211 protein-coding genes, 1 other RNA gene, 1 pseudogene and 1 riboswitch are annotated in these 230,686 nt (G+C 40.5%); of the genes and pseudogenes, 90 read left to right on the top strand and 123 right to left on the bottom strand.

Features of this window, described 5'->3' with window-relative positions:
• Nucleotides 1–75 precede the first annotated feature (75 nt).
• Genes QQK06_RS01885 through QQK06_RS01870 form a run of 4 tightly spaced genes read right to left on the bottom strand, consistent with a single transcriptional unit; the run spans nucleotide 76 to nucleotide 2,841 of the window.
• Nucleotides 76–564 carry a GNAT family N-acetyltransferase gene (locus QQK06_RS01885; RefSeq protein ID WP_284242875.1) on the bottom strand — a complete coding sequence of 163 codons (489 nt, stop codon included), beginning with the start codon at nucleotides 562–564 and terminating at the stop codon, nucleotides 76–78.
• Nucleotides 551–1,078 carry a tRNA adenosine(34) deaminase TadA gene (gene tadA / locus QQK06_RS01880; protein WP_284242874.1) on the bottom strand — a complete coding sequence of 176 codons (528 nt, stop codon included), beginning with the start codon at nucleotides 1,076–1,078 and terminating at the stop codon, nucleotides 551–553. Before tadA ends, QQK06_RS01885 begins: the two co-directional genes overlap by 14 nt.
• Nucleotides 1,079–1,082: 4 nt before the next feature.
• Complete coding sequence (hemW, locus tag QQK06_RS01875; RefSeq protein ID WP_284242873.1) at nucleotides 1,083–2,228, bottom strand: radical SAM family heme chaperone HemW; 1,146 nt, start codon at nucleotides 2,226–2,228, stop codon at nucleotides 1,083–1,085.
• A gap of 4 nt (nucleotides 2,229–2,232) precedes the next feature.
• Nucleotides 2,233–2,841: an XTP/dITP diphosphatase gene (locus QQK06_RS01870; protein WP_284242872.1), complete on the bottom strand. Its 609-nt coding sequence runs from the start codon at nucleotides 2,839–2,841 to the stop codon at nucleotides 2,233–2,235.
• 99 nt (nucleotides 2,842–2,940) lie between these two features.
• On the opposite strand from QQK06_RS01870, the gene QQK06_RS01865 reads away from it, so the two are divergent.
• Entirely contained in the window at nucleotides 2,941–3,837 is an 897-nt protein-coding gene (locus QQK06_RS01865; protein ID WP_284242871.1) for an EamA family transporter, read from the top strand.
• 71 nt (nucleotides 3,838–3,908) lie between these two features.
• Here QQK06_RS01865 and QQK06_RS01860 read toward each other — a convergent pair whose 3' ends face one another.
• The 4 genes from QQK06_RS01860 to QQK06_RS01845 all read right to left on the bottom strand — a co-directional run bounded on the left by QQK06_RS01860 (nucleotide 3,909) and on the right by QQK06_RS01845 (nucleotide 6,630).
• Nucleotides 3,909–4,349 (bottom strand): DUF4426 domain-containing protein, encoded by a 441-nt coding sequence (locus tag QQK06_RS01860; RefSeq protein WP_284242870.1) that lies wholly within the window; start codon nucleotides 4,347–4,349, stop codon nucleotides 3,909–3,911.
• 72 nt (nucleotides 4,350–4,421) lie between these two features.
• Entirely contained in the window at nucleotides 4,422–4,970 is a 549-nt protein-coding gene (locus tag QQK06_RS01855; RefSeq protein ID WP_284242869.1) for a YggT family protein, read from the bottom strand.
• 70 nt (nucleotides 4,971–5,040) lie between these two features.
• Nucleotides 5,041–5,856 (bottom strand): pyrroline-5-carboxylate reductase, encoded by an 816-nt coding sequence (gene proC / locus QQK06_RS01850; protein WP_284242868.1) that lies wholly within the window; start codon nucleotides 5,854–5,856, stop codon nucleotides 5,041–5,043.
• 84 nt (nucleotides 5,857–5,940) lie between these two features.
• Nucleotides 5,941–6,630, bottom strand: coding sequence for a YggS family pyridoxal phosphate-dependent enzyme (locus QQK06_RS01845; RefSeq protein WP_284242867.1), 690 nt, complete (start codon nucleotides 6,628–6,630; stop codon nucleotides 5,941–5,943).
• A gap of 75 nt (nucleotides 6,631–6,705) precedes the next feature.
• Here QQK06_RS01845 and QQK06_RS01840 point away from each other — a divergent pair, with 75 nt between their 5' ends.
• Together QQK06_RS01840 and QQK06_RS01835 are read left to right on the top strand one after the other, a co-directional pair.
• The gene (locus QQK06_RS01840; protein WP_284242866.1) at nucleotides 6,706–7,749 is read left to right on the top strand and encodes a type IV pilus twitching motility protein PilT; all 1,044 of its coding nucleotides are present in this window, start codon (nucleotides 6,706–6,708) and stop codon (nucleotides 7,747–7,749) included.
• A gap of 13 nt (nucleotides 7,750–7,762) precedes the next feature.
• Complete coding sequence (locus tag QQK06_RS01835; RefSeq protein WP_284242865.1) at nucleotides 7,763–8,890, top strand: PilT/PilU family type 4a pilus ATPase; 1,128 nt, start codon at nucleotides 7,763–7,765, stop codon at nucleotides 8,888–8,890.
• Nucleotides 8,891–9,055: 165 nt separating this feature from the next.
• On the opposite strand, the gene QQK06_RS01830 is transcribed toward QQK06_RS01835, so the two are convergent.
• From QQK06_RS01830 to rsmE, 5 genes are read right to left on the bottom strand one after another with little or no spacing between them, the layout of a single operon-like run.
• Nucleotides 9,056–9,979, bottom strand: coding sequence for an AEC family transporter (locus tag QQK06_RS01830; protein ID WP_284242862.1), 924 nt, complete (start codon nucleotides 9,977–9,979; stop codon nucleotides 9,056–9,058).
• Nucleotides 9,980–10,001: 22 nt separating this feature from the next.
• A complete protein-coding gene (ruvX, locus tag QQK06_RS01825) occupies nucleotides 10,002–10,442 on the bottom strand; it encodes a Holliday junction resolvase RuvX (RefSeq protein WP_284242861.1) in 441 nt (146 codons plus the stop codon).
• Nucleotides 10,442–10,996 (bottom strand): YqgE/AlgH family protein, encoded by a 555-nt coding sequence (locus QQK06_RS01820; protein WP_284242859.1) that lies wholly within the window; start codon nucleotides 10,994–10,996, stop codon nucleotides 10,442–10,444. Before QQK06_RS01820 ends, ruvX begins: the two co-directional genes overlap by 1 nt.
• A gap of 21 nt (nucleotides 10,997–11,017) precedes the next feature.
• The gene (gene gshB / locus QQK06_RS01815) at nucleotides 11,018–11,971 is read right to left on the bottom strand and encodes a glutathione synthase (RefSeq protein WP_284242858.1); all 954 of its coding nucleotides are present in this window, start codon (nucleotides 11,969–11,971) and stop codon (nucleotides 11,018–11,020) included.
• Nucleotides 11,972–12,005: 34 nt separating this feature from the next.
• The gene (gene rsmE, locus QQK06_RS01810) at nucleotides 12,006–12,752 is read right to left on the bottom strand and encodes a 16S rRNA (uracil(1498)-N(3))-methyltransferase (protein ID WP_284242857.1); all 747 of its coding nucleotides are present in this window, start codon (nucleotides 12,750–12,752) and stop codon (nucleotides 12,006–12,008) included.
• Nucleotides 12,753–13,145: 393 nt separating this feature from the next.
• Between rsmE and trhO the strand changes: the two genes are divergently transcribed.
• Complete coding sequence (gene trhO / locus QQK06_RS01805) at nucleotides 13,146–14,123, top strand: oxygen-dependent tRNA uridine(34) hydroxylase TrhO (protein WP_284242855.1); 978 nt, start codon at nucleotides 13,146–13,148, stop codon at nucleotides 14,121–14,123.
• 52 nt (nucleotides 14,124–14,175) lie between these two features.
• On the opposite strand, the gene QQK06_RS01800 is transcribed toward trhO, so the two are convergent.
• Nucleotides 14,176–15,528, bottom strand: a complete 1,353-nt coding sequence (locus tag QQK06_RS01800; protein ID WP_284242854.1) for a sensor histidine kinase — start codon at nucleotides 15,526–15,528, stop codon at nucleotides 14,176–14,178.
• Nucleotides 15,518–16,927: a sigma-54-dependent transcriptional regulator gene (locus QQK06_RS01795; RefSeq protein ID WP_284242853.1), complete on the bottom strand. Its 1,410-nt coding sequence runs from the start codon at nucleotides 16,925–16,927 to the stop codon at nucleotides 15,518–15,520. Before QQK06_RS01795 ends, QQK06_RS01800 begins: the two co-directional genes overlap by 11 nt.
• A 182-nt stretch (nucleotides 16,928–17,109) precedes the next feature.
• Between QQK06_RS01795 and QQK06_RS01790 the strand changes: the two genes are divergently transcribed.
• Genes QQK06_RS01790 through QQK06_RS01780 form a run of 3 tightly spaced genes read left to right on the top strand, consistent with a single transcriptional unit; the run spans nucleotide 17,110 to nucleotide 21,679 of the window.
• Nucleotides 17,110–18,411 (top strand): efflux RND transporter periplasmic adaptor subunit, encoded by a 1,302-nt coding sequence (locus QQK06_RS01790; RefSeq protein WP_284242852.1) that lies wholly within the window; start codon nucleotides 17,110–17,112, stop codon nucleotides 18,409–18,411.
• A gap of 52 nt (nucleotides 18,412–18,463) precedes the next feature.
• Nucleotides 18,464–19,144 carry an ABC transporter ATP-binding protein gene (locus tag QQK06_RS01785; protein ID WP_284242850.1) on the top strand — a complete coding sequence of 227 codons (681 nt, stop codon included), beginning with the start codon at nucleotides 18,464–18,466 and terminating at the stop codon, nucleotides 19,142–19,144.
• Nucleotides 19,145–19,168: 24 nt separating this feature from the next.
• On the top strand, nucleotides 19,169–21,679 hold the full coding sequence (locus tag QQK06_RS01780; RefSeq protein ID WP_284242849.1) for an ABC transporter permease: 2,511 nt from the start codon (nucleotides 19,169–19,171) through the stop codon (nucleotides 21,677–21,679).
• Nucleotides 21,680–21,749: 70 nt separating this feature from the next.
• On the opposite strand, the gene metK is transcribed toward QQK06_RS01780, so the two are convergent.
• Nucleotides 21,750–22,937: a methionine adenosyltransferase gene (gene metK, locus QQK06_RS01775; RefSeq protein ID WP_284242848.1), complete on the bottom strand. Its 1,188-nt coding sequence runs from the start codon at nucleotides 22,935–22,937 to the stop codon at nucleotides 21,750–21,752.
• A gap of 185 nt (nucleotides 22,938–23,122) precedes the next feature.
• Nucleotides 23,123–23,944, bottom strand: a complete 822-nt coding sequence (gene murI, locus QQK06_RS01770; protein ID WP_284242847.1) for a glutamate racemase — start codon at nucleotides 23,942–23,944, stop codon at nucleotides 23,123–23,125.
• A gap of 93 nt (nucleotides 23,945–24,037) precedes the next feature.
• On the opposite strand from murI, the gene QQK06_RS01765 reads away from it, so the two are divergent.
• A complete protein-coding gene (locus QQK06_RS01765; protein ID WP_284242846.1) occupies nucleotides 24,038–25,276 on the top strand; it encodes an MFS transporter in 1,239 nt (412 codons plus the stop codon).
• A 35-nt stretch (nucleotides 25,277–25,311) separates the two neighbouring features.
• On the opposite strand, the gene ssrS is transcribed toward QQK06_RS01765, so the two are convergent.
• Nucleotides 25,312–25,493: non-coding RNA, 6S RNA (gene ssrS, locus QQK06_RS01760), on the bottom strand.
• A 153-nt stretch (nucleotides 25,494–25,646) separates the two neighbouring features.
• Nucleotides 25,647–25,955 carry a cell division protein ZapA gene (locus QQK06_RS01755; RefSeq protein ID WP_284242845.1) on the bottom strand — a complete coding sequence of 103 codons (309 nt, stop codon included), beginning with the start codon at nucleotides 25,953–25,955 and terminating at the stop codon, nucleotides 25,647–25,649.
• A 210-nt stretch (nucleotides 25,956–26,165) separates the two neighbouring features.
• On the opposite strand from QQK06_RS01755, the gene QQK06_RS01750 reads away from it, so the two are divergent.
• From QQK06_RS01750 to QQK06_RS01735, 4 genes are read left to right on the top strand one after another with little or no spacing between them, the layout of a single operon-like run.
• The gene (locus tag QQK06_RS01750) at nucleotides 26,166–26,735 is read left to right on the top strand and encodes a UPF0149 family protein (RefSeq protein WP_284242844.1); all 570 of its coding nucleotides are present in this window, start codon (nucleotides 26,166–26,168) and stop codon (nucleotides 26,733–26,735) included.
• Nucleotides 26,736–26,749: 14 nt separating this feature from the next.
• Complete coding sequence (gene pepP / locus QQK06_RS01745; RefSeq protein ID WP_431313626.1) at nucleotides 26,750–28,075, top strand: Xaa-Pro aminopeptidase; 1,326 nt, start codon at nucleotides 26,750–26,752, stop codon at nucleotides 28,073–28,075.
• A gap of 47 nt (nucleotides 28,076–28,122) precedes the next feature.
• Entirely contained in the window at nucleotides 28,123–29,337 is a 1,215-nt protein-coding gene (gene ubiH, locus QQK06_RS01740) for a 2-octaprenyl-6-methoxyphenyl hydroxylase (RefSeq protein ID WP_284242843.1), read from the top strand.
• 55 nt (nucleotides 29,338–29,392) lie between these two features.
• Nucleotides 29,393–30,649 (top strand): FAD-dependent monooxygenase, encoded by a 1,257-nt coding sequence (locus QQK06_RS01735; RefSeq protein ID WP_284242842.1) that lies wholly within the window; start codon nucleotides 29,393–29,395, stop codon nucleotides 30,647–30,649.
• Nucleotides 30,650–30,736: 87 nt separating this feature from the next.
• Here QQK06_RS01735 and QQK06_RS01730 read toward each other — a convergent pair whose 3' ends face one another.
• Together QQK06_RS01730 and QQK06_RS01725 are read right to left on the bottom strand one after the other, a co-directional pair.
• The gene (locus tag QQK06_RS01730; RefSeq protein WP_284242841.1) at nucleotides 30,737–31,183 is read right to left on the bottom strand and encodes a c-type cytochrome; all 447 of its coding nucleotides are present in this window, start codon (nucleotides 31,181–31,183) and stop codon (nucleotides 30,737–30,739) included.
• Between the two features lie 127 nt (nucleotides 31,184–31,310).
• Complete coding sequence (locus QQK06_RS01725; protein ID WP_284242840.1) at nucleotides 31,311–31,844, bottom strand: hypothetical protein; 534 nt, start codon at nucleotides 31,842–31,844, stop codon at nucleotides 31,311–31,313.
• 391 nt (nucleotides 31,845–32,235) lie between these two features.
• On the opposite strand from QQK06_RS01725, the gene gcvT reads away from it, so the two are divergent.
• The 3 genes from gcvT (at nucleotide 32,236) to gcvP (ending at nucleotide 36,769) form a co-directional block, all read left to right on the top strand.
• Nucleotides 32,236–33,327, top strand: coding sequence for a glycine cleavage system aminomethyltransferase GcvT (gene gcvT, locus QQK06_RS01720; protein WP_284242839.1), 1,092 nt, complete (start codon nucleotides 32,236–32,238; stop codon nucleotides 33,325–33,327).
• A gap of 82 nt (nucleotides 33,328–33,409) precedes the next feature.
• Nucleotides 33,410–33,799: a glycine cleavage system protein GcvH gene (gene gcvH / locus QQK06_RS01715; RefSeq protein WP_284242838.1), complete on the top strand. Its 390-nt coding sequence runs from the start codon at nucleotides 33,410–33,412 to the stop codon at nucleotides 33,797–33,799.
• A 78-nt stretch (nucleotides 33,800–33,877) separates the two neighbouring features.
• Nucleotides 33,878–36,769: an aminomethyl-transferring glycine dehydrogenase gene (gcvP, locus tag QQK06_RS01710; protein ID WP_284242837.1), complete on the top strand. Its 2,892-nt coding sequence runs from the start codon at nucleotides 33,878–33,880 to the stop codon at nucleotides 36,767–36,769.
• A 147-nt stretch (nucleotides 36,770–36,916) separates the two neighbouring features.
• On the opposite strand, the gene QQK06_RS01705 is transcribed toward gcvP, so the two are convergent.
• From QQK06_RS01705 to QQK06_RS01675, 7 genes are all read right to left on the bottom strand, one after another.
• On the bottom strand, nucleotides 36,917–38,758 hold the full coding sequence (locus QQK06_RS01705; protein ID WP_284242836.1) for a hypothetical protein: 1,842 nt from the start codon (nucleotides 38,756–38,758) through the stop codon (nucleotides 36,917–36,919).
• A gap of 740 nt (nucleotides 38,759–39,498) precedes the next feature.
• Nucleotides 39,499–39,717, bottom strand: coding sequence for a hypothetical protein (locus tag QQK06_RS01700; RefSeq protein ID WP_284242834.1), 219 nt, complete (start codon nucleotides 39,715–39,717; stop codon nucleotides 39,499–39,501).
• A gap of 66 nt (nucleotides 39,718–39,783) precedes the next feature.
• Nucleotides 39,784–40,152, bottom strand: coding sequence for a DsrE family protein (locus QQK06_RS01695; RefSeq protein ID WP_284242832.1), 369 nt, complete (start codon nucleotides 40,150–40,152; stop codon nucleotides 39,784–39,786).
• A gap of 127 nt (nucleotides 40,153–40,279) precedes the next feature.
• Entirely contained in the window at nucleotides 40,280–40,972 is a 693-nt protein-coding gene (locus tag QQK06_RS01690; RefSeq protein ID WP_284242830.1) for a winged helix-turn-helix transcriptional regulator, read from the bottom strand.
• A 255-nt stretch (nucleotides 40,973–41,227) separates the two neighbouring features.
• Nucleotides 41,228–42,070, bottom strand: coding sequence for a DUF3307 domain-containing protein (locus tag QQK06_RS01685; RefSeq protein ID WP_284242828.1), 843 nt, complete (start codon nucleotides 42,068–42,070; stop codon nucleotides 41,228–41,230).
• Nucleotides 42,071–42,072: 2 nt separating this feature from the next.
• Nucleotides 42,073–42,708: a hypothetical protein gene (locus QQK06_RS01680; RefSeq protein ID WP_284242826.1), complete on the bottom strand. Its 636-nt coding sequence runs from the start codon at nucleotides 42,706–42,708 to the stop codon at nucleotides 42,073–42,075.
• Between the two features lie 244 nt (nucleotides 42,709–42,952).
• The gene (locus QQK06_RS01675; protein WP_284242824.1) at nucleotides 42,953–44,692 is read right to left on the bottom strand and encodes an amidohydrolase; all 1,740 of its coding nucleotides are present in this window, start codon (nucleotides 44,690–44,692) and stop codon (nucleotides 42,953–42,955) included.
• A 178-nt stretch (nucleotides 44,693–44,870) separates the two neighbouring features.
• Between QQK06_RS01675 and QQK06_RS01670 the strand changes: the two genes are divergently transcribed.
• Together QQK06_RS01670 and QQK06_RS01665 are read left to right on the top strand one after the other, a co-directional pair.
• Nucleotides 44,871–45,545 carry a response regulator transcription factor gene (locus QQK06_RS01670; protein ID WP_284242822.1) on the top strand — a complete coding sequence of 225 codons (675 nt, stop codon included), beginning with the start codon at nucleotides 44,871–44,873 and terminating at the stop codon, nucleotides 45,543–45,545.
• A gap of 19 nt (nucleotides 45,546–45,564) precedes the next feature.
• The gene (locus QQK06_RS01665; protein WP_284242821.1) at nucleotides 45,565–46,950 is read left to right on the top strand and encodes a sensor histidine kinase; all 1,386 of its coding nucleotides are present in this window, start codon (nucleotides 45,565–45,567) and stop codon (nucleotides 46,948–46,950) included.
• A gap of 635 nt (nucleotides 46,951–47,585) precedes the next feature.
• On the opposite strand, the gene QQK06_RS01660 is transcribed toward QQK06_RS01665, so the two are convergent.
• The 4 genes from QQK06_RS01660 to QQK06_RS01645 all read right to left on the bottom strand — a co-directional run bounded on the left by QQK06_RS01660 (nucleotide 47,586) and on the right by QQK06_RS01645 (nucleotide 52,024).
• Entirely contained in the window at nucleotides 47,586–48,188 is a 603-nt protein-coding gene (locus QQK06_RS01660; protein WP_284242820.1) for a peptidylprolyl isomerase, read from the bottom strand.
• An 80-nt stretch (nucleotides 48,189–48,268) separates the two neighbouring features.
• Nucleotides 48,269–48,844 (bottom strand): class GN sortase, encoded by a 576-nt coding sequence (locus QQK06_RS01655; protein ID WP_284242819.1) that lies wholly within the window; start codon nucleotides 48,842–48,844, stop codon nucleotides 48,269–48,271.
• A complete protein-coding gene (locus QQK06_RS01650; RefSeq protein WP_284242818.1) occupies nucleotides 48,834–50,924 on the bottom strand; it encodes a marine proteobacterial sortase target protein in 2,091 nt (696 codons plus the stop codon). Before QQK06_RS01650 ends, QQK06_RS01655 begins: the two co-directional genes overlap by 11 nt.
• A gap of 239 nt (nucleotides 50,925–51,163) precedes the next feature.
• Complete coding sequence (locus QQK06_RS01645; RefSeq protein WP_284242816.1) at nucleotides 51,164–52,024, bottom strand: type 2 periplasmic-binding domain-containing protein; 861 nt, start codon at nucleotides 52,022–52,024, stop codon at nucleotides 51,164–51,166.
• Between the two features lie 315 nt (nucleotides 52,025–52,339).
• On the opposite strand from QQK06_RS01645, the gene QQK06_RS01640 reads away from it, so the two are divergent.
• Both QQK06_RS01640 and QQK06_RS01635 read left to right on the top strand, forming a co-directional pair.
• Nucleotides 52,340–52,777, top strand: coding sequence for a nucleoside deaminase (locus QQK06_RS01640; RefSeq protein WP_284242814.1), 438 nt, complete (start codon nucleotides 52,340–52,342; stop codon nucleotides 52,775–52,777).
• Nucleotides 52,774–53,523, top strand: coding sequence for a substrate-binding periplasmic protein (locus tag QQK06_RS01635; RefSeq protein ID WP_284242812.1), 750 nt, complete (start codon nucleotides 52,774–52,776; stop codon nucleotides 53,521–53,523). The genes QQK06_RS01640 and QQK06_RS01635 overlap by 4 nt, the downstream gene beginning before the upstream one ends.
• Before the next feature lie 31 nt (nucleotides 53,524–53,554).
• On the opposite strand, the gene QQK06_RS01630 is transcribed toward QQK06_RS01635, so the two are convergent.
• The 3 genes from QQK06_RS01630 to QQK06_RS01620 all read right to left on the bottom strand — a co-directional run bounded on the left by QQK06_RS01630 (nucleotide 53,555) and on the right by QQK06_RS01620 (nucleotide 56,029).
• The gene (locus QQK06_RS01630; RefSeq protein WP_431313652.1) at nucleotides 53,555–54,319 is read right to left on the bottom strand and encodes a slipin family protein; all 765 of its coding nucleotides are present in this window, start codon (nucleotides 54,317–54,319) and stop codon (nucleotides 53,555–53,557) included.
• Nucleotide 54,320: 1 nt separating this feature from the next.
• Nucleotides 54,321–55,700 carry an NfeD family protein gene (locus tag QQK06_RS01625; RefSeq protein ID WP_284242810.1) on the bottom strand — a complete coding sequence of 460 codons (1,380 nt, stop codon included), beginning with the start codon at nucleotides 55,698–55,700 and terminating at the stop codon, nucleotides 54,321–54,323.
• A gap of 113 nt (nucleotides 55,701–55,813) precedes the next feature.
• Nucleotides 55,814–56,029, bottom strand: coding sequence for an acetyltransferase (locus QQK06_RS01620; RefSeq protein WP_284242808.1), 216 nt, complete (start codon nucleotides 56,027–56,029; stop codon nucleotides 55,814–55,816).
• Between the two features lie 231 nt (nucleotides 56,030–56,260).
• Between QQK06_RS01620 and QQK06_RS01615 the strand changes: the two genes are divergently transcribed.
• The 12 genes from QQK06_RS01615 to QQK06_RS01560 all read left to right on the top strand — a co-directional run bounded on the left by QQK06_RS01615 (nucleotide 56,261) and on the right by QQK06_RS01560 (nucleotide 72,461).
• Entirely contained in the window at nucleotides 56,261–58,396 is a 2,136-nt protein-coding gene (locus tag QQK06_RS01615; protein WP_284242807.1) for a TonB-dependent receptor plug domain-containing protein, read from the top strand.
• Between the two features lie 12 nt (nucleotides 58,397–58,408).
• Nucleotides 58,409–58,897 carry a thioredoxin domain-containing protein gene (locus tag QQK06_RS01610; RefSeq protein WP_284242806.1) on the top strand — a complete coding sequence of 163 codons (489 nt, stop codon included), beginning with the start codon at nucleotides 58,409–58,411 and terminating at the stop codon, nucleotides 58,895–58,897.
• A gap of 237 nt (nucleotides 58,898–59,134) precedes the next feature.
• Nucleotides 59,135–60,115: a DUF1542 domain-containing protein gene (locus QQK06_RS01605; protein ID WP_284242805.1), complete on the top strand. Its 981-nt coding sequence runs from the start codon at nucleotides 59,135–59,137 to the stop codon at nucleotides 60,113–60,115.
• 324 nt (nucleotides 60,116–60,439) lie between these two features.
• Nucleotides 60,440–60,862, top strand: coding sequence for an SRPBCC family protein (locus QQK06_RS01600; protein ID WP_284242804.1), 423 nt, complete (start codon nucleotides 60,440–60,442; stop codon nucleotides 60,860–60,862).
• Between the two features lie 426 nt (nucleotides 60,863–61,288).
• Nucleotides 61,289–64,045, top strand: a complete 2,757-nt coding sequence (locus QQK06_RS01595) for a TonB-dependent receptor (RefSeq protein WP_284242803.1) — start codon at nucleotides 61,289–61,291, stop codon at nucleotides 64,043–64,045.
• 228 nt (nucleotides 64,046–64,273) lie between these two features.
• The gene (locus QQK06_RS01590; RefSeq protein ID WP_284242802.1) at nucleotides 64,274–65,095 is read left to right on the top strand and encodes a M90 family metallopeptidase; all 822 of its coding nucleotides are present in this window, start codon (nucleotides 64,274–64,276) and stop codon (nucleotides 65,093–65,095) included.
• 164 nt (nucleotides 65,096–65,259) lie between these two features.
• Complete coding sequence (locus tag QQK06_RS01585) at nucleotides 65,260–65,979, top strand: adenosylcobinamide amidohydrolase (RefSeq protein WP_284242800.1); 720 nt, start codon at nucleotides 65,260–65,262, stop codon at nucleotides 65,977–65,979.
• A 33-nt stretch (nucleotides 65,980–66,012) separates the two neighbouring features.
• A complete protein-coding gene (locus QQK06_RS01580; RefSeq protein WP_284242798.1) occupies nucleotides 66,013–66,576 on the top strand; it encodes a GNAT family N-acetyltransferase in 564 nt (187 codons plus the stop codon).
• A 212-nt stretch (nucleotides 66,577–66,788) separates the two neighbouring features.
• The gene (locus QQK06_RS01575; RefSeq protein WP_284242797.1) at nucleotides 66,789–67,463 is read left to right on the top strand and encodes a 2OG-Fe(II) oxygenase; all 675 of its coding nucleotides are present in this window, start codon (nucleotides 66,789–66,791) and stop codon (nucleotides 67,461–67,463) included.
• 92 nt (nucleotides 67,464–67,555) lie between these two features.
• Nucleotides 67,556–68,209 (top strand): hypothetical protein, encoded by a 654-nt coding sequence (locus tag QQK06_RS01570; RefSeq protein WP_284242796.1) that lies wholly within the window; start codon nucleotides 67,556–67,558, stop codon nucleotides 68,207–68,209.
• A 158-nt stretch (nucleotides 68,210–68,367) separates the two neighbouring features.
• Nucleotides 68,368–71,019, top strand: coding sequence for a CHASE domain-containing protein (locus QQK06_RS01565; protein WP_284242795.1), 2,652 nt, complete (start codon nucleotides 68,368–68,370; stop codon nucleotides 71,017–71,019).
• 338 nt (nucleotides 71,020–71,357) lie between these two features.
• Entirely contained in the window at nucleotides 71,358–72,461 is a 1,104-nt protein-coding gene (locus tag QQK06_RS01560; RefSeq protein ID WP_284242794.1) for a hypothetical protein, read from the top strand.
• Between the two features lie 77 nt (nucleotides 72,462–72,538).
• Here QQK06_RS01560 and QQK06_RS01555 read toward each other — a convergent pair whose 3' ends face one another.
• Complete coding sequence (locus tag QQK06_RS01555) at nucleotides 72,539–74,863, bottom strand: TonB-dependent receptor (RefSeq protein ID WP_284242792.1); 2,325 nt, start codon at nucleotides 74,861–74,863, stop codon at nucleotides 72,539–72,541.
• Between the two features lie 219 nt (nucleotides 74,864–75,082).
• Between QQK06_RS01555 and QQK06_RS01550 the strand changes: the two genes are divergently transcribed.
• From QQK06_RS01550 to QQK06_RS01530, 5 genes are all read left to right on the top strand, one after another.
• Nucleotides 75,083–76,105, top strand: coding sequence for a LacI family DNA-binding transcriptional regulator (locus QQK06_RS01550; protein ID WP_284242790.1), 1,023 nt, complete (start codon nucleotides 75,083–75,085; stop codon nucleotides 76,103–76,105).
• A 103-nt stretch (nucleotides 76,106–76,208) separates the two neighbouring features.
• Nucleotides 76,209–77,435 carry an MFS transporter gene (locus QQK06_RS01545; protein WP_284242788.1) on the top strand — a complete coding sequence of 409 codons (1,227 nt, stop codon included), beginning with the start codon at nucleotides 76,209–76,211 and terminating at the stop codon, nucleotides 77,433–77,435.
• Nucleotides 77,436–77,462: 27 nt separating this feature from the next.
• The gene (gene treF, locus QQK06_RS01540) at nucleotides 77,463–79,007 is read left to right on the top strand and encodes an alpha,alpha-trehalase TreF (protein ID WP_284242787.1); all 1,545 of its coding nucleotides are present in this window, start codon (nucleotides 77,463–77,465) and stop codon (nucleotides 79,005–79,007) included.
• 224 nt (nucleotides 79,008–79,231) lie between these two features.
• Entirely contained in the window at nucleotides 79,232–80,167 is a 936-nt protein-coding gene (locus QQK06_RS01535) for a CPBP family intramembrane glutamic endopeptidase (RefSeq protein ID WP_284242785.1), read from the top strand.
• A 255-nt stretch (nucleotides 80,168–80,422) separates the two neighbouring features.
• Complete coding sequence (locus QQK06_RS01530; RefSeq protein ID WP_284242783.1) at nucleotides 80,423–80,914, top strand: DUF6622 family protein; 492 nt, start codon at nucleotides 80,423–80,425, stop codon at nucleotides 80,912–80,914.
• A gap of 30 nt (nucleotides 80,915–80,944) precedes the next feature.
• Here the strand turns inward: QQK06_RS01530 and QQK06_RS01525 are convergent, their stop codons facing one another.
• From QQK06_RS01525 to QQK06_RS01510, 4 genes are all read right to left on the bottom strand, one after another.
• Entirely contained in the window at nucleotides 80,945–81,394 is a 450-nt protein-coding gene (locus QQK06_RS01525; RefSeq protein ID WP_284242781.1) for a hypothetical protein, read from the bottom strand.
• Between the two features lie 141 nt (nucleotides 81,395–81,535).
• Nucleotides 81,536–81,868, bottom strand: coding sequence for a GIY-YIG nuclease family protein (locus tag QQK06_RS01520; RefSeq protein WP_284242779.1), 333 nt, complete (start codon nucleotides 81,866–81,868; stop codon nucleotides 81,536–81,538).
• Between the two features lie 153 nt (nucleotides 81,869–82,021).
• Nucleotides 82,022–82,576: a hypothetical protein gene (locus tag QQK06_RS01515; RefSeq protein ID WP_284242775.1), complete on the bottom strand. Its 555-nt coding sequence runs from the start codon at nucleotides 82,574–82,576 to the stop codon at nucleotides 82,022–82,024.
• A gap of 17 nt (nucleotides 82,577–82,593) precedes the next feature.
• Nucleotides 82,594–84,954: a collagenase gene (locus tag QQK06_RS01510; protein WP_284242774.1), complete on the bottom strand. Its 2,361-nt coding sequence runs from the start codon at nucleotides 84,952–84,954 to the stop codon at nucleotides 82,594–82,596.
• Nucleotides 84,955–85,166: 212 nt separating this feature from the next.
• On the opposite strand from QQK06_RS01510, the gene QQK06_RS01505 reads away from it, so the two are divergent.
• On the top strand, nucleotides 85,167–85,697 hold the full coding sequence (locus QQK06_RS01505; RefSeq protein WP_284242772.1) for a nucleoside deaminase: 531 nt from the start codon (nucleotides 85,167–85,169) through the stop codon (nucleotides 85,695–85,697).
• A 79-nt stretch (nucleotides 85,698–85,776) separates the two neighbouring features.
• Here QQK06_RS01505 and QQK06_RS01500 read toward each other — a convergent pair whose 3' ends face one another.
• On the bottom strand, nucleotides 85,777–86,538 hold the full coding sequence (locus QQK06_RS01500) for a substrate-binding periplasmic protein (protein ID WP_284242771.1): 762 nt from the start codon (nucleotides 86,536–86,538) through the stop codon (nucleotides 85,777–85,779).
• A gap of 239 nt (nucleotides 86,539–86,777) precedes the next feature.
• Nucleotides 86,778–86,860: riboswitch (cyclic di-GMP riboswitch) on the top strand.
• Nucleotides 86,861–86,920: 60 nt separating this feature from the next.
• On the opposite strand from QQK06_RS01500, the gene QQK06_RS01495 reads away from it, so the two are divergent.
• Nucleotides 86,921–88,024, top strand: coding sequence for a hypothetical protein (locus QQK06_RS01495; RefSeq protein WP_284242770.1), 1,104 nt, complete (start codon nucleotides 86,921–86,923; stop codon nucleotides 88,022–88,024).
• Between the two features lie 195 nt (nucleotides 88,025–88,219).
• Here the strand turns inward: QQK06_RS01495 and QQK06_RS01490 are convergent, their stop codons facing one another.
• From QQK06_RS01490 to yjeH, 5 genes are all read right to left on the bottom strand, one after another.
• Nucleotides 88,220–88,834 (bottom strand): DUF938 domain-containing protein, encoded by a 615-nt coding sequence (locus QQK06_RS01490; RefSeq protein ID WP_284242769.1) that lies wholly within the window; start codon nucleotides 88,832–88,834, stop codon nucleotides 88,220–88,222.
• Nucleotides 88,835–88,845: 11 nt separating this feature from the next.
• Entirely contained in the window at nucleotides 88,846–89,967 is a 1,122-nt protein-coding gene (locus QQK06_RS01485; protein WP_284242768.1) for a GNAT family N-acetyltransferase, read from the bottom strand.
• 21 nt (nucleotides 89,968–89,988) lie between these two features.
• Complete coding sequence (locus tag QQK06_RS01480) at nucleotides 89,989–91,086, bottom strand: c-type cytochrome (RefSeq protein ID WP_284242767.1); 1,098 nt, start codon at nucleotides 91,084–91,086, stop codon at nucleotides 89,989–89,991.
• Between the two features lie 179 nt (nucleotides 91,087–91,265).
• The gene (locus QQK06_RS01475) at nucleotides 91,266–91,406 is read right to left on the bottom strand and encodes a hypothetical protein (protein WP_284242766.1); all 141 of its coding nucleotides are present in this window, start codon (nucleotides 91,404–91,406) and stop codon (nucleotides 91,266–91,268) included.
• 79 nt (nucleotides 91,407–91,485) lie between these two features.
• Entirely contained in the window at nucleotides 91,486–92,751 is a 1,266-nt protein-coding gene (gene yjeH / locus QQK06_RS01470) for an L-methionine/branched-chain amino acid transporter (RefSeq protein ID WP_284242765.1), read from the bottom strand.
• Nucleotides 92,752–92,906: 155 nt separating this feature from the next.
• Between yjeH and QQK06_RS01465 the strand changes: the two genes are divergently transcribed.
• Nucleotides 92,907–93,335: an Lrp/AsnC family transcriptional regulator gene (locus tag QQK06_RS01465; RefSeq protein WP_284242764.1), complete on the top strand. Its 429-nt coding sequence runs from the start codon at nucleotides 92,907–92,909 to the stop codon at nucleotides 93,333–93,335.
• Between the two features lie 94 nt (nucleotides 93,336–93,429).
• On the top strand, nucleotides 93,430–93,849 hold the full coding sequence (locus QQK06_RS01460; RefSeq protein ID WP_284242763.1) for a hypothetical protein: 420 nt from the start codon (nucleotides 93,430–93,432) through the stop codon (nucleotides 93,847–93,849).
• A 288-nt stretch (nucleotides 93,850–94,137) separates the two neighbouring features.
• Here the strand turns inward: QQK06_RS01460 and QQK06_RS01455 are convergent, their stop codons facing one another.
• Together QQK06_RS01455 and QQK06_RS01450 are read right to left on the bottom strand one after the other, a co-directional pair.
• Nucleotides 94,138–94,317 (bottom strand): hypothetical protein, encoded by a 180-nt coding sequence (locus tag QQK06_RS01455; protein WP_284242762.1) that lies wholly within the window; start codon nucleotides 94,315–94,317, stop codon nucleotides 94,138–94,140.
• Between the two features lie 193 nt (nucleotides 94,318–94,510).
• Nucleotides 94,511–95,410, bottom strand: a complete 900-nt coding sequence (locus QQK06_RS01450; RefSeq protein ID WP_284242761.1) for a LysR substrate-binding domain-containing protein — start codon at nucleotides 95,408–95,410, stop codon at nucleotides 94,511–94,513.
• A gap of 222 nt (nucleotides 95,411–95,632) precedes the next feature.
• Here QQK06_RS01450 and QQK06_RS01445 point away from each other — a divergent pair, with 222 nt between their 5' ends.
• Nucleotides 95,633–95,806, top strand: a complete 174-nt coding sequence (locus QQK06_RS01445; RefSeq protein ID WP_284242760.1) for a hypothetical protein — start codon at nucleotides 95,633–95,635, stop codon at nucleotides 95,804–95,806.
• A 21-nt stretch (nucleotides 95,807–95,827) separates the two neighbouring features.
• On the opposite strand, the gene QQK06_RS01440 is transcribed toward QQK06_RS01445, so the two are convergent.
• Nucleotides 95,828–98,050 (bottom strand): response regulator, encoded by a 2,223-nt coding sequence (locus QQK06_RS01440; RefSeq protein WP_284242759.1) that lies wholly within the window; start codon nucleotides 98,048–98,050, stop codon nucleotides 95,828–95,830.
• 146 nt (nucleotides 98,051–98,196) lie between these two features.
• Here QQK06_RS01440 and QQK06_RS01435 point away from each other — a divergent pair, with 146 nt between their 5' ends.
• Together QQK06_RS01435 and efpL are read left to right on the top strand one after the other, a co-directional pair.
• Nucleotides 98,197–99,126, top strand: a complete 930-nt coding sequence (locus QQK06_RS01435; protein ID WP_284242758.1) for a M14 family metallopeptidase — start codon at nucleotides 98,197–98,199, stop codon at nucleotides 99,124–99,126.
• Between the two features lie 61 nt (nucleotides 99,127–99,187).
• The gene (gene efpL, locus QQK06_RS01430; RefSeq protein WP_284242756.1) at nucleotides 99,188–99,760 is read left to right on the top strand and encodes an elongation factor P-like protein EfpL; all 573 of its coding nucleotides are present in this window, start codon (nucleotides 99,188–99,190) and stop codon (nucleotides 99,758–99,760) included.
• 53 nt (nucleotides 99,761–99,813) lie between these two features.
• On the opposite strand, the gene QQK06_RS01425 is transcribed toward efpL, so the two are convergent.
• Nucleotides 99,814–100,677 (bottom strand): hypothetical protein, encoded by an 864-nt coding sequence (locus tag QQK06_RS01425; RefSeq protein ID WP_284242755.1) that lies wholly within the window; start codon nucleotides 100,675–100,677, stop codon nucleotides 99,814–99,816.
• 10 nt (nucleotides 100,678–100,687) lie between these two features.
• Nucleotides 100,688–101,068 carry a GntR family transcriptional regulator gene (locus QQK06_RS01420; RefSeq protein WP_284242754.1) on the bottom strand — a complete coding sequence of 127 codons (381 nt, stop codon included), beginning with the start codon at nucleotides 101,066–101,068 and terminating at the stop codon, nucleotides 100,688–100,690.
• A 145-nt stretch (nucleotides 101,069–101,213) separates the two neighbouring features.
• On the opposite strand from QQK06_RS01420, the gene QQK06_RS01415 reads away from it, so the two are divergent.
• Complete coding sequence (locus tag QQK06_RS01415) at nucleotides 101,214–102,143, top strand: DUF808 domain-containing protein (protein ID WP_284242753.1); 930 nt, start codon at nucleotides 101,214–101,216, stop codon at nucleotides 102,141–102,143.
• Here QQK06_RS01415 and QQK06_RS01410 read toward each other — a convergent pair.
• Nucleotides 102,130–102,681, bottom strand: coding sequence for a TetR/AcrR family transcriptional regulator (locus QQK06_RS01410; protein ID WP_284242752.1), 552 nt, complete (start codon nucleotides 102,679–102,681; stop codon nucleotides 102,130–102,132). The two genes, QQK06_RS01415 and QQK06_RS01410, sit on opposite strands and share 14 nt — an antisense overlap.
• Before the next feature lie 123 nt (nucleotides 102,682–102,804).
• Here QQK06_RS01410 and QQK06_RS01405 point away from each other — a divergent pair, with 123 nt between their 5' ends.
• From QQK06_RS01405 to QQK06_RS01395, 3 genes are all read left to right on the top strand, one after another.
• Nucleotides 102,805–103,473, top strand: a complete 669-nt coding sequence (locus tag QQK06_RS01405) for a glutathione S-transferase family protein (protein ID WP_284242751.1) — start codon at nucleotides 102,805–102,807, stop codon at nucleotides 103,471–103,473.
• 89 nt (nucleotides 103,474–103,562) lie between these two features.
• Nucleotides 103,563–104,399 carry an HDOD domain-containing protein gene (locus QQK06_RS01400; protein WP_284242749.1) on the top strand — a complete coding sequence of 279 codons (837 nt, stop codon included), beginning with the start codon at nucleotides 103,563–103,565 and terminating at the stop codon, nucleotides 104,397–104,399.
• Nucleotides 104,400–104,518: 119 nt separating this feature from the next.
• Nucleotides 104,519–104,692 carry a DUF3545 family protein gene (locus tag QQK06_RS01395; RefSeq protein WP_284242748.1) on the top strand — a complete coding sequence of 58 codons (174 nt, stop codon included), beginning with the start codon at nucleotides 104,519–104,521 and terminating at the stop codon, nucleotides 104,690–104,692.
• A gap of 80 nt (nucleotides 104,693–104,772) precedes the next feature.
• On the opposite strand, the gene QQK06_RS01390 is transcribed toward QQK06_RS01395, so the two are convergent.
• From QQK06_RS01390 to QQK06_RS01380, 3 genes are all read right to left on the bottom strand, one after another.
• On the bottom strand, nucleotides 104,773–105,696 hold the full coding sequence (locus tag QQK06_RS01390) for a histone deacetylase family protein (RefSeq protein WP_284242746.1): 924 nt from the start codon (nucleotides 105,694–105,696) through the stop codon (nucleotides 104,773–104,775).
• Between the two features lie 17 nt (nucleotides 105,697–105,713).
• Nucleotides 105,714–107,558 carry a bifunctional acetyl-CoA hydrolase/transferase family protein/GNAT family N-acetyltransferase gene (locus QQK06_RS01385; protein ID WP_284242744.1) on the bottom strand — a complete coding sequence of 615 codons (1,845 nt, stop codon included), beginning with the start codon at nucleotides 107,556–107,558 and terminating at the stop codon, nucleotides 105,714–105,716.
• Nucleotides 107,559–107,769: 211 nt separating this feature from the next.
• The gene (locus QQK06_RS01380) at nucleotides 107,770–107,985 is read right to left on the bottom strand and encodes a dodecin (protein ID WP_284242742.1); all 216 of its coding nucleotides are present in this window, start codon (nucleotides 107,983–107,985) and stop codon (nucleotides 107,770–107,772) included.
• A 163-nt stretch (nucleotides 107,986–108,148) separates the two neighbouring features.
• On the opposite strand from QQK06_RS01380, the gene QQK06_RS01375 reads away from it, so the two are divergent.
• Together QQK06_RS01375 and QQK06_RS01370 are read left to right on the top strand one after the other, a co-directional pair.
• The gene (locus QQK06_RS01375; RefSeq protein ID WP_284242740.1) at nucleotides 108,149–109,219 is read left to right on the top strand and encodes a ketoacyl-ACP synthase III; all 1,071 of its coding nucleotides are present in this window, start codon (nucleotides 108,149–108,151) and stop codon (nucleotides 109,217–109,219) included.
• 181 nt (nucleotides 109,220–109,400) lie between these two features.
• Nucleotides 109,401–109,793 (top strand): hypothetical protein, encoded by a 393-nt coding sequence (locus QQK06_RS01370; protein WP_284242739.1) that lies wholly within the window; start codon nucleotides 109,401–109,403, stop codon nucleotides 109,791–109,793.
• 520 nt (nucleotides 109,794–110,313) lie between these two features.
• Here QQK06_RS01370 and QQK06_RS01365 read toward each other — a convergent pair.
• Nucleotides 110,314–111,114: a hypothetical protein gene (locus QQK06_RS01365; RefSeq protein ID WP_284242738.1), complete on the bottom strand. Its 801-nt coding sequence runs from the start codon at nucleotides 111,112–111,114 to the stop codon at nucleotides 110,314–110,316.
• Nucleotides 111,115–111,389: 275 nt separating this feature from the next.
• On the opposite strand from QQK06_RS01365, the gene QQK06_RS01360 reads away from it, so the two are divergent.
• The 4 genes from QQK06_RS01360 (at nucleotide 111,390) to QQK06_RS01345 (ending at nucleotide 116,887) form a co-directional block, all read left to right on the top strand.
• On the top strand, nucleotides 111,390–112,031 hold the full coding sequence (locus QQK06_RS01360) for a GNAT family N-acetyltransferase (RefSeq protein ID WP_284242735.1): 642 nt from the start codon (nucleotides 111,390–111,392) through the stop codon (nucleotides 112,029–112,031).
• 158 nt (nucleotides 112,032–112,189) lie between these two features.
• Nucleotides 112,190–112,504: a DUF2946 domain-containing protein gene (locus QQK06_RS01355; RefSeq protein WP_284242733.1), complete on the top strand. Its 315-nt coding sequence runs from the start codon at nucleotides 112,190–112,192 to the stop codon at nucleotides 112,502–112,504.
• Nucleotides 112,505–112,577: 73 nt separating this feature from the next.
• Nucleotides 112,578–113,708: an efflux RND transporter periplasmic adaptor subunit gene (locus QQK06_RS01350; RefSeq protein ID WP_284242732.1), complete on the top strand. Its 1,131-nt coding sequence runs from the start codon at nucleotides 112,578–112,580 to the stop codon at nucleotides 113,706–113,708.
• Between the two features lie 14 nt (nucleotides 113,709–113,722).
• Nucleotides 113,723–116,887 carry an efflux RND transporter permease subunit gene (locus QQK06_RS01345; RefSeq protein ID WP_284242731.1) on the top strand — a complete coding sequence of 1,055 codons (3,165 nt, stop codon included), beginning with the start codon at nucleotides 113,723–113,725 and terminating at the stop codon, nucleotides 116,885–116,887.
• 298 nt (nucleotides 116,888–117,185) lie between these two features.
• On the opposite strand, the gene QQK06_RS01340 is transcribed toward QQK06_RS01345, so the two are convergent.
• From QQK06_RS01340 to QQK06_RS01275, 14 genes are all read right to left on the bottom strand, one after another.
• Entirely contained in the window at nucleotides 117,186–117,386 is a 201-nt protein-coding gene (locus QQK06_RS01340) for a DnrP protein (protein ID WP_284242730.1), read from the bottom strand.
• A gap of 9 nt (nucleotides 117,387–117,395) precedes the next feature.
• Nucleotides 117,396–119,231, bottom strand: coding sequence for a nitric oxide reductase activation protein NorD (locus QQK06_RS01335; protein WP_284242728.1), 1,836 nt, complete (start codon nucleotides 119,229–119,231; stop codon nucleotides 117,396–117,398).
• Nucleotides 119,232–119,335: 104 nt separating this feature from the next.
• On the bottom strand, nucleotides 119,336–119,593 hold the full coding sequence (locus QQK06_RS01330; RefSeq protein WP_284242726.1) for a hypothetical protein: 258 nt from the start codon (nucleotides 119,591–119,593) through the stop codon (nucleotides 119,336–119,338).
• Between the two features lie 97 nt (nucleotides 119,594–119,690).
• Nucleotides 119,691–121,082 (bottom strand): cbb3-type cytochrome c oxidase subunit I, encoded by a 1,392-nt coding sequence (locus QQK06_RS01325; RefSeq protein WP_284242725.1) that lies wholly within the window; start codon nucleotides 121,080–121,082, stop codon nucleotides 119,691–119,693.
• Nucleotides 121,083–121,086: 4 nt separating this feature from the next.
• The gene (locus QQK06_RS01320; protein WP_284242723.1) at nucleotides 121,087–121,533 is read right to left on the bottom strand and encodes a c-type cytochrome; all 447 of its coding nucleotides are present in this window, start codon (nucleotides 121,531–121,533) and stop codon (nucleotides 121,087–121,089) included.
• A gap of 134 nt (nucleotides 121,534–121,667) precedes the next feature.
• Nucleotides 121,668–122,021, bottom strand: a complete 354-nt coding sequence (locus QQK06_RS01315; RefSeq protein WP_284242721.1) for a hypothetical protein — start codon at nucleotides 122,019–122,021, stop codon at nucleotides 121,668–121,670.
• Between the two features lie 30 nt (nucleotides 122,022–122,051).
• Nucleotides 122,052–122,306, bottom strand: coding sequence for a cytochrome C oxidase subunit IV family protein (locus tag QQK06_RS01310; protein WP_284242720.1), 255 nt, complete (start codon nucleotides 122,304–122,306; stop codon nucleotides 122,052–122,054).
• Between the two features lie 34 nt (nucleotides 122,307–122,340).
• Nucleotides 122,341–122,925 carry a cytochrome c oxidase subunit 3 family protein gene (locus QQK06_RS01305; RefSeq protein WP_284242719.1) on the bottom strand — a complete coding sequence of 195 codons (585 nt, stop codon included), beginning with the start codon at nucleotides 122,923–122,925 and terminating at the stop codon, nucleotides 122,341–122,343.
• Nucleotides 122,918–123,733 (bottom strand): CbbQ/NirQ/NorQ/GpvN family protein, encoded by an 816-nt coding sequence (locus tag QQK06_RS01300; protein ID WP_284242718.1) that lies wholly within the window; start codon nucleotides 123,731–123,733, stop codon nucleotides 122,918–122,920. Before QQK06_RS01300 ends, QQK06_RS01305 begins: the two co-directional genes overlap by 8 nt.
• A gap of 149 nt (nucleotides 123,734–123,882) precedes the next feature.
• Nucleotides 123,883–124,200 (bottom strand): cupredoxin domain-containing protein, encoded by a 318-nt coding sequence (locus QQK06_RS01295; protein ID WP_284242717.1) that lies wholly within the window; start codon nucleotides 124,198–124,200, stop codon nucleotides 123,883–123,885.
• Nucleotides 124,201–124,211: 11 nt separating this feature from the next.
• On the bottom strand, nucleotides 124,212–125,177 hold the full coding sequence (locus tag QQK06_RS01290) for a 4Fe-4S binding protein (RefSeq protein ID WP_284242716.1): 966 nt from the start codon (nucleotides 125,175–125,177) through the stop codon (nucleotides 124,212–124,214).
• A gap of 214 nt (nucleotides 125,178–125,391) precedes the next feature.
• Entirely contained in the window at nucleotides 125,392–126,864 is a 1,473-nt protein-coding gene (locus tag QQK06_RS01285; protein ID WP_284242715.1) for a hypothetical protein, read from the bottom strand.
• 357 nt (nucleotides 126,865–127,221) lie between these two features.
• Nucleotides 127,222–129,012, bottom strand: coding sequence for a NapC/NirT family cytochrome c (locus tag QQK06_RS01280; RefSeq protein WP_284242714.1), 1,791 nt, complete (start codon nucleotides 129,010–129,012; stop codon nucleotides 127,222–127,224).
• An 82-nt stretch (nucleotides 129,013–129,094) separates the two neighbouring features.
• Complete coding sequence (locus QQK06_RS01275; protein WP_284242713.1) at nucleotides 129,095–130,723, bottom strand: cytochrome D1 domain-containing protein; 1,629 nt, start codon at nucleotides 130,721–130,723, stop codon at nucleotides 129,095–129,097.
• A gap of 617 nt (nucleotides 130,724–131,340) precedes the next feature.
• On the opposite strand from QQK06_RS01275, the gene QQK06_RS01270 reads away from it, so the two are divergent.
• Nucleotides 131,341–132,491, top strand: a protein-coding gene (locus QQK06_RS01270) for an IS3 family transposase (RefSeq protein WP_284242712.1) whose coding sequence is annotated in 2 segments (ribosomal slippage) — nucleotides 131,341–131,617 and nucleotides 131,617–132,491 — 1,152 coding nt in all. Because the reading frame shifts where the segments join, the coding sequence is not laid out codon by codon here.
• Nucleotides 132,492–133,667: 1,176 nt separating this feature from the next.
• On the opposite strand, the gene QQK06_RS01265 is transcribed toward QQK06_RS01270, so the two are convergent.
• The 3 genes from QQK06_RS01265 to QQK06_RS01255 form a co-directional block, all read right to left on the bottom strand.
• Entirely contained in the window at nucleotides 133,668–134,765 is a 1,098-nt protein-coding gene (locus tag QQK06_RS01265) for a hypothetical protein (protein ID WP_284242711.1), read from the bottom strand.
• A 674-nt stretch (nucleotides 134,766–135,439) separates the two neighbouring features.
• Entirely contained in the window at nucleotides 135,440–135,739 is a 300-nt protein-coding gene (locus QQK06_RS01260) for a DUF3301 domain-containing protein (RefSeq protein ID WP_284242710.1), read from the bottom strand.
• Nucleotides 135,740–135,745: 6 nt separating this feature from the next.
• Nucleotides 135,746–136,771 (bottom strand): DUF3549 family protein, encoded by a 1,026-nt coding sequence (locus QQK06_RS01255; protein ID WP_284242709.1) that lies wholly within the window; start codon nucleotides 136,769–136,771, stop codon nucleotides 135,746–135,748.
• A 78-nt stretch (nucleotides 136,772–136,849) separates the two neighbouring features.
• Between QQK06_RS01255 and truC the strand changes: the two genes are divergently transcribed.
• The gene (truC, locus tag QQK06_RS01250) at nucleotides 136,850–137,623 is read left to right on the top strand and encodes a tRNA pseudouridine(65) synthase TruC (RefSeq protein ID WP_284242708.1); all 774 of its coding nucleotides are present in this window, start codon (nucleotides 136,850–136,852) and stop codon (nucleotides 137,621–137,623) included.
• A gap of 5 nt (nucleotides 137,624–137,628) precedes the next feature.
• Here truC and QQK06_RS01245 read toward each other — a convergent pair whose 3' ends face one another.
• From QQK06_RS01245 to map, 4 genes are all read right to left on the bottom strand, one after another.
• The gene (locus QQK06_RS01245) at nucleotides 137,629–137,964 is read right to left on the bottom strand and encodes a hypothetical protein (protein ID WP_284242707.1); all 336 of its coding nucleotides are present in this window, start codon (nucleotides 137,962–137,964) and stop codon (nucleotides 137,629–137,631) included.
• A gap of 271 nt (nucleotides 137,965–138,235) precedes the next feature.
• Complete coding sequence (gene dapD, locus QQK06_RS01240; protein ID WP_284242706.1) at nucleotides 138,236–139,066, bottom strand: 2,3,4,5-tetrahydropyridine-2,6-dicarboxylate N-succinyltransferase; 831 nt, start codon at nucleotides 139,064–139,066, stop codon at nucleotides 138,236–138,238.
• 38 nt (nucleotides 139,067–139,104) lie between these two features.
• Nucleotides 139,105–141,723 (bottom strand): [protein-PII] uridylyltransferase, encoded by a 2,619-nt coding sequence (gene glnD, locus QQK06_RS01235; protein WP_284242705.1) that lies wholly within the window; start codon nucleotides 141,721–141,723, stop codon nucleotides 139,105–139,107.
• Between the two features lie 71 nt (nucleotides 141,724–141,794).
• Nucleotides 141,795–142,583, bottom strand: coding sequence for a type I methionyl aminopeptidase (gene map, locus QQK06_RS01230; RefSeq protein ID WP_284242704.1), 789 nt, complete (start codon nucleotides 142,581–142,583; stop codon nucleotides 141,795–141,797).
• A 211-nt stretch (nucleotides 142,584–142,794) separates the two neighbouring features.
• On the opposite strand from map, the gene QQK06_RS01225 reads away from it, so the two are divergent.
• Both QQK06_RS01225 and QQK06_RS01220 read left to right on the top strand, forming a co-directional pair.
• Nucleotides 142,795–143,838, top strand: a complete 1,044-nt coding sequence (locus QQK06_RS01225; RefSeq protein ID WP_284242703.1) for a GGDEF domain-containing protein — start codon at nucleotides 142,795–142,797, stop codon at nucleotides 143,836–143,838.
• Between the two features lie 243 nt (nucleotides 143,839–144,081).
• On the top strand, nucleotides 144,082–144,726 hold the full coding sequence (locus QQK06_RS01220; protein WP_284242702.1) for an NAD(P)H-dependent oxidoreductase: 645 nt from the start codon (nucleotides 144,082–144,084) through the stop codon (nucleotides 144,724–144,726).
• Nucleotides 144,727–145,060: 334 nt separating this feature from the next.
• Here the strand turns inward: QQK06_RS01220 and QQK06_RS01215 are convergent, their stop codons facing one another.
• From QQK06_RS01215 to QQK06_RS01200, 4 genes are all read right to left on the bottom strand, one after another.
• Nucleotides 145,061–145,900, bottom strand: a complete 840-nt coding sequence (locus tag QQK06_RS01215; RefSeq protein ID WP_284242700.1) for a 23S rRNA (adenine(2030)-N(6))-methyltransferase RlmJ — start codon at nucleotides 145,898–145,900, stop codon at nucleotides 145,061–145,063.
• 77 nt (nucleotides 145,901–145,977) lie between these two features.
• Nucleotides 145,978–146,616 carry a 5,6-dimethylbenzimidazole synthase gene (bluB, locus tag QQK06_RS01210; protein ID WP_284242699.1) on the bottom strand — a complete coding sequence of 213 codons (639 nt, stop codon included), beginning with the start codon at nucleotides 146,614–146,616 and terminating at the stop codon, nucleotides 145,978–145,980.
• 52 nt (nucleotides 146,617–146,668) lie between these two features.
• Entirely contained in the window at nucleotides 146,669–148,255 is a 1,587-nt protein-coding gene (locus tag QQK06_RS01205) for an ABC-F family ATPase (RefSeq protein WP_284242698.1), read from the bottom strand.
• A 164-nt stretch (nucleotides 148,256–148,419) separates the two neighbouring features.
• Entirely contained in the window at nucleotides 148,420–150,693 is a 2,274-nt protein-coding gene (locus tag QQK06_RS01200; protein WP_284242696.1) for a YgiQ family radical SAM protein, read from the bottom strand.
• Between the two features lie 255 nt (nucleotides 150,694–150,948).
• On the opposite strand from QQK06_RS01200, the gene QQK06_RS01195 reads away from it, so the two are divergent.
• Together QQK06_RS01195 and QQK06_RS01190 are read left to right on the top strand one after the other, a co-directional pair.
• Nucleotides 150,949–153,495: a S9 family peptidase gene (locus QQK06_RS01195; protein ID WP_284242695.1), complete on the top strand. Its 2,547-nt coding sequence runs from the start codon at nucleotides 150,949–150,951 to the stop codon at nucleotides 153,493–153,495.
• A 98-nt stretch (nucleotides 153,496–153,593) separates the two neighbouring features.
• Complete coding sequence (locus tag QQK06_RS01190) at nucleotides 153,594–153,881, top strand: YciI family protein (protein WP_284242693.1); 288 nt, start codon at nucleotides 153,594–153,596, stop codon at nucleotides 153,879–153,881.
• A 57-nt stretch (nucleotides 153,882–153,938) separates the two neighbouring features.
• On the opposite strand, the gene QQK06_RS01185 is transcribed toward QQK06_RS01190, so the two are convergent.
• Both QQK06_RS01185 and cysZ read right to left on the bottom strand, forming a co-directional pair.
• Nucleotides 153,939–154,298, bottom strand: a complete 360-nt coding sequence (locus QQK06_RS01185; RefSeq protein WP_284242692.1) for a hypothetical protein — start codon at nucleotides 154,296–154,298, stop codon at nucleotides 153,939–153,941.
• A 59-nt stretch (nucleotides 154,299–154,357) separates the two neighbouring features.
• Nucleotides 154,358–155,104 (bottom strand): sulfate transporter CysZ, encoded by a 747-nt coding sequence (cysZ, locus tag QQK06_RS01180; protein WP_284242691.1) that lies wholly within the window; start codon nucleotides 155,102–155,104, stop codon nucleotides 154,358–154,360.
• Nucleotides 155,105–155,253: 149 nt separating this feature from the next.
• Here cysZ and smc point away from each other — a divergent pair, with 149 nt between their 5' ends.
• From smc to QQK06_RS01160, 4 genes are all read left to right on the top strand, one after another.
• Nucleotides 155,254–158,766, top strand: coding sequence for a chromosome segregation protein SMC (gene smc / locus QQK06_RS01175; RefSeq protein WP_284242690.1), 3,513 nt, complete (start codon nucleotides 155,254–155,256; stop codon nucleotides 158,764–158,766).
• Nucleotides 158,767–158,780: 14 nt separating this feature from the next.
• A complete protein-coding gene (gene zipA, locus QQK06_RS01170; protein ID WP_284242689.1) occupies nucleotides 158,781–159,854 on the top strand; it encodes a cell division protein ZipA in 1,074 nt (357 codons plus the stop codon).
• Between the two features lie 67 nt (nucleotides 159,855–159,921).
• On the top strand, nucleotides 159,922–161,985 hold the full coding sequence (gene ligA, locus QQK06_RS01165; RefSeq protein ID WP_284242688.1) for an NAD-dependent DNA ligase LigA: 2,064 nt from the start codon (nucleotides 159,922–159,924) through the stop codon (nucleotides 161,983–161,985).
• Nucleotides 161,982–162,305 carry a DUF3392 domain-containing protein gene (locus QQK06_RS01160; protein WP_284242687.1) on the top strand — a complete coding sequence of 108 codons (324 nt, stop codon included), beginning with the start codon at nucleotides 161,982–161,984 and terminating at the stop codon, nucleotides 162,303–162,305. Before ligA ends, QQK06_RS01160 begins: the two co-directional genes overlap by 4 nt.
• Before the next feature lie 13 nt (nucleotides 162,306–162,318).
• On the opposite strand, the gene QQK06_RS01155 is transcribed toward QQK06_RS01160, so the two are convergent.
• Nucleotides 162,319–162,681 carry a hypothetical protein gene (locus QQK06_RS01155; RefSeq protein WP_284242686.1) on the bottom strand — a complete coding sequence of 121 codons (363 nt, stop codon included), beginning with the start codon at nucleotides 162,679–162,681 and terminating at the stop codon, nucleotides 162,319–162,321.
• A gap of 74 nt (nucleotides 162,682–162,755) precedes the next feature.
• On the opposite strand from QQK06_RS01155, the gene QQK06_RS01150 reads away from it, so the two are divergent.
• The 6 genes from QQK06_RS01150 to QQK06_RS01125 all read left to right on the top strand — a co-directional run bounded on the left by QQK06_RS01150 (nucleotide 162,756) and on the right by QQK06_RS01125 (nucleotide 168,275).
• Nucleotides 162,756–163,409 (top strand): hypothetical protein, encoded by a 654-nt coding sequence (locus QQK06_RS01150; RefSeq protein WP_284242684.1) that lies wholly within the window; start codon nucleotides 162,756–162,758, stop codon nucleotides 163,407–163,409.
• 257 nt (nucleotides 163,410–163,666) lie between these two features.
• Entirely contained in the window at nucleotides 163,667–164,365 is a 699-nt protein-coding gene (locus QQK06_RS01145) for a spondin domain-containing protein (RefSeq protein WP_284242683.1), read from the top strand.
• Nucleotides 164,366–164,379: 14 nt separating this feature from the next.
• On the top strand, nucleotides 164,380–165,108 hold the full coding sequence (locus QQK06_RS01140; RefSeq protein WP_348541170.1) for a spondin domain-containing protein: 729 nt from the start codon (nucleotides 164,380–164,382) through the stop codon (nucleotides 165,106–165,108).
• A 75-nt stretch (nucleotides 165,109–165,183) separates the two neighbouring features.
• Entirely contained in the window at nucleotides 165,184–165,909 is a 726-nt protein-coding gene (locus QQK06_RS01135; RefSeq protein ID WP_284242682.1) for a response regulator transcription factor, read from the top strand.
• Nucleotides 165,906–167,381: a sensor histidine kinase gene (locus tag QQK06_RS01130; protein ID WP_284242680.1), complete on the top strand. Its 1,476-nt coding sequence runs from the start codon at nucleotides 165,906–165,908 to the stop codon at nucleotides 167,379–167,381. The genes QQK06_RS01135 and QQK06_RS01130 overlap by 4 nt, the downstream gene beginning before the upstream one ends.
• Before the next feature lie 84 nt (nucleotides 167,382–167,465).
• Entirely contained in the window at nucleotides 167,466–168,275 is an 810-nt protein-coding gene (locus QQK06_RS01125) for a M48 family metallopeptidase (protein ID WP_284242679.1), read from the top strand.
• An 8-nt stretch (nucleotides 168,276–168,283) separates the two neighbouring features.
• Here QQK06_RS01125 and QQK06_RS01120 read toward each other — a convergent pair whose 3' ends face one another.
• The 8 genes from QQK06_RS01120 to QQK06_RS01085 all read right to left on the bottom strand — a co-directional run bounded on the left by QQK06_RS01120 (nucleotide 168,284) and on the right by QQK06_RS01085 (nucleotide 175,309).
• Complete coding sequence (locus tag QQK06_RS01120; protein WP_284242678.1) at nucleotides 168,284–168,811, bottom strand: GrpB family protein; 528 nt, start codon at nucleotides 168,809–168,811, stop codon at nucleotides 168,284–168,286.
• Nucleotides 168,808–168,990: a hypothetical protein gene (locus QQK06_RS01115; protein ID WP_284242677.1), complete on the bottom strand. Its 183-nt coding sequence runs from the start codon at nucleotides 168,988–168,990 to the stop codon at nucleotides 168,808–168,810. Before QQK06_RS01115 ends, QQK06_RS01120 begins: the two co-directional genes overlap by 4 nt.
• Complete coding sequence (locus tag QQK06_RS01110) at nucleotides 168,983–169,663, bottom strand: M15 family metallopeptidase (RefSeq protein ID WP_284242676.1); 681 nt, start codon at nucleotides 169,661–169,663, stop codon at nucleotides 168,983–168,985. Before QQK06_RS01110 ends, QQK06_RS01115 begins: the two co-directional genes overlap by 8 nt.
• A gap of 3 nt (nucleotides 169,664–169,666) precedes the next feature.
• On the bottom strand, nucleotides 169,667–170,806 hold the full coding sequence (dapE, locus tag QQK06_RS01105; RefSeq protein ID WP_284242675.1) for a succinyl-diaminopimelate desuccinylase: 1,140 nt from the start codon (nucleotides 170,804–170,806) through the stop codon (nucleotides 169,667–169,669).
• A 2-nt stretch (nucleotides 170,807–170,808) separates the two neighbouring features.
• A complete protein-coding gene (locus QQK06_RS01100) occupies nucleotides 170,809–171,150 on the bottom strand; it encodes an ArsC family reductase (protein ID WP_284242674.1) in 342 nt (113 codons plus the stop codon).
• A gap of 2 nt (nucleotides 171,151–171,152) precedes the next feature.
• Nucleotides 171,153–171,533: an ACT domain-containing protein gene (locus QQK06_RS01095; RefSeq protein ID WP_284242673.1), complete on the bottom strand. Its 381-nt coding sequence runs from the start codon at nucleotides 171,531–171,533 to the stop codon at nucleotides 171,153–171,155.
• A gap of 460 nt (nucleotides 171,534–171,993) precedes the next feature.
• Complete coding sequence (gene pta, locus QQK06_RS01090; protein ID WP_284242672.1) at nucleotides 171,994–174,111, bottom strand: phosphate acetyltransferase; 2,118 nt, start codon at nucleotides 174,109–174,111, stop codon at nucleotides 171,994–171,996.
• Between the two features lies 1 nt (nucleotide 174,112).
• On the bottom strand, nucleotides 174,113–175,309 hold the full coding sequence (locus QQK06_RS01085; protein ID WP_284242671.1) for an acetate kinase: 1,197 nt from the start codon (nucleotides 175,307–175,309) through the stop codon (nucleotides 174,113–174,115).
• A 154-nt stretch (nucleotides 175,310–175,463) separates the two neighbouring features.
• On the opposite strand from QQK06_RS01085, the gene yfbV reads away from it, so the two are divergent.
• Nucleotides 175,464–175,889: a terminus macrodomain insulation protein YfbV gene (gene yfbV, locus QQK06_RS01080; RefSeq protein WP_284242670.1), complete on the top strand. Its 426-nt coding sequence runs from the start codon at nucleotides 175,464–175,466 to the stop codon at nucleotides 175,887–175,889.
• On the opposite strand, the pseudogene QQK06_RS01075 reads toward yfbV, so the two are convergent.
• The 7 genes and pseudogenes from QQK06_RS01075 to QQK06_RS01045 form a co-directional block, all read right to left on the bottom strand.
• Nucleotides 175,867–175,971: pseudogene (locus QQK06_RS01075) on the bottom strand (CDGSH iron-sulfur domain-containing protein); the annotation flags it as partial. The gene yfbV and the pseudogene QQK06_RS01075 sit on opposite strands and share 23 nt — an antisense overlap.
• A 96-nt stretch (nucleotides 175,972–176,067) precedes the next feature.
• Complete coding sequence (gene rlmA, locus QQK06_RS01070; protein ID WP_284242669.1) at nucleotides 176,068–176,877, bottom strand: 23S rRNA (guanine(745)-N(1))-methyltransferase; 810 nt, start codon at nucleotides 176,875–176,877, stop codon at nucleotides 176,068–176,070.
• A gap of 72 nt (nucleotides 176,878–176,949) precedes the next feature.
• The gene (gene xthA, locus QQK06_RS01065) at nucleotides 176,950–177,756 is read right to left on the bottom strand and encodes an exodeoxyribonuclease III (RefSeq protein ID WP_284242668.1); all 807 of its coding nucleotides are present in this window, start codon (nucleotides 177,754–177,756) and stop codon (nucleotides 176,950–176,952) included.
• Between the two features lie 108 nt (nucleotides 177,757–177,864).
• Nucleotides 177,865–179,015, bottom strand: a protein-coding gene (locus QQK06_RS01060; protein WP_284242666.1) for an IS3 family transposase whose coding sequence is annotated in 2 segments (ribosomal slippage) — nucleotides 177,865–178,739 and nucleotides 178,739–179,015 — 1,152 coding nt in all. Because the reading frame shifts where the segments join, the coding sequence is not laid out codon by codon here.
• A gap of 171 nt (nucleotides 179,016–179,186) precedes the next feature.
• A complete protein-coding gene (gene nirD, locus QQK06_RS01055) occupies nucleotides 179,187–179,519 on the bottom strand; it encodes a nitrite reductase small subunit NirD (RefSeq protein ID WP_284242665.1) in 333 nt (110 codons plus the stop codon).
• 16 nt (nucleotides 179,520–179,535) lie between these two features.
• Nucleotides 179,536–182,130: a nitrite reductase large subunit NirB gene (gene nirB / locus QQK06_RS01050; protein WP_284242664.1), complete on the bottom strand. Its 2,595-nt coding sequence runs from the start codon at nucleotides 182,128–182,130 to the stop codon at nucleotides 179,536–179,538.
• Nucleotides 182,131–182,401: 271 nt separating this feature from the next.
• Nucleotides 182,402–182,626: a TIGR02922 family protein gene (locus tag QQK06_RS01045; RefSeq protein ID WP_284242663.1), complete on the bottom strand. Its 225-nt coding sequence runs from the start codon at nucleotides 182,624–182,626 to the stop codon at nucleotides 182,402–182,404.
• Nucleotides 182,627–182,747: 121 nt separating this feature from the next.
• Between QQK06_RS01045 and QQK06_RS01040 the strand changes: the two genes are divergently transcribed.
• Nucleotides 182,748–184,196, top strand: a complete 1,449-nt coding sequence (locus QQK06_RS01040) for an NAD-dependent succinate-semialdehyde dehydrogenase (protein ID WP_284242662.1) — start codon at nucleotides 182,748–182,750, stop codon at nucleotides 184,194–184,196.
• A 70-nt stretch (nucleotides 184,197–184,266) separates the two neighbouring features.
• Here the strand turns inward: QQK06_RS01040 and QQK06_RS01035 are convergent, their stop codons facing one another.
• From QQK06_RS01035 to QQK06_RS01020, 4 genes are all read right to left on the bottom strand, one after another.
• Complete coding sequence (locus QQK06_RS01035) at nucleotides 184,267–184,836, bottom strand: hypothetical protein (protein ID WP_284242660.1); 570 nt, start codon at nucleotides 184,834–184,836, stop codon at nucleotides 184,267–184,269.
• A gap of 76 nt (nucleotides 184,837–184,912) precedes the next feature.
• Nucleotides 184,913–185,329: a hypothetical protein gene (locus tag QQK06_RS01030; RefSeq protein WP_284242659.1), complete on the bottom strand. Its 417-nt coding sequence runs from the start codon at nucleotides 185,327–185,329 to the stop codon at nucleotides 184,913–184,915.
• A gap of 64 nt (nucleotides 185,330–185,393) precedes the next feature.
• Nucleotides 185,394–187,331 carry a DmsC/YnfH family molybdoenzyme membrane anchor subunit gene (locus QQK06_RS01025; RefSeq protein ID WP_284246552.1) on the bottom strand — a complete coding sequence of 646 codons (1,938 nt, stop codon included), beginning with the start codon at nucleotides 187,329–187,331 and terminating at the stop codon, nucleotides 185,394–185,396.
• 88 nt (nucleotides 187,332–187,419) lie between these two features.
• The gene (locus tag QQK06_RS01020; RefSeq protein ID WP_284242657.1) at nucleotides 187,420–189,624 is read right to left on the bottom strand and encodes a molybdopterin oxidoreductase family protein; all 2,205 of its coding nucleotides are present in this window, start codon (nucleotides 189,622–189,624) and stop codon (nucleotides 187,420–187,422) included.
• Between the two features lie 306 nt (nucleotides 189,625–189,930).
• On the opposite strand from QQK06_RS01020, the gene QQK06_RS01015 reads away from it, so the two are divergent.
• Complete coding sequence (locus QQK06_RS01015) at nucleotides 189,931–190,362, top strand: MAPEG family protein (protein WP_284242656.1); 432 nt, start codon at nucleotides 189,931–189,933, stop codon at nucleotides 190,360–190,362.
• A gap of 9 nt (nucleotides 190,363–190,371) precedes the next feature.
• A complete protein-coding gene (locus QQK06_RS01010; RefSeq protein WP_284242655.1) occupies nucleotides 190,372–190,500 on the top strand; it encodes a hypothetical protein in 129 nt (42 codons plus the stop codon).
• Nucleotides 190,501–190,568: 68 nt separating this feature from the next.
• Here QQK06_RS01010 and QQK06_RS01005 read toward each other — a convergent pair whose 3' ends face one another.
• Both QQK06_RS01005 and QQK06_RS01000 read right to left on the bottom strand, forming a co-directional pair.
• Nucleotides 190,569–192,362: a bifunctional protein-serine/threonine kinase/phosphatase gene (locus tag QQK06_RS01005; RefSeq protein WP_284242654.1), complete on the bottom strand. Its 1,794-nt coding sequence runs from the start codon at nucleotides 192,360–192,362 to the stop codon at nucleotides 190,569–190,571.
• Complete coding sequence (locus QQK06_RS01000; RefSeq protein WP_284242653.1) at nucleotides 192,352–193,821, bottom strand: NarK family nitrate/nitrite MFS transporter; 1,470 nt, start codon at nucleotides 193,819–193,821, stop codon at nucleotides 192,352–192,354. The genes QQK06_RS01005 and QQK06_RS01000 overlap by 11 nt, the downstream gene beginning before the upstream one ends.
• 361 nt (nucleotides 193,822–194,182) lie before the next feature.
• Here QQK06_RS01000 and QQK06_RS00995 point away from each other — a divergent pair, with 361 nt between their 5' ends.
• The 6 genes from QQK06_RS00995 to QQK06_RS00970 all read left to right on the top strand — a co-directional run bounded on the left by QQK06_RS00995 (nucleotide 194,183) and on the right by QQK06_RS00970 (nucleotide 201,024).
• Nucleotides 194,183–194,815 (top strand): ANTAR domain-containing response regulator, encoded by a 633-nt coding sequence (locus QQK06_RS00995; RefSeq protein WP_284242652.1) that lies wholly within the window; start codon nucleotides 194,183–194,185, stop codon nucleotides 194,813–194,815.
• Complete coding sequence (locus QQK06_RS00990) at nucleotides 194,812–195,912, top strand: CmpA/NrtA family ABC transporter substrate-binding protein (RefSeq protein WP_284242651.1); 1,101 nt, start codon at nucleotides 194,812–194,814, stop codon at nucleotides 195,910–195,912. The genes QQK06_RS00995 and QQK06_RS00990 overlap by 4 nt, the downstream gene beginning before the upstream one ends.
• Nucleotides 195,913–196,244: 332 nt before the next feature.
• Nucleotides 196,245–197,633: a CmpA/NrtA family ABC transporter substrate-binding protein gene (locus QQK06_RS00985; RefSeq protein ID WP_284242650.1), complete on the top strand. Its 1,389-nt coding sequence runs from the start codon at nucleotides 196,245–196,247 to the stop codon at nucleotides 197,631–197,633.
• A 333-nt stretch (nucleotides 197,634–197,966) separates the two neighbouring features.
• Nucleotides 197,967–198,965 (top strand): ABC transporter permease, encoded by a 999-nt coding sequence (locus tag QQK06_RS00980; RefSeq protein WP_284242649.1) that lies wholly within the window; start codon nucleotides 197,967–197,969, stop codon nucleotides 198,963–198,965.
• A 14-nt stretch (nucleotides 198,966–198,979) separates the two neighbouring features.
• Complete coding sequence (locus QQK06_RS00975) at nucleotides 198,980–199,825, top strand: ABC transporter ATP-binding protein (protein ID WP_284242648.1); 846 nt, start codon at nucleotides 198,980–198,982, stop codon at nucleotides 199,823–199,825.
• A gap of 23 nt (nucleotides 199,826–199,848) precedes the next feature.
• Nucleotides 199,849–201,024, top strand: coding sequence for an alginate export family protein (locus tag QQK06_RS00970; protein WP_284242647.1), 1,176 nt, complete (start codon nucleotides 199,849–199,851; stop codon nucleotides 201,022–201,024).
• 49 nt (nucleotides 201,025–201,073) lie between these two features.
• On the opposite strand, the gene upp is transcribed toward QQK06_RS00970, so the two are convergent.
• The 5 genes from upp to udk are packed head-to-tail and all read right to left on the bottom strand — an operon-like array spanning nucleotide 201,074 to nucleotide 205,067.
• Complete coding sequence (gene upp, locus QQK06_RS00965; RefSeq protein WP_284242646.1) at nucleotides 201,074–201,730, bottom strand: uracil phosphoribosyltransferase; 657 nt, start codon at nucleotides 201,728–201,730, stop codon at nucleotides 201,074–201,076.
• A 43-nt stretch (nucleotides 201,731–201,773) separates the two neighbouring features.
• Complete coding sequence (locus tag QQK06_RS00960; RefSeq protein ID WP_284242645.1) at nucleotides 201,774–202,352, bottom strand: thymidine kinase; 579 nt, start codon at nucleotides 202,350–202,352, stop codon at nucleotides 201,774–201,776.
• 17 nt (nucleotides 202,353–202,369) lie between these two features.
• Nucleotides 202,370–203,143, bottom strand: coding sequence for a deoxyribose-phosphate aldolase (deoC, locus tag QQK06_RS00955; RefSeq protein ID WP_284246551.1), 774 nt, complete (start codon nucleotides 203,141–203,143; stop codon nucleotides 202,370–202,372).
• A gap of 12 nt (nucleotides 203,144–203,155) precedes the next feature.
• Nucleotides 203,156–204,400, bottom strand: coding sequence for a NupC/NupG family nucleoside CNT transporter (locus tag QQK06_RS00950; protein ID WP_284242644.1), 1,245 nt, complete (start codon nucleotides 204,398–204,400; stop codon nucleotides 203,156–203,158).
• A 28-nt stretch (nucleotides 204,401–204,428) separates the two neighbouring features.
• Nucleotides 204,429–205,067: a uridine kinase gene (gene udk, locus QQK06_RS00945; protein ID WP_284246550.1), complete on the bottom strand. Its 639-nt coding sequence runs from the start codon at nucleotides 205,065–205,067 to the stop codon at nucleotides 204,429–204,431.
• Nucleotides 205,068–205,305: 238 nt separating this feature from the next.
• On the opposite strand from udk, the gene QQK06_RS00940 reads away from it, so the two are divergent.
• Nucleotides 205,306–206,520, top strand: a complete 1,215-nt coding sequence (locus tag QQK06_RS00940) for a phosphopentomutase (protein ID WP_284242643.1) — start codon at nucleotides 205,306–205,308, stop codon at nucleotides 206,518–206,520.
• A gap of 88 nt (nucleotides 206,521–206,608) precedes the next feature.
• Complete coding sequence (locus QQK06_RS00935) at nucleotides 206,609–208,882, top strand: TonB-dependent receptor (RefSeq protein ID WP_284242642.1); 2,274 nt, start codon at nucleotides 206,609–206,611, stop codon at nucleotides 208,880–208,882.
• 122 nt (nucleotides 208,883–209,004) lie between these two features.
• Here QQK06_RS00935 and deoD read toward each other — a convergent pair whose 3' ends face one another.
• The 3 genes from deoD to add form a co-directional block, all read right to left on the bottom strand.
• Complete coding sequence (gene deoD, locus QQK06_RS00930; protein WP_284242641.1) at nucleotides 209,005–209,709, bottom strand: purine-nucleoside phosphorylase; 705 nt, start codon at nucleotides 209,707–209,709, stop codon at nucleotides 209,005–209,007.
• A 119-nt stretch (nucleotides 209,710–209,828) separates the two neighbouring features.
• Nucleotides 209,829–209,999: a XapX domain-containing protein gene (locus QQK06_RS00925; protein ID WP_284242640.1), complete on the bottom strand. Its 171-nt coding sequence runs from the start codon at nucleotides 209,997–209,999 to the stop codon at nucleotides 209,829–209,831.
• A gap of 37 nt (nucleotides 210,000–210,036) precedes the next feature.
• Nucleotides 210,037–211,032: an adenosine deaminase gene (gene add / locus QQK06_RS00920; protein ID WP_284242639.1), complete on the bottom strand. Its 996-nt coding sequence runs from the start codon at nucleotides 211,030–211,032 to the stop codon at nucleotides 210,037–210,039.
• A 358-nt stretch (nucleotides 211,033–211,390) separates the two neighbouring features.
• Between add and aroG the strand changes: the two genes are divergently transcribed.
• Nucleotides 211,391–212,446, top strand: coding sequence for a 3-deoxy-7-phosphoheptulonate synthase AroG (gene aroG / locus QQK06_RS00915; RefSeq protein WP_284242638.1), 1,056 nt, complete (start codon nucleotides 211,391–211,393; stop codon nucleotides 212,444–212,446).
• Between the two features lie 56 nt (nucleotides 212,447–212,502).
• On the opposite strand, the gene QQK06_RS00910 is transcribed toward aroG, so the two are convergent.
• Nucleotides 212,503–215,070 carry an EAL domain-containing protein gene (locus QQK06_RS00910; RefSeq protein ID WP_284242637.1) on the bottom strand — a complete coding sequence of 856 codons (2,568 nt, stop codon included), beginning with the start codon at nucleotides 215,068–215,070 and terminating at the stop codon, nucleotides 212,503–212,505.
• 168 nt (nucleotides 215,071–215,238) lie between these two features.
• On the opposite strand from QQK06_RS00910, the gene QQK06_RS00905 reads away from it, so the two are divergent.
• From QQK06_RS00905 to QQK06_RS00885, 5 genes are all read left to right on the top strand, one after another.
• Nucleotides 215,239–215,832 carry an HD domain-containing protein gene (locus tag QQK06_RS00905; RefSeq protein ID WP_284242636.1) on the top strand — a complete coding sequence of 198 codons (594 nt, stop codon included), beginning with the start codon at nucleotides 215,239–215,241 and terminating at the stop codon, nucleotides 215,830–215,832.
• A gap of 97 nt (nucleotides 215,833–215,929) precedes the next feature.
• Nucleotides 215,930–216,277 carry an NUDIX hydrolase gene (locus QQK06_RS00900; RefSeq protein ID WP_284242635.1) on the top strand — a complete coding sequence of 116 codons (348 nt, stop codon included), beginning with the start codon at nucleotides 215,930–215,932 and terminating at the stop codon, nucleotides 216,275–216,277.
• Nucleotides 216,278–216,325: 48 nt separating this feature from the next.
• On the top strand, nucleotides 216,326–217,858 hold the full coding sequence (locus tag QQK06_RS00895) for a winged helix-turn-helix domain-containing protein (RefSeq protein WP_284246549.1): 1,533 nt from the start codon (nucleotides 216,326–216,328) through the stop codon (nucleotides 217,856–217,858).
• Between the two features lie 76 nt (nucleotides 217,859–217,934).
• Nucleotides 217,935–219,149, top strand: coding sequence for an alpha/beta hydrolase-fold protein (locus tag QQK06_RS00890; RefSeq protein WP_284242634.1), 1,215 nt, complete (start codon nucleotides 217,935–217,937; stop codon nucleotides 219,147–219,149).
• A 255-nt stretch (nucleotides 219,150–219,404) separates the two neighbouring features.
• Entirely contained in the window at nucleotides 219,405–219,875 is a 471-nt protein-coding gene (locus QQK06_RS00885; protein ID WP_284242633.1) for a low molecular weight protein-tyrosine-phosphatase, read from the top strand.
• 113 nt (nucleotides 219,876–219,988) lie between these two features.
• Here the strand turns inward: QQK06_RS00885 and ilvN are convergent, their stop codons facing one another.
• The gene (gene ilvN, locus QQK06_RS00880; protein ID WP_284242631.1) at nucleotides 219,989–220,486 is read right to left on the bottom strand and encodes an acetolactate synthase small subunit; all 498 of its coding nucleotides are present in this window, start codon (nucleotides 220,484–220,486) and stop codon (nucleotides 219,989–219,991) included.
• Nucleotides 220,486–222,210 (bottom strand): acetolactate synthase 3 large subunit, encoded by a 1,725-nt coding sequence (locus QQK06_RS00875; RefSeq protein WP_284242630.1) that lies wholly within the window; start codon nucleotides 222,208–222,210, stop codon nucleotides 220,486–220,488. Before QQK06_RS00875 ends, ilvN begins: the two co-directional genes overlap by 1 nt.
• 393 nt (nucleotides 222,211–222,603) lie before the next feature.
• Between QQK06_RS00875 and QQK06_RS00870 the strand changes: the two genes are divergently transcribed.
• Nucleotides 222,604–224,142, top strand: a complete 1,539-nt coding sequence (locus QQK06_RS00870; protein WP_284242629.1) for an HD domain-containing phosphohydrolase — start codon at nucleotides 222,604–222,606, stop codon at nucleotides 224,140–224,142.
• Between the two features lie 22 nt (nucleotides 224,143–224,164).
• Here QQK06_RS00870 and ubiT read toward each other — a convergent pair whose 3' ends face one another.
• Nucleotides 224,165–224,689 carry a ubiquinone anaerobic biosynthesis accessory factor UbiT gene (gene ubiT / locus QQK06_RS00865; protein ID WP_284242628.1) on the bottom strand — a complete coding sequence of 175 codons (525 nt, stop codon included), beginning with the start codon at nucleotides 224,687–224,689 and terminating at the stop codon, nucleotides 224,165–224,167.
• 195 nt (nucleotides 224,690–224,884) lie between these two features.
• Between ubiT and ubiU the strand changes: the two genes are divergently transcribed.
• Together ubiU and QQK06_RS00855 are read left to right on the top strand one after the other, a co-directional pair.
• The gene (ubiU, locus tag QQK06_RS00860) at nucleotides 224,885–225,880 is read left to right on the top strand and encodes a ubiquinone anaerobic biosynthesis protein UbiU (protein ID WP_284242627.1); all 996 of its coding nucleotides are present in this window, start codon (nucleotides 224,885–224,887) and stop codon (nucleotides 225,878–225,880) included.
• 29 nt (nucleotides 225,881–225,909) lie between these two features.
• Nucleotides 225,910–226,791, top strand: a complete 882-nt coding sequence (locus tag QQK06_RS00855; RefSeq protein ID WP_284242626.1) for a U32 family peptidase — start codon at nucleotides 225,910–225,912, stop codon at nucleotides 226,789–226,791.
• A 28-nt stretch (nucleotides 226,792–226,819) separates the two neighbouring features.
• Here the strand turns inward: QQK06_RS00855 and QQK06_RS00850 are convergent, their stop codons facing one another.
• The 6 genes from QQK06_RS00850 to QQK06_RS00825 form a co-directional block, all read right to left on the bottom strand.
• Complete coding sequence (locus QQK06_RS00850; protein WP_284242624.1) at nucleotides 226,820–227,320, bottom strand: YchJ family protein; 501 nt, start codon at nucleotides 227,318–227,320, stop codon at nucleotides 226,820–226,822.
• 30 nt (nucleotides 227,321–227,350) lie between these two features.
• Nucleotides 227,351–227,761, bottom strand: a complete 411-nt coding sequence (locus tag QQK06_RS00845) for a hypothetical protein (protein WP_284242623.1) — start codon at nucleotides 227,759–227,761, stop codon at nucleotides 227,351–227,353.
• A gap of 291 nt (nucleotides 227,762–228,052) precedes the next feature.
• A complete protein-coding gene (locus QQK06_RS00840) occupies nucleotides 228,053–228,457 on the bottom strand; it encodes a lysozyme inhibitor LprI family protein (RefSeq protein ID WP_284242621.1) in 405 nt (134 codons plus the stop codon).
• Entirely contained in the window at nucleotides 228,457–228,759 is a 303-nt protein-coding gene (locus tag QQK06_RS00835) for a YciI family protein (RefSeq protein ID WP_284246548.1), read from the bottom strand. The genes QQK06_RS00840 and QQK06_RS00835 overlap by 1 nt, the downstream gene beginning before the upstream one ends.
• Nucleotides 228,760–228,772: 13 nt before the next feature.
• On the bottom strand, nucleotides 228,773–229,336 hold the full coding sequence (locus QQK06_RS00830; RefSeq protein ID WP_284242620.1) for a septation protein A: 564 nt from the start codon (nucleotides 229,334–229,336) through the stop codon (nucleotides 228,773–228,775).
• Nucleotides 229,337–229,462: 126 nt separating this feature from the next.
• Nucleotides 229,463–230,683: a M24 family metallopeptidase gene (locus QQK06_RS00825; protein ID WP_284242619.1), complete on the bottom strand. Its 1,221-nt coding sequence runs from the start codon at nucleotides 230,681–230,683 to the stop codon at nucleotides 229,463–229,465.
• Between the last annotated feature and the right edge of the window lie 3 nt (nucleotides 230,684–230,686).

Genomic DNA, 230,686 nt, shown 5'->3' with positions numbered 1-230,686 from the left:
TAAGCGTATTATCGCTCGTCAAAAACATAAATTAAATTGTCGTCGTATGTTGCAATTTCTTCAGGAAAATCAAAGTTAACTATTTAGCCATGTCGGCATTGGTAGCACCATATAGAGGCAGTTTTCCAGCGGTAATGGCTCTGGATAGTCTTGCTCAATAAAGCCTATTTTTTTATAAGCATTTAGGGCCGTCAGGTTATCGGCGAGGACAAATAACGATAGTGACGATAATTTAAGTTGCTGCATGCCTTTTTTTGCCAGCGCTTTAATTAATGTGCTGGCCAAGCCTTTTCCTCTGTATTTGGGATTAACTACTAAACGACCTAAATGGCAGCATGTTAGTCGCTGGTAGTATTGACCAAATGCCAGTAGTTCATCATTTTCATTAACCAAACAATAAGATGCTAGGGTCTCAGTGTTTAGATCCTGAGCAAAACTTTGTGCGGTGTGGGGAAAACGAAAATTCGGGCCAGCCCATTTATCCAGCTCAGTTTGTTCGTTAAACCACGAACGTAGCTCAGCAAGATAATTCAGTGAAAACTCATTTAGCTTAGTTTGTTTCATTTTGTTGTCGTTTTAATGCTTGTTTGAGCGCTTTCTTTTCCGCGCGGCGTCGCTTAAAAAAATCTGATAATAGCTGGCTGCATTCTGTTGCTAATACCCCGTGTTCCACTGCTATTTGATGATTAAGTTTATCCGAGTTGGTCAAATTAAACACGCTACCTGCACTACCTGTTTTTAAATCTGAGGCGGCAAATACTAGGCGGTTAATTCTGCTGTGCACTAATAACCCTGCGCACATAGGGCAAGGTTCTAGCGTGACATATAAGGTACAATTTGTCATGCGATAATTGTTTAGCTGTTCGCCTGCTTGGCGGATCGCTAACATCTCTGCATGAGCAGAAGGATCATTGAGTAAAATTGACTGATTAAAGCCTTCGCCGATAATATGATTATCAGCAACAACGACAGCTCCCACCGGGATCTCGTTAATTTGCTCAGCTTGTTTAGCCAGTTCAAGCGCTCTGCGCATAAACTGTTGATCGATAGCCTGTTGTGAGAATTGCTGAGTGGTCATATCGCTATAAAAATAAGGTTAATAAATCATTTAAGTATCTGTGCCCTTGATGGGTGACCTGCCATTGCGCGCCGTTATTAACCAGTAGCTGTTTATCCTGTGCTTGAGTTAACGGTGTGGCAATATCACTGATACTGAGTCCGGTCGCCTGTTGATAATCTTGTTCGCTAAACGGGGTAAATAAGCGCAAGCGGTTCATCATATATTCAAACGGTAATTCTTCACTGGTAACCGTATTTAGGTGATCGAGATGCGGGCGCGATATATCAAGGTAACCTTTAGGATGCTTAACTTTAACGGTACGGTAAATTTTATTCGCTTGCACATCGGTAATTTTACCGTGAGCACCGCAACCTATACCCAAATAGTCACCAAACTGCCAGTAATTAATATTGTGCTGACATTGAAAACCGGGCTGACAAAAAGCGGAAATTTCATACTGCTGATAACCGGCAGCTTCCAGCAAGGCATTACCCTGATCCTGAATTTGCCATAAGGTATCATCAACGGGCAGAGTCGGTGGTTTTGAATAAAAAATAGTATTGGGTTCAATGGTTAACTGGTACCAGGAAAGGTGACTTGGTTGCAATGCTATTGCGGTATTTAGATCGTCCAGCGCATTTTCAATATTTTGATTGGGCAAGCCATGCATGATATCTAAATTAAAACTTTTTACTCCTGATGATTGGGCTAAAGTCGCAGCATTTTTTGCTTGCTGACTGTCGTGTATTCGCCCTAATTTAATGAGTTTATCGGAAGCAAAACTTTGTACGCCGATAGATAAACGGGAGATGCCGCCGTTAAAAAAGCCGATAAATTTTTCTGCTTCAACTGTGCCTGGGTTTGCTTCAAGTGTGATTTCAATGTCTGTATCATGCTCAAACCGTTGTAATACTTGCGCCAATAAACGAGTTAACGCTGATACGGATAGCAAGCTAGGCGTTCCTCCGCCAATAAAGATGGTGTGGAGCTTACGTTGTTTAAGATTAAAACGTGCTATATCGCTATCGAGGTCTTTGATCAGTTCGTTGATGTAATCATCTTCTGGTATAGCGCCTTTAAGTGCGTGAGAATTAAAATCACAATATGGACACTTTTCCACGCACCAGGGAATATGAATATAGAGAGAAAGTGGTGGAAACCTTAGCATCTGACTATCCGTTATTTTGCTTTGCGGTGGCAAGTTCTGCTGCTAATAGCTTAAGTGCCTGACCACGGTGGCTTAATCGATTTTTTAATTCACGTGGTAATTCGGCTGAGCTCATTTGCTGTTGTTCAAGCCAGAATAAAGGGTCGTAACCAAAGCCTTGTTCACCTTTTGGCGCCGTTAAAATACGGCCTTGCCAGACACCGTGACAAATAATCGGTGTCGGATCGTTTTCGTGGCGTATATAAACTAAAACACAGTGAAAACGGGCGGTTCTATTTGCTTGTGGAATATCTGCCAGTTCTGCCAGTAATTTATCGTTATTGTCTTGATCTGAGGCATTCGCACCGGCAAAGCGGGCAGAGTAAACGCCGGGCGCACCTGACAATGCATCCACTTCCAGGCCAGAATCATCAGCTATTGCCGGTAATCCGGTAATTTTTGCCGCATGTCGTGCTTTAATAATGGCATTTTCGACAAAGGTAGTGCCAGTTTCAGCCACATCTGGCACATCAAAGTCACTCTGTGGCTTAATGTCTATGTGATGTTCGGCTAACAAACTAGCTAACTCTTTTACTTTTCCCTGATTACCTGTGGCTAAAACGATAGTGCTCATATGGACCGATGAAATTAATGATTAATGGCGCGCATAATACCTTAATCTCAGGTAAAATTGCAGCGCTTAATGTCGCTGAAGTTCACTTGAGGGAAGCAAATGTCATTGAAAGACAATATCATTGGATTGTTAATTATTTTTATCTGGGGATTTAACTTTGTTGTTATTGCCTGGGGAGTTAAAGATTTACCTCCTTTATTAATGGGAGCAGAGCGCTTTCTATTAGTGGCGGTATTAGGTTCACTTTTTGTTAAAAAACCAAGTATTCCGTGGAAGTGGATGGCTTTTTATGCGCTGACATTATGCTTTGGTCAGTTTGCTTTTTTATTTTCGGCGATTGCCTTTGGTATGCCGGCGGGCTTAGCTTCATTGGTATTGCAATCTCAGGCGGTCTTTACCTTGATTTTTTCTGCCTTGTTTTTAAAGGAATCGATTAAACTTTATCAGGTAATCACTATTGTTTGTGCAGGAATTGGTTTGTGGTTGATAGGAGTAACCGGCGTACAAAGTGATATGACAGGAATTGGGTTTGCGTTAACTATTGCTGCAGCTATTGCTTGGGCAGCAGGCAATATCGTTAATCGGGTGATTAACCAACGAGGATATCAGGCAAATCTTGGTTTAGTTGTTTGGTCGTCCTGGGTCGCGTTTATTCCGTTTTTAATCGCCAGTTATCTGGTTGAAGGGCCTGAAACTATCGTGGCCAGTATTATAAACATCCAGCTAAATAGCATGCTAGTGATCCTTTATTTAGCATTTGCTGCATCGATATTAGGTTATAGTTTGTGGAGCTATTTGTTAACCCATTATCCCGCAGGGCAGGTAGCACCATTAACTTTAGGTGTGCCTGTCGTAGGAATCATTTGTGCATCGGTATTTTTACAGGAAGTGATCAGTCAGCAACAGTTTCTTGGTATTTTTTGTGTCATGCTTGGCTTAGCCGTTAATGCCTTGGGGAATCGCTGGCACAGGAAGTTGAATGCTAAAAAAGTTTAATCGTTTTCAGTAGATTTCAATATAAAAAAACCGCCAAGATTATCGGCGGTTTTGTATTATTTCAACAGGCGCTAATCGACGTAAAACTTTTGTGAAAACTCTAACGGATGGCTTTCTTTACCATCACTAATGGTTAAGTTAAACACTATAGTTTCTTCATTGTGATAGCTCACTTGCGCGAGATAATAGATGGCGCTGCCTTCCTTTACCTCGACAAATTCTAATGGCTTACTTTGACCGACTAAATTTTTTGCATTGCCGGTAATTGTGACGGTTTTTGCCGGGTTTCCGGTTTTAGTATTATCCAAGACTGAAATATTCACCAAACCATTATAACGGCTACGTTCAATATTATAGGCTTTGGCAATTTCTGGTGTTAAGAAGGTTGCACTGATTGCCATATAATGCACATTCATTGTGCCGAGTTTTTTCATATTATCGGCATAAGCGGTGGAGCCTAGCATTCCCAGCATTAAAAACGTCGTGACGATCAGTCGTTTTATGGTATTCATTTGATACTCCAGTAAAAATGGCGTTAATAATTCAATTATAGCTATAGCGCTAAAAAGTGCTTAACAATCTGATCACAGCATTACCCAGTAGGGGATCCAGCTAGAGAGTAGGATGTTAATGACATTTAATAATAAAAACGCGGCTAATATCGAAAGATCTAACCCGGCGACATTTGGTATGATATTTCTTATCGGTCTTAATACCGGTTCTGTTAGCTGGTGCAGAATCGCTTGCGTTGGGTTATAACCTTGTACTACCCAACTCATTAATGCCATGATCAACATTAAGACAAATAATAAAAAGCCGGTCTGTTTGATTAAATATAAAATGCCAAGGTAGAGCGCGGTAATTACGTCAATTGGGCCACCGTTCAGTAAAGGAATAATAATAAATTTAAGTGACGCTACCAGATATGCGACGGTTAAGGTGGCAACATCAATACCGCCTAGTCCGGGAATAATGCGGCGGAACGGGATCACTAAAGGATTAGTTACTTTTACGATAAACTGACTAAGTGGATTGTAAAAGTCGGCGCGTACTAATTGTAGCCATACACGTATCACCAACACCATTAATAGTGCGTCAAATAAAAAGCCGAGTAAGTAATTTACTGCTGCCATTGATTACTCCAATAAGTTTGCTTAACTAGTAATATTTGGTCGTTAAGCGAAATTGCAAATTAAATTTAAGTTAACTGTTATCTTGTGCCATTTCTTTTGCTCGATCCAATGCCGAGTTCATCGCTTTTGTCACAAGTTGTTGCAGACCTCCATCGATAAAGGTTGTTAATGCTGCTTGTGTAGTACCACCTTTTGAGGTGACATTTTCGCGTAACTGGCTAATAGCTAAATCACTGTCACAGACCATTTTTGCCGCGCCTAGCGCCGTTTGTTGCACTAGCTTACGACTATCACTGGCGCTAAAACCAAATACTTGAGCTTGTTTTTCCATCGCTTCCATAAATAAAAAGAAATACGCCGGCGCTGAGCCTGATACCGCGGTAATGTGGTCGATTTGTTCTTCGCTATTAAGCCATTTGGTGATACCAACTGCCGACATAATTTGCTCGGCAATATCGATTTGAAGTTGATTGGCGTTAGCAGAGGCATATAAACCACTAACACCTAAGCCGATTTGTGAAGGAGTATTAGGCATAGTACGGATCACCGCACATGGTTTATTAAGCGCTTTTTCAATCGTTGCAATTGAACAACCAGCGGCAACTGAGATAAAGCATTTGTTGCTGATATCCATCGCCTGACGTATTTGTTGGCACACTTGAGCAATTAGATACGGTTTGATGCCAAGCACGATAACATCGGCAAATTCTGCCGCGTCGATATTGTTATCCGTTTCTAAAATGCCTAATTGTTGAGCTAACTTTTCTCGCTTTTCAGGTGATGGATTTGTGACTATGATGTTTTTTGCTTGATAGCCGGTGTTGACTAATCCTGTGATAATGGCGCTATTCATATTGCCGGCGCCGATAAATGCGATATTTTTCATTTAGTTTCTGCTTTTATTAAAGTGTTGTCTTTATTATATAAAGAGTTAGTGAGCCTGTATAATGCTTACTAAGATCTTTGATTATTAATTATTGGCTATTGTTTCTCGTTGACCAAAAATAGCGGTACCAATTCTGACAATAGTCGCGCCGTGGGCAATTGCCACAGTTAAGTCTGATGACATCCCCATAGATAAGGTATCGACACTTGGGTATTGCTGTTGTAACTGTTGAAATAATTGCTGCATTTTTTGGTAGCTTGCTATCGACGCGTTTTTTTCCGGAATAGCCATAATACCTCGTAAGGTTAAATGTGAACTGGTGTCTGTTAATTGTGCAAGTTCTGCTAACTCATTGACCTTAATGCCAGATTTTGAACTTTCACCACTAATATTTACTTGTAAACAGACATTGAGCGGGGTATCTTGCTCTGAGCGTTGCTCATTTAATCGGGTGATAATTTTGGCTCGGTCAACACTGTGGACCCAGGAAAATAACTCGGCAATATGACGGGTTTTATTGGACTGAATCGGGCCGATAAAATGCCACTGAATATCAGTAAGGTGAGATAATTGTTCTATTTTTTCGATAGCTTCTTGAATATAGCTTTCACCAAAAAATCGTTGACCAGCATGATAAGCTTGCTCAACCATCGCACTCGGCTTAGTTTTACTCACTGCCAACAACAGAACTTCATCTATACTTCTATTAGCAAGTTGACAAGCTTGCGATATTTGGTGTTTCACCTGAACAAGATTATTTTTAATATGAGTCATATAACAAATTCAACAAATTAGTGATTTAATTAACGTTGTTTTACTAATGTATAATTAACAACCTAAGAGGTTCGTATGGATATTACCGAATTACTCGCATTTAGCGTAGAAAATAATGCATCTGATTTACACCTTTCTACAGGGGTTCCACCTCTGATCCGTGTTGATGGTGATGTGCGTAAGCTTAACATTCCCGCGTTTGATGCTAAAGACGTTAACGCATTAGTTTATGACATTATGAACGATAAGCAGCGAAAAGAATACGAAGAAAATCTAGAAGTGGATTTTTCGTTTGAAGTGCCAAATTTGGCACGCTTCAGGGTTAATGCTTTTAATCAAAATCGCGGTCCATCAGCAGTATTTCGTACCATTCCCAGTAAAGTGTTATCACTCGATGATTTAGGCTGCCCGGACATATTTAGACAGATTTCAGATAAACCGCGCGGGTTAGTGTTAGTGACTGGGCCGACAGGTTCAGGTAAATCAACAACTTTGGCCGCGATGGTCGACTATATTAACAATCATAAGCATGATCATATCTTAACCATTGAAGATCCGATCGAATTTGTTCACGAAAATAAACAGTGTTTGATTAACCAGCGGGAAGTGCATCGCGATACCTTAAGCTTTAATGCCGCATTACGTTCGGCCTTACGTGAAGATCCTGATGTGATATTAGTTGGTGAGATGCGGGATTTGGAAACTATACGTTTAGCCATGACCGCAGCTGAAACCGGTCACTTGGTTTTTGGTACCTTGCATACCACCTCAGCCCCAAAAACCATTGACCGTATTATTGATGTCTTCCCGGCGGAAGAAAAATCTATGGTGCGTTCGATGTTATCGGAGTCGTTGCAGGCAGTTATTTCACAAACCTTAGTGAAAAAAATCGGTGGGGGCCGAGTTGCCGCGCATGAGATTATGATCGGTGTGCCAGCGATCAGAAACCTGATCCGTGAAGCAAAAGTCGCACAAATGTATTCTGCGATTCAAACCGGGATGCAACATGGTATGCAAACTATGGATCAATGTCTGCAAAATTTGGTTAACCGTGGCATGATATCGAAACAAGATGCCATGGATAAAGCCTCTGATAAAAGTCAATTTCAGGGGATGTAAGTAGGAGCCTTTGATGAGATTTCATAATTATTTAGAAAAAATGGTGCAGGAAGAAGCTTCGGATCTATTTGTCACCGCAAAACTGCCAGTTAGTGCCAAAATTAATGGTGAGTTACAGCCTATTGATGAACATGCGTTATCACCTGAAGAAGCACTTGAACTTGTTCATAGTGCGATGAATGATAAGCAAAAATTAGAGTTTGATCAGGAAAAAGAGTGTAACTTTGCCATTTCTATTGACGGTATCGGCCGTTTTAGGGTTTCGGCTTTTTGGCAGCGTGATATGGCGGGTATGGTTATCCGGCGAATTGTTACGCAAATTCCGGATGCCGATGATCTTGGTTTGCCGTCTGTGCTTAAAGATGTGGTGATGAGTAAACGTGGCCTGGTATTGTTTGTTGGTGGTACCGGCACGGGTAAATCAACCTCTATGGCGGCGTTAATTGGTTATCGTAATAAAAACTCACGCGGTCATATTCTTACCATTGAAGATCCGGTGGAGTTTGTCCACGAGCATGGCAAGTCAATGATCACTCAACGTGAGGTCGGGCTTGATACCGAAAGTTTCGATAACGCGTTAAAAAGTTCTTTGCGCCAGGCACCTGATGTTATTCTTATTGGTGAGATCCGTAGTCAGGAAATCATGGAGCATGCCTTAAGTTTTGCTGAAACGGGTCACTTATGTATCGCTACTTTGCATGCGAATAATGCCAACCAGGCGATCGATCGTATAATGCATTTAGTTCCGGCAGAGCAACATGGTAAGTTATTGTTTGATTTAGCATTAAATCTTAGGGGAGTTATTGCACAACAATTAGTTCCGACCCGTGATGGTAACGGCCGAGTCGCGGCAATTGAGATCTTATTGAACTCACCTTTTGTTGCTGAGCTGATCAAAAAAGGTGAAGTAGGCAGTATTAAAGAAGTGATGGAAAAATCCAATGAATTAGGGATGCAAACTTTCGATCAGGCATTGTTTAACTTATATCAACAAGGTTTGATCAACTATGCTGATGCTATTCATCATGCAGATTCACCAAATGATTTACGCTTAATGATAAAATTACGCAGTAATGATCAAGGCGGTTCTGGTTCACTATCTGGTGTTACTATCGATGGTCTAGAGCCAAAGGATGAATAATACTGATTTGACTATATCACTAATCATATTGATATAACTTGATTAAATTATTTGCTGATTAAAGGCTGTTACGTTTATTGTGACAGCCTTTTTATTATTTAATGCTGCTTTTTAGTTGAAGAAATGCTGAGTAAACCAGTAGTTAATTGCAGCGGTTAAACAGTTTTAGTCCAATATTATTAACCATAGCGATAAAGTCACTATCGAGCATAAACTTGAAAATACCACCGTACCGGCAGATGTTTCGCGATGAAGCTGTTGGCTACTGGCGATTAAATACGCGTTTACACCGGTTGGGCTGGCACTTAAGATCACCAGTATAGTGGTGATCTCATTTGGTAACTGGAATAAATGATTGGCAAAAAAATAAACCAGTGTCGGTAATAAAACTAACTTAAACAAAGTAGCAAGCGTAATAAAATGCTTTTGCTGTGATAATTTGTATTGGCTTAATGATGTACCCAGTAATAGCAGTGCTAACGTAATGGTTGGCCAACTGAGCAGGTTGATGACCTCGCTAACACCATCTGGGACCCTTATTGGTGATAGGTTGACGATAAGTCCTGAAAGTATCGCCACCACTAAGGTATTTTTAGTCATTTGTTGGGTTAGTTTTTGCCACACTGACAGTGTTTCAGTTGTATTTGAAAAGCTGGTGGTGATGGTAAAGAGTAGCGCACTATGAAAGGTAATGATCATAAAAATAATACCGATCGCTTTATCGCCAAGCAAGGCATATAAAATGGGTAGTCCGATGATCACTGTATTAGAGTAACTGGCGGTTAGGGCAAAAACCCCGGCAGCACTGGCATTACCTTTTAGCTCACGATGGCAATGATAGTTAATTATCCAGGCGAGAGCATAGCAGAGTAATACTGGCAGATAAAAACAAGCAAAGTAGCGCCAGTCAAACTGTTGCTGGATATTAGCAGTTGCCATTTTATGAAATAAAAATAGCGGTATCAGGTAGTGAAATGTGATCTTATTGATGAAAGCTAACTGCTTTGCTGTTAATAATCGCTGATTGGCAATAAAAAAACCGAGTAAACAGGTGAGTGCTAACGGGGCGATCAGTTCAATAATCAACATTTAAAATGGATAGTGAGTAGCGTTATTGGTATTGCGTTTCAAAAAAGCTTTCAATGATAAGTCTTGCTGACTCGGCATCAATGTTGTCTTTTTTCAAATTACGGTAGCCGCCAGAATTAAATAATTGTTCTTTAGCATCTGCGGTGGTTAATCGTTCGTCCTGAAAAGCAATAGCGACTTTAAATTGGTTAGCGAGACGATGACCAAATTTTTTTGCATCAAAAGTTAATTGCTGCGGTGTGCCATCCATATTTAAGGGTAAACCAACAACAATTAGGTCAGGTTGCCATTGCTGAAAATATTGAGTTAACTGCTCTTGATTAGGCTTTCCATCTTTTGCTTTAATCGAACCTAATGGACTGGCGCTGCCGGTCATTTCCTGACCAACAGCAACACCGATAAATTTTTTACCAAAATCAAAACCTAATACCGTACGTTGTCCTGCGTGTGTTTTTGTGGTCATTAAGCGTGACCAACATCTGATGACAAATGCGCCAGATCGATACCAAGTTTTTCAGTCGCTTTTTTCCAGCGTTGCTCAATCGGGGTATTAAATAAAATATCACTGTCAGCTGGCATAGTGAGCCAGGAATTTGCCTGAATTTCTTGTTCCAATTGACCGGGCCCCCAGCCTGCATAGCCTAAGGTAACCATATAGTTATCCGGTGCTTGATCGCTACCTAACGCCATCAGAATATCTTTTGAAGTGGTGATCATAATGTCATCACTTAAGGCCAATGAGCTGCGCCATCCAGGTTGTGGGCTATGTAACACAAAGCCGCGATCGGTTGATACCGGACCACCAGTCAACACTTGTTGTGCAAGCTCCGGTAGTGCTTGTTTTTTTTCATCAAGCTGAGCGAGTAATTCATTAAGGGTGATATTAACTGGCAAATTAATGATCAGCCCCATGGCACCGTCATCATTGTGTTCGCAAATATAGGTGACAGTCTTATTGAAATACGGATCATTTAAACTAGGCATAGCAATAAGAAACTGATTTTCTAAACTATCCATAATACTACCTTAATTAAACTGTTACTCTGCATTTATATGCTCTTCAATGGCATCCATTAATTTGCCACTGATATTAATAGGAAATGCGGCCTCTATCTCCCTTATACAAGTCGGACTAGTGACATTAATTTCAGTCACTTTGTCACCAATGACATCTAACCCTACAAAGTATAGCCCACGTTTTTTCAATTCGGGAGCGATCATCTCTGCGATCATTTTATCTGACGCGGAAAGCGGTCTTGCTTCACCACGGCCACCGGCCGCTAAATTACCGCGAGTTTCCCCCTTAGCAGGTATACGCGCTAAACAATAGGGCATAGCTTCACCATTGACGATGAGAATGCGTTTATCACCGTCTTTAATCTCCGGCATATACTCCTGTACCATAGTATATTGATTGCCGTGATTAGTTAAAGTTTCGATAATTACGCCAATATTGGGATCTTTTTCATTGATACGAAAAATAGATGAGCCGCCCATACCATCGAGTGGCTTGATGATGACATCTTTTTCTTGCTGATGAAATGCTCTGATTTGCTCGGCTTTTCGGGTAACGAGTGTTTTTGCGGTTAATTCAGGGAACCAGGCAGTAAATAACTTTTCATTACAATCACGCAGGCTTTGTGGTTTATTAACGATCAAAGTACCGGCTTGTTCAGCGCGTTCAAGCATATAAGTGGCATAGATATATTCAGTATCGAATGGTGGATCTTTACGCATTAATACCGCATCTAAAGTTTCTACCGCGATATCTACGCTGTCACTTAATTCGTACCAGTGAGTTTCATCGTCAAATACTGTGATTTTGCAGACGTTAGCACGGCATTGGCCTTGGTAAAGATACAAGTCTGCCATTTCCATATAATAGATGTCATAGCCGCGTTTTTGCGCTTCGAGCATCATTGCCATGGATGAGTCTTTTTTCACTTTAACTTGTGAAATCGGGTCCATTACTATGCCAAGTTTAATTGTCATTTTTAATCCTAAGTTGTGAATTAGTTATCGCCGATTATTTTATGTCACCATAACGGCATTGTAGTGCGGTGATGGCGGTTAATGCCGCAGTTTCTGTACGTAATACTCGAGGGCCTAATAAAACATCAATAAAATCGTGTTGACTTGCCTGATTGATTTCATCATCACTGAGGCCGCCTTCTGGGCCGATCAGCAAGCGAACTCGCTGATTTTGTTCAGGTAAGTTCATAATTGAATGCTGGGCTTTCGGGTGGAGGTTTAATTTTAACGCCTCACTCGGTTGTGCTAACCAATCGTTTAACTGCTGTGCCGCTTTAACTTCAGGCACAGTGCAACGACCACTTTGCTCGCAGGCACTGATAACGATTTTTTGCCATTGATGAATTTTTTTACTTAAGCGCTCTCCGGAAATTTTAACGCCACAACGCTCACTAAATAGCGGAGTAATCGTATTTACCCCCAGTTCAACCGACTTTTGTAAGGTAAAGTCCATGCGATCACCGCGAGAAATTGTTTGACCAAGATGTATATTGACCGGTGATTCATTATTTACTTGCGCAAACTCAGTAATTTTTGCTTGGGCGCTTTTTTTGCTCACATTGACGAGCTCAGCGTGAAATTCGCCAAATTCGTTTTGATAAGGCTGACCGTTAAACAAGGTAATGGTATCACCATCATTTAAACGCAGTACTCTAATAGTATGGCCAAAGGCATCATCATTTAAGGTGATAGTGTCACCAATTTGCCAAGATTGATCTTGGTAGATTCGGGGGTTACGCATGCTGATTGTTTAAGAAAATCATAGTAGTTAACAACATAGGGGTAGCGGGTAAGAATTTCAATGATCAAAGTTGATAAAGAGTGTGCTTTTATTGTTTTCGCTATTTATACCAATTGAAATAAATATTTAACCTATTCAGAACTGTGTTAGGGAAGTGAGAATAAAGTCTTGCCTATAAGCCTTTTAATTCTCGTTGAATGAGCAAATATTTAATTCACTTGGTATTACTGGTCGTGGCATTTGAGGTTGTTATTGCAGCGACAGAGATATTAGTCATTTATTGTCGATTTTGTTACAATCGCGGCGGAATTTGGCAGCTAAGTGTTATCTGGCTGTCGTTATTGAAAATCTTAAGCGCCAGAATTACGCTCTGGCCAGCTCAATGGATAATATATGCAACAGATTAGTGTATGCGCCTTATATAAATTTGTGCGCCTTGAAAACTTTGAACAACTGAAAACCCCATTACTTGATGTTATGTTAGCGCATGAAGTAAAAGGAACATTATTACTGGCAAATGAAGGCATTAATGGCACGATTGCTGGTCCGCAATCCGGCATTGACGCTGTACTGGCACACCTGGCGCAAGACTCACGTTTAGGTGAAGTCTCACATAAGTATTCTTACGCTGATGAGAATCCGTTTCAACGTAGTAAAGTGAAGCTTAAAAAAGAAATCGTGACTATGGGAGTGGAAGGCATAGATCCAACATTAACCGTTGGTACTTATGTTAAGCCGCAAGATTGGAATGACTTGATCTCCGACCCTGAAGTATTACTCATAGATACCCGTAATGACTATGAGGTGGAAATTGGCACGTTTGAAAATGCGGTCAATCCCAATACTGAAACCTTCCGAGAGTTTCCACAGTATGTTGCTGAGCATTTAGATAAAAATAAGCACAAAAAAGTGGCAATGTTTTGTACCGGCGGTATTCGCTGCGAGAAATCAACCGCTTACCTTAAAGAACAAGGCTTTGATGAAGTTTACCATCTCGAAGGCGGGGTGCTGAAATATTTAGAAGAAGTGCAACCACAAGAGTCAAAGTGGCAAGGAGAGTGTTTTGTTTTTGACGGCCGTGTTGCGGTACGACACGGTTTAGAGCAAGGGCAATATGATCAATGTTTTGCCTGCCGTTATCCAATCACTGAGCAAGATAAGCAGAGTGAGCACTATATTAAAGGGGTATCTTGCCCTAAGTGTGTGGGTAAATATACTGAAGACCAGCGAGCGCGCTTTGCTGAGCGGGAACGTCAGATCAATCTGGCTAAACAGCGTGGTGAGCAACATATCGGTGGCGAAATCTCCGACGTGATCAAGCAGCGCCGTGAGCAGAAACTCGCAGCCAAAAAATCACAAGCAGAAAAATAGCTTTTCGTCCTGTTTTAACATCCTGATGACCTGCTAATGTAGGTCATTTTTGTTAAAAGACTAAGCTAAAAGTGGCGCCACCAGAGGGATTATTAGACGCTTTAATACTGCCTCCATGAGCGAGCATAATTTGTCTCGAGAGAGCTAAACCAACTCCGGAACCATCTCGTTTAGTGGTAAAAAAAGGCACGAATATTTGACTTAAGGCGGTGCTATCAATACCACAGCCATTATCGGTTACCTCTATTACTACATGTCCCCGTTTATTCAATTTTGCAATCACTGAAACTTCAGGCTGCTCCGCATTGGCTAAGGCATGCTCGGCATTTTGTAACAGGTTGATCAGTACTTGTTCTATCATGTTAACATCAACTGAAAAATCCAGCGCTTGTGGGGTAATATTGATGGAACATTTTATGCCTTTTTCTTGCCAGAACTGAGTTGCTATGGTTTGCACTTGTGCTAATAGTTCACTGATTTTTATCGTTTTAATGCTAGGGGCAGGTAATTTAGTCAGCTGCCGGTAGCTAGCGACAAAATTCATCAGACCATCACTGCGTTTTGCTACTGTTGTTACTGCGTCGGCAACATCTTGTAATTCTTCTGTTATTTCTTCGCTGTGACGACTTCTGGCTTGAATGTCTTCGGTTAACTCCATAGCGGTTTTAGCGAGTGAGGCAACCGGCGTAATGCTGTTCATTATTTCATGGGTTAATACTCGTACTAATTCCTGCCATGCTTGTAACTGAGTTCGGTCAAGCTCATTTTGAATGTCTTGCATGCTGAGTAACGTTTGTTGGTGTTGCTCGACGGTTAGTGTAGTTGTCGCTATGCTGAGACAGTGTGCCATGCCGTCAATGTGCATATCTATCAAGGTATTTTCACCGACTGGCAGTTGTTGAAGCAACTGTGGAATATCCGGGTTAAATTGCGCTAAATCGCTAACCTTGGTGACGCTGTTACTGCCAAATAATCGTCGAGCCGCATTATTCCATAATGTTAGTTGTTGGTTGCTGTGAATACTGAGCAATGGTACCGGAACGTGCTCAATCAGCGCTTTTAGCTGACGCAGTTCTTGTTCTTGTTGCGTGCGAGCTCGATGAAGTTTTGCAATGATTTCATCAAAGACCTGACCAAGTTCTTCAAAACCGGTGCCGACATCGGCCAGACTAAAGCGTTGAGAGTAATCTGCGTAGCGGGCAGCGTCTAAAAAACGCGTCAATTCGGCATTGGTTTTTTTGACAAAAGCAATGAGGTCATGAAATTGCAGGCCAATTAATAGCACCATCAAGATAATTGCTGCGTGGAAGCCTGGGGCGATAATAAAATAGGCTAAAAGTAATAACGACAATATAACCAACAAGGTACGGCTAATAATGAGTAATGAAAAACGATTAAAGCCCATGTTTTTCCATCCTTCTATATAGTGCCGCTCTGGTTAAACCTAGCTCTTTCGCGGTGTGACTGATGTTATATCTATGTTTTTTAAGTGCCAAACTGATTGTTTGTTTTTCTATTTTTTCTAAATTTAATTCATCCGCGGGGATTTGACTGCTATCAGTACTTGGTTGAACCGGGTTTGCTATAACCGAAGCGCCAGAGGTCGATAATTGAAAATCAGCTACTTGAAGCTCTGATGTTTGGGCAAGTACTACCGCTCGCTCAATTGCATGACGTAATGCTCGGATATTGCCCGGCCAGCTATCCTGATTAAGTGCCGTTAGTGCAGCATCACTGAGCGCGAGTTCTGGCTTATGATATTTTTTTTGATAGAGCTTAATAAAGTGCTTAGCAATTGGCGTTATATCTTCAATGCGTTCTCTTAATGGCGGTAGATGAATTTCGACGGTATTTAAGCGAAATAGTAGATCCTGACGAAACAGAGTGTCGTCCAGCAATTGCTCCTTGCTCAGGTTCGTTGCGCAAATGACCCGGACATTAAAGGGCTGCGCTTTATTCTCACCTACGGGGATTACCTGACGTTGCTCTAATACGGTTAACAGCTTTGCCTGTAAATGCAGTGGTAAATTGCCGATCTCATCTAAAAATAAGGTACCGCCGTCAGCGGCTTTCAGTCGGCCTATACGGTCTTGATGAGCTCCGGTAAACGCGCCTTTTTTATGGCCAAAGAGTTCACTTTCAAATAAGGTTTCTGAAATTGCTCCCAGATCGACTGACATAAACACCTTTTCATTGCGCAAGCTCTTTTGATGGAGCTCGCGGGCGACCAGTTCCTTACCGGTGCCGTTTTCTCCTAATATTAGGACATTGGCATCGGTTGGTGCGCTGCGCTCAATCAAGCTCCTAATTTGTTGAAAAGCAGGCGAGTTTCCTATCATCAATTGCTGTGCTGCCTGGTTGTTGGCCTGCACTAAGAGTTGATTGGTTTGTTTGAGTGTTTGTGCTTCTGAGCGGGTTTTGCCAAGCTTAATTGCGGTTGACAAGGTGGCAATGACTTTTTCGTTTTGCCATGGCTTAGCGATAAAGTCGGTGGCGCCGAGCTTCATTGCTTCTACCGCGACATCTACACCGCCGTGGGCAGTGATCATGATAATGATACTATCAGGCTTAAGAGCTAAAATTTTCTTTAGCCAGTAAAATCCTTGTTTTCCTGAGCTTTCACCTGGGCCAAAATTCATATCAAGTAAGATGACGTCAAATGATTGTTTGGCGAGTAACTCAGGAATTTGTGCTGGTTGGTTACAAATAGTGACCTCGCTAAAGCGTCGTTTTAATAACAACTTACCTGCGGTCAATATATCCAGATCATCATCAACAATTAAAATGCTGCCTTCTTCTTTCATCGGCTGAGTGTTTTAACTAATAAGTGTTCATTATCGTACAGTTAGTGTTCGTATACGTACAGTTTTTTATTTAGTTAATTAAATATAAAAAGATAAATCTATATAAATCATTAAGTTGTGTTTTGGCGTGGTTTTTGTAGTGTCAATACCAGTAAATGGTGATTATTAGTTAAATAGGCGTTATGAAAGAGACACATCAAACATTAACTTCGGTTGAAAACTCTCAGTCTGCGGTATCTGGCGCAGGTATGGACCGCAAAGTTACTCGTCGCAATAAACCTACAGTAAAATGGCTACTTGCCATTGTGGTGCTGATTGTCGTTATTAGCGGATATTGGATGGTTAATTTGCCAGGTGGTAAGGCATTAGCCGTGGATAATGAAAGGATCTCGGTGTCTGAAGTGGTCACAGCAACTTTTGAAGATTTTATCCCGGTGCGCGGTCGGGTGACACCTGCTAAAACAGTGTTTTTGGATGCTATTGAAGGCGGGCGAGTTGAACGTATTTTGGTGGAAGATGGCGCTGAACTTAAGGCGGGTGATTTAATCGTAGAGCTCTCTAATGCATCACTTCAGCTCAATGTATTAGGTAATGAGGCACGCGTTGCAGAGCAACTCAATAATATGCGCTCGATTGAACTGAACCTGGAGCAAAATCGTCTGCAACATAAACGTAATCTGGTTGATATTAATTATCAGATCAAAATGTTAACTCGGCAATTAAGCCGTGAACAAGCCTTAGTCAAAACGGGAGCGATCAACCAATCTAAATATGATGATACTCAAGACACCTTAGATTGGTATAAAAGTCAGTTAGTGCTAACGCTGGAGAGTCAAGCATCTGATACTAAAATGCAGGAAGCACAGTTGGTGTTTTTAAAAAGCACGGCTCAACGTTTAGAAAGTAATCTGGCGATTTCCCGCCAAAACCTGGAAAACATGAATGTCAAAGCGCCGGTTAACGGTAAGTTGTCCGGTTTTAATGTTGAAGTCGGTCAAAGTATTGGTCGTGGTGAACGTTTAGGGCAAATTGATACCCCGAATGATTACAAGGTTACTGCATTTATTGATGAGTTTTATTTGGGACGTGTCGATATCGGCCAGAGAGCGAGATTCGAACAGTATCAACTCGCCATTGCTAAAATCTATCCGCAAGTACAGAACGGTCAATTTGAAGTGGATTTTAAATTTACCGACCGTCAGCCCAGAGATATTCGTCGCGGTCAAACGATACAAACCAAACTGACTTTAGGTGATGCGACGAAAGCAACACTTATCCCTAATGGCTCATTTTATCAGGATACTGGTGGTAACTGGATTTTTGTCGTCACTCAAGATGGCAGTGAAGCGGTGAGAAGACCAGTGCGCTTAGGTAGAAGAAACAGTCGATATATCGAAGTGTTGGAAGGGTTAGAGCCGGGGGAACAGGTTATAACCAGCCCTTACAGCAGTTATCAGGACATGCAGCGGCTGAAATTACATTAATTGACGAAGACAGAAAAGACATTGAAAACAAATTTTAGGAAAGGATAAAAACATGCTGAAATTACATAACCTCTCAAGAGTTTACCAAACCGATGACGTAGAAACTTTGGCGTTAAATAACGTCAATATTGAAATTGCTAAAGGGGAGTTTGTTGCCATTATGGGGCCGTCGGGTTGTGGTAAATCGACCTTACTCAATACTATTGGCATGTTGGATTCACCGACAAGCGGTCAGTATTTTTTTCAAGATCAAGATATCTCCGGTTTTAGCGAAGCGCAGTTATCAGCGATCCGCAAAAAAAATATCGGGTTTATTTTTCAGAACTTTAACCTGATTGATGAATTAACCGTGGCAGAGAATATTGAACTTGCCTTGCTTTATCATAATATTCCTGCGGCTGAACGTCAGCAACGAGTGGCTAAGGTGATGGATAAAGTTGGTATTGCCCATCGCGCAAAACATATGCCGAGTCAATTGTCAGGAGGACAGCAACAACGAGTGGCTGTGGCTCGTGCGGTAGTGGGTGATCAGGCGATGATATTAGCGGATGAACCGACCGGAAACCTCGACAGTGCTCATGGGCAGGAGGTGATGGAAATGTTGCAGGCACTTAATGATGAAGGCACTACTATCGTCATGGTGACTCATAGCCCAGCGCATGCTGACTTTGCCAAGCGTACCATTAACTTATTTGATGGTCATGTAGTGACTGAAAATGTCCGCGCGGCGTAAAAATAGCCAATGCAATAAGGAATCATGATGTTTAAGAATTACTTAGTGACTGCGTGGCGTAATATTGTCAAAAATGGCATGTTTTCCGCGCTTAATATTTTTGGTCTTGCAATTGGCTTGATGAGTTGTATCTTGATCATGCTGTTTGTTCGTTCGGAAACCGGGTTTGATAACTGGCTACCAGAAAATGACCGTTTGGTTCGGTTACATAGTGCTTTTCATATGCCGGGTCGGGAACCCTTTTTGAGTGTACGTTCTGCTGGACGCATGATGGAAGCGATTAGGGATTACGCCAGTAATGAAATTGAAACCGGTGTCCGGTTTATTCAATGGCCGTTAACGGTTCGTCAAAATGAGAACGTTTTCTCTGAAAAGGTTACTATGGTTGATGGCAGTTTCTTTGATGTTTTCAAATTACCTTTTACCCATGGCAATAGCTCAACATCTTTTAATAAACCGTTGGATTTTCTGATCACCGAAAGATTGGCATTAAAGTATTTTGGTAAAACCGATGTTATTGGTGAAACTTTAACCTTATGCTGTTTAAGCGATACCCCAAGTGATGTTGTTATTACCGGTGTTTTAGCTGATTTTCCCGAAAATACACACCTTAATACTGAAATGATCGCGTATCTTCAACCGGCGTTATTCGGAGAAAATAACGGCATACTGGATTCATGGACGAACCTCAATGTTTATACTTATTTTAAATTAAACGCCGGGGTTAATTTAGAAGATGTGCAGCAACGTATTGATTACTGGATGAATAATGAAAGCCCGTTAGTTGAAATGATGAAGCAGTTTTTAGGGGAAAAAGCGATAGGTAAAAAGGTCACCGATTTTGCTAATCAAAAATTAATGCCGCTAACGGATATCCATTTATATGCCCGTAAACACGCTGGTAATCAAGGGGATTTGACGCCTATGGGCGATATTGAAGTGATTAATACCTTTAGTATTGTTGCCATTTTAGTGTTAGTGATTGCCTGTATTAATTTTATTAATCTGTCGACCGCAAAAGCCAGTAAACGTGCGAAAGAAGTGGCGATGCGTAAAGTACTCGGCGCAACAAGAACGCAGGTGGCAATACAATTTTTGCTAGAAGCTATTACCTTAGTATTTATTGCGCTGCTAATTGCCTTGGTTGCCGTTGAACTGATATTACCGCTATATAACCAAGTATTAGGAAAAAACTTGGAATTACATTTATTTACCACGCCTGGCTTGTTATTGGTATTAATTGCGTTAGCGCTATTGGTGGGAATTGGTGCTGGGCTTTATCCGGCGTTGTACTTATCACGCTTTTTGCCTGGGCATATTTTAAAAGCCAGTAAGAGTGCGGAAGCTGGTAGTTCCACTAAGTTACGAACCTTTTTAGTGGTTTTTCAGTTTACTACGTCAATCGTATTAGTAATCGCTACGTTAGTGGTTTATGGTCAGACGATTTTTGCTAACTCGGTTGATCTTGGTTATCAAAGTAATAATAAACTGATCTTAAATATTGAATCAGCGGGGGATAACTTAGCGAGTTTAAAACAGGAACTACTTAATCTACCTGAAATTACTTCTGTGGTGTATTCGTCAGAAGCGCCTTCTCAGGATCGTGAAAACAATGATCAGTTTAAATTACTAGAAACATTGCCTGGTGGTGGCGCTAACGAGCCGCTAATCATTAATTATCATGATATGGATTATGGTTTTTTTGAAGCATATCAGGTCAAGCCCATCGCAGGTAGGTTGTTTGACCAAAACTATGGCACTGACACTTACATTCCGGTGGAAGATGGCGAAGACCGAGTCGGTACGGCAAGTGCTATTTTAAATGAGTCTGCGTTAACTAAGCTTGGTTTTAAATCGCCTGAAGAAGCAATAGGTAAAACGCTGGCATTTAGAAAGCACCATTTAACCATTATTGGTGTTATCCCTAATCTTTATTTTCGTTCGATTAAATTCGGCATCAGGGCGAGTGTTTATAAGTTAACGCCGAGTCGATTTAGAGTCGCGAGTTTAAGCTTTAATACGAATGACTTATCAAGCTTACTCACTAAAGTGGCACGGGTGTGGAAAAATAATGTGCCGATGGAACCGATTAATGTGCAATTTTTATCTGAAATGATGAAAGCTCAGTATGATAATGAACTGACCACGGCGCAATTGTTTTTAGTGTTTTCAGTACTGGCAATCATTGTCGCTTGTTTAGGCTTGTTTGGTCTCTCCGCATTTACAGTAGAGCGTCGCACCAAAGAAATCGGTATTCGTAAAGTGATGGGGGCAAACGTAACAGATATTGTTCGCTTATTGATTTGGCAATTTTCAAAACCTGTGGTAATTGCTAATTTTATTGCCTGGCCGATTGCCGGCTATATGATGCTGTCTTGGTTAGAAGCATTTCCTTACAGGATTGATAACCTAGTATTGCTGCCAATATTTTTATCGGTCAGTATACTATCTCTATTGATTGCCTGGATAACGGTGGGCACCAATACCACTAAGGTAGCAAGAAAAAATCCGATTCACGCCTTGCGTTATGAGTAAAAAGATTAATATATTAAAATAACAAAAAACCGCTCATTTGAGCGGTTTTTTTAATGGATGAGAACTATTTTTATAAACCAGCAGCAGCTCTAAGTGCTTCAGCTTTATCTGTTTTTTCCCAGCTAAAAGCGGTAAAAGTATCATCGCCAACGGTCATTTCAAACGGTTCACGGCCGAAGTGACCATAAGCGGCTGTTTGACGGTACATCGGATGTAATAGGTCTAACATCTTAGTGATACCGTAAGGGCGCAGATCAAAATGCTGACGTACCAGTTCAATCAGTTTTTCTTCACTGACTTTACCTGTGCCGAAGGTTTCGATTGAAATAGAGGTTGGTTCTGCCACACCTATGGCATATGACACCTGAATTTCACAACGGTCAGCTAAACCAGCAGCGACAATATTTTTCGCGACATAACGGCCAGCATAAGCAGCACTGCGATCCACTTTTGATGGATCTTTACCAGAGAAGGCACCACCACCATGACGAGCCATACCGCCGTAGGTATCAACGATAATTTTACGACCGGTTAAGCCACAATCACCCACTGGGCCACCGATAACAAAACGGCCGGTTGGGTTAATAAAATACTTGGTTTCCGGTGTTAAAAACTCGGCGGGTAATACCGCTTTAATGATGTTTTCCATGACCGCTTCATGCAAATCATCTTGTGTAATTTCCGGGTTATGTTGTGTCGACAATACTACGGCATCGATAGCAACTGGCTTATTATCTTCATAAATGAAAGTTACCTGAGATTTTGCATCAGGGCGTAACCAAGGTAAAACACCAGATTTACGAATTTCTGCTTGGCGCTCAACTAAACGATGTGAATAGTATAATGGTGCAGGCATTAAGGTTTCAGTCTCATTGGTTGCATAACCAAACATTAACCCTTGGTCACCGGCACCTTGATCTTCAGGCTTAACGCGGTCAACACCTTGAGCAATTTCAGGTGATTGCTGACCGATTAAATTCATGATGCCACAAGTATCGCCGTCAAAACCTACATCTGACGAAGTGTAGCCAATATCAGTTATCACTTTACGTGTTAAATCTTCCAAATCAACCCAAGCCGTAGTTGATATTTCACCTGAAATGATGGCAACACCTGTTTTTACCATAGTCTCACAAGCAACACGAGCGTGTTTATCTTGAGTGATGATGGCATCTAATACTGCATCTGAAATTTGATCAGCAATTTTATCTGGATGACCCTCAGAGACAGACTCTGAAGTGAAAAAATGTCTAGACATAAACCCTCGAAACATTAACAAGTTTAATCAATGAGGGGATGGTTAATAAGATACTAACAGCCCCTAACACACTAATTAATAGCGTAACACGCACTAATATTAGCACTAATGAAGCGATTGTAACCTGAGTTTATAGAAATATCTACTTTTTTACGTCTAGACGTCTAAAATAATTTATCTGGTGATTAAATTGATTCAAATGGGCGTAGGGGCAGGTCATTTTGCCAGAGTTTATTAAAAATAACTTGCTGCTGTGGGGTTGCTAATGAGCTATAGAAGTGGTGCTGGCCAGGCGTTGTGTTCGTGGTTAACAGCTGATGCAGCGCTAATTGTCGATGTAGTTGTTGCGTAACCGGTGCGGCAGTTTCGATAAGTTTTATATCTGAACCAACTAATTGCTTAATTGTGTTACTGACAAAAGGATAATGTGTACAACCTAGGACTAAGGTATCAACTTGTTGTTGCATCAGTGGATTAAGGTAGGTTGCTAATAACTCTTTACATTGAGTAGAGTTGGCGAGCCCTTGTTCTATGAGTTCAACTAAACCGGGGCAGGGCTGAATAAAGACTTCACTGCCGTTTTTGTATTTTTCTACTAAGTCAAGGAATCGCTTATTTGTCGCGGTGGCTTGAGTCGCTAATATTGCTACTTTTTTACTTTTACTCTGTTTAGCAGCCGGTTTAATTGCCGGTTCAACGCCGATAATAGGTAATGATATTTCGTTTCTTAACTGTTCGATAACATTGACGGTGGCAGTATTACAGGCAACGACTAATGCTTTACATTGCTGCTGCATTAACCAGCGGGCAACAAGGGTTACACGGGTTTTTATTTCGGCAACGGAAATGTCACCATAAGGTGCGTAGGCCGAATCAGCCAGGTAAATTAAGTTTTCATTGGGCAACTGTTCGGCGATACATTTGGCAATAGAGAGCCCACCCACGCCAGAGTCGAATATACCTATGGCTGATGTTAAATTTATCGGTTGCTGTGAATTGTCAGTCATTAATGTGATTAAGTGATGAAAAACCTTGTCGTTATAGGCAGTTTTCGATTTAATGTAAAGAGAAAATATTCATAAAAATAATGACTTTCACTCATGTCTAGCAGTATTTCATTTAAAAGTATCAAACAGTTCCCACCGTTGATGTGGGTTATTCTATTTGGTGATTTTATCACCCGTGGTAGCTATTACATGGTCTGGCCGTTTCTGGCGGTGATCCTTTATCAAAAGTTCGCTTTAAGTGCGACTGAAGTCGGCGCGATTTTATCGGGCGCTGCGGTACTTTCAGTTTTTGTTGGTTTTTTTGGTGGCGCTATTTCAGACACGTTTGGCCGTAAGCGGGTAATGTTTAGTAGCGGTATTATTTATGTATTGTCATTTGTATTGTTATCACAAGTAGACAGTGTGGTTGGATATATCGTGGTGATCACATGTTGTTCAATGTCAAAAGCGGTGTGGGATCCACCGACACAAGCATTGGTTTCTGATATTTTACCGGATCTTAATGTCAGGGAACTTGCATTGCAGGGGCGCTATTTTGTGATTAATGTTGGTTGTGCCATCGGACCTATTATCGGCGTTTATTATGGCGTAACTGGTCAGCAATCAACGTTTTTATTAACCGCTGGTGCATTTGCGCTGTGGTTAGCTTTGTTGGCAGTTGCACTTAATAAACATGGTGAAATTGCTAAACATAAACACCAGAAAGAGCAAAAGCTGTCTGCGACGTGGCGGGTGCTATGGCAAGATAAAATGCTGCAATGTTTGATTGTCGCTAATTTGGTGTGTTTATTTGTCTATGCGCAAATGGATAGTACGTTAATTCAATATTTAACTCGTGCTGATGTACCCGAATTAATGACCTTGATTTCCAGCTTAATTTTGACCAATGCGGTGGTGATCGTCAGTAGTCAGTTTATTTTATTAAAACTATTAGCAAGTCTTTCTTTAACACAGCGTATTAAAGTCGGTTTGGTGTTGCTAGCGTGCTCGCAAGTGTGGATGAGCATCAATCCGGTTGATGAGTTTTGGGGGTGGATCGCGGCTATTGCAGTGATGAGTGTTGCCGAAGCGATTTTATTCCCAACAATGAATGTACAAATTGATCGATTAGCACCGAGCCATTTAAAAGGTGCCTATTTTGGCGCGGCGTCTTTTTATTCTGTCGGATATGCGATTGCCCCGTTTGGTGGCGGTATTATTTTAGATATATTAGGCGGGCCTTGGGTTTTTGCCATTGGTACTGTACTGATTGTTGGCGTTTATTACCTCTACAGTATTTTGCACCGGATGCCGCGACCTGATTTTGAATTGTTGCCTGCTGAGAAAAGTTAATATTTATGGCTATCGGGCTGTTAAAAAAGAGAAGACAGACTTCCAGAATGCCGCAGTCAACTTTAGTCCTGAACACCGTGTGTTCAGGGCGGAAATTGCTTAATAACCGTAGGCTTCCCGGTACGAGCCGGGTATGCTCAATAGCTACTAATTGATTTCCTAAGGTAAAACTTATCGGCTCAGGGACATAGTTAACATACAAACATCCCAGAAGACTTAAAACAAATTATAGCTAATTTTGACGAGGTGATTAAGTGTTTTTTCGACTAGCTTGTACTAAACGGTGATTGATTAAACTAACTGAGTTATCTTTAAGCAATTTTCACCTTTTTTGAGCGTCAAGGAATTGATGTCAGAGAAGGTGTAGAATTTAGGCGTGTTTTTTCGGTTGCTTAACCGCTTGTTCTATCGTTTGTTGTAATAGATCAACCTGACTTTGCAGTGCTTGCTTTTCTTGGGCAAATTTTCGCTGCTGCGCTAAATAATCATGCGCCAGATTAAGTGCCGTCATTAACATCGCTTGCTCAGGAGTTTTGAGTGACTGGCCTTTGCTATTATCTTTGGTGATGCGTTGATTAAGCTCTTCTGCTGCCTGTAATAACGCAGATTCTTGTCCTTGCGGACAAGCAACTTTTAGTCGGCGATTTGCCACTTCAATGGTCACGTTATGTTGGCTCATAAAAATTTAAGGTTTCTTTTAACAGCTAAGTTATTGGTTAAAAAGCTATTTGGTTGTTTAATATACAATTTTATTTATAGCTTATAAGAAAGCACTATAACTACGTGTGATCACAAGTGCAAGCGCCATTTAGCATTATTCTTCAATAGTTTTATCCGGCGGGCAGTGGTAGGATAAGCCTATAAAACTATTAGCGAATATATTGAGCACATGACAGACAATAACCTATTAGATTTCGCTTCTTTGCAAGCAATCATCACCACAGAAGATGTCAAAATTCACGGTTGTGAGTTACATGGCGTATTAACCGGGCTGATCTGCGCCGGTTATAGTTTTGAAAACAGCGATTACTTATCCATGCTCAACGATGTTTTTAATAATGGTGAAGCGCTGACAAGTAAATTGCGAATGACAGTTAAACTGATGTTTGGTCAGGTATGGCAGAGTCTTTTGGATGATAATTACAGTTTCAATTTGTTACTGCCTGATGATGATGACTCATTAGTAGAGCGTGGTCATGCGCTAGGTGCCTGGGTTCAGGGCTTTAATTTAGGCTTTGGTTTACAGCAAAGTAAATCTGCTAAATTATCTGAAGATGTTAAAGAAGTGCTGACAGACTTTGCTGAAATTGCCAATCTCTCCGATGAAATAGAAGAAGATGAAACCACAGAACAGGCCTATTTTGAGATCGCTGAGTATGTGCGGATTTCAGCGTTATTGTGTTTTACCGAGTTAGGTACTCCGCCAGAGAGTAAAGAGAAATCAGACACTATTCATTAGTGATTGGATAAATTATGCGTGAGACCTTGATCCCTATTAGCGAATTTGCTCAGCGACGTCAGCGTTTTCTTGCACAAATGCAGGACAATAGCATTGCTTTTTTTGCTGCTAACACGTTAGCGACTCGCAGCAATGATACCGAATATCTATTTTGTCAGGACAAAACATTTTATTATTTAACTGGCTTTAATGAGCCGGATGCGGTGCTAGTACTGGTAAAGTCAGCAACTCCTGAAAGTATTTTATTTTGTTTGCCAAAAGATCCTCAAGCAGAGGTTTGGCATGGTCGCCGGGTTGGCGAACAACAAGCAAAAAGCCAATATTTGTTTGACCAGACGGCAAGTGTTGAGCAGCTGGAGCAGATGGCGCCGGAGCTAATAGCGAATAAATCCGCACTTTATTATTGCTATGGCGCTCATCAACCACTGGAGCTACAAATATTTCAGTGGCTAACTAAAGTTAAAGCGCAATCTCGCCTAGGTATTAGTGCACCGAAAAGCCTGATTGATTGCCAGGCAATGCTTGATGAGATGCGTTTATTTAAATCTGACGCTGAACTTGATGTCATGCGCCAAGTGAATATTATCAGTGGCAAGGCGCATCAACGAGCAATGGAAAAAACTCACCCTGAAATGTTTGAATATCAGATAGAAGCTGAGTTATTGCATGAGTTTGCGCGTCATGGGGCGCGCCATGCTGCTTATAACTCTATTGTTGCTGGTGGAGATAATGCCAATATTTTGCATTATACCGATAATAGTGAACCATTAAATCATGGCGATTTATTATTAATTGATGCCGGTGGTGAACTCGCTGGCTATGCCGCTGATATTACAAGAACATTTCCGGTGAGTGGTCAATTTTCTCAGCCTCAAAAGGCTTTGTATCAACTAGTACTCGATGCCCAGCAACAATGTATTGATGCGATTAAACCCGGGCAAACATTAGCGGCGTTAAATGAGTTATGTAATCAGGTATTAACCAAGGGCTTGTTAGCGCTTGGCATTTTGCAAGGTGATCTAGAGCAATTAATGGCAGAAAAAGCCTGTAAGAAATATTTTATTCATGGCTTAGGGCATTGGTTGGGACTGGATGTCCACGATGTTGGTGATTATCAGGTCAATGACCGACAGCAATTACGACCATTTGAACCTGGCATGGTGATGACAATAGAACCCGGTTTGTATTTTCCATTAACTGATGACTCAGTTGAAGAAAAATGGCGTGGTATCGGGATACGAATTGAAGATAATGTCCTGGTAACTGATCAAGGTCATGAAAACTTAACCGTTAATGCGCCAAAATCTATTGCTGAAATAGAAGCACTGATGGCGGGATAGCCGTTAATCGATGCCCAGTGTTAAGTGAATAATTAAACGAGATAGCAGTGAGTAATAACAAGCAACATTTTGATATTGTTATCGCAGGAGGCGGTTTATCTGGATTGCTGGCGGCGCTCAGCCTGGCAAATTTAACTAAGCAAGATGGTAGTTCATTATCGATTGCTATTATTGAAGCAAATGATATTGAGCAGCAACCAGAGCTTACTTTTGATGCGCGTGTGTTAGCTTTATCTCACGGCAGCGTCAGTTATTTACAATCTTTAATTGATTGGCACACATTAGACGCATATGCGGCACCAATTAAGCAGATCCATATTTCAGATCGCGGTCATTATGGTAAAGCGCGTATCAATGCGACTGAACATCAGGTTACTGCCTTAGGTTATGTGGTGGAAATGTCGCGTTTAGGTCAGGCTTTATTGGCTAGTGCGAAGCGATACTCAAATATCCATTGGTTCTGTCCTGACAGCATTGCAGCCATTGACTGGCAAAAACAGCAAGTAACAGTACAGTTAAATTCAGCGCAACAAATAGACGGGCAGCTCATACTTGCCTGTGACGGTGCGCAATCAAGTTGTCGGCAATTTGCCAATATCAGTTCAAATGCTACTCCTTATCATCAATCGGCGGTGATCGCGAATGTCAGCATGGAGAAAGCTCATCAGAATGTTGCGTATGAGCGTTTTACTGAAATGGGTCCTATTGCGATGTTGCCATTAGCAGATGGTAATAGTGACAGTAAAAAGTGCTCATTAGTGTGGACTTTAACTCCGGAAAAAGCGGAGCAGGTGGTGCAACTAGACGATATATCGTTTCAGCAAGCACTTGTACAGGCGTTTGGTGGTTGGTTAGGTAACGTTGAGCAACTGGGACAACGTACCTGTTATCCATTACATTTAGTGCGCGCGAATGAGCAGATCTATCATCGTATGGTGTTAGTGGGTAATGCTTCTCATACTATTCATCCAATAGCTGGTCAGGGCTTTAATTTAGGGGTAAGAGATGTTGCTCAATTGCGTGATGTACTCAAACAGTTATTGACGCAGGGCAAAGACATAGCGCAATTTTCCGCTTTAAATGATTATGCTCAAAACAGGGCGACCGATCATCAGCAAGTGATCACGTTAACGGATTCGTTAGTCACCTTGTTTTCAAATGAATTACCGCCGTTAGTTGCCGGACGAAATATTGGCTTGAAAGTGTTAAATTATTGTAAGCCGTTAAAAAATAGTCTGGTTAATAAAACTATGGGTTATTAGCCTTGGCGCGTTGTTGTGTCTCAAAAGATAGTTAGAAAAAATATTCGAGAATTGCATGCAAAAATATGATGTTTTAATTGTTGGTGGCGGCATGGTGGGGTTAACCACAGCGTTAGCTATTCGTCAGCACAGCCCGTTAACCGTAGCCATAGTGGATACACAACCATTAGCCGAAATAACCTCAGATGCCGACGTTCGAGTCAGTGCCATTAATGCGGTCAGCCAGCAGTTATTTACCAACCTTGATGTCTGGCAGGCAATGATTGAAATGCGGGCCCAGCCTTATCAGCAGATGCATATTTGGGATAAATCAGGTTATGGCAAGCTGGACTTTACCCTCGATGATTTAGCTGCGCGCGAGCACAACGGCCAATTGGGTTGGATCATTGAAAATAGTGTTATCCGCCGCGCGTTATGGAAAAAAGCGGAACAGGATCAAGGTATTAGCTTTTATACTGAGGAAAAACTCTCGAATATCGCTGTTGGTGAAAGTGAAGTGTTCGCCAGTTTTAGCAGCTTACCGCCGATCACCGCTAAACTAGCGGTTGGTGCGGATGGTGCTCGTTCCTGGTTACGGGAACAATTGAAGTTTTCAATGACTTTTCAAGATTATGATCATCATGCCATTGTTGCATCAGTAAAAACTCCACAAGGTCATAGTAATACTGCGTGGCAGGTATTTTTAGATACTGGCCCATTGGCCTTTTTACCACTTTCGATGCAACAACAAGGCAGTGACTTATGTTCTATTGTCTGGTCAACATCGCCAGAGCGGGCGCAGCAGTTAACTGAATTATCACCACAGGATTTTGCTAAAGAAATTACCGCTGCGTCTGACGGCAAGCTAGGTAGTATTAGTCTGGTAAGCGAACGTTTTACCTATCCGTTAACCATGCGTTTTGCTCAGGATGTAGTGAAAGATCGGGTAGTGCTGGTAGGTGATGCTGCCCATACGATTCATCCGCTGGCGGGCCAGGGAGTGAATTTAGGCTTATTAGATGCGGCAGCACTAGCACAAACCTTAACAGCGCCATTTGATCATCAGTCAGTGAATGCTGAAACGACTCATTGGGTTGACAGCATTGCGTTACAGCAATATCAACGCTGGCGTAAAGCGGATGCCGCCGAGATGATTGCAGCGATGTCGGCAATCAAACAGGTATTTACTCCGCAACAAGCACCGATTAAATTATTACGTGGCTTAGGCATGAGCTTGATCAATCAAGTCACCCCGGTAAAAAGTCAGTTGATCAAGCAGGCATTAGGTTATCGTCATCATTTGCCGGATTTAGCTAAAACCGTTGCTGATTAATAGTGAGATGAGCTAAGTGTCAGAGAAAGGGAGAGTTTTCTCCCTTTTTAATAGTCGCTATGATTTGGTTTGGCAAACAAAGCTGTATTAATAGGTGTAATACTGGTAGTTGGTATTTTTATATGGCATTAACTCATAATGTGGCTGAATAAAGGCAACCAGATTAATGAGTTCAGTGATAGTCATCACATCGTTAAATACTTTCATTTTAGATGTGCCATCTTGTTGTATCTTAGATAGCGGATAACCTCGGGCAAATTTATGTGATGGGTTGATCACTGACGTTACCAGTTCAGCATAAGTTTTTACCTGCGTGGTTTTTCCGCCTAGTCGAATGGAAAATTCGGCTTCTTGTGGCTGTGTTATATCATCTATTTGATGACAGCCACTGCATTGATATTTAATAAACACTTGTTTGCCTAAGTCAGCGTCACCATGTGGGAGACTAAAGCCCCGAGGAGAATCAGCCCCTTTATCACAGCTGACAATTAACAATAGACAAAGAAAAAAAACTCCGCTCACCAAATATTTCATGTTCACTTCCTTTTCAATATGTTTGACAATTAACGCTATATATCAACCATAGACTAAAAATCTGATTTTTATAAAGAATGGAAGGTATGTATCAATGATGTCTTATGCTTGATAAAGCGCGCACAGCCTATTCAAACTTGGAAGATAAGTTATCCAGTAAAAAGATGCTGGAACTTACTTTGATCACACAGCGTAAAAATTCAGGTAAATAATCGGAGTTTTCGATATAAGCATCACTGTCAAAGTTATCGGCGGCATCGTTTTTCGTAAATTGCACTTCTAATGCATCCGAGAGTTTTTCAATAATATGTTCAGGTACGGCTAACCGGGTGGCGAGCATAATAAGCTTTGATGCTTTATAGTTGGTGAGTTCTCGTAAAAAGAAGATGTCGTAACTTACTCCTTGGTCTTTCACTCTGTCAGGATGGATCAACCATTCTGCGGTGGCAATTGCGACAAAGGTAAACTTGGTCTTTTTATCTATTTTTGTATTCAGCCAAATGGTGAGCTTTTCATCCACGTCGATACCAATTTTACAATAATCCTGTAATTGCTCATCTAAGACCACTCGAATGTGTAACGATTGGCAAATAGCTTTAAGATCTACCGTATCTTGATGTGTTGCCGACTCAATTAATCTTTGTATTGCAGAGTTGCTCATTATTCACTGCCTTTTATTGATACCCTTGTGTTGGTTTACCAACGCAAATTTTGCAAATTTCTTCTATGTATAAAGTCAATTTTAGCAGCTAAATAAGATATTTATCAGATGGCTTAATCATAAAGCGCGGCGTTTAGGGCAATTTTGTTTGGTTGGCTTTTATTTATCAAATATCAATCTGAGTAAAATTTTTATATATCTAAATTATCCGAATTAAATTTTTATATTGTTATTTTACTAGTTTAAAATTTGAAACCACTGCTTTTATTTGTTGAATCAACGGTATCGTCCCGCTATAATTACGCGCAAATTTTGTAAACAATCAGCCGTTACTTTTGGCGCTAGCGTCTAAACTAACAGCTATTCATGCAATCACAGTGGAACTTTAACAATGACAAATAAAACCGTACTTCATGCTAAGCACCTTGAAGCTGGCGCAAAAATGGTTGACTTCCATGGCTGGGAAATGCCGATCAATTATGGTTCTCAAATTGAAGAACACCACGCCGTGCGTACTGATGCCGGGATGTTTGATGTGTCTCATATGACGATTGTCGATGTTAAAGGTAGCGATGCCAAAGCGTATTTACGTCGTTTAGTGATTAATGACGTCGCTAAATTAGAAGTTGCCGGTAAAGCGCTTTACACTGGCATGTGTAATGACGAAGGCGGTGTGATTGATGATTTAATTATCTATTTTTTTACTGACACCGATTACCGCTTAGTGGTTAACTCTGCTACTCGTGAAAAAGACTTAGCTTGGATGAACAAGCAAGCAGAAGGTTTTGATATTACCATTACTGAACGTCCTGAATTTGGCATGATCGCTGTACAAGGTCCTCAAGCTAAAGCAAAAGTAGCCACTCTTTTATCCGCTGAACAAACTCAAGCGGTTGATGGTATGAAGCCATTTTTTGGTGTACAAGCCGGTGAGTTGTTTATTGCCACTACTGGTTACACGGGTGAAAACGGCTATGAGATTGTGGTACCACAAGAACAAGCGGCAGATTTATGGCAACAATTATTAGATGCCGGTGTTAAGCCTTGTGGTTTAGGCGCACGTGATACCTTACGTTTAGAAGCGGGTATGAACTTATACGGCTTAGATATGGACGAAACGGTATCACCACTTGCGGCAAACATGGCATGGACGATAAGCTGGGAACCAAGCGATCGTAACTTCATCGGTCGTGATGTACTAGCAGCGCAGCGTGAAGCAGGCGATCAGCCAAAATTGGTTGGCTTAGTAATGACTGATAAAGGCGTATTACGTTCAGGATTAAAAGTGATTTCTGCTGCCGGCGAAGGTGTGATCACCTCAGGTACTTTCTCGCCAACATTACAACATTCTATTGCCATGGCACGTGTACCACGTAGTGTTAAAGTGGGTGATACGGTAGAAGTTGAAATGCGCAAAAAGTTAGTTAAAGTTAACGTAGTTAAGCCAAGCTTTGTCCGTAATGGTAAAAGCCAGCTGGATTAATTTTTAACTTGCTCTATAGTGATAAACGAGTAGGGCATTAGCCAATATTTGATAATAATACATAAACATTAGGAACAAAAAAATGAGCAACATTCCTTCAGAATTAAGATACGCAACATCGCATGAATGGGTACGTAATGAAGGTGACGGAATCGTTACTGTAGGTATTACAGAACATGCACAAGAATTATTAGGTGATATGGTTTTTGTTGAATTACCTGAAGTGGGTGAAAGCGTCAGCACTGGTGACGACGTTGCTGTAGCAGAATCTGTTAAAGCGGCTTCTGATATTTATGCTCCGGTTTCTGGTGAAGTTGTTGAAGTGAATGAAGACTTAGAAGATTCACCTGAGTTGGTTAACTCAGACGCTTTTGGCGACGGCTGGATGTTCAAAATTAAATTGGAAGATGAAAGCGAACTTGCTGCATTACTTGATGCAGAAGGTTACGAAAACTCAATTGACGAAGACTAATCGTTAATTAACAAATATTTAAAGCCCTGAACTCAAGTTCGGGGCTTTCTTTTTATACATTTATAGTGAAGCTGTTTTATGACTACTCAATCGTTATTTGAATTAGAGCAAACTCAAGATTTTATTCGCCGTCATATCGGCCCAGATGAAGCGCAAACGCAGGCAATGTTAAACGACATTGGTGCCGAGTCTGTTGATGCCTTAATTAATGAAATTGTGCCAAGCGATATCCGCTTAGCTGACCTGCCTAACATTGAGCCAAGTAAAACAGAAGTTAGTGCGTTAACTGATTTAAAAGCGGTTGCAAGCCTAAATAAAGTTAACACCAGCTATATTGGTTTAGGTTATTACGGCACCTTAACACCAAACGTTATTTTACGTAACGTGTTGGAAAATCCAGGTTGGTACACCGCTTATACGCCATATCAGCCGGAAATTGCTCAAGGTCGTTTAGAAGCATTATTAAACTTCCAGCAAATGTGTTTAGATTTAACTGGGCTAGATTTAGCCTCTGCGTCGTTACTTGATGAAGGTACGGCTGCTGCTGAGGCAATGGCGTTAGCAAAACGTGTATCGAAAAATAAAAAATCAAATGCGTTTTTTATCTCAACAGATGTTTACCCGCAAACGATTGATGTAGTTAAACAACGTGCCGCCATGTTTGGTTTTGATATCATCCTTGGTGAAACAGACGATGTGGTAAATCACGATGTATTCGGTGCCTTATTACAATACCCTAGTGCGACCGGTGAAGTACGTGATATTTCAGAATTAATTGCCAAAGTACATGACAATAAAGGTATTGTTGCAGTAGCTGCTGATATTATGAGCCTAGTTTTATTAAAAGCGCCAGGTGAATTAGGTGCTGACGCGGTCATTGGTTCTACTCAGCGTTTTGGTGTACCTATGGGCTACGGTGGTCCTCACGCGGCATTTTTCACCACTTCAGATAAATATAAGCGTTCATTGCCAGGCCGTATTATCGGGGTATCAAAAGATACCCGTGGTAACAACGCATTACGTATGGCGATGCAAACGCGTGAACAGCATATTCGCCGTGAAAAAGCCAATTCTAATATTTGTACTGCACAGGTATTGTTAGCGAATATGGCGTCGTTCTACGCTGTTTATCACGGTCCACAAGGCTTAAAAACTATCGCGACACGTATTCACCGTTTTGCTGATATTTTAGCGCATGCGGCGAACACTAAAGGGTTAACACCGTTACATGGCAGCTATTTCGATACCTTAACCTTTAATTTATCTGAAGAGCGTAAAGCTGAAATTGTTGCTCGTGCATTAGCTAAAGGCGTTAACTTCCGCACAGACGTAGCGAACCAAATCAGCATTTCAATCGATGAAACCACTACTCGTGATGATCTGTTCGCATTATTTGATATTTTATTCGGTGAAGATCACGGCTTAGATATTGAATTATTAGACGCTGAAGTACGCGTATTAGAATACCCGTCAATTCCTGAGTCTTTAGTACGTGAATCAGAGTTTTTAACTCATCCGGTCTTTAACTCATACCATAGCGAAACAGAAATGCTTCGTTATATCAAAAAGTTAGAAAACAAAGATTTAGCGCTTAACCATTCAATGATTTCATTAGGTTCTTGTACCATGAAATTAAATGCCACTGCGCAGATGATCCCAGTTTCATGGCCTGAATTTGCTAACATGCATCCGTTTGCACCGCTTGATCAAGCGCAGGGCTATAAGCAAATGATCGACGAACTAGGTAAATGGTTAGTTGAGCTTACTGGCTACGATAATATTTCAATGCAACCTAACTCAGGTGCACAAGGTGAATATGCCGGTCTTATCGCGATTCATAAATACCATGAAAGCCGCGGGGAAGGGCACAGAAATATCTGTTTGATCCCGTCATCAGCACACGGTACTAACCCAGCGTCTGCGCAAATGGTTGGCATGAAAGTAGTGGTAGTTGCCTGTGATAAAGAAGGTAACGTTGATATGGACGATTTACGCGCGAAAGCAAGTGAAATGGCCGACAACTTATCTTGTATCATGATCACCTATCCATCAACACACGGTGTATATGAAACTACTATTGCTGAAATTTGTAACATCGTTCATCAGCATGGCGGTCAAGTGTACTTAGATGGCGCAAACATGAACGCGCAAGTGGGCTTAACCTCACCAGGGCACATTGGTGCTGACGTTTCTCACCTTAACTTACACAAAACCTTTGCTATTCCACACGGTGGTGGTGGTCCAGGTATGGGGCCAATTGGCGTTAAATCACATTTAGCACCATTTTTACCAGACCACGCATTAGTAACGGTGAATGAAGCAACTAAAGGTAACGGCGCAGTATCAGCCGCTCCATACGGTAGTGCGGGTATTTTATGTATCTCTTACCTTTACATAGCGTTATTAGGTAGAAAAGGGGTCACTGATGCCACTAAATACGCGATCACTAACGCTAACTACTTAGCGAAGAAATTAAGCCAACATTACCCAATTTTATATACCGGTAAAAATGGCCGTGTTGCTCATGAATGTATTATTGATTTACGCCCAATCAAGGCGGAATCAGGTATTACCGAAGTAGATATGGCAAAACGCTTAATGGATTATGGTTTCCACGCACCAACCATGTCATTCCCGGTAGCGGGTACTTTCATGATTGAACCAACTGAGTCTGAGTCTAAAGCAGAACTGGATCGCTTTATTGAAGCTATGGTTTGTATTCGTGACGAAGTACGTAAAGTGGAATCTGGTGAGTGGACGGCAGAAGATAACCCATTACACAATGCACCGCATACCTTGGCGGATGTTACAGGTGAATGGAACCGTGGTTACTCAATTGCTGAGGCGGTATTCCCAGTGCCAGCGGCGGCAGCGAACAAGTTCTGGCCAACAGTTAACCGTATTGACGATGTCTACGGCGACCGTAATCTGATCTGTTCATGCCCGGCAACGGATACTTATAAAGACTAGTTAACTAGTTGATATGGAATAATAAAAAGCGAGCTTAGGCTCGCTTTTTTTGTGGTTTATATAGATATGTGTTTAGAATTATTATTTAGAAAGCTTATGTCTAAGTGAAGGTAACGCAAAATAGATTCAGGGTTAAGCAATTATAACTTAGATATTTTTAGCAATTAATTCTGCTTTTAATAGCCCGCCTTTTGTCAGTAGTTTGGCTGAAAATTTAGGGTTCCGCCTTGCTTTGTATGCATCATAAATTTGCTTTAAACCTTTTGCCTCAAGTAAGGAAATATTAATCTCAGTATCCATTTCAGCGCTTTCAATAAAGTCATCAGAAAAACTAGGAGCGACTATCAAGACCTGAGCTACACGTTTACCTTGATTTTCACATCTATTCACGTACGCTTTGACTTGTCTAGAAGTTGAAGAATATTTTGCAAAGTCTCCATTTTTACAGGTTTTTGCTTCACCAATGATAACATCATCTTCACTCAATGAGATGATTATGTCGGCTTTGTCTTTTGAAGTGTTAATGCTTTTTCTTAAGTCTTCATCAACGAACAAATTCAAGCTTTCAAAGATTTCTTTAGTGATTTCTTCAAACTTAACACCTAAGTCTGCCTCTGCTATTTCTATACCAGCTGCTTTCAGTGAGGCTAAATCACGACAGGCTACTTCTGAATAATTTTCAATAAGTTTATCGTTGGCGTTCGCAAAAGACTCTAAAATAAGTTGTCTTGGGTTTCCTCGCTTAGACAATGACATTTTATCGCGAACTACTTTAATTTGCTCATTGCTTAGTAAATATAAAATATCAATAGGTGTAATACTTAACGCTCTAAGTTTATCTGTATCAATTTCTTCTCGATCTTCAATTTCGAATTCATTACGTAACAGTTTTTCAAGTTTGGGAAAATGTATCTGTAATGTCGCATACATTTCTTTGAAGCCTGCAGCACTTAGAAGCTCAAACTCTTCATTAGCTGATTGATTTAGAGTCTTAATAATCACATCAATTCTGTCATCTACCGTTGTTCCTATCTTTTCAACGTTTAACTCTAATTCTGAAATCAAAGTCTTAAGTCGCTCTTTGCGTTGATTTTGTGTATCGGAAATAGCAAATAGATCGCGACTTAAGATATTCCGTATTGATAGCCTAGAATGAATAATCGTATGAATTTTCTCTGTGCGTTCCACACCTCTAATCTTTTTACCATAATGTTTTAAAATATTTGATAACTCAGCGTCACTTAAGCTGCGTAGTATTCTTAATGTATGTTTGTCGGCAAGTTCTTTACCTTGAATGTCGTTTAATATGGCTATTATTTCGTCAGCGATCATAACTTCTGAGCGTTTACGATTAATAAAAAGAACTCCCATTTCTCTTAAAACGTTTAGAGCATCTAAAACATTATTTTGTGGAACAGGATCTATTAAATGCTCTATGGCTGATGCTTCATCCATTGATATATTTAGCCTATCTGCCAATGTATTAAGAATGGTTCTTTCATCATCTGTAATTTTAGATTCTCGATTACTTTTTTCATCATTAGTAAATGATACGGAAACACAATCTTTATAGATGCTAAGCAAATTACCTTTAGCAAATTCATCCTCAATACTACTATCAATTTCATTCTGAATTTCTTTGGAAGATAATTTAAGAGCCTTCCATTCTTTATCGTATAACGCCTCTATCCACGAGGTTCTGGCAATTGAATTTCCATCTCTAGTTAAGATATTAACTAATAGGCCTATTTGAGCACTAGACATAGCAAGCTGTTCTTGCATAGCAGTTTTGTAGTAAGAAGAAACTAAAGAAAAAAGTGAAGTTATTTCACTTCCCGATGCATTTTTAATTTGCCCATCAATTTTTTCGACAGACTTAGCTAGTTGTTTATCAGTTGGAGTAGCGGTTAAACATAGCTTATCTAGACAGGAAATAAATTTTGATTTTTCTACTTGATTTAGGCTTGAAAGAACTTGGCTGAGTTTCATTCGTCTCTACTCCTTTAGATTATACGGGATAATTGATTCTAAAAAAGCAATAGAATCAACAACTATCCTGTTATAGATTGCTTCTTTATGCAACTATTTATTTTTATTATGAAATTTAATAGAATCAGATTAAAATTATATACTTCGAATATTTGTTTTTCATTTTAGTTTAATTGTCGCCGCGGCGACTGCGCCCAAAGGGAGACTGCCTCCGGCCTCCCTTTGGAAACCCTCGGAGCTGCTGAAAAATGTATTTCTTCATTCATCATCAATATTCGAGCTAACGTTCAGATAGCACATCCATGTGCTACTTCACTTTGCTGGCGTCCTGCCAGTAATAGCTGATATTGATTCTTCATTCAGCATTTTTCAAAGCAGAATTTATGCTCTGTTCTAGTTCTTTTGTTTTTCATCGTTCGGTTCTTTGCATTAGGTTTGTTTGAAAGTGAGTGGGGCGATTGATGCCATTTCCCATGTCAGCGGTTTGATAATTAACTAGCAAGGGTAGGCCTCGACCCGAGACATGGATGTCGAGGGCTGCCGTTGTTCAAGGACGATAAATCGGCAGGTATCGAGGCTTACGCTAGTTGATTATCAAAGTATTCCGCTGTTTGGGCGCCACGGGGAGTCCAGAGGGGCATTTGGCGTGTAACGCCCCTCTGGGTGCTGCGGCCACCGCCGCAATATGGCTAGGCAAGAACACTGATCTTCCCCTAATTCACTAGACACCTGTTAATTAGCTAGTGAATTGCCCATATAAACGACAATGAAAATATTATTGCCTTGTTTAATGTTTCTTGGCTCATTGGTTTCATTGACTCCTCTATAGCGACTGGAAATGGTTTGAACATTATCAGCGAGAAGGTCGCCAAAATAGCAGCAAATGCAGGTTGATATAAAATAACAAAAAGCGAGCTAAGGCTCGCTTTTTTGGTTTCATATTCAAGGTCATCTAACACCTAATTTCCTTGTCTGCTTTTGCTAAGCTGGTTGTTGCATTCTGAACATTTTTACTAGTACATAGGCTAGAACGTTAAGGTTGCCGCGCCATTTTTAATGCGCTCCATAATGACGCTTGCCCCTTGAATTTGTACACCGTCAATTAGGCTAGTTTGATCATAACCTCGTGCGGTAGTGCAGGGAGGGCAAGCCCAAATGTCTCCGCCTCTTTCAATAAAAGCATCTAACAGGCTTTTGGCACTTTCCATTGGGTGAACATGGGTGTGGTCTAGGCCATTTTTTCTTACTAAGTCAATGGCACTGCTGGTTAAAAATAAGCCCACCGTTTTTCCTGATGTTAATGCGCCATTGGCAATGGTTAGGCCTACAGATGATACTTCGTCGTAGATGCCTTTGGTCATCACAATAATTAAGTCATTAGTTTCGTTGTTCATCACTTTGCTCCTGATATTTAACTAAGTTTTAAGACCAAGCTTGCTTGGTTAAGGTAAGCATATGAGGAGAGGGCAAATAGATGTAGGGTAAAATTTGTAGTAACTCACTACAAATTTTGAAGTAAATTTAGCAGGCCTTAAACGGTTGTGGATTATTTGTTGTAAATGAACTTATGCCTAACCATTTACTGAGAGACTTAGTATAGACAGAATGGCCGACAACTTTTATCAAATCTTTGTTTAGCGCCTGGTGAATGCCAAGCTCGCCGTACCAAATTTTAGTTAATGTTTTGCTGGTGGCGGTAATATAAACGTCAACATCAAAGCCTAAGTTTTGTGAGCATTCAGTCGCGGTATCGCCACGGACATAAATATAATGTTTAGTGTCAGGTTCAATATCGGTTAATTGTATTTGAATGACGGTATCACCCGATGGCAGTTCGTCTGTGTTTATTGCTCCGGTGATATCTCTTAGCAGACTTGGTGTTGCATTTTGTTTGTCTGTCATCCCTTCATTGGCGTAACGCATTCCCCAACGGCCTAGCTCATTAAGTACCGGTGCTAATGCTTTGCCTGCGGGGGTTAAATGATATTCAAAATGGCCGCCAGTAGTACAGGGTTTTCTAAATATGATGCCTTTTGCTTCCAGTAAGCGCAGTCGCGTGCGTAGTAACGAAGGGGATAAATTAGGAATATACTTTTGAATTTCAGAATACCTTGTTGACCCAAAGAAGAGTTCGCGCACAATTTGCAACGTCCACTTTTCACAAAGAATAGAGGTTGCTACTGAAATAGGGCACGCTTCGTCATAATCAAACATAGGTAAGTCCTTATCGTGTTTGCTGTTCAATAGTCTTATTTATATAACGTATTATAGGTAATGCTCAACTTTGTCAAAGCACGAGTTGTCATATCATTGGGAGCAGAATGAATCATTTTGACTGTGGTTTATCGCGATGGCGACTGCACAGCTCATTTAAGCGTATTGAAAAAAGGAAAATATGCTTGAATTTAAAGAAGGGGCCGACCGATTAGCATACATTAGTATTAATCCACCTGCGGGGAATTGCTCTCATTATAGTGCTTGATATATCTGCATTGCGCTCCAACCAATCAGTAGTGCAAAGGCGTAGCTTAATAAGGTGCCGAGCATCATATATTCGGTTAATATCATGTCTTTGTTTTTGGTCAGATCGCCGAATCTAAAGATGGTTTTAGTCGCCACTAAAAACCCGATAGCGCTAAATTGCCCGATAAAGACAAAAGAGATTGCCAGACAACGTTCAATATAACCTATCCAGGCGCCAGCCGAGTTTAAGCCAAAATTATTGGTGGTATTTGTAGTTTGCAGAGGATTGCTGGCATTGATAGTGACGGTAATTTTGTCTTTTGACGTTTCTGTTATTTCTACCGTCGAGTTTTGCCCAATGTCATTGCTGTGTTTGGCTAAGCTGTCGGTATGTTTTTTCAGTGCTATGCTAATGATAATCGATGCTGGTCGGCATACTAATAGGTAAGCCATGGCAATGATGATGTTTTTCACTGTTGCGATATTGGTTAAAAATAGCGTGATTTCATTTAGGGTAAAACCTGATAAAAGCGTCCAGACACCGACAATGATCAGCAAGTGGATTATTTGATCGACTAAGAAGTATGCGAGGTTAGCCTTTTGATACGACTTCCAACAATCTGTTAGTAAGTGGCTGATGGCTATTACCCCAAGGGCTAAGGTTGCTTGATAAATCGTAGAGTCCACAAGGATAAAAACTATGCTATTGAGTACGGTATGTACTAATACGTGTTTCCACAAGCCGATGGATTTAATGTGATGCTTACTGCGACATTGGATCCATGGTAGCGGCTGCAGGTAAAAATCTCCGATGAAGTGGGCCGTGAGTAGCAGTAAAAGTAATTCCATTATTATTCACCTAGGTTATTGGTCACTTTATGATTGATGATTTCAATGTAGTCTCGTACTAAAAATGCACCGATGTTGGCAAGTCGGTTACTGATATTTTGCCGTGTGGTGCCGATAAGTTCGGCAATTTTTTTATGCTCTGCGTAGTGACTTTCTATGTACTGGTATAGCAGTTCGGCTTGTGATTTTGTGAGTCGGTTGAGCAGATGATTTAAAAAATCGGTTAATAGCTTTAGCTCTTCGTTATCATTTGCTGATGCTAACTTGATTGAAATATCACCACGCTGCGTTTTAGTCAGACCTCTTCCTGAATCAATAAATACCGGGCCGGATGATGTATTAGGTTTGTCGGCCAGAATACTATGATCACCATAGGCAAGCGATAAAGTGCATTGAATAGGTTTGGTTGTTGCTTTAGATAAGTGTAACGCAAGCTTAATAAGTAAGCTGCATTCTAGGGCATGTGCAGGTCTAGGAAACTGTATCTGAAACTCATCACCGCGATAAATTTCCCCTATGGCTTGATACTTTTGGTGTGCCTGATCTAATAAGTGCTTCAGGGTAGCGATGACTTCGGCATACGCTTTGTCAGACATCTTAGTCGAGTTTACTATATCTCCGGTTAATACTGCGATCATAATTGTTCACTTTTTGCCCTTTACTATAGGCAACTATATTCAATTGCTTATTCAAATGCAACTATATTTAGTTGCCTGTGGTAAGGCAATTGAATTTAGTTGCATTTGTGGTAGTTAGGACACTAGATTGTTGTACAGCGACTTTTTATGTGAGCTTTTTCGTTGTTAAGTGATTTTTTAGCCTTTGGCTAATACATGAGCTCTCCCGTATTAGCCAAATTGTTGAATGGATGATTAATCCATTTTATTGCTGATAGATGATCTCGCCATCAAATACCGTCATAAGCACTTGAGTTTGGTTTATGGTGTGCTCGTCAATAGCAAATAAGTTGCGATCTAACACAATGAGATCTGCCAGTTTACCGGCTTCGATAGTGCCAACTTTTTGCTCTTGTCGCATCACATAAGCGCTATTGATGGTATAAGCTTGAATTGCTTTAGTAAGAGTTAACTCTTGAGGCGCACGGGTAACCGCGTTTTGCAAACCAATAAAAGGATTAAGAGAGCTGACATTCCAGTCACTGCTTAACGTTACACGAGCACCAGCAGCATCTAATGATTTAATCGGTACGGCATTATCTGCTCGAATTGCTCCAATTAATTCATCATTTTCATGCCAATTTTCTGGGTTGGTAAAGTTGCCAGCAACTTGAGCATCGGCAGTAACATTTAATTTGGCAAATCTTGAAATATCAGCACTATCTACGATCTCAACATGAGTGAGGCGATGACGACCTTGAGAAGAACCGGCATTTTCTACGGCATTAAGCGCTTCTCTGATCCCGCGATCACCAATGGCATGCATATGAAAATCAAAACCAACAGGCTCTAACGCAGTTAAGTATTTTTCGATACGTTGTTGGGAGAAGTAATTTAAGCCTTTGTTTTCAGGTATCCCAAGTAAGTCGATATCGTAGGCAGCCAACATCGCTGATGTGGCATTAATAATAATGCCATCGGAGTAGAGTTTAATTTGATTAAATTTTAGTAAACTGTCGGCGTCGTTAGTATATAACGCTTTTAAATCTTCAATTTGTTGTTCATCATCAGCTTGTGGATAAGCCCATAAGCCAACAGATACTCGGGCGGTAAGCGCATCTTGTGCTTGCGCTTTCAGCCAGGTTTTATGATCATCTCGCTGCCAGAAACTGCGGGCGTCACTAATGGATGTAATGCCATGTTTGGCTAATTCAGGCAAAGTATAATTAACCAGTCCATCATAATCGTTTTGTAAGCTTTCGCTGGTTGGTGCCATAGCTATATCCATCACTATATTACCGGCATTATCTATTAAGATACCATTTAGCGCTCCGGTTGCTTCATCTTTTAAAATTCTGCCGCCAGTGGGATGTGGAGTATTTTTATCTATGCCTGCCATTGCTAATGCAACGGAATTTACCCACATGGAATGAGAAGTTTGTTCCATAATGATCACTGGACGATCCGGCACTGCTTCATCGAGGATTGCTAAGGGCGAACGGGCAGATTCTAGCAATGTAAAAATAGAATGGCCATAGCCAATTAACCAATCTGCATCTGGGTTTTCAAAGGCTGCCTTACTGATGATGTCAATATAGTTTTCGGGGTTGGTTTCGTCAAAGTCGATAGAAAAATGGGTGTTCTCTGAGGCGGATTCAATTGGGTGCATGTGAACATCATGAAATCCCGGCATCATCATTTTTCCTGCTAAATCGATAACAGAAGTTGAGCTATTAATATATGGCGTTACGTCGCTATTACTGCCAACAAAGATGATTTCATTACCTTTAATTGCAATTGATTCTGCCCATTCTTGCTGGGGATTAACCGTATAAATTTTTCCATTGTTAAACACTAGGGTAGCTATATCCGTTTGATTGGTGTTGTCAGGCGTTTGCGTTGTTGCCGGTTCTGTGGCGCGATTGGCGGAACTGCCACAGCCGAACACAGATATCATCAGCAACAATGATATGATTGCTAGTGCTTGTTTGATATGTTTTGTCATTTTTGATACTCCACAACGTACGTTAGGTTGTTGGTATACTAATCTATTCAAGGTAACCAAAAGGTAACAAGGTCACATTATGTCTATGTTAACCTTAGGACAGTATGCTGTGTTCACAACTGTTTACTATATAAGAAGTGAAGGTGTGACTGGCGAAATGTTATGTTAGGAGGTAGGCGTGCTGGCGTTACTGGTGGAAGATCAGGCCGATCTTGCGGAGCTGATTATCGATTACTTAGAATCACTCGCGATAGCATGTGATTACGCCTTTGATGGCGTTAATGCACTATCACTTATTGAAAATAACCGCTACGACGTCATCATTCTCGATGTCAGTATGCCACGACTCAATGGTTTTAGCGTTTGCCAAAAACTAAGGGCTTCTGGCAATAATACTCCGGTTATTTTTCTCACCGCGCGTGATCAACTGGTCGATAAATTAAGTGGTTTTTCTTCAGGTGCAGATGATTACTTAACTAAACCTTTTGAGTTAGAAGAACTGGTTGTTCGAATTCAGGTATTGGCAAAACGCATTGTGCCGCAAAGACCTGTGCAATTATTTGAATTGAACAATTTGGTGATAAATTATACAGAACATAGCGTGCGTCGAGCCGGACGATTAATTGAACTCTCCCCAACGCAATGGCAGTTATTAATTTTACTGGCTGAGCATAGCCCTAATATTGTGACTCGCTCGACTATCGAAAAGACTATTTGGCCGGAGCAAGAGCCCAGTAAAGATATGGTAAAAATGCTGGTGTTTCGGTTACGAAGTTTAATTGATAGCCAGGACGAAAGTACCTTGGTACATACCGTACGTGGAGCAGGTATCGCACTGCGTGAAGCCATTTAGTCAACGACAAGAAATTTTTATGAGCATTAGTCAACCAACAACAACGCTGCATCGTTATTTAAATCAGCGCTATTTCATGATTCTATTTGGGCTGGTGATCCTATTTGTCTTGCTGGTGTTATTTAGTCGTTATCAAGCTATGGATGATACCACAAACTATTATATGCACTATGAAGCTGAGGTGTTAAGTGATCATTATCAATTGTCTGAACCAATAGTAGAATATGATTTAGGGGTGAAAGAGTACTACTGGGGCATTGAAAATTTGCCGCAGCACTATCGAGATTTGCTTGAAATTGACCAAGGCAAAAGCCTTGCATTAAACGAAACCTATGGTCTTCAATATCAAGGTAAGTTTGTTTATCTCTTACCTTATTACCATCAAGCCAAGGGGAAAGTGTTTTTTGTCGTTCATATCTTTGATATGGAAAACGATGCCTTGTTTTATCAGAACTGGCATCAGCTCTTTATACTCTCTGTCTTTATTTTGTTCGTGGGAGTTGTCTGCTATAGCGTGCATATTAATAAAAACATAACTAAGCAAATGCAAGTGTTTCACCATTGGATCACCGAGGTTGCGACAAGCAAACTGAGCGATATTAAGCCGCAGGCTGTGCCCGAACGTTTAACATTTGAAGAGTTAACGGCGAGCGCAAAAAATTTGCAAAATAGTTTACTGGCGCAACGTCAGTTACAGTTTGAGCAGCAAAAATTGATTGATAGAGAAAAGCAATTTCTCAGTAGTTTAAGTCACGAACTTAGCACGCCGATAGCGATTATGTCTGCCGGGCTAACGGTACTAACTGGCAGTAAAGATATTAATGCCAAGGATAGCAAGACACTTAATAAATTGAAAAAAGCTATTCAACAAATGAAACAATTGCGTCAGGTATTGCTATTGTTGTGGCGGGCGGAGCAGGCCAACAAACAAGACGAACCTTTGCAAAAGATAGAAAAGCGACTGTTTTTTTTAGATGAGCTAATCGAACATTTGATCGTACGCTGTCAATCACAGTTTCAACAACAGGAGTTGGCGTTTATCGTGGATAAAAAGCATCAGGTAAAATTGTTTGCTCCTTATGAGTTGCTCGATATGATGCTGGACAATTTATTGCGTAATGCCTGCCAGTATAGTTCTAATAACCGGGTAATCATTACTTTAAATACACAGTCGTTAGTTGTTGAAAATGAATTGGACGTAACGCGAGAATATCATTTGTCTCAAGAGCCAACTGAGGCAGCAAATTATGGCTATGGTGTTGGGCTAGTGTTAGTTGAAAAAATAGCGCAGTATTTAGGTTGTCAGGTCAAGCTAACAACAAGTGCGCATCTATTTAAAGCCGAAGTGTTCTTTAATAGCTTAATTGACGACATTATGCCGACTGAGCCCGAAGAGATCGCTTAATGAATTCACAACAGGTATTAGCTAGCCTAGTTTTCACGGTAACCCAACTCAACTTGTGATATCGCTTTAACAATGTTGTCTGTAAATAGGGGGAAGTCTGCTTTTTGATCAGTAAGAAAGGTTAGCTATCGTTTAGGTTAATGTTTCAGTTAGTTATTGCCTGTAGGTTTCATATGGCGTTAAAACGCCACCTATTATGTTTTAGTTTTACTTAATTGGAGAGTCTGGCTAGATGATATGACACTAGAGCATGACTAATTGTAGTCATGTGTTACAGCGATACTGAAAAGCTTTCAATGCAGGGAGTTAAGAGTTTACATGGGGTTTAATATTAGTTTATTTGTCATCGTCGCTATTATGCTTGCGTGGATTTTTTACGAGCGAAATAAGCGATGAATTGAATTAATCAAAGTATTTAAATTTCCTTATCTTTAGCACCGATGGGGAAGTACTAACGACACCTGAGCCGACAATTGGACGTCAATGTTCAATTGTCTGAGTCATACTGTAGGGGATTAACTAACTGAATGAAGGCTTTGCGATACACAGTAGCGTTTTATGTCTGTGAGTCATGGAATGAGCAAAGCCTTGTCAGAAGTTGGATAGAAACGTTGGTAATCTGACGGTTATTACAGCTAATTATCTTGCTCCAGAATCACTACTCTTCTGATGGTGATCATTTTTTTCGGTACGGTTGGGTAGCCTAATTTATCGCTGTAACCGACCTCAACTTGTGACATCGCTTCAATAATATCGTAACCTTCAATCACTTCGCCAAATACCGCATAGCCCCAAGAGTTTCCAGGGTCTAAGTTGCTATTATCATTAAGGTTAATAAAAAATTGACTGGTGGCCGAATGAGCATTGCTCAGCTGTTTGGCCATGGCAATGGTGCCTTCTTTGTTTTTTAAGCCATTACCGGACTCATTGAAAATGGGTTTGTCGGGCTGAATTTCAGTGTAGTCGGTCATAAAGCCGCCACCTTGAATAAGGTAGCCTTCTTCAACCCGGTGGATCAGGGTGTTATCGTACTGTCCGCGGGCAACATAGCTTAAAAAGTTATCAACCGTTATTTTGGCTCTAAAGCGATCGAGCTGAATAATGACATTGCCCATCGAAGTTTCCATGCGCACTTTAGGAGATAAATTATCGGGTTGAATGTATTGCCCTTTAGCATCTGCCGCTAACAATTGACACGACGTTAATACACTCATAACAATTAATAAAACTCTAATCACATCAATACCTTTTATCTGAATGCAATAATTAGCGTATTATTTTAACAGCATAGCCACTTTTTAGTCACGGTCAGTTCAAATTATTCTGTTAAGCGCCTAGCTTTAATAACATAACGCAGAGCGCCGCCAGCTGCGACGGCATTAAATGGGTAGCAGGTGATCAGTACTAAACCGTTGTCAGCCTGTTCAAGATTCAGTTGCTGGTGTTCAGAGTCAATGATCTCTAATGACTCGACTTGATATAGCTGGCTGTGTCCGGTGTCATCGCTCAGTGAAATTATGTCTTTCATTTGTACCTCAGATAAAAGTGAAAAATGGCTGTCTCTGTGGCCTGCAACCACAAAGGGCAGGTGACTGCGGGTTTGATTAAACGGTGCTATTGCCCCTGCTGAAAACGCTAAAGTGCTGGCGTCGCCACCATTGAGTACAACAATCTGTTGTTGCAGGCGGGTAAAGTTAAGCAGGGCGATAGCATGGGTATCAGCCCATGGCCAAGGCTTCAATTTTTCTCCGGTTTGCTCAAAATGATGCCAGCTGCGTTGTATCAGTTTTTCAGCTAACCAGGCTTTTGTTGGCAACCAACTGGCGTGCAGGCAAAAGCAGGTGCCAAGTAGCAGTAAAATAACGCTGAGCCAAGCGCGAAATTTACCCGTCATTGTCACTTGCTCTAGCACGAAATATTAAGGCTGCGATTATCAGTAATATCAGGCCGAATAATAATTGTGGCTGCCAGCCAAGTGCTGTTTGCGGCATATTGAGCTTGAGTGCGGGAGTTGTGTTGTTTTTCGCCAGCAGTGGCGGACTGAATGGCTGATTTTCCAATGCGATAAAGCTAGTGTAGGGCGAGATGATTTGATGGGCAATTGACGTCGCAATGACTTGTGTTTTTATTGTTTCGGGATCTGAGGCTGTCACTAAGCTGTCGAGTAATTCTTCAATTTTCCTCCGTGCCCATAGTGTGGAAATGGCGACAGCATTTTGGTTATCGTTGATTATTAATTGCTTATGCCAGAGAGCCGTTGTGGTATCTCCCTGCACTTGAAGGTGATTAATTGGCAGTGATGACTTTATCGCGACCTGCAACGCTTGTCCGTTATATAGATCCGGCAGCTGTTTTGGGTATATTTCTACTCCCTGATGTATTTGCTTATTTAATATCAGTTCGATGTTGCTGAGTACTGGCTCACTGATTTTATTCATTAATGCCGATACGTTGTTTTGTACCTGATTTAATTGCTGAATAAAGACATAGCTACCGCGACCAAACTGGGCAGCTTTTTTCATAAAGTAACCATTGGGGGCGCGACCGATGCCAACGGTAAATAACCTCGCATTGCCAATTGCCGTTTGTAATAGCTGCATCAATTCAAATTCATTCGATACTGCGCCGTCGGTGATAAATATCAACTGACGAATTGCTGATGCGTGCTGATCCGATGTTTTGCCCATCATTAACGCGTTATTTAATGGTCGATACATTTCGGTGCCACCTTCGGCGCGAAGCTGGTCAATAAAATGTTGTGCACGGGCCATGGTGCGCTCAGAGACCATTTCACTGTGATGAAACAGTTGTTCTGTTTCACTGTTAAAGGCAATAATATTAAAGCTGTCTTGTGGGGTAAGTAGTGATAACGCCTGTTGTAAGCTCGCTTTAGCCTGATTAATCGAGCCACCCTGCATAGAGCCTGAAGTGTCGATAATAAAGATCAAATCTCGTGGCAAAGGTTGAGCGCTTTGATGCGTAGGTGGTAAAAAAGTTAGCAGGGTATAGTAGTCACCCGCAATTTGCTCGCTAAAGCTGGTGACTTGCGGCTGTTCATCCGCATTGAGCTGCCATTGTAATTGAAACTGTCGATCGGCCTTCACTTGTGGTTTGTCTAAGCTAATTTGATAATGAGAGAAGTGGTTATTTAATGCTTGGCTGTTAATTCTATGACTGTTACTGACAATATGAGTAATGGCAACACCTGCATTTAGCTCGACCTGGATACTGGCCTGACTGGTGGTGAGTGAACTGTCAGTGATATTGAAAAATTCACTCGCTGTTTCTGCAGGAGACAGCGCAGCGTCTTTAGCTTGATAGCGACTGGTCATCGCCAATGGTAAAGCAAGGTTAAATTTTCCGTCCTGATATGACACCGTACTGATTAGTTTTAACGTTACTTCTACTTTGGTTTGTGGTGGAATATTGGCAATTTTGTTGGTAAATAGATTTGGTCTTTGCTGCTCAACCAAACTTGCTTTTTGACCACTTTGTTTTGCCTTGATGTAGGCACGTTTTGCCTGTTGCTTTTCCATGATTTTTCCTTCAATCACTCGCTTACCAATTTTTACCTTAAGGTAATTGACTGCGGCATTTTCCGGTAAAGGAAACTGATATTTGCCTTCAAGCGTTACTTGATGCGGATTAATAAATACCTGTTTGATCTCGGTATAAACCATCAGACCATTGATCTCGATATCAGCTTGTAGATCTAGCGGTAGTGCCGATCTCAAACTAGCGTCTGGATGGTCAAATAACAGCTGAGGGCCACTGATAAGTGGATTTTCGTGAACATGGGAAGCTGACTCGCCAGTTGCAGCCTGAACGAGTGATGCCGCCAGTATTAATATAGCAAGAGTTAATAGTAACAATGACCCTTTGAGCCAGCGCTTACGTTGTTGTTTGCGGCGCTGGCGATAGAAGTAGCTGCTTTGATAGTCGATAACCAGTTGTTTATTTTTTGCCTTAATCATGAAAATGCCCTGCATTAACGGGAATAGGGTAATTTCAGCAAAAGACTGAGGACAGAGGCGGGCTAAATCATGGCAATGTTAGGATCAAATATGGCAAAACTGTGGCAAGCGATTTATTAAGGTCAGGTTGATAGCGATTACGGAATTAATCTCATTGAGCGTTAAGTTTTTATCGGTGATAGTTTTAACAATATTTTCCTGGCGATCAGGGGCCTATTAATGAAAATTATCAAAACATGTTAAAAATAAGGGTTTTTTAATTGGATCACTTTTCGTTGGTCTAATGCTAATTTAGCTAGGTTGTCGCCAAAGTAAGCGTTAAATAAATGGTCAAAATCGCCGTTAGCGAGCAACTTTTGAAAACCATTTTCGATTAATTGTGCCAAGCGTACATTTTCTTTACTGACAAAAAAATAGTATGCCGCATCATATTTGAGTAACAAACTCGTTTCGATAGCTAAGTTTTCCTTTTCATACCAGTGCACCTCTTTTGCTATTTCAAGCACTGAACGAGGAAAATAATCCGCTAACCCCTGATTAATCGCTCTAGGAATATGGGTAAAAGCAATTTGTCCTTCTACTGGTAAAGCATTAAATTTCAGAACCTTATAATCTGGCCAATCATAGCGTTGTATTGCGGTTAATTTGGCCAAGTCGTTGAGGTTAGCTATTTGCGAAAAGAGCTTTTGCTTGTTTGGGGAGATGGCTAAAACGCGCCAGCCAATCATCCCTTTATAGATAGGGATTTTTATTGCGCGTAATTCTGCTTCTCTTGTTGTTGTCGACATTGACCAGTTTAGATTAATGCTTCTGTTGTGCTTTAATTCATGTAATGCACGGCTTTGCGGTAGCGAACCGTTGAAATAGTTAACGGTTATTGGCAGCTTTTGCACTTTCAGTATTTTTTCCAGTAAAGCTTCGACAAATACATTGCGCTTGCTAAAGCCCTTTGGCGGACCAGGGATAATTAATTCTGTCGGTATTGCAGTGCTTGAAGGCTTGATACCATGATCGTATGACCATACGCTGTGAGTATTCAGTAAACTGAATAGCGGGAGTAGTGTTAAAAAGTATGTCTTAATGTGGACACTAAACGTCATAAATATACTTGTATAAGCCCTGACAATATTGAAGGATTATATGTAATAAAAGTCCTATGTTAGCCTGCTTATATCACAAAGATTAAAAGTGCGCGGTAGAGACGCTACTATCAATTATATATGAGTTTTAATTTATCGCGTATTAACTATTAATTGTTGTAGGAGAGCCAATGACACGCAGCTGGCATCAATATGATCTAAGGAAACATTATTGAGTGACTCGCTAGTATTTTTTCTACTCTTGGCTGTTGATTTAGATTTTTGTTACTAAACTGAGAACAACTAACTAAACAAAAACTCATTTAGGAGCCATAGATGGATGAATTTATGCGGGCAGCGATTGATGAAGCGAGAAAGGGAGCAAAAGAAGGAGGGATCCCGATTGGTTCTGTACTGGTTCACAACGGAAAAATTATTGGCCGAGGTCATAATAAAAGGGTGCAGACTGGAAGCCCCACATTACATGGTGAAATGGACGCGTTGGAAAATGCCGGTCGTCAGCCTGCGAGTGTTTATCAACAAAGCGTGATTTATACCACTTTATCTCCTTGCTCCATGTGCAGTGGAGCGATATTACTCTATGGTATTCCTAAAGTTGTAATTGGCGAGAATCAAAGCTTTCTCGGAGAAGAAGCACTGCTTAAATCACGAGGGGTTGAGATTGAAATGATTGATTCGGATGAATGTAAGCAACTGATGAGTGATTTTATGGCTGCAAGCCCTGAACTATGGAACGAAGATATCGGCGAATGAGACTTTACGCCTTATTAGTTATTTGTTGCTTTTCAACAGGCGCTTTGGCAAAGGAAATTGTCAAGGTGGGGATCTATGACTTTCCACCTTATGCATTTGTTGCTAATAAAATTACTGGCATTAGTGTGCAAATGCTGGCTGAAATGAATAAGTTTCAGGATAAGTACCAATTTGTTGCCGTACCTACCACTGCCAGACGTCGTTATCGTGATTTTGATAATCACAAATACGATATGTTAATTTTTGAGAGCAAAAACTGGGGGTGGCAACAATATCCTGTCAATGTTTCTAAACCGTTTGTCACTGGTTTTGAAGTTTATGTCACGCAAAATCAACCAGGCAGAGGGCAAGAATATTTTTCAGATTTAACGAGCAAGGCGATCATTGGTGTCTTAGGTTATCACTATCAATTTGCTAACTTCAGTACCGATCAGCAACATTTGGCAAGTCACTTTAATCTCATCCAGACTAGCAGTCAGGAAAAAAGTTTAAAACTCTTACTAAAAGGTCGCGGCGATATTGCGGTATTGACTAAGGAATACTTAAATTACCACTTTTTAATCTCACCAGAAGATAGAGCAAAACTGCTGATATCGGATAAATTTGACCAAATCTACCAGCACACCATTTTAGTGCGTCAACACCATAAACTCTCGGTGAAGTATATCAATGAGTTGCTCGAACAAATGAATCAACAAGGGGTGTTAATGCCGCTGTGGCAGCAATATGGCCTCGAACTTAAGTAAGCCCAGTTTTGGTTAATTAAAAGTTTTTCAGCTAATTTTTATCTTTTGATTGTTGTTTCACTTCTTTAAATAGCGAGTCCATCAGCGCCATCGGCATCGGAAATAAAATGGTCGAGTTTTTTTCTCCGGCAATTTCGGTCAGGGTTTGTAAGTACCTGAGCATGATGGCATTGGGTTCTGTGGTTAGTTTATTCGCAGCTTCCACCAGTTTTTGTGATGCTTCCATTTCGCCTGAGGCATGTATGACTTTTGCTCGTCTGGTTCGCTCAGCTTCAGCTTGTCTGGCGATGGCGCGGATCATGGTTTCATTTAAATCAATGTGTTTAATTTCAACATTCGATACCTTAATACCCCAGCCATCGGTTCGGGCATCCAGTATTGCTTGAATGTCATTATTAAGCATTTCACGATTAGCCAGCATTTCATCCAGTTCATGCTGACCTAGTACTGATCTTAAGGTGGTTTGAGCTAGTTGTGAGGTGGCTTGTAGAAAATTTTCGACATTAATTATCGCTTTTTGTGCGTCTATCACCCGAAAATAAATCACTGCATTGACTCGCACAGAGACATTATCTCGACTAATAACATCTTGGCTGGGTACATCCATGACCACAGTACGCAAATCTACTCGCACCATTTGCTGAATTACCGGGATGACAATAATCAAGCCGGGCCCCTTTACTTTTTGAAAGCGGCCGAGGAAGAAGATAACACCTCGCTCGTATTCTCTTAGTACTTTGAACATGCTAATAGCAACACCTAAAACGAATAGGGTGATGGCCATAGGTAATAGCATGTTAGTGTTGACGATCGGTTCCATTAGTTGATTCTCCTGTTTGTTTAGCAATAACTTGTAATACTAAACCGTTGATTGCCTGTATTATCACGGTTTGTCCTGGTGCTAACGGTTGCTGACTCTGTGCAGTCCAGCGCTCTCCTTCAAAGGAAACAAACCCTGAAGGATGACAATTATCTATAGCGATAGCTTGACCACCAATTAACGATTCTTGTCCACTGACTACGCGTTTTTTCCTCAACCGCCATAGGTAGCCAAGAATAAAAATGAAAAATAACCCCGAGGTAATAGCCAGTGCGGTAATTAACTCCAGTGATATTTTAAAATAACTTTGATCGGTATCGATCAGGAAAATAGAACCGATAACAAAGGCGATCAGTCCTCCGATACCAAAGATGCCAAAGCTCGGCATCATAGCTTCAATAATAAGTAAACTAATGCCTAGCAACAGCAGACCAAGACCGACAAAATTAAGCGGGAGCATTTGTAATGCGTAAAGGGCAACCAAAAGGGCAATGCCACCGATGACGCCACCAACACCAATGCCTGGGCTATAAAACTCCAGTATCAGGCCATAAATGCCAATCATCAACATAATATAAGCTATGTTAGGGTCGGTTATCGTGGCAATAAACTGGCTGCGCCAATCGGGATTGATCTGTTTAATCTCTCCACCCTTTAATGATAAAGTGATGAGCTGCTCTTTTAATGCAACTTGATAGCCATCTAACTGGTTTAATAATTGCGCAGGCGTATTGGCAATCAAGTTAATCACCTGCATTTCTAAAGCTTCTGTCGCGGTCAGAGTGGCGGCATCTTTGACTGCTTTTTCTGCCCATTCAGCATTACGTTGCCTTAATTGTGCTAGTGAGCGGATATAAGCGATGGAGTCATTTAGTACTTTTTTCTCCATTGCACTGGCCTGGCTATCTTTGTCGTTATTATCTTTCGGGGTGATGCTAGGACCTGACAACATCACAGGCGTGGCGGCGCCCAATGTGGTGGCATTTGCCATGGCGGCAATATGGCAGGCATAGAGCAAATAGGTGCCTGCGCTGGCGGCGCGGGCACCTTCCGGATACACCAGACAGGCAATCGGAATGCTTGAGTTGAGAATACTTTGATTAATGACACGTAAACTGGTACTTAATCCACCGGGAGTATCTAGAGTTAATATAATGAGTGGTGATGAATTTTGTTGGTTAATACGAGTAATTTCCCGAGTCAGGTAATCACTGATTGCTGGACCTATAGCGCCGTTAATTGACAGCACCGGGATCTGCGTGGTCAATGGTTCAGATAACGGTGCATTCTCTTGGCTGGCCTGACTAATAGTAGGCAGCCAACAGCAAAAAATCAGCATCATTAACAGGCAACGCATATCTCACTCCTATAATCTACTGTTAAGTGTAGTTGATAAATCGCTGAGTAAGATTTTACACGTATGAAAGTTAGTGACTAAACGTAGCTCGTGTTTAGTCACTAACGTAAGCATTAACGTAATGGTTTTCGATAATGAGGATCGGTCCAGCATTGGGGCAGTTCTTCGCCGGAAAGAAACGTCAGATCGGCCTTATTAAACTCTTGCGGATCTTGTAACTCTTCACCGGCTTGATAGCGACCAATAACAGTATCTCGGAACAGGTTAGTGAGTTCTCCCATACTGGTTACATCGACAATATCTCCGTTGTGTCGGTTGCGCAGAAACATATTGACCTCGACTTTTAGTGATTGCCAATTCAATTAAAGTTTAGTGCACAATCGTTAATAAATCATTGTAACAACTGTCATAGTCGCACATTCATTCCCTATATTTTGGGCAAATAATTTACTTTAGCTGTGATTAAGTTTGATATCGATCAATATCATTAAATGAGAATGGTTTATATTACCGTTTAGTTTAATTTTAGCATTTTATCTTAATTGAGTACTGAGTCGTAAATGAAAACCTTATCCCCTTTAACGCTTGCTGTTGTTGCAAGTTTATCTTTATCCACTTCTACATTGGCCTTTGCTGAACAGCTAGCTGAGGTTAATGATGATATTGAAATTGTTGAAGTTCGTAGCTTCAGACAAAAATTAGATCAGGCAGGGCGCCTAAAAGACGTTATTCAGCAAACTGAAATTTTAGATGCTTTAACGATAGAAAATAAGAATGCCCTAAGCCTGACCGCGGCCATTAATAATGAGCCAGGGGTTAATGTCTCGAATGAGTGTTCTATGTGTGGTGTTAAACGGATCATGCTTAATGGAATGAAAGGTGAACACACCACGATATTAGTGGATGGTCTGCCGACCCATACGCTTATTTCTGGTTTTTATGCCGTCGATGCGATTGCAACAACCGGAGTGGATAGGATAGAGGTGGCGCGAGGTGCTGGTGCCTCACTGATTGCACCTGAAGCGATTGGTGGTACGGTGAATATCATCACTAAAGAAGCCTATGAAAATACCGCAAATTTTGATTTTGCTAAAGGTTCACATGATTTTACCGCGATGAAGGGAATGGCAACAGCTATCTCAGATGATGGTAAGAGTGGCATAACTTTTATTGCGCAATACGATAAGCAAGATCAAGAAGATCATGACGACAATGGTGTTAGTGAGGCACCGTTTATTGAGAACGTATCCTTTACCACTTTTCTAACTCAGGATTTATCAAATAGCAGTAATGTGCAATTGCGGTTATCTAAAGTGCAATCTGAAATTTTTGGTGGTCCGGTAATCGGCGATAAAGTGAAATCTGTTGGTGCTGCGATTGCAGGATATGATCAGCAGGCATCAGAGCAGTTATTTATCAATGATGATGTTCGTAATGATTATATTGGCAAACCGTGGGAAACCACGGAATGGATCGATACATCACGTGATGAGGCTTATGTTAAATATTTACATGAAATCAGTGATTATACGCTGGCGGAATTTGCCGTTAGCTATGCCAAACATATACAGGATTCATTCTATGAAGGCATAGATTATCAGGCAGATGATACCATGTGGTACGCACGAGCTAAGTTTGATATCGAATTATTCGATCAGCATTTTATTACCTTGGGAGTTGATAGCCGCCGCGAGCAAATGCGCTCATCCACCGATGCCTTAGAAGCCGTTGCAGCCTATCAAAGCGACGCATTTGATTATGACACGACCGGCATATTTTTTCAGGACACCTGGACGCCAATAGTTGAGCTGGAAGTTGCTCTAGCCCTTAGAATTGATAAGGTGACCGCTGATTTTGTCGACCCGGAGAAAATAGGGACTGAAATTGATGAAACCTTTATTGCACCACGTTTGGATATGCGCTATTTCCACAGCGAACAGTTAACGTCTCGTTTATCCGCCGGACGAGGCTATCGCGCACCATTATCCTTTTTTGAGACCGATCATGGCATTTTGGATGCTGAACAGGGCTATCAAATTAATATCGATTCATTAGAAGAGTCACTCTCGGCAAGTTATTCATTAAGCTTTGATAATCAGCTGCTCGCCTTTACTGCGTCATTGGCACATTCAAAAGTTGATAATTTAGCGAGCCTGCAAGAAAACGCCGACGGGGTGCCGTTATTAACTCAACTAACCGACAGCGCAGCGGTTACTACTTTTGATGTAACTGCCGGGATTAACGTTAGTGATAACTTTACCGTAAACCTTGGTGTTGAAAAGTTTAATTATGACAGCGCGTTTAAATCCTCTTATGCGATAGCACCGGTAGAAGAGCGCGCCAGTATTGAACTGCAATATGAAAAAGACAACTTCAAAGTGTATTGGTCAACAGTATGGTTTGGTGAAAAAAATCTTCGTGATTATAACTATCAGGGCTATAACAGATTAAACGACCTATCTACTGCAAAAACACTTACTGGTGAGGCGTTTACCACCTCTGATATTAAAGTTCAGTATCAGTTAACTGAACATACCAAGGTTTATGCTGGTATCTCGAATGTTTTTGAAAAAACACAAATTGACAGCGGAGATACGCCACTATTTTATGATGCCAATGGTGGTTATGATGTCGCTTATATCTATGGTGCTTTACATGGCCGCGAGCTCTATGCTGGCGTAGAAGTTAAACTTTAACTTATTGTTATCATGAGTAAAATCAACTTGTTAGATAAGTGGTTAGTGCTGATAGTTATCAGCACTCACTTTGCTGTTGGTCAACTTCAGGCAGAGCCTTTTTCATTGAAGTCGTTAACGCCTGAATATGGTGAAGTAAATAATAACTTGGCAACGATTACTATGATCTTCCAGCCAAACTGTAGTTGGTGTAAAAAGCAAGGGCAGGTGCTGGCTAAGGCATTTACTCAATGCCAATCGTCGCTTAATGTTGCTTTGGTTGGCGCTAAAGGTAATTTCAGGGCGCTAAAAAATGCATTAAAACATTATCATAAAGGTATACCGGCATATGCTGCTAATCGTCAATTCTTACGAAAAATTGGTGGATATCAGGCATCTCCAACCACCTTGATTTTTAGCGGCGAAGGTCAGCTTATTGCAAAAAAGCGTGGTTTTATTCCTAAAGATAAGTTATCCCATGCTTTAGCTGTTCTTAGTCATGGAGCTTGTCAGATAAAGTAACGGTCTGTGATAGTTTTAGACTGGAGAAGTAAAGCTATTGAGTTACTTACATTTATGGTGTGCTCTTTGCTTATTAATCCGCGCAGGGCTTTATTACTGATGCGAATTAACAATTGTGCTTGATTTTAGGTAACAGGCTTTGCCTCTAAGTCGTCATTATTTGGCAGTAAATTGCCGCTAAGTAGTGAAAGACGCTTCTATAACTTGCGCTATTAATAAGATTTAAGGATAGATCAAATGGTAACTAGTATTCAATTCAGTTCTAAATCCATTGACTTGCTGCAAAAACGAAAGTTAGACAGTAACGAAATTTCAAATTTTTCTGCGATATTAGAAAAAGTTTCCGTAAATCATGGATCTTCAAAAGACTTTCTTAAATCATTGTCTTATGAGGAGTTGAAGCTGGTACAAAAAGCGAATTCCTTGGCTGAGAATATTGATGTTGATAGCTTATCTACGGAGGGCGCGCAAAACTTACTCGCACACCCTGATGGTAGTGACAGAGTCGATCTCAATAATGATGGTATTGTTGAAGTAGGTCTTGCAAAAACGATTCAATTTCCGCCAGTGAATGCGCCTAAGCATGTTAAAGAGGCATGGGAAAAAGCGACTGAGGGCATGGCAGAAATGGATGCAATGTTGCTTCAGTTTAGTATGCATACTGTGATGTATGGCATTGATATCGAAGGTTTTCCTCAGAAAACGCCGCTGTCTCCTGCTGAGCAATGGAGTGACAAGGGGGTTAATGAATTTTTTAATCAGCTGTACGGTAACCTGGAGTTTAAAGTCAACAGGGAGGGGTGGACTGAACACAATATTATGCTCAAAGACTTCTATCAACGATTTGAATATGAGCTAAGTACAAGTAGTCGATCTGTTGTTGGTCAATCAGGTAGTCAGCCTTCTGAACATTCAACTAATTCAATGCAAGCCTCTATTAATCAATTAATTCTCGATGCGCGTATTGGGCTTGATAGAGAAAAGCTGGATGAAATTGACCAAAAGATGAAAGAAATTGAAAATAATCCAAATCTGAGTCCGGAAGAAAAACAAGCATTACTACAGGCGCTACAGGCTGAAAAGGAGGAGCTTATTAAGCAAGCCTCTGAAAGAGTTAAAGAACAGGAAAAACTAATGGCTAATGTCAGCAATAGCCAGTTGTTGATGGATAGTATTAACTCGATGACGACTAAACAACCACGTCATCGACAATTTTAAGTGTTAAACCGAATTTACATGCTCTGCTATTATGAACAAAGTATTGCTAAATTTTAACTTTGTCGTTTCTTTTAAGTTTCAGCTCTAATTATTTATTCTGAATAACTGCTATTTTTAACGTTTTGATATCAATTTTAGCTCGCAACTCTATATTTAGCGTAATTGCGAAATACTCACTATTGCCATAGAAACTACAAGATTAATTGAGTAGCAATGAACCATGGGGCTTAGATATAAAATAGCCAGCCCAGCTCAGATAATATGGATATTTCAATAAGCTAAACTAAGCTTAATTTATCTACAATCGGATGAAGGAATATTATTATGGGATGCTATAACTCTACTTACGTTAACGCGCCAATCTCTCAGGTTTGGCAGGCTATGCGTAATTTTCACGATCTTTCTTGGGCACCTAATGTAGTTGAGCATGTCGATGTAGTAGGAGATGCCAAGCCTGATCAAATTGGCGCTAAGCGCGTATTAAACGGCGCTTTTCATGAAACACTGGTTGCGTTTGATGAAACTAACAACTCCTTTTCTTATCGTATCGATAATGGTCCTGGTGCTGTTAGCAAAGAAAATGTCAGTGGCTATATTGGCACAGTAAAGTTATTTTCAGTTACTGATAGTAACGCGACTTTTGTGCTCTGGACGTCAAGCTGGGAGATCGGCGGAGAGGACGTTAAGGCATTTTGTGATCCTATTTATGTTGCATTACTAACTGATTTAAAGGCGTCTTTTAGCTAATTATTAGTACTAACTGCGTTGCTTTTAGCATTAATAATTGCGTGGTGAATTTCACGATTAAGCCGGTGCTGATAAGCGCTGTCTTCCCTCTATATCTGTATCTATAGTTTTTAAGTCAATACTTGAAATAGCGCAACAGTTGTCGAAATGACGCTCAAGCACCGAGCTGTAACAGCCATAACTTAATGTGTTTTATATCCATATCCAGCCTCTATATTGACGTTCTATCACTAGATATTTCGAGTAAATCATAATGCACTTGCCGTTATAAAACGACTAATTTCTCACCACTTAATATTACTAAGGTTCATTGGTAACAGTGACATTTTGTTTATTTATTTGCTTGAAGATATATTGTATACAGTATATCTTAGTGTGTGATTAATGAGCACATCATCAAATTAAAACAATAATTGGAGATACAACATGTCTAGTAAGAGGTTCAATCTAAGTCGGCTATCAATATTCATTGGGGCTTTGGCAGGATTATCTGTTGGGGTGCCGACGATGGCTGAAGAAGTGTCGCAACAGGCGAGTGAAGAGGCGGAAGTGATCAGCGTGACTGGGTCGCGTATTAAACGTCAGGAATTAACCACAAGCTCACCGGTAACTGTACTTGATAAAGCGACGATAGAGCGTTCGGGGGTTAGTACGATAGGTGAATTATTATTGCGCCTTCCTTCCGTTGTTGGCAGTCCTTCTAGCCCACGCTCTGGCGGTAATAATGATGGTTCGGCAACCGTCAGATTACGTGGTTTATCGGCTAACAATACCTTAGTACTTATTAATGGACGCCGCGTTAGTACCCGAGGCGTCAGTTCTTCAGTCGATTTAGAAAGTATTCCATTTGATGCGGTGGAACGCGTTGAAGTGTTAAAAGATGGTGCATCCGCTGTCTATGGCTCAGACGCTATCGCCGGTGTGGTTAACTTAATCATGCGTAGTAATTACGATGGCTTGAAAGTCAATGTTGAAGCAGGGGAAAGTCGCCATGGTGACGCTGGTCAGAAGCGGGTGTCATTTACCTTTGGTGGCAATACCGACAAAGCAAGGTGGTTAGTCAGCGCTAGTCACTTTAATGACGATGGCTGGATGCGCCGTGATCGTGATATTAGTAACGAAGCAGACTTACGCCGTTTTGGTGCTACAGGCACTAACTTACGTTCAAGTAAAAGTCCGCGTTCGTGGATTTACTCTACGGATTATGAGCGGTTAGGGTTTACCGCTGTTGACGGTGCAAGTTGGGATCCTAATAGTGGTTATAACCTTGATGATTTTAGGCCATTTAATGGTTATTGGTCATCAGCACCAGGAGATGCCAGTCATTGCGGGGCAAGCGAGCAATGTGACAGTTTTAACTATCATGACTATGAAACTGGTTCAAATGAATATCAGTCAACCACGGTTTGGGTTTCCGGCGAATATGAAATTGCTGAAGACACCTCATTATTTGTTGAATATAACTCCGCTGATATTCGCAGTATCAATTATTTTGCACCAGGGGCGTTAGAATTTGGTGATAACATTATTGTTTCGGCAAATAACCAATATAACCCATTTGGTGAAGACGTTATTGTTCAGCGTCGCATTACCGAAAATGGTATTTTACGTCCAAGAGATGCAGACTCAGATGTTGATCGCTTTACCTTTGGCGTTAAAGGGGTGATCAGTGATTGGGATTATGATTTCGTTTATAGTCATCAGCGTAGTAAAGTGATTGAAACTCGTGGCCAGCAAATGTCATTGGCGCGACTGCGCACGGCTGCTGGCGACTCGGATGATTGTTTGGCGCGTACCGATGGTTGTGTGCCACTTGATTTAATTGGCCCATTTGGCGCTGTCACTGAAGATATGATGGGTTATATATTCGCCCATAAACCTACCAGTATTTTTGATAACACTTTGCGATTTTTAAGCGCTAATATCACCGGGGAAGTGTTTGAATTACCCGCAGGTCCCGTTTATGTGGCGGCAGGGGCAGAAGTACGCTGGCAAGATGCTTCAGTCAATCATGATGTTGGTTTAAATACCGGCGATGTTGCCTTTGTCGAACAAGTTTCAGATACTAAGGCGCCAACACGTAAAATTGAAGAAGCCTATCTCGAGGCGGCATTACCCATACTTGCAGATATGCCTATGGCTGAGTCATTAGAGCTTGAGCTGGCGTTAAGACATTCTCGCTACAGTGATTTTGGTAGTACTACCACACCTAAAGTTGGTGTTCGTTGGCAGATTACCCCTGACTTGTTAGCACGCTATAGCTACAGTGAAGGCTTCCGTGCACCAACATTTGGTGAGCTTTATACTCCAAGCCAAAAAGGCTTTGTCAATGATACCGACCCTTGTACCACAGATAGTTGGTCGAGCTTACCTGGTTGTACGGTGCGGGCACCTGGCGATTTAGGATATACCTCATTAACCGGTGGTAACCAAGATCTGGAAGCCGAAGAGTCAAAATCATTTACTACAGGTGTTGTCTGGACGCCGGAGTCGTTAGTTGAAGGCTTATCGGTAACTTTTGATTACTGGAATATAGAACAAACCAATGTGGTTGCCACCTATGGTGCAACACGCAAGGTGACGGAAAATGCGAATAATCCGGCACTATGGGCTAATACCGTGATCAGAAACCCTAACTCAGGCGCGATTATCGAAGTGCGTGACGTTTATGAAAATGTTGACCGTCGTGAACTATCAGGTTGGGAACTGGAAGGGCGTTATGATTTAAATGGCACTAGCTCAGGTGATTATAGCTTTCAATTAGGTGTTTCTAAACTGAAAGAGTGGGTTGATATTGAAATACGCAGTGGCGTTGAAAATCGTACAGACTCTGCTGGTTTAGTCACAGGAGGTGCATCATTCCCGCAGTTAAAAGTTAACGGTGGTGTTAATTGGACACAAGGTGACTGGGAGGCGAGCTGGAATATCAGTTATATCGATGATCTATTAGATAGTGATAACGATGTCGTCGAACTACCTAAAGTGGACAATTATTTTAAGCATGATGCACAAGTCAGCTATCACATGCCTAAGTACTGGGAAAGTAAGCTAACCTTAGGTATTGATAATGTATTTGATGAAGAGCCTCCTATTTTAGCATCTACAGTTGATGGTGGACATGATCCTTCAACCTATAGTGCCCGAGGTCGTTATTTTTATGCGCGAGTAAGTTTTAGCTTTTAAATTAAGCGATTAAAATAAAAGAGCCACTCTTATGCGAGTGGCTTTTTCATTTACATTGCACTATTTTCACCTGATAGTCGTTAATCGTGAAAACTGTGCTAATGCATATCAAACATTGATCTGCACCTTAGAAAATTCTTTGCATTAAGTTTTGAAAATAATAGCTCGACTTGATTTTTCAACGTTTCGTACCTACCTCATAGTAAATACTTATTATGAAATTAATCAATGTTGCCTTATGTTTTACCGATAGTTATCGGTCTGATTTTGTTTGGTTATTCGTTTGGTAAACCGTACTGGCGCGAATACCAGCGAAATAAAATTAAACGCCGACCATTTAAAAAGCAGTGGCGTAAAATTATTCAGCAGCGAATGCCTTATTTCCGTCAAATGCCGGCGGATTTGCAGCTGCAGTTAAAACAACATATTCAGGTATTTTTAGCGGAAAAGCACTTCATTGGATGTCAGGGCGTTGAGATCACTGATGAAATCAGAATAACCATAGCGGCGCAGGCATGCTTATTGTTGTTAAATCGACAAACGGATTATTACCCTAAGTTGCAGACTATTTTAGTGTATCCGAGCGCATTTATTAAAAAGCAGCAAAGCGTCAATGTGGATGGAGTTCATTATCAGCAGGATATTACAATGACAGGTGAATCCTGGAATTTCGGCAAGATTGTTTTATCATGGCAGGCAACGCTGGAGGGGGCTGAAATTATTGATGATGGACATAATGTCGTGATCCATGAGTTTGCCCATCAGCTGGATCAAGAAGATGGCAGTGCTAACGGTGCACCGATATTAGCCAAAGATCAGAGTTATCAATGTTGGTCAGAGGTATTTTCCGCACAATTTTCCTTATTACAACAACAGGCTTCAACGGGGACGCCGTCATTATTCGATTATTATGGCGCTACGAATCCAGCAGAGTTTTTTGCTGTTGCCAGTGAAGTATTCTTTGAGCGTGCGCAGCAACTCAATCAGCAACATCCTAAGCTTTATCAGCAATTAAGGCAGTATTATCAGGTGGATCCTGTGCAGTGGTAATACATTATCGTTATGGAAATATAATGGGTTGATAAAGCGGCTAAATCATCATTTCTATTTAATCGCAGTAATGGTGGTATTTTCTATGGTGCTTGTTTAAATTTAATCAGTGTTGGCATAGAATGCGTTAATGATTTTCTATTAAATTCAAAAAGTTATTTACTATGTCTGTGCTGTTAACCCCATATGCTAAATTAGTTCATTGTTCTGAATATCTTCACCTTGATTTTGTTAAATCGCATCAAGTGGTGAGTTCAGCGGTGTTTAATGGTGGTATGGTGCAAGCGGATCATATCGTTAATTTAAAAGTAGCTAAAGATGCCATAACGATTGAACCTCCAGAGATAACTTTAAGTCATTATTGTAAAAACAGCGCATGGCATGGCAAGGTTGTTGGCATGATGACGGCAGCGTCTATGGACTCGTTTCGGCTGGTGAAGCAGTCTGCTGAAGGTGTAGATATTGTTGCGTTAGTAACAACAGGTTTGTCCAATGTCAGACGGGTTGGTGATCGGGCAGAATATCGTCACATAGCAGATAGCGTTAATGAAGTCGGCACGATTAATTTGATCATTTTAACTTCTGCTAAGCTCACCGATGCTGCAATGATTGAAGCGTTGCTGATAGCAACAGAAGCTAAGTCTGCAGCGTTGCAAGAGGCGGGTATTCTTAGCCCAATATCAAATAAAATAGCAACAGGAACAGGCACAGATGCCATTGCTGTGGTTAATGGTCATGGTGAGCAACAGGTTAGCTATTGCGGTAAACATGTTTTGTTTGGGGAGCTATTGGGGAAAGCGGTATTTCAAGCAGTAACCAGCTCTATTGGTTGGCAATCGATTGAACAAGCTAATTTGACCAAGGCTACAATCGGTTTGACTTAATTATTTAATTTAAACCAAGGATAAGGACATAAAATGCAATTTCCAGAGTTAGCGACATCACGTTTAAATTTAACGAAAATCACAGAAAGTGATGCAAGTAGTATTTTTACATTGTTTTCAGACCCTTCAGTGGTTGAATATTATGATCTTGAGGTCTTTACTGATATTGCTCAGGCAAGTCGGCTGATTGCATTTTTTAATGGCCGTTATAATGAAGCTTTGGGTATTCGTTGGGGGATCCGTGTAAAAGGCTCAGATACGCTTATTGGCACATGTGGTTTTAATCGCTGGAATGCTCAGATGAAAAATGCCGTTATCGGTTATGACTTAATGTCTGATTTTTGGGGGCAAGGTTATATTACTGAAGCTGTTAATAGCATAGTAGCGGCAGCATTTAACGGAAAACTACCATGTGGGGAGTTAAATCGTATTCAAGCGGATACCGTGCCAGGCAATAAAGGATCTGAATTTGTCCTTGGTAAAATAGGGTTTCAGGAAGAAGGGCTTAGACGCGAAAGTGGTTACTGGAAAAACCAATTCCATGATTTGAAATGTTTTGCTTTATTAAAGTCAGATTATCAGGCAATCAACTGCTAATAAATAGAGACATTAGTGCTTTGTCATGCTATATCTCGCTCGCTATTCTAATAAAGGAAACGATTGTTTTACAATGATTGAGTTTCCTTTGTCGTATCATGCTGCGGTAAAACTCGATTGAATAGCTATTCGCTCTTTTTTACTCGTCAGTGGAAATTTGAGCTCATTTCTTTTTGACGGTTTTAACCGTTACCTATAATAGGACATTCGTATTGACGGCGTTAAAACAACTTCAGATTACTGATGGTGGTAACACCATAGATGATACGCTTTTTGGCTTGATTGCAGACGATATTATTAAACAGGGTTATAGCGTTCGCCCTGGTGCCTTAGCTGAAGAAATTTCACATTCATTATTTGCCTACCAGCAAAGTTTAACAACCCATAAATATGTCGATGCTGGTATTGGCAGGGGCGATGATTATTTGCAAAATGAGTTTGTTAGAACGGATGAGATTTGTTGGATCACAGGTGAATCAGACGCGGGAAAGCTATGGCTCGAGTGGGCCGCAGCATTACAAACCTTTTTAAATCAGCGACTGTTTTTAGGGCTCTTTTCTTTTGAAAGTCACTTTGCTCACTATGCCAGTGGTGATTACTACAAAAGACATTATGATGCCTTTAAAGGTGAGGCGAATAGAGTGTTGTCAATTGTCACTTATTTGAATTCAGGCTGGACTAATTCAGATGGTGGTGAGTTAGTCTTGTATCAAAATGAGTATGATAAAGAGGGACTTAAAATAGTCCCATTATATGGCACTATTGTGATATTTCTGAGTGAAGAGTTTCCCCATGAGGTATTGCCTGCTAATCGAGATCGATATTCTGTCGCAGGCTGGTTTAGAGTCAACTGCTCTGTTGCCGGTAAAATTGATCCTCCTCGATAAAGCTTTATCGTATGACCTATTACTGTTAATAAAAAGAACTAAATGATAACTTGATAGTTTTTTAATACCCCGATTGTATTTTTAGGAGTTTGATGAAAATGATGTTAACGGATGAGCAATATCAGCAATTTGGCCAACAATTTGTTGAACGATTTTTGGCGCATGGCTTTGGTGCTATGACTAAAGCAGAAATTGAAATTCTCGTTTTTCACTTACTTTCAGCTTCGGCAGAGCTTAAAGGTAAGTCTAATTATCATCTTGCTAATCAATTAAAGATTACTGAATCTAAAGTGAAATCATTACGGCTTAACGCGGCGTTAAAATATAAGCCGGCTAATCATAAGGCTGTATTGGCGACTATTGTTACCCGAATTACTGAGGAAATGGCGAAACCCGAGTTTGATGGTGGGCAAGTGACTATTACAGTGGAAAACCCGGTTGAGCAACGAGAATTGGAGCATGCAATCAAAAGTGTTGGTCGAAATATCGAGTATGGTTTTAATCGTGAGTTATTAAAAATATCACCTATGGCGTTGTTTGAATTAGTGGTGGCGAATTTAGAGCATCCAGAGCGAGAGTTTAAGCGTATTATTCAGGCAACTATTGGTGAGAAAAATAAGCAACAGGCAATTATTAATGACAGCTTAACGTTTCGTCAGCAGTTGAATAAATTGGGTGGAGAAGTCAGTGAAAAAGCCAGTTTAATTGGCTTATTGAGTGCTGCAGGTGGCGCCTTGCTTTCATAGTTAGATAAAATATTTACCATCTACCGGGCACATATTGACCTTCTCACTGTAAATAGATGATAACTTTGCTATATTTTCTTCAGTGAATGAAGTTTTGCGATTGAGAACTCAAGCGACAAAACTTTTGCTACTTAAGGAGTGAGTTTATTAAGTTTCAGGTGGATTATATTCGGCAGATACTGTTATTGGTGGTAATTGCTGTCATTGGTGGCTTTTATACCTATGCCAACCACCAAGCTCATCAAGAAAAAATTGATGACGCCATTCACCGCGCCTTGGAAACTCGACTGAGCTTTTTATCTAGAGGTATTCTTGAACGCTTAAAACTCTATCAGTATGGCCTGATCGGTTTACGAGGCGCTATTTATGCGATTGGCGTTAATAAGGTCAATTATCAGCAGGTTGAACAATATTCCAATAGCCGAAATTATCAGCGAGAGTTTCCCGGTGCCAGAGGCATAGGTTATATCAGGAAAATACCACCAGAACAGGTTGAACAATTTGTGATGCGGGCAAGAGTTGAGCGATCTGATAATACGTTTAATTTAGGGATCTTTGCCGACCATCAAAAAGATCGCTTTATTATTCAGTATATTTTTCCTGAGCAGCAAAATTTACAGGCAATTGGTTTAGACATAGGCTCTGAAAGTATGCGAAGAGAAGCCGCGCTAAATGCGGGCAAACATAATCAGGCATATTTAAGCGCGCCAATAACGTTAGTGCAGGCGGACCAAAAAGCACAGCAAGGATTTTTAATTTTATTGCCGGTATACCTTACGCCTGACGTACCATCAACACCTGAGCAACGATTAACTCAGTTAGTCGGTTGGACCTACGCACCTTTATTAATTGAGGAAATACTTAAATCATTACCAGAGTTAGATCAAAACTATTTATCAATAGTGGATGCGCCGGATGTTGAACCGCTTGAATTTTATACATATGGTCACACTGAATATACGACGGATTATTTTACTGAAAACAGTATCGATTTATTTGGCCGGACATGGAAAATTACCTTGCGCGCAAATCATGAATTTATTGAACATTTAAATTTGCCAAATCGTTATCAGGAAATGTTAAGTAGCGTGTTATTAACCTTGTTGTGCTTGCTGGTTACTTTCATTATTCAATTAATGTTTAATCGCAGAGCACAACAGGCGGCGCAAAAAATTCAATTATCACAAACTCAAGAAAAGGCGCTGGAAGTTGCTAATATAAAATTAGAACAAGAAGTGGCGCAACGCACTGATAAAATTGCTGAAATTAGTCGATTACAGCGCAGTATATTAAACAGTGCCAGTTACGCCATTATTGCAACAAATGAAGCGGGTATTATTACCGTGTTTAATCCGGCAGCAGAGCAATTACTCGGTTATCAAGCACAGGAAATGATAGGTAAAGCAAGCCCTGCGGTATTTCACCTTGAACAAGAAGTTATTGCGCGAGCTCAAGTGTTAACCAAAGAATTGAGCATGCCGGTGACACCAGGTTTTGAGGTTTTTGTTATCAAAGCAAAACAAGGAAAATCTGATATTAATCAGTGGACCTATGTTGATAAGCAGGGCAGACATATTGCCGTTAAGTTAAGTGTCACTGCCTTGTTTAATGAACAAGAGCAATTAGTGGGCTTCTTAGGTATTGCTTATGATTTAACAGAACAATTGCAACATGAGGCGGCATTAGCACAAGCAAAAGAAGCCGCGGAGCAGGCATCGCAAGCAAAATCTGATTTTCTGGCGAATATGAGTCATGAAATTCGTACGCCGATGAATGGCTTATTTGGTACGCTACAACTATTAAAAGAACAACCACTAAATCAAGAAAGTCAGGATTTTTTGGATAAAGCGTTATATTCCACTCACGCTTTGACCACCATTATTAATGATATTTTAGATTTTTCTAAAATTGAAGCCGGTAAACTTTCGCTTGAGCAAACGATATTTAATCTTGAAGAACTATTGGTTCATTTACATTCGGATTTATTATTATCGGCAAAAGAGCGAGGAATAGAACTAAGGTTTAATTACGATATCGACAATCAGTATTGGATTGGCGATGAGGTGAGAATACGACAGATTTTTCTTAATTTGATTGCGAATGCGATTAAATTTACCCAACAAGGTAGTGTTACCTTAGCGGTGTCATTAATAGGTGAGCAGGTGATGCGCTTTGTGCTCACCGACACTGGCATCGGTATTGCCCCTGAGGCGCTACAGCGATTATTTGAGCGTTTTGAACAGGCGGATAGCTCTACCACTCGAAAATATGGAGGCACTGGGCTAGGTTTAGCCATTACTCGTTCATTAGTACGTTTAATGGCGGGACGTATTTCTGTAACCAGTACCGAAGGACAGGGCAGTGTCTTTACCGTTGAAATACCGTTAAAGCCGGCACAAGCGCCAAAAACATCCGAGCAGGTAGAGCAGCTGGATTTTCCTGATTTAACAGGTAAGACAATTTTAATTGCAGAAGACAATAAAATTAATCAGGTAGTTGCAGCAGCAATGCTTAAGCCCACTCATGCTGAGTTGGTGATAGCAAATAATGGCGTCGAGGCAGTGAAGCAGTTTAAGGCATGCTCGCCAGCTCTTATATTTATGGATATTCAGATGCCAGAAATGGACGGAATGCAGGCTTGCCAGCAAATAAAGGAGATAAATGCTCATCAATTAGTGATAGCATTAACCGCGAATGCCTTTGCTGCGGATAAAGCACAATTTAAAGCGGTATTTGACGGCTATCTCGCTAAACCCTTGGATAAATACCAACTACTTGATATTTTACATCAGGTATCGTCAGAGCTGTAAATAACTATCGTTCACATTTTCCTGCAAATCATTTTTATGTTCCTGAAAAACAATACTTTCAATAGCTTATGCTTGATGCCTGTTGATCAAGTCATTATCTTGGTTATTTCTTCGCCCTGAAAGGCGATTAATAAATAGCAGTGGATAGAAAGAATTAGTCACTTCAGAGCTACGTCAGGGAAGTTTTCACTTTCCTAATAAGCTTCCAAGGGCGAGTTTAAACGGCTAATCTGCTCAGGTTTTGCACAAAGCATAAAACCTGTAGCTCTAAGCCTTTTAACGCTCGTCAAATGAGCAATTTTTTATTCCATTGCTATCAGCAGAAGGTTTTGAGGGTAATGAAAGAAAAATATCATCAAGGGCGCATACCTTATCGCCAGTTAACTGTATGGCTGCTAGCCATATTCTTATTTGGCTGTGGTGGTAGTAAAAGTGATAGCAAGGCTATAGAACAGCCTATAGCAGAGCCTACACTGAGTACTGAAATTAGTATCACTATTGATGCAGCAGAAACGGGTAGCGCCATTTATGTGAATGGCGATTTTAGTGGTCAAGTAACCCCAGCTGAGTTGTTATTAGCACCAGGTGAGTACAACATAGGAGTAGGGTTAGCACAGTCGCGCCAGTATTTAAAAACCTCGGTAACTCTTATTTCTGGCAGTGAGCCGTTGACGCTTGCATTAAATGCAGTGCATCAGCAACAAGCGAAAGTCTGGCAGGCGTTATTTATTGGAGTCAATCAGGTGAGATCACCGAACGGCAACTGTATTAGCGAATATTCTCAGCAGGAATTAGACGCAGGGTTTGATTTTTTTACCTGGAGCTTTAACCAGCGGGTCGAAGGTTACAGTTATAACACCATGCAGTGGCAGTTTGATCGCAGGGATATCAGCCACGAAGTTGTGACCTTAAGCGATGAAAACTTGATCACCCCTGATATTATCGATGGCTACCTGAACGATGTTCATAAAGGAGATTATGATTTAATTGTTACGTTTTTTCGCGGTGGTGCTGGCAACAGTGAAAGTTGCTATATCGATGATTTTAAGGGGATTGCCTGGTATGACTATCGGGTGCTGAATGCCGATGCTTCATATTTTACTATTCGTTATTATGATGATGTTCAGGGCACTATCGATGCGTCAAAAAAAGGTGATACCGACCCTGGGATGTATATTCATGAATGGCTACATACCACGGCAGAATGGTTTTTCCCGGATCGGGGCTATACCATGCCTAAACAGGATGATCAGGTAGTGCATGCGGCTGGGGCCTATAATTATTCACCGCCGTGGATGGAATGGTATAAAGATTTAATTGCGGGTCAGGTAAAGCAAGGAGACAAATATATCGGTATTGGCCCAGAGGCGTTTTTAGCCTGCTCGGTGCGAGAAAGTGCGCTTGGTGCTTGTGAATCGGTGGCGACAGACACATCGCAATAATTGTCTATTTTTTATATGTCAGTATCAATAAAAAAGGCGTACTTTATCAGTACGCCTTTTGATAAATTAGATAAAAGTTAGAATTGATAGCTGACGCTAAAGTCTATCGTTCTTGGCAGGATATAACGACCGTTAGATGATAACGAGTCGCGTGGGTCGCCTTCGGTTAACGCATCTTCATCGGTTAGGTTATTAACGGCAAATTGCATTTGCACTTCATCGGTCAGGTTAAAAATGATCCCAAGGTCGATTTTTTCATAGCCATCTAACGTGACGGTATTTTCATTATTGGCATAACGATCACCAACCGCCGAAAGAGTACCGTAAATAGTGGCATACATGCCGTCGTCAAATTCAAGGTCGTAGCTTGGTGTTACCCGTACTTGCCAGCTTGGTTGGCGCTGTGCTTCATTGCCTTGGTTTGCTGGACTTTCGGTAATTTCGGTTTCCTGAATAGTCGAGTTTAGGTTAACGGAAAAGCCGTTGTCGTTATAATAGTTAAAATCTATTTCGATACCATAAGCTTCGTTAGTTAAAATCTCTGCAGGTGCGCCAGGTTGACGAACGAAAGTATCCCCTTTGACTTCGTTAAAGAAAGTGGTGGCATATAGCTCGTAGTTATCGCTGGCCATTTTGTAGCCAAGTTCATATTGTGTCACTTCCTTAATCAGGTCTTCACCGCTTTGATAAGCGCCGTAGTTATCCCTGAAATCATCAAAAAATGGCATCTTGCTACCGTTACTGATACGGGCGAATAAGCCTTGTTTTTTGGTAAACATCCAGTTAGCGCCAACTGTCCAGGCAAGCTCGGTTTCATCGTAAGACACTGACTTACTAATCTTACCATTTAGACCTTCATCAACCGTGTATTCAATTTGATGGTTTTCGCTGCGCAGGCCAATATCTAAAGTGAGTTCTTTTGATACATTGTAAGATAGCGCCGCATATAAAGCCTGAGTTTCACCATCGCCGATACTGTTAATATCATAGTTCCAGCCACAGCCGTCAAACCACTCTTGCTCACCGTTATCATCAAGACTAGGGCTGCCGTCTTCATTGAAAACAAAGGTACCATTATCATTACAGTCGATGCCGGTCAGCATTTCACCGCCTGACTCGATCACATGATAGGCTTGATTACCTAATGCCCACCAGTCTTTTGCTTCAAACGTTGAGTGATAAAAGCCAGCGGTAAAGGTTCCTTTATCAAAGGTTTTAGTTAAAGCGAAATCGTTAGTAAAGGCTTCGATTTGTTTCTTCACCACCCAACGGCCGATTTGTTGTACTAAGGTATCCCCGCTGTATTCGTCACCAGTAACAGCTCCCCAGGCATTGCTGCCGTTATTAGCAACACTGGTTAAGGTCACGGCATCACCATTAGGAACTAGGCCATAAGTATCGGCGTCGCCTTTGGTGTAGATAAAGCGATCGACTAGTTGCCAGTTACCGGGTAAAGATAAATCAACACTACCGCCAGAAACGCTGCCATCCCAGCCACGACCTTTACCAAAATCGAAAGTTTCGCTGTGGTTGTCAGCACCGTATTGAATAGTTGCTTGACGATTTTTGGTGCCGATTTGAGTATATTCGTTATCAACCGTATTGACCTGTAACGGTGAGGGCAGATACCAGACGCCGTGGTCATCGGTTTGGCGGGTGTAAAAATTGATCTTACCGTTATCCAGTTGTTTGGTTAGGTTGATAGTGAACTGTTTGCCTTCCTCAGCATTAAATCCGGCATCGCGTACCCCTGGAGAACTTTTAATATAACCGCCGACCATAAAATAGAGATCGTCGGCAAGCTCGCCACTAAAAACACCATCAATGCGCTGCAGGCCGTAGTCTGAAGTGGAGTATTTGATTAAACCTTCACTATCTTCTGAACCTTCTTTTAATAAAAAGTTCGTGGTCAATCCTGGTTGACCGTTAGATAGCACAGGGTTAGGACCACCTCTTAACGCCTCCATAAACTCAACGGTTGCATCGAGACGGAAAAGGGTAGAGTTCTCTAGAAAAGAGAGGGTTGGTGGTGGAAAAATCGGTGCACCTTGCAGTTGAACGGTTAAAAAAGGTGCATCGCCACCACCGGGGAAGCCACGAACAAAAACGTTGGCACCTGAAACACCACCGGAGCTTTCGGCCCAGATACCGGGTACAGCTTTAAATAAGTCTGCGGTACTTTTTGGGGCGAGTTTTTTAATATCGTCTACAGAAAATGAGCTGATGGCAAAACTGGCTTCTTCTTTGGCGACGCTTTTGCCACTGAACGTACCAGTTACTACAATTTTCTCTACTTCACCCTGGTGTTTTTTGGTTGCTTGTTCATCAGCAATGGCATAAGTGGTTTGACAACCTAATGCCAAGGCGATTGCGATAGAAGATAATTTAAATCTATTCGTCATGTTTTTTCTCCCCTGTGCCAATAGTAGCAGTTCCACTATTGGATAATAATTTTATCAATGTCGTTTTCTTCCCCATTTGCAATATAATTAGTTTTGCAAACGTTTGCAATAGTAAAATGCAAACGTTTGCTTTTTTCCGATTATGACATTGCATTACCTGCTAACTATGTAATAATTCGGCGCAGTAATAATTAATTTCTATTTAAAGGTGTGCTTTCATTGGCAAATGACAATAAATTAACTCTGGCTGGATTAGCTAAATTAGCGGGGGTTTCTATATCAACGGTTTCTCGGGCACTAAATGATAACCCATTGATAAAAAAGGAAACCCGTGAGAAATTACAGGCCTTAGCCAAAGAGCATAACTTTAGTTTGAATCGGGCGGCTAGTCGCTTACGTACCCAAAAAACCAATGTGGTTGCGGTGATCCTAAATTTAACCAGTAGTACAGATCAAAGTATTAGCGATCCGTTTCTATTAAAAGTGGTGGGTGATTTAAACCAGGCACTGAATCAACGTGGCTATGAGTTGTTATTGTCAAATTCTTTAATGGCGACCGAAGACTGGAGTAATTATTTTATCAATAGCTCCAGAGCGGATGGCATTATTGTGATAGGTCAGGGTAAAAGTACCAGTAAAGTTGAGCAGGTGGCACAATCCGGCGCTCCTCTAGTCGTGTGGGGCGATCCAAAAAGGCAGGCAAATTATGCCGTTGTTGGCAGTAATAATGAGTTAGGCGGTTACCTGGCCACTCAACACTTAGTAAATGGGAGTTGCCAACGTATTGCCTTTCTTGGCGATCCTGAACATGCGGAAATGAGTGAACGTTATAAAGGCTATCAACGTGCTCTGCAGGAGGCTGGTTTGCCGTTTGAACTTGAATTAACGCTATCGTGCGATATCACTAGTAAGGCGGCATATGATAAAATCGCTGCAGAAATTCTTAGTAAAGGGCTGCACTTTGATGGCATAGTCGCCACCAGTGACATGGTAGCGCTTGGCGCAATGAAAGCACTGAAAGAGCGTTATATCAGTATTCCTGGTGATGTCAGCATCGTTGGGTTTGACGATATTGCGATGGCAGAGTTGTTACATCCAGCATTAACGACAGTAAAACAAAATACTAAGGCAGCTGCAGAAATTATGGTTGAGCAGTTAGTTAGACAATTTAATGGTCAGCAAGCAAATTCTGAAGTGGTTGATATTGAGCTTATGGTGCGAAAATCGTCTAAATTGGTATAATTTTTAATAAATTTACTGATTGATGTAAAAATAAATGCAAACGTTTGCATTTTGTCAGGTTCAAATATAGACTAGACTAAAATGTTTACTAACGAGTGTTCTGATGTCACGTTTGCTTACCATCTCAGCGATAGCCGCTAGCTATTTTGTTTTTGCTATTTTGCTTAATAGTGTCGGCACTGTCATTCTTCAGTCGATAGATAGTTTTGGCATTAGTAAGCCTGAAGCCAGTATTTTAGAAGGTTTTAAAGATCTCTCTATTGCTTTTTTCTCGTTTTTTGTTGCCTCAATCATTCCAAGGATTGGTTATAAAGTTACCTTATTGATTGGCTTGTCAATTGTCACGTTAGCGTGTTTAGTAACGCCATTAGTCGCTAATTTTATGGTGGTCAAATTATTATTTGCCTGTATCGGCATATCGTTCGCACTGGTTAAAGTATCTGTTTATTCTATTGTTGGCATGCTATCCCCCTCAGTAAAAGCACATTCTTCATTGCTTAACACTATTGAGGGGATTTTTATGCTCGGTAGTCTATCGGGTTATTGGTTATTTAGCTTTTATGTTAATACCGAAGTGCCAGGTTCTGTTGATTGGCTTGATGTTTATTATCCATTGGCAGGAATGATTTTATTAACCCTAGTGATAGTAGCTTGTTCATCAATAAGTAAAGATGAGCACTATCAAACACAAAAGGGAATTTTTAGTGGCTTTATCGCCATGGTCAAAATGAGTTATCAGCCACTGGTATTAGTGTTTGTCTTATCTATTTTTCTGTATGTCTTGATTGAGCAAGGGGTGGGGACCTGGCTACCAACGTTTAACAATGAAGTCTTAGGACTGCCTAATAATGTTAGCGTACAAATAACCAGTATTTTTGCCGCCGCACTTGCTATTGGCCGCTTGCTAGCCGGACAAGTACTAAAGGTGATCAATTGGTATACGTTTTTAAATATATGCCTGTCGGCGATGGGGCTGATTATTATTATATTGCTACCAATGGCTGAGTATTCAAACAGTCAAGGAATTAGCAGTGTCTTAGATGCACCTTTAGTGGCGTATTTATTGCCGCTTATTGGTTTAATGATGGCACCGATTTATCCGGTATTAAACTCAGTAATGTTAAGTAGTTTAGAGCAATCAAAACATGCCGCGATGACGGGGTTGATCGTTGTATTTTCAGCACTCGGTGGTACTACAGGCTCTGTTATTACCGGTTTTACCTTTCAGGCATTTGGTGGCCAAACCGCATTTTATTTGTCACTTATTCCTATGGGGCTGATTTTGATTTGTTTGTATTTTTTCCAAAAAGCGACGCAAAAGCAGGCGTAGTTTTCAGTTTTAGTAGTAGGTATATCTATGAGTCACCGCACCAATTACAGCGTTGCAGCCCAAGAAAGCTTAACATTTTTCGAGAGTGAATTATTTAAACAGGTGCAGTTAAGCGGCATCTTTAGTGATAGCAAAACTTTTGCTGATGCTATCCCGAGACGACCAATCAAGGAAATTATAGCGTTATATCAGACTGAGACGAAGCACGTAGCAGCATTTAATCTTGCTGAATTTGTTGAGCAGCATTTTACTTTGCCTGAAAATAATGAAATTATTGTGGAAGATTCAAGTGCTGATATTGAACAACAAATCAATGCGTTATGGCAACACTTGGCAAAGCCGGCCGATAGTGGTGATGCGAGCTCCTTATTACCGCTCAATCATCCTTATGTTGTGCCGGGCGGGCGTTTTAGAGAGATTTATTACTGGGATAGTTATTTTACTGCCCAAGGGTTAATCGTTGCTAAGCAAGCTGCATTAGCCAAGTCAATGCTGGATAATTTTGTTGATTTACAGGCAAACTATGGTTGTATTCCAAACGGTAACCGCAGTTATTATTTGTCGCGCTCACAGCCGCCTATTTTGGGGTTATTAGTCGACTTATTATTGCCGGAACAACAGCAAACTGAAGAATTTTTGGCACAATATATTGTGGCGATCGAGCGAGAATATCACTTTTGGATGCAGGGTAGTGAGCAGTTAACTGCCCACTATAGTGAACATCGGCGCGTGGTTCGCATGCCCAATGGCTGTGTACTTAATCGTTACTGGGACGATCAGGCAACGCCGAGACCTGAATCTTATCGGGAAGATATAGAGTTAGCGCATCAATCACATGTGACTTGCCATACTGATTTTTATCGAAACATTCGTGCGGCTTGTGAATCTGGCTGGGATTTCAGTTCTCGCTGGCTAAGTGATAGCCAGTCATTAGCCTCAATTTGCACTACGCGTATTATACCGGTTGACTTAAATAGCTTGCTCTATAAAACGGAAATGTTACTGGCGAGTTATTATCGTGCGTTAAATGAAACGGTGAATAGTGCTAATTACCTGAAAAAAGCAGAAATCAGGCGTCAGGCCATGCTAGGTTACCTTTGGTGTGACAATAGCGGTTATTTTTTCGATTATCACCTTGATACTCATCGTCAGACTAAAGTGAAATCACTGGCGGGTGTCTTGCCATTATTTGTTGACTTGGTGAGTGAAGCTCAAGCGCTACGGGTAGCAGAGGCTGTGGAGCAGGACTTTTTGCAACCAGGAGGGTTAGTGACAACTTTAGTAGCTAGTCACCAACAATGGGATGCTCCTAACGGCTGGGCACCATTGCAATGGTTTGCAGTGCAGGGGTTATTGAATTATCGCCATGATCACTTGGCAGAGACTGTCATTGAGCGTTGGCAAGCGACGGTTGCACATTATTTTAATGACAGCGGCAAATTGATGGAAAAGTATAATGTCTGTCAACCAGATATTGTGGCAGGTGGTGGTGAATACAACGTGCAGGAGGGCTTCGGTTGGACGAATGGCGTTTACCAGGCATTTGCTCACTTGAGCAGGCATGTTCAATAGCCTAGCTTTAGACTTACTGGCCAAATTTTTTTATGCTGTCGTTGAATAGCTATCACAGGTTATCTCGTTATATAAAAAGTACAGGTTATTGAATTTTTTTGCCAAAATTTAGCCTTTCTTGCTAAAGGCTAACGAATTGTTTTATTTAACGTGTTGGTTTTAATCGTTATTTTTTGTGGCTTCAAACTTGCCCTTATTGTTGGTACTAACAATAAGGAAAAATAATGAATAACAATAAAATAATCCGATATATAAACTCACTGATTTTTAATCAGCAGCAAAAATTACGCAATGGCTGGTGGATTTTACTGTTTATTGCTTTGGTGGCGGCAACACGTCCGCTTTACTCTTTTATAAAACCTGAGCTGATAACTGCGGGGCTATCTGACACCATGCTCGAGGCGTTATCTTTAGTCTTGATCACTCTAGTAACATGGATATGTATAGCACTTCGAAAAGAAGGATTTAAAGATGTTGGGCTGGCGATTAACGGTCAGTGGTTCTATCAGCTAGCACTCGGTTGTTTAATTGGCTTTGGGCAAATTGTGCTGATTGTTATTATTTTAATGCTCTTTGGTGCTGTTGCATTTAATGTCAGTTCAAATATTAGCCTCTCTGGATTACTTTCAGCCGCTTATGTGATGTTATGTGCGGTAATATTAGAAGAGCTTTTGTTTAGAGGCTTTATTTTTCAGCGTTTAGTTAATGGTACTTCGTTTTGGTTTGCGCAATTGCTGTTTGCGTTAGTGTTTGCTTATGGTCATTGGGATAATCCGGATATGACTGGCGTGGTCAAATGGTTCGCCAGCTTAGATTTAGCATTGGCCGCTATGGTCTTTGGTTTAGCTTATTATCGAACTCAAAGTTTAGCTTTACCTATCGGGCTACATTTTGGCTGGAATTATTTTCAGGGACATTTATTTGGCTTTGGTGTTAGCGGACATCAACTTAGTGGTGTTTTAGAACCTAGCTTTACTGATTTTCCTGTCTGGTTTACCGGTGGAAGTTTTGGCCCAGAAGCGAGTATGCTAAGCGTATTGGTGGATCTCGGGTTGTTGCTTATTTTATGGCGCTGGCAAGGGATTGCACACAATCAAAATAAAATAATAAAGCATGAGCAGGCAAGTAATAATCAAGTGCCTTTAAATGAGGCGAATTAGGTAACTAAATTTCCGTAATGTAAACGACAAAACCGGCAAGTAAATCATGCCGGTTTTGAGCTATTAATGATACTTTATTTCAGACGTATCAACTTTTGGAGAATAAGTTGGTTTTTTGGATGGTAAATTGGTGCTAACATGCTAAAAAATAATAAGTTTGTTAGTTTTGTAATGATTAATTTTTACGGAGAGAGAAAAATAGCCTCGTTTAGAATTATAGCGTTACTAATAAATCGTTAGAGACTGGAGAAAACGTTGCTTATTCAAATTCTTGCAAATACCCCTTTATGGGTTTATGGCTTGTTTATTTTCTTATTGGTATTTGGTTTTGTTCAAACTAGAACACGTTTAGTTAATAAGGTTCCTGCATTATTATTGCCTGTAGGTATGATCGTACTCTCACTCTCTGGGGTTCATTCTAGCTTCGGACTTGAGCTTCTGCCTTTAGCTGCTTGGGGCTGCGCACTTATTATTGTGACAGTTGCTGGCTATGTATTATTTAAGGATGAAAGGATTCATTTTAAGGCGTCAGAGGGGAAGTATTTTATTCCTGGAAGTTGGGCACCTTTTATGGTGATGATGGCGATATTTTTTGCTAAGTATCTATATGCCGTTATGAGTTCACTAGGGGCTGAAATTATTACTACCCCAATATTTATCGGCACACTTGCTGCTGTTTACGGCATACTCAGTGGTTATTTTGCATCAAGAGCGGTGAATTTGATCAGCCAGGCGCAAAAAGCGTAACGTTTGCGTGATGTAAATTAATCCTTAATCTTAGGCTTTTGCGGCGTCGAATTTTTTACCTATGAGTGCCATTAAGTTAGCATTTAAGTTAAGTAGCTGAGCTTCCAGCATTTTTATTTCTGCTTCCTCTGTCTCTGACTGCTTATTTCGCAAGAGCCTTAAGCGCTTTTCAATATCTTTAATCTGCTCTTGGACCTGCTCAATCATGGTGTCTAAATTATCTTGCTCCGTAGCTTCATCTATTTTACCTGTGGTTTGTGCTTTTTGTTCCTGCATTTGTCCAGCAATTTTTCTACCTAAGGTTTTGTTTTCCTGCTCGAGTTTATCTTTGGCTTCTTTTGATAGATTGATATAGCGGCTTGACGTTTGCTCGAGTTGCTTTGCTAGAGGTTTTTCTTCAGGCGTAGTCGTTTCTGTTTTGCTATCTTGCTGATAAAAAGCAAAGTGGCGATAACTGTTAGTAATGTTGATCGTGTTCACCCGACATCTCCTTGTTAATGCACAGGCAGGTTATCGGCAAGTGATGTCTAAACTTTAGGCTGCGTTACCTAAAAATTTTTAAAAAGTCTGTTTTGTGGTAAAGAGCAAAAATTACATTGGAACTTTATCTATCAGGTGCAACTACCCTCGTTTAATTGGGATTTTAAGTGTTTCTCTTTGCATCAGCTTTTTGACGACTTCAGGTGGTACCTGATAAAACTCGTTAACGTATTTTTCGGCGTTTAAATAAGCTCTGATTTGCTTTTTTACTTGGCACGGTTGCGCGCATTGTAGTGAAAATACTAAGGTGTAATCTCCGGGAGTATTTTCTGATAATTGTCGTGCATATTGCTCAGGATCATCTGGGGTACAGCCAATTCTGACGACGTCGGTAAAAAAAGAGTGAGTCATGACATAGACATTGCCGTTTGTGACCGAAGCTGATCGAATTTTTGACGCGTCGTTATTACTCATACGTGCTGTATTTGTTAATTAGCGGGTTAACTTAGTAAAAGTATAGCGTGAAAAAGGGGATAACCTGATGATTATTTTTTATTTTCTGTAATGAAAAGCGGTAGTAAATACTACCGCTAAGTAAATGATAACTAAGTTTTAGTTATGTGTTAATTAACAGCGCTTTCTCGCTAAAAGTACTAAGCAAGATGCAAACAATAAACTTGTCATTGGCTCTGGTACCTGAGAGACCTGAAAACTTGCTGATTGTTGATCAAAAGTATCAAGCATCAGATTATCAAAACTAACCACTTCTAACCCTTGATCCAAGTTGACAGTATGGGCACCAGCGGTTAACGCGGTAAAGCTAAAGCTGGCTAAAACAAAGTTCGCTCCTTGATTGGCGATAAGCATGGCTTCATCAGCAAATAAATCCGCATAATCATCAAGGTATAAGCTGCCGGAAATACTATCGTCAGCAAATGAATAACTGCCAAAACCATCGTCAAAGCCATTGCCAAAGCTCCAGCCTGTTAATGCCAATGAGCTGCTATCAAAGCTGATAGTACCGGCAAAGCCGCCAAGGGTATAAGATAAATCGCTAGCGACCAGCTGACCAGTGATAGTATCGTTGATGTCGTATTCAGCCTGATCAAAGTCCAACGCAATGATTGTTGCTTGGCTACTGATACTGACGATGAATGTTAAAAGTAAAAATAAATGTTTCATTTTAGTTATCCTTATAGTTATGGAGCGATAGCACAGCGGGTTAAATCACATAACGCCATCATAGCTCTGGTATCTCGACGATCGACTGTGCCGTCATGGTTAAAATCATAATCAAGCGATAAATTATCATTGTTACGTAATAGCTGCTTAAAGAGGTTAATATCGCGAATATCGATTGCGCCATTGCCGTCAAAGTCAGCAGGATTTGTTGCTTGTTGTTCGCAAATGCCTTCCCCTTCAACTAAGCATACTAACCATTGCTCAAAGTCTTGATCAAACGAGGTGCCCCAAGTCGCTAAAATATCCTGATATGGTGTAAATACCGGGAGTTCATCGCCTTCTGATTGTGGTTGACCACAAGTCCAGACCCAAATGCCTGTTGACCATTCACTATCGTCATAAGCCCAGCCCCAGCCATTTTCAATGGCTTCTGTTTTAAGCTTCCAGCCCCAATCAAATTGACATTCGCCAGTGGACATAACTTTTTTCCTAGCACGCATAGACGGTAATAGGCTGTTTTCGATTTCAGCGTTTTGCTGCTCAATCATGAAACGTGTGGCTAAATAGCCCCAGTAATAGGTTCTTTCGGTATTACTGTTTTCATAAGTCGTTTGAAATAGCTCGCTTAAGCTGTATGTTCCTTGTGGTGCAACGCCTAGCGCTTTTGGATTATTATCCGGTTGTGACAAGTACTCGGCTAAGCCTTCACCCCACCAAACAGTGTTAGCTGGTTGTTCATTAAAATTCCCCCACTTGTTGAAACGACCATCTAAGTAATGCACATATTCATGTTCTAAGTTCCAAACAGCAAACTCAGGAAGCCAGGTGGCCTGATGCGCGATAAAGCGCGCCTGATTACCTTCAACCCAAGGGTCGCCCTCTAAATACATGCCACCATTATCAGTACCAATTCCAAAGAAACCACCGGCATAACTGTCATAATCACTGTAAGAGCTGAAAATTACTACTTCAAGATCGCTATTAAAATCATCAGCTACTGGTGTGCTGGCGTTAGTATTAAATAAGTTGTGAAATTTTTGCTCTTCTGCGGTCAGATCAGTACAAATTTGCCCCAAATTTTCTTCACTAATCGGCTCTTGGTAGCGAAGTTTGATGGTCGCACTACAGGTGTGATTTCCTGAAAGGACGTAGTCTTCGAGGTTAAAACTACAAGCGTCGCCATAGATGCTACAGTTGTCGGCATCATATTCTTTCACCATTGACTGGGCATTTAACCAACCTGTACTGCCAACACCTGTGAAAGTATACTCTTGTAATATCGCTTGAATACTTGGGCGAACAGCATCGGCAACTGAACCACCAAAGCGTAAGAATCGTGCTAATTCCTTCACTGCGTCAGACCATTGATATTCACGGGTATGGCCCACTAACCATTTACCTTGCACTTCAACAAACTGTTTAAGGTTATTGATGATATTTGGATTGTTTATTACAGCCTGCTCTAGTTCATCGGTTTGGTAATTAGAGGCATTAAATAGATGTACCAGTAGCTGGGTCATACCGTTCTCTTCATAGAACACGCCCCAATCATCAGTACGACTGATGGAATTTGCATAACCGAGAATAGCTTCGGTGATACGCTCTAAAAACGGCATGCGGTCGTTACCTGAGCTGTTTAATAAGATCAGCATTTCATAGCGGATCATAAAGTCTCTGGAAACATCACCATTAAACTGGACAAAATAATCACCATTAAAATACGTGGTGAGGGCTTGAGTTACTGCAGCGCTATAGTCTGCCGGAAATACACGATTGTTACTGCTTTCAGCCCAATGCATGGCACGCAAATAAATCACTAATTTTTCAAGCTCTGCAGCACCTGTTGCGGAGGTACCATCGTATGAAACTAACTGGGCATTTATTGCATTAGCAATTGTTGTAATACTGGCATCAGAAAATACCTCAGTACCAACTAATGAATTATTAAACAGGCCGTATAAACAGGAATTGAGTACGCCAGATTTTACTGCGTTGACTAGCTCATCTCCGCTCAACCCTTGTAATTCAGCAGGCGAGGTACAACTATTGACTGCCGCACTTTGAGTGGCTGTTGCGCTTTTGCTAATTGTTTTAACTTTGCTGTTAACACTTTTTTTGGGTTTAAGCAGATGACGTTGATAGTGATCGTCAGCCGATTGTTGATTTTGTTGTAGCAGTTGAAATTGCTTAGGTGAAATCTGTCTTGGCGGATTAAAGCCTTTATCTGTTGGGTTTGTTAAGTGTTGAGCATGGTTTGAATTTGAAGGTAGCGCACCGTTTTTCCCTGGATGAGTTGTTAACTGTGCTCCCGATGCCGCACTGCTGATAGCCGCGCTCAGCAGTAAGCTGGAACAAAGCCGGTAGTTTTTAATGTTCACGTTCATATCCTCTAGCTGATTATTGTTATTAATATTGCTTGAAAAGCACATGTAAGTATATTGTATAAAATATATCCTGCAACAAAAAAGTAACAAAAAATTAATATTTATCGCTTGAGCTCAACTTAGGTTTAGGAATTATGCTATAGCGAAAATTAGCGGTAAGTTGCTAAAAAATGAATTAATTACCGGATAGTAACTGACAGTAATCGTTGCTCAATATTGATAGGGAAACTGATGAAAAAAAAATTAAAAAAGTGGAAACCACGGCTACTATCAACAATGACAAGGATTTTTTCCTACGTCGTGCGATTCAAGTCGCAAAACGTTCAGCTCAACAGGGAAATTTACCTTATGGCTGCGTGTTAGTTGATGAGCAAGGAAATGTCTTATTAGAGGGAGAAAACTCTGTCATTACTGATAATGATGTGTTGGCCCATGCAGAGGTTAATTTATTACATATTGCATCGAAGCGTTACGCGCCGGAGTTTTTAAAAAATTGTACGATTTACACCAGTGACGAACCATGCCCAATGTGCGCTTCAGCAATATTTTGGAGTGGGGTAGGTCAATTAGTATTCGGTTTAAGTCAAGCAAGATTTTTTGCTGAGTTTGGCCGGAAAAACTCTCATATTACTTTTGATTTGTCATGTCGGGAATTGTTAAAATTTAGTGGCAGGCAAGTGAAAATAGCGGGGCCACTGTTAGAGCATGAAGTACTATGCCTTCACCGTCGCACTTAAGGTAAAGCATATAGAATGTATCGGTATAAAAGGGAGCCTGCAGGCTGAGTGTAGTTATGATTCTTTATCTAATAGCAATTTACAAATCATACTGTTTTTTTAATATTTGATAGTCATCGCTATAGCGATATTGATCAAACATCTGGTTAAAGCTGCTACGGTGCTCAGGGTTTTTAAATGCCATTTTATAATGCGTTTCTGGAAATATCGGGTGAATAGTAAATGTTTGTTCTATATCACTTATTTGCATTTGTTTGACTAAATAATTAAAGATATTCCTATCCATAATAAGTACTTGTACGCGTTTTTTAAGTAACAATACCGGCTGTTGTTTTTGCTCTGCCACTCGTAAATAAATTGGACTGTGCTCAATGGCATTAGCGTATTCATTTCCTAAGACTTTATCGGCTTTTTGGAACGCTGCAATGCTATAGTTGCTGAGATCGCTGATGGCATTAATAGCAAGGTTACTTTCTTTGAGTGAAATAGCAACATTTTGATAGGTAACATAAATATTGCTTAATTTGGATTCATCTTTAAATACCCGGTTATTCGTGGTCATTACCGCATCGATTTCTTTTACATTTAGCATTTTTGGGGAGTGCCCGAAGGTGGTGTAGACAAACTTGGTTGAATATCCCATCAGTTCAAAAACATTACGGATTAATTCTATTTCAAAACCGCTGTCGTTTTCTTGAATGACATAAGGCGGTTTAGCCAGGCCAACAGCGACGGCAAGTTCTTGTCTTGCATAGCTGACAGATGAAACACTAAGCATTATCAGAGGAAGTAGCAGATTAACGCTTAATAATTTAACTAAAACAGTGGTGTTAATTGTCATTTATACCCTTTATCTTGCCATTTAGTCATAAGCATAGCGTGTCTACTTACATCAACTGAATGTTATAACAGCCGCATAATTTAACACACCTTATTATATTATATATCCGTTGTTTGATGATTTGTTAGCGTTTGCTCAAATTATTTGTTTGACTTTTTGGCTTAATGCAATAACAGTATAAAGTGGTTTAATAGTTAACTAATTGACTTTTAAAAGAGTTTTGGTTTATAGTTGGCGGTAATTCAAAAAGGCAAGTATGGTGAAATCCATATACGCAAAACTTCCGGCCTAAGGTAAGTACTATGGTAGCGGGGTTACAGCGAATTTCTGTTGGTGCGTCCTTGCTTTTAATTAATGTTTAATCATTTGATGGGATGTATTTATGGCCAGATTATTACCTTTCGATAAAGTCAGCTTACTCGTCACAGGTTTAGCTTTGAGTACCTTCGTCGCAGAAGCTGGATTAGTGAAAAGCTCTCCGGCTTACGATGTCATCAATACCTCTGTTAGCGAAACGACGACCAATGTTATTTCGGTTAATGAAAATACCCGTGTTACTATTCCTCTAGCATACACGGAGAGTGATGGTAATTCATATCATGTTTCTGTCAGTAGTAACCTGATTACCGCGCAGTTACAAGGTCAACAGCTGGTTTTAGATATTGGTGAAGTGGATGAAGATACCAATGTTGATTTGTCGTTGAACGCGCAAGATGTCACGGTAAATGATTATTCTATTAGTATCAATGTGATGAATGTACCTGCATATGCCGTTAGTCACTATAATAATTTAGATTTAACTGATTTGTCGTTATCAGGCGCATTCTCTGGATCTGAAAGTTTTGCTGGTTCTGAGTTTAATAACGGCGGATACTTTTCTTACCTTGGAGAGCAACATAGCGTAGTTAGCTACAGTGCTAGCGAACGGCCGACATTTTCAGGAGTAAATAGCTATTCCGGCAATGTCAGCGGCAATGCTAATGTTGGTAGCTCGGCATCGACGAATTCATCACCCGTGGCAAGTATTATTGCTCAGTCGCTGAATATTGGAGCCCCTGAGCTTGATGCTGTGATCACTCAAGTTGCAGGGCTTCCTCAATATATCGTTGACTATCAGCCAGCTAACTTAGCACCAAGTGCACCGAAATTCGTGCAATATAGCTCTCCTTATAAAGAAGCGCTGAAAAATAAAATTGAACAATTTGTGCAAGCTGCTACCACTAATAGCAACGAAGGTGAGAATAGCGATAACGACAATGTGACACCAGAATCAGAAAATGAGCAACAAGACACACCACAACAATTAGTAGAAGTAGCTGAGCAGCCGTCGCTTTTACCTGAACAACAACAGTTATTATCGCAAGCACCGATAAATAATGAACAAAACTTAACACAACAACCACTTGTACAAGTGTCGGAACCTGCGGGTATCGCATTATTAGCAATAGCGTTATTAGGTTTAATTTTATTACCACGCCGCATATAACTGCAGAGTACTGGAAAAACAGTGAAAGTGTTGCTGCTGATCACACTGAAGTGAAATGGGGCTTTAGTGGCCATATGGACTACCTAATGAACCTGATGTTTTTGTTTATCGATTTTAAGTAAATGATAGGCGATGACTTACAAGCAGGTTTAGATAACCTTAAAGGTATTATGGAACAAGATACCAGCAATTTATTTATGAGGCGATAAAGGTGAGCAAGCGGTTATTAGCGGGCATTTGATGATCTTTGATTAAATGTAATCCGGCTAATTGAGCTTGCTCCGTAATCTGTTCAATATCCCGAATACCGCTGTTAGCATCTCGTTGCTTCAACCAAAAATCAAAGTTTGCATTACTGTCACTGGTATATTGTCCCTGATAGTTAAATGGCCCATAAATACAGCATTTACCGCCAGAGATTAAGTGTTGACCTGCTTGATGAAAAAACTGTTTTACTAAAGGCCAGCTCACAATATGCAAGGTATTAGCGGTAAAAATAGCGTCAAACTTTTTAATACCTTTAACAGGCGATAAAGCTTGTTGCCATGCGCAACTAAGATCTAATGCTAACGGCGGTTTTAGATTAGTTAATTTCGCGTTTTTAACGCGGTGATTAATGGTAAAATGGCTGCTTACTAAATCACTGGTAAACCAAGTTAGGTGATTAAGGTGTTCAGCAAAGTAAACCGCGTGTTGCCCGGTACCTGAGCCAATCTCAAGTACGTTTTGTGTCTGGTTAAACTCTTTCGATAGTATTGCTAATATCGGGTGTTTATTATTTTCACAAGCTTGAGAAAATGCGATTTCCATAGAGGTTCTCTTCAGTGGTTAGTAGTCTGTTTAAAGGGGAGTGCTGCTTGGCATTGCTTAACATAGTGTGCGAGTTGTCGACGTTCTTGCTGGCAAAAACTGGCTATTGGAGTTCTTAATTCTTGGTGTTTGAGCCAGTGATAGGAATGGCAGATTACAGGTTCAAATCCGCGTTGAATTTTATGTTCACCCTGGGTACCTGGGTTAAACTTGCGTAACTTATTGTCAATGCAAAACTCGATACCTTGGTAATAGCATAGCTCAAAGTGCAGGTAATTAAACTTTTGTGTACAGCCCCAGTAACGACCATATAATTGACTCTCATCATAGAAAAATAGGGCGCAGGCGACATACTCGTTTCTATGGCTTGCTATTACCAGCAAGATATTATTTTTCATTTGAGAAAAAATCGCCTGAAAAAATTCAAATGTCAGATGTGACGAATGACCCCTTTTTATATAAGTTAATTGGTAACATAAATAACAAAATTCTAACTCTTTGTTTGTGATGCCATTTGCGGTTAACTGTTTAATTGTTATACCCTGTTCAATGATAGAGCGGCGTTCTTTACGGGTAGCTTTTCGTTTACGTGAGTTAAATTTATCAAGTAAGTCATCAAAGTTATGATAGCCTTGATTATTCCAATGAAATTGCACGCTATGGCGGTGAAAAACATCTGCCTGAGTGATTTCTGCTTGCGGGTGACAGAATAATAGATGCCAGCTGTTAATATGATGAGAATGACAATGCGTGCTTAATATCGTCAATATCTCGTTAAGGCTGATATCATCAGTAACAAATTTTTCTGTGGTTACCGGAGTGAAGGGCACGGTAGCGACTAATTTAGGGTAATAGGGCAGTTGATAAGCTTGATAGGCCTGAGACCAACTCCAGTCAAAAACATATTCACCCCAGGAATGTTGCTTTAAATATAACGGCAATATCGCTTTGGTTTTATTGTACTCGCTTAATTGCAGATGATAGGGTTGCCAGCCGCATTTTGTCGAGACCGACTGGCTTTGTTCGAGTAATTGATAAAAAAGTGGCTGACTAAATGGCGACAATGCGTGCTGATGCTGCTGCCAGAAGGATAGATCCAGTTGGGTAAAACTGTCTACAAATCTGATATCCATATTACACCTATTAAGCAAAAGCTAATCGTTCACTCCTTCAATATCACCTCGCGTTACCGGATAGCCTAAATGCATCCAACCAAAAATGCCCTCCCATAATACCGCAGTACGTGTATAGCCACGAGCCCTTAATTTATTAATGGTATAATCTGCGGCTGCCCTTGGACATGAGCAGTATGCAACAATTTGGACATCTTTTGGAATACCTGCAACGGTTTCATCTAAATCGGCATAATAAGGAAAAGGGATCGAACCTTCGATATGGGCATTTTGCCAGACAGAAGTTACCCGAGTATCAAGCAAGACCATTTTTTTCTTACTGTTTAGTGCTGCAAATAAGTCATCAGCAGAGACATAGAGACCTTCTGTTAAGCTAAAATCTGGATCTTTTCCTTGTTTGTTAATCACATATTGCTCAGGTTTAGGTAGCTCTTTCAGGATGGTTTTTGGTTCTTGCCAGCCGCTCGCTTTGCTGCGTAAAAATGCGGTGATATTGTCGATATCTTCACTGGACAGTTTCTCTTTAAATGAAGGCATCGGGGTTTGTTGTCGACCTTCTCTAATGGCATGACGAATAAATTCATCGGTATTGTGCGCCAGTGCCGATTGATTGCCTAAGGCTGGCGCAGTAACTCCTTCGCCGTTTTCACCGTGACAGCTGGTACAGTTTTCCTGATAGACTTGTTGACCTCGTTTGATGTCTCCATGTATCGGATTAGTGGAAAATTTTAACCGCTCATAGCCGGCTTGTTCATATAACCAATAGGTGAGATCCCAAGTTTCGGCTAAGGTCATCGGCCCGCCTACTTCATCCAGATAGCCTCCCATTGCCGTGCCTTTGCGGCCATAAGACATGGGTCTTAATATCTGATGGGCAACACCAGATTCCATTAAACTTTTACTACGTAAAGAGGGAGCATGATCATTGGCGTGGCCTTCACGGTCCTTACCATGGCAAAGGGCGCAGTATTTTTGATAATTTTCTGAAGCAACTTTTGCCTGTTCTGCGGTTAGTTTGCGTGGCGGCGGAATGGTTTCATGATTTGTCTGATTTGCCTGAACAATAAAGCTGAGGCAAAGCAATGAATTTACTATAATGCTGTGAGTGATTTTATTCATTATTATAATTACTTAGCGTTGTGGCACTATTAGATTACTGCGCTTTTTAGCTGGGATCAACGAGCGAATGGCTATAGCAAAATATAGTAACACTTTTCATCTTTGCAATGCTAAAGCAAGGGTAAAAGCAAGTTTAAAATACAAGCACCTTTAGGCATAGAGAGGCGTAGGAAATAATGTTAAATATTAGTTAATGCCCCAAAGACTAGCTTCTGTTTTACCATAGCTTCCTTTTGCTGGGGTCGGGCATACATCTTAGTGGTGTCAATAAAGTGTATCCCTTGTGCCAATGAATTGCCGCTTAAACCAAGGTAATTCATTGACTCCTCTGATATTGTATTTTTGCTTAGATTACAAAATATCAATAGTGATTAAAGCGCCAATAACACAAAGAGCTGTTTATAGTACTGCTTTTGCCAGCGTCGATTTTTTCTTACATTGCAGTCGTTTTTGCCAGCACAATATAGGTATAACGATAGCAAGTAAGCTTAAGGCGTATAGCATTTTTATCGCTAACCCCCAGGCAAGTGCTAAGCAAAAGATAAAGCCGAGATAGATAAATGGCCGCTGACGACTAGGTAACAGCTTTAACGCCGCCGCCATTGAAATAGAATAAATAATAACAAAAACACCGTTACACCAGGCGATCAGATGTTCGAGGTTTTTATCACTGGCAAACGTAATGACGAGTACTAAGAGCATAATCGTAAGCACCAGAACTAGTGCTCTTAGTGGTATATTGTGGCGGTTCGTTGCCGAAAAATAATGAGGTAACACTCCTTGCTGGCTAAAACTGGCTATTAATCTTATGGTACTGGCCGTATAAACGTTTGCTGAAGACAAACCACCGGCAATACCTAAAATGCCTATAACCAAAGCACCGTGCTCACTTAGTAACTGGTCAAATACGCCAACCATAGCTAACGGAGAATCTGTCGGTACGTGAATTAACAGCCAGGTACAGCCAAGGTAAATTAAACCGACCAGTCCAGTGCCTATTAGCATTGCAGGTACCATATCTTTTTTCGGGTTTTTAAAATCATTGGCTAAATGGGTCATTGCTTCAACCCCCAAAAAACTCCAAAATGCGATGCCAGCTGCCGCCATGATTTTCGTTATTTCTAGCGGAGCAGCCGTTGATTGCTGCGCGGCATTGTTATCAATTGTAAAAGCCAATAATAACAGTACGACTACAGTAATTATTGCCAGGGTCAGCAAAAACTGTACTTTGGCTGAGAGATGAATACCTCGGTAGTTAAGTAAAAACAACACTGCAACTAGAGCGAGTTCGGCAACAAGTTGCTGATAGCCAACGAATGGCATTAGCGCATTGGCAAATTTTACTGTCATTAAAATTGCGGCAGGAACGCCTAACGGAACAATCAGTAAAAAGATCAACCCGATACTTCTGCCCGCAATGGCACCGAAGGCTTGTTCGACAAAGTAAGCAGGGCCACCTGCATGAGGGTATTTCGCAGCTAATAGTGCAAAAACCACGGTCACCGGGATAATGGCTACAGTTAGCAATAACCAAGAAAATAGTGCGCCGTTGCTGGCTATTGCCAGCGTCATTTGAGGCAAAATGAAGACGCCAGTGCCAAGTAAAGTGGTGGCGAGTAATCCTGCGCCTTGCCAACGGCCTATTTTTTTGTTCGTATCTTTCATTCGTCTATTTCATTGGGGATAGTGGCTATAGTATAGTCTCTATCCTTTTCACATTTTGACGGAATTATTTGACTATTTGTTATTTTATTCCGTCAAAATGTCGGTTTTAATGTGATATGCCGACATTTTGACTGTGCATGTCTGGAGAGTAAAATATGGATAAGTTTGATCATGCGATAATTGCTGAGTTGCGCAAGAATGCCAGGGCGAGTATTTCTGAGATAGCCGCACAGGTAAGTTTATCTCGCTCTGCCGTTTCTGAACGGATAAAAAAGTTGGAACATTCAGGCATGATCCGTGGTTATCAGGTATTGATTAGTGAGTCGCAAAAAGAAGGGGTTTCGGTGTATTTTGAGATCCAGCATCAGTGTGCACGGTGTGCCGATGTTGTGCCTGTATTCTATGAAATTCCAGAAGTCGTCACTTGCCACGGTATTACGGGTGATATGGATTTGCTGGTCTATGTTAAGGCATCGTCAATGAAACGCATTCATGAAATTAGGGAGGGACTGGATTGTTTGCCAGACATTATAAAAATAAAAACTCATGTCGTTATGAGTGAGTGGATTGATAACCATTGTTAATTATGCTGACATAGTTTTTGTTTATTGCAGATCTATTTATCTGACAGTGGGCAGGCTATAATTATCGCGTTTTTTAACAGTTAAGGGTCAATAGATGAAAGCGCCACTATTTAGTGAAATATTAGAGATTTGCCAGGGGATTGCTGATGCTTCAAGCAAGGATAACGAGAATGCGCGTAATGCCAGTTATCAAGCGTTAATTAAGCTCTGCAGTGTAAATGAAAATACCCCCAGGGATCATCCGTTGCAATGGGAAGCGTTAGCGGATTTTACTAATGATTCTGAGCAAGCGATCGATATTTATCAAAAGGGCTTAGCTTGTGCGGAGAAACTTGATTTAGTCAGCTTTAAAGCATCAATTTATTTAGCGATGGCGCAGCGTTTCAATGAAATGGCAGAGCAAGAACAAGCATTAGCTAGCGCAAAGCAAGCTTACGATTTAACTGAGCAAGTTTCAGATCAGGAACTCAGAGACGAAATTACCGACTTTTATCAATCATTAACATCTGTATAAACCACCGGTAAAAAGCGGTAGTTAATTAATGTTTCAATCCTTGGATTATATAGTTTAACACTCTGGTTTCATAACGGATAAAAGCGGTTAGCCAAACCCATAAAGTTAATGAAAATATGCAGGCGAGCGTTGAGTCTAATAGGATCCCGATTATGGCAAAACCATAGATACATAATCGGTTTATCTGTAATAAGTGCTGGCGATATTTATTTGACACCATGGTAACCACCTTAACGACGAGTGTTTTTACCTGTTAATAGTGTTATTCAAATAATATGCCAGCGTCTGTTAATAATGACAGCAACGCAATTTTTGCAAATTAATAGCGCCAGTAGCCAGAGACTGATTATTGTTCACTTTGGCTTTACGCGTGACAGAGCATAATAATTGTTTAAGCTTATGATCAAAATAAATAAATAGTGATGCTAATAACAGGCTGCCAAGAGGTAGATATAATAACGATGTCACTATATCGCCTTTAATTAATAGATTGCTAACTATTGGCATCGACACTATGAGGGTGGCGAGCAACCTGTAGACAGTTAAAATGCTGGTTGAGAACATGATCTTATCCTTTAAATTGCGCTAACTGTTGATGTCGATATGGTAGTCGGCTTAGTTGCTGGATTCAAAAGGATAATATTCACCGTATAGGTGAATGCTATTCATCTATAGTTAACAGGTTAGGAGATTTCACTAGCCAATTTAGAAAACACTGAATATCATGACGCTCTTTGTCTTCGTGACGATACACGGCGTAAAGTGCACGGCCGAACGATATTTTTGTACCAAAAGGGTTAATTAATAACCTTCTTTTCACCAATGAACTTTCAATAGGCATTAATGCGAGACAAAGCCCTAAACCTTGCTCTGCTGCACCTAATGATGCTTCGTAGTTATTAAAGGTTAGGTTGTGATTAAAGTTATTGGCTTTTATACCAGTAGCATCAGCCCACATTTGCCAAATATTATCCATAGACGTTAAGTCGATTAATGGGACTTCATTTATTTGTTCCATCGATGTTAGCTGGTATTTTTGAGCAAATTCAGGCGAGCATAGCGCTGCAATATCAATATCAAATAGTTTTCTTACCTCAACATTTGACCAGTCTCCATGGCCGATTCTAATCGCCAAATCAAAGTCTTCATAGCGAAAATCTGTGATATTGATGCCGGTTTCAATACGGATACCGATATCAGGGTGAGCGTTTTGGAATAACCCTAACTGCGGCAAGATCACATTAGTTGCCATAGTTGAAAATGTTGATATTTTTAGGTGTGGTTTCGCAAATTTCCGTTCGATAGCTTTTGTGCCTTTTTCAAGTAATTCAAAACATTGCTGAACATAGCTTAGGTATAATTTACCTGCGCTATTCAGTTGAACTCCACGACTTTTTCGAACAAATAATGGGAAGCCAACAAACTCTTCCAATGATTTTATCTGATGACTAACCGCGGATGGGGTAATAAAAAGTTCCTGGCTCGCTAACTTAAAGCTCTCTAAACGAGCTGATGCTTCAAATATACTGAGCAAGTGAAGTGGAGGACGTTTTTTAGCCATCAATAGTATTATCCAGAAATCATAACCAAGCCTTACTGTAAACTATTTTGTTAAATAGGTGAATAATATTAACCCTTAAATGGGCGGGCGGATATAGCCTGCGGGGGATTTTATTTGCGGGCTGTGTCACAATAGCCTAGAGCGTGTTGAACTTTGCAGTTTGCATTTTGTTCAAGATAAACATGCTCTAGTGTTGAGCGGTAAATTTGTAATGGGAGGAAGATGTTGTTGGCGATGATTCGAGTAGTGAGTGTATTGGGTTTGCTCTTTGTTAATGGCTGCGCTGTTGTAACCGCGACCGTAGGTGTTGCTGCAGCTGTTGTTGAGGGAACAGTTGAGGTGGTGGATGCGGTAACACCTGATATAGTTAGCGATGAGCAAGAAGATAATGATTAGTGCTTAGTTAATAATGAATGGCTAATGGCAATATCTCTTTTCTTTCGGCGTTAACCAAAAGTTCATCGTTGCCGTTAATATGTCTGAATTGATCGGTTTAGTGAGCACCTCATTCATGCCTAACGCAAGACACTTAGCTTTTTCGTTCTCCATTGCACTAGCGGTTAGCGCAATAATAACTATGTTACTGTTTTGTTCACCAGCCTCACCATTTCGAATAAGCTGAGTCGCTTGGTAACCATCCATTTCCGGCATTAAGCAGTCCATTAAAACCAGATCAATTTGATGGCCTTTTTTCTTGAGAATTTTTATTGCTTCATGGCCATTATTAGCGATAAGGATACGAGTTTTTAGTTGTTTTAACACCCCGAGTACTACCATCTGATTGATCTTGTTATCTTCAACCACTAGCACTGTTTTTCCTGGTAGTAGTTTACTCGCCCCTTGCTCATTTTTTAATATCCCATGATTAGCCGATGGCTGACGGTCTTGACTATATATCAGTCTATCGAGTATCACATTGAGTGAAGAACTGAGGAGAGGTTTATAGATCAGCTGTTTAAAATTAGATATGAGCAGCGTGTTTTTATCATAAGAGCAATCAAGATAGGCCATTAAAACAAATTTCACATTGTTGATATTATTAATATCTTTGATATTTTGCATGAAATCATTTAAATCACGACTAAATAGTTTTTCACTAACAAAAGCAAAATCAAAGGGGGTATCTTGTCGTAATTTTAGGGTATTAATGGTTTCTTGCTCAGTTGAAGTAATAACGACATTTGCACCGAGTTTAGCGAGTGTGTCATTCAATAAGTTTGCTGATGTTTTATTATTATCAGCAATCAATATGGTGTGGGCGGTTAAATCATGATTATTTCCACTTAAGGCGGGTTGTTCTGTTGTTGCCACCTTTATCGTAAAATTAAAACAACTGCCATGCTCTGGTTGTGAACTGGCTGATAATGTCCCCTCAAGTAATGAACATAATGTTTTAGTGAGCTTGAGTCCTAATGCGTTAGCACTATAGTGATGCTGACGGGCATGGCGCTTAGCGGGGTGTTCTTGTAATAACAATAACAGTTTTTCTGGGGCTATACCTATGCCAGTATCGGTGACAGAACCTTCTAAAAGAAAACTTTCTTGGTCAATTTGAGTCAGAGCTACGTGTAAAATTATTTCCCCTTTATCAGTAAACTTTACTGCATTGCTCAATAGGTTAGAAATAATTTGCGTGACTTTTGACGGGTCGGTCATGATGAATTGTTCGGTAATTTTTGTGCAATCGACGATTAATTCAACTTCTTTAAGATGGCATTGTAGGGCAAAAGTTTCTGCTGTTTCTTCTATCAGTTGCTTGATATCGACAGTAACTATTTCCGGCTCGAGTGTGCCGGATTCAATTTTTGATAAATCTAATACTTCATTTATTACCGCTAACAACGAATAAGCACTATTTTTAGCAATAGAAACTTTGTGTTGCTGCTGAGCAGTTAGTTGTGATTGCTCTAGTAGGCTTAGCATGCCTAAGATGCCATTCATTGGTGTGCGTACCTCATGACTGACATTGGTGATAAATTCGCTTTTACCTTGTGAAAACGCTTTTAAATATTGTTCTTTGGCTTTTGCTGTCAGGGTAATAATGCCAAAAATAACCGCGATGCCTGCGCAGATTGCTATATTGGTTGCTATCAGCAATGTGTTATCGATTATCGCCGGAGTAGCAGGTACTAATAGCGCTATTGTGATGATACGAATCTGAGCTAACGCATAGAAAATGGTGGCTAAAGTAATAAAAATAACATGCTTTGGATAAAATGCTTTTAGCTGATGATTGAGTAAAAAAAGCAAGGTAATATAGCTGACGGCTAGCAATAGCGCTATGGCAATCATAAATAAGGTGTTCTCTGCACTCGCGTAGTTTATCAGCGCTAAGGCTGTTATTAGGGCATAACAGTAAAAAAGCGTCGGGAACGTTTTCATTTTGATTAATTGGCTTAAGCTCAGCTGTAAACAGAGCAGGGCAAAAGCACTGACAAGTGTCGCGCCGAGCACCGCAATTTTTATATCGGTTAATGTTGTTGTAATCACTACGGCATAAATTAACAGGCACAACCCAAAGCCAAGCAGCGCTATACTGCCTTTGGTTTTGAGGTGATTTAGCCAAAAAATGTAAGTTAAAATAAAGGCTAATAATCCTTGGCTACCCAATAAAAAATATGAGCTATTGATGGTAAACATTCATTGTAAAATCCATTTTCAGCATCATTGCTTATTCACAGTAAAGCTTAGTAATGACTTAACAAACTAGCAACTTTAGTTTTACAATAAAAAGATAAATGCGCTCGATAAAATCGGCATATCAATAATCATTTTTAGGAAAATGCATGACTCAGCAACAAGTGTATCCAATCGGTGTTCCAGGTCAGAAATGGGGCGAGCAAGAAAAAGCATTATGGTTTGAACGTCAACAGGTAAAACGCTCATATCAACAAGAAGTTGTCAGTAAAATTAATGCCTTATCGGACAAATTTGTGCTTAAGCAGTATGGTGCTTTGTCAATTGATCCAGCTCGTTATCCGTTATTGGCGTTACATAGTAAGCAACTGGACCCGAAAAAACCAACGGTACTAATTACCGGTGGTGTTCACGGCTATGAAACTAGCGGCGTGCAAGGGGCTTTGTTGTTTATGCAAACACAGGCCCAAGCCTATGTTAATGATTTTAATATTATTGCTTGTCCTTGTGTCAGCCCATGGGGTTATGAAACCATCAATCGTTGGAATCCCAAAGCGATTGACCCTAATCGTTCATTCTATTCAGACAGTCCGGCGGAAGAGGCCGCAGCGGTGATGGAGCTTATTCACTCACTAGCGCTAACAATTGATGTCCACTTTGACCTGCATGAAACCACAGATAGTGATAACAGTGAATTTAGACCAGCACTCGCTGCTCGTGATGCAACCGTACATGACAATTGGAATATCCCTGACGGTTTTTATTTAGTCGCAAACAGTGTTAAACCTCAGGATGATTTTCAAACGGCGATCATTAAATCGGTTGAGCAAGTGACTCATATTGCGCCAGCTGATGAACAAGGGCGATTAATTGGTGAGCCGGTTGTGCAACCGGGAGTGATAAATTATGCTGCACGCCAATTAGGGCTCTGTATGGGCTTTAGCGATGCTGAATATGTAACGACAACCGAAGTGTACCCAGATAGTCCTAAAGTCGATGATGAAAACTGTAATTTAGCACAAGTTGCTGTGATCACCGGTGGGCTTGATTATTTATTAGCGCAGCGAAATAAACTTTAGAGCTTGATTAACTCAATTTACATGGTATTTTGCCTTAACTTTTTATTTTAGGAACAGATTTATGCCAAAGGCGAGTGAAATAAAGAAGAATGCAGCGATTGAACATAATGGTCGCGTAATGATAGTGAAAGATATTGAGCGTTCGGTGCCACAAGGCCGAGCGGGCGGTAGTTTATATCGTATGCGGATGTACGATGTGGTCACTGGCGGTAAAGTTGATGAAACCTTTAAAGACGTTGAAATGCTAAATCTGGCGGATTTAGTACGTCGTGCCGCGATGTTTTCATATATTGATGGTGATGAATATGTCTTTATGGATAATGAAGATTACACCCCGTATAACCTCAATAAAGATAATATTGCCGATGAAGTGTTGTTTATCAATGAAGAAACACAAGGTTTACATGTTGTCATTGTTGATGGTGCGCCGGTCGCGATTGATTTACCAGCCAGTGTAGAGCTGGAAGTGATAGAAACTGACCCGTCAATTAAAGGGGCTTCGGCAACGTCACGCACTAAGCCTGCAACACTTTCAACAGGCGTGATCATTCAGGTACCTGAGCATATTTCAACCGGTGATAAAGTGAAAGTTAATACCGAAGAAAAGAAATTTATGGGACGCGCGGATAAATAGTTGTTCTCGCGTTTTATTTAAAGGGGATGCTATTAATAGCATCCCCTTTTTGTTTATGCGGCGTTGTGATTTTCCCGATAGGCATCAAAATTTACATTTTTGATATTAAAGCGTTTAATTAAAAGCCCTAAGGAGTAGATCGCAATTACTTGAAAGTACAGACTGTTCACTATGATCTCAACATAATTGAGCTGATGCTGATTCAGCCAGCTATGTGCCATTATGTAAATGGTCATGAATATACTGATAAAGACAAATGATTGCAGGGTAAATTGTATTTGTTTTTCTCTGTCTTCATGGTTTTGCAGTGGATCACGTTTTTTACCGTAAAGGTTTTGAGCGCCGAGCATAATGAATAAAATGTTGATACCAGTGACCGTGACTAATTTAATTCCGAGTTCGGCGTTAAACGTGAACTGGCTAGTGATTAGTGTAAATATTACAAAAATCAGATAAACGCTAACGGCGAATACTAGGTATTTCTTTTCAATATAATTAAATAGCCGACGAGGCTGTAACTCTGCGCTACGATTGGTTATTTTGTTGAGCTTGCGCATCAATTTTAATTGCTGACGACCACGTAACTCAAGGTATATCACTGGTGTGTATTGCAGCATGCCATAAAGTAAGGGGATATCATCGAGTACATTTAAATGGTTATTAAAGTCTTCTACGATAAAACCAAAATAGCTGACAATAATTAATCCTATCAAAATACCAAGATAATTAAGTCGTAAATAAGTCGCTTTTATTTTTAGTATTTTTTCAGGTGGTTCAGGGTAAAGTTTTGGGTATTCTTGTGGTGTATAGTGTTCTAAAACATAGCTTATCCGACTCGTCACCTGTTTGGGGTAATAATAAGATAACAACCAAATTTGGCTGATAAATACTGCGAATATAATGATACTAATTGCCATGCTATTCTCCTTAATTTTTATAGTTATTCATTACTTGGTTAAATGCTATTCTGATCTCTGAATCAGTCGCGCCCTTGGCTTTGACCAAAGTAATGACCTCAGTTAACTGTTCCGTTAACCAAAGGTTTAAATCAAAATCACAATGCTGTTTCGCCTCTGGGTGAACAAAAGTGCCCCGATAGCCTTTTGCTTGAATAATCGAATCTCTTTCCAGCAGACGATAAGCTTTTGCCACTGTTTTACTGTTAATTTCCAAATCATTTGCCAGTTGCCTGATAGATGGCAAAGGATCTCCCGGTGCTAACTGCTCCTCTAACACTGCTTGTTTGATCTGCTCTACTAACTGAGTAAACAGCGGCATCGGATCGTCAATATCAATTGTTACTTCCATAAATATAGTTGCTCCATATGTGCCCTGTGTAATAATGGTACATGTGGTTAATTGGATTTTCAACAACAAATGTAAAAGACATTGGGCCATTTATTCAATTAGTGGTATAAGTGACTTAAATAACAGGCTTTATTTAGGAGATGTTTTGGCAGGTTCGAGTTTATTAGCGCTAATTGATGATATTGCCACTGTGCTGGATGATGTTGCCATTTTGTCTAAAGTGGCGGCGAAGAAAACGGCGGGAGTGCTGGGTGATGATTTGGCGCTGAATGCCGAGCAGGTGGCTGGTGTAAAAGCTGAGCGTGAGTTACCTGTTGTATGGGCCGTGGCGAAAGGCTCATTGCTAAATAAAGTCATTTTAGTGCCAGCAGCGTTATTACTGAGTGCCGTTTATCTGCCTTTGATCACGGTATTAATGATCATTGGTGGCTTATTTTTGTGTTTTGAAGGCGCGGAAAAAATCGCAGAGAAGTTTATTCATCATGACAATAGCCAGGCACATCAACAAAAGCTTCGGCTGTTAGCAGATCCTAATGTCGATTTGGTCGCGCTGGAACGGCAAAAAATCAAAGGAGCGATCCGTACGGATTTTATTCTTTCTGCTGAAATTGTGGTGATAGTGCTTGGTTCTGTGAAATCAGCAGCCTTTGAAACCCAGGTCATGGTGCTCTCTAGTTTGGCTATCGCCTTTACTGTTGGCGTTTATGGCTTTGTTGCTGCCATTGTTAAATTAGACGATCTTGGACTTTATCTGTTGCGTCAATCTGTTTCGGGTCGTTTTAATGCTTTGCAACGAGCAAGTGGCCGAACGTTATTAATTTCTGCACCAGCATTAATGAAGCTGTTAGCCGTTGTCGGTACCGTCGCCATGTTTTTAGTCGGTGGTGGACTATTAGTTCATAACTTTAGCTGGTTGCATCATATGGCCGAAGTAGCGGTGCAATCTAGTCATAGTTTAATTGGTAGCTTTGCCCAAATTGCCGTGCCGATATTATTTGATGCTTTAGTAGGTATCATTGCTGGCGTTTTAGTATTACTGTTGTTGAATGTTATTAAGCGCATTAAAGCTCAGTAAGCTTGATGATGGCCTTTTGGCAGGCATTGAGTACGCTATCACTTAAATTTGTATCATTTAATGCGTTAGCTAACGCTAGACCACCGATCATTAATATCGATGTTTGCAATGCGGTTTGTTCGTCTTGCGTGAATTGGTTGGTATTGTCAATAAACCCTTTGAATATCTGAGTGTAAGTTGTTTTAACTTGGGGGTCTTGTTGATTGATATCAGCCGCTAAGAAAGCTAACGGACATAAGTGTTGTATCTGCTGATCTCTATGAGCCTTACTTAAGTAATTTTGCATGACGGTTGTTAAACACTGTGGTGACAAGCTGGTATTCTGTTCTTTTGCTAACATTGCTGCCTTTACCAGCGCTTGTGCATGCAAATCACTTTTTGAATCAAAATGGGCATAAAAAGCGCCTCGGGTCAGTTGAGCTTTTGTCATAACTTGATTAATGGAAACATTTTCAAAGCCATAGCGAGTAAACAGTTCAGCAGCGCTGGTTAGTATGCGATCTTTTGTTTGTGTTTTGTGTTGCTTATGCCATGCCATAATAGGTTCCTTAAGGCTTGTTAACTGTAAATAGTATTATTTCATAAATTCAAAATATGTTCTTGAACATATTTTGAATTAACTTAATGTTAGCAGTGACATTGTTATTAACAAAAAGGAAAAATGATGAATACAATTGGTGTTAATCAAGCAAAAGTACAAATTTATGGGCCGGGTTTTTCTAGTTTTGTCAGAACGCTGTTGTTGCTTTGTGAGGAGCATCAGATTGACTATAGTCTTGGATTTGAGCTGGATGATCAAGCGATAGAATTTAAAAGCGAACAATACTTAGCCTTACATCCTTATGGAAAGTTACCGATATTAAAACACAATGAGCTGGTTTTAGCTGAAACGGCAAGCATAGGTCGCTATTTACTGTCGACTTTCGTTCCTGACTATCCACAACGTTACTCAATTGTGCAGCAAGCCAAAATTGATAGCTTTTGCGCGATTGCCAGTATTTACCTCGATAAGGCAATTATACGAGATTATGTGTTGGAGTTTGCCTTTCCTAAAGGGGAAAGTGGCGAAGTGCGTTTAGATGTGGTTAAAGCCGCCCAACCTCAGGTGCTATATGCATTAAAAGTTATTGAAAATGAGCTCATTAACGGAGAATGTTTAAATAGTGATTTCTTTGGTTTGGCTGATGCGCTACTTGCCCCTATGTTGCATTATTTATCTGGTTTACCAGAGGGCTTTAGCTTGTTAGATAAGGTGCCTGAGGTGGAAAAATATTTTCAACAGTTAATGATTCGTGCGAGTTGTCAAAAGGTGTTAACCATTAAGTCGTGATCTCTGGCTACCTATTCTAGGACTTTGGTGTTATTTTTATTAGTAAGACTTTTATCAATACACCAAAGTTTTCTAAGGAATAGTGAAAAATGAGTAAAACTGCAAGAGAATATGCTGAGAGCGCGCAGCAATTATGTGTACTTCCTGACGTTTATGTCAGACTCAAAGAATTACTTGATAATGATACGGCTAGCTTAGAAGATATCGCTAAGTTAGTTTCCCTAGAACCTGCATTAGCCTCTAATTTATTAAAAATAGCTAACAGTGCCTTGTTTAACTTTCCTAGAAAAATAGATTCGATTGATAAAGCGTTAATGATCTTAGGGCTTAGGGAAGTGGAAAACCTGATCAATACCTATGGCGTAACCGCAGCATTTTCAGGATTAGATCCGCATATTGCTGACATGGATAGATTTTGGGAGATCAGTGTTGATTGCGCGTTATTGACTAAGTTTTTGGCAAAAAAAGCGGGGTTCGGCCAGAACGAAGGGCTATTTTTATCTGGTTTGTTACATAACATTGGTGAATTAGCAATAGTGCATAGTGAACCGAAAAAAGTGAAGTTCTGTGAAGGCTATAATACAGAGGAAACACCGTGGGAAAGACAAATATCCGCGTTTGGTTTTACTTTTTCTGAATGCAGTGCCGAGCTGCTGGCGTTGTGGAATATCCCTGATTCTATTATTGATCCGATCCGTCAATACCCTAATGCCTATACTGAAGAATTAGATCCGAAAGCCTCGTTATTATTTATAACTACCCGGTTAGCTTTAATTAACTCGCATCCGGGGATGTATTCTAAAAAGACTTTTTTAGGGCAACATTTGTTAGAAGATTTATCGCTTAGTTCGGATGATATTGAACAGGCGTTGGAGTTTTGTAACGTCGAAGGTATGGCGATAATGTCAGCGCTCAACGTAATTTAACGTTGAGCTTAGCTCAATACGTTTTTAAGTGCTTGACATTAAATTGTCACATTAACGTAAAAAAAGGGTCATTTAAACGCTTTAAATTTTCAGCTAGTGCTAATTGATGGAGAACGACAATGGCTAGCAAAGAAATATTTGACCAATACTTTCAGGATGACACAGAGTACCTTGAGCAAAAAAGTATGACTAAGAGTAAAACTCGTAAACGTAAGTGGCGGGAAATCGAATCGATTAAAGAGCAGCGCCGATTACGCAGAGAGCTTGCTCAGTACGATTTATATTCTTATTAAGTCTTTGATAAACAAGCTATATCACTATTTTGCCTAATGCTCTGCATGATACGCAAAATAGTGTATTGACTTTGAAGGTACTAATTGCCGATTAAGCCGTTAATATGGGCAACCGAACAACGTCCAAGTGCGCCCAGGGCGTATCCCCCTTCGAGTACTGAGACAATACGGCCTTGCGCATATTTATCGGCAATGATTTTAATTTCATCGGTTATCCAGCGATAATCGTCTTCTGTTAAGCTCACCTGGGACATTTCGTCTTCGATATGAGCATCGAATCCTGCGGAGATAAAAATCATTTGAGGCTGAAACTGATGCAACTGCGGGAGCCATTTTTCTGCGATTATCTGGCGATACTCAGCGCCTTTAGTCGTTGCCGCTAACGGAGTATTAATGATTGGTGGCTGATCACTTTCCTGCACATCAAACGGGTAAAACGGGTACTGATACGATGAGCAAAACAAGGTACCGTTTTTATCTTTAATAATATTTTCGGTGCCATTGCCATGGTGAACATCAAAATCGATAATAGCAACCCGAGTTAGGCCATAGTGCTTTTTAGCATATTCCGATGCGATGGCGATATTATTAAAAATACAAAAGCCCATGGCTTTATCGCGTTCTGCGTGATGACCGGGAGGACGGGTTAAGCAATAAGCCGCGGATAACTCTTCTGACATCACTTTATCAACCGCATCTTTCGCTGCACCAGCGGAATAAAGCGCTGCGCTTAAGCTTTTACTGTTCATTGCAGTATCACTGTCTAACTGAAACAGACCATCGTTTGGGGCATTATCAAAAATATATTGAATATAGTCTTCACTATGGGCTAACGATAAGTACTTTCGCTCTAATGGCGTGGCGTCGATTTGTCTGACAACATATTCCAGACCGCTACGGATTAACTGGTCTTGTATAGCATCTAGTCGAGCAGGGGATTCCGGGTGAAATTCGCCCATGTTATGTTCACTACAGCGATAATGACTGATCACACCTACGGTCATGTTTTATCCTTGATTGTTTATTGCTTTGTTAATGTCAGGCTTAACGAGACTTCGTCAAAGTCGTCAGAGTAACCGCGAATAAAGCCTGCATTTTCAAAAACTTTTAACATCGGGGCATTATCACGCCTGACACAGGCAATGAGTTTGCTTAAATTGCGTTTACGGGCAATTTTGATTATCTGTAATAACAGTGTGGTTGCCATGCCTTTACTGCGCTGTGTTTCCCTGATGACAAATGCAACTTCCGCACAATTGGTTGCTTCAATAAAATAATAGCGGCCGACCGCCTGTATTACTTCGCCTAAATGATCGCGTTGAGTGAAACATAAGGCAAGATCTTTATGTTGATTAACACTGACTAAATTACAGGACTTTTCCCGGGTCATTTGAGTCGCGTGATGGTTGTAGCGCATGATCAACGTTTCTTTCGTATGGGAGTAAAAGAATTCTTGTAATTTGCGTTCATCAGCTGGGCCAAGAGGACGTAAAATAAAGGGGTCGCCTTTAAAGGTGTATGTTTTTAGCTCAATCGTGCCAAGTTCAGGCACTGAGGTTGGGGTATTATCCTGATACTCAGGCACCCAGTAATTTTTTCGCACATCTGTTAATAATTGTTCGCGAAATTTAGGGTGGGCGATGCGGATCAGCTCTAACGCACGTTCGCGAATACTTTTTCCTATCAGGTTAGCAACACCGTACTCAGTGACCACATAGGCAACATGACCACGAGAAGTCACGACGCCACCCCCTTCAGTAATATGAGCAACAATTCGAGAAATCTTGCCGTCTTTGGTGGTTGATGGCAAGGCAATTACAGGTTTACCACCTTTGCTCAGCCAGGCACCACGAATAAAATCAACCTGGCCGCCGATACCGCTATAAAATTGATAACCGATAGAATCTGACACTACTTGCCCGGTTAAGTCGACCTCTATCGCGCTGTTGATTGATACCATGTTATCGTTTTTCGCAATATTTACCGGTGAGTTAATATGCTCTGAGGGATAAAATTCAACATGTTGATTTTTATCAACAAAATCATAGAGTCTTTGAGTGCCAATGCAAAAAGAAACCACAGTTTTACCTTTATGAAAGGTTTTACGACGGTTATTGATCACTCCACTGTGCATTAAATCGATAATGCCGTCAGAGATCATTTCACTGTGAATACCAAGATCTTTATGGTGAGCGAGATACCGCAATACTGCTGCCGGAATCTTACCTATACCGATTTGAATGGTGGCTCCATCTTCGACCAACAGGGCAGCGTATTGACCAATGCGCTCGGAAACTGGATCTAGCTCAGGCTCTGGAATTTCTGGTAAAGCTTGGCTTTGTTTAAGCCAAGCGTGGATTTGATTGACATGGACAAAGCTATGGCCATTTGTACTTGGCATGTTAGGGTTAATTTGAGCGATGACATATTTAGCAGATTTAACTGCCGAGGCGACAACATCAACACTGACTCCTAGAGAACAATAACCGTATTTATCTGGAGGACTGACCATGATCAGCGCAGCATCGAGTGGCAAAATATTTTCTCTAAACAGTGTTGGAATTTCAGAGATAAAACATGGTGTATAGTCTGCTCTCCCTGCCGCAACGGCTTCTCGCACGTTTTTGCCACCGATAAATAAGGAGTTAACCTTAAATAATTCTTTATGGCGCGGCTCTGCCCAAACATTATCGGAAAACGTTAAGATATGGACAGTCTCAATATCGTGTAATTGGCTGCTGTTGTCGATTAAATCCTGTATCAAGGCATTAGGGACTGCAGCATTTGAACCGATAAAAATACGATTTCCAGATTTTAAATAATCGTTCCAGTGAACGGGGGTACCATCTCTATCTGTGAGTGACATAATTAAAATATTCTTAGCGGTAAGCTCAATAACAGGGAGTTAATATCATAAGTGAAATAGTAGCAGTAATACTTTGATATAGCACAACTTTGATTATTGATATTACATTAGAAAGTCAAAGGTGGCATAAGCTAAAACTGAATAGCTTATGCTAATAGAGCTTGTTGAATATTGCGCATATATTTGCAGTAAAAGCTAAGGTTAACAGATCCTAACTATTGTCCAGTCTAAAACCGATTTTTAGTGTTACTTGAAAATGACCAACTTTGCCGTCAACAATATGGCCACGAGTTTCGATGACTTCAAACCAGTCCATATTACGCACGCTTTTATTACATTCTGCCAATGCATTGTGAATGGCATCTTCGATACTATTTTTCGACGAACCTACCATTTCTATTTTTTTATAAGTGTGATGATCTGACATCTTTGTATTCCTTATGTTTTCTTTTGTTCTTTCACTATAGAACAAATAAAATCAAACAGTAGTTTTAAACAGGTGCTAGACTTTCGTCAGCTCGCGCTTTATGCTGAGTTCAACTAACTTGAACCAAAAGGTTTAGTAATTCATATATTTTTAGGTGGCTTCGATGTTTGCAGCAATTACCGGTTGGGGAAAATGTTTACCTCCAGCGATATTATCCAATGATGATTTAGCGACATTTTTAGAGACAAATGATGAGTGGATCTCCACTCGTACCGGAATGAAAGAGCGGCGTATTTCCCATGTTAATGTGAGTGAATTAGCGTATGTTGCCTGTGAGCGTGCGTTAGCTGCTGCAGGAAAAACCGCGCAAGATGTTGATCTGATTGTTTTTGGCAGCACCACTTTTGATGAACTATGTCCGAATGCCGCTTCTAATGTGCAGCGGCTATTGGGGGCAGATAATGCTGCCTGTATGGACGTTAACACGGCTTGTACCAGTGGCATGTACAGTTTAACGACAGCGACGGCGATGATTAAAAGTGGTGTGGTGAAATCTGCCTTAGTGATAGGAGCCGAAGTGATCTCGCCGATTATGGATTGGCAAAATCGCGATGTCGCTGTGTTATTTGGTGATGGCGCAGCAGCGTTATATCTAGAGGCATCATCAGAGCCAGCAGGCGTATTGGCGGAATCTTTAGGTTGTTTTGGTGAGTCACGTGAAATTCTGGCGGTTCAAGGCTGGGGCATGAAGTATGCGAATCAGCAGCGGGTGTTAGGTCAGGCGAGCTGGGCATTTTTAGGTCAGGAAATTTTTAAAAAAGCGGTTGCGGGTATGGCTCAAGGTAGCTTGAAAACCTTGGATAAACTGAATTTTTCAGCGCAAGACATCGACCTGATTGTACCGCATCAGGCTAATTTACGTATTATTGATTCATTGGCGAAAAAGCTAAATTTGCCCAAGGAAAAGGTATTTATCAATATTGAAAAATACGGCAATATGTCGGCGGCAACGGCATTGGTCGCATTTGTTGAAGCAATTGAACAGGGACGGGTCAGTGCTCATAACCATATTTTATTACCAGCTTTTGGTGGCGGATTAACCTGGAGTGCTCACTTAGTGAAATTTGGTGATAGAACGCAAGCAATTGCTCAAGCGAATGTCGAACTGCCTGAATGCAATAAAACCGGGTTAATGCTGGTTAATGACATTATTGCTTGTAAGAAGCGAGCCTAAGCTAAGTCATGTAAAAATAGAGTAGGGCTAGGATCACTAGTCCTTATCAGAAGCAAGCCATTTCTGACTGACAATATTAAATTTTTAGCTGCCAATATGGTGGGGCTTTAAGTTGAAAACTGAATTATTATCAAACTTCAGAGATGCAACTTGGTGTTAAGTACGACAACGGATACGGTGAATGAACCCTGATTATACCAAATATACTCTGGCAGAGTTGTATGAAGTTAAACGTAACATTGATAAAGAGTGTTATCCAGAACGATACGATTTACTAATAAATGAAATAAGAAAGCGAGAAAAAAATCCTAACAAGGAGCCTGAGCCTCAAAAGCTTAATAAAAAAGATAATGCTTACATTAAAATATTTTTAATGTTTCTTTGTATTCCTTTTTTTTCATGGCAATTAATTAATGCATATAAATATGGCTTAATTCATTTTAAAAATGATGATGTATATTATCTGAAAACAGAACCTGTCGGTTTTTATGTTGTTGTTTCTATTCATTTTATTTGTCTCTTTATTGCTTTGCGTACTGTGTTTAAAGGCTTGAGGGCTAAGTCGTTGGGATAGCATTTTTGATGACTTTGCTTAGATTGGCCGAACGATTCGTTATACCCGCGTTGGCAATGAATCTCCTAGACAAGTGAAAAGACAATTTAGTGCCGAAGAGTATTCAGAGCATTTAAACCTATTTCTTAATAAGATGCAGATAAATAAACCTGTCGTTATCGTTTCAATTCTTATGGGGCGTTCATTACGCGTATGTTCTCTGCAATATATCCTGAATGTGTAGCAGGAATTTTATTGATTGAACCAAATACTGAAACAGATAACGATATTATGCGAAGTATCGACTTGGAAGTTCTAAGAAATATATGTCAACACCGCACATATTTTTTACTGACGAAGGTCGGGCTAAAAAAGCCCAATGGTATAGAAATTGGGTCAATGCTTTTCCGTAGGGTAAATTAGTTATTACGACTAAAAGTGGTCACTCCATCGACAATACTGAACCTGAACTAGTGTTAAATGAGTTTAACGCTTTAAAGAAAAAGATTGTCAGATTTAAACCTGACGGAGCTCGTTAAGGTTAATTAGTGGCGGCGACAGTGAATTTATTCGGATTAACAACCAGTATGGTGTAACCATTTGAGTGGGTTTTTCCCCAAGTAGAGCTTCGATTAAATTGATAGATTTTTTTTACATTGACTAACCTGTCATCAATCAGTTTAAAGTTGTTTTGATTTGATTGAGAAAGCTCCATGGTAAAAAAGATATAAGCGCTGCCGCTGCCCTGAAATTCTAATTTAGTTTCCAATGGAATGCCGTTGCTGTTGATGATCACCTGATAACTACCGGTAAATTCATCAACATATTCATGGATATCTTTGTTTTCAATAATGGCTTCTAGCGGCAGTTGAAAATTGAGTTGCCTTAGCTGTTGCTGCTGATAATTGATGGTTTCTTCGTTAATGAATGTCGCTTTATTGATAAAACGCAGTAAACTTGGTGCCGCGGATAACATACGTTTCATTTCCGCTACGCCAACGTTATCAACCGCGTTGAGGGTTGGGGTGTTCGCTTCTTCGTCTAGTTCTTTTTGTTTAGATTCATCTTCCAGCTTAGTGATGACGGCATCGTTAAATGTTAGCTGAAGACCATGATGGTCATCTGTTAAATCTACCTGAATAAGGCCGGTGTTCGTCTTTAGCTTTTTCGGTTTGCCGCGTTTTTGGGTAAATGACGACTCGACAGTCGCTGAAATAGGGCTGTTGCCTTGTAATGACCCTAAGGCTGCTTTTAAATCACTTAAGCCATCCGCCAATAATTGAAAGCTGGTGAACATTAAGATGGAAGTTGTTGTTAATAAAAGCTTAATCGCACTTGTCACTTTGGTCTCTTTACTCGCTGAAAATCTAACCCTTCTTTATTGTGCAAATCCATGGGCACTGAGTCAAAAATTATTCGTTAAAAAATATGTCGTTTATAGTTGTTTATATAAGATGAATAGTTAGTGAATTGGTTCCGTAAAGTTAGTTACTTGTTTAATTTTCATGGTGACAGGATAAAAATTCACAAAACGTTCACATGGGTATTATTTGACCTTTTTTCAATTTTACTGGTATGGTTGAAGAAAATAATAATAAATCAATATGAGGAGCGCCAATGTCTCAAGCAGTCACGAGTGCAACAAAAGATGATATCAGAGCCGCTTATTTAACGGCGGAAGATTTAAAGTTAGCGGTGTCGTTATTGTATCAGGCATATCATGATGATCCGGTGTTTTTAGAGATTTTTAACGGGGATAAAAGTGACTATGAACAGCGTTTACGCTCTGCGATACGAGAGGAACTTAATGCGTTTTGGCAAGCGAAACAACCTATGGTCGGGTTATATTTAAAGGAGACTATGGTTGGTGTCGCGTGTTTAAACAGTCGCCAAGGAGGTGTGACCGCTGATAGGTTTTGGCATTGGCGTTTGAAAATGCTATTGGGAGCCGGTTATTTCAGCACTAAACAGATGATAGAAAAAGAAGAAAAAGTATTGTCTGAAGTCCCGATGAAAAAGTTTCATATGTTATCTTTTATCGCGATTCATCCATTGCATCAGCATCACGGTTTTGGTCATTACTTAATGGCGGCAGTGAACACTTTGTTAGATGAGTATCAAGATAGCGAAGGGGTTGCTGTTTATGCGACAACGGATAAATATAAAGAATTTTTTAAAGATGTCGATTATCAATTTATTAAGGAAGTTGCCGTTGGCAATGTTTCCGGTTCGTTGATGATACATTATCGAGCCAAGTAACTCACGGCATAGTAAATAGTTGTGATAAAACAGCCGCAGATACCTGCGGCTGTTTTTCGTTTAACGCTTGATTTTAAGCTTATTAACGCATAGCATGCCGCTGATTAATATTTTATATCAAGATGAGAAATATGCCCCGAATTTGCTTGTATCTGTTATTGACAATAGTGATTGTATTGCAATCATTTACTGTTGTTTCAGTTGCTAAGCAAAGCCATCAAATTGATGCTCAGCATATGCAAACCGAGCACTCTCACCAACTTGATAAGCTGATGGCACAAGCGTCTTCAGACCGCATTCATGATGTTCAAGATTGCCATCATTGTGGTCACTGTCATGGCGCCCATATTCAATGGGTGTTGAGTAAATCCGATGTGGTTTCAGCTAACGGGTTGGCAAGTAACAGTTTTCTTTATCGTTCGGTGAGTAATAAAGAATTTATTGAAGAGTTAATTCGCCCTCCAATTGCTTAATTTTATCATATTTGCACATTTAACCGCGCGTTATGCGTTAGTAAGAAATTTATGATGAAATTAAGAGTATTTTATGAAAACTATATTTCCAGGTGTCGCCATTTGGCGCGCACTTATTGCCGTATTTTTTATTGTTTTTGGTAGTGATGCCAGTGGCTTTGATAACAGCCACTTGGTTAATGACAACACCATTGACCATCAAGTTAGTATTCAGCTCAGCAAAACACAGCAGCAGCTGGCAAATATTAAAGTAGCCAAAGTAAAACCTGCGCTTTTTCCCTATGTTGTCTATGCACCCGGAGAGATCAAAGTTAATGGTTATGCCAGCTATCTTGTTTCCCCTCGAACTGAGTCGGTTGTGGTTCGTCGCCATGCTATTTTAGGTGATCATGTTGTTAATGGTCAGGCGTTAGTCACCTTGTTTAGTGCATCAATCGCCGAGGCTCAGGCCGATTATCGGATAGCATTAAGTGAGTGGCAACGGGTGAGCAGGCTGGCTAAAGAAGCGATCAGCGAAAAAGTGTTCGTGAACGCTGAGATAGCCTTTAACGCGGCCTATGGCCGTTTACTTGCCCTAGGATTAACAAAGCAAGCGGTTAATGAACTTGCAACCAGTGAACAGCTGGGGCAATACACCTTAGTCGCGCAAAGTGATGGTGTCATTTTAGCCGATGATTTTATTGACGGGCAAAGAGTTGATGCCGGTGAAGCTATCATGGTCGTTGCTAATGAACAAACCTTATGGGTTGAAGCAAATTTACCTGCGAATACTCGAGACAATTTTCCTGTTGGTACGTTAGCCGAGATAGCGTTTGCACAGCAAAAATACCAGGCAAAAGTGATTCAACAAACGCATACTATCGATGCTGTTACCCGTACCCGCCGTATACGACTCGCTGTTGAAAATATTGATGATCAGCTGCATGCCGGTATGTTTGTTGATGTTAATTTTCAGCTTGCCAGCGACATGCCTATTGTCGCATTGCCAGAGAATAGCTTTGTTAGAGATCAACATGGTGACTGGTCAGTGTTTATCGCGCTTGGTGAAGAACAATTTAGCATGCAGGAAGTTTCGTTAGGGCGAGAATTAAATGGCTATCGTCAAGTATTGAATTTTCCCGAGCATAGTCGGGTAGTGATTGAAGGCGCTTTTTTTATTGCCGCGCAAATCGCAAAAGCCGGGTTTGATACCCACAATCACTAACAAGGGAAATGCTGATGTTTAATTCGTTAATTCACTGGTCGGTGAATAACCGGCTATTAGTTGCACTTGCCCTGATGTTAGCGATGGCGAGCGCAATTTTTACAATACCTAAATTGAAATTAGATGCTGTTCCAGATGTTACTAACGTGCAGGTGGTTGTTAATACCGAGGCTCCCGGCTTAGCTGCACTTGAAGTGGAGCAGCTGATCTCTTACCCGATAGAAGCGGTAATGTATGCGCTACCTGATGTTGAACAAGTACGTTCAATTTCCAAAACCGGCCTTTCAAGCGTGACTATAGTTTTTAAAGAAAGTACGGATATTTATTTTGCTCGTCAGCTGGTATTTGAACGATTACAGTCGGCGAAGGAGTTAATTCCTGCTGGCGTAGGTCTTCCCGAAATAGGCCCTAATACTTCCGGCTTAGGGCAGATTTATCAGTATTTGCTGATTGCCGATAGTGCCAGTGGCTATGATGCGATGGCATTGCGCAGTTTAAATGACTGGCTAGTGAAATTGTTATTGATGCCAATAGATGGCGTGACCGATGTACTGTCATTTGGTGGTAGCGTTAAACAGTACCAGGTACAGCTTGATCCGAAAAAATTGCTGGGCTATCAGTTAAACCAGCAACAAGTGATGGCGGCCTTGGCTGATAATAATCGCAATGCCGGAGGCTGGTATTTACAGCGTGGTCAGGAACAATTAGTAATAAGAGGAACCGGTTGGTTTTCCACAGCTGAGCTTGGCTTACAGGAAATTGCTCAGGTACCGATAAAAACACATTTGGGATCCGTGGTAACTATTGCTGATATTGCACAAGTTAATATCGGGCAAGAGATCCGACAAGGTGCCACTACTATGACGCGTCGCACTCAAAGCGGTGAAATAGAAGCTTTAGGTGAAGTAGTATCTGGGATTGTACTTAAACGCGTTGGTGCTAATACCAAAGCAACGATTGATGGCATAAAAGGGCGTATCTCGTTAATCAATCAGGCGCTGCCGCCAGGAGTGCGCTTTGAAACCTTTTATGATCAAGCGGACTTGATCGTTCAGGCCGTTGATACTGTCGTTAATGCGTTAATTATTGCCTTTATTGTTATTGCCGTGGTGCTAACACTGTTTTTAGCGAATCTAACCGCGACATTGCTGGTGATCGTTTCTATACCTGTTTCTATCGCAATGGCGTTGATGCTAATGTCATGGATGAATATTTCGGCAAACTTAATGTCGCTAGGAGGCTTGGCGGTTGCTATCGGGATGCTGGTGGATGGCTCGGTCGTGATGGTTGAAAATATCGTTAATCGCTTGCAGCAGACAAAGTTGTCTGCAGAGCTGGGCGCTCAGTCGAAACACAATTTGCATTTAGCTGATATTGTCAAAGCAGCCGGACAAGAAGTAGCACGGCCGATATTTTTTGCTTCTCTGATCATTTTAGTGGTGTTTATGCCGCTTTTTACTTTTGAAGGGGTTGAAGCTAAATTATTTCAGCCGATGGCGATAAGTATTATTTTGGCTGTGATCACTGCGGTAATCGTTGCGCTTGTTATTGTGCCAGCGCTTGCCTGTTTACTACTACCCAGGAAAATGACGGTGCAGCGTAATACGTTATTAATTCACTTGGAAAGTTATTATCGCCGAGCACTGCAAGTTGCGATTAAGCATACCCGATTCATGATAACCGGGGTTGTGTGTTTACTTGCTGTTGCATTATTTTTGTTGACCAGAATTGGTAGTGAATTTGTACCTGAATTAGAAGAAGGGACAATTAACCTGCGAGTGACGTTAGCCCCTTCGTCGAGTTTGGATACGGCATTGTCGGTGGCGCCGGTGCTGGAACAAAAACTACTTGCTTTTCCTGAGGTTAGTTACGCCATTAGTCGAATAGGGCGTGCAGAAATTGGCGGTGATCCTGAGCCGGTCAATAACATTGAAATTCTTATTGGCCTCACTCCTCGTGCGACATGGAAAACGGCTGATACTCGAGCTAAATTGCAATCACGTTTTGAACAGTCACTAGCCGAGTTTCCCGGTTTGTTATTTAATTTTTCTCAGCCTATTGCCACCCGGGTTGATGAATTGCTGTCAGGGGTGAAAGCACAATTGGCGATTAAGTTATTTGGTGCAGAATTAGCTGTGTTAGCAGAAAAGGGGCAGGAAATTGCTGAAGTTATTAATCAGGTAGCCGGTGCGACCGATGTTGCATTAGAGCAAATTACTGGTGAAGCCCAGTTGGTGATCACCCCAAAAAGACGTCAGTTATCACGTTATGGACTTTCAGTCGTAGATGTTATGCAATTGATCCAGCAAGGTGTTGGTGGTGCTGTTGCCGGACAGATAGTCAATGGTAATGAGCGTTATGATATCTATGTGCGTTTAGCACCAAAGTTTCGTGAAAGTAAGCAGGCAATATCTGAATTAAGAATCGCCTCTCCCAATGGCGCCTGGGTAAGACTTGCCGATGTTGCCACCATTGAATATCAATCGGGGCCGCCGCAAATAAGAAGAGATGATGTCCAGCGCCGTGTTGTTATTCAAGCTAATGTTCAAGGAAGAGCAATGGGAGAAGTGGTGAGTGACATTCGACAAATTATTGCTGAAAAAGTGACCTTGCCTGCCGGATATTCGGTGATGATTGGCGGACAATTTGAAAGTCAGCAACGAGCGCAACAAAAGCTGATGCTAGTGGTACCATTATCTCTGACATTGATAGCTTTACTACTGTATTTTGCTTTTTCTTCTATTAGTCAAGCGTTGTTAATTCTCATCAATGTACCGTTAGCGATTATCGGTGGTGTGTTTTCACTGTATAGTTTTGAACAGTATTTGTCGGTACCGAGTGCCATTGGCTTTATTACCTTGTTTGGTGTTGCTGTGCTTAACGGGGTGGTGATGGTTGAAAGTATTAACCTGCGTGTCAAACAAGCAAAAGCTCCGGTAAATGCAGTCATTGATGGTGCGGTTTCCAGATTGAGACCGGTATTAATGACGGCGTTAACTTCGGCATTTGGTTTAGTACCTATGTTGCTTTCAGATGGCGTAGGGGCTGAAATTCAAAAGCCGTTAGCTTGTGTGATTGTCGGTGGTTTAGTCACTGCGACATTGCTTACCTTATTTGTTTTACCTGCTTTATACCCAAAGTTTTCTCAAAGGAAAATTGCGCAACTAAGAAATGGATAGCATGCAGAATGCGGGGGTTATGCCAATAGTGGCTGTAATAGAGAGATTGTAAAATCTCTCTATTTTTTCAGCCCTAAACCACCTATTTCAGTAGGTGGTTATCATCAAAAGAGCTTTATCTGAAGGGTAAGTTGATAAAACTATTTGGGTTTATCGGCTGATTGGTTTGTCGAGGTTGCTCCACCACGGCAACCAGAAGGGTTAAACGCCGAGCCCCTCTGGATTCTCGGTAACTGCTCCTGCGTTACTCTACTAACCTGCATCCATGCAGGCCCCCGGCGCTGCTAGCAAAGTGATATTAATTACTTCTAGGTAGATAGAACATCATGATCAGACAAAATAGGGCAATCGCCCAAAAAAAGTATTTGAACAGTTTTTGTTTTACCTTAGCACTTTCCGGATGTTTTTTAGGCATTGCCATGCCACAGTTTTGACAATGGGTATTTTGACTATCATTGGGGGTTTGACAGTATAAACACGGAACGTTATCTGGCGACATTGCTACAACCTATTGATGAGTGAGTTGATAGTATAATTGTGGTAAGCGCACCGGCAATTGGGAGGGCTTATGAATAACGGTATAACCATTGCTACCAAATAGATAGGGCAAATAGTCGGCTGCTTCTTGATCTATGGTTAAACAAAACGGTTTTATCCCTAGCTTGAGCGCTTCGGTTATCGCCTGTTTGGTATCTTCTACACCAAACCTGCCTTCATAATGATCAATATCATTTGGTTTGCCATCGGTTAATATTAACAATAATTTCTGTGTACTTTTTTGCTCCGTTAAAATTTTTGTTGCCTGACGTATTGCAGCGCCCATACGCGTATAAAATCCAGGTCTAATCGCTTGTAATCGCCCTCTGATGTTATCGTCATAACGCTCTGTAAAGTTCTTTAATACGGTAAAGCGAATATTACTGCGTTTCACCGAAGAAAAACCATACATGGCAAAATTATCACCAACGGCATTTAATGCTTCGCCAAACAGCATCATGCTGTCTTTTACTACATCGATAACACGGTTATTATCATCTAAATAGGCATCTGTTGACATTGAAAAGTCGGCCAACAGTAAACTGGAAATATCTCGGTTGTTTCCCCTAAAGCTTTGATATAGCCCTTTCTCTTTGGTCGGTGATATTTGGCTTTCGACATGAAAATCTAACCAAGCTGCTAGGTCTAGTTCTTCCCCCTGAGGTTGCGTCTTTAACCAGTATCGAATACTTTGTAGCTGCTCAAATTGCGCCCGGATCAAGTTAGCCGTTTTTTGCAATTTAAAAGGTAGCTTTTGCGGTGTACTGTCTCGCGGTAGCATGGGAAAAAGTAAACATCTGTCTGCCACCAAACGCTGTATTTTATAATCCCATTCCGGTAATTTAATGCCATCAGCTAATGGAATATCATCTTCGGAAGCAGATGGTAAGTCCAAATCAATCTTTATCCGTGCGCTTTTTTGCTCATGTTGTTTACTTAAGGTAATGTTATCAAGGTCTTCTGCAACCCTTGTATTGTCTTCATCATCATCGCTGTCATCTACGCCTCGATCTAACTTGCTAAATTCGCTCCATGAAAACATGCTTTCCAGACGGAAAATCATCATGCCATCTTTTTCATTCGGGTTATCAACACGCTCTGCTTTTTTACGACTTGCATTACTTTTAGCGACAGAATTGGAGTTTTCGGTTTCTTCGGACTCGTTTTCTTGGTAATCAGGCTCTACTAATGCATCAGTATGTGCGGAGGGATATAACCAAAGGTATACAGCTTGTGGTGCATAATTAACAGTAGGGAAGTCACTAACTGAGCCAGGTTCTTTTATGGCGCAGATGATCGCCTGCTCCATTTGTTGCTCTGCTATAGGGCGTTTACTGCAGTCAGGGCGATGGTTAATAAAGGCCTGTGCCAGTTTTTGGTACCTCGGTTTTAACGCTGGGTATTTGGTTAACACATCAACAACGAGCTGCTGATTATCTATCGCCCAATGGTTAAATTTCCCTTGCTGATGTGCCGCTAATACCGCCAGCCAAATATAGAGATCTCTATTGAGGGATTTATCGGGAAAAACGGCGAGTTTTTCGGGTAATCTTAAGCTTTCATCATCTTGCCATGCTAAGCTTAATTGCTTGTTTTCTCCTGCTATTTTTTGTAGCAGACTTCGCCTGACAATATAATCTCTGGCACTGGCAGCTTCAATTCGTTTTACGCTTTCGCCACCTAACGCACGATATACCACGCCAACGGATTTATTGACCTCAGCAAAACTGACTTCTGCATCAACAAAATTTTCGCTCGCTTTTCGGGTGATATATTTATGCCATAGACCACCAATCCACTCTTCCATATTTGTTCACTATTTCAGGTGTAATTAACTAGAGTGTAATGATATTAGTCAACAGAGTTTGTGACTTAAATCAAAAGAGGTTGTAGCAATTAACTATTTAATGGTTATTTCTCCTTATTATCAGAAATTTTAAGGTTTGGCAGGTTGGTATCTGCTATGACTTTTAATACTATGGCGATCATAAAAAAGAAAAATGCCGAAGCGCCGAAACTTGCCTTCATTACATCATTTTGTTGATCGATAAATACTGTGGCATAGATCAAACAGCTTATTGCCACCAAAGTGCTTATTACAGCGATAATTTTGGCTACTTTTTGTAGCAGGTGTGGCGTCGTTTTTCTGATAGCTTGGGAGTTTGCCATTGGTAAATTATCCTAAATAACCTGAGGTTAAATAAATAAAGGCCGCGCTAATTAATAGCACGGCCAATCATTATAAGTATTTTATCGCTAATAAATATTAAGCTTCAGCTGCTTTTTTATCAACAAAGAAGCTATATAGGTAAGCAATTAAACCAAGTAAGAATACGACACCCGCAGCTTCACGTAACCAGTAGAAAATAGCGAGTTTATCTTGTGTCACCATAAAGCTTAATGCCTCACCTGTTTCAGGTATACGTTGTAACCATACTTGGAGTACACCAGCACCTGTTAGGAATAAGGTGATAAATACCATGGCAACGGTCATTAGCCAGAAGCCCCACATTTCCCATACTTGAGATCGGTTGCTCATTGCTTCACCAATACCGCGGATCTTCGGCATAGCATAAGAAATAATGGTCATTACTATCATCGCATATGCGCCATAGAATGCCATATGACCGTGGGCTGCGGTAATTTGCGTGCCGTGGGTAAAGTAGTTGACCGGAGCCAAGGTGTGTAAGAAGCCCCATACGCCAGCGCCTAAGAACGCCATTACCGCTGTTCCTAATGCCCATAAGGTGGCAGCTTTATTAGGATGCTCACGACGGCGTCTGTTGACCATATTAAATGCGTACAATACCATGGCAAAGAAAGGTAAAGGTTCAAGTGCAGAGAAGACACTACCAATCCACTGCCAGTATTCTGGCGTCATTAACCAATAGAAGTGGTGACCGGTACCTAAAATACCTGTGATCAGCGCCATTGCAATAATGACATATAACCATTTTTCGATAACTTCACGGTCTACACCAGTTATTTTGATTAAGACATAGGCCAAAATCGCACCCATGATCAATTCCCAAACACCTTCTACCCATAAGTGCACGACATACCACCAGAAAAGCTTATCTAGCGCTAAGTTTGAAGGGTTATAGAAAGAGAATAAGAACATAACGGCTAAGCCGACAAGACCAGTTAGCAACACGATATTAATAACGGTTTTACGACCTTTAAGTATTGTCATGCCTAAGTTAAATAAGAAACCTAATGCAACAACTACAATTCCAAGTTTAGTAATTGTCGGCTGTTCTAAGAACTCACGTCCCATCGTTGGCCAGATATGGTTTAACGTATAGTCCGCAAGTTTAGAATAGGGCACTAACAGATAACCAAGAATGGTTAGTACGCCAGCGACGGCAAATATCCAAAATAGCGCAATGGCTAATTTAGGACTATAGAGTTCAGTTTCTGATTCTTCAGGTACTAAATAATAAGCGGCCCCCATAAAGCCAAATAACAGCCAAACAATCAGTAAGTTGGTATGTACCATACGTGCAACATTGAACGGAATAAGACCACCATCAATATCACCAACGACGTATTGTAAGCCCATTAATAAGCCAAACAAAATTTGACCAACGAATAAAATTAAAGCAAAAACAAAATAAGGCTTTGCGACTGCTTGAGATTGATATTTTAGAGTATTCATCGCATTATCCCTCATCGTTTGGCGGCCAGTTATTAGTATCGGTTTCTGCCGTCCACTTCAAAAATTCAGCTAAATCATCAATTTCTTGATCAGTTAGGTGAAAGTTAGGCATTTGACGGCGACCAGGAATATTTAATGGTTGTGCTTTCATCCAGCCATTCATAAATGCTTTGAATGAATCTAAATTTCCACCACCGCGACGTTGATATACATTCGATAATTCAGGAGCAAAATATGCGCCTTCACCAATTAATGTATGACAACCTATGCAGTTATTTTTTTCCCATAACTCCTTACCGCGCTCTACAGCTTCGGTAATATTTTCACGATGATCCCGTTTAGGCATTTCTTTTGTTGTGTGCAAGGTTAAGCCCAAAAATATTAATATGAAGAATATACTTCCTCCATAATAAATATTTCGAGCCATGCCTTTAGTAAAGCTATCAGACATGGTATTTCCCTTAAAAGTAAGTAATAAAACCGAATTAATAATAGGTAGTTGTAAAGGTCAAAGGCTTGATAGAAATCAACTTTTTATCAAAGTAATGAAAGAAAAAATAAAAGCTTATAAAAACATACGCTAGATCAAAATAAAGGCGTTTTTTTTGCCATTGCTCTAGCAATATTAAGCATGCCAATTAAGACAAAAAGAGTGTGTAAGGTAATGAAATAAACCAGCATTACCATAATTGATGAACTGACATTATCCGTTGCAATAATGACAACTAAAGGGAGCAGGATAAGTAATATGAAAGCAGATAAAGAGAGTTGTATTGCTCGGTATAGGTGGAATCTATGCCATCCCTTATCTTGCTTGCGTTGAAAGAACAACCAGAGTAAATAGAGAAAGGATAGGCCAGGCAATAATAATAAATTTGCCAGGTAAAGAGACTGATAGAGTATTGCTGCATTTTTCTTGTGCACTGGAGAAGTTGCCATATTTACTCCTATGTCAGCAAAGTCGTTAATTTAGATCACATACACTAAAAATATAACCAATGGTATGATGATGACATAGCTAAGCAGCAGTCGTCGCCATAACTTAGGCGCTGTTTTTAGCTCCATAAAAATATCGGTTATTTGTTGTCCCTTAACAAATACCATAGCTAATACTAAAAAGATGACTAGACTTTTTTGACCACTGTATGTCCCTAGCAATACTGATAAAACGGTTAGTATCGTTAAAATACCCCATGATATAACGGCTGATTTAGCTGACAACATATACTACTACCTCACGCAGTTCGGGTAATTACTATTAAATAACATAAACAAGCGGAAACAAAATTATCCATACCATATCTACCATATGCCAGTAACAGGCACCAGATTCAAATCCGGAAACATCATGTTGGTAGCTATCAGTTTTAGCTTTTACCGCAATAAACCCTAAAATCACCATACCTAAAATGACATGTAAAAAATGAAAAAATGTGATTAAAAAATAGAGGGTAAAAAAAACATTCGTTTCTATAGTAAAGCCTAGTTCAAATAACGAATGGTATTCCCAGGATTTACATAATAAATAGACACAGGAGCACAGTTGCGCCAATGTCAAAAGCTGAATTGAAAGTTGATTATTTTTTTGATGAATAGCTCGTACAGCAAGGGCAACAAATAAGCTACTAGTGATCAGCGCAATAGTGTTTATCACACCAGCGGTTTTATGTAATTGAGCTTTGCCTTGCTTAAACAGCTCAATATTTAGTTGCTCTGATACAGCAAAGCCAATAAAGAAAATAGCAAAAACAGTGAGCTCAGCTAAAATAAAAAACCACATGGCTAAGTCACCAGGTAGCCTGTTGCTCGCTTCAGTTATCGGACCAGATACTCTACTACTCATCGAAGTAAATTCTTGCGACATCCATAATCGCATTGACGGTATCTGGCTCATCGGATAACGGCTCAGCTAAACAACTTCGACATACGTCTAACGCATTCATACCACTAGACATCATTTTGGCTGCATAAATGAGTAAACGAGTAGAGGCTACTTCATCTAAGTCACTTTGTTCTAGTTTCCTTAGTGCTTGACCTAATTCAACAAGTTTATATGCCAGATGGGCATCAACTCCTGCTTCGTTGATGATAATATCTTGTTCAATTTCCGTTTTTGGATAATCAAACCTTAACGCAACAAATCGTTGTCGTGTACTTGGCTTCATGCCCTTAAGTAAATTTTGGTAGCCTGGGTTATAGGAAACAACCAGCATAAAGTCAGGTGACGCTTCTATTAATTCTCCCGTTCTTTCAAGCGGTAATACTCTTCTATCATCAGCAAGTGGATGCAGTACTACCGTTGTATCTTTACGAGCTTCAACGACTTCATCTAAGTAGCAAATACCACCTTCTCGTACGGCTTTAGTTAACGGACCATCTTGCCAATAGGTGCCATCAGGACCTATCAAGTGACGACCAACTAAATCAGCAGCCGTTAGATCGTCATGACAAGCTACGGTATAAAGAGGTTTGTTCAGTTTTTCCGCCATATGGGCAATAAAACGTGTTTTTCCACAACCCGTTGGTCCTTTAATTAACAAGGGTAAATTATGCTGGTAAGCGTATTCAAACACAGAGACTTCGCGCTCTTGTTCCTTATAAAATAAGGCATTTTTTTCATTTAGCTTGGTATTAAAATTGACTGTGGTCATAACACTAGATTCACCAATAAAATAAGTCGTTTCACGATACGCCTTACAGTGGCTAATAGCAAAATAGAATAGCGGTTAATTGATGGGGATCAATTGTTGTAATTGAGCAATAGGTGCAAAATTTTAATGTTGCTTGAATACATCAATTACTATGGCTTTATCACATTTACCACGCCTGTCATTTTAGGGTGTGGCCCACAGATGTAATCAAACTTTCCTGTTTTTTCAAAGGTATATTGATAATTTTCACCGGGGAAAAAATAGTCGGGTTCTTCATTTACTAATGCTTTAAACCAAACACTATGGTATTGCCTTTTTTCGATGTTTTTCCAAATGACCGTATCACCAGCATTGATGGTTATTTCGCTTGGAATAAACTTTTTTTTATATATCTCTACGATAACATCTTTAGCGTAACTATTGATGCTCACAGAAGTGAATAATACTAGTGTAAAAAACGCTTTCATAAGTGCTTGCCTTAGTTAATTTCTTTTATTGAAATACGATTAGCTTGCTTGACTGTTGTTAAATCTTCAAACTTTGCTGCAGGTCTGTCAACTTCTTCTGATTCTGCCCCTTGTACCCAAGTTAGCAAGCTTCCTTCTGGGTTATTTAACTGTACTTGCTGACATGCAGAAATACATTGCGCGCATTGTGTGCAAGTAAACTTGGCCCGTTTCATATTACGTGTCGGTAAACGCATTGGGCATGCTTGATCACAGGGCTTATCTGCTTGGTTCAGTGCACATTCCCGACAAGCTTTCGCCCTTTTTCGATCAAACTTTACCACCATGGCTTGCTTATTCGCCATCCAAATCAAACTCTGAAACAACCCTAATGCGCAACCGTATTTACAAAACACATGACGGGCAAAAATAAAATCTAAGGTAAAAATTGTTGTAGCGACTGCAATGAAAACACTGGCGCCAAAGCCCAAATTAAAATGCACTAAATCTATTAACAAAGTTTTAGGGTCTAACAGATAACTTAATAGGCCGACTGCCCAGACAAACGCCATGCTAAAGGCGGTAATAAAAACGATAAACTTCGGGACAAATTTTGCAACCGTTTGGCTAGGCTTTTCCCATAAAGTAACGCGGTTTAGCTGTTTTAACATTAACTGATTAATTAGCTCTACTACGGAGAAATGTGGGCACAACCAGCCACAATAGATTCGGCCATATTTCCAAATCAGCCAACCCGTTATCGCGACAAACCCGATTCCAGGTAATAGGACTCGGGTAAATATTCGAATGGCAGCATCAAAGGCATCGCCATCACCTGTTAATATATGCTCAATACTAAGCGTCCAAGGCTGAGCAAAAATAATGAAGTGACCTAATTCAAGGTCAAAACGGAAAATGTCGAGTAGAGGGGCGAATAAAAACAGTAAAAAGAACGCTATTTTCGTTACATTTCGCCATTGTTGTAACTTCATAGGCATAGTCAATCTTAATGTAATAATTCATACTGACAGTATAGTTGAACACTTCTGCCTCTGAGTTAATCTGGATCAATTTGCACAGAGTAATACTAACTCTATTTATCAGTAGCTAAAAATAGCAATGGCTTCAGTCAAGGTGCAATAATTAGTTATGTATATGTAAGGCACTAGTGAAAAAGTGTAAGGTATCATTGTTGTTAGCTCTTACATTCGGTTAACGCTTTATCTCAGCAAGTTGTTCTTCTAAAACTTTTATTTTTGCTTTGGCTTGCTCTAAGTTGTTAGTTAATCGTTCAAATGTTGAAGCTTGGTTATGCTTCATTAACTCTAGTTGTTCTTTGAGTGTTATTCTTTCTTCTTTGGCAGAACTATTAGTTCGTATTTCTAATTCAAGCTGTGATTCAAGTTCTTTAATACGAGCAATTGCTTGACCGGATTTATCGGTTAATCGTTCAATCGTTGCAACTGAATTTGTTTTTATGTGTTCAAGTCGAGTTGCTAATTTGTTGTTTTCACCACTTAAAGCAGCGATCATTCGCTCTGCTTTTTCAAGCGCATTTAAATCACTTTCTACTGTTAAACCAGTTTCTTGCTGAGATAGTTGCTGCTCAAGCGTGATAACTTTGGCATTTGCTTGTTCAAGCGATGCCAGTAATTTAGTCTGAGTTGCCTTATCATTGGCGATGTCATTACTAACATTAACTAAGCGTGATTGTAAGTTGGCAGATTTTGATTGTTCTTCTGCAAGTTGTTGTGCCAGAATTTTATTTTCCTGTTGTATTTCGCTCAGTTGTTCGTTGGTCTCGTCAAATTGTTGTACATTCTGAGAAGAGAAGGTTGCTAATTCGTTTCGATGGCAGGTATTTAATTCACTTATTTCTTGTTGCTGAGCATCGCGTAATGCGTTGAGACTTTCTCGGTATTGATTTTTTGCCGCTGCAATATGTTGTTCTTGTTTTGTTTTTTCTTCAGCTAACTGTTGTTCAAGTTGGCTTATGGTTGTTTGTAGCACGCTTAATTGTTGCTGACTTGCTAGATATTGTTCAGCTTTCGCCTTGAGTAATGTATTCGTTTCGGTTAATTGCGTAACTTGTTCGGTTAGGTTATCTAGTTGCGTTTCATTTTCATTGATAATGCTTTCAATCGCTATTCGGTGTGCTTGTTGTTGGGCAATTAACGATTGCTGATGGTGTTGCTTTAACGAATTAACTTCATCGTTGTAGCCGCTAGTTAGCTGTTGAAATTTCTCCTGAAATTCTTGTGATTGTTGTTTTAGTTGTTGATGAGTTTCGTCTACAAACTTAGATTGACTGTCAAGGTTTGCTTGCAACTCTTGGCTTTTAGCTAAAAGAATTTGTTCAATGTCTTGCTGTTTAGCGAGTAAGGTTTGTTGCTCTCCAGCTTGGCTGGCTTGTTGTTTGGCTATTTCTTCTTGCATTATTTGGCTAATGCTAGGCGGAATTTCAGATTTGCTGTCTGAGTTGTTATCTGAATTTTGTGCAGGAGAGGCTAACGATTGATTCAATTTCCGTTGATGCCACTGGTGAAAATAGGCAGCGACATCAATAGAGTCATTGGGAAACTTTTCTAGTACACTCTCTAAGGTGACAGAGGTACCTGTTTTCAGGGTTTGTTCACAAAATAATTCAACATCCTCATAGGTGAGTGATTTAAGTGGTTGTGCCATAGGGTTACCTCCAAAATACAACCAAAAAACCGAATAGTCGTTGTATCAACACATACTGGTAATTATAACGGGTATTAAGGATAATTTTTTAGCTTTGCCAACATTTGTGATTTTTGGGTTATTCTTGTGATGAATTAGCACAACTGAACGTCTGCTTTATTGAGTCAAAGATTTAATATCAGACCGCAGTGATGGCCTCAAATTCACTCTTGTCGGAGGTGCTCATAGCTGTGTGAAAATTATGTTTAACCTTGTCAAACAAAACTGTCACCTCAAATATGAGCTATTACAATTTAGTTGATATAAAAAAGGCCTTTTGCAAACAAAGGCCTTTAAATTGATGCGAATTAGTTAGTGTTATTGCTTAGTGGCATTAACTTCCGCTTCAGCGTTATCAAGTGCCAATTTATAGCCAAAAGAGACATGATGATAACGGGCTTTTGAATAATCATCGTGGATAGCGAAGCCAAAGTTATAGACTTTGCCTGATTCAATAGTTAAATCTCCTGGCTTATTTGACGCTAGTTTACGCTTAAATATCACTGACCATGTTCCGCTATTTAGTGTTGCTGTTACTTCTGCGCCTTGCCCACTATGCATCTTACGTTCAGCGAGAATGTGGCCATCTTCAACTTCTCCATTGCCAGATTTATAGCGAAGTAAATCTAAATATTGGTTATTGGCCATTGCAGCATCAATAGCTGATTGGTCTTTGAGTTTATCCCAGCCACCTAATGCTTTGCCACCTCGGCCTTTTAACTCTAGTTTAGTGCGAGATTCCTTAACATATTTAGTGACGCCAGAATTGAGGTCCAATCTTTTGGCCAAATCACTTCCTAATAAATCATCTTTTTCAGGGGTGAAAGGCATAGTTGAAGCATCTGCATGGCAAGATGACCAGCAACCTGCACGATCTGCATATTCTAAATCGTCAGTTGCAATCATTAATGCCAATTTAATCGGGTTTTCGGGATCCATTTTGCCACCATCAACAAATGGTACTGGCGCATGCTCACCATCTTCCCAACTAAAGCGCAAATATAAATATTCTTTATCATGGGTTGCATCGATAGTGACAGGGAAGCTACCACGCTTACCTGGGATAACATTCGGCTCTAGATCTTTTTCGCTTTGACCAGTGACTATATTTTGTCCGATATCCGCTATTTCTTCGCCATGACATTCAATACAGCGATCACCTTTAGTGAAAGCGCGTTTGCCACCATGCTTACGACCTAAAATCCACTCAAGAGATGCTGTACCTGGATAAAATACTGAAATTTCAGTAGAAGCAGATTTACTCCAATCGACATTAATGTTATCTGTTGACAAAGTTTTGTTTGTCGCTGAGTTTTCAGAGCTCGGTGAACTTGCCCCTGCATTTGCCAGTGCTTGCGCAACAGCTTGCTCAACTTTCGCTTGAATTGTTGCTTTTTGAGCTTCTTTCTCAGCTTTTTCGACTGCTTTTTGCGCTTGTTCTTTCTGCTCTGCACGTAACAGTCCTATTTTATACATTTCAGGAATTTCACGGACATAGTCAGGGTTCGGCGCTTCTAATGTTTCTAGTTCTTCTTCGGTTAATTTATCTCTAACATTGTGATGAGCAATACCTTTATGACAGTCAATACAAGTTTGCCCAGCTTCCATGGCATTTAAATGTTGCATACGGGCTCGAGGTTTTTGAAATTCTGGATTCATCGATTCTAGATTATGGCAATTTCGACATTCTCTTGAATCAGTATCTTTCATTGTTTGCCATACGCTTTTCGCCAATGACAGCCTGTGCTCCTCGAATTTTTCTTTGGTATCAATCTTACCCGTTAACCAATAAAATACTTCTTTAGAAGCTTGAATTTTTCGGACAACCTTGTGAACCCAAGGATCAGGGACATGACAGTCAGAACAAATCGCTCTAACCCCTGTGCGGTTTGAATAATGAATGGTTGGCTTATACTCTTGGTAGACATTGTCTTCCATTTCGTGACAGCTAGTGCAAAAATCTAAGGTATTGGTAGCTTCCATTGCGGTGTTAAATCCGCCCCAAAATATAATACCTACTACAAAAAATACCACGGCACCAGCAACGGATGTCCCTAAAATTAAGCGGCGAGACCAAAAACTAGGCTCTGTAAATCTAAGTTTTGCCATAATAGACTCATTTATGGTTAGCGAGATTAAAGGATTGCGAACAAGGTTTTACCCTTGTTCGCTTCATGACTTAATGTGAATATTAAGTTTTGTGATTCATGCGGTTATACACATTGAACTTACCTGTTGGTGTGGTTAAACCTTTAATGCGTGCTTTTTCCTTAAGCGTTTTTGCATCATAAACCACTATTTCGCCAGTTGGGTTTTTGCTGTCTTTACGGTTCCAGACTGATACCCACACTTCACTACCGCCTTTGTTGAACTCGATATGCAAGGCTGCTTTACCAGGTTCTTCGGTAACACGAATAGTTTTAACAATTTCACGGGTTTTCTTATCAAACACTTGCACTGATTGTTGAATTTCTGGCTCAGGATGTTTTAGTTGATCCGCCCAAACATAGTCTGAAGTTTCATGAGTACGGATAAAGACACCGGCCCCATCAGTTTCAACTTCATAACATAGTTTCCATGCTTGATCCGGGTGACCCATAGGATCGTTACCCCAAACAGACACTAAACCAACACCTAAGTGAGTTGTACCACCTACCGGACCACATTTATCATCAATCCAGTTAGCACCTGGGCCAGGATGTGGTAAGGCATCAACATCAATCATTTTCTCTAACTTACGGTCTTTGGTATCAACCACTACCATCTTGTTAGATGCATTAGCGGCGATTTGGAAATAACGACCTGTTGGATCAAAGAAACCATCATGCAAGAACTCGGCAGAGTTGATTTGCTCGATACGCAGGTTATCCAAATCACGGTAATCTACTTGCCACATTTGACCTAATTCTTTAACCGCGACTAAGAAAGTAGGCTCATTAGGTGTCGTGTAGATAGCGGCAACACGCGCTTCATTAATGAATTCGCCCTTAGTGTTATAGCCACGGGTAGAAACCACTTTAAGTGGATTCAAGGTAACGGCATCCATAATCACGAAGTGAGCTGGCCAGTAGCCGCCGGCAATCACATATTTACCGTCACCTGATACCGCAATATCACGAGCGTCATAAGCCATTTTAGTTTCAGCCACTAACATTTTATCTGGCGTTTGCCATAAATCGATTTTATTGACTTTACCGTCACGACCAATGGTGTACCAGAAACGTCCAGTATCTTTAGTGTGCTGAGTTTTGTGGTGCTCAGTACCTTTAATTACGTGTACCGCATAACCTGTATCGATATGAGTCACGATTTCTTTAGTGTCACCATCTACAATTGCTGCTTTACCGGCATCACGTTCGATAACCACAAAGAAGTTTTCCCAGTTGCGACCATGCATAGGCTTGGTTGGGTAATCTTTTGGAGCAATATATTGTTTGGTATGTTCACGCATTTGCGCCAGTGACATTTCAGGCGGAACTGGTGGCTCCATTTGAATGAACGTGGCCAGGTTGGCAATTTCTTGTTTACTAAACAAGTCATCAAAGTTGTTCATACCACCTTCGGTACCCAGAGAAATAATCTTCTCTAAACGTTTTTGCCCTTTTTTAAGGGTATTTTCAGGTTCTAAATTTTTACCGGTAGCCCCTTTACGTAAAACGCCATGACAACCTGCACAGCGTTGAAAATAGTGTAATTGAGCTTTTTCAAAATCAGCTTTTGACAAAGTAGGCTCGGTAGCAAAAGCAATAAAGCTAGTACCACTCATAGCCATGCCAACGGCTAAACCTATTGCTGAAAGGCCATATTTTATTCTTTTCATCGGTTCTCTCCAGATGTTTCACATGCTATTGATTAGACAATTAGCCAAACGATAGTCAAACCAAGTGATCTAACCTTAAATTTATCAATACGGTAGCTAACCGTATTGATGAAGCTTTAAATACAAACTGATTAATTTTTAGTGCATTAAATACTTGAGTAACACTATCGGGTATTTTTGAAGCAATGTGGGTGATACAGATCAAGTTTTAAAATTGTTTGTTTTTAAAGAAGAGCAAACTTGATCGAGGTCAAAGAAAACTCAAAACCATTACTTTTATTTTGTTTTAGTACATAGAGAATTATTAGTAATAGGTGAGATATATCAGTTATTTAACCTTATAACTGATAAGGGTATTCACGATTTAAAGCAGACCACATCACTTCTTTATGCAGCAATTACTGGTTTTACGATCGTGGTGGTCTTTTTAGGGAGTTAGAAGTTTCTCCAATCGTATTTCGTCGCTCTTAAATGGTGTACTTACCCTTTGTTGAAAGTAAATATTGGGGCTATAACTAATCGACTGTATCGCGTCTGTAGCAATATCTAGATATGATCTGCTTTAATCAAACAGGACACTTTAATAATGGAATATAATCCAATTATTGAGGTGTTAAATGACAAAACGAATAAACAGAAGTTACACGGCTGAATTTAAACAAGAAGCCGTCGCATTAGTAACCGAACAAGGCTACAGCGTACCGAAGGCCGCAGCATCTTTGGGTATCACGGATAAATTACTTTATAACTGGAAAGCCAAGCTTGAAGCAGAGCAATCAGGTGCTAGTTTAAATGCCGATGAGCGGGCTGAACTGCTGAGGTTACGCAAGGAAAATAAAGAGCTAAGGATGGAAAAAGAGATATTAAAAAAGGCCAGCGCCCTCCTGCTAAAGGAAACCAAGTAACGTACAAAACGATAAAGCAGCTATCTTCTGCATTTCCAGTAGTTAAACTCTGCCAGATTATGAATATCAACCGCTCTGCGTATTACGCTTGGCTCAAACGGCCAGCTAAAATCATCACAGCAGAGCAACTGAACTTATATCGAAAGGCAAAGTACTTCTTCGAGAAAAGTAGAAATAGCTTGGGTTATCGTGAGCTTAGAAAGAAATTACGCAGAGAGGGCTTTAATGTCAGTGATTATGGCGTTCAAAAGTTAATGGCAACACTTGGCTTAGTGGTTACTCAACGAGTGGCCTACAAGGTAACAACTAAGCGTAAGCACAGTGATGCTGTTGCTGATAATTTGTTGAACCAGAACTTTAACCCTGTGGCTCCAAATCAAGTGTGGGCTGGTGATGTGACCTATCTTAGAACTGGCGAAGGTTGGATGTATCTAGCTATCGTAATGGATTTATATTCACGCCGTATTGTTGGCTGGCACATTGATAAACGGATGACGACTGACTTGGTGAGTAAAGCGATGATGAAAGCTTATAACTTACGCCAGCCGCCAAAAGGCTTAGTATTTCACAGCGATAGAGGCTCACAATATACCAGTAAGCGATATCGTCATTTACTGACAAATTATGGTATCAGATCCAGTATGGGCGATGTTGGTGCGTGTTGGGATAATGCTGTTGTAGAAAGATTCTTCGGCAGCTTAAAACATGATTGGTTGTTAAAAGTACCACAACCGACTCGTGAGCATATGAGAAATGATGTAACGGCATATATGCGCTATTACAACTTAGAACGGCTTCATACAGCTAATGGTGATCTATCGCCAGTGGAGTATGAACAAAGTTCCTTAAGAAAAGTGTCCTGAATTAGTTGCGCAGAACAATATGCTTGAATCTTCATAACTGTCGTATCTAATAAATATAACTTTCCTTTATATTCTTTAGCAACAAGCGTGTTACTGTCATTAAAAGGGGGGGAATGGCTGTTTTGATTATCAAGTGCCGATAATTGTAGCAAGTAATGGTTTGTCTTGATTTGTCCGCAGCAAGCTGTAGTTAATAATGCTGTAATTATGAAGACTCGTTAAAGGTTATCGTATCCTTGATTGTAGAAAATATCATTAGTTTCTATATAGAATAAAAGGATGAAGCACAGCTGTGTAATTCAGTGTATATAGATACTGTGCTTCTTTTATGTAAGTGAACGTGATTAAAACGCGTACTTTAATTGCAACGAACCGTTAATACCTGGAGCGACTATTGTATCTAACAAAGGAGCTCCTTCAGTGAAACCGTTAACGCTCGACCAATGCCACACGGAAACTTTCTCCGTAAATGGATTAATACCCTGTTTACTTGTGAGATATGTCTTACATTGCTGTGAGATATGATGTTAATTGTCTGCTACTTTATCTAGTGTTTGTTTTTTATCTTATTGTTTTATATGGACTAAATTTTATTTTTCTTGATGTGGTACTTTTTTTATTTTAAGAGAATAATTTTTAATACTGGGGAAAAGTTTATTATCGCGTAATATTTACATTGTCAGGAAGACACAGGTCAGGATGGCTTGAAACTTAGGTAAGTTTGTTATGGAAAGCGTTCGGAGGTTCACGGAACGAATCATGGGTAGAGGCCCAGAGGATGTTATAAGGATGTTCGTGTCAAGGAAGATTACGTTAGGATAACGTGTATAGGGAAAATGATGTAACTCAGGACGGGTTATTGATAAGGATGTTAAAGGACAAGACAGGAAGTAATAGTAGGAAGTGACTAAGGATGGTCTTTTACGGATGAAACGGGACACTAAATAATGCAGGAAGCATTAAGCTAGTTATAGAAATGCGGCTCTTAGTAGCCGCATTTTTTTATTCTGATTTAGCTAAATATTTACTTGTTGTGTCATGTTACTTGAAGCTTGCCTGCATCGATACTAGCTACTTTAGATTTTTCAGGGATAATAACTAGTGCTACGAGCAATGGTTAACTATTGAGCGATGTTATAATATATTTAAAACACCTACCGACAAATCCCCGATGTGTTAGTTAGTGAGCAATTCCCCATAATATGAATGTTTTCCTAATACTGCCTGGCTACCTTTTAATGAAAATGAATAACCACAAAGCGTAAAACTGCCACGAGCGGCTAAATTTTTGATTAAATCTTTGGTATCCAGTGGAGAAAATTCAGCAAAATAATTCTCACTGTTTTCGATAGTCACTAAATTGCTTCTAATTTTATTATCGTTATTAAAGGTTATATGCTGACAGCTTATGTCGCCTTGAGCTTGGCGTATATTCCATATGCTTTGCTTTGTAGTGCTATCCGCCTGCCAATTAATAATGAGCCCGTTATACGGGCTAACATACAGAGTGAAGTTGTCAGGCATTGTAAGGGCATGTTGACGTAAATTTATTTGTTGCTCGTTTGGCTTTAATGTTTCGTTGCTAAGTGCTGACTCGTTTGTTGTGTTTGTAGTCCCTGTCATTAGGTAGGTGGTTAACATCGCAATAATGACGATTAATGCTAACGTTATTAAGGTTATCCGAGCATTTTTATTATTGAGTAATTGTTGACGTATACGCACACCAATGTCGGTGCTATTGCTTTTATGAGTAAAACTTTTAGCGGAGGAAAACTCTCTGTTATGCCTTTCTGTTTGTTCAAATACAGTCGTAGCGTCAATATTAGATAACTGCGTTCTGAGCTGAGGCTCAATACGTTGACGTCTCGTTGTTGATTGTTGGGTTAAATCTACCGGACCAGCATAACCATATGTGTATTTGTGCGAATGCTGGCTCGGATAGGTGAGCAGTATTGCTGCTGTGGCCAACGGAAAGGTGGCTAACCAGTAAACGGTAGCACCATCAATGGCCATGATTAATACGCCTGTTAATAAAAATACACTACCTGGGATAAGTAACCATTGTTCAGTGAGTCTACTGTCATTTAATCGCCTTTTAGTGCTACATATAATGGCAATTAATGACAGTAAAAGTGCTATTGCTTGTACAAAAATTGAAGTAGGGAACAGCAAGGTTGAGAAAATAAAAAATAAATGGCATGCGGCGATAATAAGTGAAAATCTTTGGCGATTATCGGCACCAAGCCAACAAACGAGTGATTGAACAAAAGGCACTGCGACTCCAATAGCTGATAAATAAGGTACAGCCTTAATAAAAAGACTGAAGTGAATTTACATCAGAGTATACCTTGTTAACCGTAAATGTCAGGAAGAAAATTAGCTTTCTTTGGTAAAAATCTCTTGCAGTTAATAGGTCATGAAACTTGTAAGACATTGCCCCAAGTTTTGTCAGAAAAATGTTAGTTTCATGTAGGTTAAAATTGAAATGATAAAGTGTAACCTATTAATAAATATTGATTTTATTTGTTTTTGGTTTTAGGGCGTTCTCTGCAAGTGCTAATTTTAGTTAATTTATTACTAGTGAAGATCATTCGCTCAGTTAAACTTAATGATGTCAGGACGACATTGTAAGGATAGAAAAAGGAAAGGGAAAACCAAGTGAGCATATTAGCATGGAAGTTTTTATTGCCGCATTGCTCAGCAGGGGGAAGGATCAAGGATAATTAACATAGGATGTTAGCTAAATACTTAAGAACAAGATGTTCTTTAAGGAAGAAAATGACAGGATGTTATTTAATGGATGCAAGTATTTAGATTTAGGATGAATGAACTCGGTTAGATGGAATTAACGTCAGGAAGAAACTGAGCAGAAGTTAGGTACATAGAGATTAGTACCGAACACAAAAGAAAAGCGACAACGGTCGCTTTTCTTTTACTTCCTATTTATTTCAAATACGATATGCAGGTATATCAATGTCAGCTAGTTTGTAATTTTGCAACATAGCTCTTCCGGTATATTTGGATTCACCATCGCCACTAAATTCAAACTCAAAAATACTCAACCAGTGCAGTCCCATACGTTTATTAAAACGTAATCGACTTGATACCCGAGCAATCGCTAAATACTGTAACTTTTCTTGTTGGCAATATTGGCGAATATGATGACGAGCAAACTCCGCTACTTTACGCAGAAAAATAAAATACCAGAAGATCAGGCAAACCAGCAGTAACAAATAAATATTTTCCATAATTAATTAACTTTGTGGATTAAACAGTTGGCCTATTGCTTTTGATAGCGCCTGGCTACGTTCTGGTGCACGCATACATTGAAATAATAGTGGGCGAACACTAGGGATGGCGACTAAATCTTTGAATATTGCCGGAAATAATTCTTCATCCTGAGCAACTAAATGCTCGAGTAATAACATGGCGCGTTCACTAGAGTTAATCGCTTGCCAGCAACGACCTGTGAGGGTAATTAAGAGGTTATCAGATAATGTCTCTTGTTCAAGTAACGACGCGATATGTTGATCGACAAAAGGGTGTGAACAAGATGAGGCCAAACTTCGTAGCAACATCTGCTGTTTATCCGCCCCTTCAGGTGCTATCTGATTGATCATTTTTAGAATTTTTTCCACCAAAGGTAATGGTAACAAGCAATGTTCTAGTGCACCACATAGCGGACTTAATACTTCAAATGGTAAATGGTTAAGAGCATTTATTAACAGCTCAGTGTTTTTATTTTCATTTAATCGAGCGGTAAAATCTGTGATCCCTTGCACACCTACTTCTTGCCAGTTCGCCCAGTTTTGCTGCTTGAGATAATAGCGAAACTTTTGATAATGTTCGCTTGCTTGCTGTTTTAATTCCGCTTTGAGTAAGCTGTTTAGCATTGCCAGTTTATATTGCGATGGCGTGAATAAATAAGGATTACTCTGTAATAATTGTTGTTGTTTTTCTGTTGGATCGGCAGATAGGTCCCCACCCAGCGCTTCTACGATAATAGCGATGAAATGGTTTCGAGCCCCTAAATTGAGTAAACCGCGTTCATCGAGGGGTAATTTGATAAACCAGATATATGGCTGAACAGATTGCTTTTGCCAGAATGCTATCGCTATGTGTGCATGCCCTTGAATAGGCGAAGGATGTGGCAATTGGCACTGTTCAATTTTATTAAATACTTCTTTAGATAATTTTTCTATTTTACGACCAAGATCATACACTCGGTACTGGCTGTTAGATAATGAAAGTAATTCAGTGATAGAAGATATTGCTGTCATAAAGTAATTAAATATCGAATTATGGCGGCATTATAGAGATAATAACGACTAAACACCAATAGTGACGCAGAGCGAGCATTGAATAATAAGCTTACTTCAGATAATTCAGTCATTTATCAAGAAAAGCCTGAACTAACCATTTTATATCAGGACGAATATTTAGTGGCGGTTGATAAACCTGCGGGGCTTTTTGTTCATCGTAGTTTTATGGATAAGCAGGAAATTTATTTTGCGCTCCAGCTAGTGAGAGATTTAGTGGGGCAATATGTTTACCCGCTGCACCGGTTAGACAGACCTACTTCAGGCGTCTTGCTGTTTGCCTTATCAGAAGATATTGCCCGTATTATGGGGCAGGCATTTAGCGATCGCACTATCAGTAAAACTTACTATGCATTAACTCGGGGCCATCTGTTTGACTCAGGTGTGGTCGATCATCCATTAAAAGAAAAATTGGATAAATTAGGCGATAAATACGCAACACAAGATAAAGCGCCACAGCAGGCAGTTACACGTTATCAATCGGTGGCGACTGCAAGCTTACCTGTGCCGTTAGGGCGTTATGACAGTGTACGTTATTCTTTGATAAAGTTGATGCCTGAGACTGGCCGGCGTCATCAATTGCGGCGTCATTTAGCGCATTTGCGTCATCCGATTATTGGTGATATTAATTACGGTGATAATAAGCAAAACCCATTCTTTCAGCAGTATTTTGCTGTTAAACGTCTAATGCTAATTGCGAAAGAGCTGAGTTTTAACCATCCTGTACATGCTAAGCCAGTGACGATAACAGCGAAATTTGACCAACAGTGGCAGAGTGTCTTTACTAAATTGTCCTGGTCGATAGTCGATTAACGCTATTAAAGGCCTTGAATGCGAATTGCGTTAATATCTTGTGCAATTAGTGCGGAATAGATCCCTTGGCTTGGTGAAATTTCATTGTCGGATGATTTTTCGCCTCGAATATAAATGGCATTAACAAATACTGGTGCTATTTGATGTTGATAGCTGTCTTGCTGACGAGCGAATGCTAACATTATTTTTTGATCGCCTGTCATTGGGCGATTTAGCATTGACATCATTAAATGATGATCAGAGATCAACGGTTTCTTTTCAATTTTGACTGTTTTAGTGGTGCTACAGGCCAAGTTAGTGATAAGTAAACAGCCGATAAGGATAAGGTTTAGTAGTTTCATACGATGTACAACAATTTAGTAAAGACAATTGTGTTATCGCAAACGTTATGCCAAATAATAAAAACACGAATATTAAGTAATTTTTATTTAAATAAGTATTTAAAAACACTAATAAAAAAGTTTTAAAGGATTCTTTAGTTAGATGAAAAAAAGAGCTTTTTTTGTTTGAATAATAAGCTTGCTTTTTTAAGCGTCAAAAAAATAGCGCTATCAGTAAAAGGACAAAACCCAATAACGAATAGCGCGATAAAAACAAATTTTTAAGTAAAGGTTATTCGTCAGCAACTGAGCGAAGTAGGGCATTAATACCTACTTTAGCACGTGTTTGCGCGTCGACTTTTTTCACGATAATTGCAGCATATAAGCTGTAGTGACCACATTTAGACGGTAAATTTCCAGGCACGACTACTGAACCTGCAGGTACACGACCATAATGGGTTTCACCCGTTTCTCTGTCGTAAATACGAGTGCTTTGACCAATATAAACCCCCATTGAAATAACCGCGCCTTCTTCGACAACGACGCCTTCAACAATTTCTGAACGGGCACCAATAAAGCAATTATCTTCAATAATAGTAGGGCCTGCTTGCAATGGTTCTAATACACCACCAATGCCAACACCACCAGAAAGGTGAACGTTTTTACCTATTTGTGCACAGGAGCCAACAGTTGCCCAGCCATCGATCATACAGCCTTCATCAACATAAGCCCCAATATTGACAAAGCTTGGCATTACCACGACATTTTTACCGATAAAAGTGCCGGTTCGTACAGACGCACCGGGTACCACGCGAACCCCATCCGCTTCAAACATTTCCTGGCTATAGCCGCTGTATTTCATAGGCACTTTATCAAAGTAGGTGCTTTCAGCGCCGTCGATGACTTCGTTATCCCAGATACGGAATGACAATAATACTGCTTTTTTTAGCCATTGATGAACAACCCATTCACCTGCAATTTTTTCTGCCACTCGTGCAGAGCCATTATTTAATGCATCTAAGGCATCAATCACCGCGTTCTTCACTTCGGTAGTGACGCTGGTTGGGGTGATGTTCATACGATTATCAAAAGCCTGTTCAATAATGTGTTGTAACTCTGACATGGTGTTTCCTAAATAACGTAATTTATGAATATAGATGATTAAATTTCATCTGATAATTTTGATGTTAATGCCTGCTGTTCAGCAGGTGTTAAAGCTTTATCTTCACTATTTGAAACGATGAAAACATCCTCTGCTTTTTCACCAAAAGTAGTAATTTTAGCCGAATGAATTTGAAGTTTACATTGCTGGAATATTTTTGCAAAACGTGCCAATAGGCCAGGGCGATCGAGTGCGACAATTTCAAGCAAGGTGCTTCTATTGGTTTTAGTTTCAATGAAGCTTACTTGAGTGGGAATATTAAATTGTTCAAAGCGCTTAGACAGGGTTTTGCTTTCAATTATAGGAGCATCACTGTTGAGAGCAATACTTAAAGATTGAGCAACTTCCAATGCGCGATAGCTGTCGTTAATTGCATTGCCTTGTTGATCTAGAATAACAAAGGTATTAGCGGTATATCCCGCTCTTGTCGTAATGATTTTTGCATCGTGAATTGAAAAGCATTTTGCCCCTAGCAAGGAAACAATAGTGGCGAAAATATTTGCTCTACTTTTTGTATAGACAAATACCTCAGTGCCGCCGCGATAGGGTTTTGGACTGATCAACACCATAGGTTTTTTGTGATCATGCGCCAAAATATGCTCGCTATGCCAGGCAATTTGTTCTGGAGCGTAGCGTAAAAAATAATCCGCTTTAAATTCGCGCCATAATTGCTCTATTTGCGCTTGCGCTATGTTTTTTTCCACTAGCAGCGTTAAAGCCTGTTGCTGGTTTTCTCTGATTTTTGACCGTAAATCGACAGGTTTTTCAAGGCCTCTTCTAAAGGCGCGCTTGGTGCTGAAATATAGCTCTTCCAATAAGTTTTCTTTCCAGCTATTCCATAAACTTTCATTGGTGGCGCGCATATCAGCAACGGTTAGGCAATAAAGATAGTCTAAATGTGCTTCATCGCGGACGATATCGGCAAAGGTTTTGATCACTTCAGGATCGGATATATCGCGTCGTTGTGCGGTAATCGACATTAGCAAGTGATATTTAACCAGCCAAGAAATCATCCGGCCATCATGATCGTTAAGTTTATGTGCTTTACTAAACTCTAATGCGTCAATGGCGCCAAGCTCAGCATGATCGCCACCACGTCCTTTGGCAATATCGTGAAAAATACCTGCTAAATACAGTACTTCTGGTTTACGAATGCGTTGAACAATTTTGCTACATAGCGGAAATTCATCATTATATTCGGGCTTGCTAAAACGGTAGAGGTTTTTGATCAAGCGATAGCTGTGCTCATCTACTGAATAGGCATGAAATAGGTCAAATTGCATTTGCCCGACTATGTTACGCCAAGCGGGTAAATAAGCCCCTAAAATAGAATGACGGTGCATTAGGGTAAATGGTAGACCTAACCCGCGAGGGTGCTTAATAATCTCGATAAAGAGCTCTCTGCATCTCTGATAGTCCAGCATACCTGACACTAATCGACGTCGGGCATTACGCATTAATCGTAATGTTTCTGGATGCAAATCGGTAATTTCTTCATGTTTTGCGATCAATAAGAACATTTCCATGATCTTGATTGAACGCATAAATATCCGGCTATTGGTGACTCTGATCTGACCGTCAATAACAACAAAGTCATTATTGAGAACGGTTTCTTTATCGTAGGCTTTATTTTTAATGATTGAGAATTCAAAATGTTGCAGTAACATTTTATTAAGCTCAGCTACCCGGCCGATGATACGGAAAAATCGTTTCATCATCCGCTCTATCGCGACTTTGCCTTTATCACCAAAGCCCATTAGTGCGGCAACTTCACCTTGATAATCAAATAGTAATCGGTTTTCACTACGTCCGGCAATAAAGTGTAATGCGCAACGCATACGCCAGAGGTAATCTTGGCATTCTAATAATTCAAAATATTCATTCTGAGTCAGGTACTGATGTTCAACTAATTCTGCTAACGAGTCAGCAACAAAGTGACGTTTAGCCACCCAGCCTATGGTTTGAATATCTCTAAGACCACCTGGGTTCGCTTTTAAATTAGGTTCTAAGGTATAAGCGGCACCATGATATTGTTTATGGCGTTCAAGTTGCTCATCACGTTTAGCGACAAAGAATTTTTTTGACGTCCAAAATACATCTTCATTGAGCAATGGTTGTAAGTGTTGTGGCAAAGATTCATTGCCGCAAACTAAACGCATTTCCATCAAATTAGTCGCGACAGTAACATCATTAACCGCTTGTTTTAAGCATTCTTTGATGCTGCGTACACTATGACCAATATCGAGTTTAATATCCCAGAGTTGGGTGATAAAAGCTGAAATTTTATGCTCTAATTCTTGCTCTATATGGTCTTGAGTGAGTAATAAAATATCAATATCAGAATAGGGATGTAGCTCACTTCGGCCATAACCACCAACGGCAATCAGGCTTATTTGGTATTCATCAAGCTGGTGTTGGCACCAAAGTTTAGTTAATAACTGATCAATATAACTGGCGCGGATATTAATAATAGTGGTGACATCATTAATGGGAAATTGTTGTTTTTGCCATACTTGAAATGCGCTGTTCAGCTGGCAAATTTCCTGAGTTGAAATTTCCGGTGAGCTAATGGCAAGTGATTCGGTAAATTGCTCTGGCACGATAGATTGGGAAAACAACTTAATTACTCGCTTTTGTTATTATTGACAGTATGGCCCACGCAATTGAGTGAACCATTATTTTAGCCGTATTAATTGTGCAAGATACGGCTGATAGTTTCTTCTTTTCTTAAAGTTAAAATTTCACATCCGGTTTTCGTCACCACTATAGTATGTTCCCATTGTGCGGATTTTTTGCCGTCTATCGTGTAAACCGTCCAGTTATCTTCTTTATCCAAAATGGTATTAGCGCGACCCAAGTTGATCATAGGTTCAATAGTAAAACACATGCCTTCTTTCATTTTGGTTTTATCATTGTTCTTATAATGAACAATTTGAGGCTCTTCATGAAACTCTTTGCCAATACCATGGCCACAGTATTCTTTGACAATGGAATAGCGGCCGGACTTTTTAATAAATTTCTGTATCGCAGAACCAATTTCACCAAAAGTGTTACCTGGTTTGACTTTCTTTAGGCCAACATATAATGCTTCTTGAGTGATCCGGCATAAACGATTATCTTCTGGCGTAACTTCACCAATTAGAAACATTTTACTGGTATCGCCGTGAAAGCCATCTTTGATCACGGTAATATCAATGTTAATGATATCACCATCAACTAATGGTTGGTCGTTTGGAATACCATGACAAACCACGTGATTAACCGACGTACAAATCGATTTTGGAAATCCGTGATAATTAAGCGGCGCAGAAATAGCGTTTTGTACTTGCTCTGTATAGTCCGCACATAGTGTATTTAATTCGTCAGTGGTGATGCCCGCTTTTACATGTGGTTCTATCATCTCTAATACGTCTGCGGCTAATTGGCCGGCAACTCGCATTTTTTCTATTTCTTCCTGACTTTTAATAACTATGGTCATCGATACCTCAATTGATTTTATTTAAATTTCGACAGCTTAATGCTGTTGTGAATATTTTGTTGCCTGATTTTACCCGCTTTTTGGCAATATTCACAATGGACAATGCTACTTAAGCTTATATTATTTTTTAATATTAGTGAGAATAGTAGGCGATTCTTACCATTCTGATATATGTTTATGGTTAGTATTCAGGTTAATTACGTGTTTGGTTATGGATAACGAAATTTTTGAATCAATCCTTAAAATTACTGAAAAGCAAGACTCAGATGAATTTAGCCTTAGTATTGTTGCCACTTTAGCGGAAATTATTCCTGATTCTGTGGTGGCATTGTTTGAATATTGTCAGTTTACGACGCCGCCATATCAATGTATTACTAGCTTATCAATTGAACAACAAGATAGCGATAAATTGCGCTATCTTTGGGATATCAAGTTACCTGCGTCTTCGCATCAGTATATTCGAGACCACTATCAGGCGCTCACTCACCTAACCGAGTATCAAACCAATGACGATCGCTATCATGTATTTATTCCTATCGATATCGAAGGTAAGGTAGTTTTTGGTCTTGAAATATCTTCATTACGAAGTTTTAGAGAAAAACTGGAAGTGTTAGTGGCGATCACTAAAGTCTGTCAAAATTTTTATGCAATTTTATCTTATAGTGAAAGAGATAGTTTAACGGGGCTTTATAATCGCCGTACTTATGATAATAAATTAAATAGCTTGTTAAAGAATCAACAAAGTTCACAACTTCATCATTATCATCCTGAACTTGAGCAGGAAACTAGGTTATTGCTACCTAATTCTACTACCTGGTTAGCAATTTTTGATATTGATTTTTTTAAAAAAATTAATGATAAATTTGGTCACGCATACGGTGATGAAGTTTTACTGACGTTATCGCAATTTATGCAGCAATCATTTCGTAATAATGATTTATTATTTCGCTATGGCGGTGAAGAATTTGTTTTGATTTTAGAACCGGTTCCCTTTGAACAAGCTGTACAGGTGTTAAATAATTTTAAAACAGCCGTTGCACAGTATAAATTTCCTATGGTAGGGCATATTACTATTAGTTGTGGTTTTGCAAAAATCTCCAAAAAAGATCATCCAAAAACCGTGTTTGATTGTGCCGATAAAGCTTTATATTACGCTAAGGAGCACGGGCGAAATAGTGTGTATAACTATGAGTTATTGCTAGAGCAAGGGCAAATTCAGCATGGTATTGAAGAAGGAGATATTGAGTTGTTTTGAGCCACTTACCTAAGTCAGTTATTTACATTGGTTTAGTTTCAGCTCTAATTGCGCTACTACTGTCAGATATCATCTTTTTCCGCTTACCAACACGCAGCCTAAAATGAAGCTAGTTATCAGTAATTGCTAGCTGACGTTAAGTTTTAACTCATCATACCAGTATAGCGATGAATTCAGGCATTATTGACGCTCTTTTATCATTTGAACTTATTGGATCAGGTTTGACTAAACATAGAGATTAATATGGAAAGTTGTTTAAAGGTGTTAATTATTAGCGCAAGCCAAAAAGCACAGTCGAATAGTTTTGCGGTTGCTCGTTATATTCAAACGAATATTTTTACACAGATGGCAAAAGTTGAATCCAGCATTCTAGATTTGTCTCGTTACCCGGCGTTACTGGACCATTATGGCACTGAGCAGGGTAGCAATGAATTGTTAGCTGAGCAAAAATCGCAAGTAATCAATCAACTTTATCAGTGTGATGCCGTAGTATTTGTCGTCCCTGAGTGGGGGGGTATGGTGCCTCCAGCACTGGTGAATCTATTGCTATTAACGGCAAATGGTTCTGCTGGTGGCTTACCGTTAGGGCATAAACCGGCGTTTGCTATCGGAATATCAGCATCGGGTGGTGGCACTTACCCTGTTTCACTGTTAAAAGGTTATGCGTCAAAAAATAGCCATTTAACTTGGGTGCCATTGCACGGCATAGTGCAAAATGTCGAAGACTTTATTCACTATCCATGGCAACCTGAGCAAGAAAGCAGATTTGCTCAGGTACAGTCCCGTTTACAAGTAGGGCTTAAGAGCTTAACTATTTATGCTGAGCGTTTAAAAGGCGTTAGAGAAGAATTGGTTCAGTTATCTCAATTACATCCTTTTGGTCAATAATTACCAATTATTTTAGAGCGAGCTGAACTTTCAAATTTGTTTTTTCAGCAACTGTTTTGGTACTTATACAAGGCAGCGCTTGTGTCGCGTGGTTATTCTACTTAAATCAAGCGATAAAGACTTTATGCTCCTGCAAAGTCACTGTAACGCCTCCTGCTCTTTATTGCTTACATGGGGTTAGGTACTTGGCGTGAGCGGGAGCAGTGCTTGAATTAACTGTAGAGCGACTATGCAAGAATCCAAGTGCCGCGATCAGAAGGCGTTTATCTTGAGCAAAATTGAAACTGCAAAGTTCAACACGCTCTAATAAAGAGAGTTTTCATTGTTACAACATTTATTCTTTAATAAGTGTTGTAACAACATAGCTGCTATCGCTATTACCTAAGTGCTGTTTTAGATAAGGTAATACTTCCTTCATTTGCTCTGCTAATTGCCACGGGGGATTGACAATAAAAAGTCCTGAACCTGTCATACCATATGCTTCAGTATCTGGAGATTGACAATATTCAACTTTAATCAGGTTTTTCAGCTGGCTGGATACTAAGCTTGCTTGCATTTCATCGATTAGGTGTCGCTTAACCACTGGGTACCATATGATATAAGTGCCGGTAGCAAATTTTTTGTACGCTTTAATCAGGGTAGTTACTGCTTGTTGATAGTCTTGTTTTAATTCATAAGGCGGATCTATTAATACCACACTTCGTCGACACGGAGGTGGTAATAAACTTAACAATCCTTGATAACCGTCGGTTTGTTTGACATGACATTTTTGCCAGCGTTGACAGTATTCTGCCAGTAATTTGTTGTCGCTTGGATGTAGTTCAAATAAGTGAGCGCTATCCTGTCGGCGGCTAAAATACTTGGCGATAGCTGGCGAACCAGGATAATAATCAAAACAGCCTGTTTCATTAAATGACAGGATAATTTCAATATAGCGTTCTAATGAGTCCGGAATATCAGTTTGCTTGATTAGTTTGGCAATGCCATTTTTGTACTCTCCGGTTTTTTGGGCGTATTCGTCTGCTAACGCGTACATCCCCGCACCTGAATGACTATCAATATAGTAGTACCCTTTCTCTTTACGTGTCATATAGTCAAGAATAAGGGTTAGCACTGAGTGCTTTAATACGTCAGCAAAATTGCCGGCGTGGAAGGCATGACGGTAGCTTAACAATTGTGTATCTGCATATAGATTATAGTGGCATGATTATACGGGTATTTGTTGTTATTTGAAATTTAATTTAAATGCGATTAATAGCTGTTTTGATAAATCGCCAGTGTCTTTTTTTGTCGCCAATTGATTAATTCTAACTCAGGTCTATCGAGAAACTCTTTGACATGACCTATACATAAATAACCGATCAGTTTATTTGTTGCTGGGGCGTTGAGAATTTCTTTTACTACGTCAGGATCTAAAATACTAACCCAGCCAAGACCAATATTATGCGCTCTAGCGGTTAACCACATATTTTGAATGGCACAAACTACCGAATATTCGCCCATTTCTGGCATCGAATGTTGTCCTAATACCGGACCATTTTCTGGCTGATAAAATACCGCGATATTGATCGGTGCTTCGATAATTCCTTCAAGCTTTAATTGTGCATACTGTTGCTGCTTTTCATCGCTAAACAGGGCTTTAGCGCGTTGATTTTCTTGTTGATGGTTTGCGACGATTTGTTGCTTGATCTTTTGGTCGGTGATCAACACCATTTCCCAGGGCTGTGAGTAACCTACAGAAGGTGCTAATGACGCAGAGGCTAAAATTTTTTCTAAGACATCTTCGGCAATCGGCGTGTTGAGAAAGTTATTACCACGAATATCGCGGCGTAATTTAATGATGTTATTGAGTGTTTGCTGAGCGTTTTGGTCGAAGTGTTTGTTTTTCATTATATTAAAATAAGACTCGATATCTGATATCGAGTCTTCATTTTGTGCCTGGTTAATCTTGCGAAGCTAGATATTCATCGTAAGTGCCGGCAAAGTCAACATAGCTATTATCTTTAATTTCAATAATACGGGTTGCCAAACTGGAGACAAATTCGCGATCATGAGAAACAAAAATTAACGATCCGTCAAATTTCTCTAATGCCATATTAAGGGATTCAATCGATTCCATATCTAAATGGTTGGTCGGTTCATCCATAACCAAAATGTTAGGCTTTTGCATCATTAACTTACCAAATAACATCCGGCCTTGTTCACCCCCAGAAAGCACTTTTACTGACTTTTTGATATCGTCGGCAGAGAATAGTAAGCGACCTAAGTAACCACGCACTACTTGCTCATCATCGCCTTCTTTACGCCATTGGCTCATCCAGTCAAACAAGGTCATATCCTGTTCAAATTCGTGGGCATGATCTTGGGCATAATAGCCAATGTTATGATTTTCTGACCATTTTACTTCACCGCTATCAGGTGCTAACTCACCCATTAAGGTACGTAAAAACGTAGTTTTACCAACACCGTTTTCACCAATTACGGCAATGCGTTCACCGACTTCTGCCATCAAATTGATGTTATTTAGCACCTGATTGTTATCGAAGCTTTTATTAAGGTTTTCGATTTCAATCACATTTCTAAATAATTGCTTCTCTTGTTCAAAGCGAATAAACGGATTAACTCGGCTTGACGCTTTTACTTCTTCTAATTGAATTTTATCAATTTGCTTAGCACGAGAGGTTGCCTGTTTTGCTTTTGAAGCGTTAGCCGAGAAGCGGGCAACAAACGATTGGAGTTCAGAAATTTGTGCTTTTTTCTTGGCATTATCTGCCATTAAGCGAGCGCGAGCTTGAGTTGCGGCCAACATATATTCATCATAGTTACCTGGATAAACTCGCAATTCACCATAATCTAAGTCTGCCATATGACTACAAACAGAATTTAAGAAGTGTCTATCATGCGAGATGATGATCATGGTGGAGTCACGTTCATTTAAGGTATCTTCGAGCCATTTAATGGTATGAATGTCCAGGTTGTTGGTTGGTTCGTCAAGTAACAAAATATCAGGATCTGAAAACAGCGCCTGAGCAAGTAACACACGTAGTTTCCAACCAGGCGCGATATCACTCATTTTGCCATAGTGTTGCTCTACTGGAATGCCAACGCCCATTAATAATTCACCGGCACGACTTTCTGCGCTGTAGCCATCCATTTCGGCATATTGTGATTCTAGATCACCGACGCGCATGCCATCTTCTTCACTCATTTCAGGTAAGGCATAGATGCGATCGCGTTCTTCTTTTACCGCCCATAATTCAGTGTGACCTATGATCACGGTATCAACTACTGAATAGTCTTCAAAGGCAAATTGGTCTTGGCGTAATTTACCGATACGTTCATTTGGGTCTAAGCTGACATTGCCAGATGTTGGCTCTAAGTCGCTGCCTAATATTTTCATAAAGGTGGATTTACCACAGCCATTAGCGCCGATTAAACCGTAGCGGTTACCGCCGCCAAATTTTTGTGAAATGTTTTCAAAAAGTGGCTTGGCACCAAATTGCTGGGTGATGTTGTTTGCGCTTAGCATGTATAAAAATTACCTTAATAAAATTTGCGCGCGATTATACCTGATGGCGCGCTGTATTGATAATACCAATTTGGTCAATCGATTGATCAACACGGACTAATCAATTTGCTGTAAATATCTTTTGGACTTTGTTGTTAATAACCTTTAATAAGCAATATCGTCAGTTAATCTTTTTTATTATTCCGTTGCTTGGATTTAGTGAATTGATTTTCGCTAAAGCGTGTTAATCCAGGTTTTCCTTCGGATCTTGGTTTTTTACCATAACCATGAGTGCGTTGTTGTCCCGGTGAGGTTTTAAAACCTTGCGCATTATTTTTTCCTTTACCACCTTTTTTGTAATGCTGATGAGCTTGCTCAGTACGGGAAGCTGGTGGTACTAAGCACTCAGGTTTAGTGCCAATTAGCTTTCGTGCCAATCCTAATTTAGTTAAGGCTTCACGTATCATTGGCCAATTTGCGGGATCGTGATAACGTAAAATCGCTTTATGCAGACGACGTTGAATGGTGCCTTTAGGTACGGTAATACTTTCACTATCTTTTTTGATATTTTTTAACGAATTGATTTCTGTGTGATACAGCGTGGTTGCATTTGCCAATGGCGACGGATAAAAGTTCTGTACCTGATCCAGTTTAAAATCATGTTTTTTCAGCCATAGCGCAAGATTGACCATATCGATATCTGAGGTCCCAGGGTGGGCGGAAATAAAGTACGGGATCAAATACTGCTTTTTACCTGCCTGTTTAGAGTAATGATCAAACATTTGCTTAAATTTGTCATAGCTACCCATACCTGGCTTCATCATTTTGTTTAATGGCCCTTGTTCGGTATGTTCTGGAGCAATCTTTAAATAACCACCCACATGGTGTGTCACTAGTTCTTTAACATAATCAGGATCTTCAATTGCCAGGTCATAACGCACGCCAGAGGCAATTAGTACTTTTTTAATGCCTTTTACCTTACGAGCTCGGCGATATAAGTTAATGGTTGGCGTATGGTCGGTATCTAAGTGACCACAAATAGTTGGCCAAACGCAAGAGGGCTTACGACAGGTAGCCTCCGCTTTTTCACTTTTACAGCGCAATTGATACATATTGGCAGTTGGGCCGCCGAGATCTGAAATCACTCCGGTAAAGCCTGGCACTTTTTGCTTGATATCTTCGATTTCTTGAATAATAGAATCTTCTGAACGGCTTTGGATGATACGGCCTTCGTGTTCGGTAATTGAACAGAAAGTACAGCCGCCAAAACAACCTCGCATAATATTAATTGACGTTTTGATCATGTCATAAGCGGGAATTTTCGCTTTACCATAACTTGGATGTGGTACCCGTTGATAGGGCAGGCCGAAAACACCGTCCATTTCTTGTTCGCTTAATGGTATCGCCGGTGGGTTGAGCCAGATACTGCGATCACCGTGGCGCTGCATTAAAGGTTTCGCCGAGGTTGGGTTAACCTCCTGATGAAAAATGCGTGAAGCATGGGCGTACAGTATCTTATTATCTTTTACTTGTTCGTAAGTTGGCAAATTAATATAAGTGGTCAGCCAAGGTTTGTTTTTTTGTGCCCAGCTTTTATTTCTGTGCTGAGAAAGCTGGATCACTTGTGGTGTTTTAGTGATATCTTGTGCTGCCACCTCATCTTCACTGCTCGATTGCTGACAACTAGTTGCAGTGATTTCCTGATACGGGTTAGCAATAGGATCTATTTTGCCTGGTTTATCGATAGAGCGGGAATCTATGCCTTGCCAGTTCGCCAGAGGCTGCTTAGTAATAAAGGCACTCCCCCTGACGTCGGTAATGTTTGTTATCTCTTCACCTTTGGCGATACGATGAGCGATTTCAATTAATGGGCGTTCGGCATTGCCATAGACCAGTAAATCCGCTTTGGCATCAAATAATACTGAGCGTCTGACTTTATCTGACCAGTAATCGTAATGAGCGATGCGGCGTAAGCTTGCTTCAATCCCGCCGATGATCACCGGCACTCCTTTATAGGCTTCTTTACAGCGTTGAGTATAAACAGTCACCGCACGATCTGGTCGTTTGCCGCCTTCATTATTTGGCGTGTAGGCATCGTCGTGTCGGATACGTCGTTCTGCGGTATAGCGATTGATCATCGAGTCCATATTGCCTGCAGTGACGCCGAAAAATAAATTCGGTTGCCCTAAGGTCATAAAGGCATCTTTTGAATGCCAGTCTGGCTGGGCAATAATACCAACACGAAACCCTTGAGCTTCCAACATACGGCCAATCACTGCCATACCAAAACTTGGGTGATCGACATAAGCGTCACCAGTCACCAGAATAATATCGCAGCTATCCCAGCCTAAAATATCCATTTCTTTACGCGACATCGGCAAAAATGGCGCGCTGCCATAGCATTCTGCCCAATATTTTGGATAGTCAAATAACGCGGTCTGAGCTTGGGTGCTGATCATATTAATGGCTAATTACTCTTGCTAGTTAAGTTGGTTGAGTTACTTTGGCCCTGCCTGCCACAGGACGCGCGATTATAGCAGAAAGTAGCCGCCGATCGCAGAAAATTTTAACTAACAGGATGCCTAGGTATCATTTATGTATGGAATTAATGACATATTTTCTTTAACTAATCTCTTATAGCACGTTGTAAAATGTTCCGTCTCGCAGTATAAAAGACGGCCTAAGCTCTCAATATTATTAGAAAAAATATCGGTATGATGAAAAAGAATATTATTGCTGGTGTCATCAGTATGGTGTTATTAGGCTGCGTAAGTACTACTGGAGAACAAAGCGCTGAAAGCGTTTTAGATTCAACAGAGCAATCGTCAGTAGCGGATAAACAATTGGCGCTAGCTCAGGAAACTCAACCAACTACAGTTAAACAAGTCATTCCTAAAGTGATGCCTAAGTCGACCCTAATACCGACTGAACTGGCTAATGGCGAGGTTAACATTACCTTAGAGCAAATTATGGCGGATCCAGATTGGATCGGTCGTGCACCTGAAAGCTGGTATTGGGGAGCAGATAGCAAGAGTATTTTTTATCGACAAAAACAGCAGGGTAATCAATTAAGAGATCTTTATCAGCAAGCAATTAATGGCGATAAAGGAGCAGAAAAAGTATCACTGGCGACATTACATCAGGTAGCAGATAAAGAGGCCGTTAATAATCTAGCTGGTACTCAGGCTGTGTATGTATTTGAAGGCAATGTCTTTATTAAAGACTTAAGGACAGGCAAGGTCAAACAGTTGACCTATACCTCGGCCGCTGAAAGCGATGTCATGTTTTTAACTAACGGCGATGTTGCTTATCGGGTGGGAGATAAATTTTTTGCATTGGATATTCAGGCTAATCAAATAAAAGAACTTGCCAGCTTGAAAATGCAAGATCAGCCAAGAGAAAAGCAAGCGACTGAAAGCTATCTGGCAAGTGAGCAGCGGCAACTAATTGCTTATATTGCCAAGCAACAACGCAATAAACAGCTAACAGACAGAGAACAGCAAAGATTAAAAGCGGCAAATAAAACGGTTACTCAAACTGAGTTTTATCTCGGACAGAATAAGCGGGTAGTGCACGCGAGTTTATCCCCAAATGGTGATAAATTAATTGTCAGCGTGACAGATAATAAAGCGCGCAGTGCTGCCAGTGATATTATGCCAAATTATATTGCGAAAGACGCCAATATTAAGGCACAAAAAGCTCGTGCGCGTGTAGCAAACAATCGTCAATATCAAGAAGCTTTGTATTTGCTGGATTTAAAAAGCGGACAACAGTTTGCGTTAAGTTACGATAGCCTACCAGGCTATGATCAAGATGTTTTAGCGGCGGTTAAAACAGAAAACTACGCTCAACAGGGCAAGCACTATCAAAGTAAAAAAGCGCCACGCAACATTCATGTCATGCAAACGTATCAGCCGATTAAATGGCACCCGCAGGGTAAGCAAGTAGCGATAATGCTCGAAGCCTGGGACAATAAAGATCGATGGTTGACCACAGTTAATTTATTAGAAAACAAACTGGTGAATCAACATAGATTACATGATGATGCTTGGATAAACTGGAACTTTAATGAATTCGGCTGGTTAGAGCAAGGGCTTTATTATCTGTCAGAAGAATCAGGTTATTCACATTTATATAGTAAATCACTCACAGGGAAAGCGAAAAAACTGACGCAAGGGGCATTTGAAGTGAGCGAGCTCACTTTAGTAAAAGATCATTCATCTTTTATTGCCAAAGCGAATAAAAAGCATCCCGGCCTCTATGAAATTTACCGTATTGACGCAAACTCTGGCGCAATGACAGCGTTAACGGATTTAGGGGGCATGAATAACTATGCCTTAAGCCCTGATGAGTCTAAATTATTGATTGAACATTCTACTGTGACTATGCCACCAGAGCTTTATCTGCAATCATTAACGGGTAATAGTGAAGCTGAACGTCTTACTCATACAGTGTCTGAGCAGTTTCTGGCAATGCCTTGGGTGGCACCAAGCGTTGTTGCAATACCGTCTTCTAAGCAAAATGCGCCAATTTACTCTCGTGTTTATTTACCCAAAAATTATGATCAGCAAGTTGATAAAAATCGTGCTGTGATGTTTAGCCACGGAGCCGGTTATTTGCAAAATGCTCACCTTGGCTGGTCGGGGTATTTTCGAGAATTTATGTTTCATAGCATGCTGGTACAGCAAGGTTATGTTGTGATCGATATGGATTACCGAGCGTCAAAAGGTTATGGCCGTGATTGGCGTACCGCGATTTATCGTCATATGGGTAAACCTGAAGTCGAAGATATGCGTGATGGGGTTAACTGGTTAGTGGAAAACGCTAACGTTGATCCACAACGAGTTGGCACATATGGTGGTTCGTATGGCGGTTTCTTAACGTTAATGTCAATGTTTACCGAACCTGATTTGTTTGCTTGTGGCTCAGCTTTGCGTCTGGTGTCAGATTGGGCGTATTATAATCATGGATATACCTCAAATATCTTGAATACCCCGGCAGATGATGCCATAGCATATCGCAGAAGTTCGCCGATTTATTTTGCCGAAGGCTTAACTAAACCGTTATTAATTAATGCGCCTATGGTGGATGATAATGTGTTTTTTCAGGACACGGTGCGTTTAGTACAGCGCTTGATCGAGCTGGAAAAACAGGACTTTGAAACCGCTATATACCCTGTAGAGCCTCATGGCTTTGTTCAGCCCAGCTCTTGGTTAAATGAATATCGTCGAATATATAAATTGTTTGAAAGTACTTTATAACTTCCCATTATTAGCTGTCGCAACGCTTATGCAACATATAGTTGAGACAGCTTTTATATTGCACATTAATACCGATATTAAGGTATAAAGGATCCCCCATGTTTATTGTGTCATTAACTTATACTGCTGATTTAAATGAAGTAGATAAGCATTTATCTGCTCATGTTGATTATTTAGAACACTATTATCAACAGCGTATTTTTTTGCTTTCTGGTCGTAAAGAGCCTAGAACAGGAGGCGTGATTTTGGTTAACTTAAATTCGCGGGCAGAACTGGATGCTATCTTAGCCCAAGACCCTTTTGCCCTGGCGGGTGTCGCAGACTATCTGGTAACAGAGTTTACACCAAGCAAATCAATCGCAGCGTTAGATTTTTTAGTGAATTAGTCGTTTTTTAAGTAAAAGGCTATGCCTGTTCATAGCCTTTTATTAAAGGAGTTAATGTTATTGGCGCAGGGCGTCGACCTGGTAGCGATTACCTTGTTTGGAAATGATAACTCTAAGCGCTTGATTATCTTTATTAAAATATAAGGTTAAACGTCCTCGTTTCATTTCGGAACGGGATGGTTCACCATATTTTTGTTGATAAAAATCAATGATTTCCTGTTCATTGTGCTGGGTGAAATAATTAATTACTGCGGGTAATTCATCGGTAAATTCGGCGAATAACTTAGCATCATCTAAATAAGCGATGGTAAAATTCTCTGGGGATTGTTCGGCAGATGCCGATGCTGAAATCGCGATTGCAATGACAAGCAGTAAGTTAGTAGAGCTTGTTATCATCTGTTTGGTTATATTTCTCATAAAGCATACTCCATTGGTCATAGTCTCAGTATGTATCCATTTTTATTGAATGCAATCCGTTATTGATAATCGTGGCGATAGTGATCCACCCAAAGGGCAGTTGCGCCACAAATGGCTACTGGCATCACGACAAGGTTGATAATAGGGAGCATGGAAAATATCGCAACCGCAATACCAAAACTGTAGCTTAATCCTTTGTGTTGTTTTAATGCAATTTTCATTTCATCAAAATTAATCTTGTGATTGTCAAAAGCGTAGTCTTTATATTGTACTGCCATCATCCAGGCAAGAAACAGAAACCATAACACCTGACCTATTACAGGTAATAGCCAGTACAAGATAAAAAAGCCGGCAGCGCGTGGCAGATAATAACGAAATTTACACCATTCGCGGCTTAACGTTCGTGGAACGTCTTTAATCACATTCAGCGCTGAGCCAGCAGGGGGCCGGGTGTTAGTAAGCAAGGCTTCAATTTTTTCTGCCAGTAAGCCATTAAACGGTGCAGCCAGCCAGTTTGCCACCGAACTGAAAATAAAGGAAAACATCACCAGTAAAAATAATACCGCCACTGGCCAAATCGCCGTAGTGAGCCAGGAAAGCGCATCCGGTAGCCATTGTTCAAGTTTTAGTAAATAGACATCCAATTGTAAAAACATAAAGTAAAAAGCCACGGAAAATAGCAGCAAATTGACAATTAACGGAATAAAAACAAAGCGTCTGATCCCCTTTAAACGGATCAGTTCAAAGCCTTTGATAAAATAGCCTGCACCACTGCGGGCGTAGGGTTGACGAATTTTTGATTGCATTTTGTATGTTTTTTAATAAGTTAACGCTAGTCTGGTTAGTATAATCACTATTTAAGGCCAGGAGAAGCCAGCACTTATTACAAAGTGTATTAAATTCTGATAGAGTTTGCTAAAACCCCGATAAAACCCATTTTAGGCTTATTGACTCTATGCGATTAAAGCACATTAAATTGGCTGGATTTAAATCTTTTGTCGAGCCAACTAAAGTGCCGTTTGAGCAGCAAATGACCGCAATTGTTGGCCCTAATGGTTGCGGTAAATCAAATATCATCGACGCAGTGCGTTGGGTATTAGGCGAAAGCTCGGCTAAGCACCTACGTGGTGATGCGATGACGGATGTTATTTTTAATGGTGCATCTACGCGCAAGCCAGTTGGCCAAGCGAGTGTCGAACTGTTATTTGATAATGTTTCTAGTCAAATTAAAGGCTCGATGGCGGATCGTAATCAGGTGTCGATTCGTCGGGTGGTTAATCGTGACAGCCAGAATACTTATTACCTTAATGGCAGTAAATGCCGTCGCAAGGACATCACGGATATTTTTCTCGGTACAGGCTTAGGGCCGAGAAGTTACGCGATTATTGAACAAGGCACAATTTCTCGGCTAATCGAATCAAAGCCGCAAGAATTGAGAGTGTTTATTGAAGAAGCTGCCGGCATTTCTAAGTATAAAGAACGACGTCGCGACACCGAAAACCGTATTCGCCATACTCGGGAAAACCTTGCGCGCTTAACTGATATTCGCCTTGAGTTGGAACAACAACTAGATAAGCTACATCAGCAGGCTGAAGCTGCTAAACGTTTTAAAACTTTAAAAGCGCAGGAACGCACCACTAAAGCTGAATTGGCTGCGCTGCGCTGGCAAAAATATGATCGGCAGTATCAAAGTAAGCAACAACGTATTATTGAGATCCAACAGCAGATCGCTCAGCAAGTAGCCAGACAACATACTGATGAGCAGGCACTCGTGAGCTCGAAAAAGTCTGTGATTGGCTTAAACAATGATATTCAGCATTTGCAGCAACAAAAAATTCAGTTAACTAATAATATTGCGCGTCTGGAACAACAACTTAAACATAGCAAGCAACAACAAGATAAGTTACAAAGTGATAAAACCCAATATCAAACTCAAATCCACCAGGCACAGCAAGCATTATTAGCGGAACAACAGCAACTGGAAACAGTTAACCTTAAGCAGGAAGAACAAGTCTTGGTGTTTCAATCGTTTGAGCAACAACTATTAACAGTTGAGCAAGCGTTAGCCAGTGATAACAGTTTACTTGTCGAGCAGCAACAAGCTTGGTATCAGTTACAACAACAAAAAGAAAAGTATGCTCAGCAGAGCCAAGAGCTTAATAATCGTCGTGCTAAACTGGAATCGCAGCAACAATATATCCAATCAAGACAGGTAAAAATCAGTGAACAGTATCATCAGTTAGTTGCAAAAGAACAGGCGATAAAAAGCTCAGATAATAAGCTGAAAAACGAAGATAATGACATCATTTTGCAGCAAATCGAAACACTTGAGCTGCAACTGACTGACATATCGAACCAGGTAACGGAAGATCAACAGCAGTTGTTAAGCATTAATCAGCGTCAAAGTGAGTTGCAGGGAACGAAAAACTCCCTCGAGAAACAAGTCAGCGCTTTGCAGCAAAAACTAGCAACTAAGAGCGATTGGCAAAGTGATCAACAAAGCTGGTTAGCGCAAACGAACCAGCTGGAAAATCAGTTAGTACAGGAATCAATAACTGTTATACCTGGTTGGGAATTGGCTGCGGAAATGGTATTGGCAGCACAATTACAGGCTAATCGATTAACGGATTTACCGATAGAGGCATTGGCAGATGGTCAATTGCCACCGACATTAAATCTGATACGCATTGGTGAGCAAAGATGTGAAGTGCTTGATGACTCAATGGCAAAAAAAATCTCTGGCGCACCAGAATTTATTGTCTGGCTAAATCGGATCAAAACTGCCGAAAACATTAATCAAGCTATTGAATCATTAGCTGATTTATCTGAAGGTGAATCAGTTATTTGTCCACAAGGTTTGTGGTTAAGTACCTCATTTATTCGTTATGGTATCGCGCAACAAAAAAATGATCATTTAGTTTACCAGCAGGAAGCGAATGTTCTGACAAAAGAGTTGTCGGCAGTTGTTGCTGAGCTTAAGCAATGTCTTCAGAGACATGGCAATATACAAACATCATTACAGTCTAAGTTGTCACAACAGCAAGAGATTACACATCAGTTACAGCAGAAACGAGAACAGAGCAGCCAATGGCAACAGCAACAGAAGTTACAACAGCAAGTACTGCAACAGCTTAATGAGCAATTGCAGCGTACGGTTGAAGAAAAACAGCAATTAGCGCAAGAAATGGCCACTATTAATGAGAATTTGGCTAGCTTAGCGCAAAGCGTGGAAAAAATGGCTCAGCACGATGATGCGGAAAATGCTGCAGAGCACAATGTTCAAGTGATGCAACAAACAGTGCAAAAATTGCAACAGCAGGTGCAAGATCAGCAGCGACAGCAGCAAAGCTTAATACAGCAAAAACATCAGGCTGAGCTAAATTTAGAAAAAACGGGTCATCAAGTACAGCAACTTAAGCACAGCATAGTGCGGATGCAGGAAAGTATTAAGCAGTTGACAAAACAACAGGCAAATAATGCGGAGTTATTACAGCAAAATGTTATGCCGGTAGCCAAAGATCAACAACAGCTTGAGTTATGGTTAGTGCAAATGGAAGAGCTGGAGCAGCAATTAACCAGTAAACAAAGTTGTTTGCGTAATGAACAACAAACAATAGAACAAATTGAACAAAAGCAACGGCTAATAGTCGAAATGATTGGTCAGTTAAAAGAGCAGCTTAACCAGTTACAGCTAGAGAGTGAAAGTTGTCGTTTAAAAGCTGCTGCGGCATTAGAGCTGTTACAAGAGTCTGGGAAAATATTAGACACTGTGCTTGAAAATATGCCGGAGCATGCAAAAGAATCTATTTGGCAAGTGCAGCTGAGTAAGCTGGCAAAAGACATTCAAAGGCTTGGAGCGATTAATTTAGCAGCAATTGAAGAGTTTGACAGTCAATTAACGCGAAAAAACTATCTTGATCAACAAGATCAAGATTTAAATCTGGCGATTACAACGTTAGAATCAGCGATAGAAAAAATAGATAAAGAAAGTCGGCAGAAATTTAAAGTCACTTTTGATAAAGTGAATCAGGATTTGCAGTCCTTGTTTCCAAAGGTTTTTGGTGGCGGTAGTGCTTACTTAAGTTTAACCGATGATGATTTACTAGAAACCGGCATTACAATAATGGCAAGACCACCGGGGAAAAAAAATAGTACCATTCATCTATTATCCGGTGGAGAAAAGGCATTAACCGCTTTATCATTGGTATTTGCTATTTTTCGCTTAAATCCGGCACCATTTTGTATGCTAGACGAAGTGGATGCGCCGCTTGATGACGCTAATGTCGCCAGATTTTGTAATCTGGTGGAAGAAATGTCGCAAAGCGTACAATTTATTTATATTAGTCATAATAAAATTGCAATGGAAATGGCTAGTCATCTAGCTGGAGTCACTATGTTTGAAGCAGGGGTTTCACGTATGGTTTCGGTCGATATTGATGAAGCGATTGCCATGGCAGAAGTATCATAAAAATAGGCTAGGTAATGGAAGATAATTTCAGAAACGCATTAATTATTATCAGTGCTATTGTTATAGCAGCCATTTTTGTTCATGGCTTTTGGACAATTAGAAAAAATAAAAATCCGTATAAGTTAAAAACAAAAAATGAAAAAGTGGATCTTGAACCTCGTGGTTATGACAGTTCTGGCTTTGATCAAGATGGCGTCGGACAAATACGTGTCATTGGTGCAAATAGCTTAAATGAGGATGAAATTCCGTCACAACCAGCTCCCGCACCAGAGTACGATGAAGAGCCATTACCGGTGGATTTGGAAAAACCCTGTGCTGAGCATCCGGCGTTAGAACCTTCATTAGGGGATTTATCGGATATAAAAGAGCAACCGCCAGAAGACCGTACTCCGCCACCTGCACAAACCAGTGAGTTGGCACCGAGTGAAATGCAAGAACAAGAGCTACCAGTTGAACAGATTGAAGAATCCGAACCGGTTTATCAACAACCTGTGACTAAACCAAAGCCGGCACGCAAAAAGGTCAGTCATAAACGAGTGACGGAAAAGCTAAAACGTAATCAGATGGAAATTAACTTTGGTGATGAAGCCGGGCAATCACCGTCAATGACTGCGACAGATGAACCTAAAGCAGAACAGTCGGAAAAGTCTGATGTTGAACCTGAAGTGATTGTTGTGTCGGTTGTCATGCCGGAAGGTCAGCAAATATCTGGTGCGGCATTATTGCCAACGTTGTTAACGCTAGGGTTACGTTATGGTGATATGAATATCTTTCATCGTCATCAGGACAATGCCGGGAATGGCAAGGTGACTTTTTCTTTGGCGAACATGATGAACCCAGGAACGTTTGATCTTGATGCGATGGAAAGCTTCACCACTCAAGGGATCACTTTATTTATGACCTTACCGAATGCAGGTGATCCCTTTGAAGTATTTGAGCATATGATGAACGCAGCCAAGCAATTATCGATGGAGTTTCACGCCCAGTTACTTGATGATAAACGTAGTGTGATGACCAAACAGACGGAGCAGCACTATATCGGCAAAATTCGTGAATTTGAACGTCGAAGCCGCATCGCTTCTGCCTAACCGTAAAAATTAAACGCCTTAGCTATTTTATTGAAGGTTAGGGCGTTCGTTATCGATTAATTATGATATGAGTAACTTACCTGTGAACTCTGAACAAAAATTACGTGTCGACACACTCCACCAACAGCTTAATTTATATAATCATCAATATTACGTCTTAGATCAACCGACTGTCCCTGACGCGGAATATGATCGCTTAATGCGTGAGCTTATCGCATTAGAAGCTGAATTTCCTGAATTAAAAACATCGGATTCCCCTAGTCAGCGTATAGGTGGTGAGCCGTTAAAAGCGTTTAGTCAGGTGACTCATCAGCTGCCGATGTTGTCATTGGATAATGTTTTTTCTGAACAAGAATGGCAAGCCTTTGTTAAGCGTATCGCTGACAGGTTAAACAGCAATGACACACTAAAATTTTGTGCTGAGCCAAAGTTAGACGGTTTAGCCGTGAGCCTGCGTTATGAAAGTGGTATCTTTGTTCAGGCGGCGACACGTGGCGATGGTACAACCGGTGAAAATATCACGGAGAATGTTAAAACCATTAAGTCGATACCACTGCGCTTACAAGGCGATAGATTTCCTGACGTGCTGGAAGTGCGCGGTGAAGTGTTTATGCCTAAGGCAAGTTTTGAAAAGCTCAATACTGAGGCGATAAAAAAAGGCGAGAAAACCTTTGCTAACCCAAGAAATGCTGCGGCAGGTAGTTTACGTCAGCTTGATTCAAAAATTACCGCCAAGCGTAATCTAGCATTTTATGCCTATGGCTTAGGCCATGTTGAAACGAATGGCTCGGCTACGGAAGGCGAACAGTGGTTGGCTGACTCTCATTATCAACGATTATGTCAGTTAAAGCAGTTAGGTTTGCCAATGTGTCCAGAAGTGAAGTTACTTAACAGTGAGGATGAAGTCGATAGCTTCTATCAGGATATTTTAACCCGACGTGAGCAGCTTAATTATGAAATTGACGGCACGGTTTTTAAAGTGGATGACATTGCGTTGCAACAGCGACTAGGATTCGTTGCCCGAGCGCCGCGTTGGGCAACGGCTTATAAATTTCCGGCTCAGGAAGAACTGACTCTGTTAGAAGATGTGGAATTTCAGGTTGGCCGTACTGGTGCTATTACGCCAGTGGCTCGGTTAAAGCCAGTGTTTGTAGGCGGAGTGACTGTTAGTAATGCGACCTTACATAATCAGGATGAAATTAACCGCTTAGCGCTGAAAATCAATGATACCGTGATCATTCGTCGTGCTGGTGATGTTATTCCACAAATCGTCAGTGTCGTGCTTGATAAACGGCCAAATAATGCCAGGGATATCATTTTTCCTAGCAGTTGTCCGATTTGTGATTCAAAAGTAGAGCGCCTTGAAGGTGAAGCCGTACTGCGTTGTACCGGTGGTTTATATTGTGGCGCGCAACGTAAGGAAGCAATCAAACACTTTGCCTCACGTAAGGCAATAGATATTGATGGTTTAGGGGATAAATTAGTCGAGCAACTGGTGGATGAGGGATTAATTCAAACGCCTGTGGATTTATTTAAACTCACCGAACTTGATGTTAGTACCATGGATCGCATGGGCGCAAAGTCAGCGAAAAATCTTATTCAGGCCATAGCAAAAGCAAAACAAACCAGTTTACCCAAGTTTATTTATGCCTTAGGCATTAGGGAAGTCGGTGAAACTACAGCAGCGAACTTAGCTCACCACTATTTAACCTTTGACGCGTTAAAACAAGCGGATGTTGAGAGTTTACAAAACGTCCCTGATGTTGGTGAAGTGGTGGCGAAAAATATCGTGACCTTTTTTGCTCAGCCTCATAATGTCGAAGTTGTTCAAGCGTTACAGCAACAGATGTCCTGGCCGGATCTGGAGAAAAAAAGTGAAGACCAACAACCTTTGCTTAATCAAACCTTTGTTTTAACCGGTACGTTAAGTCGTATGGGGCGCAATGAAGCGAAAGCGCACTTGCTGGCATTAGGCGCAAAAGTTTCCGGTAGCGTATCTGCGAAAACTCATTATTTAGTCGCTGGAGAGAAAGCCGGCTCTAAATTGACCAAAGCGCAAGACCTGGGAGTGACGGTGTTAACCGAAGATGAAATGCTAACGTTATTTAAGCAGCATAATATTAGCGTATGAGTACATTATTAATCGAGTTAGGTCAGTGGTTTAGACCTTATCAGTATCAATGTGCCATGGCATTAATTGCCACTATTTTGGTGATATTCGGTAATGATATCAACGGTGCGATTAAGCAGTTAGTGCGCAAGCAGCACTTTATTGTCCGTACCGTTATTTTTGTTATTGTCTGCGCCATTGGCTATGGCTTAGCCACTGTATGGCTAACGGGACTGCTGTCGGCACAATTAGCTAAGGTTCCGGATCTGTATATTGTGCCTGTAGTCGTTCTAAGCTTTATTTCGTTAGGTAGTTATGCACAGCGGCAACGTCATATTTAATTGCTATCACCGGTTAGATAGTAATGAACGCATAAATAAATAATAAGGTTGGTAGTGGCAGAATAAAACCAAAGAGTAGGGTTTCACACCATTCAATGACCCGATAAAATTTAAACCACTGCTTATCTTGTACTTTGGATGAAGGTAAATCTTGGAAAAAAAAGATAAAGGCAGCCAGCACTAATGCTTGTAGGGCGCTAAAAAGAATCAATACAATCAGCCAAATAAGCAGTGTAGGTGTAGTTTTGACTACTTGGTACTCAAGTACCGCATATAAAAGAAAAGCACCAAGACTCCACAATAACAGCTTCCAACGATATTCTGCCAAGGTAATGGCGAGGGCGTTGAATATTTCAGGTGTTAACCATAATCTCATTTTTGGTTTTTAGTCCCACACTAATGTTAGGATAGTGACAATAGCATGAATTGACAGAGGTTCAGTATAATCAAATGATAAAAAATATTATTAACTTTCTATTAATTGGCATCCTGAGCTGTCATGTTAATACGACGTTCGCTAACAGCATTGCAGAGTATTTAGTTGAGCCTGATTCTAGCATCGTGGATGAAGCAGAAGACGAAGAACAACAGGTGACAGTGCGGCCCGGACATGCCCGCGCACTGGCTGAGTTAGCAAATGAGAAATATCAGGATATTGACTTTAAACCTCTGTTAATCACAGTGAAACGCTTAACAGATAATAAAGGACTTACGTATTTAGCCGGCGTGATTGAACGCGCTGATGTTGTTCAGTACCTTAAGCAGATGCAGCTTATTCTTGGTGACGATTATAAACGTTATCGCCAGCATCAGGCTGCCAGAGACCATGATTCGTTTCACCTGACCTTAGTTAACCCATATGAATATCAGGCGCTAACCGATAAAACCAGCATGATTAACCAGCGTATTAGAATTCAGCTTCATGGCTTAGGTCGCGTAAGTCAGGGCAAGAATACCAGCTATTTTGTCGTCGCCAGCTCTAGTGACGGTCAGTTTTTACGACAAAACTTGTTACTGGCTAAAAAAGATTTTCACGTCACCTTAGGCTTTTCTCTGCATGATATTCATGGTGTCGCTAAAAATAAGCAAACCTTAATTAAATAAATTAACACTTGTTTATATCGCTCGAGTCCTATCTGCAACGCTTACGCTTAGGTAATTGCACTGGCGTTGTTCTATTTACCTTAGAATCACTTCAATAAAATTATCAGCAACTTTATACGGACAGGCTTATGCTGGAATTTATTTCATCAATTTTAGCGTTAAAAGTTGTGATGATTTTGTGATAACTTCGTGAAGCATTGGCAATTTCTTATTTGCATACTGTGGAGGAAACCAAAAGTATAACAAAGGAAATTGCTATGAAAATTCGTGTTCTTTTTACTGGCTTGGCCTTGGCTGCTAGCGCAATGTTGAGTCAGGCACAACAACTTGACGTTACTGTGACTAATCTCACTCAGGGGATATATTTTACCCCGATCCTTATAGGGGCTCACAGTGATGACGTTTCACTTTTTTCTGTCGGTGAACAAGCATCTAGTGACTTACAAGCCATGGCGGAAGGTGGCAGTATTGCTGGCCTAGCTGAAATGCTGACTATGGCTGATGGCGATGTCATGGAAAATCCTGCTGCAGGTTTGCTTGCGCCAACAATGAGTACTTCTACCACTCTTAATACCACAGATGGCAACATGTATTTGTCAGTTGTCGCCATGATGTTACCGACCAATGATGGCTTTATTGGTTTAAATAGCTGGATGATCCCTAGTGAACCAGGCACCTATACCATAATGCTGAACGCTTATGATGCGGGTACCGAAGCTAATGATGAAATTATTAACGGCGGCGGTGCTCCTGGTGTAGCCGGTATTCCATTTGCTCCTGCTGATAACGGCGGTACAGGTGCTATGGGTGTCACTATGGAAGAAGCAAACGGTTATATTCATATCCATCGAGGTAACTTGGGTGACGATGACCTAGCCGGTGGTAAAAGTGATTTAGATAATACCGTACATCGTTGGCTGAATCCGGTCGCACGTATTACTTTAGTAGTTAACTAAGCAATTAGGAGCAGATGATGAAACTGATAAAATCAAACTTGCTGTTCGTTACCATTGCTTCGCTGCTAATGCTCAGTGCCTGTAATGACAGTGATTCAAAGTCAACGGATATGGACGATAATATGCCAGAGCCGATGCCAGTTAACTACAGTTATCAGGTAACGGTTAGCAATCTCACCTATGGTCAGCCAATGTCACCGGTTGCCGTCGTCTTGCATGATATGGGGGATTTTTGGCAGTTAGGTATGTCCGCTAGTATGGCATTAGAAAATTTGGCTGAAAGCGGTGATAACACAATGTTTTTACAAACCGATGATGTACTCGCTGGTGCATCGGGAGCGGGTATTTTAATGCCGGGTATGCGTGAAAGCATTAATGTCACTATTACCGATAATCAGCCGGCGCTGGTGTCAGTCGCTACTATGCTAGTGAATACTAATGATGCGTTTACCGGGGTGAATGCCGTTGATATTGCGAATTTGGCTGTCGGTGAAAGTATTTCGATGACGGTTGGTTCTTATGATGCAGGAACAGAGAAAAATACGGAATGGCAATCAACGATCCCAGGGCCTGCTTCCGGTGGTGAAGGCGAAGGATTTAATGCCGCTCGTGATGATCTCGATCTTGTAGCTATGCATCAAGGAGTGGTGACGGCGGATGATGGCTTATCAATGTCAGTGCTGGATCAATCGCATCGCTTTGATAACCCAACAGCAAAGATCACTATTAGTCGACTCGAGTAAATGTTATGCGAGTCCGTTAGGGCTCGCTCATTTTTTTGTTCCTGATTTTATTGTCTGTTAATGGTGGGGAACAAAATGGATAAGGTATTGGTTGTTGAAGATGATCAAGATATCGCTCAATTGTTACGGGTAAATCTTGAGGAGTTATCCTTAGTTGTTGATGTGTGTACTGACGGTGAACAGGCATTGCATCAATTGATGGAAAACGATTATCAATTACTGATTTTAGATATTATGCTGCCGGGTATTTCCGGGCTGGATGTCTGCAGAAAAATACGGCAACAAAAACCGGAGCAAGTGATCATGATGCTAACGTCGCGTAACAGTGAACTAGACCGAGTACTGGGATTGGAACTCGGCGCAGATGATTACATGACTAAACCTTTTAGTATACGAGAGTTACAGGCTAGGGTGCGTTCACAGCTTAGACGTATTCATTTGGTAGCGCAGCAACAAGTTAACGTGCAGCAGCAAAAAATGCCTGAGCAGTATTTAACGCTGGGGGAACTTCAAATTAATCAGCTTACCCACCAAACTATGCTGGCAGGCAGAGAGTTAGATCTCACTTCTACTGAGTTTGACTTGTTATTTTATCTTGCTTCTCATCCTGAGCAGGTTTTTTCTCGTGAGCAATTACTCAGTTCGGTCTGGGGTTATCATCACAGTGGCTATGAGCACACAGTCAACTCTCATATTAATCGTTTACGTAATAAGTTAGAGAAAAATGTCGCTCAGCCTGAAATCGTCCAAACGGTTTGGGGGGTTGGTTATAAATTTTCTAAACAGGGAGTTGCGGCGTGAGGCTGTCACTTTATCATCGATTATCTTTATCGTTGTTAGTGATATTTATTGCCATTAGTAGTGTCTTTTTTATTTGGGCCCAGCATCTTGAAAAACAAGCGAGGTATGAATCAGAGCAAAATTTACATTTATCGTTAGCTGCAAATATAGCTCGTGATAACCCGATATTGCAGCAAGGGGTTTCTGATCATCAGGCGTTAAAAGACTTATTTCATACCCTGATGGTATTAGGGCCGGCATTTGAATTTTACTTCCTTGACCCGAAAGGTAATATTATTACCCATTCGATTGCGCCATCATTAATTAAGCGTCATAAAATTTCGGTCATACCGATTAAGTTACTGACGCAAAATCAGGCACCGTTACCCATTTATGGCGATGATCCTCAGCATCAGACCCGGAAAAAAATATTTTCGGCAGCCCCGGTATTTAACGGTACTAAGTTACAAGGTTATCTCTATGTGATTGTTGCAGGTGAGCGTTATGAGACGGTGTTTACCCGACAGCAGTCTAATCGTCAATTGCAAATGTCTATGATGATGTTGATCGGCGCTTTAGTGTTTTTATTTATTGTGATGCTTGGTTTGTTTGCCTATTTTACCAAACCGTTAAGGCAACTCAGTCAAGATATTAAAGCGTTAAAAGCGGTGGGCTTTGATCGCTCTTTGGTTAAGTTAACCCACTGGAAAACTGACAGTGATAATGAAGTGCATCAGCTTGGTTGTGTGGTGGAACAAATGGCAGAGCAAATTAGTCAACAAATTTGTCTGCTACATGATAATGATAGGCAACGTAAAGAACTGCTGGCAGATATTTCCCACGATTTACGCACGCCACTCGCTTCGCTGCAAGGATATATTGAGACTATCTCGTTAGCAGCAGAGCATTTAACACCAGAGCAGCAAAAATATATCAAGATAACCTTAAGAAATGCCCAGCAATTAAAACGTTTAATCGATCAAATATTTGAACTGGCACATCTTGAAGGTGGCCAAGTTTCTATCAATTTGGAAACCTTTAATTTAGCGGAACTGCTGTATGATGTGATTGCTAAGTTTACCCTGCAATCACAAAAGAAAAATATTGAACTCGCTGTGGTACCGCCTAGTTCAGATATCATGGTGCACAGTGATATTGCCAAGCTTGAACGGGTACTGAGTAATTTATTGGAAAATGCTCTGCGTCATACCCCAGATGGAGGGAAAGTGATGTTAAAGATTACCGATAGTGATCATGGTCAGTGTCAGCTGGCGGTGATTGATAATGGTACCGGCATCAGTGAGGATGAATTGTCTTATATTTTCGATACCCGCTATCGGGCGAGTAATGCTACTCAAGGTAAAGAAAAGCATACCGGTTTAGGCTTAGCGATAACGAAAAAATTACTGGAATTACTAAAAACCGATATTAAGGTGAAAAGTCAGCTCGGGCAGGGCTGTGAATTTTCATTTAATATTCGGAAAGTGAGTTAATAATTAGCGGTTGTGGATTGAATAATTACCTCAGTTAAGTCATCATTTTAACCAGTATACTATCTCAGTGATTAAGGATCTCCAGTGAACAGCAAAATCTTATTATCGTCGGCAATTATCAGTGCCGTAATCGCGCTAAGTGGCTGTGCCAAATCATCAACCGGTCGCAATCAAATTACCCTGTTTTCTAATAGTGAATTAAATCAAATGGGAATTTCTTCATTTGAACAGTTAAAACAGAAAGAGAAAATTAGCACGGATAAAGCAACCAATCAGTTTGTGCAGTGTGTTGCCTCAGCGGTGACAAAAAATGTCCCTAAATCTACTCACTCAGGTGATTGGGAAGTGGTAGTTTTTGATTCAGAACAGGTTAATGCGTTTGCTCTACCTGGGGGAAAAATTGGTGTTTATACCGGGATTTTAAAAGTCACGGAAAACCAAGATCAGTTGGCGGCTATTATCGGACATGAAGTGGCTCATGTGATTGAACGCCACTCTAATGAGCGATTATCATCGAATCAAATCACTCAAATTGGCGCGGCGGCGGGCAGCGCAGTATTAACTCAGCAAGGAGTGGAAAATAAGGAAGCCTGGATGATGGCTGGTTTGGCAATTGCCCAGTATGGCTTTTTAATGCCTTATAGCCGGATGCATGAAAGCGAAGCTGATATTGTTGGTCAGAATTTAATGGCAAAATCTGGCTTTAAGCCAGCTGCGGCGATAGATTTATGGCGTAATATGGCGAAACAGTCGAAAGGGGCGCCACCGGAGTTTTTATCGACGCATCCGTCAAATCAAACGCGGATAAATGATTTAACTCAGCATTTAGCTAAGTCTCAGCAATTGTTAACAACCGATAATCGACCTAATTGTCGTAAACCAAAAAGTATTTAATCGATATATTATCTAGCCATTAGCTGATACCAGTTAATGGCTTTGGTTTCGTGGTGTTGAATAAAGTCGTTTTTTAACGCCATATACATGTTTGTGTCATGCTGACATTGGTGTGCTGCTTGCGTTTTAATCTTAGCGTATTGCTGCGCGACATTTGAATGAGCCAGTAAATAATCTCGAAATGCCCTGTGACGCATCAGATGCGGATCATTTTGGTTAAAGGCATGGAGATGGTGGCTGCGCTGGTTGTCACCTTTTTGGAAGTATCGACGTCCTGAAATACCGTTTTCGCCCTTGATATTATAGCCTAAGGCAACCATCTCGTTAGATTTAGTATCCAACCTATTTAGATCGGTTACTTCAACTAAGATATCGATAATGGGTTTAGCTGCTAGGCCGGGTACTGAAGTGCTGCCAATATGTTCAATATTGAGCGCAATATTTCCGATTGCTTGTATCAGTAAGGCTTTCTCGTCAGTGAATTTATTGACCCAGTCCGCTTGATAATCAACAACTGTTATTTTTCTATTGGTCATTTCTTGTCGAAAGTTTCTGCTTTAATGGAGGGCTTATTTGTGCGAGGCAAGGTTTCTTCTAAATCATTGAGACTTTTCTTACGTAATGGTGTTTTCGCACTTTTTTGAAAGGTACTAAAATTGCCGATGATCAGTACCAAGGCTATGATGATAAGGAGCGGGGCTATCCATTCACTCATTAGGGATCTGTCCTATGTTAAATACATATTGAGTTAAAATCGTATCAAGCTGTTTGATAATAACGTCTTTGCCCATTATATCATTGCTTTGCAGGTAGTGAGTTAAATCTTTACTATTAAATTGCTGCTGAAATTGTTGCGCCAGTGGAAAATAGGACAAATGCCAGGGTTCCGGTGCCACACCACCGCGGTATTTATCATAGGGAAAATAAAAGCCATAATCGGCAGCATGTTGTTGTAACCAATCACTTAATGTAGCAAATGGTCCACCTGCTTGGTATTCCCAAGGCTCTAGTTGCAGTGTTTTTCCGTTGGTTAATAATGATGGTGAATATATATCAATATCTGTACCCCAATGATGGCGACTGGTACCTGGCAGCGCAGAAAAGGTTAAAATCTCGTTTATACGTTCACTGTCCGGTAATTGTTCGATATTAACAACTTGGTTGTTAATATCTTTTACCGTCAGTTCGCCGTTAAATTTACCATTCCAAATGCTTAATTGTCGCTCAAATGAACGAAATCCGCTGGCAATTTCCAGCTCAATTCCATCCCGTTTCGCCTGCTGGCACAGTTGCTGCCAGGGAGTGACTACCGCCTGATGAATAGCGAGCTTATCGCTTAGCCAGCTAAGGTGCTGCTCACTTTGACCATAGAGTATGCTGTTGCTCATAAACTAGGTTAAGACCTTCACTAAGGTTTGATAATAGATATCCACTAAGCTTTCTAAATCATCGCATGACACAGATTCGTTCACCTGATGGATAGTAGCGTTACATGGGCCTAGTTCTACAACTTGAGCGCCAGTTGGTGCAATAAAGCGGCCATCTGAAGTGCCACCTGAAGTTGAAAGCTGTGTTTCTCGTCCGGTTACGGAAGTAATCGCATCCGCAACCGCATTGACTAAGGTGCCGGGTTCGGTAATAAATGGCTGGCCGTTAAACGTCCACTTGATATCATAATCCAGTTGATGTTCAGTGAGTACGGCATTGATTTTATCAACAATCTGTTGATCGGTCAGTTCAGTACTGTAGCGTAGATTAAACCAGGCATTTAAATGACCTGGCACCACATTGGTAGCACCGGTGCCGGATTGAATATTTGATAATTGAAAGCTGGTTTCTGGAAAATAATCATTGCCATGATCCCAATGCATTTGACTAAGCTCAGCTAACGCTGGCATTGCCAGATGGATCGGATTTTTGACATGCTCAGGATACGCAACGTGACCTTGTTTGCCGTGAATGGCTAATTCGCCAGAAATAGAACCACGGCGACCATTTTTAACGATATCACCAATTTGATGTGAGCTTGATGGTTCGCCGACAATACAGTAATCGATTTTTTCATTACGTGCTTCCAGCGTATCAATAACTCGAGTAGTGCCATTAATAAACGGACCTTCTTCATCACTAGTGATAAGAAATGCAATTGAGCCATGATGATCAGGAAAGTCTTTAACAAATTGCTCTGTAGCTATCACCATAGCCGCAAGACTACCTTTCATATCTGCGGCACCACGGCCATAGAGCATACCGTCTATAATTGTCGGTGCAAAAGGTGGGGAGTGCCATAATTCCAGATTGCCGGCAGGTACCACATCGGTATGGCCGGCAAAACAAAATACCGGGCCTGAAGTGCCGCGGCGTGCCCAAAGGTTCGTGGTATCTTCAAACACCATGGTTTCACAATTAAAGCCATAAGGGCTTAACAATTCACAGAGCAGCGTTTGACAGCCCGCATCTTCAGGGGTGACAGACATTCTTGATATCAATGACTTGGTTAGTTCAATGACCGGCGCGAGAGGTTTTTCCATTATTAAAATAACTCTTGATATTGCTCGGCTTTAAAGCCGATATGTAACGCATTATCTGTCATCAATAATGGCCGCTTGAGCAAGGTGGGGTGAGTTAAAACCGTGTCAAATAATACCTGTTCAGTAAGGTTGTTTTTGATTTCATCGGGTAGATTTTTATAAGTAGTACTGCGCTTGTTAAGCATTATTTGCCAGTCACTTTTTTCGACAAAGCTTGTTAACAGCTCGTTATCTAAGCCATCTCCTCTCAGGTCATGAAAGTGGTAAGTGACATTATTAGTGTCTAGCCATTTTCTGGCTTTTTTGACGGTATCGCAGTTCTTAATTCCGTAAAGTATGGTCATGGTTATATTACTTGGTAGTTGTTATTGCGCAGTGCAGTGACTGCATGATTTATCTTGTTTGATTTTACCAAGATATAATCGGTATCAAAGGTAGAAATCGCAAAAATACTGATTTTTTCATTCGCTAGTACTGTTGAAATACTCGATAGAATACCTGTTAGTGAAAAATCGAGCGGACCAACCACTTCCAGTGCTTGCCAGTCAGGCTCAACATCTTCACTGTCGATGTCGATATTACTAGGAAGCACAAGCGATGTCTCTTCAAAGGTCTTGGCAATAAAAAATATTGGCGCTTCAAATACTTGCTTTGGAATTTCCTTATCAGCTGCCACACTATGGATGGCAAAATTTTCATTTAATAGTCTTAACGTCAATGTCGACATAGCGTGATAATGTTTATTTGTTGGCTTTGTTTAACTATACCGTCCAAGGTTAGTGAATGCTAGGTGATGTGGAATAGTTTCTTTGCTGCGCTGTGAAATAACTGTTCTGTGATTTCGTGAAAACCATGTGTTTATCTGGTTTTAGCTGTCAAACTTAAGCTTTACAGGTGTTTGTTAGGTTTATTTGGTGAAAACATTAGTTGTTAATCGTTTTTATGTTTTATAAATGATATCCACAAAAGCTGTGGATATCATTGTGAGCAACCTATGCTTAGTTAGTTATCATGATGAAATATAAGAATAAAATCACTAGTGCGTTTTTTAGCTAGCTAATAATTGTACGATTTAAGATGTGAATTAAACGAAAATGTCAACTTGATGCAAGATAACGCAGATAATGAGTAAATATCTGTGTTATCTTGTTTGTAGCCGGGAAATTTCTTCAGTTTATTTGAGGAAATTATTGATTTTGCTTAGCCTGGATCGCCGTCAACGCTATGGTGTAGACGATATCATCTACCAGCGCGCCACGAGATAAATCGTTCACCGGTTTATTCATCCCTTGTAGCATCGGACCTATGCTGACAACATCTGCAGAACGTTGTACCGCCTTGTAGGTGGTATTGCCGGTATTTAAATCAGGAAAAACAAAAACGGTGGCTTGACCTGCCACTGGGCTATCAGGCGCTTTTTTCTTCGCGACATTTTCCATAATCGCTGCATCATATTGCAGCGGCCCATCAATGATGATATCCGGTCGTCGGGCTTTGACTAACTCCGTTGCTTTCGTCACTTTCTCCACATCTGCACCTTTACCTGAGCGTCCGGTACTGTAACTGATCATTGCTACTTTAGGTTCGATACCAAAGTTTTTGGCAGAATCCGCAGACTGAATGGCAATATCTGCTAATTGTTCGGCATTTGGTTCAGGGTTTATCGCGCAATCGCCGTAAACCAGTACTTGATCCGGTAATAGCATGAAAAACACGGAAGAAACCAAGTTACTGTCGGGGGAGGTTTTGATTAGTTGTAGCGCGGGGCGAATGGTATTGGCGGTTGTATTTACTGCACCTGAAACCAGGCCATCAACTTGACCCTGTTGTAACATCATAGTAGCAAGTACAGTATTATCAGTGAGTTGCTGCTGAGCGACAACTTCGGTCATGCCTTTGTGCTTTCTTAACTCAACAAATGGCGCAATATAATTATGTCGAATGGTGTTGGGAGCTGTTATCAGTAATTCGGCTGGTAAGTCTATCCCTTGCTGCTCGGCAATAGTTAAAATGGTTTCTTTATCACCTAATAGCTGGCAACGGGCAATTTTGCGTTCCACACAGATCGCCGCTGCCTTAATCGTTCTAATATCCGTGCCCTCCGGCAATACGATTAGTTTATTCGCGAAGCGGGCAAGTTCCGTTAATTTATGACGAAATGCGGGCGGCGAAAATTTCTCCAGTTCGCTGACATTGTCTTTTAAATGACTTAACCAGCTTGGGGAAATATTGTCAGCAATAAATTGTTTAACTTTTTCGTGGCGCTGCTGATCGTCTGCGGGAATTTCTGGATTAAAATTAAGTAAATGACGAGACGTTTGCCAGGTGTCCCAGGGCACAGAAAGCACAGGTAAGCCTGCTTGTAGTGCCTGTTTACATAAGCGCATAACCTGTTCATTAGGCTGATAACCGTTAGTTAATAATAAGGCCGCTAATTTAGTGCCGTTTAGTGCGGATAGGCAAGTAGCGATAATGATGTCAGTGCGATCTCCTGGAGTGACAATTAACCTGCCCGGTTGTAAATGACTCATTAAATTTTCGGCGCTGCGGGCACAAAAGCTGATGCTGCGGATACGACGATGTTCGATATCACCGGTATTTAATATGTCTGCGTCAAGATAATTACTGATATCAACAACCCGAGGTGCGATTAGATCGATTTCCCAGGCGATAGTGCCTAACAATTCAAAGTTTCGATGGTTAAAAATTGCCAGCTCATGCCACGGTTGCAGCGCTTTATTTTCACCGTATTCGTTTTCACGGGGTAAGAGGCCAAATTCTTCTTTATCAGGGGCATTAATTTTATTAATAATACAACCGATCAGTTTCTTGTTTTTTATGCCGCCAAAGCTGCCGGCACTGACTTCTAACCTGTCTTCAAATTCTTCGATACTGTCACTGTCTGGGGAAGCAACTAGCACGATTTCCGCGGATAATGCCTGAGCCACATCACGATTAATACGGGTTGCATAGGGTTGCCGAGTTGTTGGAATGAGCCCTTCAATAATAGTCACATCAACATCTTTACTGTATTTTTCACAGTTCTCGACAATTTGTTCTAGTACTACATCTTGTAGGCCGTCGCCCATTTTCTCTTCAACATCGCTTAATGACAATGAAAGCGTATGTGTGGATAAGGCAATGGTCTGATTTTTATTTGTTCGTTTATTACGTGACTGTTGGCTAATTGGCTTAAAATGACCAACTTTAATACCTTGTTGCTGGCAGGCATGAACTAAGCCGAGGGCGACACTGGTCAGCCCGACACCAAAACCAACGGGAATGAGCATAATTTTACGAGACATCTTACTTCGCTCCGTTTAATAATTGATAACTTTGCTCGGCGATCACCCATTCTTCATTAGTGGGGATCACCCAGCATGGGCGAGAGTTTTCTGTGCTGATGTTACCGGACTGGCCGAATCGACAATGCTGATTGGCCGACTGATCTTCAGTAAAGTTAAGTAGGGACAATTGCGCTAACACCTGAGAGCGAACAAACTGTGAGTTTTCACCAATACCACCAGTGAAAATCAACCCGTCCAGTTGCATAAAGCAGGGGACAAATGAGGCAATCATTTTTGCAATGCGATAGCAGAATATTTGCAGTGCTAGTTGTGCTAAATCATTGCCGTCAGCACTGGCCTGTTCGAGTTCGCGGCAGTCGTTGGTTAATTGCGACACCCCTAATAAGCCGCTTTCTTTGTTGAGTAAAATATTGACCTGCTCAAGGCTGTAACCAAGTTGCTCGACTAAGTGAAAGATAATGCCGGGGTCGATGCTGCCACTGCGCGTGCCCATCATTAAGCCTTCAAGCGGAGTTAACCCTAGGCTGGTATCGACACTTTTGCCGTTTTTTACTGCGCTAATACTACAGCCGTTACCTAAATGAGCGCTGATGAAATTGCATTGCTCTAATGGTTTATCTAGGATTTTTGCTGCATTTTTACAGACAAAGTAGTGGCTGGTGCCATGAAAGCCGTACTTTCTAATTCCGTGCTCTTTGTAGAGCGAATAGGGTAAAGCATATAAAAATGCTTTTTCTGGCATGCTTTGATGGAACGCGGTATCAAAAATAGCCACTTGTGGTAAGTTGCTAAATATCGTTTCGGCAGCATTAATGCCTTGTAAATTCGCTGGGTTATGCAAAGGAGCCAGTTTGGCCAGTTCATTAATACTGGTTTTGACTTGTTCGGAGATCAAGGTGGGTTGACTATATTTCTCACCGCCATGTACTACTCTATGACCAATCGCACAGATGCTGCTATGCAGTGATTGTTGTGTTAAAAATGCGACTAATGACTGAATCGCTGCCTGATGATCATAAGGGGAGATTAACGGTGTTGTTTGTTTAATTTCACCTTGTTTAAAGCTTATCAGGGCATCTTGAGTAAATAATTTTTCAGCCAGTGCGAAAAATATAATATCGCCATTAACGGGATTGATTAAAGAGCACTTCAGTGAGGAGCTGCCACAGTTGATTACTAATATATTGTTTTTCATGTAGATTATTTGAGTGTTCAGATTAACGTCAGTATAGGCCAGAATCGGCGTTTGATATTTGATTTGTTTCAATGTTTTCACGATAAAAGAGATTTTCGAGTTACCGCTAATTTATGCTATCTTTTAAGTAAGAGTTGTTATAATGTGACGCATTATGAATGTAGTAGAAATTGTAAAGTTGGGTCGCAAATATATGCAGTTGTGGCCAGAAAAGGCAGAATTAGCCAGTTATTTTGCCGAATATCGTTCTATTCAGGTGAGTCGCTTAGCCTGTCGATACTTGCCAGGTATTGCTATTTTTGTGTTGGTCATGCAATTATATTTAGGTGGTTTACCTCAACTGCCACAATCCATTGTTTACACTGTCTTTATATTAAGTGTTCCGATTCAAGCATTAGTAATGCTTGGAGTTAAAGCGGATAAATACTTACCTCCGGCATTGGCTGCCTGGTATAAAGAAGGGGTGGCTAAGATCAATCAAAGTGGCGGGCAATTAAAGTTATCTATGGGTAAGCCGCGTTATTTAGATTTAGCGCAGTTGCTACATGTAAGCTATGCTAACGCTCATCATCATTCTTAATTGTTAGCCACTTTTTATTATGTGAACCCTCACAAAAAGGCTGATTAGTACTTTTGCCACAAGCACACCCAAAATATTGTTTGTCGGACTCTACTGTGACTGCAAAAGGACGTTCTGCTGCACGCTTTGCCTAAGCCATATAGTCAACTCTTTGCGATATAGATGACGTTGAGCAAAGTCATTTTTGATACAAACGAATTAAAAAATCTGCCTGACAACTAAAATCTGTCATTTGCGCGAGGGTATGTTTAACCTGCTCAGATGCCTTAAAGGCAAAAGGGGTCATCGATAGCAAGTTAAGAATATCATCGCCTGTTGCTAAGTTCATTTGATAGGATAATTGCTGCTCTGTGACTAAGCGTAAGTGTTCAATCGGTTGTCTGGTGATATCATGTTCGTTAGCGTTTTGATAGATTTTTTCTTTTAATTCAAACAAATGACGTTTCGCAGGTGTCACGGTCAGCAAATAACCCGATGGTTTGAGTACCCGGGTAAATTCTTGCTCTAAAATGGGGGCATAAATAGAAAATAACCAGTCAAAGTGCTGATCGTGAAATGGCAGCTGCGACAAGGTGCCAACGCTAAAATGACACTGGGAATATTTTTTCGCTGCTTTTTTTATTGCTTCTTTGGCGATATCGATGCCATAAACCTGATTGTTATCTGTTTGGTGCTGATGAGTGTAATAGCCCTCACCACAGCCAGCGTCAAATAATGTGCCGCTGGCATTTCCATATTGCTGATAAGTTTCTACCAGCTTTTCAATCAGCGGTTGATAATAACCTTGTTCAAGAAATGCTCTGCGAGCATTGACCATGGCTTTGTTATCACCGGGATCTTTAGAATGCTTAAACTGTACCGGTAACAGATTGACATAACCCTCTTTCGCTTTATCAAAGCAATGATTGTTTTCGCAGCGAAACGTTCGTTGCGTAAGGGTTAAGGTCTGCTGGCAAATAGGGCAGCGATATTGGGCTGGCTTTGACATAAAAAATGATCTATTTGACTTGTTTGGTTTGAGCTTAGCAGAGGAAATAACTTCCCTCTGCATTATGTTTGGTTATTGAAACACTGACCAGATGGGCGCGTGATCAGACGGTTTTTCAATACCGCGTAATTCGTAGTCTATATCGGATTCAACACAGCTGGCGGCAAATTTTTCCGTAGCTAAAATCACGTCAATGCGCAGGCCACGGTTATCATCAAAACCACGTGAGCGATAATCAAACCAGGAATAACGCTCTTCTCTGTCAGGATGTAATTCGCGGAAGGTATCTTTAAAGCCCCAGTTCATTAAGGTCGCTAACCATTCACGCTCTTCCGGTTGGAAACTACATTTACCGGTTTTTAACCAGCGCTTGCGATTAGGTTCACCTATGCCAATATCTAAATCAATCGGCGAGATATTGATATCGCCCATCACTACAACATGCTCATCTGGGGTATGATGTTCATTTAAATAAGTCATTAAGTCTTTATAAAATTGGCGCTTATAAGGGAATTTGGTTTCATGAGCAATGTTATCCCCTTGTGGAAAGTACCCGTTTAGTACCGTCACTTTTTCATCAGCTTCATTAGTGGTTTGTACCATGATCATCCGTTTTTGTGACTCTTCCGTATCGGTTGGGAAGCCCTTAGTCACCACGTCAGCCTCTTTTTTACATAGCATAGCCACACCGTAATGGGCTTTCTGGCCGTGAAAATAGACGTGATATCCCATGGCTTCAACATCCGCTAATGGAAAAGCATCATCATGCACCTTAATTTCTTGCAGACCGATAATATCAGGTTGATGTTTGTCGATAATGGCTTGTAGCTGGTGTAAACGGGCACGTAGGCCGTTAATATTAAAAGAGATGATTTTCATCAAAATACCTGAATGGGAGAATTATTTTTGCCAGATGTTAGCACGAATATTTATTGAGATGAATGTCTTAGCTAAACGAGTCATTTGTTTTTGTTCTGCGCAACTAATTCAGGACACTTTTCTTAAGGAATTTTGTTCATAATCTATTGGCGACAGATCACCATTAGCTGAATGAAGTCGTTCTAAGTTGTAATAGCGCATATACGCCGTTACATCATTTCTCATATGATTACGAGTCGGTTGTGGCACTTTCAGTAACCAGTCATGTTTTAGGCTGCCGAAGAATCGTTCAACAACCGCATTATCCCAACACGCACCAACATCGCCCATACTGGATCTGATACCATAATTTGTCAGTAAATGACGATATCGCTTACTGGTATATTGTGAACCTCTATCCGAGTGAAACACTAGCCCCTTTGGTGGTTGGCGTAAGTTATAAGCTTTCATCATCGCTTTACTTACCAAATCAGTCGTCATGCGCTTATCAATATGCCAACCAACGATACGACGAGAATATAAATCCATAACAATGGCTAGATACATCCAACCTTCACCAATCCTCAAATACGTCACGTCACCAGCCCACACTTGATTTGGAGCGACAGGGTTAAAGTTCTGGTTCAACAAATTATCAGCAACAGCATCACTGTGCTTACGCTTAGTTGTTACCTTGTAGGCCACTCGTTGAGTAACCACTAAGCCAAGTGTTGCCATTAACTTTTGAACGCCATAATCACTGACATTAAAGCCCTCTCTGCGTAATTTCTTTCTAAGCTCACGATAACCCAAGCTATTTCTACTTTTCTCGAAGAAGTACTTTGCCTTTCGATATAAGTTCAGTTGCTCTGCTGTGATGATTTTAGCTGGCCGTTTGAGCCAAGCGTAATACGCAGAGCGGCTGATATTCATAATCTGGCAGAGTTTAACTACTGGAAATGCAGAAGATAGCTGCTTTATCGTTTTGTACGTTACTTGGTTTCCTTTAGCAGGAGGGCGCTGGCCTTTTTTAATATCTCTTTTTCCATCCTTAGCTCTTTATTTTCCTTGCGTAACCTCAGCAGTTCAGCCCGCTCATCGGCATTTAAACTAGCACCTGATTGCTCTGCTTCAAGCTTGGCTTTCCAGTTATAAAGTAATTTATCCGTGATACCCAAAGATGCTGCGGCCTTCGGTACGCTGTAGCCTTGTTCGGTTACTAATGCGACGGCTTCTTGTTTAAATTCAGCCGTGTAACTTCTGTTTATTCGTTTTGTCATTTAACACCTCAATAATTGGATTATATTCCATTATTAAAGTGTCCTGTTTGATTAAAGCAGATCAGTTTCAAAAGGGCGGTAAAACCAGGATTTTTCAACTAGACCATGCCTGTAAGATAGCGGCAGCTAGCCTCAACTTTTTGTTAAGTCGAGGCTAGCTAAGGTTAATCATTAAAAGAAAACTTGCACTTGATTGTCTTGAATACGGGTTTGATAACTAATAACCGAAAGTTGCTCATCGTCCAGGCATTTGCCTGTGGTCAGTGAAAATCTTTCCTTGTAAAGCGGTGAGGCGACAAATATTTCTCCCTCGCTATCGCCAATTATACCGCGATAGAGCACGTTAGCTTTACCTGCCGGATCCCAGTTGGTGATACTATAGACCTGATCATCGCTAGTTAGAAAAATGGCCAGTTGCTGCTCTTGCAGTAAGGCGCATACTCCTGAGTTCTTTACTAAATCTTGCTTGTGACAGATAGTTTGCCAGTTTTTTGCTGTGCTCATGTTGTCTTCCTCCTGATTAAGCTGGGTTTACTTCTGTGACTTGTTGACTATCGCTAATAGTGACAGTGTCAATTAACAGTCCGGCGGCGGCTTTTTCAGTTATGGTTGCAGGACGGATTTGTTCGCGTTCATTGACGAACTGAATGCTGGGATCTGATTTTTCTGAGTTAACGAATTGTCTAAAACGTTTTAGTTGCTCAGGGCTTTCTATTGTGGTTTTCCATTCACATTGGTAACTGTCAACCACAGCAGCCATTTGCTTTTCTAATTCATCGTTAATGCCAAGGTGATCATCAATTACCACTTTTTGCGCGTATTCCAGACCACCTTCTAAGCTTTCCAGCCATACTGAGGTGCGTTGTAAACGGTCCGCCATCCGAACGTAAAACATTAGATAGCGATCGATATATTTTACTAAGGTAGTATCGTCAAGGTCGGTGGCAAATAAATCCGCATGGCGTGGTTTCATACCGCCGTTACCACTGACATATAAGTTCCAGCCATTTTCAGTGGCGATAACGCCAATATCTTTACTTTGTGCTTCCGCGCATTCTCTAGTACAACCGGAGACCGCAAATTTTACTTTATGTGGTGTACGCAGCCCTTTGTAGCGGTTTTCTAAAAATATCGCCATCGACATGCTGTCTTGCACGCCATAGCGGCACCAGGTACTGCCGACACAAGATTTTACTGTTCGTAGTGATTTACCGTAGGCATGACCGGTTTCCATGCCGGCTGCAATCAGCTTTTCCCAGATATCCGGCAGTTGATCGACCCGGGCGCCGAATAAATCAATACGTTGCCCGCCAGTGATCTTAGTGTAGAGGTTATATGCTTTGGCAACTTCACCGATAACGATCAATTTATCCGGAGTGATTTCTCCACCTGGCATCCGCGGTACGATGGAGTAGGTACCGTCTTTTTGCATATTCCCAAGATAAACATCATTGGTATCTTGCAGCGGTAAGTGGTCGCTTTGCAAGATATAATCGTTCCAGATCGAAGCAAGAATCGATGCCACCGCCGGTTTACAAATTTCACACCCTATGCCTTGACCATGCTTTTCTATCAAGGTATCAAAATTACGTATTTTTTCTGCCTTGATAATATGAAACAGTTCGGTACGGCTATAGGCAAAGTGTGAGCAAATGTCTTTTTTCACTTCCAGTCCGCGTTTGGCAAACTCGCTATCGGCGACAGTTTTTAATAATGCAGCACAGCCACCACAGCCTGAGCTTGCTTTAGTGCTGGCTTTGATCTCTGCTAAGTCGGTATCGCCATTATCTATGGCATTGATGATGTCACCTTTAGTGACGTTCAAACATGAGCAAATGGTGGCGCTATCGGGCAAGGCATCTACGCCTAAACTCGGCTTTTCGCCTGAGCTTGGTAAAATTAGCGCGTCGGGGTCTTCTGGTAATTCAATGCCATTTAACGCGTATTGCAGTAATGAGTCATATTCGCTGGTATCACCTACTAATACTGCACCAAGCAGGTTTTTACCGTCCTGGCTGACCACTATTTTTTTATAGATCAGATCTCGGTCATTTTGATAGGTAAAACACTGAGCGCCCGGGGTTTTTGCGTGGGCATCTCCAATAGAGCCGACTTCGACCCCCATTAATTTTAGTTTGGTACTCATATCAGCGCCGGTAAAGCTGTCGCTTTCACCGTGAATATGTGCTGCAGCTACTTTTGCCATGCTATACCCTGGTGCAACTAGGCCAAAGATAAAATTATTCCATAGCGCACATTCGCCAATGGCGTAAATATCTTGCTCTGAGGTTTGGCATTGATTGTTAATAACAATACCGCCGCGTTCGCCAACGGTTAAGTCAAATTCACGGGCTAAATTGTCATAAGGGCGGATACCGGCAGAAAATAAGATCAAGTCAGTTTCTAAATAGCTGCCATCGGCAAATTCCATCCGATGAACACATTGCTTGCCATCGACAATTTGTTGTGTCGCTTTTTCGGTATGAACCGTGACTCCAAGTGCTTCAATTTTTCTCTTAAGTAACTGACCACCGGTAGAATCTAATTGCACCCCCATTAATTGAGGAGCAAATTCTACCACATGAGTTTCTAAGCCTAACTCTTTTAAGGCATTAGCAGCTTCCAAACCTAGCAGGCCACCGCCAACAACAACGCCCACTGTACCTTGGGCCGCAGATGCCTTGATTTGCTCTAGATCGTCTATGGTGCGATAAACTAGGCAATGGGGACGCTCTTTACCTGGAATTGGTGGTACAAAAGGATAAGAGCCCGTCGCTAAAATCAGTTTGTCATACGAATAGCTTTGTCCTTGTTCTGTGGTAACAGTTTTTGCTCTTTTATCAATATGACTGACTTTGGCATCTAAGTGAAAATTGACGCCAAGAGTTTGATATTGCTCAGCTGTGATTAACGCTAAATCGCTTTCTGTTTTACCGGAGAAATACTCGGATAAATGAACTCTATCGTAGGCGAGGCGAGGCTCGGCGGATAGTACGGTGATTTGGTAATCCTCATACTGGCTGAGTTGTTCGACAAAGTGATGGCCCACCATACCGTTACCTACCACTACGATTTGTTGTTTACTGATTGATTGAGGCTGTGCATTTAAATCCATAGTATTTGTCCTACTATATTTTGCTCTGCGCGCATTCATACTTACTTAAGGTGCGGTAATTTGCGTCGAGACAGAGTATTTTCGTTATCATTGCGTTACTTAGATAACTAAGAGCAAGCACAATGCCATTTGGAAATAGTTATAAATAACAGTAGGTTGAATGGTTTTGTTGTTTTTGTTTTAAGCTTTTTGCACTAGCTTGAACGAAATTTTGCACTAAAGCAGGGCGGCGTAGGATAGGAAATAAAATCTTTGCGACTGAATCTGGCGATCAGTCGTTTTTTTCAACGTCGAGGCCGATGATACGATCGCCAAATTTGTTTACTATGGTGATCTCGCCAAGACAGACGGCAAGAATACTTTTACCTTGTTTAAATTCCGGCGGAATAATGATACGACCATTTTCATTTTTCGGGTAAGATTTTGTTTCATGCTCTAAGATCAAAGAATCATCTTTATAATATAAAATGGTGACTGTGGTTTTAGTTGTTGGCATTATTCGAGACTACTTTTATTGAACTCTTTGATAATAGTAGTCAAGTATTGCCAAAGTAGTGAATAAATACGTGACATTATGATGTTTATATAATGGCAATATCTAATGACAAAGGGATCCCATGGATAAAATAACTGATAAAGGTTTAGTTAAAAATTGCTCCTATATTGATGGTCAGTGGCACACAAGTGATAAGCGATTTTCAGTGACTAACCCTGCTACAGGGGAAACTATAGCGCAGGTGGCAAATGCGTCGGTAAATGATGCTGAACAGGCTGTTATTGCGGCGCATAAGACGTTTGCCAGTTGGTCTGGTCAAACGGCAAATCATAGAGCAAAACTATTACGTAACTGGTTGAATTTAATCATTGAACATCAAGATGATCTGGCACGGCTACTGACGTTAGAACAAGGCAAGCCTTTAGCTGAAGCTCGGGGTGAAATAGGCTATGGTGCCGGTTTTATTGAATGGTTTGCTGAAGAAGCAAAACGAGTTTATGGAGAAACAATTCCAGCAGCGAGTCAGGATAAGCGTTTGCTGGTACTAAAACAGCCGGTAGGTGTGGTGAGTGCAATTACGCCATGGAATTTCCCAAATGCGATGATCACACGTAAAGCAGCCGCTGCACTGGCAGCAGGTTGTACCTTTATTGTTAAACCGGCGGAAATGACGCCGCTATCCGCGTTGGCATTAGCTGAGCTTGCCGAGCGTGCCGGTATTCCCGCCGGTGTTTTTAATGTGGTGGTTAGTGATGATGCGGTTAATATTGGCAAAGTGCTGACCCAGCATCCGCAGATTGCTAAGTTTACCTTTACTGGCTCAACCCAGGTCGGTAAAAAACTGGCAGCGCAGTGTGCGTTAGGGGTGAAAAAAGTATCGTTAGAACTGGGTGGCAATGCGCCTTTTATTGTCTTTGATGATGCGGATATTGATGCCGCAGTAAAAGGTGCTATTGCGTCAAAATATCGCAATGCCGGTCAGACTTGTATTTGTACTAACCGTATTTTTGTCCAGCGCAACGTGGTAGAAAAATTTACTAAACAATATAGTATGGCAGTGGCTGAATTAGCCGTCGGCAATGGTCTGGACGTTGACACTCAAATTGGTCCACTAATTTCATCGCAGGCGGCAGAAAAGGTTAAGCAATTGGTGGATAGTTCTGTTGCTCAAGGGGCTAATATAGCGCTTGGCGGTGATTTCAGTAATGCTGGAGCTTGTTTTTATCAACCAACGATTTTAACTGAGGTCAGTAATACGATGCCGGTGGCTCAAAACGAGATTTTTGGTCCGGTATCGGCGATCATTCCGTTCGATAGCGAAGCAGAAGTCATTGAGGCAGCAAATGATACTGAATATGGCCTGGCTGCCTATTTTTATGCACGGGATATCGGCCGGATCTGGCGTGTATCCGAAGGCTTGGCCTTTGGTATGGTTGGGGTTAATGATAGCGCTATTTCTAATGTTGCAGCACCATTTGGCGGCGTTAAGCAATCAGGTTATGGCCGTGAAGGTTCCAGACATGGATTAGATGATTATTTAGTGATTAAATATTTGTCGATGGGCATTTAGCAAGGATGTTAGCAGCCAGAGGTTATATCACCTCTGGTTTTGCAATTATTAAGGTGTGTTATGAGAGAGGTTAAAATAACTCAATATCATCGTCGTCTATTTGGTGGGCTAATTTTTCTTGCCTGAAAACGGCTAACGCTTCGCTAATTGGCATCCCGGAAATAACGTTATCGAACATTTGACGTTCTTCTTCCATGCTATATTTACTGCGAATGGATTCTTGCAGGTTTTGCCACTCCTGAGGGGAATACAATGATTCAGGATCTGCTATTAACACTGATAATGCACTTAAGCTGTTACTGACGTGATCTAAGCGTTGTGATAGTTTATCGTAAAACTGAAAGGCGATGATTGCGCTCTGTACTTTATCTAGACCAGCATCTGCTGAATTATCTATAATGGCTTTTATTTTTTCGTTTTGAGTTTCGTCGTTGTGCAAGTTATCCGTCGACGACTTAATATCGTTTAAGTTAGTTGCTAACGCAGTAAATGAACTTGATAAGGTACTGATCGAGGCATTGCCATCATTTAGTGATTGATCGATTTGTGCCACCGCCAGATTTAGCATCAAAATGGTTTCTTTTAACTGGCTCCAGTCGAGGTCCGGACGATATGAGGTAGATCCTGGATAGGCTGACATATAATTTCCTTATTATTGATGTTTAAAAGTCACACGCCCTCAGTATAGCTAATAATTTTTAGAATACCGCTCGGTATTATCTACCTGATTGAGGCGGCGTAGTGCGGGGCAGCCATTGCCACCATTGTTGTTCGTTATCAGCTGCGTCAGCTTTTGTTTGATAGATATCCCAAGTGACTAAAAAATCTGGGTCTGAAATTTTAATATTTTCAGCGCTGGTATGAAAATCCCCTTTAGGAGCGATAAACCAACAGGAAAGATTTGCCGGCAGTATAAATTGTGCGTTTGATGTGCTGCTAGTGTCTGTCGTGTTGTTAGTGGAGCTGGATACATTATTTGTTGTCGCCAGTGCCAGAGTTATACCTAAGTCGTTATCGGCTTTGAGCACTGTGCCGGCAAGTACGCTTTGTTTGACCAGGTTGTGTTGATGGTCAAAATAACTTAGCCCGACAAGGCATGTTTTTCCTAAGGTTTGTTTGATTGACGTTAACATGTTTTTGCTCTTTATTTAATGCAGGAACAAGCAGATAACTTGTTCCTGTTACTATTTTAACGGGTTAATGTGCTAATGGCGCGACACCTGTGGCGGGATTGTCAGCTAAGCCAATATCGCGGGCATGTTGTTCAAACGCTTTGTTTTTCCAGAAAAACGCCCCTGGCATAGTCGTTGGGATCACTAGTACATAAAACAGTGCTCGACCGATAACAGAGGTTAATGTACAAATTAACGCCGCTATTAACCAGGCTAGATAAAGTCCTGATGAAAGCTCAGTATTCAATGTCATCACTAACAGCGTTGCCGTAAATACCAGATTTAATGCTAACAAGGTATTTCTAAATAGGTAGCTTTTTCCAAAAGTCGTACATTGGATGTAATGAGCTGCACCGCCTTCGTTGCTGCTTCGATTCATATCGTAATTGTGCTTAAGTAGACCAATTGCTTCGATAACAAGACCGATAATAAAAACAGCGCCAAGTACGATTAATGCTTGTGTTAATTCATGCTCTGTCGCATTTTGCACAGTAAGCGTTGGTAGAAGCAACATCCCAGATATTATTGCGCCTAATGATAAACTGTTACCACTAAATGCCGTTGCGGTTTGGATGTGATGCCAAAATGGACGGGCTTTGATTTGATAACATTTGTTCATGTAATACAAACCGGCAGCGCCTGATACTACTGCAAAGCTGGCGCTAAATAGTGGTGCGTTTTCAACAGCGAAAGCTGACAACAGTTTTGCTAAATCTACACCTAAGCTTTGCTTAACTGTCGTTACCAGCCATTCATTGTGGGGGATTAATAGCAAGGCAGTTATACCACAGCCAATAGTAAACAATGTTAAGCCAAAGCCTTCACGCGCCATAGGTGAATATCGCAGGTTATTAAAGCCACGATAAAAACGCATCGGCTTACCTAAATGGGTAACACTCATTAATAGTGCAAAAGCGGTCATAGCGAGTGACAACAAGGTTAAGGGTAAAAACATATCAGAGTGAAAAAAGCGGACAAAGACATCAAAACCCAATATAGCAGCCAAAAAGCTGATGGCGAAGGTGCCAAATGCCGCTTGAGCAAATAAAGTGAATAATACCAGCGGGTTTTCACGGCTACTTAGTTTATCCAGGTGCCAGTGTTTTTCTTTTCCCGCTTTTTGATCTATTACTGGGCGATAGTCTCCATCTTGATCTTTGTGGTATTTCACCGGCATAGAGTCGGTACGGTTCATATCATCAGGCAAGGTTTTGGTTTGCTGAAAGCGAATATTGGGGTGGGTGATCTCAGGATCCGGGAAACCAGGAATGCTGGTTTTACATTGCTCCCGGTTTTTTGGCGTATTTTCAATGACACCAAAATCCAGTGCATTACCGACACAAGCAGAGACACAGGCCGGTTTTAATCCGACTTCTAAGCGGTCAACACACATATTACACTTAGAGACTCGACCTTTAACCGGATCGAGCTGGGGAGCGTTATAAGGGCAAACCCAGGTACAGTAACCACAGCCAAAGCAGGTTTCCGGATCTTGTAATACGGCGCCGTATTCTGCATGTTTGGTATAAGCACGAGTTGGGCAGCCTTTTAAACACACGGGATCATCACAATGGTTGCATGCCATGGAAATGTTCATGCGTTTATAATCCGGGTAAGAGCCACCTTCAACATAACCAACGCTACGAAAGGCAATGTGTGCCGGGTTTTCATTTTTTTCCGAGCAGGCGGCCTCACAAGCATGACAGCCAATACAGTTATCGGCGGTAAAAAAGAAACCATGTTGCTTATTACGGTTAGGGTTGCTACCTACTTCTGGGTTTTCATTAATAAACATCGAACGGTTTTTGGGCTTATCGGTTAACTCAACTAAGTCAATACGCTTGCCATAACGGTTTTCAATAGCATGCTCTTTATCGGATAAAAACGCATAATCCTGCTCTTGGGTTCTGATCTCCCAATGGCTTGATTGAGCTGTTGGTGCTTGTGTTGGTGTATCACTCATGGTCGCAGGATCAAAGCTGTTAACCATTGAGTCCATCGCAGGGGATTTCTTTAATTCTTGATTCATAATAATTCCTTAATCGCCAGAGCTAAAATGCGCGTCGTTCAACGTTAAGTTGTGCGGCTTGCTGCTGATCGACAGCTTCTATCCGCACTGAACACTGCTTAAACGCCGGTTGACGAGAATGCGGGTCGAGTAAGCCAAGGGTGAGACGATTGACACAATCATGAAAGTGAAACGGGATAAATACCATGTTTCTGGGCACTCTATGAGTCAGTTGCACCATGACTACTGCGTCGCCTCGACGGCTGGTTAAGCGAACATAACTTTGATGTTCAACGCCTAGTTCCAGCGCGGCGTCAGGATTCATTTCCATATAAGGGGTTGGGCTGAATTTATTACAATTACCGATTTTTCCGGTACGGGTGCGAGTATGGAAGTGTTCGACTACCCGACCACTGTTGAGCCAGAAAGGGTATTGTTGGCACGGCTGTTCATTATTATTAACAAACTTGATTGGCAGTAAGTTCGCTTTACCTGAGGCGGTTTGAAACTTACCGTCAGTGTAGAGGCGAGGTGCGCCTTTTAGTCCGGTATCGCTTTCACGGTATGGCCACTGAATACCTCTGGCCTGGATGATTTTTTCATAGCTCATGCCAGAGATATCTAATGTTCTTTCTTTTCCATAAGCATTACGACCTTTTGAAAGTTGCTTCATTTCTTCAAACGCTTGTTCCGGCTGATCCGGAAAATGAATACGTTTGCCGTTTTCAAATCGTTTGGCTAGCTGATTAAAAATCCAAAAATCAGGTTTAGCGTTAGCAAAAGGTGGCAGGGCGTTATCGATCAAATTGACTCTGCGCTCAGTATTGGTATGACAGCCTTGTTTTTCTGCCCATACCGCAGCGGGTAGGTAAACATGGGCGTATTGGTTCATTTCAACATCCTGATAAACATCTTGTACCACCAGAAAATCGAGTTTTTCTAATGCTTTTCGGATACGTCCGGTATTTGGCATTGAGGTCATTGGATTGGTTGCGACTATCCACAGGCCTTTAATTTCGCCGGTCTCGATCGCCGGGAAGATATCGGTTTCTGCTAGGCCGCGTTTTTTCGGAAAAAACTCGGGATCTATGCCCCAAAAATCGGCAATTTCTTGTCTATCCGTTTCATTTTCTAAATAGCGATAGCCGGGTAGGCCGGAGCAAGATGACCATTCTCGAGTGCCCATGGCATTACACTGACCGGTTATCGATAAGCTGGTGCCGCCTGGTTTGCCAATATTACCTGTGATCAAGTTAAGGTTATTGATGTTGGCAACGCCGTCAGAGCCGTGAGTTGACTGATTGATGCCCATGGTCCAGATACTCATTGCGGCTGGAGCTTTGGCATAAAGGCGGGCGACGGTGCGTATTTTGTCTTCATCAATACCGCAGATATGTTGCGCCGTTTTTGGGTCATAATCCTGCACTAACGCCTTAACTTCTTCAAAGCCTTGGGTATGTGCGTCAATATAAGCCTGATCTTGCAGGCCTTCGTTGATAATGACATGTAGCATGGCATTAATTAGTACACAATCTGTGCCCGGCGTAATCGGCAGATGAATATCGGCAAATTGCGCCAGCATAGTGACTCTAGGGTCAACTACAATGAGTGGAAATTTACGTTTTTCTAAAGCCTCTTTTAATCGCCAGTAAATGATTGGATGCTGCTCTGGCAGGTTAGAACCAAAGGCCATTAAACAATGGGTATGTTCAAAGTCATCGTAACAACCTGGTGGCCCGTCTGAGCCAAAGCTACGTTTATATCCACTAACGGCAGAAGCCATGCAAAGGGTCGTATTGCCATCATAGTTATTCGTGCCGATGCAGCCGCGCGCCAGTTTTCCTAAAGTGTAAAACTCTTCTGTTAGCAACTGCCCGGTTGAAATAATGGCAAACGCGTCGCGGCCATATTGCTTTTGTATTTTCTTTATTTGTTCAGCGGTGGTATCTAATGCGTTATCCCAGCTGGTTTGCTCAAATGGATGAAAATGTTTATCGCGAATAAGCGGCTCAGTGCCACGACCAGGGCTATTAAATAAATCATGCTCTAACAAGCCTTTGATGCAGAGCTTTCCGCGATTAACGTCGGCTCCGGCATGGCCGCGTGAGGTCACTAGTTTTTGGTTTTCATCAAGCCCTATTTCAATCGAACAGCCTGTTGAACAATAATTACAGGTGGTATATTTCCATTGTGCGACTTTTTTTGCCGGAATAGAGATAGGTTTTCTTTTTTTTCGCCCAAACAGCATAGCTTAGTTAATTTCCACAGTTAATGGTGCGTTTGCGATAAAACTGCAAAAACCAAACCATTTAAAAAACTCTAATAAAATCAAAGGAAAGTGCTTTTTTTACTCGCAGTGATTGAACTAAATCGGGGCTTGGTGCCTTCATTTGGTGCGAAGCAGGGGAGTTGATGGAATTATCGTCGTTAAATAATGACAGTTATTCACCGATAGATGAAATGCGTTGCAGCAACTTGTTTTATACCTTGAGAATAAATGTGCTAAGGTGGCTGTGGTGATGAAAAGTTTTAGCAAATAATAACAAGAGAAATTATGGAAGCCATAGCTATATTACAACCAGTATTTGTCGTTGCCTTATTAACGGTAGTGATCACTTTTCGTATGTATATTACCCGGGTTTCTACGATGAAAAAGTTACGTATTCATCCGCAAAAAGCACAAGATACCTCACACTTAAAAGCATTATTGCCGGATGAAGTGAATCGAGTTGCTAATAACTATAATCACTTGTTTGAACAGCCGACGTTATTCTATGTCGTTTGTTTAGCGATTGCTTTGCTTGGGCATGTTGATAGTTTCTTTGTTATTTGCGCCTGGTTATATGCAGGTTTACGCATTGCCCATTCCATCGTACAAGTGACCGTTGATTTTGTCTTGGCACGCTTTAGCTTATTTGTTTTATCCTGGCTGGTATTAGCGGCAATGATCATTAAAGAATCACTGGCGGTATTTACACTTATTTAGGGAATAAATATGTCTGAAAATAAAGGGAATGAAAAATATCCTAAAGAAAATGCAACTAACTATCTAGCTGTTGGTATCGCGGTCGGTGTTGCGTTAGGGATAGTCTTTGGTTCGAATATACAAAAGAAAGAAAAATAACTATTTGTTCATAGTATTTTGCTCTGTATTTCGTCGTTTTTAGCTAGAAGTTAATTACTCAGAATGGGTTAATAAGCTAGAGATATTAACAGTAATAATAACAGTATTGCTGAAACTCCTTGCCAGAAAATTACCGGATTTCGTTGCAATATAGGTTGTTTATTATAGTGTTCTATCGCACTAAGATTTGGCTTGTTAAGTTCCTGATTAAATTCTGAAAATGCCTGATAACGTTGGGCAGGATCAGGGGCAGTACATTGCTGTAATGTGAGATCAAGCCAGTAAGGTAGCTTAGGTCGAAATTGCTTAATACTGCGATACTGCCAGTCACTATAGCTAGTTTGTGTTACTTGCGCTCGTTGCATCGGTTTAAAGGGAAGCTCTCCACACAACATTTGATAGCAGATCACACCAAGTGAAAATAGATCACTGACGTGGTCTGACTGCATAGTAAGTAAAGTTTCCGGAGCGATATAATTCAGTGAACCTTGTGGTACGGTTTCTTGTAAAGTATTGGTATTTTCAGCTAATGAGGCAATTTTTGCCGTACCGTAATCTATCAGTTTAATGCAACCGAATTTGTCTATCATCACGTTGTCTGGTTTAAGGTCACGGTGCACAATTTCTAAGCGTTGAAAGGTTCTTAACGCTGCAATTAGTTGCTCGATAATGCTTCTGACCTGCGCTATGGTTGGTGTTGGATTGTCATGCATCCAGTCGGTTAATGTCTGCCCCTCGATATATTCACAAAGGTGGTAGAGAAAACGGCTGTTGTTACTGTCGCCGGTTACTTTCATGATGTTGGGGTGATTAATACGTTCGCCGACCCAAGCTTCACGAATAAAGCCTTGCAGATAATGGGGATCATCCTCAAAGTTCAACGACGGTACTTTTAATACCAACTTAGTGAAATCTTCAGGATTTTCAACCAGGTATAAATGGGAACGAATACTGGCGTGGATCACCTGGCAAACTTTATAGCCGTCCAGTTTCATTCCTACTTTTAGTGCCGGAGGTATGGTTTTGGCGAGGATATCACGCTCTACTTCAACCATTGCCCGCTGCGGGGTGTTTTCGACATAGACCAATAAGCAGCTGACATTATCGTGGCTACCATTCGCTATAGCTTGTGCAGTAATTTGCTGGCTGAGCTGTTCTAAATCTGCTGTGCTTGGCTTTGCGGTGAGCTGACTGGATAGGCGTTTTAATTCTTTCGCGCTGACAAAATCATGGACACCATCACAGGTCAGTAACAGTAAATCTTTGGCCTGTAAATCGATTTGGTGAAAGTCAACTTGTAAGCGAACATCTGCGCCAAGCGCGCGGGTTAGTACTAAATGTTGATTAGCTTGTTTACGGTTATGATCTTGGGTCAGTATTTCATATTCTTGCTGACGAAGTCGACTAATACGGGAATCACCAACATGGAAAATATAACCTGTGGTAGATTTTAACACTATGGCAGAGAAGGTGGTTAGCCACTGTTGGTTACTTGTTTGGTAGTGACTAGCAATACCACTGGCCTGGGCATAAAGCCATTGATTTAAGCTGTTGAGTACTTTGGTCGCTGATTTTTCCGTGGACCAGGTATCAGGGGTACTATAAAACTCCTGACTAAATTGCGTGACTGCCAGTTGTGCTGCCTGTGCGGCATTGCTGGCACTGCTAACGCCATCAGCAATTGCGGCAATCGCGCCTTTGGTGTTTAAGGCGCTACCTTGTGGATAGTTAACGGCAAAAGCATCTTGATTTTCTGCCTTTTTCCCTTGGCATGAATAACCACCAAAGCACAGCTGTAATTTTGCTGCTGTGCTTTGCTTATCAGTTAAGTGTGCTGACTGGTTGCTTTGTTTAGCTGACATTAATTAGCTCAATTGAACCATCTTCACGTACTTCTGTTATCGTGCCTTGTGGTTCTTCCATTAATAATAAGGTTATAAAGCCAACCACTGCGGTTAAGGCGATAACCAAAAAGAATGTCTGATATTCAACCATAGATAATACTGTCAGGTAAACTACGGCTCCAACATTGCCATACGCACCTGTCATACCGGCGATTTGACCAGTTAACCGACGTTTGATCAAAGGTACTGCCGCAAACACTGCGCCTTCTCCGGCCTGCACGAAGAATGAACACGCCATTACTGTTATTACCGCTAATACCAGTGGCCAGTTGCTGTTAATGGTCGACATGGCAAAATAACCGATAGCTAAGCCTGCGGTTAAGATCAGTAAGGTTTTTTTACGACCGAACTTATCACTTAACCAGCCACCGCCTGGGCGTGACATTAGATTCATAAAGGCGTAAAGCGAAGCAAGTAAACCAGCATAAACCATATCTAGACTAAACACATCAGCAAAAAATAGCGGTAACATAGAGACAACGGCTAATTCAGAGCCAAAGGTGGCAAAATACAAGATATTAAGTACGGCAACCTGTTTAAATTTATATTGGTGAATTTTATCTACCGGCTTGTGGAAAATATCACGATTGACCTTGTAGGTTTGTTTAAATTCAATCAAAAATAAGATAACTAATGATAGATAGGCAAGCATCGCCATAGATTCAGACAATAAGTTTACGCCGCTCGGTGATAACTTCCAGGTTAATAATGCTAATGCACCATACATTGGCAGTTTCATCACCAATAGTAACCAAAAATCACTGACGCTAGTCACCTCCATTGCACCGGTTTGCTTAGGTTTGAAATAAGTGGAGCCTTTTGGGGTATCAGAGACGTTAAAATACCAGACAAAACTAAATATTAAGCTAAGAATTCCTGTCAGGCCGATGGCATAGCGCCAGCCGTCTTCACCACCGAATATTAACGCTATTGCAGGTAATGACATCGCACCGGCTGCAGAGCCAAAGTTGCCCCAGCCACCATAAATTCCTTCTGCGGTACCGAGTTCATTAGCAGGAAACCATTCACTGACCATACGAATACCGATGACAAAGCCTGCACCGATAAAGCCTAGTAGAAAGCGAGCCAAGGCTGCCTGTTCAAAATTGTCTGCTAAGGCAAACATAAAGCAAGGCAGACTACAGAAAAATAGCACTAAGGCAAATGTTAGCCTTGGACCATATTTATCCGTTAGCATACCTATCAACACCCGGGCTGGTATGGTGAGCGCAACATTAAGGATCAGTAGGGTTTTTATTTCACTGCTCGTTAACCCTAAGCTATTACCAATCACTGCAAGTAAAGGGGCGTGATTAAACCAGACAACAAAGGTAATAAAAAACGCCATCCAACTTAAGTGTAGGATTTTTATCTTTCCGCTAAATGACCAAAGCTTAAATCCAGCTGGTTCACTCATAATTTTCTCCCAAAAATGAATTAAACAAATTGACTAATGGAAGAATTGCAAAGGAAGTGCCAGTAAGATAAAAAATAAATTTCATTTAATTAACAATGAGATAGGAGTGAGCCGTTTTATCTAACAAGAAGGGAGACGCACCTAAGGGGCACGAATGCACATTTAAAGTGCAAGTTGGAAGTTGAGTTTGTTTCGATAATTTGCTCTATATTGGCGCATTTGTGCGATTCTGGCTCAATTAAGTCCTTGTTATAGGAAACGTAACTTAACTAACTTTATGTTTTATATGTAAAAAGTTGTTTGGCATGGATATTGGTTGATTATTGTTATCTATGGTTTTTATATAAAGGTATGGCTTATTGTGAGGAAGATTAAATCGTCGACGATGAAAGTACAAAATATCATACTTAATGTACTGTTAGTGCAAAATGGACAAGATAAGTCGACTCGTTACATAAAAGCATTTACTGGTAGTTGTTATCAATTAGCAGAAGTGACTCAAGCTGATGAGTTTAATCTTACCATGGTGCAACAGCTTTCCCCTGATATCATTATTGTCGATGTTGCATCACCAACGAGCATGATCTTAAGTGAGTTATCGATATTAGCGCTTAACATGCCAAAGCCTGTCGTGATGTTTGCTGATGATCAGAATGATTCCATTATTAATGCCTTAGTCAAAGCGGGGGTTAGTGCGTTTATTGCTGGGGAGTTTAATCCTAACCGTCTGTTTTCTATTTTAAATGTAGCAGCTGCTAGGTTTACTGAGTATCAAAAATTAAAAAGAGAGTTGCAAACAACAAAAGAGAAATTGAACCATCAAAAAACAGTCGAACAGGCCAAGCTTTGGTTAATGGAAAATAAAAATTATTCAGAAAATGAGGCATATCACTGCCTACGAAAAATAGCGATGGATAATAGCCAGAAGGTTGAAGATGTCGCTAAAAATATCCTGGCACTTGCCAATATTGATAGAGGTGTTGTTGCAATATGAATGAGGTAACCAACGTACTACCAGAAATAAAAATAGGAATTATGCCACTCACTGACACAGCGCCCCTCATCGTTGCTCAGGAAAATGGCTATTTTGCGAAACATGGTCTATCGGTCTCGTTAAAGATGCAAAGCTCGTGGGCGTCATTAAGAGAAAACTTGCATAAAGGGCAGATTGATTGCGCACAAATGTTAGCACCTATGCCATTTGAAAGTCAGCTAGCGCTATCTAATCAGGCACAACCGGTGATCACGCCTTTTATCCTGAGCAAAAATGGTAATGCAGTTACTATTTCTTCATCTTTATATCGAGAAATAACCAAAAAACTTGGTTATCCACCTTTATTGCCTATGTGCGCATCAGTATTAAAATCATTGATCAAAAGTTATAAACGACAAGGACGTAAATTAACATTTGCTGTCGTCTATCAGCATAGTTGCCATTACTATCAATTAAAGTCCTGGTTGATTGCTGGTCAGGTGAACCCTAAAGATATAGAAATAGTGATAATTTCACCTTGTAATATTACAGCTGCACTAGCTGCTGGAGACATTGATGGCTTTTGCTCTGGTGAACCGTGGAATACGATAGCCGCAAGAGAAGGCAGTGGTTATACCGTCGTTGCAGCGCCTGATATATGGTCAAATGTTCCGGAAAAAGTATTGGGTTTATTGTCAACGTATTATGAAGCACATAAAGCGGAAGTCTTTAAGTTGATATTAGCGCTAATCGAAGCCTGTCAATGGCTCGAAGGAACAGCGAATAGATTTGAAGCGGCATTAATGCTTTCCAAAAGCTGTTATTTAAATACTGCATTAGAAAACATTGCTCCATCATTAATTGGCAGTGGCATTATTCATCGCGATATGATGCCAAGGGAACTCGCTAAATATCATCAGTTTTATCATTTGCATCAAGAACTCGGTAATAGTCCTGATATTGGTTATGGTGCGCGCATACTTAACTATATGGTTGAAATGAATCATATATCTTCCATACAGGCTAAACGCTGTAATATTGCAAAGATCTATCGTGCTGATATTTATCAGTCAGCCATGGCAATGTTATTTGAGCAACGACTCGCTAGATGTACCTAGTCATTAGTTGAATTGTTTTACTGCACTAGAACAGGGAAAACTTGCACTGTGATGTGTCATTTACCATTGAGTTTCTGCTGTTATTTTATGGTGCAACCACATAAGTTGTTGATATTTAATGATAATGATAACTTGGCATGATTGATGTTATATAATTCATTGTTAAACGTGTTGTTTGCATTGTTGCAAGGATAACGATTTAGCGACTAAAAAATTTGACGTAAAACTAATGGTACTACAACGGCGTAGTCATTTATTAGTTTGGCATAGTGGCCCATAACAGCTGAAACTTTTTCAGTGATGTTATGGGCTTTTTTATTTGGAGAAAATGTATGTTTAACTCACCGTTAAAAAGAATAAATAGGCACATATGTCACACTTTGATTGCCGGCTGTTGTGCTTTTTTTGCTCACTCAGCAACGGCCGATGAACTTGGTTACCCTGAAAAGGAAGAATTGCGATTTGGCTTTATCAAACTAACGGATATGGCACCGATTGCCATTGCCTATGAAAAAGGATATTTCGAAGACGAAGGGCTATATGTCACGATTGAAGCACAGGCAAACTGGAAAGTATTACTCGATGGTGTCATCGACGGCCGATTAGATGGTGCCCATATGCTTGCTGGGCAACCGATAGCTGCAACTATTGGTTATGGCACTAAAGGAGAGATCATTACTCCGTTCTCAATGGATTTAAATGGTAACGGTATTACCGTATCAAACGATATTTGGCAGCAAATGAAAGTCAATATCCCTAAAATGCCTGATGGTCGTCCAGTTCATCCTATTAAAGCAGATGCGCTAAAACCTGTGGTTGAAAAATATAAGCAACAGGGTAAACCATTTAACATGGGGATGGTTTTCCCTGTATCGACACACAATTATGAGTTACGTTATTGGTTAGCTGCCGGTGGGATCAATCCTGGGTTTTATGCCCCAGAAAAAGGTGATACCTCTGGTCAACTTGATGCCGATGTTTTGCTTTCCGTAACTCCGCCACCGCAAATGCCAGCAACAATGGAAGCGGGTACTATTTATGGTTATTGTGTTGGTGAACCATGGAATCAACAAGCCGTATTTAAAAATATTGGTGTGCCTGTCGTCACGGATTATGAAATTTGGAAAGACAATCCTGAAAAAGTATTCGGTATTACTAAAGCGTTCGCTGATAAATATCCAAACACAGCTATTCGTCTAACTCGCGCATTGATCCGTGCGGCTAAATGGTTGGATGAAAATAACAACGCAAACCGTCCTGAAGCGGTGAAAATTCTTGCTCAATCAAACTATGTTGGTGCTGACGCCAAGGTAATTGCCAATAGTATGACAGGAACCTTTGAATATGAAAAAGGTGATAAAAGAGCGGTGCCGGATTTTAACGTATTTTTCAGATATAACGCGACTTTTCCTTATTACTCTGATGCGATTTGGTATTTAACCCAAATGCGCCGTTGGGGACAAATTAGTTCGGATAAGCCAGACGCCTGGTATTTTGATGTCGCTAAGAAAGTTTATCGTCCTGATATCTACATTAAAGCCGCTAACTCTCTGATTGCAGATAAGTTGATCGCTGCTGAAGAGTTTCCAGATTTTACTCAGCAAGACGGTTTTAGACAGCCACAAACACACTTTATTGACAACATTGTCTATGACGGTCGTCATCCTAATGACTATATCAATAAATTTGCGATTGGTTTAAAAGCCGGAGACAAAATTTAACGCTTTATACCAAGTGAATTAAATATTTGCTCATTCAGCGAGAATTAAAAGGCTTAGAGGCAAGGCATTGATTGCAGCTAATGGTATTCCCTTATCAAAATCAATAACGCAGCATATCAGCCTTTTTAACTCGCCCTTCGGGAGCTTGTCAGGAAAGTGATAACTTTACAAATTGCTTTGATGGAGAATAACTACACCTGCATTAATTTGCTTTGTTCCCACGATCCTGACACAGCTCTGAATAGGTTAAATATTTATTTCAATTGGCATTAATTGGCGTCAATACAGTTTTAGCAACAGGTATTGACGCTGCTTTTAGCAATAGGAAGGATTATGACAGTATCTATTAAATCATTTGGTAACGACGGCAAATACTATCGCTTGCTATTGGCGGTGCAAGCATCACTTGCTAGTAAATTGAAGCGTTTATTACTGCCTGCTTTGGGCTTGTCGATGTTTATCCTTATATGGGCAATAGTTGCCAATAGTATTACAACATCTCTTGGGAAGTTTCCTGGCCCAGTTGCCGTGACAGAACAATTTTCAAGTTTGTATCATGAATACCAACAAGAAAAAGTAAAAGAACAGGCGTTCTACCTTCGCCAGGAAAAACGTAATGCTGCACGTTTGGCTAAAGATGAGAATTATCAAGTTAAGGTTCGCCAATATACAGGTAAAGAAACATTTTTAGATCAAATCATCACCAGCTTAGTAACCGTATTAAGTGGTTTTATACTCGCGGCGATCATTGCAATACCATTAGGTATAGCAATTGGTTTAAGCCGTTCACTTAATGATGTTATTAACCCGCTTATTCAGTTATTTAAACCCGTTTCGCCTTTAGCCTGGTTACCATTAGTAACTATGGTGGTCAGTGCGCTTTATGTCTCTGATGACCCTTTATTAGCGAAATCATTTGTTAACTCAATGATCACAGTAACTTTATGTAGTATTTGGCCTATGGTGATTAACACTTCCGCTGGTGTATCTGCTATTGAGCAAGATTGGTTGAACGTTAGTCGAGTCTTGCGCTTAAGTAAGCTTTCTCATATACAAAAAATAGTTTTGCCTTCTTCTGTTCCCGCCATTTTTACCGGTATGCGCTTATCGCTAGGTGTTGCATGGATGGTACTGATTGCAGCAGAAATGTTGGCGCAAAACCCTGGCCTTGGCAAATTCGTTTGGGATGAATTTCAAAATGGTAGCTCGCAATCACTTAGCCGCATTATGACCGCAGTTTTTGTCATAGGTTTTATTGGTTTTCTGCTCGATCGCATCATGTTAGGCCTACAACGATTCTGGTCGTGGGATAACGCTCGTGAAATTAGTTAATTAAGGAGAACTAAATGAGCGCAATTTTAAATATTAGTCAGATTGATATGGTTTTTCCCACACCCAAGGGAGACTTTACCGCATTAAAAAATGTTGATCTTAAAATCAATCGTGGCGAATTTATTTCACTTATCGGTCACTCAGGTTGTGGTAAATCAACAGTATTAAATGTTGTCGCTGGTTTGTATCAAGCAACCAAAGGTGGCGTGCTATTAAATAATAAAGAAGTCATAGAGCCAGGCCCCGAGCGAGCTGTAGTTTTTCAAAATCATTCATTACTCCCTTGGTTAACTGCGTATCAAAATATTGAGTTGGCAGTAAAACAAGTCTTTCAACAAAAAATGTCTGCTCTAGAGATGAAGCAGTGGATTGAGCACAACTTGCACTTGGTTCATATGGAGCATGCAATGCATAAACGACCTGATGAAATTTCAGGTGGCATGAAACAGCGAATTGGTATTGCTCGGGCACTCGCGATGCAGCCAGAAATTCTATTAATGGATGAGCCTTTTGGCGCTTTAGATGCACTAACGCGTGCTCATATGCAAGATTCATTGATGGAGATTCAACAGCAGTTGAATAACACAGTGATCATGATCACACATGATGTTGATGAAGCGGTATTACTTTCTGATCGAATTGTCATGATGACTAATGGCCCGGAAGCAACAATAGGGGAGATCCTTACGGTTGATCTAGCTCGGCCAAGAAACCGAGTTCAGCTTGCTAATGACCAACAATACAACGATTTAAGAGCTCGGGTTTTAAGCTTTCTATATGAAAAACAAAGAAAAGTCGCGCCATTAATTGGGAAAATCTCCCAAAGTAAAAACAGTAACGAAACGTCAAATATCGCATAACATAAACATAGGAAAATACTCTCGTGAAATTAAATAAATTCAATGTCATCACTTCGCTAATATTAACTCATTTTATTTCGTCGGCTTATGCGACAGATGATAAAGCAAAAGCTAATGTAAATTTTGATCTGCGTTATGAAGCGGTTTCGCAAGATAATACAAAAAAGGATGCGGATGCATTGACCTTAAGAACTAAGCTACAGTTTACCAGTGCGAGCGTTAATCACTTTAACGCAGTAGTAGAATTTGAAGATTCCCGCGTTGTTGCTGGGGTTGATGATTATAATAATACTTTAGGTAAAAACACCGATTATTCGGTCATTGCTGACCCTGAAACCACCGAGCTTGATCAAGGCTTTATTCAATACCAGGACCAAGGCATTAACGTGAAAGTAGGGCGTCAGGTACTGATCTTTGATAATCATCGCTTTGTTGGTCATGTTGGCTGGCGACACGATAAGCAAACGTTTGATGCCTTTAGTATAAATTATCAACTGTCGAAAAGTTTACAGTTAAATTATGCGTTTATAGATAAACGAAATCGAATTTTCTCCGATCAAAAAGATTTAGCTGCCAAAGATCATTTAATCAATGTTTCTTATAACAGCGAAGTAGGAAAAATTACCGCTTATAGTTATTTATTAGCAGTTGATGAGGGCATTGATAATGGCCTGGATACTTATGGTGTTCGGTTAGCGGGTAAAAAAGGTAAGTTCCCTTATGTTTTTGAATTTGCTAAGCAAAGCGCCGAGACAGCAGCCAATGATTTCGACGCCAACTACTTTAAAGCTGAGTTAGGATATGCCTTTGATAAATTAACCGTTAAATTGGGGGGGGAATCTTTAGGTAGTGATGGTGGTGATTATGGCTTTACTACTCCTTTAGCAACGTTGCACAAGTTTAATGGTTGGTCGGATCAATTTCTAGCTACGCCGAAGCAAGGCTTGCAAGATGTTTATGCTTCAATAAATGGTAAAGCATATGGAGGCGGCTGGAAATTAGTATGGCATGACTTTTCTGCAAAACAGCGATTATCAGGTGATGATGATTTAGGCACAGAAATCAATGCACAATACAGTAAAGCAATTACTAAGCAATATACCGTCGGAATTAAGTACGCGAGCTATTCTGCTGGCGATAGCGTATTTGCAAAAGTTGATACCGATAAATTGTGGTTGTGGTTAAACGCTAAGTTTTAACAGCTTGTAAAAGGTAGCTTGATGGCGGTAGTGATACCGCCGTTTTGCCTTATAACGTACCGAAAATTTTATCGCCGGCATCACCCAAGCCAGGTAAAATATAGCCTTGGTCATTAAGCTTTTCATCGATGGCGGCAACAAAAATATCAACATCTGGATGCGACTCGGTAAGTGCCTCGATACCCTCTGGAGCAGCGACTAAAAACAGCGCGCAGATATCGGTACACCCTGATGCTTTTAGCATATTAATACAGGCAATGGCTGAGCCACCGGTTGCTAACATAGGATCAATAATAATCGCTTTGCGTTCGCTGACATCACTGATGATGTTTTGATAGTAACTTTCAATAGCAATATCTACTTTGCCATTCGCATCAAGTTTAACTGAGTCGTCATTACGTTTTAAGCCGACCACACTGACTTTAGCACAAGGCAAAACTGCCAATGTGCCATCTAACATCCCCAAACCTGCCCGCAGAATAGGTACCAATGTTGGCTGTTTTTCTGCAAGCATAGGGGTGCTAATAGTGCCCGACCAACAGGTCAGTGGTTTTGCTTCAACCTTGAGAGAAGCAGTGGCTTCTATCGCTAATAAGGTTGCAAGTTCTTTAGTAAGTTCACGAAATGATTTCACTGAAATTTGCGCATCACGCAATAAGCTCACTTTATGCTGAACTAAGGGGTGAGTGCTGGCATAAACTGACATCTTATCTACCTTTAATTTTCATTATTGTTACTTTAGCGTATTTTTACTGCCAAACAAGTGCTTTAAAATGCGAACGACATAACGACTCGTAGCGTTCATTACCGCCCACTTCTATTTGCTCACCGCCGGTGACAACGTCGCCATTTTGATCGCGTCTGACGACAAAGTTGGCTTTTTTGCCGCAGTGACAGATGGTTTTTAACTCGACTAATTTATCTGCCCAGGCAAGTAGTGCGGCGCTGCCGCTAAACGTTTGTCCGAGAAAATCGGTGCGGATGCCGTAGGCCAGTACCGGAATTTTCAATAGATCGACAATATCGGTTAATTGCTTTACTTGCTCAGTTGATAAAAACTGTGCCTCATCGATCAACACACAATCAACTTTTTTCAGGTGATTAATCGTGCTGATTTGATCAAAGATATTGCTATCTTGGTCGAAGAGTTCTGCCTCGGCGTTGATGCCAAGGCGGGAAGCAACCTTACCTTTAGCAAATCTGTCGTCGATTGATGCGGTGAAAAGCACGGTATGCAAACCGCGCTCGCGATAGTTGTATGAGGACTGTAGCAGATGTGTTGACTTACCCGCATTCATGGTCGAGTAATAAAAGTATAATTGTGCCATTTCGTTTAACTAATTACTTAATATGCTGTGGTATCAGTGTTTGGTTTGCTATCGTTTATGGTGGCTAGTAGGTTAGTTAATAGTCCGCTGGCACCGAAACGAAAATGGGTTGGATTAAGCCAGGACGCCCCTAAGGTATCCATAGTTAATGCTAAATATTGTGCGGCATCATCAACATTACGTACCCCACCAGCGGCTTTAAAACCGACGTTAGGGTTGCTATTTTTTATTACCTCTAACATTACTTTTGCCGCCTCAATCGTGGCGTTAACCGGCACTTTACCTGTGGAGGTTTTGATAAAGTCGGCACCAGCAGCAATGGATATTTCGCTGGCTTTACGAATGAGATCGTTTGATTGTAATTCGCCGGATTCAATGATCACTTTTAATAATACTTGGTTGCCACAAGCACGTTTACATGCAGATATTAAATCTGCGCCAATTTGCTCATCCCCTGACATCATTGCCTTATAGGGAAACACCACATCCACTTCATCAGCGCCTAAAGCGACCGCTTCTGCGGTTTCTTTTACGGCTTGATTAATGTCAGTACCACCATGAGGGAAGTTGGTAACGGTTGCTATTTTGATACCTTGACTACCTTGAGCCGCTAATTGTTTTTTCGCAACAGTAATGTATTTAGGGTAGATACAAATGGCAGCTGTGTCGCCAGCCGTTGATTTTGCCTGCTGGCATAAGTTGATAATGTCTTGATCAGTTTCTTCGCCGGTTAAGCTGGTTAAGTCCATTAACGATAAGGCTAATTTGGCAATATCTTTTATTTCACTCATCATTTGTGCTCCTTATAAACTGAGAAAAACACCGGCAATAGCGGCGCTCATTAGGTTAGCTAACGTGGCAGCTATCATGGCTTTCATGCCTAATCTGGCAATATCATGGCGACGATTAGGTGCCATAGAACCGATACCACCTAATAAAATAGCAATAGATGACAGGTTGGCAAAACCACAGAGGGCAAAGGTGATTATCGCTTGTGTACCTGGGGTCAACGTATCTTTTATTTCAACAAAATTCACATAGGCAAAAAATTCATTAACAACGATTTTTTGACCGATAAAACTACCCGCATGCAGCATTTCATCCCAAGGTACGCCAATTAAAAAGGCAAATGGAGCAAATAGATAACCTAATAACCATTCAATCGTTACTCCTTCAAATCCCAGTAAACTAGCGGCATTTCCGACCAGCATATTTAATAATGCGATCAATGCAATAAAGGCTAATAGCATGGCACCGACATTTACGGCTAATTTTACTCCAGAAGCTGCGCCAGATGCAGCGGCATCAATGACATTTACGGGTTTATCATCAGCGTCACTTAAGGCAACATCGTCAGTTTGGATTTTATCCTGTTCAGTTTCAGGAATAATGATTTTCGCCATTAATAGGCCACCAGGTGCTGCCATAAAAGAGGCGGCTATTAAGTATTTCAGCTCGACCCCTAAACCGGCATATCCCGCTAAGATAGAACCAGCAACGGATGCTAAGCCGCCAACCATGATGGCAAATAATTCCGACTGCGTCATTTTAGCGATATAAGGACGCACTACGAGCGGCGCTTCCGTTTGACCGACAAAGATATTTGCGGTTGCTGATAATGATTCTGGTTTACTGGTTTTTAATAGTTTTTGTAATCCGCCGCCGATAATGCGAATGATCCATTGCATGATATTGAGGTGATAGAGCACAGCAATTAACGATGAGAAAAAGATAATAACCGGCAATACTCGAACGGCGAAAACAAAGCCGACGCCATTTTCAAACATAGCATCTGTGCCTAAGCCACCAAAAATAAAGTTAATGCCGGCTTTTGCACTATCAATCACTCCTTGTACGCCATTAGTGATTGATGCCAGAACATCTTTACCAAATGGCACATATAGCACAAATGCACCGAGTAATAGTTGCAAGCCAAAAGCAAATCCGACGGTTCGCAGATTGATCGCTTTTTTATGATTGGAAAGTAGATAGGCGGCCAATAAAATAGCGGCAATGCCAAATACTCCATGGAGTGCGCTTAAATTCATAGTATCCCCATACATTTTTATTATAATTTTATGATATATGTTGTTGAATAAGTTGTCTTATTTTTGCTTTAAGTACTTCAATTGCCATGCGGTTTTTCCCGCCTTTGGTGATCACTATATCAGCCCAGGCTTTCTCTGGCTCAATAAATTGATAGTACATAGGTCTGACCGTTTCTAAATATTGTGCAGTGATAGACTCTAAACTACGGCCTCGTTCTGCAGTATCACGTTGAATACGGCGAACTAAGCAGATATCGAGCGGTGTATCCATATAGACTTTAATATCAAAACAGTTTCTCAAGATCGGATTGGTAAAGAGTAAAATACCTTCTACCAGAATAATCGGGGTTGGCTGTATTAAACTGGTTTGCTTAGTACGAGTATGTGTTTGATAACAATATACTGGCATTTCTACCGATTGGTTATTAAGTAATTTCGTCAAGTGTTCAGATAATAACTCATGCTCAAATGCATTTGGGTGATCGTAATTGGTTTTTTCCCGCTCATGTAATGGTAAATGATCTTGCGCACGATAATAGGCATCTTCTTTTATAATGGTGATGCCTTGGGCGCCAAGTTCGGCGAGCAATTCGTCAAATATTGTTTGGGCAAAAAGTGTTTTCCCTGAAGCTGAAGCGCCGGTGATAGCGATAATGGTTGGTTTAATTGTATGCAATGCCTTAGCCTTAGGTCTTGGTAAATATCAAAAAAATCAGTAATAGTACTTATTATGAACGAATTAATGGGAAAGTCGCCAGCAATGATTAGCTTGAGGCGTAAATTATTACCGGTGAAATTCGATGTTCTGTTTAAGTACGCTATAACTATTTAACAGAAAGTGGTAAATTAACATAACTTGACTAATTGGTCATGAAATAATTTATTTAAGTGATATAGGTAGAGAAATGGCAAGAGCAATTATTTTGGTTATGGACAGTTTTGGTATTGGGCATGCACCTGATGCCGATAAATTTGGTGATGTACCGGCGAACACGTTTGCTCATCTTGCTCAGTATTATTATCAGGAAACAAAGCAACAAATTGCTTTGCCACATTTGGCGTCTATGGGACTGGTAGATGCCTGTTTAGCAGCGGGTAAGGAGCAATTCCCTATAGCCAATTATCAATTGGCGAAAGGTGCCTATGGTTATGCGGCAGAGATAAGTAGTGGTAAAGATACACCAAGTGGCCACTGGGAAATGGCTGGGGTGCCAGTGTTATTTGATTGGGGCTATTTTCCTACCACTACGCCATGTTTTCCAGAAAAGTTATTAAGTGAAATTTACCAGGCGACGGGAATTAATGCCGTGCTGGGCAATTGTCATGCATCCGGTACTGAAATTATTGCTCGTTTAGGTGAAGAGCATGTCAAAACCGGAATCCCTATTTGCTATACCTCTGCCGATAGTGTGTTTCAGGTGGCGGCACATGAAGAATATTTTGGTTTAGATAAACTTTATCAGTATTGTGAAACGGTACGTTCGTTATTAGATGATTATAATATAGGCCGTGTTATCGCTCGGCCATTTGTTGGAGAAACTAAAGAAGATTTTGTTCGTACCGGTAATCGACGTGATTATTCGGTCTTACCGCCATCGCCTACTGTGCTTGATAAATTAACCCTGGCTGGCGGTCATGTGATCAGTGTTGGGAAAATCGCTGATATTTTTGCTCATCAGGGCATAAGTGAAAAAACTAAGGCAACCGGTATTGATGCTTTGGTTGATGCCACTATTGAGCACCTGAAAACAGCACCGGAGAAAAGCTTAATTTTTACGAACTTGGTCAATTTTGATCAGGATTATGGTCACCGTCGTGATGCCATAGGTTATGCTGAGGCGCTTGAGGCGTTTGATCAACGATTACCGGAAATATTTGCCGCGATGCAAGATGATGACTTGTTGTTTTTAACTGCGGACCATGGCTGTGATCCTACCTGGCATGGTAGCGACCATACGCGTGAATATGTGCCTATGCTCGCTTATCATCACAATATTGCTTCCGTTGATTTAGGGGAAAGAAGCACTTTTGCCGACTTGGGACAAACAATTGCTGAAATGTTCGATTTACACCAATTGGATTATGGCAGCAGTTTTTTGCAAAAGTTGACCTTTAAGTAAAGAAAAACCGCGATTTTGCGTTATAATATACGCGGTTAACTATAATAATTGGTTAAAAAATATCTATCAGTCCTTGGGAGAGAACTAAATGAAAGTGTTCGGACGAACTACACTTGCAACTAGCGTGCAGGTGGCAATAATGGCAACTGCCTTTGGCTATTCTACGACATCGCTTGCTGAAGAAAGTAATGCAGAAAAAGAACAACAAGGTTTAGAAGTCATTGAAGTAACAGCTCGTAAGCGAGTGGAAAATGTTCAAGAAGTACCCGTTGCCGTTTCTGCTTTGCAGGGGGATAACCTTAATGCTTATAGCTCTGCAGCGATGGACATTCGCTTTATGAATGCCCGTATTCCAAGCTTGTCGGTTGAGTCGTCATTTGGCCGTACTTTTCCAAGATTTTACATGCGTGGCTTAGGTAATTCAGATTTTGATTTAAATGCCTCTCAGCCAGTGTCATTAGTTGTTGATGAAGTAGTGCAAGAAAACCCTATTTTAAAAGGTTTCCCGGTATTTGATGTCGCCCGCGTTGAAGCGTTAAGAGGACCGCAAGGAACCTTGTTTGGCCGCAATACGCCAGCAGGATTGATCAAGTTTGATTCAGTTAAACCTTCACAAGAATTTGATGGCTTTGTTTCGTTATCTTATGGTAGCAAAAGCACTTCTGATTTACGTGCTGCCGTTGGCGCTGGATTAACAGATAAATTATCTGCCCGTATTTCTGTTTTACGTCAAGACAGAGATGATTATATTGATAATGAAGCACCAGGTTTTGAGAAAAAAGATGTCTTAGGTGGTTATACCGATCAAGCGGCACGTATTCAGTTTTTATATGAAGGTGATAATGTTAATGCCTTATTTAATTACCATATGCGTGATTTAGACGGTAAGCCGGTGACATTCTATGCTAACGCGTTTAAATCGGGTAGCAACGATCTCGTCAAAGGCTTTAGTCGTGATAAAGTGACTCATGATTCTGCGGAACGTGCGACCCAACAAGTAGAAATGGAAGGTGCGAGCTTAAAGTTAGAGTTTGATTTAGGTGAGTATACTGTAACCTCGGTCACAGGTTATGAAAGTGCAGAGCTTTATTCACGTGCTGACGTTGATGGTGGTTATGGTGCGGTTTATGCGCCAACGCAAGGACCAGGTGTTATCACCTTAGATTCTGAAACGGCAGACGGCATTCCAGACCACTCACAAACAACGCAAGAATTACGTTTAACCAGTAATTTAAGTGGGCAGTTTAATTATCAAGTGGGTTTCTTCTACTTTAATGAAGATTTAACCATTGAAAGTTTCGCCTTTGACCCGTTATTTAGCAACGGTGCACAAACCGGGTATGTTATTCAAGAACAAGATACTACCGCTTGGGCGGTGTTTGGTTCATTTGATTATGACGTGAATGATAAATTATCAGCCACCTTAGGTTTACGTTATTCAGATGATGATAAAGAGTATAAAAATCAACGCACTAAAAGTCCATTGGCTTGGTTAGGTTTCCCAGATGAAGTCTCTGGCTCAGTGAACCCTAGTGATAGTCATGTCAGCTGGGATTTAAGTGCTACTTATAAGTACACTGACGATATTAATCTTTACGCGCGCATTGCCAACAGTTTTAGAGCACCAAGTGTTCAAGGGCGTTCATTGTTTGCACCTGATGACGGTATTTCAGTAGCAGACTCGGAAACAATTACTTCAGTTGAAGCGGGTGTTAAATCAGATATCTTAGATGGTTTTGGTCGCTTAAATTACTCGGTCTTTTATTACAACATGGATGACCAGCAATTAACATCGGTTGGTGGTGACAGTAACACTGCTCGATTACTAAATGCTAATGAAACGAAAGGTTATGGTTTTGAAGTCGATTCAGAATTCATGTTATCAGATAACTTTTTTGTGACTGCCAGCGTTAGTTATAACAAAACTGAGTTAAATGATAATAGCTTATCAGTACCTGTTTGTGCCTTATGTACTGTGACAGATTCAGTTGTTGATGGCCGCGCTATTGTTGATGGTAATAGCTTACCGCATGCGCCTGAATGGATTATGGCAGTGACGGCACGGTATATGAAAGAAATCGGTGATGGTGAGTTTTATATCTATACCGATTGGTCGTATCGTGATGATATCAGCTTTTTCCTTTATGAATCGAAAGAGTTCACTGGTGATTCATTGTTAGAAGGTGGTATCAGAACCGGTTATAACTGGTACAGCGGTGATAATGAGTATGATGTAGCACTCTTTGTTCGTAACATTACGGATGAGCAGCAAGCTATTGGCGCCGTTGATTTTAGTAACAATACCGCGATTGTAAATGAAGAGCGCTTTGTTGGCGCTGAGTTTAAAGTGAGCTTTTTCTAGACTGCTTTAACTTAATGTAAAGGAATTAAAAAGGGCTAACCTCGGTTAGCCCTTTTATGTACAGGATGTACGATATGTCGCGGGTTCATGGATGAACAGGAGCGTGTGTTCAGAAATTATTGTTATAAAATACTTTCTAACGTTAATTCCATCATATCTTTGAAAGTGTTTTCACGCTCGTCGGCGGAGGTTTGCTCGCCGGTTTTAATATGATCACTGACGGTAAATACTGCTAATGCTTTTTTGCCTAGTTCTGCAGCTACGCCATATAAGCCGGCGGCTTCCATTTCTACTGCTAAAATGCCCATGTTTTCCATGGTTTTAAACATTTCTGGTTGCGGGGTATAAAATAAATCAGCGGTAAAGACATTACCTACATGAACGGGCTTGTTGATTTTATCCGCGGTATTAACCACTTTTTGTAATAATGAAAAGTCAGCACTGGCAGCAAAGTCGCAGTGGTTAAAACGTTGACGGTTAACATTGGAGTCGGTACTTGCAGTCATACCAATAATCACATCGCGTACTTTAATATCATCACGTACTGCGCCACATGAGCCTATGCGAATGATATTTTCAACGCCATATTCTTTGTATAGTTCGGTGGCATAAATAGAGATTGATGGAATACCCATACCTGAACCCATTACCGAAATAGGTTTGCCTTTATAGGTGCCGGTATAGCCATACATATTCCGCACACGGGTAATGCATTTGGCGTCGTCTAAAAAATTTTCTGCGATAAACTTCGCGCGTAGTGGGTCGCCTGGCATTAATACCGTTTTGGCGAATTCGTTTGCTTTTGCTTCTATATGAGGTGTTGTCATGAGATATAACCTTAATTAAAAAATTTATCTCAGTAAGTTTCTAGCAAGTGTCTGATAAGACAACTTCTATCAAGGGTTTTTTACTGATGTGTTAAAGAGTCTATAGATTATGGACTATTTTAACTAAAAAAGCGTTCGACGATCCAGTGGTATGCGCTACCACCTAAGTAGATGCCAACAATTCCTGCGATACCGGATAAAACCGGAGGAGCGGGTAATGGCAATTTAATGACTGAGAAGATGAGCCCAACGATGGTGCCGGCGAATAGTGCTAATAAGATTTCTGTCATAGAAACTCCTGTATGTTAAGGGTGAATGTAAATTTTATTATTGTTTAATATCGAGCAAAGCTTGTTTTTCACTTGCTGAGAGAAAACTAGCCTGTAATGCATTTTTTTGCAACTGAGTAATTTGTTCATCAGTTAAGCCTAACAGCGATTGAGCAAGCGTAAACTCATGTGTTAATTCAATGTTTTCAACTGCAGGATCATCTGTATTTAAGCAGACTAATAAATCATTGGCTAAAAATGTGGTGATCGGGTGCTGAGTTAAATCATTAATAGTGCCTGTTTGGTAATTTGAGGTTAAACAAGACTCAATCGCGACATGATTATCACGCATATGATCCATAAGTTTTTGATCGTGCTGACAAGCGACACCGTGTCCGATACGTGTTGCACCAAGTTCGTTAATTGCTTGCCAAACGCTATCACTACCGGCTGCTTCCCCCGCATGCACTGTCACTTGTAAGCCAGCATCACGTACTTGTTTAAAGTGTTTGGTAAATAAATGACCAGGAAAGTTTCCTTCGTCGCCGGCTAAATCAACCGCAGTGATACTTTGCTGGTGAGCTAAAATAGCGTCTAATTCATGCTGACATTTTTCTACACCAAAAGTACGGCTTAAAATGCCTATCAGGTTGATCTTGACGTTAAAGTCTTGGATGCCTGAATTAACACCATCAATGACGGCAGCGACGACATCGGCGGTATTTAATTGGTGTGTTTTTGCCATATAGTAAGGAGAAAAGCGCAGCTCCGCGTAGTCGATGCCGGCGTGAAATGCGTCTTCAACATTTTCATAGGCAATGCGCTTACAATCATCTAAGGTTTTTAGGACATTAACTCCCCAATCCAATTTCTGCAAAAATGCTAATAAATCCGCTTCGCTGTCTTGAATTTGGACAAAAGGTAAGAAGTCGTCAAAATTTTCACACGGTAGTTGAATTTGATGTTGCTGTGCTAATTGCCAAATTGTTTTCGGGCGAATATTACCGTCTAAGTGACGGTGTAAATCAATAAGGGGTAATCGAGAGTTAACCATGTTTTATCAGATCCTTCGTTGAATTATTGTAGCCAAAAATCAATTGGGCGCGTTGTGATACCAAATCTATTAAATGTATTGCCAAAGGGCGAGTCTAAAAGGCTTATATGCCGCGTTACTTCTTTTGGCAAGGAAATAGCGATTCTCTTCAATCAATGCCTTGCCGCTAAGGCTTTTAATTCTCGCTGAGAGGGAAATCACTTAAAAAACTTAGTATTATTTATTATATCGTGTTTTTCTGAATTTATGTTGGTATTAGAGTAATAACACTGATAAATTAGTGCTGGGTTAATTATCTAGGTGTCTAGACGTACATTACAATAAAATTTACACATAAGTAGTATAAAGAGAAACAACTATGTTCTATCAAACCGACGACGTTCGTATTGAAAAAATCAAAGAGTTATTGCCTCCCGTTGCTTTATTGGAACGATTTCCCGCATCAGAAAAAGCGTCAAAAACGGTTTTTTCAGGACGTGCAGCGATCAGTAATATATTTAATCATCAAGATGATCGCTTGTTAGTGGTAATTGGGCCATGCTCTATTCATGATCCCAAAGCAGCACTTGAGTATGGTGAACGGTTAGTTCAGTTGCGTGAAAAATATCGTGATAACCTTGAAGTGGTTATGCGGGTCTATTTTGAGAAACCTCGTACTACCGTTGGTTGGAAAGGACTTATTAATGACCCTTATATGGATAATAGCTTTAAACTCAATGACGGGCTTCGTATAGGACGTAAGTTGTTGGCAGATTTAAATGGCATAGGTTTGCCAACTGCCGGTGAATTCTTAGATATGATCACACCACAATATATGGCGGACTTTATGTGCTGGGGGGCTATTGGTGCACGGACGACTGAAAGCCAGGTACATAGAGAGTTAGCTTCAGGTTTATCTTGCCCGGTTGGTTTTAAAAATGGTACCGATGGCACCATTAAAATAGCCATTGATGCTATTGGCTCAGCCAGTGCTTCTCATCACTTTTTATCAGTGACAAAATATGGTCATTCAGCGATAGTGCAAACCACGGGTAATAAAGATTGCCATATCATTTTGCGTGGTGGTAAAAAGCCAAATTATGATGCTGAGAGTGTTCAACAGGTCACTGAACAGTTGGCGCAAGCCAAGCTCAATACTAAAATTATGATCGATTTTAGTCATGGTAATTCCAGTAAGAAATTTCAAAATCAACTGTTAGTTTGTGAAAACGTGAGCCAGCAAATTGCCAGTGGTAATCAGGATATCTTTGGTGTGATGGTGGAAAGCCACTTGGTTGAAGGTCGACAGGATTTAGTCGATGGTCAGGCTGAAACTTATGGTCAGTCGATCACCGATGCCTGTATTGGCTGGCAAGATACAGAAAGGCTACTGGCGCAGTTAAATGATGCGGTGGCACAGCGAAAAGCGGTTTAAAGTAAATGATTACCGAGTAAAAAGCCGCTAATTTTAGCGGCTTTTTCATTTTAATCTTATTCCTTACTTGCCGGAATAAATTCCCCTTGTACTGGCTGTTTAATGCGGCCATTGACTAAGTTTTTTAGCCAGTCGATATAATCGTCTAAATTCATAGGCTTGGCATAGAAATAGCCTTGTCCAATATCACAACCAAATTTGCGTAACGTATCCTCATCAGCTTGTGAGTTGATGCCTTCAGCAACAACTTCCAGACCAAGTCCTTTCGCCATTTTTACCGTCGTTTCGGCAATGATTTTTCGTTTATTATCGTCGTTGACGTTTTCAACAAACTCTCGATCTACTTTTAATTCTTGAAATGGTAGGTGGCTGATTTGTGACATAGTGGAATAGCCGGTACCAAAATCATCGATGCTAATAGTGACGCCGAGTTCTGCTAATTCTTCTATGAGTTTTAATGCGTGATCGTTGTAGGCAAAAGACGCTGACTCAGTGAGCTCAAAGATGATTTTATCGGCGGGAATATTGGATGCGTCAATAATGTCTAAACATTGTTTAAAGAAATGTTTAGACGCTATGTCTTTACCGCTGATATTTATAGAAACCATATGGTTATAGCCATATTCTTCACTCAATATTGCTTGCTGTGCCAATGATTGTTGAATAACCCACAAAGTTAATTGATTAATCAATCCCATGTCTTCAGCAATGGGAATAAACACGGATGGTGGAATAAAGCCTTCTTTCGGGTGCTGCCATCGCAATAAACATTCACTGCTACAGACTCGTAAGGTTCGCAAATCGATCTGCGGTTGGTGATAAATATTAAGCTGGTTATTTTCTAATGCCTGTTTTAATTCTCCAGTGAGCTTTAATAAATAATTAGCATGATCGCTTGATTCGGGTTGAAAAATTGCCCACTTTATTGCGGTATTTTCACCTGAGTTTGCCGCTAATATGGCGTGATTGATCAATTGATGGCTTTTAGTGCCGTGCTGCGGGTAAGTGGCTGCGCCAATAACTGCGGACAATGGCAGTTTAATATTATCCACTTCAAAATTTTCATTGATCACTTGCTGAATCGAGTGGACTAGAGTTTCTAACGACTGTTTATTGCGTTTGTTGTTAAGAATAAAAATTAAGCTGTCATTGTTGATAAAGCAAAGCTTTTCTTTTTTATCGGTTAAAGGATAAATCGCATCGTTAAATTCAAATAACGATGAAAGTTTGATAAATAACCGTTGAAATAAATCGGTATTCATTGAGTCATCGATGTAAAGCGCGACTTTCTCAATATGCTCAGGCCTGACAACGATAACAGTGAAGTCCTGATTGGCTTGTATGCTTAGCTGATTAATAAAGCGTTCAATGTTAGATTTCCTCGGTAATCCGCTGGCAATGTGGTAGGTAATATCGGATAACCTGTCTTGTTCATGGCGTCTCATACGTTCTGCTAACGCAAATGCCATTAAGGTTACTTCAGCCATTACCGCAAATAGAAATGCGTTGCTGGTAATAAATGAATAACTAAGGTAATTAAGTAACACTAAAGGTTGGATTGCTGCTCCAGCAAGTAGTGGAAACCAGGATAAAACATAATATTTTGCCCAAGAAAAATCATTGCGTAATCGTCGAATTATTAAAAAGAGGGCAAACAAGTAAACTACTGGCTGTAATGAGAAAAACAGCTTTGTTTGTGCAATAGTATCTAAAGTCAGTGAATATAATGAGCAGCCTATAAGTGCTATGCAAAATAGTTTACCAATTCGGTAGGTGTGTTTACTTTGCTGATGATAACGGAGAAAAAATAAGGTAAAAGTTAATAAAAAAATCACCAGATAATAATCAATAAATAGCAGGTATTTATTAATAAATGCTTGAGTGTCGGTGGAAAATATTAGGTAACCAAAGCCGGTCAAACTTGATAGTACTAAGGTCGCACTAATGAGGTAGCCGATATAAATTAAATAAACACTATCTTTGATGGCAAAATACAGTACTAAATTATATAGCGCCATTAGCAGCACTATTCCGATAAAGGCACCGTAAATAACCTGAGTGTATAGCAGTCTATGGTGAAATTTTTCTTCTGCTAATACCATAACCGGCACATTAGGCGGACCATCAGTTTGAATTTCTAAAATAAATGTTCTGCTTTCTTTTGCTGCCAGTGACAAATCAATATGTGGGTATAAACGATTAATGGTGCTGTCTTGTGATTCTAACGGAAAAAGTTGCAGCCCAGATGATGTCAGCGGATAAATGTTAAATGTATCTAACAAGCTGTTATCAGCATATAACACTAGTTTTTGCAGCTGGTTAGTATTGTTTGTTAGCTTTAGCTGCAACCAAACGGTTTGGCTTGACAATTGATAGGGAATTTTATCTGGAGTTACCGCAGTAAAACTTGGTAACTTTTCACCGAGTTCTTTGATGGTAAAGCGGTTATCTGGATCAATTAAATAAGCGTATTTAGTACTTACTTTAGTATTTGCATCTGTGTCGTGCTCTATTAAGGTGAACTTTAAATAAAGGTTAAATAGCACCGTAGCTACGATTGCAAGAATAAAGGCAACGGCGAGCGTGCGGATAAAGCAAGAAATTAAATGCAATAAATGAGACACGAAACACTTATTTATTTTATCTGTATTTGAGCTAACTGTAGCAAAAATAACATTATTTAGGGAGTTTTTCGCAAAATTAATTTATCTCTGGTTACTATCAACAGTTAACCAATTCAATTATATTAGCGAGCGGATCAAATATGGCCATATATAAGAGTAGAAAATAGGATGGTAGAGCTAGATAAGCAGTTAGATTTTATAATGGAAATGGATTTACTGAAGTCAGTTTATCGTCAGGCATTGGTTAAATCAGATAATAATCGACAAGAAAATAGTGCTGAACATAGCTGGCATATTGCTATGATGGCATTAACTCTTCACCCGTATGCCAGTGAGCCGATAGACATTAATCGGGTGGTTCAGATGTTATTGCTGCATGATGTGGTAGAAATTGATGCGGGTGATACCTTTGCCTTTGCTGCGGACGAAGCGTTAGCAGGCCAGCATGCTAAAGAGCTTGCCGCAGTAGAGCGAATTTTCGGTCTGTTGCCTGAGCAGCAATACCAACACTGTAAAGTCCTATGGCTAGAGTTTGAGCAGGCTGAAACGGCTGATGCCAGATTTGCCAAAGCTATGGACCGGGTATTGCCATTACTACAAAATATGAAAAATAACGGTGGCAGTTGGCGTAATCATCAGATAAAAAAAACTCAGGTGCTTAACCGTAATAAATACTTAGCAGGATCTGCACCTGCTTTATGGCAGCATGCTTGCCAGCAAATTGAATTAGCCGTACAACATGGCTGGTTACTCGATCAATAGCTTGAATGAATCGGTTGATCCTAAGTAGAGCTAAGGTAGTTAGATGGAAATAGAAATAGATAAACTCGCCTGGTTATCTCTTCGTGATGGCAAGTGATTGTGCGTCAGATCAAAAGATAAAGAGTTATTTTATATACCTGGCGGTAAACGTGAGCTCGAAGAAAGCGATAAACAAGCGTTAACACGTGAAGTCAAGGAAGAGGTGTGTGTTGATTTGCTTGTTGAAACTATTCGCTATGCAAACACTTTTACTGGGCCTGCAGACGGTGAAGCGGATAATTCTATCGTTAAACTGAGCTGTTATTTTGCTGACTTTCAGGGAAAACTTAAGCCTGACGCAGAAATCGCTGAACTAGCATTTTTAAGTTATCAGGAGAAGAATCGCTGTTCAGTTGCAGCGGCAAAGGTGTTTGACTGGTTAAAAGCCCATGCACTATTGGAGTGATCCTGGTGATATTTTTCATCGTTGTTATTAAAAAGAGATAGTTTGCCTGTGCATTATAAAACACATGGATACTTAGTTCATATTCATCAACAAACGGTTATTCATAATGGCCAGCGTAAAAATATCAGACCTAAAACCTTTTCTTTATTGATAAAGTTTTTAGAAAATCCTTATCAGGTACTTTCCAAGCAAGAGTTACTCACCTCGATTTGGGATGACGTTGAAGTGCAAGAACAGGTCTTATTTCAAACAATTACCGAGTTAAGACAGGTTTTTGCTGGCGACCTGGTGATAAAAACACATCCGAGAAAAGGATATGCCTGGGTAGCTCCCGTAGAGCTGATAGCGCCTGAAACAGAAAAACGGTCTTTCTTTAAAGCAATGTTAGTGCGTTTGAAGTTATGGCGTTACCCGCTAACAGCTATCACTATTGTATTACTATTAATGAATATCAGTTTTATTTATTCTTCCTATTGGAAATCTGCTTCAACGGTGCAGGGAGAGGCAGGTGAGTCATCAGGTTCATTGGTCATTTTACCGGTTGAGAATCAAATCAAAGATAACGATCACCAATGGGTGTATTTAGGGGCGATGGATCAGCTGGTATCTAGTTTGCATTCTAACGCTAAAATAGCCGTGATGGATACTGACTATGTCCTTGAAATTTTAAGAAATGCTGATTTGTTATCGCAGAAATCTTCTGACAAGATTGCACGGATTTTTCAAGTTTCTGGCGCTGGTTTAATTGTTGAAACTCAGTTGTCAGGGGCAAGTCATCAATATCAATTAAAATATACATTACATTTTAAGAATACAGCTAAACGTGGTGTTATTTTTCAATCCAATGTTAACGAAGCGTTGAATAAACTGAGTGATAAAATAGCCTCATATACCGGTCAAGATGTGAAGCATTTAGTGAAAGGAGAACATTCTGACTTTGCTAATGAGCTAATGGTGAGAGCACTTGAATTTAGTGAACAGGGTAATCATCTGGCGGCAAGTAAAGTATATCAGGGGCTTTTACAAATAGAGCCGGATAATATTGTTGCTCGAAGACTCATTGCAGATACTTATATGGAAATGCATCAATTATCAGCTGCTGAAAAACACTTATGGTATGCAGAGCAAATCGCGCAACAAGAACATTCACCTGAATTGGTGAAAATTTATTATTTATTATCGTATATAGATTATATCCACGGTGATTTAGAGCAAGCTAAAGCAAAAATTGCGACGGCTAATCAATTTGCAACTGAACATAATGACTGGTTATATCGTGGCTTTATTGCTCAGCTTAACGCAAAAATAGCGATACAAACGCAAGATTATCAAATAGCTCAGCAATCTCTTGAAAGTGCATTAAGCTATTATGAGGTGATGCAATGTCCGGTAGGCAAAAGTAATACATTACTAGAGATGAGTTTCTTAGCTCATTTACAAGAAAAAAAAGCGCAGACTCAAGAATATTTTGCTCGAGCCAGTCAAATAATCAATCAACATCAATTAACAATATTACAACCTAGACTTTCTTGGTTTTCAGAAAAAGTTAATATAAATCATCAGTTTGATAAAATTTTATAAAGTTTTATTGTTATTTTTGGCCATGCTTTTGCAGAGTTATATTGCTTTTACAATTAAATGAAACTTTGGAAAATCAATGATAGCAATATTCACAAGTCTTACCGTCAGTAACCCGCTCATTAAAATGATCCAACGTGTGCTTTTAAGCGTGTTTTTATTAACCAGTTATTGTTCTCATGCCCAAGCATTAGAAAAATATCCTCTGGCTGAGATGTTAACGATCTCTTCAAAAGTATTGCATGAACAACGCAAAATAGCTGTTTATACACCCGCCGACTATGATATTACTTCAGATCAGTATCCAGTGATTTACTTGTTAGATGGAGAGCATAACCTACTTTATACCGCAGGGATCATTAGTTATCTGCAGAAAAACCAATTTATGCCTAAAGCGATTATTGTTGCTATTAATAATGTTGATAGAGTCAGGGATTTTACACCAGTACCGTCAAAAGAGCTTTATGGTTTACCTCAAATGGGCGGTGCTGATAATTTTCTTCGCTTTATTGCCGAAGAACTTAAGGGAGAAATAGCAAAGCGCTACCGCATTGCGCCTTATAGTATTTTAATTGGTCATTCTTATGGTGGTATTTTTTCTATTTATAGTCAACAGGTTAAGCCACAATTATTTAATGCCTATATTACTATCAGCCCAAGCCTGTTCTATGATGAAAGAGCATTGATCAAATCTGCCAAACAGTATTTTTTGCAGGAAAAATCCGTCACACCACAGTTTATGTATATGACTGTTGCTGATGAATACCCTGAATTTAAGCAAAGTATAGAGGCATATGTAAAGGTACTGAAAGAGTCGGCACCCGAGAGCTTCTCATGGCACTATCAAGAGCTACCACAAGAAACTCATATGTCATCGTTTCATTTAGCTATGTTTGAAGGGTTAAAGTTGCTTTTTAAGGGGTGGTACCTTAGTGATGTTGCTCAGCTGCTTGAGCATGGAAAATTTGAAGACATTAAAGTGTATTATCAAAAATTATCAGAGAAATTTGGCTATCGTATTGATGTGCCAAGCGAAACCGTTACCGCAGCAGGATATTACTTTATTGCCAACAAACGCATTGATGAGGCGATAGAAATATTTAAAAAGCAGGTTAATAAATACCCATTAACTGGTGGTGTATATTTCAATCTTTCACAGGCATATAAAGCGAATAAGCAGTCTGACTTGGCAAAAGAATTTGTATCAAAAGCTTGCGAAATAGGCACACAATATCAAGATTTAGGTACACCGATGTATTGTAATGTTGCCAAAAGGATGCGGCAGAACCATTAATTATTTTATTTATTATCAATATCAGGTAGTTATTCCTTACACAGTTGTACTTATTGTCTATCTACTTACTGTGTAAGGAAAAGCTTTGAGTGACTACTTGAAATTCTTGTCAGCTGTTATCTTTAGATTCCTCTTTACCTGCGTTAAAAAACAACCGAGAATAGCGGCTTAAATGATTAAAATAACAAATAAATGATTTACCCTGAATTACATGGTAAACCTTGGTAAATTACAGTAAACGCTTTGGTTAACATAATGAATTATAAAGACATAACTAGCATTCTCTTTGTCTGTATGGGCAATATCTGCCGTTCGCCAACGGCAGAAGCGGTGTTTCGCCATAAAGCGAAAGAGCAAGGACTCAAGCTGATGTTAGATTCTGCTGGCACTATCGGTTCACATGCGCGGGAAAAACCGGATCATCGAGCACAAAAAGCAGGGATAGCGCGCGGCTATTCGTTTGACAAAATTAAAGCGCGTAAAGTTACCGTTGAAGATTTTGACAAGTTCGATTTGATCTTGGCGATGGATGAACATAATGTCCGAGAATTGGCAAAAGTGGCCCCTGAGCATTTGATGACGAAAGTAAAATTGTTTTTGGAATTTGCTGAAAACTTCGAAGATACCGAGGTGCCAGATCCTTACTATGGCGGCGCCCGCGGTTTTCAGTATGTGCTGGATCTGGTGGAAGATGCCAGTGATGGGTTAATTAAGCAGCTAAAATAAAACTTAATAGAGCGTGCTGTCTTTATTATATGAGCATGAATAAAGCGGAATGATTGTACATTACGAAAAATATAGGGCATCAATTGATGCCCTATATTTTTGTTCGTAACGTGTTAAACCCGTAACGCTTTTTCTCCACGGGCAATACCTACGGCGCCGGAACGTACTGACTCTATAATTTCGGTTTCATGGGCCAGAGTGTTGATAAAAGCATTGATCTTGTCAGCATCACCAGTTAATTCTATGGTATAGACTTGCTTGCCGATATCGACAATTGAACCTCTGAAAATGTCGGTAATACGTTTCACTTCAGTGCGTGACTTATCATTCATTGCTAACACTTTCAGTAAAATAATTTCCCGTTCAACATGGCTACGTTCGGTTAAATCGGTGATCTTAATGACATCGATGAGTTTATTAACTTGCTTAACGATTTGCTCTAACACTCTGTCATCACCTTTGGTAGCAATAGTGATCCGCGACAAACTTTCATCTTCTGTTGGCGCAACCGTTAAACTTTCAATATTAAATGCTCGCTGGGAAAACAAACCGACAATACGTGATAAGGAACCAGGTTCATTTTCCAATAAAATAGCTAATATACGGCGCATTATGCTTTTACTCCTTTTTTGATCCACATATCGTCAATTTTTCCATGGCGTATTTGCATTGGATAAACATGTTCTAGTTCGTCAACTAAAACATCGACGAACACTAATCGATTTTTGATGGCAAATGCTTGTGTCAGTTTCTCATCTAATTCATCTAAGTGGTTAATTTGAATACCAACATGGCCATATGATTCGGCTAGTTTAACGAAATCAGGTAACGACTCCATATAAGACGATGCATGGCGTCCGCCATAAATCATATCTTGCCATTGGCGTACCATTCCTAAAGAGCGGTTATTGAGAGAAATAATGACGACGGGGAGATTGTATTGCAAACAGGTAGATAATTCCTGAATGTTCATTTGAATAGAGCCATCACCAGTAATGCAAATTACCGGGCTATCAGGAAACGCCAGTTTTACACCCATAGCCGCTGGTAGGCCAAAGCCCATAGTGCCTAAACCGCCCGAGTTAATCCATTGACGGGGTTTGGCAAATGGGTAGTATTGCGCGGCAAACATCTGATGCTGACCAACGTCAGAGCAAACATAAGCCTCTCCGTTTGTGATTTGATACATGGCTTCAACCACACGTTGAGGCTTAATTTTGCCGTCACCTTGTTGATAGCTGATACTTTTTTCAGCGCGCCAGCCATCAATTTGTTGCCACCATTGTGCTAATTTGTTTTTATCTGGGCTATAGTCGGTAGTGTTTAACTCTTCTAGCAGTTGTTTTAGTACTACATCAATTAAGCCAACAACGGGTACATGGGCATTAATTGTTTTAGATATCGAAGTAGGATCAATATCAACATGAACAATAGTGGCATCCGGACAGAATTTTTTCACGTTATTAGTAACTCTGTCATCAAAGCGTGCTCCTAAGGCTAAAATGACATCGGCATGGGCCATGGCTTTGTTAGCTTCAAGGGAGCCGTGCATGCCAAGCATGCCGATAAAGTTTTTATGGGTGCCGGAAAGGCCACCTAAGCCCATTAAGGTATTAGTACATGGTGCATTTAGTTTTTCCACTAATTCGGTTAACAGATCCGATGCATCCGCTAAGACAATGCCGCCACCGGAATAAATCACTAACCTCTCAGCTTGGGCAATGGTTTTTACCGCTTTGCGAATTTGTTTTGGGTGACCTTTTTTCGTTGGGTTATAGGATCGTAGTTTGACATCGGTATCAATTTGAAATTCACCTTTGTGATCCGGGATCAAGATATCCTTTGGTAATTCAACCACCACAGGCCCTGGTCGGCCTGACTTTGCAATATAAAAAGCTTTAGCAATAATATTGGGAATATCTTCCAAGTCTCGACAATTAAAACTATGTTTAACGATAGGACGGGAACAACCAACAATATCGGTTTCCTGAAAGGCATCGTCACCAATTAGGTTTGTTGGTACCTGACCAGATAACACTACCATAGGGATCGAGTCCATATAGGCAGTAGCTATGCCGGTGATACAGTTGGTCGCCCCCGGACCGGAAGTTGCCAGCACCACGCCAACATCGCCTGTTGCCCTGGCGTAGCCGTCCGCCATATGGGTAGCCGCTTGTTCATGACGCACCAAGATGTGTTGGAATTCATCTTGCTGGAAAATGGCATCATAGATGTCTAGTACCGTGCCTCCGGGGTAACCGAAGATATATTTTACTTCCAGCGCCGATAATGCTTTTACCACCATTTCAGCACCAGTAAATAACTGTTTTGTCATGAGCTTAACCTTTTACTTACCCTTATTGTTTGAGCCAAATAATAAAAAACCCCCGGTCTTTGCAGAGCGGGGGTTTTTATTAATATGTCTTATTTACTTTTTCTGTAGACAACACCAACCCCGCATTGGTTTGACAACCACTACGACTGAGAGCACGACATTGAGTACAGTTACGTTAAACATAAAATGAAAAAGTAATTATTTTTGATAACTCTATTTTTAAAGCTAAACCATGAGACTGTCAACCTCTAAATACAAATTGTCCGAAAAAGTTTATATCATTTCATTCTAATTTATTTATTTGTAATGAGAAGTCATTAATTTTTATGAACTTTAGTTAATTATACTCTACACTCTTAGTAAGTTATTTGATTAGATGCGCGCGAAATTATCATGTCGAAATTCATATTTAAGGAAGAGTCTGAAGAAGAATCTCAACAGTTAACGAAGAAAAATAATAAATGTTGGCGTATTCTCGTTATTGATGATGATGAGTCTATTCATCAGATCACTCGTTTAGTGCTTGCTGACGCTATTATAGAACATCGCTCTTTGGACATAGTCTCAGTGTATTCAGCAAAGGAAGCGCGTGAATTACTGGCAATTGATAATGACTTTTGTATGGCGTTCGTTGATGTCGTGATGGAAACGGATCATGCAGGACTCGAGCTTGTGGAGTGGATCCGAAAAGAGCTAAGAAATCAGGCAATTCGCTTGATTTTACGTACAGGGCAAGCAGGGACAGCACCAGAAGCTGAAGTGATCAAAGAGTTTGATATTAATGATTATAAAGAAAAAACGGATTTTACTGCTGGAAAAATGACCACAACGGTCTATGCCAGTATTCGTGCTTATCGCGATATTATGACTATTCAACGTAGTTTAGATGCCTTTAAGCAATTGATCACTTCCACTCATGACTTACTTAAAATCAGTCAGTTTAAGCCTTTTGGCTCAGCCGCATTAAATCATTTGCTGACGTTAATGGATGTCGATAGCTCTGCGCTTTATATCGCTAGAAGTCAGCGAGATTTTGATGAGGAATGCACTAATTTGATCCTTGCCTGTACTGGAAAGTATTGCAGTGAGTCAGACAGTTTAGAACATTCTGATATTAGTGAGGATGTTAAGCAGTTAATTCAACAAGCGTTTGATGATAAAAAACATTTTGCCGGTGATGAATATTTTGTCGGTTACTATGAAACATCACCTAATGCTTGTTCTGTACTTTATATTGAGTTTGAAGACGATGCTGAACATTTTAAATCTGGCTTAGCTGAATTGTTTGCAACTAATGTTGCTCTGATACTGGAAAGTTTAACTAAGCAACATGAAATCGAGCGAACACAAAAAGAATTGCTTTATATCGTTGGTGAGGCAATAGAGGCAAGAAGTAAAGAAAGTGGTGCTCATGTCCAGCGTGTCGCACTCATTTGTGAATTGCTTGCTCAAAAAATGAATTTAGACGATAAGTTTGTTGATGCGATTAAAACGGCGTCACCACTACATGATTTAGGTAAGGTTATTATTCCAGAGCTAATTTTACAAAAACCTGGCAAGCTCGATGACAGAGAGTGGCAAGTGATGAAGACTCACGCTGAGTTAGGGAAAGAATTACTGAGTAAATCACGAGCAAAAATTTCTAAAATTGGCGCAAGGTTAGCTCATTATCATCATGAGAACTGGGACGGTAGCGGTTATCCAGATGGTTTAACTGGTGAGGATATTCCATTGGAAGCAAGAATAATGGCGATCGCTGATGTTTTTGATGCACTAGGTTCAAAACGTAGTTATAAAACCCCTTGGTCAGCGGAAGAAGTTAAACAGTATATAACGGAACAAAAGGGCAAAAAATTTCAACCGGCATTGGTGGATATTATACTCGATAACTTTGATGAGTTTTGGGCGATCCGCAGCAGTTTACCTGACTAGGGGCTGTATGTAAGGGAGTTCATTATCTTATGTTACTTCGCTGGCTGGCGATGATCTCTGCACAATAGGCTACCAGGGTATGCGCCAAGCTAGGTAGTTGTTCAAGATCTATGGCATCAATCAAATTTTTTACTGCTAACCCCAATTCAGTGTCACCTTCTATTTTTAAGCGTCGTTGAAAAAACAGCGTATCTGGATCTTCTTTTCTACCGGCGATTAATAATAAATCATCACCGTTAGCATCAAAGCTGACATTTTCTTTTACACTGTTTTCTGGCGCCATGATCAATTGTTGATCTTGATAGCTTATCAGCCAAGTGATGCCGAGATCGTTTATGGAAATTCTTAACCAATGTCCTTGGAGAAATTCAAAGTCGCCATCGTTAATAGCCTCAGAAAAAACAGAATGTAGCACCGGTAATAACAGTGCTTTGTATAACGAATAAGGCACTCGTTTAAATGCTGGCCGTAATAAATTAGGTAGTTTGTCCAGTATGCGTGGTACTAACGTCTGTGGTAGGTCAGCTAAAGGGAATAAATTGCTCACGGCTTGCTCTTTTAATCATTACAAATTTATTAAGGAGGACTATGGTAGCAGCGGTGAAATATTTTGAGCTGTTACAGATCAAGTTTTGGTGATAATTAAGCTTAGATAAAACGGACGAAGTTTGTTTTAAGTCAAACATTATTTGGCTAAAAGTCGTTAAATTGCTGACACTTAATTTGCCAGTTAAAGAAGTGTATGGAATTACTATGTCCAGCAGGCAACTTACCTGCGTTAAAAACAGCGATTAATCATGGAGCTGATGCGGTATATATAGGGATGAAAGGTGATACCAATGCCAGACATTTTGCCGGGTTAAACTTTAATGAGAGTAAGCTGTTAACAGCAGCTGATTATGTTCATCAGCACGGTAAAAAACTACATATTGCTATTAATACGTTTGCTCACCCCGATGGTGAATCCAGGTGGCGTAAAGCGGTTGATGATGCCGTAGCGATTGGATGTGATGCCTTGATCATTGCTGATTTGGGGGTGCTGGATTACGCCGCTAATAAATACCCTGAAATTGAACGTCACGTCTCGGTACAGGCATCCACAACTAATATTGAAGCTATTCGCTTTTTTAGCGACAACTTTGCTGTGAGCCGAGTGGTACTACCTCGGGTGTTGTCAGTTCAGCAGGTGAGACAGCTAGCACAAAAAACGCCAGTACCTCTGGAAGTCTTTGCCTTTGGCAGCCTATGCATCATGTCGGAAGGACGTTGTTATTTATCATCTTATATGACGGGTGAATCACCAAACACTGTAGGAGCATGTTCGCCAGCGAAATATGTTCGTTGGCAGGAAACTGAGCAGGGATTGGAAAGCCGATTAAATGGTGTGTTAATTGACCGGTATCAGGCAGATGAAAATGCTGGTTATCCCACCTTATGTAAAGGGCGTTTTGAAGTGGATGATAATGTGTATCATGCCTTGGAAGAACCCACCAGTTTAAATACCTTAGCGTTGCTTCCACAACTAGCGCAAATGGGAGTGGTGTCAGTGAAAATAGAAGGTCGTCAACGTAGCCCGGCTTATGTTGAACAAATAGCTAAAACCTGGCGTCAGGCATTGAACCGTTACCAGCAGTCGCCTGATGATTTTATCGTTGAAAGTCATTGGATGGATACGTTGGCAAAGTTATCCGAAGGCACGCAAACAACACTTGGTGCTTATCATCGCAAATGGCAATAGTTGTTATATAAAAAAAGAGATATGAAGTAATGAAGTTTTCCCTTGGTGCCAGTTTGTTTTTTTGGCCAAAAGCACAAGTTGAGCAATTCTATCAGCAGGCGATGTCTAGTACTGCAGATATCATTTATTTAGGTGAAACCGTGTGTTCAAAGCGACGAGAGTTACGGGTAAATGACTGGCTCGCAATAGCGAAAGAGCTTGCGCAGTCGGGAAAGCAAGTGGTGATTTCAACCATGACCTTGCTGGAGTCGCCAGCAGAAATTCAGACACTCCGTAAATACTGTGATAATGGTGAATTTTTGATTGAGGCAAATGATCTGAGTGCGATACAAATTCTGCAACCACATAAACTGCCATTTGTCGCAGGGCCTGCCATTAACTGTTATAACTTATCAACATTAAAAGTATTATTGAAGCAGGGCATGATTCGCTGGGTGATGCCTGTTGAATTATCTGGAGACTGGTTAAGTTCGCTGTTACAACAGGCTGAGCAGGAATTAATTCGTCAGCAATTTGAGTGTGAAGTCTTTTCCTGGGGCTACTTGCCGTTAGCATATTCTGCGCGCTGTTTTACTGCACGCTCAGAAAATCGACCAAAAGATGATTGCCAATATTGCTGTATCAATTACCCACAAGGTAGGAAAATGAATAGCCAGGAAGGAGCGCAGGTTTTTACCCTTAATGGCATTCAAACTATGTCGGGGGATCAATATAATCTGGTGAATGAAGTACAAAGTATGCAAGAGATAGGCGTTGATATTGTACGCGTCAGTGCAGACAGTGAGCAGGCATTTGAAAAACTTACTCAGTTTAAACAACAGCTGAGCTCCCCGCAATATTATCCGTTAGATAAAAAGAGAGAATGTAACGGTTATTGGCATCAAATTGCTGGCATGGCGAATGTTGAGTAATTAACGAACAAATAAGGCAAAATAGCGGTTAATATTTTAGTGCGCAACAGTGTTTAAATTTTTTACCGCTAAGGCATAGACAGGGGGCATTTCGTTTTGGCGTTGGCAGGGCCTCATGATAGATAATATCACCATCAAGATAGCGCCATTGCCCATTTTCTTTAATAAAACGTGAAATTTCTTCCATCAGGCAAAATTGCTTACCATCTAAATATAACGCCTTAAAGTGAACTTTTGGTAAGTTTTCATGCTCACTATGCTTAATACTATCAAGGGGAGCAGTATCATTTGCCACTATGGTTAATTTTAACCATAGTGTTTGTTCAGCCCATTGAGTGATCTCATCAAGCGACTGATTTTTCTGAGGCTCGCAGGCATAACTGTCGTAAATGTATTGTGGATATCGAGCAGCATAGGCACTGTACCTTGAGCGCATTAACTGCTCTGGCGTGCTTGCGAGTTTGTTGCCTAAAATGATCGGTAGGCAACATTGTTCAAATGCATTTTTGTTTCCACAATAACAGCTCATTAATCTTCTTAAATATTTTAATGTAATTAATTAGTGCAATTGTTGCTGATTAGTTAACACGATACAAGCGGTTTTACCTTGTTGTGCGCATTGGTTAAGCTTGAACAGATCTTCATCTTTTAACTGGGTATTTGACAAAATCACCGCCGCACAATTCCCTTTGCACAGTGCGAAACCGAGATTTTCTAAATTCACTTTTCCGTTATATGAATTTACTTTTAAAATTCTACTGGTATCTACATGATGGGTCTTACTTAATTGTTCTAAAGATTGATCTTCGGGATCTATCATTAATATCCATTTATTATTTACTTTATGCTGTAAACAAATATCCGTGTATTGTGCTAACCAGCTTTGTTCATTATTGATATTTCTTACATCAATCCAGTTGTTGTTATAAGGAGCGCTTGCGTTCAATGATGTTTGAGTAAAAGTTAACATTTTCACAATACCTCAAAAAGATAATTAATATACTGTATATATAAACAGTATATTAATTTATACAGTAATGCAAGTGTAAAAATTAAGCTAAATTCAATTTGTTGTTAAGCTCTAGTGAGTGATGTTTGGTTGTAGAGTTAAAAGAACAGTGGTAATAAATTTATTAATAAAGGACTACCTGCAAGTGAGTTGTAGGTAGTTAAGTGTAGAGTTTTTAGAGACGTTATTAGCAGTTAGAAATTGCACCTTCTAGCGAAAGTAAAAGGTGCGTATTGAAAGGTAATAGTAATGTTAATTCAGGCGACTGAGCTCTTTTATTCTATCGCGAGTGAGCAAAATATAACATTTTTTATAGGCGGATGCGGCGCCTGTGCCAGGTGAAATATGCAGATATTGCCAGCGACAATCATTCTCACGATAAGTGATAAAGTTTCGCTGAGAGCGTTTAAACATTTCCAGTGCAGAGCGTCGTCCGGTGACAATGGCAAACTCTTCTAAGACAAATATTTGATTATTAATCCAGGTTTGCAACTCTTTATCGACAACATCTTTTACCAAATCTAGGCATTGGGATAGCTCAGAAGTGGTTTGATAGGATTGCTCACATTCATTAACCGTTTTTGCCTGAAATGCATGCGCTTTAGTAAATATCAGTGATAGTGCGAAACTTAGCATAAGTAAAAATTGATTCATCATTACGCAGGTAACACCTTTTTATAGGGTTTTACGGTAACGCGTTGGTAAACACCTGCGCTGATGTACGGATCGGTGTCTGCCCAAGTTTGTGCTTGTGCTAAACTTTCAAATTTTGCTATCACTAATGATCCAGTAAAACCAGCATCACCTGGATTTTCACTGTCAATAGCCGGACATGGGCCTGCAACTAATAGGCGCCCTTGCTGTTGTAATTGGCTTAAGCGGGCTAGATGTTTTTCTCGTACTTTCATTCGTAATGGCAAACTATTTTCAACATCTTCGCTATAAATTAAATAATACATCATAGTTCAAATTCTACTGGTTATCTTGATTTTTTGAGGTCTGTTCATCATCTTGTGGCAGATATTTATATAGGGAAAATACACTAACGATGGCAAAAACAATCGTTAAGCCCATTAAGCCAAAGACCTTGAAGTTGACCCAGGTTTCCTGAGAGTAATTAGAGGCAATGTAAATGTTTAATATTGCACAGGTTAAAAAGAACATTGCCCAGGCAAAGTTAAGTTTACCCCAGATATTCTCTGGCAATGGCAAGTTTTCACCCATCATGTCTTTAATAAGGTTTTTATTAAATACATGGTTACTGATCAACAACGCCAGTGCAAAAATGGCATTAATGACGGTGACTTTCCATTTGATAAAGCTGTCATCTTGCAAGAATATTGTTAAACCACCAAAAAGGGCAATTAAGCCGAAAAATATCCAGTTTCTTTTTGGTACTGGCTGTTTTTTGTAGAGGTAATATAAGATTTGCAGAGCAGAAGTTACAATGAGTGAGCCCGTGGCCCAATATAAGTCGCCAAATTTGTAAAAAACAAAGAAGATGACCAGTGGCAAATATTCAAAAAGTGCGTGCATATTGTCTTTAGATTGCTCAAGTATCCTGCAATTCTAACTAACCTATTGGTGTGAGCCAACTAAATTTTTGCTTAATTACTCGCAAGAGGCGCAACTGATTGCTGCGCTTCTTTATTTAGTAATCAATTAATTTTGCTGATAACCAAAAGGATCGTCAATGGAATAGGATGGTTCAGTAAACCATTTAGGACCTGTTTCTGTCATATAAAAATGATCTTCTAAACGCACACCAAATTCATCTGGGATCACTAACATAGGTTCATTTGAAAAACACATACCTTGGGCTAATGGGGTTTTATCGCTTTGTACTAAATATGGCCATTCATGGATGTCTAAACCTATGCCATGTCCGGTACGATGTGGACAACCGGGAGTTTGATAATCAGGTCCCAAGCCTTGACTAGCAATATAATTACGGGCTGCAACGTCAATATCACCACAAGGGCTACCAATTTGGGCGGCATCAAATGCTGCCTGTTGTGCTTGTCGTTCAATATCCCACATCGCTCTTTGTCTGTCATTGGCTTCGCCATACACATAAGTGCGGGTGATGTCTGAGTTATAACCTTCGATTTGACATCCTGTATCTATCAGAACGATGTCATTGGGCTCAAGTGTCTTCGGGTGAGCAACTCCATGAGGGAATGACGAGTCTTTACCAAATAATACAATACAAAAATAGGAACCAGCGGGGGCACCTAGCTTGCGGTGGGCCTGATCAATAAATTGTTCAACTTCTTTGGTACTGATACCTGGTCGTAAGATACGTGCGGCTGCCTTTTGTACGGTTAAAGTCATATCTTTAGCCTGTTGTAATAATGCAATTTCACTACTGGATTTTTGCATACGACAACCTGCGGTAATGTCCTTTGCATCGACGAGCTGGTAGTTATTAGATAATTTGTCGATACCATTTACGATAAAAAAAGCGGTGGATTCATCAAAAGCGATCGTACCTTGTTCAATACCCATCGATGATAAGGTATTAAGAAATAGTTGGTAGGGGCTTTCATGTTCTTGCCAAGGACATACTTTCCCCTTTATTTGCATGTATTGTTCAAGCGTGTTGATTTCAAAGTAAGGCGCTATATATTGAATATCACCAGATTGCGGAATAATTGCGCCCACCATACGTTCACTGGCGTACCAGCGAGTGCCGGTAAAATAATACAGGTTAGTACCGGCATTAACATAAGTTGCTGCAATATTATGTTGTTTCATAATCTCTTGCGCGCGAGCGATACGTTTTTGGTATTCCTGCGATGAAATGGGGGTTACATTGGTTGTCATATCTGACAGCTGTGCAAGTTCAGCTTCTGCGGTTGAGCCACCGACGCCTATTGTCATGGA

The organism is Thalassotalea insulae (genome assembly GCF_030161395.1).
GTDB classification, from domain to species: Bacteria; Pseudomonadota; Gammaproteobacteria; order Enterobacterales; family Alteromonadaceae; genus Thalassotalea_E; species Thalassotalea_E insulae.
This window is presented reverse-complemented; position numbering and strand designations above follow the sequence as displayed.

Excerpts from the sequence above, each read along its gene's own strand:
- QQK06_RS01885 (WP_284242875.1), bottom strand. The coding sequence starts at position 564 with ATGAAACAAACTAAGCTAAATGAGTTTTCACTGAATTATCTTGCTGAG.
- tadA (WP_284242874.1), bottom strand. The coding sequence starts at position 1,078 with ATGACCACTCAGCAATTCTCACAACAGGCTATCGATCAACAGTTTATG.
- hemW (WP_284242873.1), bottom strand. The coding sequence starts at position 2,228 with ATGCTAAGGTTTCCACCACTTTCTCTCTATATTCATATTCCCTGGTGC.
- QQK06_RS01870 (WP_284242872.1), bottom strand. The coding sequence starts at position 2,841 with ATGAGCACTATCGTTTTAGCCACAGGTAATCAGGGAAAAGTAAAAGAG.
- QQK06_RS01865 (WP_284242871.1), top strand. The coding sequence starts at position 2,941 with ATGTCATTGAAAGACAATATCATTGGATTGTTAATTATTTTTATCTGG.
- QQK06_RS01860 (WP_284242870.1), bottom strand. The coding sequence starts at position 4,349 with ATGAATACCATAAAACGACTGATCGTCACGACGTTTTTAATGCTGGGA.
- QQK06_RS01855 (WP_284242869.1), bottom strand. The coding sequence starts at position 4,970 with ATGGCAGCAGTAAATTACTTACTCGGCTTTTTATTTGACGCACTATTA.
- proC (WP_284242868.1), bottom strand. The coding sequence starts at position 5,856 with ATGAAAAATATCGCATTTATCGGCGCCGGCAATATGAATAGCGCCATT.
- QQK06_RS01845 (WP_284242867.1), bottom strand. The coding sequence starts at position 6,630 with ATGACTCATATTAAAAATAATCTTGTTCAGGTGAAACACCAAATATCG.
- QQK06_RS01840 (WP_284242866.1), top strand. The coding sequence starts at position 6,706 with ATGGATATTACCGAATTACTCGCATTTAGCGTAGAAAATAATGCATCT.
- QQK06_RS01835 (WP_284242865.1), top strand. The coding sequence starts at position 7,763 with ATGAGATTTCATAATTATTTAGAAAAAATGGTGCAGGAAGAAGCTTCG.
- QQK06_RS01830 (WP_284242862.1), bottom strand. The coding sequence starts at position 9,979 with ATGTTGATTATTGAACTGATCGCCCCGTTAGCACTCACCTGTTTACTC.
- ruvX (WP_284242861.1), bottom strand. The coding sequence starts at position 10,442 with ATGACCACAAAAACACACGCAGGACAACGTACGGTATTAGGTTTTGAT.
- QQK06_RS01820 (WP_284242859.1), bottom strand. The coding sequence starts at position 10,996 with ATGGATAGTTTAGAAAATCAGTTTCTTATTGCTATGCCTAGTTTAAAT.
- gshB (WP_284242858.1), bottom strand. The coding sequence starts at position 11,971 with ATGACAATTAAACTTGGCATAGTAATGGACCCGATTTCACAAGTTAAA.
- rsmE (WP_284242857.1), bottom strand. The coding sequence starts at position 12,752 with ATGCGTAACCCCCGAATCTACCAAGATCAATCTTGGCAAATTGGTGAC.
- trhO (WP_284242855.1), top strand. The coding sequence starts at position 13,146 with ATGCAACAGATTAGTGTATGCGCCTTATATAAATTTGTGCGCCTTGAA.
- QQK06_RS01800 (WP_284242854.1), bottom strand. The coding sequence starts at position 15,528 with ATGGGCTTTAATCGTTTTTCATTACTCATTATTAGCCGTACCTTGTTG.
- QQK06_RS01795 (WP_284242853.1), bottom strand. The coding sequence starts at position 16,927 with ATGAAAGAAGAAGGCAGCATTTTAATTGTTGATGATGATCTGGATATA.
- QQK06_RS01790 (WP_284242852.1), top strand. The coding sequence starts at position 17,110 with ATGAAAGAGACACATCAAACATTAACTTCGGTTGAAAACTCTCAGTCT.
- QQK06_RS01785 (WP_284242850.1), top strand. The coding sequence starts at position 18,464 with ATGCTGAAATTACATAACCTCTCAAGAGTTTACCAAACCGATGACGTA.
- QQK06_RS01780 (WP_284242849.1), top strand. The coding sequence starts at position 19,169 with ATGATGTTTAAGAATTACTTAGTGACTGCGTGGCGTAATATTGTCAAA.
- metK (WP_284242848.1), bottom strand. The coding sequence starts at position 22,937 with ATGTCTAGACATTTTTTCACTTCAGAGTCTGTCTCTGAGGGTCATCCA.
- murI (WP_284242847.1), bottom strand. The coding sequence starts at position 23,944 with ATGACTGACAATTCACAGCAACCGATAAATTTAACATCAGCCATAGGT.
- QQK06_RS01765 (WP_284242846.1), top strand. The coding sequence starts at position 24,038 with ATGTCTAGCAGTATTTCATTTAAAAGTATCAAACAGTTCCCACCGTTG.
- QQK06_RS01755 (WP_284242845.1), bottom strand. The coding sequence starts at position 25,955 with ATGAGCCAACATAACGTGACCATTGAAGTGGCAAATCGCCGACTAAAA.
- QQK06_RS01750 (WP_284242844.1), top strand. The coding sequence starts at position 26,166 with ATGACAGACAATAACCTATTAGATTTCGCTTCTTTGCAAGCAATCATC.
- pepP (WP_431313626.1), top strand. The coding sequence starts at position 26,750 with ATGCGTGAGACCTTGATCCCTATTAGCGAATTTGCTCAGCGACGTCAG.
- QQK06_RS01735 (WP_284242842.1), top strand. The coding sequence starts at position 29,393 with ATGCAAAAATATGATGTTTTAATTGTTGGTGGCGGCATGGTGGGGTTA.
- QQK06_RS01730 (WP_284242841.1), bottom strand. The coding sequence starts at position 31,183 with ATGAAATATTTGGTGAGCGGAGTTTTTTTTCTTTGTCTATTGTTAATT.
- QQK06_RS01725 (WP_284242840.1), bottom strand. The coding sequence starts at position 31,844 with ATGAGCAACTCTGCAATACAAAGATTAATTGAGTCGGCAACACATCAA.
- gcvT (WP_284242839.1), top strand. The coding sequence starts at position 32,236 with ATGACAAATAAAACCGTACTTCATGCTAAGCACCTTGAAGCTGGCGCA.
- gcvH (WP_284242838.1), top strand. The coding sequence starts at position 33,410 with ATGAGCAACATTCCTTCAGAATTAAGATACGCAACATCGCATGAATGG.
- gcvP (WP_284242837.1), top strand. The coding sequence starts at position 33,878 with ATGACTACTCAATCGTTATTTGAATTAGAGCAAACTCAAGATTTTATT.
- QQK06_RS01705 (WP_284242836.1), bottom strand. The coding sequence starts at position 38,758 with ATGAAACTCAGCCAAGTTCTTTCAAGCCTAAATCAAGTAGAAAAATCA.
- QQK06_RS01695 (WP_284242832.1), bottom strand. The coding sequence starts at position 40,152 with ATGAACAACGAAACTAATGACTTAATTATTGTGATGACCAAAGGCATC.
- QQK06_RS01690 (WP_284242830.1), bottom strand. The coding sequence starts at position 40,972 with ATGTTTGATTATGACGAAGCGTGCCCTATTTCAGTAGCAACCTCTATT.
- QQK06_RS01685 (WP_284242828.1), bottom strand. The coding sequence starts at position 42,070 with ATGGAATTACTTTTACTGCTACTCACGGCCCACTTCATCGGAGATTTT.
- QQK06_RS01680 (WP_284242826.1), bottom strand. The coding sequence starts at position 42,708 with ATGATCGCAGTATTAACCGGAGATATAGTAAACTCGACTAAGATGTCT.
- QQK06_RS01675 (WP_284242824.1), bottom strand. The coding sequence starts at position 44,692 with ATGACAAAACATATCAAACAAGCACTAGCAATCATATCATTGTTGCTG.
- QQK06_RS01665 (WP_284242821.1), top strand. The coding sequence starts at position 45,565 with ATGAGCATTAGTCAACCAACAACAACGCTGCATCGTTATTTAAATCAG.
- QQK06_RS01655 (WP_284242819.1), bottom strand. The coding sequence starts at position 48,844 with ATGACGGGTAAATTTCGCGCTTGGCTCAGCGTTATTTTACTGCTACTT.
- QQK06_RS01650 (WP_284242818.1), bottom strand. The coding sequence starts at position 50,924 with ATGATTAAGGCAAAAAATAAACAACTGGTTATCGACTATCAAAGCAGC.
- QQK06_RS01645 (WP_284242816.1), bottom strand. The coding sequence starts at position 52,024 with ATGACGTTTAGTGTCCACATTAAGACATACTTTTTAACACTACTCCCG.
- QQK06_RS01640 (WP_284242814.1), top strand. The coding sequence starts at position 52,340 with ATGGATGAATTTATGCGGGCAGCGATTGATGAAGCGAGAAAGGGAGCA.
- QQK06_RS01635 (WP_284242812.1), top strand. The coding sequence starts at position 52,774 with ATGAGACTTTACGCCTTATTAGTTATTTGTTGCTTTTCAACAGGCGCT.
- QQK06_RS01630 (WP_431313652.1), bottom strand. The coding sequence starts at position 54,319 with ATGCTATTACCTATGGCCATCACCCTATTCGTTTTAGGTGTTGCTATT.
- QQK06_RS01625 (WP_284242810.1), bottom strand. The coding sequence starts at position 55,700 with ATGCGTTGCCTGTTAATGATGCTGATTTTTTGCTGTTGGCTGCCTACT.
- QQK06_RS01620 (WP_284242808.1), bottom strand. The coding sequence starts at position 56,029 with ATGTTTCTGCGCAACCGACACAACGGAGATATTGTCGATGTAACCAGT.
- QQK06_RS01615 (WP_284242807.1), top strand. The coding sequence starts at position 56,261 with ATGAAAACCTTATCCCCTTTAACGCTTGCTGTTGTTGCAAGTTTATCT.
- QQK06_RS01610 (WP_284242806.1), top strand. The coding sequence starts at position 58,409 with ATGAGTAAAATCAACTTGTTAGATAAGTGGTTAGTGCTGATAGTTATC.
- QQK06_RS01605 (WP_284242805.1), top strand. The coding sequence starts at position 59,135 with ATGGTAACTAGTATTCAATTCAGTTCTAAATCCATTGACTTGCTGCAA.
- QQK06_RS01600 (WP_284242804.1), top strand. The coding sequence starts at position 60,440 with ATGGGATGCTATAACTCTACTTACGTTAACGCGCCAATCTCTCAGGTT.
- QQK06_RS01595 (WP_284242803.1), top strand. The coding sequence starts at position 61,289 with ATGTCTAGTAAGAGGTTCAATCTAAGTCGGCTATCAATATTCATTGGG.
- QQK06_RS01590 (WP_284242802.1), top strand. The coding sequence starts at position 64,274 with ATGTTGCCTTATGTTTTACCGATAGTTATCGGTCTGATTTTGTTTGGT.
- QQK06_RS01585 (WP_284242800.1), top strand. The coding sequence starts at position 65,260 with ATGTCTGTGCTGTTAACCCCATATGCTAAATTAGTTCATTGTTCTGAA.
- QQK06_RS01580 (WP_284242798.1), top strand. The coding sequence starts at position 66,013 with ATGCAATTTCCAGAGTTAGCGACATCACGTTTAAATTTAACGAAAATC.
- QQK06_RS01570 (WP_284242796.1), top strand. The coding sequence starts at position 67,556 with ATGAAAATGATGTTAACGGATGAGCAATATCAGCAATTTGGCCAACAA.
- QQK06_RS01560 (WP_284242794.1), top strand. The coding sequence starts at position 71,358 with ATGAAAGAAAAATATCATCAAGGGCGCATACCTTATCGCCAGTTAACT.
- QQK06_RS01555 (WP_284242792.1), bottom strand. The coding sequence starts at position 74,863 with ATGACGAATAGATTTAAATTATCTTCTATCGCAATCGCCTTGGCATTA.
- QQK06_RS01545 (WP_284242788.1), top strand. The coding sequence starts at position 76,209 with ATGTCACGTTTGCTTACCATCTCAGCGATAGCCGCTAGCTATTTTGTT.
- treF (WP_284242787.1), top strand. The coding sequence starts at position 77,463 with ATGAGTCACCGCACCAATTACAGCGTTGCAGCCCAAGAAAGCTTAACA.
- QQK06_RS01535 (WP_284242785.1), top strand. The coding sequence starts at position 79,232 with ATGAATAACAATAAAATAATCCGATATATAAACTCACTGATTTTTAAT.
- QQK06_RS01520 (WP_284242779.1), bottom strand. The coding sequence starts at position 81,868 with ATGAGTAATAACGACGCGTCAAAAATTCGATCAGCTTCGGTCACAAAC.
- QQK06_RS01515 (WP_284242775.1), bottom strand. The coding sequence starts at position 82,576 with ATGAAACATTTATTTTTACTTTTAACATTCATCGTCAGTATCAGTAGC.
- QQK06_RS01500 (WP_284242771.1), bottom strand. The coding sequence starts at position 86,538 with ATGACAATTAACACCACTGTTTTAGTTAAATTATTAAGCGTTAATCTG.
- QQK06_RS01495 (WP_284242770.1), top strand. The coding sequence starts at position 86,921 with ATGGCCAGATTATTACCTTTCGATAAAGTCAGCTTACTCGTCACAGGT.
- QQK06_RS01490 (WP_284242769.1), bottom strand. The coding sequence starts at position 88,834 with ATGGAAATCGCATTTTCTCAAGCTTGTGAAAATAATAAACACCCGATA.
- QQK06_RS01485 (WP_284242768.1), bottom strand. The coding sequence starts at position 89,967 with ATGGATATCAGATTTGTAGACAGTTTTACCCAACTGGATCTATCCTTC.
- QQK06_RS01480 (WP_284242767.1), bottom strand. The coding sequence starts at position 91,086 with ATGAATAAAATCACTCACAGCATTATAGTAAATTCATTGCTTTGCCTC.
- QQK06_RS01475 (WP_284242766.1), bottom strand. The coding sequence starts at position 91,406 with ATGAATTACCTTGGTTTAAGCGGCAATTCATTGGCACAAGGGATACAC.
- yjeH (WP_284242765.1), bottom strand. The coding sequence starts at position 92,751 with ATGAAAGATACGAACAAAAAAATAGGCCGTTGGCAAGGCGCAGGATTA.
- QQK06_RS01465 (WP_284242764.1), top strand. The coding sequence starts at position 92,907 with ATGGATAAGTTTGATCATGCGATAATTGCTGAGTTGCGCAAGAATGCC.
- QQK06_RS01460 (WP_284242763.1), top strand. The coding sequence starts at position 93,430 with ATGAAAGCGCCACTATTTAGTGAAATATTAGAGATTTGCCAGGGGATT.
- QQK06_RS01450 (WP_284242761.1), bottom strand. The coding sequence starts at position 95,410 with ATGGCTAAAAAACGTCCTCCACTTCACTTGCTCAGTATATTTGAAGCA.
- QQK06_RS01445 (WP_284242760.1), top strand. The coding sequence starts at position 95,633 with ATGTTGTTGGCGATGATTCGAGTAGTGAGTGTATTGGGTTTGCTCTTT.
- QQK06_RS01440 (WP_284242759.1), bottom strand. The coding sequence starts at position 98,050 with ATGTTTACCATCAATAGCTCATATTTTTTATTGGGTAGCCAAGGATTA.
- QQK06_RS01435 (WP_284242758.1), top strand. The coding sequence starts at position 98,197 with ATGACTCAGCAACAAGTGTATCCAATCGGTGTTCCAGGTCAGAAATGG.
- efpL (WP_284242756.1), top strand. The coding sequence starts at position 99,188 with ATGCCAAAGGCGAGTGAAATAAAGAAGAATGCAGCGATTGAACATAAT.
- QQK06_RS01425 (WP_284242755.1), bottom strand. The coding sequence starts at position 100,677 with ATGGCAATTAGTATCATTATATTCGCAGTATTTATCAGCCAAATTTGG.
- QQK06_RS01420 (WP_284242754.1), bottom strand. The coding sequence starts at position 101,068 with ATGGAAGTAACAATTGATATTGACGATCCGATGCCGCTGTTTACTCAG.
- QQK06_RS01410 (WP_284242752.1), bottom strand. The coding sequence starts at position 102,681 with ATGGCATGGCATAAGCAACACAAAACACAAACAAAAGATCGCATACTA.
- QQK06_RS01405 (WP_284242751.1), top strand. The coding sequence starts at position 102,805 with ATGATGAATACAATTGGTGTTAATCAAGCAAAAGTACAAATTTATGGG.
- QQK06_RS01400 (WP_284242749.1), top strand. The coding sequence starts at position 103,563 with ATGAGTAAAACTGCAAGAGAATATGCTGAGAGCGCGCAGCAATTATGT.
- QQK06_RS01395 (WP_284242748.1), top strand. The coding sequence starts at position 104,519 with ATGGCTAGCAAAGAAATATTTGACCAATACTTTCAGGATGACACAGAG.
- QQK06_RS01390 (WP_284242746.1), bottom strand. The coding sequence starts at position 105,696 with ATGACCGTAGGTGTGATCAGTCATTATCGCTGTAGTGAACATAACATG.
- QQK06_RS01385 (WP_284242744.1), bottom strand. The coding sequence starts at position 107,558 with ATGTCACTCACAGATAGAGATGGTACCCCCGTTCACTGGAACGATTAT.
- QQK06_RS01380 (WP_284242742.1), bottom strand. The coding sequence starts at position 107,985 with ATGTCAGATCATCACACTTATAAAAAAATAGAAATGGTAGGTTCGTCG.
- QQK06_RS01375 (WP_284242740.1), top strand. The coding sequence starts at position 108,149 with ATGTTTGCAGCAATTACCGGTTGGGGAAAATGTTTACCTCCAGCGATA.
- QQK06_RS01370 (WP_284242739.1), top strand. The coding sequence starts at position 109,401 with ATGAACCCTGATTATACCAAATATACTCTGGCAGAGTTGTATGAAGTT.
- QQK06_RS01360 (WP_284242735.1), top strand. The coding sequence starts at position 111,390 with ATGTCTCAAGCAGTCACGAGTGCAACAAAAGATGATATCAGAGCCGCT.
- QQK06_RS01350 (WP_284242732.1), top strand. The coding sequence starts at position 112,578 with ATGAAAACTATATTTCCAGGTGTCGCCATTTGGCGCGCACTTATTGCC.
- QQK06_RS01345 (WP_284242731.1), top strand. The coding sequence starts at position 113,723 with ATGTTTAATTCGTTAATTCACTGGTCGGTGAATAACCGGCTATTAGTT.
- QQK06_RS01340 (WP_284242730.1), bottom strand. The coding sequence starts at position 117,386 with ATGTCGCCAGATAACGTTCCGTGTTTATACTGTCAAACCCCCAATGAT.
- QQK06_RS01335 (WP_284242728.1), bottom strand. The coding sequence starts at position 119,231 with ATGGAAGAGTGGATTGGTGGTCTATGGCATAAATATATCACCCGAAAA.
- QQK06_RS01330 (WP_284242726.1), bottom strand. The coding sequence starts at position 119,593 with ATGGCAAACTCCCAAGCTATCAGAAAAACGACGCCACACCTGCTACAA.
- QQK06_RS01325 (WP_284242725.1), bottom strand. The coding sequence starts at position 121,082 with ATGAATACTCTAAAATATCAATCTCAAGCAGTCGCAAAGCCTTATTTT.
- QQK06_RS01320 (WP_284242723.1), bottom strand. The coding sequence starts at position 121,533 with ATGTCTGATAGCTTTACTAAAGGCATGGCTCGAAATATTTATTATGGA.
- QQK06_RS01315 (WP_284242721.1), bottom strand. The coding sequence starts at position 122,021 with ATGGCAACTTCTCCAGTGCACAAGAAAAATGCAGCAATACTCTATCAG.
- QQK06_RS01310 (WP_284242720.1), bottom strand. The coding sequence starts at position 122,306 with ATGTTGTCAGCTAAATCAGCCGTTATATCATGGGGTATTTTAACGATA.
- QQK06_RS01305 (WP_284242719.1), bottom strand. The coding sequence starts at position 122,925 with ATGAGTAGTAGAGTATCTGGTCCGATAACTGAAGCGAGCAACAGGCTA.
- QQK06_RS01300 (WP_284242718.1), bottom strand. The coding sequence starts at position 123,733 with ATGACCACAGTCAATTTTAATACCAAGCTAAATGAAAAAAATGCCTTA.
- QQK06_RS01295 (WP_284242717.1), bottom strand. The coding sequence starts at position 124,200 with ATGAAAGCGTTTTTTACACTAGTATTATTCACTTCTGTGAGCATCAAT.
- QQK06_RS01290 (WP_284242716.1), bottom strand. The coding sequence starts at position 125,177 with ATGCCTATGAAGTTACAACAATGGCGAAATGTAACGAAAATAGCGTTC.
- QQK06_RS01285 (WP_284242715.1), bottom strand. The coding sequence starts at position 126,864 with ATGGCACAACCACTTAAATCACTCACCTATGAGGATGTTGAATTATTT.
- QQK06_RS01280 (WP_284242714.1), bottom strand. The coding sequence starts at position 129,012 with ATGGCAAAACTTAGATTTACAGAGCCTAGTTTTTGGTCTCGCCGCTTA.
- QQK06_RS01275 (WP_284242713.1), bottom strand. The coding sequence starts at position 130,723 with ATGAAAAGAATAAAATATGGCCTTTCAGCAATAGGTTTAGCCGTTGGC.
- QQK06_RS01260 (WP_284242710.1), bottom strand. The coding sequence starts at position 135,739 with ATGGAAAATATTTATTTGTTACTGCTGGTTTGCCTGATCTTCTGGTAT.
- QQK06_RS01255 (WP_284242709.1), bottom strand. The coding sequence starts at position 136,771 with ATGACAGCAATATCTTCTATCACTGAATTACTTTCATTATCTAACAGC.
- QQK06_RS01245 (WP_284242707.1), bottom strand. The coding sequence starts at position 137,964 with ATGAAACTACTAAACCTTATCCTTATCGGCTGTTTACTTATCACTAAC.
- dapD (WP_284242706.1), bottom strand. The coding sequence starts at position 139,066 with ATGTCAGAGTTACAACACATTATTGAACAGGCTTTTGATAATCGTATG.
- map (WP_284242704.1), bottom strand. The coding sequence starts at position 142,583 with ATGACCATAGTTATTAAAAGTCAGGAAGAAATAGAAAAAATGCGAGTT.
- QQK06_RS01225 (WP_284242703.1), top strand. The coding sequence starts at position 142,795 with ATGGATAACGAAATTTTTGAATCAATCCTTAAAATTACTGAAAAGCAA.
- QQK06_RS01220 (WP_284242702.1), top strand. The coding sequence starts at position 144,082 with ATGGAAAGTTGTTTAAAGGTGTTAATTATTAGCGCAAGCCAAAAAGCA.
- bluB (WP_284242699.1), bottom strand. The coding sequence starts at position 146,616 with ATGAAAAACAAACACTTCGACCAAAACGCTCAGCAAACACTCAATAAC.
- QQK06_RS01205 (WP_284242698.1), bottom strand. The coding sequence starts at position 148,255 with ATGCTAAGCGCAAACAACATCACCCAGCAATTTGGTGCCAAGCCACTT.
- QQK06_RS01200 (WP_284242696.1), bottom strand. The coding sequence starts at position 150,693 with ATGATCAGCACCCAAGCTCAGACCGCGTTATTTGACTATCCAAAATAT.
- QQK06_RS01195 (WP_284242695.1), top strand. The coding sequence starts at position 150,949 with ATGATGAAAAAGAATATTATTGCTGGTGTCATCAGTATGGTGTTATTA.
- QQK06_RS01190 (WP_284242693.1), top strand. The coding sequence starts at position 153,594 with ATGTTTATTGTGTCATTAACTTATACTGCTGATTTAAATGAAGTAGAT.
- QQK06_RS01185 (WP_284242692.1), bottom strand. The coding sequence starts at position 154,298 with ATGAGAAATATAACCAAACAGATGATAACAAGCTCTACTAACTTACTG.
- cysZ (WP_284242691.1), bottom strand. The coding sequence starts at position 155,104 with ATGCAATCAAAAATTCGTCAACCCTACGCCCGCAGTGGTGCAGGCTAT.
- smc (WP_284242690.1), top strand. The coding sequence starts at position 155,254 with ATGCGATTAAAGCACATTAAATTGGCTGGATTTAAATCTTTTGTCGAG.
- zipA (WP_284242689.1), top strand. The coding sequence starts at position 158,781 with ATGGAAGATAATTTCAGAAACGCATTAATTATTATCAGTGCTATTGTT.
- ligA (WP_284242688.1), top strand. The coding sequence starts at position 159,922 with ATGAGTAACTTACCTGTGAACTCTGAACAAAAATTACGTGTCGACACA.
- QQK06_RS01160 (WP_284242687.1), top strand. The coding sequence starts at position 161,982 with ATGAGTACATTATTAATCGAGTTAGGTCAGTGGTTTAGACCTTATCAG.
- QQK06_RS01155 (WP_284242686.1), bottom strand. The coding sequence starts at position 162,681 with ATGAGATTATGGTTAACACCTGAAATATTCAACGCCCTCGCCATTACC.
- QQK06_RS01150 (WP_284242684.1), top strand. The coding sequence starts at position 162,756 with ATGATAAAAAATATTATTAACTTTCTATTAATTGGCATCCTGAGCTGT.
- QQK06_RS01145 (WP_284242683.1), top strand. The coding sequence starts at position 163,667 with ATGAAAATTCGTGTTCTTTTTACTGGCTTGGCCTTGGCTGCTAGCGCA.
- QQK06_RS01140 (WP_348541170.1), top strand. The coding sequence starts at position 164,380 with ATGATGAAACTGATAAAATCAAACTTGCTGTTCGTTACCATTGCTTCG.
- QQK06_RS01135 (WP_284242682.1), top strand. The coding sequence starts at position 165,184 with ATGGATAAGGTATTGGTTGTTGAAGATGATCAAGATATCGCTCAATTG.
- QQK06_RS01120 (WP_284242678.1), bottom strand. The coding sequence starts at position 168,811 with ATGACCAATAGAAAAATAACAGTTGTTGATTATCAAGCGGACTGGGTC.
- QQK06_RS01115 (WP_284242677.1), bottom strand. The coding sequence starts at position 168,990 with ATGAGTGAATGGATAGCCCCGCTCCTTATCATCATAGCCTTGGTACTG.
- QQK06_RS01110 (WP_284242676.1), bottom strand. The coding sequence starts at position 169,663 with ATGAGCAACAGCATACTCTATGGTCAAAGTGAGCAGCACCTTAGCTGG.
- dapE (WP_284242675.1), bottom strand. The coding sequence starts at position 170,806 with ATGGAAAAACCTCTCGCGCCGGTCATTGAACTAACCAAGTCATTGATA.
- QQK06_RS01100 (WP_284242674.1), bottom strand. The coding sequence starts at position 171,150 with ATGACCATACTTTACGGAATTAAGAACTGCGATACCGTCAAAAAAGCC.
- QQK06_RS01095 (WP_284242673.1), bottom strand. The coding sequence starts at position 171,533 with ATGTCGACATTGACGTTAAGACTATTAAATGAAAATTTTGCCATCCAT.
- pta (WP_284242672.1), bottom strand. The coding sequence starts at position 174,111 with ATGTCTCGTAAAATTATGCTCATTCCCGTTGGTTTTGGTGTCGGGCTG.
- QQK06_RS01085 (WP_284242671.1), bottom strand. The coding sequence starts at position 175,309 with ATGAAAAACAATATATTAGTAATCAACTGTGGCAGCTCCTCACTGAAG.
- yfbV (WP_284242670.1), top strand. The coding sequence starts at position 175,464 with ATGAATGTAGTAGAAATTGTAAAGTTGGGTCGCAAATATATGCAGTTG.
- rlmA (WP_284242669.1), bottom strand. The coding sequence starts at position 176,877 with ATGTCAAAGCCAGCCCAATATCGCTGCCCTATTTGCCAGCAGACCTTA.
- xthA (WP_284242668.1), bottom strand. The coding sequence starts at position 177,756 with ATGAAAATCATCTCTTTTAATATTAACGGCCTACGTGCCCGTTTACAC.
- nirD (WP_284242665.1), bottom strand. The coding sequence starts at position 179,519 with ATGAGCACAGCAAAAAACTGGCAAACTATCTGTCACAAGCAAGATTTA.
- nirB (WP_284242664.1), bottom strand. The coding sequence starts at position 182,130 with ATGGATTTAAATGCACAGCCTCAATCAATCAGTAAACAACAAATCGTA.
- QQK06_RS01045 (WP_284242663.1), bottom strand. The coding sequence starts at position 182,626 with ATGCCAACAACTAAAACCACAGTCACCATTTTATATTATAAAGATGAT.
- QQK06_RS01040 (WP_284242662.1), top strand. The coding sequence starts at position 182,748 with ATGGATAAAATAACTGATAAAGGTTTAGTTAAAAATTGCTCCTATATT.
- QQK06_RS01035 (WP_284242660.1), bottom strand. The coding sequence starts at position 184,836 with ATGTCAGCCTATCCAGGATCTACCTCATATCGTCCGGACCTCGACTGG.
- QQK06_RS01030 (WP_284242659.1), bottom strand. The coding sequence starts at position 185,329 with ATGTTAACGTCAATCAAACAAACCTTAGGAAAAACATGCCTTGTCGGG.
- QQK06_RS01025 (WP_284246552.1), bottom strand. The coding sequence starts at position 187,331 with ATGAGTGATACACCAACACAAGCACCAACAGCTCAATCAAGCCATTGG.
- QQK06_RS01020 (WP_284242657.1), bottom strand. The coding sequence starts at position 189,624 with ATGCTGTTTGGGCGAAAAAAAAGAAAACCTATCTCTATTCCGGCAAAA.
- QQK06_RS01015 (WP_284242656.1), top strand. The coding sequence starts at position 189,931 with ATGGAAGCCATAGCTATATTACAACCAGTATTTGTCGTTGCCTTATTA.
- QQK06_RS01010 (WP_284242655.1), top strand. The coding sequence starts at position 190,372 with ATGTCTGAAAATAAAGGGAATGAAAAATATCCTAAAGAAAATGCAACT.
- QQK06_RS01005 (WP_284242654.1), bottom strand. The coding sequence starts at position 192,362 with ATGTCAGCTAAACAAAGCAACCAGTCAGCACACTTAACTGATAAGCAA.
- QQK06_RS01000 (WP_284242653.1), bottom strand. The coding sequence starts at position 193,821 with ATGAGTGAACCAGCTGGATTTAAGCTTTGGTCATTTAGCGGAAAGATA.
- QQK06_RS00990 (WP_284242651.1), top strand. The coding sequence starts at position 194,812 with ATGAATGAGGTAACCAACGTACTACCAGAAATAAAAATAGGAATTATG.
- QQK06_RS00985 (WP_284242650.1), top strand. The coding sequence starts at position 196,245 with ATGTTTAACTCACCGTTAAAAAGAATAAATAGGCACATATGTCACACT.
- QQK06_RS00980 (WP_284242649.1), top strand. The coding sequence starts at position 197,967 with ATGACAGTATCTATTAAATCATTTGGTAACGACGGCAAATACTATCGC.
- QQK06_RS00975 (WP_284242648.1), top strand. The coding sequence starts at position 198,980 with ATGAGCGCAATTTTAAATATTAGTCAGATTGATATGGTTTTTCCCACA.
- upp (WP_284242646.1), bottom strand. The coding sequence starts at position 201,730 with ATGTCAGTTTATGCCAGCACTCACCCCTTAGTTCAGCATAAAGTGAGC.
- QQK06_RS00960 (WP_284242645.1), bottom strand. The coding sequence starts at position 202,352 with ATGGCACAATTATACTTTTATTACTCGACCATGAATGCGGGTAAGTCA.
- deoC (WP_284246551.1), bottom strand. The coding sequence starts at position 203,143 with ATGAGTGAAATAAAAGATATTGCCAAATTAGCCTTATCGTTAATGGAC.
- QQK06_RS00950 (WP_284242644.1), bottom strand. The coding sequence starts at position 204,400 with ATGAATTTAAGCGCACTCCATGGAGTATTTGGCATTGCCGCTATTTTA.
- QQK06_RS00940 (WP_284242643.1), top strand. The coding sequence starts at position 205,306 with ATGGCAAGAGCAATTATTTTGGTTATGGACAGTTTTGGTATTGGGCAT.
- QQK06_RS00935 (WP_284242642.1), top strand. The coding sequence starts at position 206,609 with ATGAAAGTGTTCGGACGAACTACACTTGCAACTAGCGTGCAGGTGGCA.
- deoD (WP_284242641.1), bottom strand. The coding sequence starts at position 209,709 with ATGACAACACCTCATATAGAAGCAAAAGCAAACGAATTCGCCAAAACG.
- QQK06_RS00925 (WP_284242640.1), bottom strand. The coding sequence starts at position 209,999 with ATGACAGAAATCTTATTAGCACTATTCGCCGGCACCATCGTTGGGCTC.
- add (WP_284242639.1), bottom strand. The coding sequence starts at position 211,032 with ATGGTTAACTCTCGATTACCCCTTATTGATTTACACCGTCACTTAGAC.
- aroG (WP_284242638.1), top strand. The coding sequence starts at position 211,391 with ATGTTCTATCAAACCGACGACGTTCGTATTGAAAAAATCAAAGAGTTA.
- QQK06_RS00905 (WP_284242636.1), top strand. The coding sequence starts at position 215,239 with ATGGTAGAGCTAGATAAGCAGTTAGATTTTATAATGGAAATGGATTTA.
- QQK06_RS00890 (WP_284242634.1), top strand. The coding sequence starts at position 217,935 with ATGATAGCAATATTCACAAGTCTTACCGTCAGTAACCCGCTCATTAAA.
- QQK06_RS00885 (WP_284242633.1), top strand. The coding sequence starts at position 219,405 with ATGAATTATAAAGACATAACTAGCATTCTCTTTGTCTGTATGGGCAAT.
- ilvN (WP_284242631.1), bottom strand. The coding sequence starts at position 220,486 with ATGCGCCGTATATTAGCTATTTTATTGGAAAATGAACCTGGTTCCTTA.
- QQK06_RS00875 (WP_284242630.1), bottom strand. The coding sequence starts at position 222,210 with ATGACAAAACAGTTATTTACTGGTGCTGAAATGGTGGTAAAAGCATTA.
- QQK06_RS00870 (WP_284242629.1), top strand. The coding sequence starts at position 222,604 with ATGTCGAAATTCATATTTAAGGAAGAGTCTGAAGAAGAATCTCAACAG.
- ubiU (WP_284242627.1), top strand. The coding sequence starts at position 224,885 with ATGGAATTACTATGTCCAGCAGGCAACTTACCTGCGTTAAAAACAGCG.
- QQK06_RS00855 (WP_284242626.1), top strand. The coding sequence starts at position 225,910 with ATGAAGTTTTCCCTTGGTGCCAGTTTGTTTTTTTGGCCAAAAGCACAA.
- QQK06_RS00850 (WP_284242624.1), bottom strand. The coding sequence starts at position 227,320 with ATGAGCTGTTATTGTGGAAACAAAAATGCATTTGAACAATGTTGCCTA.
- QQK06_RS00845 (WP_284242623.1), bottom strand. The coding sequence starts at position 227,761 with ATGTTAACTTTTACTCAAACATCATTGAACGCAAGCGCTCCTTATAAC.
- QQK06_RS00840 (WP_284242621.1), bottom strand. The coding sequence starts at position 228,457 with ATGATGAATCAATTTTTACTTATGCTAAGTTTCGCACTATCACTGATA.
- QQK06_RS00835 (WP_284246548.1), bottom strand. The coding sequence starts at position 228,759 with ATGTATTATTTAATTTATAGCGAAGATGTTGAAAATAGTTTGCCATTA.
- QQK06_RS00830 (WP_284242620.1), bottom strand. The coding sequence starts at position 229,336 with ATGCACGCACTTTTTGAATATTTGCCACTGGTCATCTTCTTTGTTTTT.
- QQK06_RS00825 (WP_284242619.1), bottom strand. The coding sequence starts at position 230,683 with ATGACAATAGGCGTCGGTGGCTCAACCGCAGAAGCTGAACTTGCACAG.